General features: G+C 67.9%; 221 protein-coding genes, 6 tRNA genes, 3 rRNA genes and 1 other RNA gene (1 of these 231 cut by a window edge). 34 read left to right on the top strand and 197 right to left on the bottom strand.

Features of this window, described 5'->3' with window-relative positions:
* From WC971_01155 to WC971_01135, 5 genes are all read right to left on the bottom strand, one after another.
* Window positions 1-532 carry the 5' portion of an ABC transporter permease gene (locus WC971_01155; GenBank protein MFA5843419.1) on the bottom strand. Its footprint begins 422 nt before the window's first position, so the window shows 532 of its 954 coding nt (coding positions 1-532); its start codon is at window positions 530-532; its stop codon lies off the left edge, out of view.
* Window positions 522-1,622 carry an ABC transporter permease gene (locus tag WC971_01150; GenBank protein MFA5843418.1) on the bottom strand — a complete coding sequence of 367 codons (1,101 nt, stop codon included), beginning with the start codon at window positions 1,620-1,622 and terminating at the stop codon, window positions 522-524. The genes WC971_01155 and WC971_01150 overlap by 11 nt, the downstream gene beginning before the upstream one ends.
* Complete coding sequence (locus WC971_01145) at window positions 1,619-3,169, bottom strand: ABC transporter ATP-binding protein (protein MFA5843417.1); 1,551 nt, start codon at window positions 3,167-3,169, stop codon at window positions 1,619-1,621. The genes WC971_01150 and WC971_01145 overlap by 4 nt, the downstream gene beginning before the upstream one ends.
* Before the next feature lie 108 nt (window positions 3,170-3,277).
* Complete coding sequence (locus tag WC971_01140) at window positions 3,278-4,348, bottom strand: BMP family ABC transporter substrate-binding protein (GenBank protein ID MFA5843416.1); 1,071 nt, start codon at window positions 4,346-4,348, stop codon at window positions 3,278-3,280.
* Between the two features lie 103 nt (window positions 4,349-4,451).
* Complete coding sequence (locus tag WC971_01135) at window positions 4,452-5,354, bottom strand: site-specific tyrosine recombinase (protein MFA5843415.1); 903 nt, start codon at window positions 5,352-5,354, stop codon at window positions 4,452-4,454.
* Window positions 5,355-5,460: 106 nt separating this feature from the next.
* Here WC971_01135 and lepB point away from each other — a divergent pair, with 106 nt between their 5' ends.
* Window positions 5,461-6,255, top strand: a complete 795-nt coding sequence (gene lepB, locus WC971_01130) for a signal peptidase I (GenBank protein ID MFA5843414.1) — start codon at window positions 5,461-5,463, stop codon at window positions 6,253-6,255.
* Window positions 6,256-6,276: 21 nt separating this feature from the next.
* Here the strand turns inward: lepB and ald are convergent, their stop codons facing one another.
* From ald to WC971_01100, 6 genes are all read right to left on the bottom strand, one after another.
* Entirely contained in the window at window positions 6,277-7,392 is a 1,116-nt protein-coding gene (ald, locus tag WC971_01125) for an alanine dehydrogenase (protein MFA5843413.1), read from the bottom strand.
* 102 nt (window positions 7,393-7,494) lie between these two features.
* A complete protein-coding gene (locus WC971_01120) occupies window positions 7,495-8,586 on the bottom strand; it encodes a DUF3866 family protein (GenBank protein MFA5843412.1) in 1,092 nt (363 codons plus the stop codon).
* Window positions 8,587-8,589: 3 nt separating this feature from the next.
* On the bottom strand, window positions 8,590-9,702 hold the full coding sequence (locus WC971_01115) for a M20/M25/M40 family metallo-hydrolase (GenBank protein ID MFA5843411.1): 1,113 nt from the start codon (window positions 9,700-9,702) through the stop codon (window positions 8,590-8,592).
* Window position 9,703: 1 nt separating this feature from the next.
* Window positions 9,704-11,317: a CTP synthase gene (locus WC971_01110; protein MFA5843410.1), complete on the bottom strand. Its 1,614-nt coding sequence runs from the start codon at window positions 11,315-11,317 to the stop codon at window positions 9,704-9,706.
* Window positions 11,318-11,408: 91 nt separating this feature from the next.
* Window positions 11,409-12,416 (bottom strand): hypothetical protein, encoded by a 1,008-nt coding sequence (locus WC971_01105; protein ID MFA5843409.1) that lies wholly within the window; start codon window positions 12,414-12,416, stop codon window positions 11,409-11,411.
* On the bottom strand, window positions 12,413-14,704 hold the full coding sequence (locus WC971_01100) for a hypothetical protein (protein ID MFA5843408.1): 2,292 nt from the start codon (window positions 14,702-14,704) through the stop codon (window positions 12,413-12,415). Before WC971_01100 ends, WC971_01105 begins: the two co-directional genes overlap by 4 nt.
* A 113-nt stretch (window positions 14,705-14,817) precedes the next feature.
* Between WC971_01100 and murJ the strand changes: the two genes are divergently transcribed.
* Together murJ and WC971_01090 are read left to right on the top strand one after the other, a co-directional pair.
* Window positions 14,818-16,455 carry a murein biosynthesis integral membrane protein MurJ gene (murJ, locus tag WC971_01095; protein MFA5843407.1) on the top strand — a complete coding sequence of 546 codons (1,638 nt, stop codon included), beginning with the start codon at window positions 14,818-14,820 and terminating at the stop codon, window positions 16,453-16,455.
* Window positions 16,452-17,141 carry a glycosyltransferase gene (locus WC971_01090; protein ID MFA5843406.1) on the top strand — a complete coding sequence of 230 codons (690 nt, stop codon included), beginning with the start codon at window positions 16,452-16,454 and terminating at the stop codon, window positions 17,139-17,141. Before murJ ends, WC971_01090 begins: the two co-directional genes overlap by 4 nt.
* Window positions 17,142-17,143: 2 nt before the next feature.
* Here WC971_01090 and WC971_01085 read toward each other — a convergent pair whose 3' ends face one another.
* The 59 genes from WC971_01085 to tgt form a co-directional block, all read right to left on the bottom strand.
* Window positions 17,144-17,998, bottom strand: coding sequence for a copper transporter (locus WC971_01085; protein MFA5843405.1), 855 nt, complete (start codon window positions 17,996-17,998; stop codon window positions 17,144-17,146).
* A 21-nt stretch (window positions 17,999-18,019) separates the two neighbouring features.
* Window positions 18,020-19,141 (bottom strand): putative cytokinetic ring protein SteA, encoded by a 1,122-nt coding sequence (gene steA / locus WC971_01080; GenBank protein ID MFA5843404.1) that lies wholly within the window; start codon window positions 19,139-19,141, stop codon window positions 18,020-18,022.
* A 12-nt stretch (window positions 19,142-19,153) separates the two neighbouring features.
* The gene (locus tag WC971_01075) at window positions 19,154-19,975 is read right to left on the bottom strand and encodes a M23 family metallopeptidase (protein MFA5843403.1); all 822 of its coding nucleotides are present in this window, start codon (window positions 19,973-19,975) and stop codon (window positions 19,154-19,156) included.
* On the bottom strand, window positions 19,972-21,600 hold the full coding sequence (gene recN / locus WC971_01070; GenBank protein ID MFA5843402.1) for a DNA repair protein RecN: 1,629 nt from the start codon (window positions 21,598-21,600) through the stop codon (window positions 19,972-19,974). The genes WC971_01075 and recN overlap by 4 nt, the downstream gene beginning before the upstream one ends.
* A complete protein-coding gene (locus WC971_01065) occupies window positions 21,601-22,452 on the bottom strand; it encodes an NAD(+)/NADH kinase (protein ID MFA5843401.1) in 852 nt (283 codons plus the stop codon).
* A complete protein-coding gene (locus tag WC971_01060) occupies window positions 22,415-23,248 on the bottom strand; it encodes a TlyA family RNA methyltransferase (GenBank protein MFA5843400.1) in 834 nt (277 codons plus the stop codon). Before WC971_01060 ends, WC971_01065 begins: the two co-directional genes overlap by 38 nt.
* Window positions 23,214-25,160 (bottom strand): 1-deoxy-D-xylulose-5-phosphate synthase, encoded by a 1,947-nt coding sequence (dxs, locus tag WC971_01055; protein MFA5843399.1) that lies wholly within the window; start codon window positions 25,158-25,160, stop codon window positions 23,214-23,216. Before dxs ends, WC971_01060 begins: the two co-directional genes overlap by 35 nt.
* A gap of 121 nt (window positions 25,161-25,281) precedes the next feature.
* Window positions 25,282-25,521, bottom strand: coding sequence for an exodeoxyribonuclease VII small subunit (xseB, locus tag WC971_01050; protein ID MFA5843398.1), 240 nt, complete (start codon window positions 25,519-25,521; stop codon window positions 25,282-25,284).
* Window positions 25,522-25,523: 2 nt separating this feature from the next.
* Window positions 25,524-25,997: a transcription antitermination factor NusB gene (nusB, locus tag WC971_01045; protein MFA5843397.1), complete on the bottom strand. Its 474-nt coding sequence runs from the start codon at window positions 25,995-25,997 to the stop codon at window positions 25,524-25,526.
* Window positions 25,994-26,335: an Asp23/Gls24 family envelope stress response protein gene (locus WC971_01040; protein MFA5843396.1), complete on the bottom strand. Its 342-nt coding sequence runs from the start codon at window positions 26,333-26,335 to the stop codon at window positions 25,994-25,996. The genes nusB and WC971_01040 overlap by 4 nt, the downstream gene beginning before the upstream one ends.
* Complete coding sequence (accC, locus tag WC971_01035; GenBank protein ID MFA5843395.1) at window positions 26,328-27,725, bottom strand: acetyl-CoA carboxylase biotin carboxylase subunit; 1,398 nt, start codon at window positions 27,723-27,725, stop codon at window positions 26,328-26,330. Before accC ends, WC971_01040 begins: the two co-directional genes overlap by 8 nt.
* Window positions 27,725-29,569, bottom strand: coding sequence for an acetyl-CoA carboxylase biotin carboxyl carrier protein (accB, locus tag WC971_01030; protein ID MFA5843394.1), 1,845 nt, complete (start codon window positions 29,567-29,569; stop codon window positions 27,725-27,727). Before accB ends, accC begins: the two co-directional genes overlap by 1 nt.
* Before the next feature lie 79 nt (window positions 29,570-29,648).
* A complete protein-coding gene (gene efp, locus WC971_01025) occupies window positions 29,649-30,209 on the bottom strand; it encodes an elongation factor P (protein MFA5843393.1) in 561 nt (186 codons plus the stop codon).
* A gap of 43 nt (window positions 30,210-30,252) precedes the next feature.
* Window positions 30,253-31,341 (bottom strand): Xaa-Pro peptidase family protein, encoded by a 1,089-nt coding sequence (locus tag WC971_01020; protein MFA5843392.1) that lies wholly within the window; start codon window positions 31,339-31,341, stop codon window positions 30,253-30,255.
* Entirely contained in the window at window positions 31,338-31,775 is a 438-nt protein-coding gene (aroQ, locus tag WC971_01015; GenBank protein ID MFA5843391.1) for a type II 3-dehydroquinate dehydratase, read from the bottom strand. Before aroQ ends, WC971_01020 begins: the two co-directional genes overlap by 4 nt.
* Entirely contained in the window at window positions 31,772-32,896 is a 1,125-nt protein-coding gene (gene aroB / locus WC971_01010) for a 3-dehydroquinate synthase (GenBank protein ID MFA5843390.1), read from the bottom strand. Before aroB ends, aroQ begins: the two co-directional genes overlap by 4 nt.
* Window positions 32,893-33,420 (bottom strand): shikimate kinase, encoded by a 528-nt coding sequence (locus WC971_01005; protein ID MFA5843389.1) that lies wholly within the window; start codon window positions 33,418-33,420, stop codon window positions 32,893-32,895. Before WC971_01005 ends, aroB begins: the two co-directional genes overlap by 4 nt.
* Window positions 33,417-34,565 (bottom strand): chorismate synthase, encoded by a 1,149-nt coding sequence (gene aroC / locus WC971_01000; GenBank protein MFA5843388.1) that lies wholly within the window; start codon window positions 34,563-34,565, stop codon window positions 33,417-33,419. Before aroC ends, WC971_01005 begins: the two co-directional genes overlap by 4 nt.
* A gap of 58 nt (window positions 34,566-34,623) precedes the next feature.
* Window positions 34,624-35,268: a hypothetical protein gene (locus tag WC971_00995; protein ID MFA5843387.1), complete on the bottom strand. Its 645-nt coding sequence runs from the start codon at window positions 35,266-35,268 to the stop codon at window positions 34,624-34,626.
* Between the two features lie 18 nt (window positions 35,269-35,286).
* On the bottom strand, window positions 35,287-35,862 hold the full coding sequence (gene pilO, locus WC971_00990) for a type 4a pilus biogenesis protein PilO (protein MFA5843386.1): 576 nt from the start codon (window positions 35,860-35,862) through the stop codon (window positions 35,287-35,289).
* 13 nt (window positions 35,863-35,875) lie between these two features.
* The gene (locus WC971_00985; protein ID MFA5843385.1) at window positions 35,876-36,490 is read right to left on the bottom strand and encodes a PilN domain-containing protein; all 615 of its coding nucleotides are present in this window, start codon (window positions 36,488-36,490) and stop codon (window positions 35,876-35,878) included.
* Window positions 36,487-37,620: a type IV pilus assembly protein PilM gene (gene pilM / locus WC971_00980; GenBank protein MFA5843384.1), complete on the bottom strand. Its 1,134-nt coding sequence runs from the start codon at window positions 37,618-37,620 to the stop codon at window positions 36,487-36,489. The genes WC971_00985 and pilM overlap by 4 nt, the downstream gene beginning before the upstream one ends.
* Window positions 37,621-37,798: 178 nt before the next feature.
* Window positions 37,799-39,214, bottom strand: a complete 1,416-nt coding sequence (locus WC971_00975) for a hypothetical protein (GenBank protein ID MFA5843383.1) — start codon at window positions 39,212-39,214, stop codon at window positions 37,799-37,801.
* A gap of 19 nt (window positions 39,215-39,233) precedes the next feature.
* Window positions 39,234-39,836 (bottom strand): hypothetical protein, encoded by a 603-nt coding sequence (locus WC971_00970; GenBank protein ID MFA5843382.1) that lies wholly within the window; start codon window positions 39,834-39,836, stop codon window positions 39,234-39,236.
* 12 nt (window positions 39,837-39,848) lie between these two features.
* A complete protein-coding gene (locus tag WC971_00965; protein ID MFA5843381.1) occupies window positions 39,849-41,453 on the bottom strand; it encodes a hypothetical protein in 1,605 nt (534 codons plus the stop codon).
* Between the two features lie 73 nt (window positions 41,454-41,526).
* Window positions 41,527-42,360 (bottom strand): prepilin peptidase, encoded by an 834-nt coding sequence (locus tag WC971_00960; protein ID MFA5843380.1) that lies wholly within the window; start codon window positions 42,358-42,360, stop codon window positions 41,527-41,529.
* 146 nt (window positions 42,361-42,506) lie between these two features.
* On the bottom strand, window positions 42,507-42,893 hold the full coding sequence (locus WC971_00955) for a type II secretion system protein (protein MFA5843379.1): 387 nt from the start codon (window positions 42,891-42,893) through the stop codon (window positions 42,507-42,509).
* 135 nt (window positions 42,894-43,028) lie between these two features.
* Window positions 43,029-44,219 carry a type II secretion system F family protein gene (locus WC971_00950; GenBank protein MFA5843378.1) on the bottom strand — a complete coding sequence of 397 codons (1,191 nt, stop codon included), beginning with the start codon at window positions 44,217-44,219 and terminating at the stop codon, window positions 43,029-43,031.
* A 72-nt stretch (window positions 44,220-44,291) separates the two neighbouring features.
* Entirely contained in the window at window positions 44,292-45,965 is a 1,674-nt protein-coding gene (locus tag WC971_00945) for an ATPase, T2SS/T4P/T4SS family (protein ID MFA5843377.1), read from the bottom strand.
* Between the two features lie 121 nt (window positions 45,966-46,086).
* Window positions 46,087-47,649, bottom strand: coding sequence for a hypothetical protein (locus WC971_00940; protein MFA5843376.1), 1,563 nt, complete (start codon window positions 47,647-47,649; stop codon window positions 46,087-46,089).
* 4 nt (window positions 47,650-47,653) lie between these two features.
* Window positions 47,654-48,181: an ATP/GTP-binding protein gene (locus tag WC971_00935; protein ID MFA5843375.1), complete on the bottom strand. Its 528-nt coding sequence runs from the start codon at window positions 48,179-48,181 to the stop codon at window positions 47,654-47,656.
* 26 nt (window positions 48,182-48,207) lie between these two features.
* A complete protein-coding gene (locus WC971_00930) occupies window positions 48,208-49,758 on the bottom strand; it encodes a DUF4388 domain-containing protein (protein MFA5843374.1) in 1,551 nt (516 codons plus the stop codon).
* A gap of 42 nt (window positions 49,759-49,800) precedes the next feature.
* The gene (locus WC971_00925) at window positions 49,801-50,127 is read right to left on the bottom strand and encodes a roadblock/LC7 domain-containing protein (protein MFA5843373.1); all 327 of its coding nucleotides are present in this window, start codon (window positions 50,125-50,127) and stop codon (window positions 49,801-49,803) included.
* Between the two features lie 385 nt (window positions 50,128-50,512).
* On the bottom strand, window positions 50,513-52,198 hold the full coding sequence (locus WC971_00920) for an ATPase, T2SS/T4P/T4SS family (GenBank protein MFA5843372.1): 1,686 nt from the start codon (window positions 52,196-52,198) through the stop codon (window positions 50,513-50,515).
* Window positions 52,199-52,200: 2 nt separating this feature from the next.
* The gene (aroE, locus tag WC971_00915; protein MFA5843371.1) at window positions 52,201-53,106 is read right to left on the bottom strand and encodes a shikimate dehydrogenase; all 906 of its coding nucleotides are present in this window, start codon (window positions 53,104-53,106) and stop codon (window positions 52,201-52,203) included.
* A 42-nt stretch (window positions 53,107-53,148) separates the two neighbouring features.
* Window positions 53,149-53,646 carry a YqeG family HAD IIIA-type phosphatase gene (locus WC971_00910; protein ID MFA5843370.1) on the bottom strand — a complete coding sequence of 166 codons (498 nt, stop codon included), beginning with the start codon at window positions 53,644-53,646 and terminating at the stop codon, window positions 53,149-53,151.
* Between the two features lie 33 nt (window positions 53,647-53,679).
* Entirely contained in the window at window positions 53,680-54,372 is a 693-nt protein-coding gene (locus WC971_00905; protein ID MFA5843369.1) for a hypothetical protein, read from the bottom strand.
* Entirely contained in the window at window positions 54,369-55,103 is a 735-nt protein-coding gene (locus tag WC971_00900; GenBank protein MFA5843368.1) for an ABC transporter permease subunit, read from the bottom strand. The genes WC971_00905 and WC971_00900 overlap by 4 nt, the downstream gene beginning before the upstream one ends.
* Entirely contained in the window at window positions 55,100-56,056 is a 957-nt protein-coding gene (locus WC971_00895; protein ID MFA5843367.1) for an ABC transporter ATP-binding protein, read from the bottom strand. Before WC971_00895 ends, WC971_00900 begins: the two co-directional genes overlap by 4 nt.
* Window positions 56,056-57,117 carry an endolytic transglycosylase MltG gene (gene mltG, locus WC971_00890; GenBank protein MFA5843366.1) on the bottom strand — a complete coding sequence of 354 codons (1,062 nt, stop codon included), beginning with the start codon at window positions 57,115-57,117 and terminating at the stop codon, window positions 56,056-56,058. The genes WC971_00895 and mltG overlap by 1 nt, the downstream gene beginning before the upstream one ends.
* Before the next feature lie 4 nt (window positions 57,118-57,121).
* A complete protein-coding gene (gene ruvX, locus WC971_00885; protein MFA5843365.1) occupies window positions 57,122-57,565 on the bottom strand; it encodes a Holliday junction resolvase RuvX in 444 nt (147 codons plus the stop codon).
* On the bottom strand, window positions 57,562-60,186 hold the full coding sequence (gene alaS, locus WC971_00880; protein ID MFA5843364.1) for an alanine--tRNA ligase: 2,625 nt from the start codon (window positions 60,184-60,186) through the stop codon (window positions 57,562-57,564). Before alaS ends, ruvX begins: the two co-directional genes overlap by 4 nt.
* Before the next feature lie 16 nt (window positions 60,187-60,202).
* Window positions 60,203-61,363, bottom strand: coding sequence for an AI-2E family transporter (locus tag WC971_00875; GenBank protein MFA5843363.1), 1,161 nt, complete (start codon window positions 61,361-61,363; stop codon window positions 60,203-60,205).
* Window positions 61,364-61,365: 2 nt separating this feature from the next.
* The gene (locus WC971_00870) at window positions 61,366-62,154 is read right to left on the bottom strand and encodes a SigB/SigF/SigG family RNA polymerase sigma factor (protein MFA5843362.1); all 789 of its coding nucleotides are present in this window, start codon (window positions 62,152-62,154) and stop codon (window positions 61,366-61,368) included.
* Window positions 62,155-62,164: 10 nt separating this feature from the next.
* Complete coding sequence (locus WC971_00865; GenBank protein MFA5843361.1) at window positions 62,165-62,542, bottom strand: ATP-binding protein; 378 nt, start codon at window positions 62,540-62,542, stop codon at window positions 62,165-62,167.
* A gap of 72 nt (window positions 62,543-62,614) precedes the next feature.
* A complete protein-coding gene (locus tag WC971_00860; protein MFA5843360.1) occupies window positions 62,615-62,965 on the bottom strand; it encodes a hypothetical protein in 351 nt (116 codons plus the stop codon).
* Entirely contained in the window at window positions 62,962-64,293 is a 1,332-nt protein-coding gene (locus WC971_00855) for a replication-associated recombination protein A (GenBank protein ID MFA5843359.1), read from the bottom strand. The genes WC971_00860 and WC971_00855 overlap by 4 nt, the downstream gene beginning before the upstream one ends.
* Window positions 64,294-64,298: 5 nt before the next feature.
* Window positions 64,299-64,856: a hypothetical protein gene (locus tag WC971_00850; GenBank protein ID MFA5843358.1), complete on the bottom strand. Its 558-nt coding sequence runs from the start codon at window positions 64,854-64,856 to the stop codon at window positions 64,299-64,301.
* A 257-nt stretch (window positions 64,857-65,113) separates the two neighbouring features.
* On the bottom strand, window positions 65,114-66,883 hold the full coding sequence (gene aspS, locus WC971_00845; protein ID MFA5843357.1) for an aspartate--tRNA ligase: 1,770 nt from the start codon (window positions 66,881-66,883) through the stop codon (window positions 65,114-65,116).
* A 59-nt stretch (window positions 66,884-66,942) separates the two neighbouring features.
* Window positions 66,943-67,599 carry a dihydrofolate reductase family protein gene (locus WC971_00840; GenBank protein ID MFA5843356.1) on the bottom strand — a complete coding sequence of 219 codons (657 nt, stop codon included), beginning with the start codon at window positions 67,597-67,599 and terminating at the stop codon, window positions 66,943-66,945.
* A gap of 39 nt (window positions 67,600-67,638) precedes the next feature.
* Window positions 67,639-68,910 carry a histidine--tRNA ligase gene (gene hisS, locus WC971_00835; protein ID MFA5843355.1) on the bottom strand — a complete coding sequence of 424 codons (1,272 nt, stop codon included), beginning with the start codon at window positions 68,908-68,910 and terminating at the stop codon, window positions 67,639-67,641.
* 81 nt (window positions 68,911-68,991) lie between these two features.
* Window positions 68,992-69,621, bottom strand: a complete 630-nt coding sequence (locus tag WC971_00830) for an MBL fold metallo-hydrolase (GenBank protein ID MFA5843354.1) — start codon at window positions 69,619-69,621, stop codon at window positions 68,992-68,994.
* Window positions 69,622-69,632: 11 nt separating this feature from the next.
* Window positions 69,633-71,873, bottom strand: a complete 2,241-nt coding sequence (locus WC971_00825) for a bifunctional (p)ppGpp synthetase/guanosine-3',5'-bis(diphosphate) 3'-pyrophosphohydrolase (protein ID MFA5843353.1) — start codon at window positions 71,871-71,873, stop codon at window positions 69,633-69,635.
* A complete protein-coding gene (recJ, locus tag WC971_00820) occupies window positions 71,870-75,508 on the bottom strand; it encodes a single-stranded-DNA-specific exonuclease RecJ (GenBank protein MFA5843352.1) in 3,639 nt (1,212 codons plus the stop codon). The genes WC971_00825 and recJ overlap by 4 nt, the downstream gene beginning before the upstream one ends.
* Before the next feature lie 19 nt (window positions 75,509-75,527).
* Complete coding sequence (gene secF, locus WC971_00815; protein ID MFA5843351.1) at window positions 75,528-76,436, bottom strand: protein translocase subunit SecF; 909 nt, start codon at window positions 76,434-76,436, stop codon at window positions 75,528-75,530.
* The gene (gene secD, locus WC971_00810) at window positions 76,429-77,706 is read right to left on the bottom strand and encodes a protein translocase subunit SecD (protein MFA5843350.1); all 1,278 of its coding nucleotides are present in this window, start codon (window positions 77,704-77,706) and stop codon (window positions 76,429-76,431) included. The genes secF and secD overlap by 8 nt, the downstream gene beginning before the upstream one ends.
* A 39-nt stretch (window positions 77,707-77,745) precedes the next feature.
* Window positions 77,746-78,423: an HD domain-containing protein gene (locus WC971_00805; GenBank protein MFA5843349.1), complete on the bottom strand. Its 678-nt coding sequence runs from the start codon at window positions 78,421-78,423 to the stop codon at window positions 77,746-77,748.
* Window positions 78,424-78,425: 2 nt separating this feature from the next.
* Entirely contained in the window at window positions 78,426-78,692 is a 267-nt protein-coding gene (yajC, locus tag WC971_00800) for a preprotein translocase subunit YajC (protein ID MFA5843348.1), read from the bottom strand.
* Between the two features lie 79 nt (window positions 78,693-78,771).
* The gene (gene tgt, locus WC971_00795; protein ID MFA5843347.1) at window positions 78,772-79,893 is read right to left on the bottom strand and encodes a tRNA guanosine(34) transglycosylase Tgt; all 1,122 of its coding nucleotides are present in this window, start codon (window positions 79,891-79,893) and stop codon (window positions 78,772-78,774) included.
* A 96-nt stretch (window positions 79,894-79,989) separates the two neighbouring features.
* Between tgt and WC971_00790 the strand changes: the two genes are divergently transcribed.
* Together WC971_00790 and WC971_00785 are read left to right on the top strand one after the other, a co-directional pair.
* Window positions 79,990-80,541 (top strand): sigma-70 family RNA polymerase sigma factor, encoded by a 552-nt coding sequence (locus WC971_00790; GenBank protein ID MFA5843346.1) that lies wholly within the window; start codon window positions 79,990-79,992, stop codon window positions 80,539-80,541.
* On the top strand, window positions 80,534-81,517 hold the full coding sequence (locus WC971_00785; GenBank protein MFA5843345.1) for a hypothetical protein: 984 nt from the start codon (window positions 80,534-80,536) through the stop codon (window positions 81,515-81,517). The genes WC971_00790 and WC971_00785 overlap by 8 nt, the downstream gene beginning before the upstream one ends.
* On the opposite strand, the gene queA is transcribed toward WC971_00785, so the two are convergent.
* A complete protein-coding gene (gene queA / locus WC971_00780) occupies window positions 81,514-82,548 on the bottom strand; it encodes a tRNA preQ1(34) S-adenosylmethionine ribosyltransferase-isomerase QueA (GenBank protein ID MFA5843344.1) in 1,035 nt (344 codons plus the stop codon). The genes WC971_00785 and queA overlap by 4 nt on opposite strands.
* Before the next feature lie 103 nt (window positions 82,549-82,651).
* Here queA and WC971_00775 point away from each other — a divergent pair, with 103 nt between their 5' ends.
* The 5 genes from WC971_00775 (at window position 82,652) to WC971_00755 (ending at window position 84,685) form a co-directional block, all read left to right on the top strand.
* Entirely contained in the window at window positions 82,652-82,888 is a 237-nt protein-coding gene (locus tag WC971_00775; protein ID MFA5843343.1) for a hypothetical protein, read from the top strand.
* A 57-nt stretch (window positions 82,889-82,945) separates the two neighbouring features.
* Window positions 82,946-83,656, top strand: a complete 711-nt coding sequence (locus tag WC971_00770; GenBank protein MFA5843342.1) for a PHP-associated domain-containing protein — start codon at window positions 82,946-82,948, stop codon at window positions 83,654-83,656.
* A 72-nt stretch (window positions 83,657-83,728) separates the two neighbouring features.
* Window positions 83,729-83,971 carry an AbrB/MazE/SpoVT family DNA-binding domain-containing protein gene (locus WC971_00765; GenBank protein ID MFA5843341.1) on the top strand — a complete coding sequence of 81 codons (243 nt, stop codon included), beginning with the start codon at window positions 83,729-83,731 and terminating at the stop codon, window positions 83,969-83,971.
* Between the two features lies 1 nt (window position 83,972).
* Window positions 83,973-84,308 (top strand): type II toxin-antitoxin system PemK/MazF family toxin, encoded by a 336-nt coding sequence (locus WC971_00760; GenBank protein ID MFA5843340.1) that lies wholly within the window; start codon window positions 83,973-83,975, stop codon window positions 84,306-84,308.
* 20 nt (window positions 84,309-84,328) lie between these two features.
* On the top strand, window positions 84,329-84,685 hold the full coding sequence (locus tag WC971_00755) for a hypothetical protein (protein ID MFA5843339.1): 357 nt from the start codon (window positions 84,329-84,331) through the stop codon (window positions 84,683-84,685).
* Here WC971_00755 and WC971_00750 read toward each other — a convergent pair.
* From WC971_00750 to WC971_00715, 8 genes are all read right to left on the bottom strand, one after another.
* A complete protein-coding gene (locus WC971_00750; protein ID MFA5843338.1) occupies window positions 84,682-85,245 on the bottom strand; it encodes an epoxyqueuosine reductase QueH in 564 nt (187 codons plus the stop codon). The genes WC971_00755 and WC971_00750 overlap by 4 nt on opposite strands.
* 2 nt (window positions 85,246-85,247) lie before the next feature.
* A complete protein-coding gene (locus WC971_00745) occupies window positions 85,248-86,141 on the bottom strand; it encodes a DUF2520 domain-containing protein (protein ID MFA5843337.1) in 894 nt (297 codons plus the stop codon).
* Window positions 86,138-86,782: a TMEM165/GDT1 family protein gene (locus WC971_00740; protein ID MFA5843336.1), complete on the bottom strand. Its 645-nt coding sequence runs from the start codon at window positions 86,780-86,782 to the stop codon at window positions 86,138-86,140. The genes WC971_00745 and WC971_00740 overlap by 4 nt, the downstream gene beginning before the upstream one ends.
* 73 nt (window positions 86,783-86,855) lie before the next feature.
* Window positions 86,856-87,062, bottom strand: coding sequence for a cold-shock protein (locus WC971_00735; protein ID MFA5843335.1), 207 nt, complete (start codon window positions 87,060-87,062; stop codon window positions 86,856-86,858).
* Between the two features lie 120 nt (window positions 87,063-87,182).
* Window positions 87,183-87,932: a hypothetical protein gene (locus tag WC971_00730; GenBank protein MFA5843334.1), complete on the bottom strand. Its 750-nt coding sequence runs from the start codon at window positions 87,930-87,932 to the stop codon at window positions 87,183-87,185.
* 46 nt (window positions 87,933-87,978) lie between these two features.
* The gene (locus tag WC971_00725) at window positions 87,979-88,614 is read right to left on the bottom strand and encodes a response regulator transcription factor (protein MFA5843333.1); all 636 of its coding nucleotides are present in this window, start codon (window positions 88,612-88,614) and stop codon (window positions 87,979-87,981) included.
* Complete coding sequence (locus WC971_00720) at window positions 88,611-89,675, bottom strand: response regulator (GenBank protein ID MFA5843332.1); 1,065 nt, start codon at window positions 89,673-89,675, stop codon at window positions 88,611-88,613. The genes WC971_00725 and WC971_00720 overlap by 4 nt, the downstream gene beginning before the upstream one ends.
* Window positions 89,676-89,758: 83 nt before the next feature.
* Window positions 89,759-90,340: an isochorismatase family protein gene (locus tag WC971_00715; GenBank protein MFA5843331.1), complete on the bottom strand. Its 582-nt coding sequence runs from the start codon at window positions 90,338-90,340 to the stop codon at window positions 89,759-89,761.
* A 101-nt stretch (window positions 90,341-90,441) separates the two neighbouring features.
* On the opposite strand from WC971_00715, the gene WC971_00710 reads away from it, so the two are divergent.
* On the top strand, window positions 90,442-90,792 hold the full coding sequence (locus WC971_00710; protein MFA5843330.1) for a class II SORL domain-containing protein: 351 nt from the start codon (window positions 90,442-90,444) through the stop codon (window positions 90,790-90,792).
* A gap of 13 nt (window positions 90,793-90,805) precedes the next feature.
* Here the strand turns inward: WC971_00710 and ruvB are convergent, their stop codons facing one another.
* The 7 genes from ruvB to WC971_00675 form a co-directional block, all read right to left on the bottom strand.
* Window positions 90,806-91,846, bottom strand: a complete 1,041-nt coding sequence (gene ruvB / locus WC971_00705; GenBank protein MFA5843329.1) for a Holliday junction branch migration DNA helicase RuvB — start codon at window positions 91,844-91,846, stop codon at window positions 90,806-90,808.
* 17 nt (window positions 91,847-91,863) lie between these two features.
* Complete coding sequence (gene ruvA / locus WC971_00700; GenBank protein MFA5843328.1) at window positions 91,864-92,448, bottom strand: Holliday junction branch migration protein RuvA; 585 nt, start codon at window positions 92,446-92,448, stop codon at window positions 91,864-91,866.
* Entirely contained in the window at window positions 92,445-92,954 is a 510-nt protein-coding gene (ruvC, locus tag WC971_00695; GenBank protein MFA5843327.1) for a crossover junction endodeoxyribonuclease RuvC, read from the bottom strand. Before ruvC ends, ruvA begins: the two co-directional genes overlap by 4 nt.
* A gap of 62 nt (window positions 92,955-93,016) precedes the next feature.
* Window positions 93,017-93,772 (bottom strand): YebC/PmpR family DNA-binding transcriptional regulator, encoded by a 756-nt coding sequence (locus tag WC971_00690; protein ID MFA5843326.1) that lies wholly within the window; start codon window positions 93,770-93,772, stop codon window positions 93,017-93,019.
* Window positions 93,773-93,789: 17 nt separating this feature from the next.
* Window positions 93,790-94,368: a pyridoxal 5'-phosphate synthase glutaminase subunit PdxT gene (pdxT, locus tag WC971_00685; GenBank protein MFA5843325.1), complete on the bottom strand. Its 579-nt coding sequence runs from the start codon at window positions 94,366-94,368 to the stop codon at window positions 93,790-93,792.
* 23 nt (window positions 94,369-94,391) lie between these two features.
* The gene (gene pdxS, locus WC971_00680; protein ID MFA5843324.1) at window positions 94,392-95,291 is read right to left on the bottom strand and encodes a pyridoxal 5'-phosphate synthase lyase subunit PdxS; all 900 of its coding nucleotides are present in this window, start codon (window positions 95,289-95,291) and stop codon (window positions 94,392-94,394) included.
* Window positions 95,292-95,414: 123 nt separating this feature from the next.
* On the bottom strand, window positions 95,415-96,458 hold the full coding sequence (locus WC971_00675; protein MFA5843323.1) for a DUF3048 domain-containing protein: 1,044 nt from the start codon (window positions 96,456-96,458) through the stop codon (window positions 95,415-95,417).
* 80 nt (window positions 96,459-96,538) lie between these two features.
* Between WC971_00675 and WC971_00670 the strand changes: the two genes are divergently transcribed.
* A complete protein-coding gene (locus tag WC971_00670) occupies window positions 96,539-96,757 on the top strand; it encodes a hypothetical protein (protein MFA5843322.1) in 219 nt (72 codons plus the stop codon).
* Here WC971_00670 and lgt read toward each other — a convergent pair.
* From lgt to WC971_00655, 3 genes are read right to left on the bottom strand one after another with little or no spacing between them, the layout of a single operon-like run.
* A complete protein-coding gene (gene lgt, locus WC971_00665) occupies window positions 96,754-97,557 on the bottom strand; it encodes a prolipoprotein diacylglyceryl transferase (GenBank protein ID MFA5843321.1) in 804 nt (267 codons plus the stop codon). The genes WC971_00670 and lgt overlap by 4 nt on opposite strands.
* A 2-nt stretch (window positions 97,558-97,559) precedes the next feature.
* Window positions 97,560-98,453 (bottom strand): M48 family metallopeptidase, encoded by an 894-nt coding sequence (locus tag WC971_00660; protein ID MFA5843320.1) that lies wholly within the window; start codon window positions 98,451-98,453, stop codon window positions 97,560-97,562.
* 3 nt (window positions 98,454-98,456) lie between these two features.
* On the bottom strand, window positions 98,457-99,023 hold the full coding sequence (locus WC971_00655; protein MFA5843319.1) for a LemA family protein: 567 nt from the start codon (window positions 99,021-99,023) through the stop codon (window positions 98,457-98,459).
* Between the two features lie 123 nt (window positions 99,024-99,146).
* Between WC971_00655 and WC971_00650 the strand changes: the two genes are divergently transcribed.
* Window positions 99,147-99,827, top strand: coding sequence for a rhomboid family intramembrane serine protease (locus tag WC971_00650; protein MFA5843318.1), 681 nt, complete (start codon window positions 99,147-99,149; stop codon window positions 99,825-99,827).
* Here the strand turns inward: WC971_00650 and WC971_00645 are convergent.
* Window positions 99,824-100,213: a hypothetical protein gene (locus WC971_00645; protein ID MFA5843317.1), complete on the bottom strand. Its 390-nt coding sequence runs from the start codon at window positions 100,211-100,213 to the stop codon at window positions 99,824-99,826. The two genes, WC971_00650 and WC971_00645, sit on opposite strands and share 4 nt — an antisense overlap.
* Window positions 100,214-100,294: 81 nt before the next feature.
* Between WC971_00645 and WC971_00640 the strand changes: the two genes are divergently transcribed.
* From WC971_00640 to WC971_00630, 3 genes are read left to right on the top strand one after another with little or no spacing between them, the layout of a single operon-like run.
* The gene (locus WC971_00640) at window positions 100,295-101,002 is read left to right on the top strand and encodes an AzlC family ABC transporter permease (protein ID MFA5843316.1); all 708 of its coding nucleotides are present in this window, start codon (window positions 100,295-100,297) and stop codon (window positions 101,000-101,002) included.
* Entirely contained in the window at window positions 100,999-101,325 is a 327-nt protein-coding gene (locus WC971_00635; GenBank protein MFA5843315.1) for an AzlD domain-containing protein, read from the top strand. The genes WC971_00640 and WC971_00635 overlap by 4 nt, the downstream gene beginning before the upstream one ends.
* A 31-nt stretch (window positions 101,326-101,356) precedes the next feature.
* Complete coding sequence (locus tag WC971_00630; GenBank protein MFA5843314.1) at window positions 101,357-102,655, top strand: DUF1015 domain-containing protein; 1,299 nt, start codon at window positions 101,357-101,359, stop codon at window positions 102,653-102,655.
* On the opposite strand, the gene WC971_00625 is transcribed toward WC971_00630, so the two are convergent.
* Window positions 102,610-103,440 (bottom strand): hypothetical protein, encoded by an 831-nt coding sequence (locus tag WC971_00625; GenBank protein ID MFA5843313.1) that lies wholly within the window; start codon window positions 103,438-103,440, stop codon window positions 102,610-102,612. The genes WC971_00630 and WC971_00625 overlap by 46 nt on opposite strands.
* Complete coding sequence (locus WC971_00620; GenBank protein MFA5843312.1) at window positions 103,437-103,682, bottom strand: hypothetical protein; 246 nt, start codon at window positions 103,680-103,682, stop codon at window positions 103,437-103,439. Before WC971_00620 ends, WC971_00625 begins: the two co-directional genes overlap by 4 nt.
* 173 nt (window positions 103,683-103,855) lie before the next feature.
* Here WC971_00620 and WC971_00615 point away from each other — a divergent pair, with 173 nt between their 5' ends.
* The gene (locus WC971_00615) at window positions 103,856-104,953 is read left to right on the top strand and encodes an FAD-dependent monooxygenase (GenBank protein MFA5843311.1); all 1,098 of its coding nucleotides are present in this window, start codon (window positions 103,856-103,858) and stop codon (window positions 104,951-104,953) included.
* Between the two features lie 18 nt (window positions 104,954-104,971).
* On the opposite strand, the gene WC971_00610 is transcribed toward WC971_00615, so the two are convergent.
* Window positions 104,972-106,300 carry a glutamine synthetase family protein gene (locus WC971_00610; GenBank protein MFA5843310.1) on the bottom strand — a complete coding sequence of 443 codons (1,329 nt, stop codon included), beginning with the start codon at window positions 106,298-106,300 and terminating at the stop codon, window positions 104,972-104,974.
* A 208-nt stretch (window positions 106,301-106,508) separates the two neighbouring features.
* Between WC971_00610 and WC971_00605 the strand changes: the two genes are divergently transcribed.
* Window positions 106,509-108,098: a glutamate synthase-related protein gene (locus WC971_00605; GenBank protein ID MFA5843309.1), complete on the top strand. Its 1,590-nt coding sequence runs from the start codon at window positions 106,509-106,511 to the stop codon at window positions 108,096-108,098.
* Between the two features lie 95 nt (window positions 108,099-108,193).
* The gene (locus WC971_00600; GenBank protein MFA5843308.1) at window positions 108,194-108,679 is read left to right on the top strand and encodes an N-acetyltransferase family protein; all 486 of its coding nucleotides are present in this window, start codon (window positions 108,194-108,196) and stop codon (window positions 108,677-108,679) included.
* A gap of 8 nt (window positions 108,680-108,687) precedes the next feature.
* Here WC971_00600 and dcd read toward each other — a convergent pair whose 3' ends face one another.
* The 7 genes from dcd to tyrS form a co-directional block, all read right to left on the bottom strand.
* The gene (gene dcd / locus WC971_00595) at window positions 108,688-109,248 is read right to left on the bottom strand and encodes a dCTP deaminase (GenBank protein ID MFA5843307.1); all 561 of its coding nucleotides are present in this window, start codon (window positions 109,246-109,248) and stop codon (window positions 108,688-108,690) included.
* A 13-nt stretch (window positions 109,249-109,261) separates the two neighbouring features.
* Window positions 109,262-111,541 carry a vitamin B12-dependent ribonucleotide reductase gene (locus WC971_00590; protein MFA5843306.1) on the bottom strand — a complete coding sequence of 760 codons (2,280 nt, stop codon included), beginning with the start codon at window positions 111,539-111,541 and terminating at the stop codon, window positions 109,262-109,264.
* 255 nt (window positions 111,542-111,796) lie between these two features.
* Window positions 111,797-112,015: a NifU family protein gene (locus WC971_00585; GenBank protein MFA5843305.1), complete on the bottom strand. Its 219-nt coding sequence runs from the start codon at window positions 112,013-112,015 to the stop codon at window positions 111,797-111,799.
* 169 nt (window positions 112,016-112,184) lie between these two features.
* Window positions 112,185-112,299, bottom strand: a 5S ribosomal RNA gene (gene rrf / locus WC971_00580).
* 113 nt (window positions 112,300-112,412) lie between these two features.
* Window positions 112,413-115,417: ribosomal RNA gene (locus tag WC971_00575) — 23S ribosomal RNA — on the bottom strand.
* Between the two features lie 229 nt (window positions 115,418-115,646).
* A 16S ribosomal RNA gene (locus tag WC971_00570) occupies window positions 115,647-117,162 on the bottom strand.
* Together the 16S, 23S and 5S rRNA genes form the textbook arrangement of a ribosomal RNA operon.
* 633 nt (window positions 117,163-117,795) lie before the next feature.
* Complete coding sequence (tyrS, locus tag WC971_00565) at window positions 117,796-119,049, bottom strand: tyrosine--tRNA ligase (protein ID MFA5843304.1); 1,254 nt, start codon at window positions 119,047-119,049, stop codon at window positions 117,796-117,798.
* A gap of 95 nt (window positions 119,050-119,144) precedes the next feature.
* Between tyrS and WC971_00560 the strand changes: the two genes are divergently transcribed.
* Window positions 119,145-121,733 (top strand): PBP1A family penicillin-binding protein, encoded by a 2,589-nt coding sequence (locus tag WC971_00560; GenBank protein MFA5843303.1) that lies wholly within the window; start codon window positions 119,145-119,147, stop codon window positions 121,731-121,733.
* An 8-nt stretch (window positions 121,734-121,741) separates the two neighbouring features.
* On the opposite strand, the gene WC971_00555 is transcribed toward WC971_00560, so the two are convergent.
* The gene (locus tag WC971_00555) at window positions 121,742-124,153 is read right to left on the bottom strand and encodes a U32 family peptidase (GenBank protein MFA5843302.1); all 2,412 of its coding nucleotides are present in this window, start codon (window positions 124,151-124,153) and stop codon (window positions 121,742-121,744) included.
* A gap of 86 nt (window positions 124,154-124,239) precedes the next feature.
* On the opposite strand from WC971_00555, the gene WC971_00550 reads away from it, so the two are divergent.
* Window positions 124,240-126,315 carry a PBP1A family penicillin-binding protein gene (locus WC971_00550; protein MFA5843301.1) on the top strand — a complete coding sequence of 692 codons (2,076 nt, stop codon included), beginning with the start codon at window positions 124,240-124,242 and terminating at the stop codon, window positions 126,313-126,315.
* A 7-nt stretch (window positions 126,316-126,322) separates the two neighbouring features.
* Here the strand turns inward: WC971_00550 and WC971_00545 are convergent, their stop codons facing one another.
* The 44 genes from WC971_00545 to murI all read right to left on the bottom strand — a co-directional run bounded on the left by WC971_00545 (window position 126,323) and on the right by murI (window position 165,603).
* A complete protein-coding gene (locus tag WC971_00545) occupies window positions 126,323-127,282 on the bottom strand; it encodes an NGG1p interacting factor NIF3 (GenBank protein MFA5843300.1) in 960 nt (319 codons plus the stop codon).
* The gene (locus tag WC971_00540; protein ID MFA5843299.1) at window positions 127,279-127,926 is read right to left on the bottom strand and encodes a DNA-3-methyladenine glycosylase; all 648 of its coding nucleotides are present in this window, start codon (window positions 127,924-127,926) and stop codon (window positions 127,279-127,281) included. The genes WC971_00545 and WC971_00540 overlap by 4 nt, the downstream gene beginning before the upstream one ends.
* A gap of 4 nt (window positions 127,927-127,930) precedes the next feature.
* Window positions 127,931-129,346: an argininosuccinate lyase gene (gene argH / locus WC971_00535; protein ID MFA5843298.1), complete on the bottom strand. Its 1,416-nt coding sequence runs from the start codon at window positions 129,344-129,346 to the stop codon at window positions 127,931-127,933.
* A 38-nt stretch (window positions 129,347-129,384) separates the two neighbouring features.
* Window positions 129,385-130,611, bottom strand: coding sequence for an argininosuccinate synthase (locus tag WC971_00530; GenBank protein MFA5843297.1), 1,227 nt, complete (start codon window positions 130,609-130,611; stop codon window positions 129,385-129,387).
* Between the two features lie 30 nt (window positions 130,612-130,641).
* Window positions 130,642-131,073, bottom strand: a complete 432-nt coding sequence (locus WC971_00525) for an ArgR family transcriptional regulator (GenBank protein ID MFA5843296.1) — start codon at window positions 131,071-131,073, stop codon at window positions 130,642-130,644.
* A 51-nt stretch (window positions 131,074-131,124) separates the two neighbouring features.
* Window positions 131,125-132,054 carry an ornithine carbamoyltransferase gene (gene argF, locus WC971_00520; GenBank protein ID MFA5843295.1) on the bottom strand — a complete coding sequence of 310 codons (930 nt, stop codon included), beginning with the start codon at window positions 132,052-132,054 and terminating at the stop codon, window positions 131,125-131,127.
* Window positions 132,055-132,057: 3 nt separating this feature from the next.
* Window positions 132,058-133,260 carry an aspartate aminotransferase family protein gene (locus tag WC971_00515; protein MFA5843294.1) on the bottom strand — a complete coding sequence of 401 codons (1,203 nt, stop codon included), beginning with the start codon at window positions 133,258-133,260 and terminating at the stop codon, window positions 132,058-132,060.
* Window positions 133,260-134,156 carry an acetylglutamate kinase gene (gene argB / locus WC971_00510; GenBank protein MFA5843293.1) on the bottom strand — a complete coding sequence of 299 codons (897 nt, stop codon included), beginning with the start codon at window positions 134,154-134,156 and terminating at the stop codon, window positions 133,260-133,262. The genes WC971_00515 and argB overlap by 1 nt, the downstream gene beginning before the upstream one ends.
* An 11-nt stretch (window positions 134,157-134,167) precedes the next feature.
* A complete protein-coding gene (gene argJ / locus WC971_00505; protein MFA5843292.1) occupies window positions 134,168-135,406 on the bottom strand; it encodes a bifunctional glutamate N-acetyltransferase/amino-acid acetyltransferase ArgJ in 1,239 nt (412 codons plus the stop codon).
* 9 nt (window positions 135,407-135,415) lie between these two features.
* The gene (argC, locus tag WC971_00500) at window positions 135,416-136,453 is read right to left on the bottom strand and encodes an N-acetyl-gamma-glutamyl-phosphate reductase (GenBank protein ID MFA5843291.1); all 1,038 of its coding nucleotides are present in this window, start codon (window positions 136,451-136,453) and stop codon (window positions 135,416-135,418) included.
* 136 nt (window positions 136,454-136,589) lie between these two features.
* Window positions 136,590-139,046, bottom strand: a complete 2,457-nt coding sequence (gene pheT, locus WC971_00495) for a phenylalanine--tRNA ligase subunit beta (GenBank protein MFA5843290.1) — start codon at window positions 139,044-139,046, stop codon at window positions 136,590-136,592.
* A 34-nt stretch (window positions 139,047-139,080) separates the two neighbouring features.
* A complete protein-coding gene (gene pheS / locus WC971_00490) occupies window positions 139,081-140,142 on the bottom strand; it encodes a phenylalanine--tRNA ligase subunit alpha (GenBank protein MFA5843289.1) in 1,062 nt (353 codons plus the stop codon).
* Window positions 140,143-140,496: 354 nt separating this feature from the next.
* The gene (locus WC971_00485; protein ID MFA5843288.1) at window positions 140,497-140,934 is read right to left on the bottom strand and encodes a signal peptidase I; all 438 of its coding nucleotides are present in this window, start codon (window positions 140,932-140,934) and stop codon (window positions 140,497-140,499) included.
* Window positions 140,934-141,416 carry a TasA family protein gene (locus WC971_00480; protein ID MFA5843287.1) on the bottom strand — a complete coding sequence of 161 codons (483 nt, stop codon included), beginning with the start codon at window positions 141,414-141,416 and terminating at the stop codon, window positions 140,934-140,936. The genes WC971_00485 and WC971_00480 overlap by 1 nt, the downstream gene beginning before the upstream one ends.
* Before the next feature lie 186 nt (window positions 141,417-141,602).
* Entirely contained in the window at window positions 141,603-141,962 is a 360-nt protein-coding gene (gene rplT, locus WC971_00475) for a 50S ribosomal protein L20 (protein MFA5843286.1), read from the bottom strand.
* Between the two features lie 40 nt (window positions 141,963-142,002).
* The gene (rpmI, locus tag WC971_00470) at window positions 142,003-142,200 is read right to left on the bottom strand and encodes a 50S ribosomal protein L35 (protein ID MFA5843285.1); all 198 of its coding nucleotides are present in this window, start codon (window positions 142,198-142,200) and stop codon (window positions 142,003-142,005) included.
* Window positions 142,201-142,225: 25 nt separating this feature from the next.
* On the bottom strand, window positions 142,226-142,819 hold the full coding sequence (gene infC / locus WC971_00465; protein MFA5843284.1) for a translation initiation factor IF-3: 594 nt from the start codon (window positions 142,817-142,819) through the stop codon (window positions 142,226-142,228).
* 271 nt (window positions 142,820-143,090) lie between these two features.
* On the bottom strand, window positions 143,091-144,125 hold the full coding sequence (locus tag WC971_00460) for an NAD-dependent epimerase/dehydratase family protein (GenBank protein ID MFA5843283.1): 1,035 nt from the start codon (window positions 144,123-144,125) through the stop codon (window positions 143,091-143,093).
* Window positions 144,126-144,146: 21 nt separating this feature from the next.
* A complete protein-coding gene (locus tag WC971_00455; protein ID MFA5843282.1) occupies window positions 144,147-145,139 on the bottom strand; it encodes an NAD-dependent epimerase/dehydratase family protein in 993 nt (330 codons plus the stop codon).
* A gap of 18 nt (window positions 145,140-145,157) precedes the next feature.
* A complete protein-coding gene (locus WC971_00450) occupies window positions 145,158-146,039 on the bottom strand; it encodes a decaprenyl-phosphate phosphoribosyltransferase (protein ID MFA5843281.1) in 882 nt (293 codons plus the stop codon).
* A gap of 11 nt (window positions 146,040-146,050) precedes the next feature.
* Entirely contained in the window at window positions 146,051-147,301 is a 1,251-nt protein-coding gene (locus WC971_00445) for a phospholipid carrier-dependent glycosyltransferase (GenBank protein ID MFA5843280.1), read from the bottom strand.
* 5 nt (window positions 147,302-147,306) lie between these two features.
* Window positions 147,307-148,041, bottom strand: a complete 735-nt coding sequence (locus WC971_00440) for a hypothetical protein (GenBank protein MFA5843279.1) — start codon at window positions 148,039-148,041, stop codon at window positions 147,307-147,309.
* Between the two features lie 175 nt (window positions 148,042-148,216).
* Complete coding sequence (gene thrS / locus WC971_00435) at window positions 148,217-150,148, bottom strand: threonine--tRNA ligase (GenBank protein MFA5843278.1); 1,932 nt, start codon at window positions 150,146-150,148, stop codon at window positions 148,217-148,219.
* Window positions 150,145-150,579, bottom strand: coding sequence for a zinc ribbon domain-containing protein (locus WC971_00430; GenBank protein MFA5843277.1), 435 nt, complete (start codon window positions 150,577-150,579; stop codon window positions 150,145-150,147). Before WC971_00430 ends, thrS begins: the two co-directional genes overlap by 4 nt.
* A 69-nt stretch (window positions 150,580-150,648) precedes the next feature.
* Window positions 150,649-151,947, bottom strand: a complete 1,299-nt coding sequence (locus tag WC971_00425; protein MFA5843276.1) for a Mur ligase family protein — start codon at window positions 151,945-151,947, stop codon at window positions 150,649-150,651.
* 5 nt (window positions 151,948-151,952) lie between these two features.
* Window positions 151,953-154,613, bottom strand: coding sequence for a valine--tRNA ligase (locus WC971_00420; protein ID MFA5843275.1), 2,661 nt, complete (start codon window positions 154,611-154,613; stop codon window positions 151,953-151,955).
* Window positions 154,614-154,692: 79 nt separating this feature from the next.
* The gene (locus WC971_00415; protein MFA5843274.1) at window positions 154,693-154,959 is read right to left on the bottom strand and encodes a type II toxin-antitoxin system RelE/ParE family toxin; all 267 of its coding nucleotides are present in this window, start codon (window positions 154,957-154,959) and stop codon (window positions 154,693-154,695) included.
* Window positions 154,946-155,176 (bottom strand): ribbon-helix-helix protein, CopG family, encoded by a 231-nt coding sequence (locus WC971_00410; protein ID MFA5843273.1) that lies wholly within the window; start codon window positions 155,174-155,176, stop codon window positions 154,946-154,948. The genes WC971_00415 and WC971_00410 overlap by 14 nt, the downstream gene beginning before the upstream one ends.
* A 63-nt stretch (window positions 155,177-155,239) precedes the next feature.
* Window positions 155,240-156,502: an ATP-dependent Clp protease ATP-binding subunit ClpX gene (clpX, locus tag WC971_00405; GenBank protein ID MFA5843272.1), complete on the bottom strand. Its 1,263-nt coding sequence runs from the start codon at window positions 156,500-156,502 to the stop codon at window positions 155,240-155,242.
* A 12-nt stretch (window positions 156,503-156,514) separates the two neighbouring features.
* Window positions 156,515-157,135 (bottom strand): ATP-dependent Clp endopeptidase proteolytic subunit ClpP, encoded by a 621-nt coding sequence (clpP, locus tag WC971_00400; GenBank protein ID MFA5843271.1) that lies wholly within the window; start codon window positions 157,133-157,135, stop codon window positions 156,515-156,517.
* Between the two features lie 3 nt (window positions 157,136-157,138).
* The gene (tig, locus tag WC971_00395; protein MFA5843270.1) at window positions 157,139-158,536 is read right to left on the bottom strand and encodes a trigger factor; all 1,398 of its coding nucleotides are present in this window, start codon (window positions 158,534-158,536) and stop codon (window positions 157,139-157,141) included.
* Window positions 158,537-158,608: 72 nt separating this feature from the next.
* Window positions 158,609-158,692 (bottom strand) — tRNA-Leu (locus WC971_00390).
* 65 nt (window positions 158,693-158,757) lie between these two features.
* Window positions 158,758-160,314, bottom strand: a complete 1,557-nt coding sequence (locus WC971_00385; GenBank protein MFA5843269.1) for an NHL repeat-containing protein — start codon at window positions 160,312-160,314, stop codon at window positions 158,758-158,760.
* Window positions 160,315-160,484: 170 nt separating this feature from the next.
* Window positions 160,485-160,976: a hypothetical protein gene (locus WC971_00380; protein MFA5843268.1), complete on the bottom strand. Its 492-nt coding sequence runs from the start codon at window positions 160,974-160,976 to the stop codon at window positions 160,485-160,487.
* A gap of 209 nt (window positions 160,977-161,185) precedes the next feature.
* Window positions 161,186-161,261, bottom strand: a tRNA-Lys gene (locus WC971_00375).
* 112 nt (window positions 161,262-161,373) lie between these two features.
* Window positions 161,374-161,450, bottom strand: a tRNA-His gene (locus WC971_00370).
* Between the two features lie 10 nt (window positions 161,451-161,460).
* A tRNA-Arg gene (locus WC971_00365) sits at window positions 161,461-161,537 on the bottom strand.
* Between the two features lie 61 nt (window positions 161,538-161,598).
* Window positions 161,599-161,674: transfer RNA gene (locus tag WC971_00360), tRNA-Gly, on the bottom strand.
* 4 nt (window positions 161,675-161,678) lie between these two features.
* Window positions 161,679-161,755, bottom strand: a tRNA-Pro gene (locus WC971_00355).
* 47 nt (window positions 161,756-161,802) lie between these two features.
* Complete coding sequence (locus WC971_00350) at window positions 161,803-162,570, bottom strand: alpha/beta hydrolase (protein MFA5843267.1); 768 nt, start codon at window positions 162,568-162,570, stop codon at window positions 161,803-161,805.
* Window positions 162,567-163,190: an RdgB/HAM1 family non-canonical purine NTP pyrophosphatase gene (gene rdgB, locus WC971_00345; protein MFA5843266.1), complete on the bottom strand. Its 624-nt coding sequence runs from the start codon at window positions 163,188-163,190 to the stop codon at window positions 162,567-162,569. The genes WC971_00350 and rdgB overlap by 4 nt, the downstream gene beginning before the upstream one ends.
* Entirely contained in the window at window positions 163,180-163,923 is a 744-nt protein-coding gene (gene rph / locus WC971_00340) for a ribonuclease PH (GenBank protein ID MFA5843265.1), read from the bottom strand. Before rph ends, rdgB begins: the two co-directional genes overlap by 11 nt.
* Complete coding sequence (locus WC971_00335) at window positions 163,910-164,689, bottom strand: MBL fold metallo-hydrolase (protein MFA5843264.1); 780 nt, start codon at window positions 164,687-164,689, stop codon at window positions 163,910-163,912. The genes rph and WC971_00335 overlap by 14 nt, the downstream gene beginning before the upstream one ends.
* Window positions 164,686-165,603 (bottom strand): glutamate racemase, encoded by a 918-nt coding sequence (gene murI / locus WC971_00330; GenBank protein MFA5843263.1) that lies wholly within the window; start codon window positions 165,601-165,603, stop codon window positions 164,686-164,688. The genes WC971_00335 and murI overlap by 4 nt, the downstream gene beginning before the upstream one ends.
* 47 nt (window positions 165,604-165,650) lie before the next feature.
* Here murI and WC971_00325 point away from each other — a divergent pair, with 47 nt between their 5' ends.
* Window positions 165,651-166,103 (top strand): hydrogenase maturation protease, encoded by a 453-nt coding sequence (locus WC971_00325; protein ID MFA5843262.1) that lies wholly within the window; start codon window positions 165,651-165,653, stop codon window positions 166,101-166,103.
* On the opposite strand, the gene WC971_00320 is transcribed toward WC971_00325, so the two are convergent.
* From WC971_00320 to WC971_00260, 13 genes are all read right to left on the bottom strand, one after another.
* The gene (locus tag WC971_00320) at window positions 166,100-166,342 is read right to left on the bottom strand and encodes a hypothetical protein (GenBank protein ID MFA5843261.1); all 243 of its coding nucleotides are present in this window, start codon (window positions 166,340-166,342) and stop codon (window positions 166,100-166,102) included. The two genes, WC971_00325 and WC971_00320, sit on opposite strands and share 4 nt — an antisense overlap.
* On the bottom strand, window positions 166,342-167,766 hold the full coding sequence (locus tag WC971_00315) for a Ni/Fe hydrogenase subunit alpha (GenBank protein MFA5843260.1): 1,425 nt from the start codon (window positions 167,764-167,766) through the stop codon (window positions 166,342-166,344). The genes WC971_00320 and WC971_00315 overlap by 1 nt, the downstream gene beginning before the upstream one ends.
* Window positions 167,759-168,640 carry a F420-nonreducing hydrogenase gene (locus WC971_00310; protein MFA5843259.1) on the bottom strand — a complete coding sequence of 294 codons (882 nt, stop codon included), beginning with the start codon at window positions 168,638-168,640 and terminating at the stop codon, window positions 167,759-167,761. Before WC971_00310 ends, WC971_00315 begins: the two co-directional genes overlap by 8 nt.
* Window positions 168,637-170,247, bottom strand: coding sequence for a hydrogenase iron-sulfur subunit (locus tag WC971_00305; GenBank protein MFA5843258.1), 1,611 nt, complete (start codon window positions 170,245-170,247; stop codon window positions 168,637-168,639). Before WC971_00305 ends, WC971_00310 begins: the two co-directional genes overlap by 4 nt.
* A gap of 201 nt (window positions 170,248-170,448) precedes the next feature.
* Window positions 170,449-171,510: a chemotaxis-specific protein-glutamate methyltransferase CheB gene (cheB, locus tag WC971_00300; GenBank protein ID MFA5843257.1), complete on the bottom strand. Its 1,062-nt coding sequence runs from the start codon at window positions 171,508-171,510 to the stop codon at window positions 170,449-170,451.
* Window positions 171,511-171,520: 10 nt separating this feature from the next.
* On the bottom strand, window positions 171,521-173,812 hold the full coding sequence (locus WC971_00295) for a hybrid sensor histidine kinase/response regulator (GenBank protein MFA5843256.1): 2,292 nt from the start codon (window positions 173,810-173,812) through the stop codon (window positions 171,521-171,523).
* A 28-nt stretch (window positions 173,813-173,840) separates the two neighbouring features.
* The gene (locus tag WC971_00290; GenBank protein ID MFA5843255.1) at window positions 173,841-175,064 is read right to left on the bottom strand and encodes a HAMP domain-containing methyl-accepting chemotaxis protein; all 1,224 of its coding nucleotides are present in this window, start codon (window positions 175,062-175,064) and stop codon (window positions 173,841-173,843) included.
* Between the two features lie 33 nt (window positions 175,065-175,097).
* Window positions 175,098-175,646: a chemotaxis protein CheW gene (locus tag WC971_00285; GenBank protein ID MFA5843254.1), complete on the bottom strand. Its 549-nt coding sequence runs from the start codon at window positions 175,644-175,646 to the stop codon at window positions 175,098-175,100.
* Complete coding sequence (locus WC971_00280) at window positions 175,643-176,161, bottom strand: chemotaxis protein CheW (GenBank protein ID MFA5843253.1); 519 nt, start codon at window positions 176,159-176,161, stop codon at window positions 175,643-175,645. The genes WC971_00285 and WC971_00280 overlap by 4 nt, the downstream gene beginning before the upstream one ends.
* Before the next feature lie 11 nt (window positions 176,162-176,172).
* Window positions 176,173-177,972 (bottom strand): ATPase, T2SS/T4P/T4SS family, encoded by a 1,800-nt coding sequence (locus WC971_00275; protein MFA5843252.1) that lies wholly within the window; start codon window positions 177,970-177,972, stop codon window positions 176,173-176,175.
* Between the two features lie 6 nt (window positions 177,973-177,978).
* Window positions 177,979-178,359, bottom strand: a complete 381-nt coding sequence (locus WC971_00270) for a response regulator (protein MFA5843251.1) — start codon at window positions 178,357-178,359, stop codon at window positions 177,979-177,981.
* 48 nt (window positions 178,360-178,407) lie between these two features.
* Window positions 178,408-179,943 carry a CheR family methyltransferase gene (locus WC971_00265; GenBank protein ID MFA5843250.1) on the bottom strand — a complete coding sequence of 512 codons (1,536 nt, stop codon included), beginning with the start codon at window positions 179,941-179,943 and terminating at the stop codon, window positions 178,408-178,410.
* Between the two features lie 6 nt (window positions 179,944-179,949).
* The gene (locus tag WC971_00260) at window positions 179,950-180,702 is read right to left on the bottom strand and encodes a DUF4388 domain-containing protein (protein MFA5843249.1); all 753 of its coding nucleotides are present in this window, start codon (window positions 180,700-180,702) and stop codon (window positions 179,950-179,952) included.
* Between the two features lie 204 nt (window positions 180,703-180,906).
* On the opposite strand from WC971_00260, the gene WC971_00255 reads away from it, so the two are divergent.
* The 5 genes from WC971_00255 to WC971_00235 are packed head-to-tail and all read left to right on the top strand — an operon-like array spanning window position 180,907 to window position 184,080.
* Window positions 180,907-181,263, top strand: coding sequence for a metalloregulator ArsR/SmtB family transcription factor (locus tag WC971_00255; protein MFA5843248.1), 357 nt, complete (start codon window positions 180,907-180,909; stop codon window positions 181,261-181,263).
* A gap of 31 nt (window positions 181,264-181,294) precedes the next feature.
* Window positions 181,295-181,780: a DsrE/DsrF/DrsH-like family protein gene (locus WC971_00250; protein MFA5843247.1), complete on the top strand. Its 486-nt coding sequence runs from the start codon at window positions 181,295-181,297 to the stop codon at window positions 181,778-181,780.
* Window positions 181,781-181,807: 27 nt separating this feature from the next.
* Window positions 181,808-182,047 carry a sulfurtransferase TusA family protein gene (locus tag WC971_00245; GenBank protein ID MFA5843246.1) on the top strand — a complete coding sequence of 80 codons (240 nt, stop codon included), beginning with the start codon at window positions 181,808-181,810 and terminating at the stop codon, window positions 182,045-182,047.
* A 19-nt stretch (window positions 182,048-182,066) separates the two neighbouring features.
* Window positions 182,067-182,792 carry a respiratory nitrate reductase subunit gamma gene (locus WC971_00240; protein ID MFA5843245.1) on the top strand — a complete coding sequence of 242 codons (726 nt, stop codon included), beginning with the start codon at window positions 182,067-182,069 and terminating at the stop codon, window positions 182,790-182,792.
* Between the two features lies 1 nt (window position 182,793).
* Window positions 182,794-184,080: a (Fe-S)-binding protein gene (locus WC971_00235; GenBank protein MFA5843244.1), complete on the top strand. Its 1,287-nt coding sequence runs from the start codon at window positions 182,794-182,796 to the stop codon at window positions 184,078-184,080.
* Window position 184,081: 1 nt separating this feature from the next.
* Here WC971_00235 and WC971_00230 read toward each other — a convergent pair whose 3' ends face one another.
* On the bottom strand, window positions 184,082-184,954 hold the full coding sequence (locus WC971_00230; GenBank protein MFA5843243.1) for a uroporphyrinogen decarboxylase family protein: 873 nt from the start codon (window positions 184,952-184,954) through the stop codon (window positions 184,082-184,084).
* Window positions 184,935-185,750: a hypothetical protein gene (locus WC971_00225; GenBank protein ID MFA5843242.1), complete on the bottom strand. Its 816-nt coding sequence runs from the start codon at window positions 185,748-185,750 to the stop codon at window positions 184,935-184,937. The genes WC971_00230 and WC971_00225 overlap by 20 nt, the downstream gene beginning before the upstream one ends.
* Before the next feature lie 108 nt (window positions 185,751-185,858).
* Here WC971_00225 and WC971_00220 point away from each other — a divergent pair, with 108 nt between their 5' ends.
* On the top strand, window positions 185,859-187,343 hold the full coding sequence (locus tag WC971_00220) for a DUF2779 domain-containing protein (protein ID MFA5843241.1): 1,485 nt from the start codon (window positions 185,859-185,861) through the stop codon (window positions 187,341-187,343).
* On the opposite strand, the gene WC971_00215 is transcribed toward WC971_00220, so the two are convergent.
* Window positions 187,316-187,960, bottom strand: a complete 645-nt coding sequence (locus WC971_00215; GenBank protein ID MFA5843240.1) for a DedA family protein — start codon at window positions 187,958-187,960, stop codon at window positions 187,316-187,318. The two genes, WC971_00220 and WC971_00215, sit on opposite strands and share 28 nt — an antisense overlap.
* Window positions 187,960-188,337: a hypothetical protein gene (locus WC971_00210; protein MFA5843239.1), complete on the bottom strand. Its 378-nt coding sequence runs from the start codon at window positions 188,335-188,337 to the stop codon at window positions 187,960-187,962. Before WC971_00210 ends, WC971_00215 begins: the two co-directional genes overlap by 1 nt.
* A gap of 131 nt (window positions 188,338-188,468) precedes the next feature.
* On the opposite strand from WC971_00210, the gene WC971_00205 reads away from it, so the two are divergent.
* Complete coding sequence (locus WC971_00205; GenBank protein ID MFA5843238.1) at window positions 188,469-188,816, top strand: peptide chain release factor-like protein; 348 nt, start codon at window positions 188,469-188,471, stop codon at window positions 188,814-188,816.
* Window positions 188,817-188,926: 110 nt separating this feature from the next.
* On the opposite strand, the gene WC971_00200 is transcribed toward WC971_00205, so the two are convergent.
* From WC971_00200 to rnr, 7 genes are all read right to left on the bottom strand, one after another.
* Window positions 188,927-189,706: a hypothetical protein gene (locus tag WC971_00200; GenBank protein MFA5843237.1), complete on the bottom strand. Its 780-nt coding sequence runs from the start codon at window positions 189,704-189,706 to the stop codon at window positions 188,927-188,929.
* Between the two features lie 360 nt (window positions 189,707-190,066).
* Window positions 190,067-190,415, bottom strand: a transfer-messenger RNA (tmRNA) gene (gene ssrA, locus WC971_00195).
* Between the two features lie 157 nt (window positions 190,416-190,572).
* A complete protein-coding gene (locus tag WC971_00190) occupies window positions 190,573-191,742 on the bottom strand; it encodes a BACON domain-containing carbohydrate-binding protein (GenBank protein MFA5843236.1) in 1,170 nt (389 codons plus the stop codon).
* Window positions 191,743-191,826: 84 nt separating this feature from the next.
* Window positions 191,827-192,297, bottom strand: a complete 471-nt coding sequence (smpB, locus tag WC971_00185) for an SsrA-binding protein SmpB (GenBank protein ID MFA5843235.1) — start codon at window positions 192,295-192,297, stop codon at window positions 191,827-191,829.
* On the bottom strand, window positions 192,298-193,365 hold the full coding sequence (locus tag WC971_00180) for a M42 family metallopeptidase (GenBank protein MFA5843234.1): 1,068 nt from the start codon (window positions 193,363-193,365) through the stop codon (window positions 192,298-192,300).
* A 68-nt stretch (window positions 193,366-193,433) separates the two neighbouring features.
* Entirely contained in the window at window positions 193,434-195,050 is a 1,617-nt protein-coding gene (gene pckA, locus WC971_00175; GenBank protein ID MFA5843233.1) for a phosphoenolpyruvate carboxykinase (ATP), read from the bottom strand.
* 78 nt (window positions 195,051-195,128) lie between these two features.
* Complete coding sequence (rnr, locus tag WC971_00170; GenBank protein ID MFA5843232.1) at window positions 195,129-197,213, bottom strand: ribonuclease R; 2,085 nt, start codon at window positions 197,211-197,213, stop codon at window positions 195,129-195,131.
* A gap of 90 nt (window positions 197,214-197,303) precedes the next feature.
* On the opposite strand from rnr, the gene WC971_00165 reads away from it, so the two are divergent.
* On the top strand, window positions 197,304-197,735 hold the full coding sequence (locus tag WC971_00165; protein MFA5843231.1) for a hypothetical protein: 432 nt from the start codon (window positions 197,304-197,306) through the stop codon (window positions 197,733-197,735).
* 21 nt (window positions 197,736-197,756) lie between these two features.
* Here WC971_00165 and WC971_00160 read toward each other — a convergent pair whose 3' ends face one another.
* Genes WC971_00160 through secA form a run of 9 tightly spaced genes read right to left on the bottom strand, consistent with a single transcriptional unit; the run spans window position 197,757 to window position 207,953 of the window.
* A complete protein-coding gene (locus WC971_00160) occupies window positions 197,757-198,953 on the bottom strand; it encodes a S41 family peptidase (GenBank protein ID MFA5843230.1) in 1,197 nt (398 codons plus the stop codon).
* Window positions 198,954-199,871, bottom strand: coding sequence for a permease-like cell division protein FtsX (ftsX, locus tag WC971_00155; GenBank protein ID MFA5843229.1), 918 nt, complete (start codon window positions 199,869-199,871; stop codon window positions 198,954-198,956). It abuts the gene before it with no gap.
* Complete coding sequence (gene ftsE, locus WC971_00150) at window positions 199,872-200,549, bottom strand: cell division ATP-binding protein FtsE (GenBank protein ID MFA5843228.1); 678 nt, start codon at window positions 200,547-200,549, stop codon at window positions 199,872-199,874.
* Between the two features lie 42 nt (window positions 200,550-200,591).
* On the bottom strand, window positions 200,592-201,533 hold the full coding sequence (locus WC971_00145; protein MFA5843227.1) for a transketolase C-terminal domain-containing protein: 942 nt from the start codon (window positions 201,531-201,533) through the stop codon (window positions 200,592-200,594).
* A gap of 26 nt (window positions 201,534-201,559) precedes the next feature.
* Window positions 201,560-202,393 (bottom strand): transketolase, encoded by an 834-nt coding sequence (locus WC971_00140; protein MFA5843226.1) that lies wholly within the window; start codon window positions 202,391-202,393, stop codon window positions 201,560-201,562.
* Window position 202,394: 1 nt separating this feature from the next.
* Entirely contained in the window at window positions 202,395-203,297 is a 903-nt protein-coding gene (locus WC971_00135; GenBank protein ID MFA5843225.1) for a YitT family protein, read from the bottom strand.
* Window positions 203,297-204,058, bottom strand: coding sequence for a phosphatase (locus tag WC971_00130; GenBank protein MFA5843224.1), 762 nt, complete (start codon window positions 204,056-204,058; stop codon window positions 203,297-203,299). The genes WC971_00135 and WC971_00130 overlap by 1 nt, the downstream gene beginning before the upstream one ends.
* On the bottom strand, window positions 204,055-205,206 hold the full coding sequence (gene prfB, locus WC971_00125) for a peptide chain release factor 2 (protein ID MFA5843223.1): 1,152 nt from the start codon (window positions 205,204-205,206) through the stop codon (window positions 204,055-204,057). Before prfB ends, WC971_00130 begins: the two co-directional genes overlap by 4 nt.
* Window positions 205,203-207,953, bottom strand: coding sequence for a preprotein translocase subunit SecA (gene secA, locus WC971_00120; protein ID MFA5843222.1), 2,751 nt, complete (start codon window positions 207,951-207,953; stop codon window positions 205,203-205,205). The genes prfB and secA overlap by 4 nt, the downstream gene beginning before the upstream one ends.
* A 282-nt stretch (window positions 207,954-208,235) precedes the next feature.
* Between secA and WC971_00115 the strand changes: the two genes are divergently transcribed.
* The 4 genes from WC971_00115 to WC971_00100 all read left to right on the top strand — a co-directional run bounded on the left by WC971_00115 (window position 208,236) and on the right by WC971_00100 (window position 212,431).
* Window positions 208,236-209,897: a DNA methyltransferase gene (locus WC971_00115; GenBank protein MFA5843221.1), complete on the top strand. Its 1,662-nt coding sequence runs from the start codon at window positions 208,236-208,238 to the stop codon at window positions 209,895-209,897.
* Window positions 209,898-210,062: 165 nt separating this feature from the next.
* Window positions 210,063-210,683 (top strand): HNH endonuclease, encoded by a 621-nt coding sequence (locus tag WC971_00110; GenBank protein ID MFA5843220.1) that lies wholly within the window; start codon window positions 210,063-210,065, stop codon window positions 210,681-210,683.
* A 93-nt stretch (window positions 210,684-210,776) separates the two neighbouring features.
* Window positions 210,777-211,616, top strand: coding sequence for a hypothetical protein (locus tag WC971_00105; protein MFA5843219.1), 840 nt, complete (start codon window positions 210,777-210,779; stop codon window positions 211,614-211,616).
* A 284-nt stretch (window positions 211,617-211,900) separates the two neighbouring features.
* Window positions 211,901-212,431: a hypothetical protein gene (locus tag WC971_00100; GenBank protein MFA5843218.1), complete on the top strand. Its 531-nt coding sequence runs from the start codon at window positions 211,901-211,903 to the stop codon at window positions 212,429-212,431.
* Window positions 212,432-212,506: 75 nt separating this feature from the next.
* On the opposite strand, the gene WC971_00095 is transcribed toward WC971_00100, so the two are convergent.
* The 19 genes from WC971_00095 to WC971_00005 form a co-directional block, all read right to left on the bottom strand.
* Entirely contained in the window at window positions 212,507-213,082 is a 576-nt protein-coding gene (locus tag WC971_00095; GenBank protein MFA5843217.1) for a DUF5317 family protein, read from the bottom strand.
* A 2-nt stretch (window positions 213,083-213,084) separates the two neighbouring features.
* Window positions 213,085-214,299: a hypothetical protein gene (locus tag WC971_00090; protein ID MFA5843216.1), complete on the bottom strand. Its 1,215-nt coding sequence runs from the start codon at window positions 214,297-214,299 to the stop codon at window positions 213,085-213,087.
* Window positions 214,296-215,561 (bottom strand): HD-GYP domain-containing protein, encoded by a 1,266-nt coding sequence (locus tag WC971_00085; protein MFA5843215.1) that lies wholly within the window; start codon window positions 215,559-215,561, stop codon window positions 214,296-214,298. The genes WC971_00090 and WC971_00085 overlap by 4 nt, the downstream gene beginning before the upstream one ends.
* Before the next feature lie 337 nt (window positions 215,562-215,898).
* The gene (locus tag WC971_00080; GenBank protein ID MFA5843214.1) at window positions 215,899-216,558 is read right to left on the bottom strand and encodes a hypothetical protein; all 660 of its coding nucleotides are present in this window, start codon (window positions 216,556-216,558) and stop codon (window positions 215,899-215,901) included.
* A gap of 121 nt (window positions 216,559-216,679) precedes the next feature.
* The gene (locus WC971_00075) at window positions 216,680-217,192 is read right to left on the bottom strand and encodes a GNAT family N-acetyltransferase (protein ID MFA5843213.1); all 513 of its coding nucleotides are present in this window, start codon (window positions 217,190-217,192) and stop codon (window positions 216,680-216,682) included.
* Window positions 217,182-217,463, bottom strand: coding sequence for a hypothetical protein (locus tag WC971_00070; protein MFA5843212.1), 282 nt, complete (start codon window positions 217,461-217,463; stop codon window positions 217,182-217,184). Before WC971_00070 ends, WC971_00075 begins: the two co-directional genes overlap by 11 nt.
* A gap of 112 nt (window positions 217,464-217,575) precedes the next feature.
* Window positions 217,576-218,127 carry a ribosome-associated translation inhibitor RaiA gene (gene raiA / locus WC971_00065; GenBank protein ID MFA5843211.1) on the bottom strand — a complete coding sequence of 184 codons (552 nt, stop codon included), beginning with the start codon at window positions 218,125-218,127 and terminating at the stop codon, window positions 217,576-217,578.
* 89 nt (window positions 218,128-218,216) lie between these two features.
* Window positions 218,217-218,951, bottom strand: a complete 735-nt coding sequence (locus tag WC971_00060) for an amino acid ABC transporter ATP-binding protein (protein ID MFA5843210.1) — start codon at window positions 218,949-218,951, stop codon at window positions 218,217-218,219.
* A gap of 5 nt (window positions 218,952-218,956) precedes the next feature.
* Window positions 218,957-220,264: an amino acid ABC transporter permease gene (locus WC971_00055; GenBank protein ID MFA5843209.1), complete on the bottom strand. Its 1,308-nt coding sequence runs from the start codon at window positions 220,262-220,264 to the stop codon at window positions 218,957-218,959.
* A 105-nt stretch (window positions 220,265-220,369) separates the two neighbouring features.
* Complete coding sequence (locus WC971_00050) at window positions 220,370-221,185, bottom strand: basic amino acid ABC transporter substrate-binding protein (GenBank protein ID MFA5843208.1); 816 nt, start codon at window positions 221,183-221,185, stop codon at window positions 220,370-220,372.
* A 145-nt stretch (window positions 221,186-221,330) separates the two neighbouring features.
* Window positions 221,331-222,170, bottom strand: coding sequence for an ABC transporter substrate-binding protein (locus WC971_00045; GenBank protein ID MFA5843207.1), 840 nt, complete (start codon window positions 222,168-222,170; stop codon window positions 221,331-221,333).
* 214 nt (window positions 222,171-222,384) lie between these two features.
* Complete coding sequence (locus tag WC971_00040) at window positions 222,385-223,140, bottom strand: phosphoribosyltransferase family protein (GenBank protein ID MFA5843206.1); 756 nt, start codon at window positions 223,138-223,140, stop codon at window positions 222,385-222,387.
* A 32-nt stretch (window positions 223,141-223,172) separates the two neighbouring features.
* On the bottom strand, window positions 223,173-224,084 hold the full coding sequence (locus WC971_00035) for an AEC family transporter (GenBank protein MFA5843205.1): 912 nt from the start codon (window positions 224,082-224,084) through the stop codon (window positions 223,173-223,175).
* Between the two features lie 9 nt (window positions 224,085-224,093).
* Window positions 224,094-225,347, bottom strand: a complete 1,254-nt coding sequence (mtnA, locus tag WC971_00030) for an S-methyl-5-thioribose-1-phosphate isomerase (GenBank protein ID MFA5843204.1) — start codon at window positions 225,345-225,347, stop codon at window positions 224,094-224,096.
* A gap of 29 nt (window positions 225,348-225,376) precedes the next feature.
* On the bottom strand, window positions 225,377-226,636 hold the full coding sequence (gene ahcY / locus WC971_00025; protein MFA5843203.1) for an adenosylhomocysteinase: 1,260 nt from the start codon (window positions 226,634-226,636) through the stop codon (window positions 225,377-225,379).
* Between the two features lie 25 nt (window positions 226,637-226,661).
* Window positions 226,662-227,489 (bottom strand): purine-nucleoside phosphorylase, encoded by an 828-nt coding sequence (locus WC971_00020; GenBank protein ID MFA5843202.1) that lies wholly within the window; start codon window positions 227,487-227,489, stop codon window positions 226,662-226,664.
* Window positions 227,486-228,610, bottom strand: coding sequence for a glycosyltransferase (locus tag WC971_00015; protein MFA5843201.1), 1,125 nt, complete (start codon window positions 228,608-228,610; stop codon window positions 227,486-227,488). Before WC971_00015 ends, WC971_00020 begins: the two co-directional genes overlap by 4 nt.
* On the bottom strand, window positions 228,600-229,400 hold the full coding sequence (locus WC971_00010; protein MFA5843200.1) for a hypothetical protein: 801 nt from the start codon (window positions 229,398-229,400) through the stop codon (window positions 228,600-228,602). The genes WC971_00015 and WC971_00010 overlap by 11 nt, the downstream gene beginning before the upstream one ends.
* A gap of 2 nt (window positions 229,401-229,402) precedes the next feature.
* A partial coding sequence (locus tag WC971_00005; GenBank protein MFA5843199.1) for an O-antigen ligase family protein occupies window positions 229,403-230,686 on the bottom strand: 1,284 nt, incomplete at its 5' end.

Raw genomic sequence — 230,686 nt, 5'->3', positions numbered from 1 at the left:
CCCACCGCGTCCGGTACATCGCCCATTGGGCGACGACGGCGACGAGCACGGCGACGTAGACGAGCGGGGTGTGGCTCAGGAAGACGCCTTCGACCCATCGCCACACAGCGCCCGTGAGACCTGCCGTCGGTCCCTGGAACCGGAAGACGGGACCGAGGGTGGCAGCAGCATCGGTGGTTCCCGGATGGCCGTAGATGACCTCCATGAGGAACCCCGTGAGGCCCAGAGCGAGGATGTTCACCGCCGTGCCGGAGACGACCTGTTCGGCGCGAAGATCGATGCAGACGAACGCATGTAGTAGCGCCATGAGCGTGCCGGCCGCGACGGCACACACGACGCCGAACCATGTGCTCCCCGTGGCAAGGGCGACGACCACCCCGGTGAACGCGCTAACGAGCATCATGCCCTCGAGCGCGATGTTGACGACTCCCGATCGCTCGCAGATCGTCCCGCCGATGGCCGCGAGCGCGAGCGGCGTCGCCATGCGGATGGCGGAGGCGAACAGGTCCGGTGTGAAGAAGTCACGCAGCACGGGACATCGCCTCCTTCTGCCGGCGCTTGATGAACCACGTGACGATCGACTCCGAGGCGACGAGCAGGATGACGACCGCCTGGATGATGGAGACCAGCTTCTGAGGGACGTTCGCCTCGAGCTGCATCGTGCCCGCCCCCGCCGAGAGACCGCCGAAGAGCAGCGCAGCTGCGATGATGGCGAGAGGGTTGTTCTTCGCCAGCAAGGCGACCGCGATGCCCGTGAAACCGAACCCGGAGGAGAACTGGTCGAAGAGGCGGTGGTGGACACCCATCACCTCGACGACGCCGGAGAGACCGGCCAAGCCGCCGGAGATGCACAGCGCCTTCACGGTCGTGATGGGGACCGAGATGCCGGCAGTCTCCGATGCCCACGGGTTGTGGCCGACCGCGCGGGACTCGTAGCCCAGCGTCGTGTACTTCAGCACCACCCAGACCACCACGCAGAGGAGGATGGCGACGAGGAAACCGAAGTGGGCCCTGCTCGGCGTGAGGGAAGTGAACACGTCACTGAACTTGGGGAGTGTGGATTCCGGCGGCATGAGACGTGTCTGCGGGATCTGCCCCGGGGCCTTGAGCGGACCGGTGACCATCCACGACACGAAGTACTTGCCGATGTATGTGAACATCATCGTCGTGATGACCTCGTGAGCGCCGACCTTGGCCTTGAGCACGGCGGGGATGAACGCCCACGCGGCCCCCGCGAGCGCGCCGAAGACGAGGATGACGGGGACGTTGATGAACCACGGCAGTCCCGTCATGACGACACCGAGCCAGGCGGCGGCGAGACCGCCCATGAACAGCTGCCCCTCGGCCCCGATGTTGAACAGGCCTGCGCGGAACCCATACGCCACGGCGAGTCCGGTGAACATCAGCGGCGTCGCCCTGAGCAGCGTCTCCCCGATCTGCCTGGGTCCGCCGAGAGCGCCCTTGAACAACGCGGAGAAGGCCGCCGCTGGGTCGTAGCCCGACAACTTCACGAACACCGAACCGATCAGGATCGCGAGCACGACCGACACGAGCGGCACTCCGGCCGTTCGAGCGGCCGTCATCCAGGGCGAGCCGACCACCGCATCCCGCTTCTCGGTCACTGCCGCACCCCCCCGGCACCGGCGGCGACCGCCCCGAGCTTGGCGCCGCCACCACCGGTCATGTGGTACCCGAGGGTCTCCTCGTCCGCCTCTCCCGCCTTGAACTCCTTCACGATGCGTCCCTCGAAGACGACGAGGATGCGGTCGGCGAGCGCTAGGACCTCCTCGAGTTCCAGGCTCACCAGCAGGACCGCCTTGCCCGCGGCGCGTGCGGCCAGGATGCGCCCGTGCACGAACTCGATGGCGCCGACGTCGAGACCGCGCGTCGGCTGTGCCGCGACGAGCAACTCGGGATCGCGGCCGAGCTCGCGCGCGAGGACGAGCTTCTGTTGGTTGCCTCCCGAGAGACTGCCCGCGAGCACGTGTTCCGAAGGTGTGCGCACGTCGTAGTCGGAGATGCGCTCCCTTGCCGTCGACGCGATCGCGGCCGGACGCATGAGACCCATGCGCGCATACGGCTCGCCACGGTGGTCGCCGAGGATGACGTTCTCGGAGAGGTCGAATTCGAGCACGAGGCCTCGGCGCTGCCGGTCCTCCGGGACGTGCGAGACGCCCGCCGCGATCGTCTCGCGGGCCGGAGCGTGCGTGATGTCCGCGCCCTTGAGGTGGATCGACCCCGACCTCGGCCGTCGCAGCCCGACCACCGCCTCCACGATCTCGCGCTGCCCGTTGCCGTCGACTCCCGCGAGCGCGACGATCTCCCCCGCGCACACGGTGAAGGTCACGCCGCGCACGGCCTCGAGGTCCCGGTCGTCGAGGACCGAGAGGTCGCTCACCTCGAGCACCGTCCCGCCGCAGGTGGAGCCCGTCCTCTCGACACGCAGCACGACATCGCGGCCGACCATCATCCGCGCCAGACCCACCTGGTCGGTCGCGGACGGTCGCGTCTCGCCGACCACGCGGCCGTCGCGCATGACCACGATCCGGTCAGCGACCGCGAGTACCTCCTCGAGCTTGTGCGTGATGAAGACGGCGGACATGCCCTCCGACACCAGCGAACGGATGACCGCGAAGAGCTCCTTGACCTCATGCGGAGTGAGAACCGCCGTCGGCTCGTCGAGTATCAGGATGCGCACGCCCTGGTAGAGTGCCTTGAGTATCTCGACGCGCTGCTGCATGCCCACCGACAGCTCGCCCACACGCGCGCCGGGGTCCACCTTCAGCCCGTAGCGCTCGGAGATCTCTGCCACGCGGGCGCGCGCCTGCTCGAAGTCGATGACCCCCGCTCGCGCGGGCTCGTGGCCGAGGATGATGTTCTCGGTGACCGTCAGCGTCTCGACGAGCATGAAGTGCTGGTGGACCATCCCGATGCCGAGATCTATCGCCTGGCGCGGCGACCGGATGCGCACCGCTGCCCCGTCGACACGGACCTCTCCGCCGTCCGGAGAGAGGAGGCCGTACGCGACGTTCATGAGCGTCGATTTCCCCGCACCGTTCTCCCCCAGCAGAGCGACGATCTCGCCGGCCTCGAGCGCCAACGAGACACGATCGTTGGCGACGACCCCCGGGAAGACCTTCGTGATGCCGCGCAGTTCGAGAACGGACACGCTCACTCCCCTCGCATCGGGCGAAGCGACTCGTGAGGGCGACCGGGACGATCCCGGCCGCCCTCACGGATCAGGCTGCGTTCGTGTGCGACATGGCGCGGGAAGGGTCTACTTCGCGCGCGTGGCAGGGACCGTCACGGAACCGGAGAGGATGTCCTGCTTCGCCTTCTCGACCGCGTCCTTGATCGCCTGCGTGACCTTGGTGTCGAAGTCGTGGAACGGCGCGAGACCGACGCCGCCCTCCTTCAGCCCGAACGTGATGTTCTGGCCGCCGGCGAACGTCTTGTCGTTCGCCTGCTTCACGGTGTTGTAGACGGCCTCGTCGACCCGCTTGATCGCCGACGTCAGCATCACGTCACCCGAACCCGTCACGGAGTCGAACTGGTCGACATCGACGCCGATGAACAGCGCGCCGCGCTCCTGGCAGGCCTTGATGGTGCCGAGACCCGTCTGACCGGCAGCGGCGAAGAGGACATCCGCCTTCTGGTCGATGAGCGACAACCCGAGCTCCTTGCCTTTGCCCTGGTCGTCGAACTTGCCCGCGTAGAGGATGATCACCTTCGCGGTCGGATTGACGGACTTCACGCCAGCCACGAAACCGACCTCGTACCGCTCGACCGGCGGGATGTCCATGCCGCCGACGAACCCGACGACGTTGTCGGCGTTGAGGCGCGAATCGAACGTGTCCTTCGTCGCCAAGCCGGCGACGACGCCGGCGAGATAGCCGGCCTCCTGCTCCTTGAAGAGCAGGCCGACGAGGTTCGCGTCGGGCTTGTCGAAGAACGTGTCGATGCTCGCGAAGCTCGTGTCCGGGTACTGCTTCGCCATCTTGGCGACGGCGTCCTGCATGAGGAATCCGACCGTGAAGATCGGGTTGTACCCCGCGTCCGCGAGTTGCGTGATGTTGGACTCGTAGTCGACCATCTCCTTCGACTCGAGCACCTTCGTCTCGACGCCGATATCTGCCTTGGCCTTCTCGAGTCCGGCCCACGCCGCGTCGTTGAAGGACTTGTCGCCGAGACCACCGACGTCGGTGACCATGGCTGTCTTGATGTCCGACTTAGGCGTTTCCGCCGCCGGCTCCGCCGGTTCCGCCTTCTTGGCACAACCCGCGCCGAAGGAAGCGAGCAGCGCGAACGCCATGAGCACCACGAGCACCTTGCTGAACCTGTCCCTCATGCCTCATCCCTCCCCGATCCGCCCTGCGATACAGAATGTGGAACGTCGTATCCATGGTAATCGTACCCATCGAAAAGGGGAACGAAGCACGTCGAGAACTCCGTCACCGCAGGCGGGCCCTCGGGTGTGTCGACAGGTACTCCTCCCTGATGTGGCGCTGATCGACGTGCGTGTAGACCTGGGTCGTCGTGATGTCGGCGTGCCCGAGCATCTCCTGCAGGGCCCGCAGGTCCGCGCCGCCCTCGAGCAGGTGCGTGGCGAACGCGTGCCGCAGCGTATGCGGGTGCAGATCGAGCCCGACCTCGCTACCGTACCGGCGCACGAGCACGAAGACTCCCTGGCGGGAAAGCCTGCCTCCACGATGGTTGAGGAACACGGCTTCGGGGTCTTGCCGCCGCGAGGACCGCGGATGCAGGAAAGGACGTCCGTGCGCGAGGTACTCGGCGAGCGCGCGCTGTGCGGCGCCACCGATGGGCACGAGCCTCTCTTTGCTCCCTTTGCCGAAGACGCGCAGGAATCCCTCGGCGAGATCGAGCCCCGTCAGGTCGAGTCCCGTGAGCTCGCTCGCCCGCAATCCGCATCCGTAGAGCACCTCCAGGATGGCACGGTCCCTCGCCCCGGCGGGCGTCGTCGGGAACCTCTGCCCGAGAAGTGCTGTCGCCTCGTCGATGGAGATGGTCACGGGAAGGCGTTCGGGGACCTTGGGAAGAGGCAGCGTCGCGGTGGGATGGTTGCGCGTCACCCCTTCGCGCACGAGGAAGCGGTGGAAGCTGCGCACCGCCGCGACCTTACGCTCGATCGAGGCGGGAGCCAGCCCCCGCTCGCGCAGCACGGCGATGTGCGCGGTGACGTCCTCACGGGTCACGCGATCAGGATCGTCGACGCCGCGCTCCGAGAGCGACGCCAGGTATTCCGTGAGGTCGCGTCCGTACGCGGACACGGTGTGCGGTGAGGCGCCACGCTCGATCGCGAGGTGTCCCAGGAACTCGTCGACGTGGATGCGCATGCCAAGAGTATAGTCGGCCGGACCCGCAACGGCCTGACGCTTGCTTGAGGGAGCACGCGCTAGCGGCTAGTATCTGCGAGTACCCCACTCGACGAAGGGACGGCGGGTGACAGAGCCGGACCACAGCATCGATATGCCCGAGGACGAGTCCGTGGACGACGACACCGTCCTCGACACGGTGGAGACCGACTTCGGGTTCGAGTGGGACCTCGACCCCTCGGATCCGGCGGATCCCGACGAGGAGTCGGACGACGCCGATGACGAATTCGAGTGGGACCTCGACCCCTCGGATCCCGCATATCTCGACGAGGAGTGGGACTACCTTGCCGATGATGGCGAGGAGCCCGTGGAGGAAGGGCCTCCGACCGAGGAGCCCGTCTCCTTCCTGCGCTGGCTCGTCGAACTCGTCGCCCTCGTGGGGCTGGCGTTCGCACTCTCGATGGGCATCCGGACGTTCCTCATCGACACGCGCATCGTCCCCACCGGCTCCATGGAGCCGACGATCCACGTCGGGGACCGGCTGCTGGTGAATCGCTTCGACACGCGGTTCTCGCCGCCCGAGCGCGGCGACGTCATCGTCTTCAAGTCGTGGACACAGGGCCAGCCCGACCTCGTCAAGCGGGTCATCGCCCTCGGCGGGGAGACGGTCGCGATGGACACCCAGGGCCGCTTCACCATCGACGGCATGCCCCTCGACGAGCCGTACATCATCAACAGTAACCGGCTGACCGATCCGGGCGGACTCCTGCCCTACACGGTGCCGCAGGGCTGCCTCTTCATGATGGGCGACAACAGGAACAACAGCAGCGACAGCCGCTTCAATGGACCCGTCCCGCTCTCGGCGGTGCTCGGACGCGCCTTCGCGGTCTACTGGCCGCCATCGCACTGGCGTACCTACTGAGGACGCGACGAGGCCGGGGACCTACGCGATGAGCGCCTCCAGTGGCGTGTACGTCATGCCGTGAGCGTCCGCGACAGGCTTGTACGTCACCTTCCCGTCCAGTACGTTCACGCCCTTCGCTAGGGCCGCGTCCTCGCCCACCGCGCGTTCCCATCCCTTGTTCGCGATAGCCAGTCCGTAGCCCAACGTGGCGTTGGTGAGAGCCATCGTGGAGGTGTTGGGCACGGCACCTGGCATGTTCGCCACACCGTAGTGGAGTACGCCGTCCACGAAGTACGTCGGGTCAGCATGCGTGGTCGCGTGAGTCGTCTCGATGCAGCCTCCCTGGTCGACCGAGACGTCGACCACGACCGAGCCGGGCTTCATCCGCGGCAGCATGTCCTTCGTCACCAGCCACGGCGTCTTGGCGCCGGGAAGGAGCACGGCGCCGATCACGAGGTCCGCGGCGTACACGGCCTCTTCTACGTTGTGGCGGTTGCTGTAGAGCGTCCGCACGCGATTGCCCCACAGGTCGTCGATGTATCGCAAGCGGTCGAGGTTCACGTCCATGACCGTCACGTGCGCACCCATACCGACTGCCATGTACGTGGCATTGATGCCTACGACACCCGCCCCGAGCACGACGACGTTCGCAGGCAGCACGCCCGGCACCCCGCCGACGAGAACGCCGCGTCCGCCGCGCGGCTTCTGCAGACACTCCGCGCCGACGAGAGCCGACATGCGACCCGCGACCTCCGACATCGGCGCGAGCAGCGGAAGGGTGCCGTTCGGCAGCTCGACGGTCTCATACGCGATGCAGACCGCGCCGGAGTCGACGAGGCCCTTCGTCTGAGCGAGGTCGGGGGCGAGATGCAGGTACGTGTAGAGGATCTGGCCGGGCCTGAGCATCGCGATCTCGACGGCCTGCGGTTCCTTGACCTTCACCACCATCTCGGCGCGCGCGAAGACCTCGTCGGCCGTGTCCACGAGCGTGGCGCCCTCAGCGGCGTATTCGGCGTCGGTGAACGACGATCCTTCGCCCGCGCCCTTCTCCACGAGCACCGTGTGGCCGTGAGCGACGAACTCCCGGGCACCGCCCGGGGTCGTGGCGACCCGGAACTCGTTGTTCTTGATCTCCTTCGGGACTCCGATGATCACTTCGTCCTCCTTCTCGCACGGACGGCCCGCCGGACGATCCCGTCGTTCGGGCCCCGCCCAGTCTAACGCGTCGTCCGCGCTCGGCAACCCGGCACGCGAAAGTCAGGCGAGCAGACTCGCGGCGACCTCGCCGGCGGCGCAGGCGGCAGCGAAGAACGCGGGGTCGTCGGCGGGCCCGCGTCCCATCGTGCGCGGCTGCACGCCCCTCATGTCGGGAAGGTCGCCTTCGCCGGAGAGCGCATCGGCCCGGCGATGGCGATCCCATACGCGCGCATCGTCAAGTGCCTTCTCGAGCAGCGAGGCACGCGCGGGAGCGAGCGAAGGGACGGCCACATCCGCGGACGCGAGCGCCACGACTGTGAGCGCGACGATCGTGTGATGGCTGAGGACCCGATGGCGCTCTCGTGCGTCCGCGAACGAGACGCGCAGGACGGCGACCGAACGACCGCCGAGACACGACGCCGCGTTGATCGCCTCTCCCTGGGCGACGCCACCGTGACCCAGCGGCGTCGCGGTGCCGACGACCCCCGGGCCTATGGCGACTATCGCGACGTCAGCGCCCGAGACGTGTCTCGCCGCAAGAAGAGCGGAGTGGAGCGTGACCGCCTCGGACTCTCCACCGAACGCCTGGCCGCACGTCAGCGTCGTATCGAGCAAGCCGGCCGCGCGGGACGCTCGAACGGACTCGGAGAGCGCGATCGGAAGCGCGGCCTCGTCGGTCATCACATAGGCGATCCGCGCGGCCGGTACGTCGCGCTTCACGGCGGCCGCCACGAGAGGCACTTGGCTGTGCAGCCCGCAGCAGACGACCGGCATGCCGTCGAGGACCTTCGCAGTGGCCATCGTCGCATGGCCGGGCGCGTCCTGCTCCTCGACGCTGCGGACGTCACACTGCAGCGGTGTGTAGCGCAGCTTCATGATGTGCCCGCCGGTCGCTGCATCGACGGCGACACCGCGTGGAGACCCGGTCCCCGCGCGAGCCACCACGACGTGCGAGCCGCCCGTACCGAGCGCGAGGTCCACCGCCGTCGTGTTGCACAGGACGCGCTCGCCGAGGACACAGCGCCCCGTGAGAGCCGGATAGCAGAGCGCGACACCCGGTTCGCCCGGAGGATCGTCCAAGACGACCACCAAGCGCTGGACGTCGTCTTCGTCCACCTCGATCGCGCTGACATCCGCCCAGACCAGACGCACGGTTCAGTCCAAAGCGCGGCCGAGCACGGCCTCTAGCAGGCGCGTGAGGGCCGAGAGATCCGCCACGGAGAGGGACTCGTCGGTTCCGTGGACATCCGTCATGCCCGTCGAGAGCACGAGAGCGGGCACGCCGCGATCGGCGAACACGTTGGCGTCGCTGCCGCCGCCGGTCTCGAACCGGCGTGGCACGATACCCGCATCCCCACAGGCCGTCTCGACGAGCGAGAGGAGCGGATGGTCGTCCTCCCAAGAGAAGCCCCCGTACTCCTTCGTCCACGAGACATCCACGCGACCGCCGCCCGACGATGCCGCGTCGCTCAGGGCCAGGTCCATCGCCTGGCGCACCTCCTCGACGCGAACGGGATCGATCGAGCGGCACTCGCCGGTCAAGACGGCCTGTGCGGCGACGACGTTCGTGGCTGTGCCGCCCTCGATGGTCCCGATGTTCGCGGTCGTCCGGCCGTCCAGTCGACCGAGCGTCATGGCGGCCACGGCTCGCGACGCCATCACGATCGCCGAGCGGCCCGCCTCCGGCCGAACACCCGCATGGGACGCCTTCCCGCGGAACCGGGCGACGAACGTGTGGTGCGTCGGCGCCGCGGTGACGATGCCGCCCACCGCGCCCTCGGCGTCGAGAACGAGGCACAGGTCGCCTAGATCGACGCCTCTGTCGAGGGATTTCGCTCCCAGGAGACCGCACTCCTCGCAGACCGTCAGCACGACCGTGACCTCCGGACGCGGTCGGCCGTCCTCGACCGCCCGAGTGAGCGCCTCGATGATCGCAGCGATGCCCGATTTGTCGTCCGCGCCGAGCACCGTCTCGCCGGACGCCCGCACGCGTCCCCCGGCGACCGTGGGCTCGATCCCTCGCCCCGGCTCGACCGTGTCTAGGTGCGCCGAGAACGCCACGGCGCGTCCAGGAGCGGTCCCCGGCAACGTCGCAACGAGATTGCCCGTCTCGGAACCGGTCTTGGAGACGGAGTCGTCGAAGCCGACCTCACAACCGAGACCCTCGAGGATGCTCGCCACGCGCGCCGCGACGGCCCCCTCGGACCTCGACGGGCTGTCCGTGCGGACCAGCTCGAGGAAGGTCGCGAGAAGTCGCTCTTCCGACACGTCAGGCCTTCCGGCCCCGCCGATGAGCGACGGCCGCGCCGATGAAGTCGCGGAAGAGAGGAGCCGGCCTCGTCGGACGGCTCTTGAACTCGGGATGCCCCTGATGACCGACGAACCACGGATGATCGGGCAGTTCCACCATCTCGACGAGGCGACCGTCGGGCGAGAGACCGGAGATCACGAGACCGGCATCGGTAAGACGGTCCCTGTAGGCGTTGTTCACCTCGTAGCGATGGCGATGCCGTTCGTAGATGGTCTCAGCGCCGTATGCCGCGGCACCCTTCGTGCCAGCCGTGACGGCGCAAGGGTAGGCGCCGAGCCGCATGGTGCCTCCCAAGTCAGCGACGTCCTGCTGCTCTCGCATGAGGTCGATGACGGGATGCGGGGCCACTGGGTCGAACTCGGCCGAATTCGCTCCGGCGAGCCCGGCGACATTGCGCGCGAATTCGCAGACCGCGACCTGCATCCCGAGGCAGATGCCGAGGTAAGGGACCTTGTTCTCCCGGGCGTAGCAGGCGGAACGGATCTTTCCCTCGATGCCCCGGATCCCGAAACCTCCGGGGACGAGTATGCCGTCCATCTCCGCGAGCACCTGGTCGACCTCCTCGGGCGTGATGCCCTCGGCGTCCACCCAGTGGATCCGCACCTCGTGGTCGTGATGGATGCCCGCGTGGCGCAGCGCCTCGTTCACCGAGAGGTACGCGTCGGGAAGCTGCACGTACTTCCCGACGAGCGCGATGTCGACCGTGTCGGTGAGCGACGAACTGTGCGCCACGAAGGACTCCCACTCGCGCATGTCGGGGCTGCCGCACTCGAGACCGAGGTGCGCGATGACCATCTCGTCGAGGGCCTGCTCCCTCAGCCTCAGCGGCACCTCGTAGATGGAACGTGCGTCCAGTGCACTCACGACCGCGGCCGGGTCGACGTCGCAGAAGAGCGCGATCTTGCGGCGGATACCCGCGTCGATCGGCCGGTCCGAGCGGCAGACGATGAAGTCCGGCTGGATGCCGATGCTCCGCAGTTCCTTCACGGAATGCTGCGTCGGCTTGGTCTTGAGCTCGCTCGACGCCCCGATCCACGGGACGAGCGTGACGTGGATGTAGCAGACGTGGTCGCGCCCGACGTCCTTCTTGAGCTGACGGATCGCTTCGAGGAACGGCAGGGACTCGATGTCGCCCACGGTCCCGCCGACCTCGGTGATGATCACGTCCGGACGCGTGGCGTCGGCCAGGCGCAGGATGCGGTCCTTGATCTCGTTCGTCACGTGAGGGATGACCTGGACCGTGCCGCCGAGGAAGTCTCCGCGGCGCTCCTTCGTCACGATGGTCTGGTAGACCGATCCTGCCGTCACGTTGCAGTCCCTCGAGAGGGACTCGTCGACGAAGCGCTCGTAGTGCCCGAGATCGAGGTCGGTCTCGCCCCCGTCATCGGTGACGAAGACCTCGCCGTGCTGGAAGGGGCTCATCGTCCCCGGGTCGACGTTGAGGTAGGGATCGAGCTTCTGGATGGTCACCTTCAGACCGCGCGACTTGAGCAGCCGCCCGAGAGAGGCGGCGGTGATGCCCTTCCCGAGCGAGGAGACGACGCCGCCGGTCACGAAGATGTGTTTCGCCATGTATCCCTCTCAGGCTCGGTCCGCGCGCGTGTCGGCTCCCCGCTTCCGTCCGCATCGCATCGTACCCCAGCGCCATCCGCACCGGGAGGGTCTAGGGGACGTCACTTCCCCGCCCAAGGCGATCGATCGCGCGCAGGAGCGGTGTGCGTTCGATCACCGCGGAGAAGGAGACCCTCTCCGAACTGCGGTTGAGCTCGAGCAGGACGACCGCGGCCAAGGCGAGACCCCAAAGTGGAAGGACCTGCGCGAGCAAGTAGCCGGCGAGCGCCCCCGCCGCGTTCGCCCCCGCGTCGCCGAGCATCCCCCTCTCCCCTATGTCGTAGCGCCACACAGCCGCCACCGGGCCGAGCACGATGAGGAGAGAAGCCGCGGTCAGCAGGAAGGTCTCGACCGGCGCCGAGTACCAGGGGTCTGAGACCCGCCAGATGCCGACCGCGACTATCCACGCCATACCGAAAGCGGCCGGAACGGCGAGCACCGAGTATGCCTTCAGCGCCCTGCCGGGCCGGAGGTCGAGGAGGTTGACGAGGTTCGCGCTCAGCGCGATGACCAGAGTGGCGCACACCCAGATCCCGACGACCCATGCCGAGCGGAGGACCCAGGATGCCGACGTTGCGGCCGACATCTCGTGGTTCGCGACGATGTCCGCGGCGGCGGCGGCGGAGAGGGCCCCGATGCCGAGGAACTTCAGGCCTCCGGTCGTCAACCGTCCCCGGCGCAGGGAGGACAGGTGTCCACGGAACCCGCGCACCTCGTTCGACCCGATCAGGTCGTCGAAGAGCCCGAACGCACCCGCGCCGACGACGAGCACCACCGGCATCGACACGAGCAGCGCTCCCACTGCACCGCCCGTGAAGCGTCCAGAGCCCGATACCGCGATCGAATCCGCGATGTGCATGACGGCGAGTGCGACGCGCGTCCCCGCGGCCCACACGATCCAGACGATCCCGAGACCCAGGAAGACCGGCCTGCCGCGATGATTCTCGACACCGCGACGTCCGTCCTCGAGCACTGGGACGAGCGCACGGATCACGAGAGCGGGCCCGACCCAGGTGGTGATCGCGATGAGTACGAGCACGGCGGCCCAGCGCAGGGTCATCCGACCTCCCGATCGGCCGAGATGCCCGACAACATCAGGCAGAGGATGCCGACGCCGGCATAGAGCATGATCAGCGCGGGGATGACGATCCCCGAGTCCTCCGTGAAGTACGCCACGAGACTGGCGACCAGACACGCCGACATCGCACCGGCGAAATGCGGATTCGTCTCGAGCGTCGAGGCGAAGTCGCCGTGCGGACGCCACCGGAGATACCCGAGGAACGCGAGCGTCACGACTAGGAGGTATGACCAGTTCGTGTGCGTCAAGACGCGCACGTTGGTCGCGGCCTTGCGCGCGACGATGAGCCAGAGCTGCCCCGCTCCGCCGCGTTCCGCGCTCGCCCACGCGCGTCCGAGATGCGTCTGCGCACCGTTCAACGGGCTCATGTCCCAGACGGAGAAGACCGCCACTAGCGCTACGGCTGCGAGCAGGATGAGAGCCGCGGCCTTCCATCTCAGGCGGTGGCCGTTCATCTGGGCCCACGCGACGGCGAAGGCCGTCGTGCCCCATATCGCGACGCCGACGTTCGCCCCGAGCGTCGGCGCCGAGGCCGTCACGACCACGACGGCGCCGACTGCTGGAAGCAGCCAACGCCGCGAGAACGCGACCCACGGCCGTTCGCGCCCGTGATCGAACAGAAGCGCGAGCCCGACGATGCAGGAGCCGATGATGATGCTCGCTCCCTCGTTCCCGAGACCGTAGTAGCGCGCACCCAGGAGCGGGGAGTAGCCGAAGAACGACGTGAAGGTCCAAGGAGCGCCGCGCCACTGGTCGACGAGTATCGTCGCCGTGGTGGCAAGCCCGACCGCGGCCACGGCGAGCACGCCACCGCCCGCCCTCCCGACCAGCGACCCAGCCACCCATATCGCCACGGCGACGACCACGAGTGCGGCGACCGCGACGGCGGGGCGTCCGGGACTCGGAACGAGACCGAACATCACGAGCGCCGCGAGCGGCACACCCGTTAGGAAGAGGAGTGTCGACCTCGAGACGAGCGCCGCGCGCGAAGCGAAGTGCTCGCCCACACTGCGCACCTGCAGGAGGAGGGCCGTGCCGAGAAGGAGGACGATCGCCGTGACCGCGATGAACGTGTTGACCACTACCGGCTTCGCGCCGTCGATGGCGACAGCCGAGAGCGCCATTCCTTCCAGGCGATCGACGCGAGCCGAGAGCGAGGCCCGGTCCCCGTCAGCGGAGATCGGGTTCCCGAGCATCCCGACGGGACGCTCGACCTCGAGAAGTGAGAGCGCCGTCGCGCTGACGTCGAACAGCGTCGCCAGACCCTTGCGATGGGTCGATGACGAAGTGACCAGACCCCGCCAGCCCGGCGCGCTCACGACCACGGGAGCGAGACCGCCAGGTCCCGTCTCCGGGGCGGGCATCGCCACCGACGCCACGATGAGCGCGGTCCCGTCCGGGAGGGCCTCGAGAACCCCTCGTACCGTCTCATCGGTGGCGCGCAAGGCGATCCCACGCTGCTGCTGCGCGACCTCGGGCAGCGACTGCATCTCCCACATGACCGCGCGCGTGAGATCGCCAGGATCGACGATGATGAGACCCGGGCCGCCGTGAGCGTCGACGGCGTCGACCGTGCGTGCGAACGCGAGTCTGAAGGCCGTGGGATCGGTCATGACGCCGAACGGGGCGCCATCACGGCGCATCAGCAGTCCGGGAGAGACGTCCCCGTAGCGAACCAGCCCCGCGGAGTCCATGGCCGCGATCGCCGCTGGGCGCAGACCCGACGCTTCGGCGAATGCCGTTCCGAGATCCGAGCCGCCCACGGCTCCCGTCGAGCCTCCAGCATCCTCCACCGCCTGCCCCAGCGATCCGAGCCGCGTCTCGACCGACGAGTCCGCGTTGGCCCGTATCTCGACCGGCAAACCGAGATACGCGATGCGCGCGCCTGACAGACCTCGCCCCATCATCCGACGGTACGCCTGAGCAGCGTCCGACGACGCGACGGGCTCATCAGCTCCGAACGCCGCCAGAGCGGACTCGTCGGCGACGGCGGGCGCGCCCGCCGAGAGTGCGAGTACCGCGGGGACGGGGGTGTCCATCGGGGGATTCCGAAGATCGGAGCGCACATTGAGCAGACCGACCGCGCCTTCGCGCGCCAGTTTCTCCAGTACCGGCATCGAACCCGAGACGACGTCGCCCCACTTCATGTAGGGAACTAGCACGACGACGACGAGGCGACCGCTCGGCGTGGGGGCGCCCGACGCCGCGAGCGGCGCGAGCAGACACACGGCGAGAGCGAGTACGAGTACGCTGGCGAGGCGCTGCTTCATCGGTCGAAGTATAGCGGATGGCCGTGGCCGCCGGGCGACGCGCCGGTTACGGAGGGGTGTCGGACGCCACCGACGCCCGAACTCCGTGGGCTACAATGGGGCCGACCCCGCCGATGGAGGGAACCATCAGCACACCGTCGCTCGCGCGATCCACCGCCTCGATGTCGATCGCCACCACGTTGTCGCGCGTCACAGGTTTCGCGCGCGACTGGGCGATGGCCGTCGCGATGGGAGCGACTCTTCTCACGAGCGCGTATACCGTCTCTAACAACGTGCCGAACATGGTGTACGAGCTGGTGGCCGGGGGCGTGCTCTCCGCCGTCTTCGTCCCGATCTTCATCGAACGTCTCCAGAACGACGGCGAGGAGGCGGCATGGCGCTTCGCGAGCAGCGTTCTCACGCTGGCCGTCATCGCACTCGGCGTGATAGCCGTCGCGGGGACGGTCTGGGCCGAGGCGTTCGTGCGCACCCAGACGTTCGGCGTGCCCCCACAGCAGGTCGAGGCCTTCGTCGCCAAGGGCGCGTTCCTCTTCCGTTTCTTCGCCGTCCAGATCGTCTTCTACGCTGTGGGCGCGGTCGTGACCGGAATACTCAACGCGCGTCGCCGTTTCCTCGCACCGGCCGTGGCGCCGATATTCAACAACCTGGTCCTCATCGCGGTCATCCTCGGCGTCTATCTGCCGCTCCACACGACGCGACCGCACCTCGCGGAGACACTCCTCGCGATCGGGACGACGGCGGGCGTGGTCGTCATGCTCGTGGTCCAGGTCCCGAGCCTCGCACGCCTCGGTGTCCGGCTCCGGCCGGTCATCGACCTCAAGGATCCCGCGATGCGGGCGATGGGGCGCACGATGCTCGCGACCCTCGTCTACGTGGGGACCAACATGGTCGGCGTCTCGCTGCGCAACGCATACTCGTTGCGCGGGGCCCCGGGCGCCGTCGGGCCGGCGATCGTTCGCTACGCGTGGATGTTCTACCAGCTCCCTTACGGCATCTTCGCGGTCGCGCTAGCGACGGCGTTCCTCCCCGAACTCGCCTCGGCGGCCGGCGCTCGCGATATGACGACGTTCAAGCGACGCTTCGCGACCGGCCTCGGCGCCACGGGAGTCCTGATGCTTCCCATGGCCGCGATGCTCGTCGCCCTCGCGCGACCGCTCGTGATGCTCCTGCACGCCGGACGCTTCACCACCTCCGACGTCGGCTCGGTCTCGGCCGTCCTCACGTGCTGGGCGTTCGGACTCTTCTCCTTCGCGGCCTACATGTTCACCCTGCGCGCCTTCTACGCGCTCCAAGACACCCGGACACCCATGGCCACCAACGTGTTCGCCACGTCCCTGCAGGTAGGCCTCTACGCGGTTCTGACCGTCGGGGTCGGCGCGTGGAAAGGTGTCGGGCTCCGGGGCATCGCGCTCGCCGACGCCGCGGCCTATACGCTGCATTTCGGGGTCCTCTGGTTGCTCTTGCGGCGGAAGCTCGGACCTATGGGCGGTCGCACCGTCGGCTCGAGTCTGCTGCGCGTGCTGGCGTGCTCCCTCGTAGGTGGCGCCGCCGCGTGGGGCGTCTCGGCTGCCGCAGGCGGATTCGTCTCCGGCCTGCGACTGGGCTTCCTCGCCCAGCTCGTGCCCGCGGGAGTGGTCGGCCTCTCGCTGACGTACGCGCTCGCTCATGCGATGCGCGTACCCGAGGTCGCGGAGGCGGGGCGGCTCGCGCGTCGCGTCTTCTCGCGGTTGCTGCCCGGCGGCGTCTCGTGAGGATCGTCGCCCTCATCCCGGCTCACGACGAGGCGGACCGCATCGCCGACACGGTGCTCGCGGCGAGGAACGTCGCGGGCGTGACCGAGGTCGTCGTCGTGGACGACGGTTCGGCCGACGACACCGCGTCGTCGGCCGAGTCGGCCGGGGCTCGTGTCGTGCGTCTGCCGCGCAACGTCGGCAAGGGGGCGGCGCTCGACGCGGGTCTCGCATCCCTCGACGGACCCACCGACGTGCTGCTCCTGCTCGACGCGGACCTCGGCGCCTCCGCGTCCGAGGCCGCAGCACTGCTCGGGCCGATCGCGGACGGAAGCGCGGACATGACGGTCGCGAAGTTCCCGCCTCCCTCGGGCAAGGCCGGCTTCGGCCTCGTGAAAGGGCTCGCGCGCTGGGGGATAGCGCGACTCGGTGAAGGGATGCGCGTGAGTGCTCCCCTGTCGGGACAGCGCGCGCTCGACTCCGCGGCGGTCCGGGCCGTGACGCCTTTCGCCTTCGGCTATGGCGTGGAGGTCGCCCTCACCGTCCGGGCCGCGCGCGCCGGACTGCGCGTGGTCGAAGTCGAGACGACGATGGAACACTCGGCGACCGGTCGGGACGCCGCGGGCTTCGCTCATCGCGGCCGCCAGTTCGTACACGTCGCATCCGCCCTGCTCAGGCTAGCCTTCGAGCGGGGACGGAAGGTCTAGCCTCACTTCCCGAGAGGCGCGAAACCCGCGTCGGCTCCCCTGCGGACGCCGAAGTGCCCATGAGCGGATCCGTCGAGCACGAAGATGACGCTCACCTGCCCCTGGGGCCTATCGACGTCGTCCACGACGGAGAGCCCCGCTTCGAGCGCGGGACCGGTGACACCGGCCGGACGCGCCAGCGACTCGGCCGCCACCGAACCGACGCCCAGGTCGCGCATCCTCTGTCCCAGCGCCAGCGCGAGGGGGTCGGCCTTGCCGTCCCACGAAGCCATCACGACCACACCGTTGACACCCGCAGGCGGCAGCGTCCTGTCGAAGCGCAGGACCCCGGCCTTCACCAGCGCATCCGTGAGCGCCCTGTATGCGCCGGGCCTCCACCACTCCTGCGCGATGCTCGCGACGACGCTTCGCCGCATCTCCTCGAAGGTGGTGGTGGCGATGACCGACCCGGCGCTCAGACCCTTCGCGACCGCGGGATCGTCGAGCCCGAGGCCCTGCCTGGTGAAGGTCGCGACGATCGGTGTGCCGCCCGCGAGCGAGATCGCGCGCGTGACGGACGACAGACCGTCGGAACGACCGGTGTTCATGAGGACCACGACCACGCGGCCTCGAAGCCGTTCACTCACCAGCGCGGGCACGGCCGAGACCGCGAAGCCCTCGTATCCCCTCAGGTCGTTGTTGAGCGCATCATTCTCGTTCTTGATCCGCGAGAACTCGTCGTTGAGGCCGGCCACGAGTGTCGACTGCTGTCTGTCGAGCGTCCCCCTCTCGACGACGACCGACCCTAGGATCAGACCGACGGCGAGCGAGAGGAACACCGCGACGAGCGAAGCGATATGGTATCGCAGGTTGTACACGGACGGACTCCCTTCAGGTCCTCACAAGCCTACCACCGCCCGGAGGCGGAGCAGGAGCAGACCTAGGAACGAGCGGATCGGGGCCGAGATCACGACGACAGCGGAGACCGCGACGAGCGCCGCGGCGACGATGAGCATCAATTGGAGCGGGTGGACCGATTCGCGGTAGAGCTTGCTGACGCCCTTAGCGTCGACGAGCCGCGGTCCGACCTTCAGCCGCACCAGGAACGTCGACGCCATCCCCTTGCGTCCCTTGTCGAGGTACTCGACGAGGTTGGCGTGCGTGCCGACCGCGACGATGAGGTCGGCTCCGGATTCGTAAGCCAACAACAGCGCGAGGTCCTCGCTCGTCGCGGCGAGCGGCCATGGCGTCCCGGTCAGCCCGAGCGCCTCGAGCCGCGCCATCCCAGGACACCGGCCGTCAGGATAGGCGTGCACGAGCAACTCGGCGCCCGTGCGAAGCGCCGAGTCGGAGACCGAGTCCATGTCGCCGACGACGATGTCGGGCCGGAAACCTGCTTCTATGATCGCATCGGCGCCTCCGTCGACACCGATGAGCACCGGCCGCATCTCCCGGATGTAGGGCTTGAGCGTCTGCAGGTCGCGCTTGAAGTCGTACCCCCGCACCACGACCAGCGCGTGACGCCCCGCGATGACGGTCCTGGTGGTCGGCACACCGCTGCCGTCCGTGAGCAGCGCCTTCTCCTTCTCGAGGAAGGCGAGCGTGTTGCGCGCGAACTCGTCGAGCTTCTCCCCGAGGCCGGCCTTCGCGTCCTCCATGGCCTGCTCGACACTGTCGACGGTCAAGCGCTCTCCCTTGGCGACGACCTCGCCGTCGAGGAGCACCTCATCCCCGGAGACCACCACGCGCCGGCCCTCGCGCACGCGGTCGAAGACCTCGGTCCCGACGGCGTCGAGCAGGGCGACGCCGCCACGCGTGAGGATGAGCGGGCCGACGTTGGGGTAGGCCCCCGAGATGGAGGAGGCGGCGTTCACGACCACCTCGACGCCCGTCTCGATCAGCGATTCCGCGCTGACGCGATCCATATCCTCGTGGTCGATGAAGGCGATGTCGTTGCGACCGAGACGCTTGACCAGATCCTTGGTCCGCCTGTCGAGCCGTGCGGTCCCTTCGAAGCGCATGCCGCCCCCTCGTCAGCCCGTGCGACCGGTCACGGTCCTCGCGGGAGCGCCGGACGGCGAGACCGGATTGACCTGGATGTGCGTGTGATCGGCCGCCACGGGAAGATAGCGGTTGACCTGGGAGTTTATCAGAAGGTGCCTCACGCGGCCAATCGGGGTGACGCCGGCGCGGACTCGCGTCCCGGCGCGGACGCGCACGTCACGCACGTGGATCATCACCACTCGCACTCCCGGCGCCCCGTCCAGCTCGATCTCGATCTGCCGGTCCTCCCAGCGCCCCTCCAGGTAGTACCGTTTCACGAGGCGGACGGTGCCGTCGACCGGACTGCGCACCGTCGTCCCAGGCAGCACGGCGCAGTCCAGCGCGGTGTGCGCCGCGGTGGCGCGGTCACGCGTGTTCATCTCGAAGAGCTTGAGCCCCGGGTCCCGTGCGAGCGCCGCCTTTATGACGTCCGATCGCGCCCGCGTGTGGAGTCGCTCCTCCGGGACGAGGACGAGGGCCTCCGGGCGGCTCGCCTCATGGAAACCGACCGCCACGAGCCTGTCGGATGTCGCCGGGAAGACAAGCCCGACGTGCGTCCCGGCGATCGTGGCGAAGAACTCGCCGGCAACGTCGGAGGTCTTCGTTCCGGCGGCTGACGCTGGCGCCGCACGCAGTGGTAGCGCGATCGGCGAGGACGTCGCATCCGGCTTCGCCCTAGTCCGGACGCCGAATGCCAGGACGGTGGCGATCAGGATCACTCCGGCCCCGAGAACGACCACACGCACGCGAGCGCGTCGCGTCTCGGCCCGCATCCGTGCCCGCTCGGCACGCGAACGCCGCGGCCGCATCATCGCCCCGACACCGCAGCCGCAAGCAATTCGCGCGCGTGGGCGAGCGCCGTCTGCGTCCCTTCGCCCGCGAGCATGCGCGCGACCTCGGCCACCCGCTCGTCGCCCGCCGCTTCCCGCACGGTGGTGACCGGACGGCCCGCCGAGTCGTCCTTGGTCACGACCAGATGACGATCGGCGAACGCGGCGACCTGCGCGAGGTGTGTCACGACGAGGACCTGTCTTCCGACGGCGAGGTCGGCCAGCCTCCGGCCGACGGCAAGCGCCGTCTGTCCTCCGATGCCCGCGTCGACCTCGTCGAAGACGAGGACGGGGACCTCGTCCGCGTGACCCAGCACGCCCTTGAGCGCGAGCATCACACGGGAGACCTCTCCGCCCGATCCGATGCGCGCGAGCGGTCGCGCCGGCTCGCCCTCGCCGGGCGCGTACATGAACTCGATCCGTTGCGGCCCGTCCGCACCCCACGCCGCGGGCGGCAGGTCCTCGAAGGCCACCTCGAAACGCGCGCCTCGCATCGCCAGCTCCGCCGCCATCGCGCCGAGTCTCTCGACGAGCGTCGGGACGAACGCGGTCCTCGCCTCGAAGAGGACACCGGCCGCCTTCTGGAGCGACTCCTCCGCGAGACGTGACCCATCGCGAGCTGCGTCAAGACCCTCCTCGCCCCTCTCCAGCGCGTCGAGCGTGGCGCGCGCCTCGTCCCGCGCGGCGATGACGTCGTCCAGATCGGGACCGTACTTCTTCTTCAGGCTGGAGAGCATCGCCAGCCTCGTCTCGGCCTCGTTGAGCGCCTCCGGGTCGAACTCGACGCCCTCGCCCCTGTCCCGAAGGCGCGAACCGGCGTCGTCCAAAGCGGCCGCGGCCTCGCGCAGCTCGTCCGCGAGCGCATCGATGGCGGGATCGAGGCCCTCGACCCCTCGCAGCGCCGCCATCGCCGCGGCGAGGCCGTCTGAGGCGCCACCGTCACCACGCACGGCCGCGAAGGCGTTCGACGCCGCCGAAGCGAGGCGCTCGCCGTGGCGCAGCGCGGGCAGACGCGCCTGGAGCGCGACGTCCTCCCCGGGGGAGACCGAGACGGCGTCGACCTCGTCGACAAGGAAGCGGGCGCGCTCGGACCGGACCTCACGGTCGGCCAGCGCCGCCTCCGACTCCGCGAGCCGTTCACCCGCCGCTCGATACGCTTCTCGGCACGCGCGATACCCGGCTAGCGCGTCGGCGATCGGCTTCCCGCCGAAGCGGTCGAGGTATCCGACGTGACTAGCGGGACGAAGGAGCGCCTGGTGATCGTGTTGGCCGTGAAGGTCGACCTGCCCGCCGAGCGCCTCGGCGAGTCCCGAGACCGTCGTCATCTCACCGTCGAGCGTGCACCGCGAGCGGCCGTCCGCCGTCACCCGGCGGCGCGCGACCACCTCGCGTCCGTCGATCACGAACCTGCCCTCCACGACGGCCTCGGAAGCCCCGGCACGCACGAGGGTGGCGTCACCCCGCTCGCCGAGCAGCAGCATCAGCGCCTCCACGAGCACGGTCTTGCCCGCTCCCGTCTCGCCGGTGAGCACCGTGAGCCCCGCTCCGGGCTCGAGCCAGGCATCCTCGACCAGCGCGAGATCGCGCACGTGCAGCTGGTCGAGCACCTACGGTCCCCCGAGGAACTTCTCGCGCACGACCTCGTAGAAGTCGCGGCCGTGGACCTTGACGAGCCGCACGTCCCGTCCGCCGGGCGACACTTCGACGCGGTCCAAGGCGCGCCGGCACGGAACGGCCTCTCCGTCGACGGCGACGCACGCCTCGGCCCGGGAGGGGTTCGGGCAGGATATCTCCACGATGTCCGTCGGCCCCAGGACAAGAGGCCGCACTGCGAGAGTATGACTCGCGACGGGGACGACGACGGTCCCGCGGACCTCCGGCGAGACGATCGGTCCGCCGGCCGACAGCGCATACGCCGTCGAGCCCGTCGCCGTGGCGACGACGACTCCGTCGCAGGCGAACCGCGTCAGGCGGGTCCCGTTCACCGAGATCGCGAGCTCTACCACGCGTCCTGAAGGGCCACGGCCGACGAACACCTCGTTGAGGGCGCGATAGGTACCGACCTCGCGGTCGCCCACGGTCACCGTCGCGCGAAGCGTCGCCCGCGTCTCCACCCGGCCCTCTCCGGCAAGAGCGGTCCCCACGGCGTCCTCAAGGCTCCCGCGGTCCGCACCGGACAGGAACCCGAGGCGGCCGAGGTTGATGCCGAGGACAGGGGCGTCGATCTCCCCGAGAACGTGCACCGCCTTGAGGATGGTCCCGTCTCCGCCGAGCGCGACGACCAGAGCGGGCTCCCCGATCTCCGTGCGCGCTACGGCCGACTCGGCGAGGTCGCACGCGCGGGCGTCCTCTTCGGTCAGGACCGGCTCCCAACCTCGGGCGTCGAGCCACTCGGACAGCGAACGGGAGGCGAGGACGGCCTCAGCGTTCTCCGTGTTCGGGACTAGCAGGACGCGCACCGGCACCTCCGAGCGCTTCGTGCGCGCGAGCGACGGCCTCTTCCGCCTCGACGGCGGAGGACTCCCCCTCGCGCGACAGCCACATCAGGAACTCAATATTACCTTCCGGACCGCGTACCGGCGACCACGTGAGTCCTCGCACCACCCACCCGCTCGCGCGCGAGCCCTCCACCACGGCGCGGAGCACGTCGACATGGACGGAGGCGTCGCGCACCACACCCTTCTTACCGACTCGACCCTTACCAGCCTCGAACTGAGGCTTTACCAGAGCGACGATACACCCGTCCTCGCCGACCATGGACGACACGGGACCGAGCACCTTCAGCAGGGAGATGAACGAGACGTCCACCACCGCGATGTCGAACGGCGCCCCCAAGACGGACGGATCGGCCGAGCGGATGTTCGTGCGCTCGAAGACGGTGACGCGCGGATCGGTCCGCAGGGACCATGCGAGCTGGCCATAGCCCACGTCGAGTGCGACCACCGAGACCGCCCCGTGCTGCAGCAGGCAGTCGGAGAATCCTCCCGTCGACGCGCCTACGTCTAGTGCGCGCATACCCGAAGGGTCGATGCCGAAGCGCTCGAGCGCTTCCGCGAGCTTCAGGCCGCCGCGCGACACGTACTTCGGACGGGCCGCGACGACGATCCCTGCCTCCGGGGAGAGTTGCCTGCCGGGCTTGTCGAGGATATCGCCATCGATCCTCACCTCGCCGGCGAGGATGGCCGCGTGCGCCTGTTCCCGAGACCCGAAGAAGCCAAGATCAACGAGGAGCGCGTCTGCCCGCTGTCGGGTCACGGCGGACGTCCTCCCTCGCCGGGGCCGGCGTCGCCGTGACATCGAGTAGCCGTCCGAGAACGGCGCCGCGCACGCCCGCTGGAGTGAGACCCACCTCCGCGAGCAAGCGCTCGGTCGCTCCATGAGTCACGAAACAGTCGGGAACGGCGAGGCGCAGGAGTGGCGCGTGCGCCCCGAGGTCGGCGAGCGCTTCGAGCACCGCGCCCCCGAAACCTCCGATACCGGCGTTCTCCTCGATGGTGACGAGCAGATGGTGACACATCGCCGCGTCGGAGACCGCCACCAGATCGAGCGGCTTGACCCATCGCATGTTCAAGACCGTCGCCGAGACGCCGTCGGCGGCGAGCAGATCGGCCGCCGACTCCGCGACGCTCACCATGCGCCCGACGGCGAGAAGCGCTACATCGCTCCCCCCTCGCCGAAGCTGCGCGCGACCTGCCTCGAGCACCACAGGGTGAGCCGGCAGTGGGACGCCGACCCCCTTTCCGCGCGGGTAGCGGATGGCCACGGGCCCGTCCGCGAGCAACGCCGTGTGCAGCATGTGGACCAGTTCGGCCTCGTCAGCCGGAGCCATGATGCTCAAGTTCGGGATGGCGCGCAGATAGGAGAGATCGAACACCCCGTGATGGGTCGGTCCGTCCTCGCCGACGAGCCCTGCCCTGTCGAGACAGAACACTACATGAAGACCCTGCAGCGCCACATCCATGATCACCTGGTCGTAGGCTCGCTGCAGGAATGTCGAGTACACGGCGACGACGGGCACGCGCCCTCCCGCCGCGAGTCCCGCCGCGAGTCCCACCGCATGCTGCTCGGCGATGCCGACATCGAAGCAGCGATCCGGGTACTCCGAGGCGAAGAGGTCGAGACCGGTCCCCGACGGCATCGCCGCCGTGATGGCGACGATGCGGTCGTCCTCGGCGGCTTCCGCGACGAGCGCTCGACCGAAGACCTCCGTGTAGGATGGCGGCCCCTCGCTCGGATGTGCCATCCCCGTCTCGATCGAGAACGGGTTGATCCCGTGGAAAGCGTCGGGGCGGTCCTCGGCGTGTACGTATCCGGTCCCCTTCCGCGTCACCGCGTGCACGAGCACGGGACCCTCGGCCTGTTTCGCCCACGTGATGGCGTTCTGCACCTGCGCCACGTCGTGCCCGTCGATCGGGCCGACATAGGTGATGCCGAGTTCCTCGAATATCATCCCGGGGACGAGCAACTGTTTGAAGGACTCCTTCGCCGCCTCGCCCGCAGCGACGAACTTCGCGCCGAGCTTCGTGCGACCCAGCGCCGACTCGACCTCATCCCGCAGCCGCGTGTATCGCGGGTCGAGCCGCACTCGCGCCAGGTAGCTCGCGAGTGCTCCGACGTTCTGCGAGATGGACATCTCGTTGTCGTTCAGGACGATGATGAGATGGGTGCCCAGGTGACCTATATGGTTGAGCGCCTCGAAGGCCATCCCGCCGGTGAGCGATCCATCGCCGATGACGGCGACGACCTCGCGGTCCTCGCCTGCCGCGTCGCGCGCGAGAGCCAGGCCGAGCGCCACGGACAGCGAGTTCGAGGCGTGACCCGTGTCGAATGAGTCGTGCGGACTCTCCGAGCGCTTGGGGAAGCCGCAGATCCCGCCGTATTGGCGAAGCGTCCCGAAACGCTCGCGGCGACCGGTCAGCAGTTTGTGCACGTAGGACTGGTGTCCGACGTCCCACACGATGCTGTCGCGAGGGGACTCGAGCGCCCGATGCAGCCCCAGGGTCAACTCGACGACGCCGAGGTTCGGCGCAAGGTGTCCGCCGGTCTCCGAGACGGTGTTCACCAGGATCTCGCGGATCTCGCCGGCGAGCGTCTCCAGCTGCGAGGCGTCGAACGACCTGATATCGGCGGGTCCGTCTATGGTATCGAGGATGCGCTCGGAGGGCACAGAGGTCCATCTCCCGGCGGGGCTTGTCGCGGTATCCGCCGGTTTCCACCGACGGTCCCGCCCAGCATACTGCGGCTTCAGAGACGCGGACAACCTGGGACGCGATGCCGTCGCTGAGCCGTCACCCCTCGGAAGCGGAGCCGTCGACCGACTCGAGGGGCTGCTCCTCGAGATCGGCGGTCTCGGCCGCGAGGTCCCAGTCCGCTCTGTCGGAGAGCTCCGTGCAGACGTTCGCGAGGCGAACACCCTCCTCGAGCAGGTCGAGGCTCGCCTCGAGCGAGACGTCCTTCCGCCGCGCCTGCCCCACGATCTCTTCCAGCCTGATGCGCGCCTGCTCGAAGGTGTATTGCTCGTCGGTCATCGTCACTCCGTCTCCGGGTCGGTCTCGTCCGGGCCGCCCGTCGCTCGCTCGGCGATCTTTCCGAGGATCCCGTTCACGAACTTCGAAGAATCGTCTCCGCCGTACGTCTTGGCGAGTTCGACCGCCTCGTTGATGGTGACCGAGTCCGGTATCGCGTCCTCGTACAGCAGCTCGTACACGGCTATCCGCAGGATGTTGCGGTCCACGAGCGGCATCCTGCCGAGCGTCCAGTGCTCCGAGGTACGCTCGATCGTGGCGTCTATGCTCGTCTGGTGGGCGTCCACGCCAGCCAGGAGCGCTCGGCAGAACTCGGACGGTTCGCCGTCCTCATCGCTGAAGGTGCGCGCCGAGAGGATGAGAGCGACGCCCTCCCCGGTCACCTCGCGCTGGTAGAGGATCTGCATGGCCTGCCGCCGGGCCCTCGAACGCTCCAGCATCGGTGCGTCGCGCCGAGGGCTGTTCTCCGGATCGCTCACTCGTCGAACGTGACACCGTCGACGAACACGTCGACGGAGGCGACCGGCTGGCCGGTCTGACTCGAGAGCGCCTCCGTCACGGCGAGGCGGACCGACTCGGCCACCTGCTTCAACGGACGCGGGTACTCTATCGTGAGACGCACGGTCGCCGAGAGCGCGCCCTCGTCGTCGAGCGTCACGACGACGGGATGACTAGCGCCCTTCTTGACCAGCCCGGCGAGCTTCTGCCCGCCACCCACGGACGCGACGCCCTCGACGGTCTGCGCGGCGAGCATCACGATCGTCTCGAGCACGGTCGAGGAGACCCCGACGCCATCGAGGCGGATCTCGTCAGACATCGTCCCTTCCCGTCGTGGTCACAGAGCGCCCGGCGCCCTTGAGGATTCGGGTCTCGACGAAGTCAGTATAGACCTCACCGCGCTGGAACGCCTCGTCCTCCACGACCGCCTGATGGAACGGGATCGTGGTCGGGATGCCGACGACCATGAACTCGTCGAGAGCGCGCCGTGCGCGGTCGACGGCCTCCTTGCGCGTCTCGCCCCAGACGATGAGCTTCGCGATGAGTGAGTCGTATTGTGGCGGCACGGTGTAGCCGGAGTACATGTGGCTGTCGATGCGGACACCGAACCCACCGGGCGCGTTGAACACCTCGACGAGACCAGGATGGGGCCTGAAGTCGTGAGCGGGGTCCTCCGCGTTGATCCGGAACTCGATCGCGTGGCCGCGCAGAGCCACGTCCTCCTGCTTGGCGTGCCGCATCGGGAGTCCCGCCGCTATCCGGATCTGCTCCTTGATGATATCCACTCCGGTGACGGCCTCGGTCACGGGATGCTCCACCTGGACGCGCGTGTTCATCTCCATGAAGTAGAAGGAGCCGTCGGCGTCGAGGAGGAACTCGACCGTCCCAGCGTTGACGTATCCGACGGCGCGCACTGCCTTGAGCGCCGCCTCACCCATCGCCTTCCGCAACTCCGGAGTCAGGGCGGGACTCGGAGACTCCTCGATGAGCTTCTGATGCCGGCGCTGCACCGAACAGTCGCGCTCGTACAGGTGCACCGCGTTGCCGTGCGAGTCCGCGAGCACCTGGAACTCGACGTGTCGCGTGCGCGTGAGGTACTTCTCCAGGTAGACGCGGTCGTCGCCGAAGGCCACTGCGGCCTCGGCCTTCGCAGCGGAGAAGTTCGCGAGAAGGTCGCCTTCGTCCGTCGCGACACGCATGCCGCGGCCCCCGCCGCCGGCAGCAGCCTTGATCAGCACCGGATACCCGACCCGCTCGGCGAAGCTCAAGGCGTCCTCCCCCGAGTCCACCTCCCCGTCGCTTCCTGGCACGCAGGGCACCCCCGCGGCCATCATGGTGGAGCGGGCCACGGACTTGTCCCCCATCCGCTCGATCGCCTCGGGAGAAGGGCCGATGAAGACGAGCCCCGAATCGAGGCAAGCGCGCGCGAATCCCGCGTTCTCCGCGAGGAAACCGTATCCTGGATGGACCGCGTCGGCGCCGGTCACGAGCGCCGCGGAGATCACGTTCGTCATGTTCAGGTACGACGCGGACGACGCCGGCGGGCCGATGCAGATCGCCTCGTCCGCCATCCGCGCGTGCAGGCAATCGCGATCGGCCTCCGAATAGACGGCGACGGACGCGATGCCCTGCTCGCGACACGACCTGATGACACGGAGCGCGATCTCACCGCGGTTCGCGACGAGTATCTTCGAGAACTCGTGCGACACTACGGCATCGGCTCCAGGTAGAAGAGCACCGTCCCGTACTCGACGGGCTGGGCGTCCTCGACACATGCCTCGCGCACTACCCCGGTCTCGTCCGCGCTGATCTCGTTCATGAGTTTCATCGCTTCGAGGATGCACAGCGCCTGGCCCTCGTCGACGGTGTCCCCCACCTCGACGAACGGAGCCGCTCCCGGCGCGGAGCATCGGTAGAAGGTGCCGACCATCGGCGAGACGACCGGCTTCCACGTCGCGGGACGCGAGCTCTCTGGGGCCGCGGCGGCCGCGGGCGAACCGGCGGCGGCCGGCGCTGCGGCAGTGGCGGGCGCGGCGGCGTACACCGCACCGCCCTTGCGGACGGTGACGGTCGTCCCGGCTTCCTCGACGACGACCTCGCTCACGTCGGAAAGCTCGACCACACGGATGAGCTCCCGGATCTGGTTGACGTCCACGGATTCTTCCTCCTTGACCGTGTTCACTTCTTCGCTCATGAGGAAGACCGCCTTCTCGGCGCCCTCCTTGTGCAAGGTGAGGTACGTGCGGGCCTCGTTGGGGAAGAGCGCGTACATCAGCACGTCCTCCTCGCTGTGCGCGAGATCGCCCACCTCCGCGGCCACGTCGTCGTACCGAGTGGTCACGAGGGAGCCGGGCCGGACGTCGTCGGCGAGCGGAAGGTCCTTCCCCAGCACCTTCGCGACGATCTCCCGGTCCATCGGCCCGGGCGCCTTCCCGTACAGCCCCTTGATGTAGTCCTTCATCTCCTGCGGCACGACGTTCCAGCGCTTGCCGGTCAGGACGTTGAGGACCGCCTGGGTGCCGACGATCTGCGAGAGCGGCGTTACGAGCGGCGGGAAACCGACCTCGGCGCGCACCTTGGGGATCTCGATCAGGACGTCGGTCAGACGGTCGCCCGCCTTCTGGAGCTCGAGCTGGCTCACGAGGTTCGAGATCATGCCCCCCGGGACCTGGTGGCTGAAGACCTCCATGTGCATCAGCGACGTCACGCCGCGCTTGAGCTTCTTGCGTTCCCTGACGGTCTCCCAGTAGTGGGCGATCTCGAAGAGAAGGTCGAGGTCGATGCCGGTGTCGTAGGGCGACTCCTTCAGCGCGGCGACGATCATCTCGACCGCGGGCTGGCTGTTGCCGAAGGCGAGTGCGACGACCGCGGTGTCGATGATGTCCGCGCCGGCTTCGACCGCCTTCAGGTAGTTCATCGGGGCCATGCCACCGATGTAGTGGCAGTGCACGTGGACGGGAAGACCTATCTCGTTCTTGAGCGCCTTGACCATCTTCTCCGTGCGGAACGGAGTGAGCATGCCCGCCATGTCCTTGATGCAGATGGTGTCGGCGCCCATGTCCTTGAGCACCTGCGCGAACTCGACGAAGGAGTCGAGCGTGTGCACCGGGCTCACCGTGTAGCTGATCGCTCCCTCGAAGTGACCGCCACACTCCTTGATCGCTTCGGCGGACACGGAGAGGTTGCGCGCGTCGTTCAGGGCGTCGAAGACCCGGAAGACATCGATGCCGTTGCGCTTGCTCGCGTGCACGAACCGGCGGCAGATCTCGTCGCTGTAGTGATGGTACCCGACGAGGTTCTGACCTCGCAGCAGCATCTGCAGCGGCGTCTTCGGGCAGTGCTGCTTGATGGCGCGGAGACGCTCCCACGGGTTCTCGTCGAGGAACCGGAGCGCGGCGTCGAAGGTCGCCCCACCCCAGACCTCCAGCGACCAGTATCCGGCCGAGTCCATCTTCGGCAGGATCGGCAACATGTCCGCGAGCTGCATCCGCGTCGCCCACAGCGACTGGTGCGCGTCTCTTAGCGTCGTGTCGGTGATGTGGACGGGTCGCATCGGTTGAGTTCCCTCGTGGTCGAAAGGCCTCTTCGCGTTCTTGGCCACGTGCGGTTCCGCACAGTATACCGGACGCGCACTAGACGCGGGTGATGTAGCTCCCATCGCGAGTGTCGACTTTCACGCGGTCCCCTACCTGCACGAACATCGGGACCTGGACGACGGCACCGGTCTCGAGCGTCGCGGGCTTCCCGCCGCTCTGCACCGTGTCGCCCTTGAAGCCGGGCTCGGTGTCGGTCACCTCGAGTTCGACGAACATCTCAGGCTCGACGCCCATCATGTCGCCGCCGGCGAGCATGATCTCGGCCTCGTCGTTCTCCCTGAGCCACTTCGCCGCTTCGCCGATGAAGTCCGCCGACAGCTCCAGCTGCTCGTACGACACGCCGTCCATGAAGTGGAACGTGTCGCCGTCGCGGTAGAGGAACTGGAGACGCTTCGTCTCGAGCCGAACGTCCTCGAGCTGCTCGCCGGCGCGGAATCTCACGTCGACGACGCGCCCGGTCCTGATCTCCTTGAGCTTCGTGCGCACGAACGCTCCGCCCTTGCCGGGCTTCACATGCTGGAACTCGACGACGGTCCACAGCTTGTCGTTGTAGCTGATGCACATGCCATTCTTCAGGTTGTTGGTGGAGACCGACATCGCCTGCTGCCTTCCTTCCACGAAGTGCGTCCGCGCGCGAGCGCTAGACCTCGAGCAGACCCTTCGGGGCGTGGGAGAGAAGGCGACATCCGCCTTCTTCGACGACCACGAGGTCCTCTATCCTAACACCCCCTATGCCGGGCAGGTACACACCCGGCTCGATGGTCACGACCGACCCTTCCCGCACCGACTCGCGAGCGCGTGCCGACAGACTCGGCAGCTCGTGGACCTCGAGGCCCACCCCATGACCGAGCCCGTGACCGAACGCGTCCCCGAGACCGCGCGCGCGCAGAAGGTCGCGCGCGACGGCGTCCACAGCGGAACCGGGAAGCCCCGGGCGCAGCGCCGACAGTGCGGCCTCGTTCGCCTCGAGCACGGCATCGTACAACTCGCGTTGGCGCACCGTGGCGGGTCCGATGACGACGGTCCGCGTCATGTCCGAGCAATAGCCGCCGTACCGCGCCCCGAGGTCGAGCACGACGAGATCGCCGCGCTCCAGGGGCCGTCTCCCGGGCCGCGCGTGCGGCCGCGCGGAATCCGGCCCACCCGCGACGATGGACTCGAACGCGACACCATCGGCACCGGCTTGGCGCATCGCTGTCTCGAGCGCGACCGCGACATCCGTCGCGAGCATGCCCGGACGCAGCGTCGGGAGGACGGATCCGAGAGCGTGGTCGGCGATCGCGGCGGCAGCGGAGATCCTCTCGATCTCCTCCGGCGTCTTGACCTGCCTGATCTCCTCGATCCACTGGTCGGTCGCGACGACGTTGCCACAGAACTGCTCCGAGACGAACTTGAAGCGACCGTAAGGCACGGACGACTCCAGAGCGAGCGTCTCGACACCGTCCTCACGCGTCGCGGCGCACAACTCGATGTAGAGGGACTCGACCTGCACCGCGACGTCCCACGCCGTGCCCCGAGCCGCGTCGACTGCGGCCTCGGCGTACCGGAAGTCGGTGTGGAGGCGGGCCGAGGTCCCGGTGACGACGCACGCGGCGTTCGCTCCCTGATCGAAGACGTCCTCGAACCCCGTGACGTAGCGCATGTTCGCGATGTCGGTCACGAGAAACGCGTCGACGCCGCCATCGACCATCCGGCGGCGCAGCGCGGCCAGAGCGTGATCGGCGTTCATCGCCCGGCTACCGCCGCGACGGTGGCCTCCAAGCCCAGCACGTACGAGTGCGGACCGAATCCCGATACCTGCCCCAGACACGCGGGTGCGATGACGCTCTCGCGCCGGAACCCCTCGCGCGCGGCGATGTTGCTCAGATGCACCTCCACGACGGGAAGCTCGACCGAGGACACGGCGTCGCGCAGCGCGTACGAGTAGTGCGTGAAGGCCCCGGGATTGAAGACCATCGCGTCGTATACCCCACGCGCGGCGTGGATCGCGTCGATCAGCTCTCCTTCGTGGTTCGACTGGACGAACGCCACGTCCACTTCCAGATCGGCGGCGCGTTCGCGGACCATCCTCTCGATGTCCTCGAGCGTGGTCGTCCCATAGACGTCGGGCTCACGCGAACCGAGCGCACCGAGATTGGGTCCGTTCATCACGAGCACCTTCATGTGAGATCCACCCCCGTCTTCTCCCCTTGTCCCGTACTCCACGACGCGAGGACCTCGCGCAGCAGTGCCTCGGGCGGCTCGACGACCGTCCAGGAACCGGGAGCGCGCAGAACGACGAACCGCACCGCTTCGCCCCTCACCTTCTTGTCGGCGCGCATCGCTTCGAGCAAGTTCCCGGGGTCGGCGGACAACGCCGTCCTCGTCAGACCGAGCGCGTCCAGAAGCGACGCCTGCCGTGCTACGAGTCGGGAGTCCGACTCGCCGAACCGGACCGCGAGCGTCGCGGCGAACCGCATCCCCTCGGCGACCGCGAGACCGTGCGGAACGGTCCCGTACCCGGTGACGACCTCTATCGCGTGACCGAGGGTATGACCGTAGTTGAGGCTCTCCCGTGGACCCGCTTCGCGTTCGTCCAGCGAGACCACGGACGCCTTGTGCCGGACGCACGCGAAGACCGCCCCGGCGGTCGCGGACGACTCGCCCTCGGCTAGGGCCGCCGCGTCCGTCTCGATCTCAGCGGTCTGCTCCTCGCCCGCGAGCAGCGCGGTCTTCGCGACCTCGCCGAGACCGGAGACCCTCTGCGCGGCGGACAGCGTGGCGAGCGTGGCGACATCGGCCACCACGCAAGCGGGCTGCAGGAACGCACCGGCGAGGTTCTTGCCATGCACGAGATCGACGCCCGTCTTGCCGCCGACCGAGCTGTCGACCTGGGCGAGCAGGGTCGTGGGAACCTGGACGTACGGGATGCCGCGCATGTACGTAGCTGCGCAGAAGCCCGCCAGGTCTCCGACCACGCCGCCGCCGAGAGCGACGACCGCATCCTTCCTCGAGAGCGGGACCGACGCCAGCGTCTCTAGCACCTCGCCCGCGCGCGCCCATGATTTCGACGTCTCGCCGGGCGGGACGACGATGCGGACCACTTCGACACCGGCGCCGGCGAGAGACGCCTCGACGGCGTCCGCCCACAACCCGGCCACCGTCGTATCGGTGACCAGCGCCGCCCTCCGTGCGCCCGTCGTCTCCCGCAATCGCTCGCCCAGGAACGCGAGCGAGCCTTCACCGACGAACACGTCATACGGACTCGCGGTCCCCACATGTACCGTGAGCGTCTCCCTGTTCATGGCGTGCACCGTACGGGGAACCTGTCGCCCAGGACGTCCGCGACGAGACCGGCGACCTCCTTCGGCGTGCGACCCGCCGTGTCGACGATGAGGTCGGCGGTCGCGCGATACAGTGTCGACCGCGCGGCGAGGAGCGTGTCCGCGAGCGCAGCGCCCTCACCGGCGAGAAGCGGGCGGCCGCCGGTGTCCCCGATGCGCGCGAGCGCTTCTTTGGCGGACACCTCGAGCAGGACGACCGTGCCACTCGAGCGCAGCGTCGTGCGATTCTCATCGCGCACCACGACCCCGCCACCGCACGCGACTACCGAAGGCGACCCGTCGAGCAACGCGCATAGCGCCTCGGATTCCGCGCGGCGGAACCCGTCCTCGCCTCGTTGCGCGAACAGGTCGCTCACGCGAGTCCCTTCGCGCTCCTCGACGAGCGCGTCGAGATCGACGAAGGGCATCCCGAGCCGACCCGCGACAAGGCGTCCGACGACTGTCTTGCCCGCACCCATGAAGCCGATGAGGTAGAGATTGCTCACCGATGGATCCTCGCACGGTAGGCGACGAGCGCCGCTACGATGTCTGCGAGACAGTCCGCGCCGAACTTCTCCGTGTACGCGCCGGCGAGGGTGAGCGCGACCTCCGCCTCCGCGACCACGGCCGCCGCCGGGACGGCGCACACGTCCGAGCGCTCCCGCGCCGCGTCGACGGGCTCGTGCGAATCGATGTCGACGGTGCGCAGAGCGGACGTGAGCGTGGGGATGGGCTTCATCGCGGCATGGAGCACGACCGGCTCGCCGTTGGACATGCCGCCTTCGAGACCGCCCGCGCGGTTGGTGGCCCGGAAGAACCCGCGTTCCTCGTCGAAGAGGATCTCGTCGTGCACCTGGGACCCGAGTCGGCGCGCCCCGGCGAATCCGTCCCCGAACTCGACGCCCTTGATCGCCGGGATCGAGATCACGGCCGCAGCCAGACGCGCGTCGAGGCGTGCGCACGCCTCCGCATAGCCGCCCAGACCGGGCACGACGCCCTCGGCGACGACCGTGAAGACGCCGCCCAGACTCTCCCCGGCGGCCGCGGCCGCGTCGATCGCCGAGCGCATGAGCGCTGCCGCCGGCGCGTCCGGACACCTGACGTCGCTGCTCTCGACGGCCTCAGGATCGACGTCCGCGGGATCCGAATCGATATCGGCGACCACTTCCCCGATCGAGGTCACCCAAGAACGCACCCGCACACCGAGAGGAGCGAGCAGCGCCTTCGCGACGCCGCCGGCGGCGACTCGAGCAGCCGTCTCGCGCGCGCTCGCGCGCTCGAGGACATCGCGTATATCGTTCGCTCCGGTCTTCTGGAGGCCCGCAAGATCCGCGTGACCCGGACGCGGCGCGGTCACGCGGTCCGGCGACTCGGGACCTTCGGCCGACATGACGTCGGTCCAGTGCTCCCAGTCGCGGTTCGCCACGGAGAGGGCGATCGGGCTACCGAGCGTGCGCCCGAAACGGACGCCGGAGAGGATCAACACGCGATCGCGCTCGATCGCCATGCGGCCGCCTCGGCCGTAGCCGACCTGACGCCTCGCAAGGTCCGCGTCGATCCTGGCGGCTTCGAGTTCGATCCCGGCGGGCACTCCGGTGACGACGGCCATGACGGCACGCCCGTGGGACTCTCCAGCGGTGACGTATCGCACGCGACCATCCTCCAGCGTCTCGGTGGCTCCCATCCTACCGCACCGGCGTGAGGGAGCCCTACTTGGAGACGCCGACACCCGCGGTCAGGATGACCTGTTCGTCGCCGAAGAGCATGACGACCGACGACGACCTGATGTGAAGGACGCGCCAGTAGACGGACTCGCCGGGACCGGTGACGAGTTCCTCACCCTCGGCCAGGGTGTAGGTGTTCCCCCCGAGCAGCAGCCGCGCCTTGGGCGTTCCGTTCTCGGTCACGATGTCGTCCAGGTAGAGCGTGTTCGGATCGAGTACCGGACCGGACGACGCGGAGGCCGAAGAGGACGCCTCCACCGCCTTCACCGGGAGCTTGATCGGCTTGAACGGGTCGCGGAACGTGAACACCTCCGTGTTGGGCACGCGAACGGCGGGGGTCGGAGGCACCTCCGGTTCGAGGGTCGGCGCGGGAGCGCTGGTGGCCGGTGTCGCCGCTCCTGGCTTCACCGCGGTCTCCACCGGCGGCACGGTGACGCTGTTGTCGAGCACTGTCATGGCGAGCAGCACGACAGTGCTGGCGATGACGACCAGCAAGAGGGCGGCGGTGCCCGCAAGAAGGCCGCGCCCGGCTCGAGTCGCGAGGAACGTCATGACGCGCCCCTGGGGTACGGCGACACTCCCGGTACCGTTCTCGGCGGACGTCTCGAGCGCTGCCAGATGATCGACCATCGGTGTTCGCCTCCTCCCCTACTGGGCCGGCACGGCTGCAGGCGGCAACATGATGAACGCCTCGAGGCTGATGGACACGTTCTCGATCATCGGCGCGCCTGTGGCCTCTTCCGAGACGGCCTCGGGAGCGACCGTCAGGTTGAGCACGCGCACCCGGCGCGTCATCTTGTCGAGCTTGCGCAGGAACTCGATGATGTCCGCCCACTCGCCGGAGACCTGCAGGCTCAAGGGCAGCGCGGCGAAGCCTTCGCGGACCGCCGGACGGTTCGACTGGAGAGTCGTGAAGTCGAGACCGGAGTCGTTCGCGACGTCCTGCAACTCGATGATGAGGGCCGGCAGCTGCGGGGCGTCGGGGAACTCGTTGGCGAGCCTCATGAGTTGAGCCTGCGTGCCGGCGGCGCCGGCCTTCGCACCCTGACGTCGGGCGAGAAGCGCCTGCGCCTGCGCGATCTGGTCTTCGGCGACCTTGATGTCGGCCTTGACCTGACCGACGGCGCGGAATCGAGGCATCACGACGAGGACGACGACCGCCACGGCCGCGACGACGATCGCGGCGATCGCCACGATGAGCTGGTCCCTCGGCGAGAGCTTCATCGGCGTGCCTTCATCACGGTGCCTGAGCGGGCTGGCTGGGCGGGGCAGGCGCGCTCGGTATCACTAGGGACGTGGATATCTGGAACGTTATCGTCGACGCCCCGCCTTCCTCGGTGGGCTCGGCCTTCGTCGATGATCCAAGCCACACGTTGTAGAGCTGGTCGAGGTCGGCGAGACGCACGAGTAACTTCGCTATGGCCTTGTGCCCCGAATCCGGAGCGTCGACGGCGTCGACGGCCTGTCCGTCAAGCGTGAGTCCGCTGTCCTCAGCGGCGGCGAGCGAACTGAGCCAGACATCGTTGGGGAGTACGAGTGAGAACTCGGTGAGCAGCTTCGCCCAGTCGATCTTCCCCACGAGCGCCTTGTCGGCGATGACCTTCCGGGCTTCGAGGTCGGCCTGCTTCGCCTCGAAGACCTTGAACAGCTCGGCCTGACTCGACAGGTTCGTCGCCTGCTGCTCCTTGTCGGCGAGTTCGCCGCGGACGTTCATGACGGCGAGCGACGCATAGCCCCACGCGCTGAAGAGCAGGATGGTGACACCGAGAGCGCCGAACATGACGTAGACCCAGCGCCGCTCGGCTTTGCGCTTCGCGATTATCTCGGGAGGGAGGAGGTTGATGCGTATCACTTCATCGCACCTCCGAGCGCAAGACCGACCGCGGGAGCGCATCCCATCCGGTCGGCCTGGACGACCGCGGACGCCGACGAAGCGAGCTGAACGCGGTCGAGCGGGTCGGCCAGTTCGACCGTCGCCTGCAGGCCCTTCTCGAGGTACTCCGCCATGTTGCCGAGCTGTGCGCCGCTACCCGTGAGCAGGATGCGTCTGATCGTGCGGATCTGCGCCGTCTGGGTGAGGTAGTAGTCGAGCGAGCGGCGAACCTCCGCGATGAACTTGTTGACCTCGCGCTCGAGCGCGTCCTGAGCGACCTGCACGACCTGCGGGTCGAGATCGCTCGCCGTGGCCGGGGGACCCTCCGAGCCCATGGCGGGGAGACCGACTTGGAGCTTGATCGCCTCCGCCTCGTCGAAGGTCAGGTTCAGCACGTTCGCGATAGCCTGGCTGAACTGGTTGCCCGCGAGAGACGAGACCCTGTTGAAACGCGGGATGCCCTTCTCGACGACCGCGATGTTGGTGACGCCGGAGGATATATGGATGACGCCGACGGCTTCGCCGGCCTCCTCGCCCTCCTCGGGGAGCACGTCGGCGGAGTCGGCCATCAGCGCGCGGACGATCGCGAACGAGGTGACGTCGATCTGTGTGAGCTTGAGGCCGGAACTCTCGACCGCATGTACGGCGAGCGAGATCATGTCGCGCTGTGCCGCGACGAGCAGCACCTCCATCATGTGCTCGTCGCTGGGCGTCATGTAGTCGCCGATGACCTGGAAGTCGAGGATCGCGTCCTCGATGGGGATCGGGATGTAGTCCTGCGCCTGGTACTGGATTGCGCCCTCGAGCTCGGTGCGCTCCATGAAGGGCAGGTCGATGAGGCGAACGACGACCTTCTGGTTCGAGACGCCGATGGCGCACTCGCGGGTGCGGATACCCGACCGGCGCAGGACCTCCTTGATGGAGCCGCTCACCGCCTCGGCGTCCACGATCTCGCCTTCTACGACCGCGCCCATGGGAACCGGGACGACGCCATAGCCGTTGAGGACGAAACCGGAGCCTGCTGGCTTGACGGAGGCGACGCGCACATGGTCGGTCCCGATATCCAGACCGATCGCGGTCGCACTGGTACCCAAGGAGAAGAGGCCCACAGGAGTCCTCCCTCTTTCACTGCTGCGTCAAGGCTACTACTGTGCTGCTGCGATGTGCTCCCGTGCGCCGGTCCCGCGTGACGATGGTCCTTCGGACATGCGCGAAGGCCGGGCACGCGGGCCCGTCGATGCCTATGAAAGCGCAATTCGCCCAGCTATGCAAGCGCAGACCCCCCCGCTAGTTGATCCCCTCGTGCCAGCGGGTCGACAGAACGACGCGCCCGTTGCCGCCCGGAAGCGACGGCGGGAGGTAGTTCGGCAGGTTCGAATCCGTGAACAGGTGAGCGTTGTTGACCGTGCTGGCGCCGTCCATGAAGGCAAGGTCGGCAGCGAGTACCGACCCCACGAAACCGATGTTGTTCGCGGTGAACTCGAGCCGCGTCCCGGCGAACCACGCTCCCGCGACGACGATCGAGTTGTTCCCCGCGCCGGCGACGCTCACGCTTATCTTGCCCGGAGAGGTGATGCCGAGCACCGTGCCCGCTAGCGTGCGGTCGGCGTCGGTGAACCCCTGCGGAAGGAGTATCTCGGAGATGCGGGCGTCCCCCTTGACGACCATCGTGCCGTTCCCGACGTAGCGGATCGGCACGTCGAAGTAGACGTCCCCGTCGACGAAGACCGTCCCGTAGACGTAGAGGGTCCGCGTGCCCGCGTCCCACACGAAGTCGTCGCCCTCCGCCGCGTCGCCGAACGATGCCATCGTGGAGAAGCGCACGGCGGGAGCCGTCCCCTGGATGCCGTCGACGTCGTCGAGGACCTTGTAGTAGCGGGTCGCGCCGACGAGCAGCGAACCGGCCGGATTCGGCGGGTTGATCCCGCGCAGCTCGTTGTTGGGGGTCGTCGTCTGCCCGGTAGTACCCTTCAGACCGTCGAGACTCTCGGTCTTGGCGTTGTCGTACGCCTGATCGAAGTTCGGTGAGGGCAGGGTCAGCTGCGGCACGTTCGGGTCGACGTTCCCGTAGATGTGTCCGCCCGTGATGGTGCCGTCGCAGAAGATGTCGACCGGCTGGGTGGTGGTGCCGATCCCGGCCGACATGCTGTTGAGCGAGATCCCGCCATCGCGCACGAAGAGCGGCCCCACGTTGAACTGCGAGTTGCCTCCTGCCGATAGCTCGCCCGTGATGTAGAACGGGCCGTCGACGGAGGTGTTGCCGTGCAGCGTGCCGCCGCCGCCTCCCTGGAACGTGCCGGCGCCCATGACGAAGTTCCACAGCGAGACGTAGAAGACCCGGCTCGAGATCGTCCGGTGGATCGAGCCGTCCTCGTTCACCGTGCCGGTCGACACGAGGGCGTACTGGTAGCTTCCCTGTGGGACCGCCTTCACGTAGGCCGTCCCAGATGGCGTCGTGACCGTCCACGAACTCGGGACGGAACTGCCCATCGTGCGGATGCGCCACATCGCGGAGTCGAGACCCGCCTCAGCGACGTGCAGCGACTGAGTGGACATGCGCTCCCGGCGGCTCTGGAAGACGTTGTCGCTCGACATGGCGAAGGCGCCGATGGCCAGCGCCGAGATGATGGTCATGATGCCGAGGACGGCGATGAGCACCGAGCCCTCGTCCGCCCGTCCGTCCTGGCGCGGAAGCCGCCACATCGCCGTCACTCTCCCTCGCTCACTGCGCGTTGCGCAGGAACACGTCCGTCGAATCCTCGAAGACCGTCGGCACCGCTCCTGTCGTCTGCGTCGAGACCCGGACCGTGATTATGTGCGTCCGCGTGAGGCGGTCACCGTTCTTCGGCGGGGTGAAAGAGGGGTCGGGCACGGCCGTGGTGCCGACGGACTCCCAGTAGCTGAAGAGCGGCTGCGAGAGGGAGACGTTACGGACGTTCGAGGCCATCGTGCGCTGCTGGAGCAGTGTGTACGGCGAGTTCAGCAGGCGGACGGTCACCGTCAGCCTGCGAGTCGTCCCGTCGAGCGCGTACGTGATCGACTCCATGATGCCGTCGTCATTGCTGTCCGCGCTGAACCGGATCGAGTAGTCCTGGGCGTCGGCGATGTCCATGGTCTCGCGCAGTGTCCGCGCCATCTGGTGGAGGGTCGCGCCCACCTCGCGCGACTGGCGCGTGTTCGCGTCGACCGCGTTGAACGCATGGAGACTCGTATCGAGCATCATGTACGCCGCCGAGAGCACGAGCAGCCCGATGGTCGAAGCGATCGTGAGCTCGAGGGCGGAGAAGCCCCCGTCGCGTCTCGCGTGTCGCGTGGATGTCCGCATGCCGGCAGGCTCCTAGGGGATCATCAGGGGTCCCGTGGCGGCCCCGGTCAGGTATACGACGTTGCTGCGCATGTAGGTCACATCGGGCCCACCTGAGGGTATGGCGGCCAGTCGTGCCTCCACCTGGAAGTACATCGGCGGGTTGACGGAGTTCGTCGTATACGAGCTCGCCGCGGTCGAGGCGACAAGGGTCGGAATGTTCGTACCCGGCGTCCACGAGGAGGATTCGTAGATGTAGTACGTCACCGCGACAGCCGGGTTCGGAACCGAGTAGAGAAGGGTCACGTCCGAATTGTTGCCGATCTTGACCCCGGTCCCCGTCAGGCGCGGTGCTGTCCAAGCCCTCGGGCGCGTCGAGTCGATGTTGTTACGGTCGAAGCCGGAACTCGGACCGCAGATTCCGCGCGGGCCGAAGATGTGCAGGTGCACATCGTAGAGCGTCAGAGGCGCGAAGATGAGCCCGGTAGGCGCGCCTGTCCCGAGCATGTAGCTCCCCGACGGGTCGAGCGCCGTGCGGTTCGGCTCGGTCGGGAAGCTGTCCAGGTTGCTGTTCCCGCCCCCGGCGGTCACCGTGGCGATGCGGACGTTGTAGTGCCTGCACACATCGGTGCCGTCGTACGGCGGCGTCCACTGCATGAGCAGGCGAGAATAGTAGCGGTCCTGATTCGCTGTCGGCGTCGTCAGGGTCACCGTGTTGCTCGTCCCCCACGAAGGCGCGTAGTTGTCGACTAACAGGTCGCGCGTCCTGTAGTCCGTCGAGCCGTTCGCCGACCAGACCTGCACCTTGACGGTGCGAACACCGTCGCGCCACACCGGCGTCGAGGAGTCGTCCATGGACTTGCTGTCGACGGGGTAGCCCGGCGTGCCCGACGTCGTGAAGCTCGCCACCGCCAGCGACCAGTACGCGGGACTCGGCAGCGGCGTCGCGTAATCGTTGAGCAGCGGCATCTGGGCGCCGTTGGCGCCCGAGATCCAGAACTGCAGGCGCGTGAGCATGCCCGCCGTTCCCGTGGTGTTCGCCGACGCCTTGAGCCAGACGAGCCCGGCTGTCTCGCTCGGACTGTTGGAGTTCCCCGACCATTTGCACGCCTGGTGCTGACCGGTGGGATTGAAGATGACGGAGTTCGCCGCGGGTACGACCGTGTTGTCGTAGACGACCGTCGGGATGCCGCCTTGCTCGTTGCTGCGGTCGCGCACGTACGTCTCGAAGGACATCGATCCGGTGGCCCAGGTGACGCCGATCGTCACGTGCTTGTAGTCCGTCGCGTTGACCGTGGACGTCGTGTTGTTCACCGGATCGTCGACCCAGGTGACGGAGCGCGTGATGGTGAACTCCACGCCCTGATAGCTCGTCGTCTCGGAAGAGGCGAGCGTGCCCGATATCTCGGGGCTGACCCCCCCTACCGTCCCCACGTCGAGATACGTCATCGACCTGGCCTGCTCGATGAGCAGGTTCCCGAGGTTCGTGGCGATCGACATGACGTTCGCCGAACGGCCCTGCTTCGCCGACGAGACGACCAGACCGAACGTGGCCGTCAGCATGAAGAACGCCAGGAACGCGGCGAACATGACCTCGATGAGGCTGAAGCCTTCTTCGGACCCGCAACGGCGCCGCACGTCGCACCGACCTCCGTCTCCCCCGTCATTTATCGGCAGAGCGAGAGTGTCGCTTGACCTCGCGCCCGTCATGTCACATACCCACCAGGCGAAGGTACCAGCCCCACATCTGCGGCCCGGCGAGCACGGTCGCCACGCCTGAGATCGCGAGGAACGGTCCGAAGGGTATCCTGCGGAACCTAAGAACCCCCTCGTCGTCACGGGGGCGGTGCACCAAGCCGACCGCGCTGCCGAGAGCGCTGCCGAGGAAGAACGCCAGCGCGACGTAGAGGCCGAGGTGAAGCCCCATCGCCCCGAGCAGCTTCACGTCGCCCATCCCGAAACCCGCGCGTCCGCGGACCCTCTGGTAGGTCACGGCGACGGCGAAGCTCACTCCGGCCCCTGCCACGGCCCCCACGAGAGCGGCAGGCAGAGGCTCGCTGAAAGGACCGCTCACCGCGACGCCGACCAACGGCAAGATGGGAGCACCGCTCGACTGGGAGACGGCCGCGAAGACGAGACCGAACGCCGCCAAGAGCCCCACCAGGGAATCCGGAAGGCGGTAGGTGTCCAGGTCGATGAAGGCGAGGATGAGCAGCACGTAGAAGAACCCTACCGCGGCGACACAGGCCAGAGTGAGCCCGAATCGCCAACCCGCGAGCACCCAGAGCGCGCCCGAGAGTGCCTCGACGAGAGGGTAGCGGCCCGAGATCCGGACGCGGCAGTCGCGGCACCGCCCCCCGAGGACGACCCAGCTCAGGACGGGTACGTTGTCGTACCAGCGGACCGGCCGGCCACAGAGCACGCAATGCGAGCCCGGCGATGACAGCGACTCGCCGCGCGGGAGCCGCCAGATGACCACGTTGGCGAAACTCCCGAAGACGAGTCCGAACACGCCGAGGGCGACGAGAAAGAAGTCGTGGTACATGCCATCAGCGTACCGCCGGCGGCGGCCCAGGGGAACCCACACACGTAAGGAGGCCGGCGGGCTTCTCCCGTCGGCCTCCTTGATCGGCTCACCGTTCCCGGCGAGCCGCGACTATCAGCAGTAGGGTGCGGGCTTGCTGTTGGATCCTAGTAGTGCGCGTGCACCTCTCCGGCAGCCGCGAGGTTCTCAGCTCCGAGGATACTGTCGATCCTGCCGTTGCCGGCGATGGTGCCGTTATACGTGTAGGCAGTCGTGTTCACGGGGCACGCCGGCGGCGTGGCGATGTAGCTCGGGCTCAACGGAGTCACCGGGCTCGCAGCCGCAGCGGCGGGGAAGTTGCCGTTGTGCTCGGCTGCGTAGGTCTGCAGAGCGCCTTCGATGGTGCGCTGGTTGGCGAAACACGACTTGCGCTGAGCGTTGGTCTTCGCGGAGTTGAAGACCGGGATGGCGATAGCGACAAGGATACCGATAATGAGAACTACGACCATGAGTTCGACGAGGGTGAAACCCTCCTGCTTCCGGAACATTCTCATGTCCGTAAGCCTCCTCTCCCCTATTGGGGTTGTAAACCGCTCCCGCGGCCCTACTGCTACACCGTGTATATCGGGTTCCCGCTTCCACACTTTAGGGTCTCTTCCCCCATTTCCTGACAGACGCCGGACCCGCGCCTACTTGACGAGGCTGATGATGCTGAACATCGGCATGTAGAGCGCGATGACCATGCCGCCGACGATCAAGCCGAGCGTGGCCATCATCAGCGGCTCGATGAGCGATGTGAGGCCCTCGACGGACGTCGAGACCTCTTCGTCGTAGAAGTCCGCAATCTTGTTGAGCATCGCGTCCAGAGCGCCCGTCTCCTCGCCGACCGCGATCATCTGCACGAGCATCGACGGAAACACCGACGACTCCGAGAGCGGCTTCGCGATGGTCTCGCCTTCCTTGATCGCGGAGCGGACCTTCTTGACCGCGCGCGCGACGACCTCGTTGCCGGCGGTATCGCCGACGATGTCGAGCGCGGAGAGGATGGGCACGCCCGCCGTGACGAGCGTCCCGAACGTCCGCGTGAACTTGGCGAGCGCCATCTTGCGGGTGATACCGCCGAAGACCGGCATGCGCAGCTTGATGCCGTCCCAGATGAACCGCCCGCTGGCGGTGGAGGTCCAACGCTTGAAGGCGACGTTCAAGCCCACAGACACGACCACGACGATGATCCCGCCAGCGCCTCGCACGAAGCCGGAGATGTCGACGAGTACCTGCGTGGGGACCGGCAGCTTGCCGCCCATCGACGCGAACATCCCCTGGAAGGTCGGCACGACGAAGACCATCATCGCGACGAGGATGATCAGCACGAGGGCGCCCATCGCGACCGGGTACGTCATCGCGGACTTGATCTTACCTTTGAGTGCGGCGTCCCGCTCGAAGAAGTCGGCGACGCGAAGGAGCACCTCGTCGAGCACGCCGCCGGTCTCGCCCGCTCGCACCATGTTCGTGAAGATCGGCGGGAAGATCTTCGGGTGCTTGCCCATCGCGTCGGACAGGGACTGCCCGGACTCCACATCGCGACCGACCTGCTGCACGATGTCCCGCATCGTGGCGCTCTCGGTCTGACCGGCGAGGATCGAGAGGCACTTCGTGAGCGAGAGGCCCGCGTTGATCATCGTCGCGAACTGGCGCGCGAAGATGGTGATGTCCTTCATCTTGACGGAGCCGCCGCCGATCTTGAAGCCGGTGACGGCGGCGAAGCGGTCCTCGTCGAGGCTCAGGATGATGAGGCCGGACTGGCGCAGCTTCGCCGAGACGGCCTCGCGCGTCTCCCCCTCGATCTTGCCCTTGGTGACCTTGCCGGACTTGTCTCGCACCGAGTAGGCGTACGTGGACATAAGCCCGCTGCCTTTCGTCGTGAGGGACCCTCGACGATTATACCGCGCCGCTCAGACGATGACCCGGACGATCTCCTCGATCGACGTGGCGCCGTTGCGGACCTTCTCGAGGCCGTCCTGCTTCAACGTGAGCATCCCCTGCGCGACAGCGACCCGTTTGATCGACTCCGCGGTGGCCTCCTCGACGGTGAGCTTCGAGATCTCCTCGGACATGAGCAGGATCTCGTGTACGCCGAGCCGTCCGCGATAACCGGTCCCTCCGCAGCGCTTGCACCCGCCGGGACGGAACAGCGTCTCGGGGAGAGCGTCCTCGGGATAGCCGGCATCGAGCAGCATCTGTCTGGGCGGATTGAACTCCTGCTTGCAGTCGGGGCACAGCCGCCGCGCGAGGCGCTGCGCGAGCACGCAGTCGACCGCGGAGGCGATGAGGAACGGTTCGACGCCCATCTCCGTCAGCCGCGAGATCGCACCCGAGGAGTCGTTGGTGTGCAGCGTGGAGAGGACGAGGTGGCCGGTGAGCGCGGATTCGATGGCGATCTGGGCCGTCTCCTGGTCGCGGATCTCGCCGACGAGGATGACGTCGGGGCTGCAGCGCAGGAACGAGCGCAGCGCGCGCGCGAACGTCAGACCGGCCTTGACGTTCGTCTGGCACTGGTTCACGCCGGGAAGCCGGTACTCGACCGGGTCCTCCGCGGTGAGGATGTGGCGCGCCGGATCGTTCAGCACGTTGATCGCCGCGTACAGCGACGTCGATTTCCCCGAACCCGTCGGGCCGGTGACGAGGATCGCGCCGTACGGCTTGCGGAACGACGACTCGAACCTCTCGAGCGCGTTCGGGAGGAAGCCGAGGTCCTCGAGGCGCAGCATGATGGAGTCCTTGCGCAGGATGCGCAGGACGACCCTCTCGCCGTAGACGGTCGGCAGCGTCGAGACGCGGAAATCGAGCTTGTGCCCGGCGATCGTCAGAGCGGTGTGACCGTCCTGCGGCTTCCGGGACTCCGCGATATCCATGTCGGCCATGATCTTGAACCGGCTGATGATCGACTGCTGGACCGACTTGGGGCTGCGCATCACCTCGTGGAGCACGCCGTCCACACGATAGCGGACGCGAAGATCCTTCTCCTGAGGCTCGATGTGGATGTCGGACGCACGGTCGGAGACCGCCTTGTTGATGATGTAGTTGACAAGCTTGACGATGGGCGCGTCGGACGCGAGGTCGGAGATGGCCTCGATGTCGGCAGCGTCGAATTCTGCCGCTCCCGAGAACTCGTCCATGTCCTGGTGCTCGGCGACCTTGTAGTACTCCTCGATGGCCGCGACGATGTCGTCCTTCGTGGAGATGGCGGGCTTGATCTCGAAGCCGGTGATGATCCGCAGGTCGTCGAGGGCGAGCACGTTCTGCGGATCGGCCATCGCGACGAGCAGCTGCTCGTCCTCGGTGATCTCGATGGGCATGAGCAGGTACCGCGCCGCAAGGTCCTTCGGGACGATCGCCACCGCGTTCGGCTCGGGTTTGCGCTCGGCGAAATCGATGTACGGGATGCCGATCTGCCGGGCCATCACGGAGAGGATGGCACCCTGGCTGGCATAGCCGAGATCGACGAGGACGCGCCCGAGCGGACTGCCCGTGGCCTTGTGGACCTCGAGCGCGTCGCTGAGCTGACGCTCGGTTATGATACCGGCCTTGAGCAGGAGCTGGCCGAGACGCTGTCCGGCTTCCGCCACGGTCACGACCTTCTCGGTTCGCGGGAGACGTCACCGATCCCGTCGGACGCGTTCACCGCGCCGACGTCATCAATCCTACGACACCCATGCTTATCGGGACAGTCGCGCGGGGTCTTGAGCGTCAGCGACCTTCCCAAGCGCGGCGCATCTCGGCGAAGAGTCTATTGGCGATACGGCGGTACTCCTCATACGAGGGCGATCCCGGATGCACGCCGACCCTGCCCTTCTCGTCGCTGAAGCGCAACTCCACGGGTGCGACGGGTAGCCACGAAGCCGCCCGGTCGCGCCCGGTCGCAGGCTGCACGTCGGAGGCGACCGGCGCGGGCGGCTCTTCCGTCGGCGGCACCCAGACCTGATCGGGTTCGGGAGCGGCGACCGGCTCGGGCACTGGCGCGGACTCGGGTTCTGGCGCGGGCTCGAAGACCGCTGCGGGCGGTTCTTCCGTCGGCGGCACCCAGATCCAGTCGGGCTCCTCCGCGGCGGGTTCGGGAGCGATGACCGGTTCCAGCGCGGGCTCGAAGACCGCTGCGGGCGGCTCTTCCGTCGGAGCGACCCAGACCTGATCGGGTTCCTCAGCGGCGGGTTCGGGAGCGATGACCGGCTCGGGCACTGGCTCGGGTTCGGATTCCAGCGCGGGCTCGAAGACCGCTGCGGGCGGCTCTTCCGTCGGAGCGACCCAGACCTGATCGGGTTCCTCCGCGGCGGGTTCGGGAGCGATGACCGGCTCGGGCACTGGCTCGGGCGCGGGTGTGGGCGTGATCACCGGAACAGTCGAGCTGGGTTCCGGCGGAATCACAGCCACAGGTCCCATATTCGGCGATTCGGAAGGGAATGGCGGGAGCATCTCGGACAACGGCCTGCTGACTTCGGGTGCGGCGACCGAGGGCCTGCCGCGACCGAACGGCCAGAATCGGCGACGATCGGATGGCATCTCGAAGACCGGGCGCGTATCAGGTATTGAGGGTAGTCCCTCGACCCCCGTGACGAGCCCGGTCGAGTCGGGACCGGACGGCTCGGAGACCGCATGCTTGCGGCCGAACGAGAACCCGAACGACTTCGGAGCCCGCCCGGATCCGCGTCCTTTCTCGGGCTTCGGCGGCTTGGGCGCCTTCTTCGCTTTCTTCGCCTTCGGCTCCTTCGGGGCCTTCTCGGGCTTCGGTGGCTTGGGCGTCTTCTCGGGCTTCGGTGGCTTGGGCGTCTTCTCGGGCTTCGGTGGCTTGGGCGTCTTGGGCAGCTTGGACGCCCTCGAGAACAGTCCCCTCTTCCGCTTTGGCGCGCGTATCGGCTCGTCGACCGTCGGCTCGGCCATGATCGCCGGGATGTCCTCGTCCTGAATGAGAACCTCGCCTACAGCGGCAGGCGGTTCGAACGATCCGGGGACCGCGACCGGTGTCGTCTCGACGGGCATCGCGTCACCCAGACCGGCCTCCGCCTCTGGCGGCATCTTCGCCGCCTTCCCGGGCTTCGGCTGCTTCGGCGCCTTGGGCGGCTTCGGCGGCTTCGGCGGCTTCGGAGCCTTCTCCGGCTTGGGCGCCTTGGGCGGCTTCGGCTGCTTCACGGGCTTGGGCGCCTTAGCACGCGCAGCACCGGGCTTGCTCACCTTGATGAGCAGCGAGACCACGATCCCGAAGAGCGTGACCGAGACGACGAGAACGACCAACAGGACGATGACCATGATGTCCATAGCTCTATCCCATACTCTCGAGTATCCGATAGAGGAGTCCCAGCAAGACCGCTTTCACACTCTCCTTGTCGCGAGCGTCCACCGCGAACAAGGGGACGTACTCTTCGAGCCGCAGGTCGTCGCGTACCTTGCGAAGAGTCTCGAGGTCCTCCGCGGCGACCTTGTTCGCCGCGACCACGAACGGCACGTCTGCCATCCCCGTGAAGAACTCGATCATGGCCGTCGCGTCACGCACGGAGTCGGAACTCATCGCGTCGACGAGGAGCACGAAACCGAGCATGCCTTCCGACAGAGTCTCCCACATGAAAGAGAACCGCTGCTGGCCGGGCGTCCCGAACAGGTACAGCACCACGTCGTCCGAGATCGTGATCCGGCCGAAGTCCATCGCGACGGTCGTCTCGCCGCCGCTCTCTCCCGAAGCGTCGCTGACCTGGCGCTCCGTCGAGAGGACGGTGATCTCACTCACCGCCTTGATGAACGTCGTCTTGCCGGCGTTGAAGGGCCCTGTGACGACGACCTTTACCGACTGCATCCGCGCGTGCTCCGTCCGTCGTCCGACTACAACTGTTTGATGCCTTCGATGATCCGCATGACCAGATCCCGGTCCACGCCCTGATCGCGCTGAAGCGTCTTCCCCTCATGCGTGGCCTCGGGGATCCGGTTGACGCTAGCCTGCAGCCGGGGCCGCCCCGCTCCTCCACCGGTCAGCGCGGTGAGCTCGTCGCCAAGCACGCTCGTGAGCCCGACGTCACCGTCGAATTCAGCGAGATAGGCGTCCGTACTGATCACCTGCGTGGGCTCGTTCTCCGGCTTGGACAGCGACGTCAGCAGGTCGCTGAGGTCCGGACCCTCGTGCGGCGCCGCCTTGGTACCGATCGCCTCGACATCCGCAGGCTCGGCCTCGAGTTCGACCGGAAGCTCCCCGAGACCGAGCGCCATGATGTCCTTCTCGAGGTCCCCGGTGAGCTCCGGAGTAGGCGCAGCCGCGGGAGCCGCGGACTCCACGGTCTCGGCCGACCCCGATTCCGACATCGGCTCGAAGACGCCGGGTACGAACGGGACATCGGCCTCCTCGGACTCGACGGGCGCCGCGGGCATGGCCGCCGGGGCAGCTGGAGCGGATACCGCCGCCGACGGCTCGAGCACCGCTCCCATCATCTGCTCGAAGACCGCCATGTCCTCGGCGGAAGGCACGGCCTTGTCGTCGGCGAGGAACTCCGGCATCTCGGGCTCGGGGGCGGATCCGCCGAGTTCGAGAGCTTCGGGGAGCGAGACGACCGGCGCGTAGCCGACCTCCACCGGCATCTCGCCCTCTACGGCGACTGGAGCGGACGCGTCGGAGTGACCGAGACCGCGCTCGGCACTCTCTGCACGGAGCCGCTCGACCTCGTCATCGGTGGGCACCTCGAGCAGGCCCGCCGAGAAGAGCCCGTAGATGACGCGCGCTATCTCGAAATCGGTGCGGCCGGTCTCCGTCGCCAGTTCGGCGACGGAACGCGTACCGTCGACACGCAGCAGGAGGTTCCATTCGACCGGCTTGAGCGAGATCTCGAACGTGCCCTCGCCCGGTGCCGTCGCCATCTTGAAGACCATCTCCGTGGAGGGGACCTTTCGCTTGATGCGGGTCCACTCTTCGAGGCGTCGGCTCCCCTCCATGATGACGTTCTCGATGGAGACCGACAGCCCGATGTCCTCCTCAGATGCCGCTTCGAGAGGCTCGAAGTCGAAATCGCCCTCGTCCCAACGCATCAGGTCGAAGATGGTGTCCTGTATCTGCTCCTGGACGAACGTCTCCAGGACCTTCTCGGTTATGTAGCCCTCATCCACGAGGATCTGCCCGAGACGCCGCCCGTCGGAAGGTTCGGCGCGTCTGATGTCGAGACCCCGCGCGAGCGCCTGCGGTGTGATCCTGCTCGCGGCGACGAGACGCTCGCCGAGGGGGGCGCGCTGCCAGTTCGACTGCGCGAAGTAGATGTCGCCCTCCCGGAACCAGACGCTGCCCGCCGTCTCGGCGCGACGGATGCGCAGCACCCCGTTCTTCCGGCTGAATGTGACCAGCTGGAAGACGTCAGGAAGGCTGAAATCCTTCAGATTTCCCCGGAGTGCCACCGGCGACGGACCCTTCTCCCTCGAGCGAGCGGCGCCGCGCCGCTATCCGAGGATCTCACCCATCTCGGCGGCGGCGCTCTTCATGTCGTACAGCACGAGCCCGAGCTTCGCGTCCTGGGCGGCCAGCACCGTGAGGACGGCGCGGACGCCGGCGTTCACGAGCAGCACGTACCCGTCGTCACCTTCGATGAACACCTGCGTGAGGCGGCCCTTGCCGAGTTCGACCGCGGCGCGCTCGCCGAGACCGAGGATCGCAGCGGACATGGCGCCGACCCGATCCTCCTGCATCCCCGGCGGCAGAGCCGACGCCATGGTGAAGCCGTCGAGGCTCACGAGAGCGGCCGCCTGGATCTCGACGGAACGTGCTATGAGCCCGTTGAGACACCCGACGAGCCGTTCCTCGCGGCTTCCTTCCACCGGCAGCGGTGCCCGCGCGGTCGCCGTCGCCGGCGCCGGGTACGGCGCGACCTCGGCGACCTGCACGTCCGGCGCCATGGGGATCACCGGCGCGGGCGCCGGCGCCACCACGACCGGAGCGATGATCAGGTCGTCGTCCTCGAAGACATCGTCCTCGACATCACTGATGAAGTAGTCCCCGATGCCGCTGTCTGCCATGCGCGTGCCACCTCCTGGCGTGACCCTCCCAGCGGGACCGGCAGCGAACACCGGCGCGAAGGCCCGCCGTCGTGGGCGAGCCTTCTCAGTTTCTCACGCGTGAAGCGCGCGCACAACGGCACCCGCCACGATGGCGCTGCTAGACGACGACGCGCATGATCTCCTCGATGGATGTCTGACCCAAGAGCACCTTCGAGAACCCGTCGTCGCGCAGGGTGAGCATCCCCTCTTCGCGCGCCTGCCGCGCGATCTCGTCGCCGGAGGCGTGCTCGACGGCGAGACGCTCGATCGTCTCCGAGAGCACCATGACCTCGTGGACGCCCATGCGTCCCTTGTAGCCGATGCCGTTGCACTTCTTGCAGCCCTTCGCGCGGTAGAGCGTGGGAAGTTTCCCCGGCTCGAAGGGGAACCCGACGCGGCTCAGCGCTTCCTCGGACGGCTCGTACGCCTCCTTGCACTCCGAGCACAGACGCCTCGCGAGACGCTGAGCGAGCACACAGTTGACCGCCGAAGCGGTCAGGAAGGGCTCGATGCCCATCTCGGTGAGCCGGGTGATCGCCGAAGGAGCGTCGTTGGTGTGCAGCGTCGAGAGGACGAGATGGCCCGTGAGTGCGGCCTCGATGGCGATCGTCCCAGTCTCCTTGTCGCGGATCTCGCCGATCATCACGGTGTCGGGGTCCTGACGCAGGATCGAGCGGAGAGCGGCGGCGAAGCTGAGGCCCGCCTTCTCGTTCACCTGTACCTGCGACAGCCCCTGGAGCCGATACTCGACCGGGTCCTCGACCGTGATGAGGTTCGTCTTGGGATCGTTCGTCTTGTTGATCGCCGCGTAGAGCGTCGTCGACTTGCCCGAGCCCGTCGGCCCGGTGACGAGCACGGCGCCGTAGGGCTTGCTGAGCGCGTCCATGAGTCGCTCGAGGGGTTGCTGGAGGAAGCCGAGGTCCTCGAGTGAGAGCAGGATGGAGTCGTGCCGCAGGAGGCGGATGACGCACATCTCGCCGTTGACGACGGGCAGGACCGCGACGCGGAAGTCGACCGCCTTCCCGTCGAGGACGACCCCGAAGCGGCCGTCCTGCGGGATGCGCTTCTCGGCGATGTCCATGCCCGATGCGATCTTGATGCGGCTGATGAGTTGCCGGTGGAGCTTCTTCGGGCTGCGGATGACCTCCTGGCAGACGCCGTCGATACGGTACCGGACGCGCAGTTCGTTCTCGAGGGGCTCCACGTAGATATCGCCCGCACCCTGGCGGATGGCCTCGGTGATGATCAGGTTCATGAGCTTCGCGACCGGGGCGTTCTCGTCGCTCGCCTCGGCCTCATCGTCTTCGGTCGTGCTCGCGCTCGGACCCATCGTGCCCTCGAGGTCACCGACCATCTCGTCGACGTTCTCGTGCATCGCCGAGAACTTCTCGATCGCGGCAAGAAGATCGCTCTCCGCGCAGACCACGGGCCGGATCTCGTATCCGGTGACTATGCGCAGGTCGTCGATGGCGAAGATGTTCGCCGGATCGGCCATCGCGACGACGAGTTCCTCGTCCTGGAAAGCAATGGGCAGCACCGTATAGCGATGGGCGAGTTCGACCGAGAGGATCGTGGCCGCGTTCCCATCGATCTCGTACGTTCCGAGATCGACGAAGGGCAGGCCCATCTGCTCCGCGACAGCCTGAGCGACCTTGTTCTCGCTCACGACGCCCGTGTCCGCGAGTACCGACGTGAGGGTTCGCTCTTCGCCGGCCTCGTCGAGGGCGGTCTGCATCTGCTCGGCGGTGATGACACCCGCCTGCACGAGGATCTTGCCCAGGCGCTTCCCGGTCGCAGCAGTCACGTCTAGATCCCGAGTTCCTCGAACGTCGCGATGGAGCCGGAGAGCATCTCCGCGGCGGCGGCGCGCATGACGTCGCGCGGCGTGCGGGACTGCGCGCTCTCGTTCCAGATGTCGATGGCGACCGCGCCTTGAGCGACGAGCATGCCCATGCCGCCGACGGTCGTCGCGCCGGCAGCTGCCGCATCGAGGAGCAGCGCCGTCGGCTCCGGCCGGTAGACCATGTCGGCGACGACCTGCCCGGACCTGAGCCACGACGAGGGTATCGGGCTCGGGTCGTCCCGGCTCATCCCGACCGGAGTCGCGTTCACGACGAGGTCCGCCGACCGGACGACGTCGGCGGCGCCCTCATCGAGCAGAGCGACGGAGACCTGGGTCCCGTGGACCCTGTCGCCGAGACGCTCGATGAGCTTCTCGGCCCGGCCGAGCGTGCGGTTCACGATGGTGATGCGGGCGGCCTTCCCGAGGATGAGCGAGACGATGGCGGCACCCGCGGCACCGCCGGCGCCAATCATCGCGACCGATATCCCCTCCGAGACGAAGTCCGTCTCGGAGCCGAGCGCCTCCAGGAAGCCCCTGCCGTCGGTGTTGTAGCCGATGAGCCGTCCGTCGACGCAGTGGACCGTGTTCACCGCGCCCGCGAGCTTCGCGAGCATCGCGACCTCGTCGCAGAGCGCGAGCATCGCCTGCTTGTATGGCATGGTGACGTTGAAGCCGACGAACGGCAGCACGCGCGCGGCCTCGCAGAGTTGTATGAGGCCCGACTCGTCCTTGACGGGCAGCGGCAGGTAGACCCAGTTCAGGCGCATGGCGTCGTACGCCGCATTGTGCATGGCGGGTGAGAGGGTATGGCCGAGCGGCCAGCCCACGACGCCCGCCAGTTTCGTCCGTCCGTTGATCTGCAGGCCCACGGTCGTCAGCTCCTCTCGGTCCAGAGGCGCCCGCTGTGAAGTCTACGCCAGTGGTTGCCTATCGGCCAGGATACGGCCTTCCATCAACCGAAGCGCGAGCGTGTGCGGGAGGTCCGAGCGCGAAAGGGGCATGACCAGCACGGTCCGGGCGACGCCCACCAGACTGCCCCCGAGGATGTCCGTGAAGAGCTGGTCTCCGATGACCGCCGCCTCATTCGGTCGCGCTCCGAGGATCCGAAGCGCCTTGCGGAACGCGAACGGCAGCGGCTTGAGCGCCTTGTCCACCAGCGCGCAACCGAGCCCGTCCGCGACGGTCTTGACCCTGTCGTGCCAGTTGTTCGAGACGAGACAGAGCCGGAAGCCTCTCTCCGCGACGGCCGCCGCCCACGCCTTCGCGTCGTCGGAGACGATGTTCGTGTCGCGCGGCAGGAGCGTGTTGTCGAGATCGACGAGCAGCGCCGAGACGCCGGCCGCCGCGAGGACGTCGAGATCGATCGCATGAACGCTCGCGTAGTAGAGATCGGGGCTCAACAGCTTCATCACACGGTCCTCGGGTCCGTCACTATGGTCGGGTCATCGATCGGTGTGGCCCCGTTCGCCAGCCTGGCTCTCCTCGGAGCCCTCAGGTGGCGTCACACCGTCGAGTTCGCGGTCGAGCCTGTCGATACTGGTCTGCAGGTACGCAACGCGGTCGAGGCGACCAGCGGCCCGGTAGACCGACCGTAGAACCACGTAACCGTCGTGCTGCTCGAACCCGTTCGCCCAATCGGAGTGGAAGAGTGCCAGGTCGGCTTCGCGCACCGCTTCCTTGGGCCTGTGCGCGTAGATCATGAGGATCTGAGCGAAAGACGCGCGGAGCAGTCCCGAGCGAGGGTTGTTCTTCACGCTGTCCTCGGAGATGTTCAACGCCTCGTCGACACGGCCGTTGCGCACGACGATCCACTGCGCGACGTAGTAAGCCTGGATGAACTGCGGGTCGAGCACGGTCACGAGACGCATATTGGGAAGCATGAAGCGCTGACGGTCGACCGCCCCTTCCCCGTAGTACTCGTGGTAGACCGGGTCCACGCGGTTCCAGAGCACCGCCGCGGCGAAGGTGCGTAGCCCGGTGAGGTACGCGAAGCTGGCGCGACCGAGCGCGTATCCGGTGCCCGTGACCGCTGTGGCGGGAGGGTTCGCGTCAGACAGCGCCTGTCCGAAGAGCGCCACCGCGAGCAACGCGACCGCAAGCGCCACCGAGGCGGGCGCGGAGCGAAGCAGACTCACAGGTCCCGCCTCCGGAACGCGACGCTTCCCAGGAGCACGAACATCGCGGCGTACCCTATCGCGACAAGGATCATGTAGCCGGCGTACGCCGCCGAGATGCCGTTCCCATGTGCGACGGGGTTGATGACGTCGAGCGGGTCGAGCGACGGGAAGAGCGCCCAGGCGATGCGCGGGGCCGCGGAGCCGAGCAGCGCGGCCCGCGAGTGCGCCACGAACACGAACGCGATGGAAGCCACCACCACCACGATGGGACCGACGAGGGTCGATACCGCGACGGCGAATGCGGCGACGACGCTCGTCTCGAGCCAGACGCCGAGCGCGCCTTCCCACAGACGCCACATCGCGTCTCCGTACGTGATCTGACCGATGACCTGGTTGACGACCGTGAACGCCGCGATGCACGCGCCCAGGACGCCCACGATCCCGAGCCAGGTCCCGAGAACGTACTCCGATCGGGCCACCCTCTTCGAAAGGACGTTGTACACCGTGCGACGCTCGATCTCACCAGGGATGCGGTTCGCCGCGAGCGTCAGCGCGACGACCAGCGCCGCCGCGTAGCTCAACGCGAGTGCCACCTCGCGGAAGACCGCCTGGACGATCCCCAGGCTGTAGCTCGGCAACGACGGGATCGCGACCGCCATGACGCTGCCGAACAGGACGACGACCCACACTATCTTGCGGCGGACGCTGTCCATGACCACGGCGGCCGCTATCGCGTAGACCCGCCTCACGACGACCCACCCTCGACCGATGCCGAGAGCAGCCGCGAGAAGTAGTCCTCGAGCGACTCACGCTTGGGCGACACGGAAACGATGGAGCCCCCCGCATCGTCTACCGCGTCGACGACGCGGCGGACATCCGCATCCGCGACGGAGAAGACCCATACCGCGCCGGAGACCGCGACGTCTCGAACCAGTCCTTCCAGCGCGTCCGGCAGTCCTGACTGGAGACCGCGCACCCTCATCGACGTCTGCCCCGCGATGTTGAGAAGGTCGTCGATGTGGCCTTCGGCCGCGACCCGGCCGCGATTCATGATGGTCACGCGATCGCACACGACCTCCACCTCGGAGAGCTGGTGGGACGAGAGAAGGACCGTCACGCCCCGCTCGCGCAGGCCGAGCATGAGGTTGCGCATGTCTCGCTGGCCGACCGGGTCGAGACCCGAGGCGGGCTCGTCCAGGACGACGACGCGCGGGTCTCCCAGGAGAGCCTGTGCAACGCCGAGCCTCTGCAGCATCCCGCGCGAGAACTTCGAGACCTGGACGCGTTCCTTGCCTTCGAGACCCACGAGTTCGAGCAGGTCCATCGTCCGACCGCGTATGTCGCCTTCACGCAGCCCCACGAGGCGGCCGTAGAGACGCAATGCGGCTGCGGCGGTGAGCTGCTGCGGGAAGTACGGCTGTTCGGGAAGGAATCCCAGGCGCGCGCGCCCGACGGGGACGGTCGAAGGGATGCCCTCGACCTCGAACACGCCCGCCGTCGGAATGACGAGTCCGAGGAGCATCTTGATCGTCGTCGTCTTCCCGGCGCCGTTGGGACCGAGGAGCCCGTGGATCGTCCCCTCCGCCACCGACAGCGAGACGTCGTCGACGACGCAGCGCTTCGGCTTCCCGATGCGGATCGGATACTCCTTCCGCGCCCGCTCGATCCTTACGGCGAGCGCCTCGCCTCCATCACCCGCCATCACGGCACCACCTTCCGTGACGCCCGCTTGGCTTTGAGGAAATCCGCCACGTTCGTGGTGAACGTATGCGCGCCGCTGCGGCTCGTCAAGACGTAGTAGAGATACCCCGTCTCCGCCGGCTTCGCCGCCGCCTTCAGCGATGCGAGCCCGGGGCTGCTGATCGGGCCTGGAGGCAGTCCTTCGTGGGTGTAGGTGTTGTACGGGCTCTCGACCTTGAGGTCCTCGAGACTCAAGCGAGGCTTCGTCCCCGGCAGGACGTATTCGAGGGTGGCGTCGATCTGGAGCTTCATGTGGGTCCGGAGACGATTGTAGATGACCGAGGCGATGAGGGGCCTGTCCCGCGCGATCTTCGCCTCGCGCTCCACCATCGACGCCAGCGTCACCCACTCGTGCCGGTCGAGACCGCTCCCCGTGAGATAACTCAAGTCGATGCCGGACGTCTCCGTGCCGAACTGAACGAGCATCATGCGGATCACCTGCTCCGCCGTGGTGCCCTGCTTCACGCGATAGGTCTTGGGGAAGAGATAGCCCTCGAGCGACCCGGTGTGGTCGTCGGCGAGGAACGGGAAGTCGAACCGTCCGGCGCCGGACCTGGCGATCCGGCGGAACTCCTCGACGTCGATACCGGCCACCTTGCCGAACCGCTGCGCCATCTGCTCTATGGTGAAACCCTCGGGGATGAGGACGCGGTAGAAGACCGCTGGCGGTCCGGCCACCAGCGCGTCGATGGCGGCCGTGTAGCCCATCCCGGTCACCATGTCGTACGTCCCGGCCTTCAACTCGCCGTCGACGCCGCGCCTGCGCGCCTGAAGGCGGAGCATGTTCGCGTTGCGCACGATGCCCTCGCCGGCGAGGATCTGTGCGATGCGCTCGCTCGATGCCCCATGGGGCACGACGACCTCCACGGAACGGCCCTCATCGACCGGGACCGCGGCGCGGACGAAGATGGACCACCAGACGACCGCGACCGCGAACAGGACGACGAAGGCGACCGCGAGCCCTGCCGCGACCCCGGTCAAAGTCCTACGGCTCGCTCGCCGCATGCCGTGGCGTCCGCTCACGCCCTCACACGCCTCCATCCCTGCTCGCGGCGTTCGCGCGGGCATCGAGGAAACCCTGCAGGATGATCGCCGCCGCGACCATGTCGCGCGCGCTCCGTCCCTTCCTTGGGTCCGCTCCGGCGGCACGCATGACGCGGCTCGCCTCCGCGCTCGAGAGACGCTCGTCCCAGTAGCTGACGGGACACGGCAGCCTACGAGACAGTCTCTCCCCTACCGCGCGAACCGCCGCGGCCTGGGGGCCCTCGTTCCCGTCCATGCTCGTCGGAAGACCGACGACCACCTCTCCCACCTCGTATTCCTCGACGAGACGCGCGACGGCGTCGTCCGCCCCGTGGCGTCCCCTCGCGTCGAGCACGACCAGCGGTGTGGCCACCCGGCCGTCGGGATCCGACAACGCCACTCCGGTCCGCCGTTCGCCGATATCGAGACCGAGGAGTCGCACCGTCACCCGATGCCGAGGAGTGCCCGCGCCGCGGCCAGCGACGCATCGATGCCGGACGGGTCCTTCCCGCCGGCCTGCGCCATCGCCGGCTTCCCGCCGCCGCCGCCGCCCACGTGAGGCGACATCGCACGCACGACCGCACCGGCGTCGAACCCAGCGCGGACGGCTTCGTCGGACCCCGCCGCCAGCAACAGCGCCGTCCCGCCCGCGTCCGCCGCGAGCACGACCGCGCCTCCAGGGACGCGCGCACGCACGGCGTCGGAGATCTCGCGCAGAGCCGCGCCGTCCCCGGCATCGACGCGCGCGACGACGACCGGATATCCCACATCCGCGGCAGCCGCCACCAGATCTTCGATCTCGCTCGAGCCCCCACGCCGGCGCGCGTCGGCCAGACCGCGCTCCGTCTCCTTCAGCTTCGCGGTGAGCACCGTCGCGCGCTGCGCGACCTCGGAGGGACGGCACTTGAGAGCGGCCGCGGCCTCCGCGAGCACGCGCTCATCCTCGTAGACCGCTTCCAGAGCGCCGAACGAGGTGACCGCCTCGACCCGGCGCAGGTTCGCCCCGACGCTGCCCTCGGAGACTATCCTCACGAATCCGATCTCGGTGCTGCGCGCCACGTGCGTGCCGCCGCACAGCTCCTTGCTGAAGTTGCCGACCTCGAGCACCCGCACGATGTCGCCGTACTTCTCACCGAACAGCGCGGTGACCCCCGCCTCGCGCGCGCTGGTGAGAGACGTCTCGTAGTTGCGGACGGGATGGTTCTCCATGACCTTGGCGTTCACCATGCGCTCGACCTTGGAGATCTGCTCGGCGGTCGGCGCCTCGAAGTGGGTGAAGTCGAAACGGAGCCGATCGGGGGCCACATGAGATCCCGACTGGCGGACGTGCTCTCCGAGAACGAGCCGCAACGCCCAGTGGAGCAGGTGCGTCGCGGTGTGATTGCGCCTTATGCGGGCCCTTCGGGCGACGTCGATCGCCGCGTGGACGCTCCCGCCGACCATGAGCGGGACGGATCCCTCGGTGAGCGATCCCCGATGGGTCGTGAGCCCCACGAGCGGGAAGTGCGTGTCGACCACTTCGAATACGGTCCCGGAGGCCGTCAGCCGGCCCGTGTCGCCGACCTGACCGCCCTGCTCGGCGTAGAAGGGGGTGCGATCGAGGACCACCTCGGCGGTGACACCCGGCTCGAGACGCTCGACGGCGTTCCCGTCGACGACTATGCCGACGACGGTGGAATCGGTCTCGTCCTCCCCGTATCCCATGAACTCCACGCCCGGGACGGACGAGGAGATGGAGGCGAAGGCGTTGCCGAACGCCGTCCAGGAATCGTCCTTGACGGCCGCCCGGGCGCGGTCACGTTGCCCGGACATCGCCTTCTCGAAGGCGTCCATGTCCACGGTCATCCCCTGCTCCGCGACGATCTCGGCCGTCAGTTCGATGGGGAACCCGTAGGTATCGTGAAGGACGAACGCGGTCCCGCCGTCGAAGACCGAGCCGGGAGCGCGCGAGCCGAGCGCGTCCTCGAGAAAGGCGAGCCCCGAGCGCAGCGTCGTGCCGAAGCGCTGCTCCTCGCTGAGGACGATGCGGTGGATGAAGTCGTGATGCTCGACGATCTCCGGGTAGGCGCCGCCCATCCCTTCGACGACCGCGTCCACCAGCAGGCCGAGGAACGGAGTCTCCACGCCGAGCAGCCGCCCGTGGCGCACCGCGCGGCGCAGAAGGCGCCGCAGGACGTAGCCGCGACCCTCGTTGCCCGGCAGGACACCGTCGGCGATGAGGAACGCGACCGAACGCGCGTGGTCGGCGAGGATGCGCAAAGAGGTATCGATGCGCTCTCCGCTCGAACCGTACTTCGCTCCGGTGACGCTCTCGGCGACCGTCATGATCGAGCGGAGGATGTCCGTCTCGAAGTTGCTGTGCACGCCCTGGAGGATGGTGGCGATGCGCTCGAGGCCCATGCCGGTATCGATGTTCTGTTTCGGCAGCGGCTCAAGGGAGCCGTCCTCCTTGCGGTCGTACTGCATGAAGACGAGGTTCCAGTACTCGAGGAACCGGTCGCAGTCGCATCCCGGCGCGCACTCGGCACTCCCGCAGCCCACCTCGGGCCCCTGGTCGTAGTAGAGCTCCGAGCACGGACCGCACGGACCGGTGGGCCCGGCCGACCAGAAGTTGTCCTTCGCCCCCATACGCACGATGCGATCGCGCGGGACGCCGACCTCCTCGGCCCATATCCGCTCCGCCTCATCGTCGTCCTCGTAGATCGAGTACCACAGGCGACCGGGGTCGAGTCCGAGCACCGAGACGGAGTACTCGTACGCCCACGCGCAGGCCTCGGACTTGAAGTAGTCCCCGAAGCTGAAGTTGCCGAGCATCTCGAAGAAGGAGTGGTGGCGGCCGGTCGTCCCGATGATGTCGATGTCGGTCGTCCGCACGCACTTCTGCACGGTAGTCGCACGCGTGTAATCCCGCTTCTCGATCCCGAGGAAGACGGGCTTGAACTGGACCATCCCCGCGGTGGTGAGGAGCAGCGATGGATCGTCGGGCACGAGAGAGGAGCTCGCGACGCGCCGAGCGCCCTTCGACTCGAAGTACGTGAGGAAGCTCTCTCGGATCTCGGCGGACTTCACGCGGCTCTCCTTCGGGTCACGTCTCGTCTGACGAGGGGTCGTCGTCGGGGCGCCCGTCGTCCTTCACCTGCCGGAAGAGAGCGCCGTCCTCGGTGCCTAGCGTCGCCGCCGTGTTCTTCTCGAAGTAGTAGACGAACATGCCCTTCGCGACGGCCGCGACCGGGATCGCCATCAGGACGCCGACGAACCCGAACAGGGTCGCTCCGGCGAGGAGTGAGAATACCACGAGCAGCGGATGGAGGTCGACTTGGCGCGACATGATGCGCGGAGCGAGGATCAGGTCGTTGACCTGCTGGACGACGAAGATCGCCAGGACCGCCCAGACCGCGAGGAGAGGATGCACGAACGCGGCGGCGATGGCCGCGATCGTGGCGCCCAGCGCCGGACCGGCGTAGGGAACGACGTTGAGCACGCCGTTGAGCAACCCTATCACGAGCGCGTACGGGACGCCGACTATGCTGAGCGCGACGGCGGAGAGAGCGCCGGTCGACGCGGAGATGATGATCTGTCCTCGCAGATAGCCGCTGAGCGCCGCCGAGACCTTGCTGAAGACGACCTGCGCCTCGTCGCGTCCGTGCGGGCCGGCCAGCGAGAGGATCTCCTCGCGCAGCACGGGCAGGTCCTTCAACGTGTAGAACGCGAGCACGAGCGCGAGCAGACCGTCGAAGAGGAGAGTGACGACCTGTCCGCCAGCCGCGAACGCTCCGCGCGCGAGCGAGCTCGACCATCCCATGAACCGCTGGCTGACGACGGCCCGCGCCTCGAGCCCGAGACGCTCCGCCCACGCGGGCAGCGACAGCGCCACGTAGCGCTTGCCGAGGTCCGCCCAAAGACCGTACGCGCGATCGTAATACTGCGGGAACGCCGAGACGAATCCCGTGACCTGTTCCACGACGAGCGGGACGATGAACACCGCGAGCACCGCGACGATCGCTGCCGCGCCCAGGTAGCACACGAGCACCGCGAGCGCCCGAGGCAGACCCCTCGTCGCGAGCTTGGAGACGCTCCTTCGCAGCAAGTAGACGATGACGAGCGCGAGAAGGAACGGCACGAGGGCGTGGCGGAGCCGGTCGAGCAGCCAGAGGACTCCGAGCCCGAGCACGGCCACGCCTATGAGCGACCAGCTCACGACGCCGATCCGACGCCATGTCGCCTCGCGGGAAGGACGCGGGTCCATCGTCACTCCTCCTCGTGGAGCAGGTGGTCCCGGAGCACGCGCAGGGTCTTGCGCAAGAGTCTCGAGACCTGCATCTGCGATATCTCCAGCCTTCGGGCGATCTCGGTCTGAGTGAGCCCCTGGAAGAACCTCAGGTAGAGGACGTGCTGCTCCTGCGGCGCGAGGTGCTTGAGCGCGCGCGCGAGCGTCGTCCGATCGTCGACGACCGACATGAACTGGTCGTCCTTACCGATGTACTCAAGGATGCTGAAGGAGTCGGAGCCGTCCGCGTTGCGGTCGCTCTCCAATGAGACGAAGTTGTACGCTTCGCTCGTCTCCATCGCCTCGAGGACCTCCTCTGGAGTCACTCCCAGATGGTCCGCGATCTCGAGGATCGTCGGCGAGCGCTGCTGCATCTGCGTGAGCCGGTCGACCGCCTGGTTGACGCGGAAGGACAGCTCCTGGAGCCGGCGCGGCACCTTGATCGCCCAGCCCTTGTCGCGGAAGTAGCGCTTCAGCTCGCCGATGATGGTGGGTGTCGCGTAGGTCGTGAACTCGACCTCGCGCTCCGTGTCGAAGCGGTCGATCGCCTTGATGAGGCCGATGGTGCCTACCTGGATGAGGTCGTCGATCGGCTCGCCCCGGTTCCGGAAACGGCTCGCGAGGAACTTCACCAGGTTGAGGTACATCGTGATGAGCTCGTCGCGCGAGGCTTCGTCGTGGTGTTCCCGGTAGTGTTTGAACAGGTCGCGCGTCCGCTTCTTGTCCCAGACGAGCCGACGCGACCCTTTCTGTGTGGAGCGTGGCCCCATCGCCGCCCGCCTAGCCGATCCGCTTGACGAGACGCAGGTAGGACACGTCGCCCTCGACGACGCATCCGAACTCATCGCAGACCGACTCGAGGATGAACTCCGCGTACCTGCCACCTTCGTCCTCGAGAGCGCCGCCGTCGCCGCAGGGCATCGGGCCGACGACGCAGACCAGGGTCCCCTCGTCGATGTCGAAGGTGAACGTGAGACTGGAATCGGGCTGCAGGCGGGCGCACGCGAGAACGAACGCCTCGTCCGCCGCCATCCTCACATCGTCCACGTCGTCGTAGGACGCGCCACGACGGCTCACGACCTCCGATGCGGTCATACGGACGGTCCTCGCGAACTCGCCCCTCGCTGGGACGGTGAGCATCACTCGGTCGGTCGGCATGTCTCCTCCGGATCGCCGGGGACGGTCGGCTCTTCCAGTATAGCGGCTGGCGCTCGTCGTGCCCGAAGGCGGCTAGCCGCGCCGCGAGCGGGCGGACCGGCGGACCCTGTCCACGAAGGCGGCGAACCCGGCGATCCGGGCGCCGACCGCGGTCTCGGCGACCCGCGTCGCGGAGCCCATCCGCTCGGTGACCTCGTCCACGCGCTCGACGATCGTGTCGACGCGCGCGATGCCGGCGTCGAGAGCGGCGAGAGTCGCCCTCGCCTCGTCGAGCAGCGGCGGAAGCCGGTCGCCCGTATCGGCGGCGAGACGCTCGATGGCGCGCGCGGCGCGCGCGACGGCGGCCAGGGCCCACACCGCGAGGCCGCATAGCGCGATCGCCGCGGCGGTGAGCGTCAACGTCAGGACCTGCTGGAGGGTCATCGTGTCTCCTTACGGTCGGGCTTCGGCTCTCCGGCCCGGCGCTCCCGCTCGCGCTCGGCCTCCCACCCGCCGGCGCCGGGCTCCCAGAAACGCCCCCGCTCGAGCCCGTCCGGAAGGTAGCGCTGACCGGCGGCGCGGTCCGGATCGCCAGGCGGATACCTGTACGCGGGATACTCCTGCGCGCAGGGCCGATGCCGGTCGCGCAGGTGGTTCGGGACCCCGCGAGCGGGACCTTCGCGCACCTCGGCCAGCGCCGCGTCGATCGCACGGTACGAGGCGTTGCTCTTGGGCGCGAGCGAGAGATAGACGACGGCCTGCGACAGGTTGATACGGCACTCTGGCCATCCGATGAACTCGGCGGCCTTCACGGCCGCGTGTGCGACCAGTACCGCTTGCGGATCGGCGTTCCCGACATCCTCGGCGGCGAAGATGAGCATCCGGCGCGCGATGAAACGCGGGTCCTCGCCTCCGTGGACCATCCTGGCGAGCCAGTACACCGCGGCGTCCGGGTCAGAGCCTCTCATCGACTTTATGAATGCCGAGACGACGTCGTAGTGGGTGTCTCCCGTCTTGTCGTACGAGAGCGCCCTCGTCGGGACGGCCGTCTCGACCGCGGCGAGATCCACCCGCGTGCGACCGTCCTGGAGCTTCTCGCCTCCGGTCACGGCGAGCTCGAGCGTCGTGAGGACGGCGCGCGCGTCCCCGCCGGCGGTGAGCACGACGCGGTCCTCGGCGTCCGGCTCGAGGACGACCCTGCCCGCGAGTCCCCGCTCCTCGTCTCCGAGAGCGCGCCTGACGATCTCCAGGACGTCTTCGTCGGTCAGCGCGACGAGCTCGACGACGCGCGACCGGGAGATGAGAGGAGCGTTCACCTCGAAGAAAGGATTCTCGGTCGTCGCGCCCACGAGGGTCACGACGCGGTCCTCGACGGCATGGAGAAGCGCGTCCTGCTGGCTTCGGGAGAAGCGGTGGATCTCGTCGACGAACAGGATGGTCCGCTGACCGGTCTCGCCGAGCCGGCGCATGGCTTCGTCGATGGCCTTGCGCAGCTCCGCCACACCTCCACAGACGGCGGACACCTCCGCGACGTGGGACTTCGTCAGGTTCGCCACGACCATCGCGAGACTCGTCTTCCCGGTACCCGCGGGCCCGTAGAGGATGAGCGACGTGAGCGTGTCGTCCGTGATCGCGCGTCGCAGCCAGGTGCCGGGACCGACCGCTCTCTCCTGCCCCACGAACTCGTCTAGCGTGCGCGGACGCATGCGGACCGCCAGCGGCGCGCCCGCGCGCAGGGCCTCGCGCGCGCTCTCGGAGAAAAGGTCGTCCATCGGGGTCACTCGGTCGCCCGGAGCACCTCGCGCTCGAGGATGCCGCGGTCGAAGAACCCCCTGCCGCGCCAGACCATGAACCCGTTGCGGTCGACCATGATGATGTACGGGGTGTACGAGACGCGCAGCTGGTCTGTCATGAGCGCAGTCTTCGCGGCGGCGGCGTCGCTCGCGCCGCCCGACCTCAAGCGGGCGCCCACGTCGAAGGTGAGCAGGTCGATGAGACCGCGGTACTTCTTGAGCGCCGCGTCGATCTCCACCCTGACGTCGTTCGTGTCGGACTGCAGCGGGTCGTAGAAGTAGAGCACCATCGGCTGGCGCATCTCGAGCCGGTTCGTTATCGACTCGGGCGTGATCGCCTTGTCGACCGGGAACAGGGCGAGGTCGACGACCTCGGTCGGCGAGTCATCGGCGACGGGAGCCGCTGCGGCTGCGGCCGGAGGGGGCGCCGCGGCTGCAGCCGCGTCCGGAGCGGGGGCCGCGGTCTCGGCGGCCTTGCCGCCGCAACCCGCGAGGGAGAACGCGACCGTGACTATGACGAGTGCTGCGACGAGTCTGCGCATATCGGCCTTCCTCCAGTGACGTCGGGAGGTGCAGCCCGCCTTGCCGTGTCTCCGACCCGGGTGAACCTGCCCTCAGCAGGTGGGTGTCCGCATCCCGGCTTCGTGCTTCCCCGGCGAGGGGGATACCATTCCGCCAGGCTTGTAAGGCTCCCGATCACATGGTGTTGGTTCGACCGATATGCGGCCGAAGGCATCGGCAAGGCAGAGCCACCACAATAGTACCGCCGCGCTCGACCAGGCACAACGAAGGCGGGTACTCAGTCCGTCTTGATGTGGACGTCCGCAAGCTGCCGACGGCTCACCGTCTCCGGAGCGCCCGTGAGTGGACAGGCCCCCGAAGAGGTCTTGGGGAACGCGATGACATCACGGATGGAAGCCGCGCCCGCGAGCAGCATCACGAGCCTGTCGAGACCGAGAGCGATGCCGCCGTGCGGCGGCGCTCCGAGAGAGAGGGCCTCGAGCAGGAAGCCGAACTTCTCCTGCGCGTCCTCATCACTCGTGCCCATGAGCGCGAGGATGCGGCGCTGGAGCGCCGCGTCGTGGACGCGCAGCGTGCCGCCGCCGATCTCGAGCCCGTTGAGCACGAGGTCGTACGAGTAGCTGAGCACCTCGCCGGACCTCTCCTCCAGCATCCCGACGTGCTCGTCGAACGGCCGCGTGAAGGGATGGTGGTTGGCGGTCCAGCGCTCGTCGTCCGCGTCCCACTTCAGCAGCGGGAAGTCGACGACCCAGAGAGCGGCGAAGCCCGACCTGGCGACGGCGAGCTCGTCCGCGAGCCGCAGGCGCAGCTCGCCGAGGACCGTCTCGGCGACTTCTCTCGCGTCCGCCACGACGAGCGCGAGATCGCCGGGCTCGATAGCGAGTGCGGCGCGCAGACCCGACATCTCCTCCTCGGAGAGGAACTTCGCTATGGGGCTCTTGACCTCTCCGTCGCTGGTGAACGCGACCCACGCCAGCCCTTTCGCCCCGGCATCACGAGCGGCCTGGTCGAGAGCGTCGATCCTCCCCCGGCTGAGGTCGCCCGCGCCTTTCGCGTTGATGCCCTTGACCAAGCCTCCGGCGGCAAGCGCGCCCGAGAAGACCTTGAAACCGGACGAGCCGAAGACGTCCGAGAGCTCGACGAGTTCCATCCCGAACCGGGTGTCTGGACGGTCGGAGCCGAAACGGGCCATCGAGTCGGCGTACGTCACGCGCGCCAGCGGGACCGGGAGCTCGACCCCGGCCTCCGCCATGACCTCGCGCATGACCTCTTCCATCAGCGAGAGGATGTCCTCCTGCGTGCAGAAGGAGAGTTCGATGTCGACCTGCGTGAACTCCGGCTGCCGGTCGGCGCGCAGGTCCTCGTCGCGGAAGCAGCGGGCGATCTGGTAGTAGCGCTCGACCCCGCCGATCATCAGGAGCTGCTTGAAGAGCTGGGGCGATTGCGGCAGAGCGTAGAACCTGCCCGGGCTCATCCTGCTCGGCACTATGAAGTCGCGCGCGCCCTCGGGGGTCGACTTCGTCAGTATCGGCGTCTCCACCTCCATGAATCCGCGATGCTCGAGCGAGCGCCGGAACCGCTGGGTCACCCTGTCGCGCAGTGTGAGCGCGGCGAGCACCTCGGGGCGGCGCAGGTCGACGTAGCGATAGCGCATGCGGGTGACCTCGTCGGTCTCCACACCGGCTTCGACCTCGAACGGCGGCGTCTCGGACGCGTTGAGCACCTCGACGGCGGTGACGGCGACCTCGATCTCGCCGGTGGCCAGGTTCGGGTTGACCGTCCCTGAAGGCCTGGGACGGACCGTCCCCGTCACCTTGAGGACCCACTCCGGACGGACCCGCTCGGCGACCGCGAACGCCGCACCCGATGCGTCCGGATCGAAGACGCACTGCACCAGGCCCGAACGGTCGCGGACGTCGATGAAGACGAGACCGCCATGGTCGCGACGGCGATGGACCCATCCAGCGAGTACGACCTCCGCGCCGACGTGCTCCGGACGCAACGCGCCGCAGGTGTGGGTCCGTATCGAGTAGCGGGCGTCGAACATGGCGTCAGGCCTTTCCGTCGGTCGGTACCTGGACCCGAGAAGTATACGCGAAGGCGGGTCTAGTCACTCGGACCCAGCACGCGATAGCGGAGCCACACGAGTCCGCCCGCGACCTCCTCGCAGTGCGTCGCCTCGAGCCGCGTCCCGTCGGGCAGCGGGGCCCGGACGAACGAGAGAGCATCGCCGTCGGCGATCGCGGGATGCACGAGCAACGACACCTCGCTCACCAGCCCGGCGTCGAGAAGCGCGCTGTTGAGGGCTCCCCCCGATTCGACACGTACGGTCCGGACACCGTACTCCGCGGCCAGCCACGCCAGAGCGGCGCTCAGATCGACACGATCGGTCCCCGCCACTAGGTACGGGACACGGCGAGCAGACAGGTGCGCAAGGTGCGTGGCCGGGGTCGATACGCTCGCCAGAGCCACCGGCTCCCCCCAGAACTCCTGCTCGCGCAGCCAATCCCAGAAGCGGACGCGACCGCGCGAGTCCACGATCGCCAGCAACGGGCCGCGCTTGCGACCGACCGCGTACTTGGGGATCTCGGGACCGTCGAGGGGCACTTCGGGGCCGCCCGCCAGCATCGTGTCCGCGCCGGCGAGGATAGCGTCCTCCCCGAACGCGCGCGACAGCTCGTAGAAACGTCCGATGTCGGCGTCGAAACCCTCGACGCGACCGTCCAGAGAAACGGCGTCGTAGATGATGACACGCGGAAACACCTCTCGAGACCTCCCGACGACGTCGAACGCGTACGCGGCCTACCTGCCGAGAGCGGCTCCCACCGCGGCCACGGCGTCGGCTATCGCGACGGGCGCCTCGTCCTTCGTACCCATGTCGCGCAGCGTGAACTTCCCCGCGGCGAGTTCGTCGGGTCCGATCACCAAGACGAACCGCGCGCCGAGACGATCGGCGATCTTGAACTGGCTCTTCAGGCTGCGCGCCTGGTGGTCCGCCTCGGCGGCGATGCCGGCCTCCCGAAGCTCTTGCGTGAACCGGAAGACCTCGCCGGCGACGGAGGCGTCGACCCTGGCGACGAAGACCTCGGCGACCGGATGGCCGGGCGTCTCGACGCCCGCCGCCTGCATGGCGAGGAGTGTGCGTTCGAAACCGAGCGCGAAGCCGAGCCCCGGAGTCGGGGCGCCGCCGTACGCCTCCATCAGGCGATCGTACCGGCCGCCTCCGCCGATGGCGTTCTGCGAGCCGAGCCCCTCGGCCTGCACCTCGAAGACGGTGCGGGTGTAGTAGTCGAGACCGCGCACGAGCGTCGAATCCTCCTCGTAGAGGATCCCGAGCGCGTCGAGATGTCCCTTGAAGGCCGCATAGTGTGCCGCGCAGTCCTCGCACAGGCGCTCCCGCAGCAGCGGCGCCTTCGCCATGATCGCCACGCACTCCGGGACCTTGCAGTCGAAAGCGCGCAGGGGATTCGTCTCCGCACGTCTGTGGCACTCCTCGCACAGGCCGTCGGAGTTCGAGAGGATGAACGCGCGGATCTCGTCACGGTACGCGGGACGGCACGCCTCGTCGCCCATCGAGTTCACGAGAAGGCGCATCCTCTCGCCTGGTACGCCCAGTGTCTCGAAGTAGCGCACGAGTAGGGCCACCACCTCGGCATCCGCGGTCGGCTCGGCCATCCCGAGGGCCTCGACACCGATCTGCCAGAACTGCCGCATGCGGCCCTTCTGCGGACGCTCGTAGCGGAACATCGGTCCCGCGTAGTAGACCTTGGCGCCCCGCCCGTTCGACGTGAGCCCGTGCTCGAGAGCGGCGCGGACGACGGACGCGGTGGCCTCGGGACGCAGGGTCAGCGAGCGCCCGCCCTTGTCCTCGAAGGTGTACATCTCCTTGCCGACGATGTCGGTGGCCTCGCCGATCCCGCGCACGAAGATCTCGGTGTGCTCGAACAGGGGCGTGTAGACGGGCTCGTAGCCGTAGAGCGCGAAGAGATCCTGGGCGACCCGCTGCAGATGCTCCCATGCGCGAGCGGTGTCGGGCAGCATATCGGCGGTGCCTTTGGGGGCGCGGTACTCCATGAGGATCGTGGCCTCCGGCTCGCGGATCTACGGGGCTTCCCGACTATACGGCATGGTCGCGCACGGTGCCACGCGCGCGATTCACGCCCTCGGGAAGAAGGGGTTCACCCTCCGCTCGCGGCCGATCGATGTGTCGGGACCGTGCCCGGGGTGCACGCGGACAGAGTCCGGCAGACCGGAGAGTCGAGCGACGGAGGCGCGCATCGCGAGGAGATCGCCGCCGGCGAAGTCGGTGCGGCCGACGCTCCCGGCGAAGAGGGTGTCTCCGGCGAACAGCTCGCCGCCGTCCTGCTCCTGTACGTAGAGGCAGATGCTGCCCGGCGTGTGCCCCGGCGTGTGGAACACGACGAGGCGCAGCGCGCCCGCCTCCACGGTATCTCCCTCGGCGAGCGTGCGATCGGCGGGCGGCGCGGAATCGTCGAAGCCGAAGAGCGTCCCGCCCGTGCCGTCGGCGGTGGTGATGGAGTCCGCGTCCGATGAGTGGACGAGCAGAGGCGCGCCCGTCGCGGCGAGGACCTCGCGCGCGGCGGCGAGGTGGTCGAAGTGCCCGTGCGTGAGGACGACGGCCGCGACCGGCCTTACGCCGACCGCCGCGAGAAGCGTCCGCGCGTCGTGGGCCGGGTCGATCACCACGAGCGGGCCGCCCGCGGTGTCCGAGACGAGCCACGCGTTCGTGTCGAGCGGTCCGACGACGAACCGTCGCAGTCCCACACCGGACACGATCAGGTCTGCTTGCCGTTGCGCTGGCCCGCCTCGGGCAGCATCCGGCGCGCGTCGAAGACTCCGTCGACGGCCTTCACGTCCGCGAGCACCTTCTTCATCTGCTCCATGTTCCCGAGCTCGAAGAGGAACCGCAGGTTCGCGATGCCGTGCTTGTCCGTCGCGACCTGCGCCGAGAGGATGTTGACCCCGGAATCGGCGAGGACCAGCGACACCTCGTGGAGCAGGCGCGTCCGGTCGAGCGCCTCGATGACGATCTCGACCTGGTAGGTGCTCGACGACGCCTTATCCCACTCCACGTCGATGATGCGCTCGGGCGTCTTCAGCAACTCGTCCGCGTTCGGGCAGTCGGCGCGGTGCACCGACACGCCGCGGCCACGCGTCACGAACCCTATGATCGCGTCGCCCGGGACGGGATTGCAGCATCTCGCTAGGCGCACGAGCACGTCGTCGATGCCTTTGACGCTGACGCCCGGACCGCCGCGTCGCCTGCTCGAGCGCGGCGGCGTCATCGGGGTCGTCGCCGGCAGTTCGGGCGCGGCGGGTACGGCGGCCTTGCCCGCGACACCGGTCGTCGCGGACATCTGCTTGAGCACCTTCGTGACGACCTGCTTCGCCGAAGTCTTGCCCGCGCCGATCGACGCGTAGAGATCGTCGGAGGACGCGTGGTTCATCTCCTTCGCGACGGCGGTGACCGCCTTCGCGGTCGTCGCGCCGCCGGTGTTCATCCCCTGCTTGCGCAAGGTCTTCTGGACCTCGTCCTTGCCCTTCGCGAGATCGTCCTCGCGATTGACCTTGCTGAAGAAGCTCCTGATCTTGCTTCGCGCGCCGGTCGTCTTGACGAGCGAGAGCCAGTCGCGCGACGGCTGGCCCGTCTTCGAGGTCAGGACGTCGACGCGATCCCCCATCTGCAGCTCGTAGCTCAAGGGCACGATCGCGCCGTTGATCTTGGCGCCCACGCACCTGTTGCCGACCTCGGTGTGGATGGCGTAGGCGAAGTCGACCGGCGTCGAACCGCGCCGCAGGCTCACGACATCGCCCTTCGGGGTGAAGACGAAGACCTCGTCCTCGAAGAGGTCGATCTTGAAGGCCTCCATGAACTCCCGCGGGTCCTTGAGCTCGGTCTGCCACTCGAGCATCTGCCGCAGCCAGCTGAGGCGCTCGTCGAAGGAGTCACCCTTGCCGCCGTCCTTGTAGCGCCAGTGGGCGGCGATGCCGTACTCGGCCGTCCGGTGCATCTCCTGCGTGCGGATCTGTATCTCGAGCGGCCGGCCGGCCGGGCCGATGACCGTCGTGTGCAGCGACTGGTACATGTTGAACTTCGGCATCGCTACGTAGTCCTTGAACCGTCCGGGCATCGGCTTCCAGATGGAGTGGACGGTGCCGAGCGCGCCGTAGCAGTCGCGCACCGAGTCGACGGTGATGCGGAGCGCGATGAGGTCGTAGATGTCGGAGAAGTCCTTCTCTCGCTGGGTCATCTTCTGGTAGATGCTGTAGAAGTGCTTCGGACGTCCCGAGATGTCGGCCACGACCCCGACCTTGGCCAGCTCCGCCTCAAGCGTCTCCTTCACCTGCGCGAGATACTCCTCGCGCGCGTCGCGGCTCTCCGCGACCATCTTCGAGATCTGTTCGTACTTCTTCGGCTCCAGATGCGAGAATGCGAGGTCCTCGAGCTCCCACTTCATCGGCTGGATGCCGAGACGGTGTGCCAGCGGCGCGTATATCTCCATCGTCTCGATGGCCTTCTCGCGACGCCTCTCGTCGGGGAGATAGTCGAGGGTACGCATGTTGTGCAGCCGGTCGGCGAGCTTGATGAGGATGACCCGAACGTCCTTGGCCATGGCGATGAGCATCTTGCGCAGGTTGTTGCTCTGCGCCTCGGCGAGCGTCGCGAACTTGATCTTGCCGAGCTTGGTGACGCCGTCGACGAGCGCTGCGACCTCCTCGCCGAAGCGGGTGCGGACGTCCGTGATACTCGCGGCGCTGTCCTCGACGACGTCGTGCAGGAGCGCGGCCTCCAGCGTCGCCGTGTCGAGGTGCAGATTGGCCAGGATCGCCGCCACCGCCAGGGGATGGCTGATGTACGGTTCGCCAGAGAGGCGCGTCTGTCCCTCGTGCGCCTCGAGAGCGAAGGCGTACGCATCCTCGAGGCCGGTGAGGTCGGCTCCGGGGTGGTACTCGCGGACCTGGGCCTCTATCTGTTCGAGCGTGGCCGGCACGGGGCCTCCGGAGTCCGGGGTCATCGTCGTGTGGGCAGGATAGGTCTATCGAACCTGGCGAGCAACTGCTGCGCCGAGGCGGTCAGCGCCCACTCCTTGAACGACGCGAACTCCTCGATCTCGTCACGACCCTCCGCGTAGCGCACCGACGCGGCGAGGTCCACGCCCCCTTCAGGCGCCGGGAGCAGCCGCAACCTGCGGTAGGCTCCCGTCCCCTCGCTCGCGGCGAGCTCCAACTCCCGGAAGACGCCGATGCCCGTCGAGACGCCGTCCTCGGACAGACGGCTGGCCGGACGGCGACGGCGTACGCGCTCGGCGAGATCCGCGTTCGTCACCTCGAACCCCTCGGGGGACTCGGAGTCGAGGTCCTTGAGACAAAGATACAGCGAGGCGAGGTCATCGCGCTCGGGCGCACAGGATTCGAGTATGCGCTCGTTGAGGCCCGCGTCCTTCTTCCCGTACAGAAGGTGGACCGTGGCCTCGCGTCCGTCGCGGCCCGCGCGGCCGCTGAGCTGGTTGAACTCCACGCTGTTGAAGGGCATGTGGTAGAGGACGATGTGACGCACGTCGGCGATGTCGACGCCCTCGCCGAACGCACTCGTCGCGACGATGCCGGTGATGTCCCCTTCGCGCAGCGCGGCCTCGACCGCATGCCTCGCGGGGCGCGCGAGACCGCCGTTGTAGAAGGCGACCCTATGGAAGAGCCCTGGTGCTCTCTCGCGCATCGCCCTCGCGACGCCTACCGACGTGTCGCGGCTGTTCACGTAGACGACGACCTTGTCGCCACGGTCGGCGAGAGACGCGACGTACGCCCTGCGATCCCCATGGCCACGACGATCCTCGACGCGCAGGTTCTCCCGCACCGTCGGGTCGAGGACGACGGACGACGCGCCGAGCGAGGCGCGTACGGCGTCCGCCGTCTCGTCATCGCACGTCGCCGTCGCGGCCAGGACGGTCGGCCCGCCGAGGATCTCGAGCGCGCGGTCGAGACGGCCGTACGCCGGACGATGACCCGCCCGCGACAGGCGCACGTGGTGCGCCTCGTCCACGACGACGAACTCCACGCGCCCGGAGGCGGCGAATCGTCCCGCGTGGCGGTCGAGGAACTCGGGCGTGGTGAGCACGACGTCGAGATCACCCGCGGCAAGGTCGTCGAAGGCCCGGTCGCGCTGCGCCTGGGTCGACTCGCCGGTGACCGGCTTCACTGTGAGACCGACAGAGGCGAGCGTCTCTTCGAGGTGGTATGCCTGGTCCGAGACGAGCGCCCGCAGAGGGTAGACGAAGACGGATGCCTTGCCGGCCGCTATCGCGCGACGCGCCGCGTGCATGTGGAAGACGAGCGACTTCCCTCGGCCGGTGGCCATCACGAGCAGGCAGCTCCTGCTGGCCGCCAAGTGCGCCAGCGCCTCGCTCTGCGCGGAGTGCAGCGGGCGGTCGCCGATGAGCGCGCAGCGCAGGGCGTCGTCGAGGCCGGTCGCGGGCAACGAGGCGAGCGAGGCCCTCGTCTCCGCCGCGGTCTCGTCGGCAGACTGCGCCCCTTCGTCCATGCGCCGCTCGATGAGGACGTTCACCCCGAGCGAGGTGCCCTCTCCCCCGCCGGTGACGTCGGCCACCGAGACGTCGTACTCGACGCCCGCGTCGATCAGCGGTGCGAGTACCGCGGCGAGGCGCCGATTGCAGTAGCCCACCCTGTCGCCGTGAGGGTCGGCGAGCGCGCACGCGTTCCCGTCGTGGGGGTTCTCGGACTCGCGCACGAGACGCAACGGCGTGCCCGGCAGGAGTCGCGCCACGACCTCCTGCCGCCCCTCGAACGTGACGCCCGCGAGCTTCGTGTGGAACGCGTCGGCGTCCCCGATGCCGGCATACTCCCCGCGCGCAACGATCTCGTCGGCCCGCGAGAACAGGTCGTCGACGAGGTCCGCGGCGGGGGCGTCCTCCTCCGCGCCATGGACGAAGACCCGGCGCACGCGGAGCTGGACCCTCTCCCTCCCCTGCCACGAGTCGGCCTCGACCTCGTAGACGAGGTCGACCGCCGAGTCGCGCTCGGAGTGCTCCCCTATGTCCTCGCACCGGAACGCGATGGCCGGAAGCGACGCGGCGCCATCGTACGCGGTGAACCTCAAGTGGCGCCCGTCCTTGCCGACCCTCTTCCGGGCCGTCATGAAGACACCGCCGGTCGCCAGCACTGGACGCGGGTTCCCTTCGCCGAACGGCTCGAGGAGCGCGAGCTCGGCTACGAGTTCCCTGTCGACGGCGTGGAGACCGACCTCTGCATCGGCGACGGGACGGACGTCCGTGGACGCAGGCGGCTGTGCGGCGATCGCGGCGTCGAGCAGGTCGCGGAAGCGCGGCAGGTCCGCCTCGAGGAGCGTCACCCCGACCGCCGCCGCGTGCCCTCCGAACCGCTCCAGGACCTCCGCGCACGCACTCACGGCCACGAAGAGGTCCACGCTGGGGACGCTGCGTCCGGAGCCCGTTGCGACGCCGCCGGAGACGGAGCACACGATGGCGGGCACGCGAAGGGAGGAGGCTAGCCGTGACGCGACGATGCCCTTGACGCCCTCGTGCCAGCCTTCGCGCGCGATGACGGCCGCGCGCCTCCCGGCGATCACCTGCTCGATGGCGGCCGGCTCGGCTTCCAGGGCGAGTTCGGCCTCGGTCTCCTGCCGCCGCCGGTTGTGGTCCTCGAGCGCGGTGGCCAACAGGACCGCCCGCGAGGTGTCGTCGGTCAACAGCAGGTCGAGGGCCTGGACGGGATCGGCCATGCGCCCGGCCGCGTTCAACCGAGGACCGAGGGCGAACGCGATACCGTCGGACCCGAGTGTGGCGAGGTCCACCTCCGCGACCGCGGCGAGCGCGGCGATCCCCGGACGGGGCGCCTCCCGCATGCGTCTCAGCCCGTCGGTCACGAGCGCACGGTTCTCGTCGACCAACGGCACGATGTCGGCGACGGTCCCGAGCGCCGCGAGGTCGGTGAGTTCGCGCCACGCATCGGGCTCGCCGAGGAGCCGCCCGACGGCATGGATGAGTTTGAGCGCGACACCCGCGCCCGCAAGCCCCGGGAACGGGTACGCGGCCGCGCCTTCCGGGACGAGCTTCGGGTCGGCGACCGGCACCCCGTCGGGGACCTGTCCGCTCGTCTCGTGATGGTCGGTGACGACGACCCGCACCCCTCTCGCGAGAAGCGCGGCGATCTCGACATCGGACGAGACGCCGCAGTCGACGGTCACGACGAGGTCGGGTCCGTGCGACAGGAGCCGCTCGACGGCGGGCGCCGACAGCCCGTAGCCTTCGTCGAACCGGTGTGGCACCACGGCGAGCGCGTCCGCCCCTAGCGCGCGCAGTCCGTGCGTCGCGAGCGCGGCCGAGGAGATGCCGTCGAGGTCGTAGTCGCCGAAGACGACGATGCGCTTGCCGTCCCTGACGGCATCCGCCACCTCCGAGGCGGCCTCGTCCATGCCGGGGATGAGCGAGGGGTCGCGCCAGTCGCGCTCGAGCGTGGGATCGAGGAACGCATCGACATCATCGGCCGTCACGCCCCGAGAGACGAGGACGCGCGCCGTCACCTCGGTGAGCCCCCGCGCCGCCGCGAGCGAGACGATGCTCGACTCGTCGGCGGGCGCCAGAGCCCAGGGGGTGCGGCGCGCGCGCTCGTCCATACGGCGCGGCCGGAGCTTCCTACGCCTTGGCCAGTTTCTTCGCGAGCGCCCGGAAGCGGGGCTCGCGTTCCTTCCACATCGCGTAGAGCGGGGCGGCGATCGCGACCGACGAGTATGCGCCGGAGACGAGACCGACCGTGAGCGCGAACGCGAAGTCCTTCAGCGTCGAGCCGCCGAAGATCAGCAGCACGACGACGGGTATGAGCGAGCTCAGGCCCGTGTTGATCCACCGGATGAGGACCTGGTTGATCGAGTCGTTCGCCATCTGCATGAACGTCTGCTTCGTGATCCGCTGCGAGTTCTCTCGGATGCGATGGAAGACGACGATGGTGTCGTAGAGCGAGTAGCCGAGGATGGTGAGCAGCGCCGCCACCGTGTTCGGCGTCACCTCGCGTCCGACGAGCGCGTAGACCCCGAGTGTGATGAGCGCGTCGTGCACGAGCGCGATGACGGCGGTGACGCTCATCTTGTACTCGAACCGGAACGAGATGTAAACGAGGATCGCCGCCATCGACAGCGCGAGGGCGATGAGGGCCTTGTTGGTGATGTTCTTGCCCCAGCCGGGACCGATCGTTGTGACGTCGCCGTCCTTCTGCGCGAGCTTGAGGTCGGTAGCCACCTTCGTGTAGGCGGTGCTCGCCTTGTCGGCGTCGACCTCGGCGGTGCGCACGATATACCCGCCGTCCTGCGTCGACTGGATCAGCGCGTTGCCCGAGTCCGGCACGCCGGCCTTGCGCAGCTCCGCGCGGACCTGGGAGATACTGACGCCCGGCGCGCGGTTGAACGTCATGACCGTGCCGCCCTTGAACTCGATCCCGAAGAGGAGGCCTCGCAGCAGGAGCGCCCCGATGCCGACGGCGATGATGACTCCGGAGGCGATGAAGAGGCGGTTGCGGTTGCCCATGAAGTCGATGTAGACCTTACGCACCTGCCCCACCCCCCTTCAGACCGAACAGGACGGGGTATCTGTTCACGACCGTCTCGGCGAGCATGATCAGGGCGGTCCTCGTGAAGAGGATGGCTACCGTGAGGTCGCAGACGATGCCGAGCATGAGCGTGAACGCGAAGCCCTTGACCGGCCCGATCGCCACGCTGTAGAGGACGAGCGCGGAGACGAACGTGACGAGGTCGGCGTCGACGCTCGTGCCGATCGCGTGGCGCGTGCCGGACTTCGCAGCGGTCCTCGGCGTGCGTCCCATCCCCACCTCCTCCTTGAAGCGTTCGAGGATGAGGATCGACGAGTCGGCGGCGAGGCCGACCGTCAGCACCATGCCGGCGAGGCCCGGCAGCGAGAGCGCGAACGCCCCGAACTGCGAGATAGTCGCAAGTATCCCAAGGTATATCGAGGAGAAGATGCCCAGGCTGAACCAGGTGAGCACCCCGAGGCCGCGGTAGTAGATGGCCATGTAGAGCGCGACGAGCCCGAGGCCGACGAGAGCCGCGACCAGACCCTGCTTGAGCGAGTCCTGTCCGAGCGTCGGGCCGACGACGCGCGACTCGGAGAAGACGAGGGTCACGGGAAGCGCACCCGTCTCGAGGACGGTCTTCAGGCGCTTCGCCTCGGCGGGAGTGAAACTGCCGCTGATGAGCGTGTCGCCGCTCAGGATCGGCTCGTTGACCGTCGGCGCCGACTCGGTCTTGCCGTCGAGGACGATGGCGATCTGCTTGCCGACGCGAGCGGTCGTGATGTCGGCCCACTTCTTCGCGCCCGCCTTGTTGAAGGTCACCGAGATCTGCAGCTGGCCCGGCTGCTGCGGGTCGGTCACGATCTTCGCGCTCGTGATGACGTCGCCGGTGAGGAGGATCGCGCCGAGTTCGGGATCGGGAGTCACGGTCGTGCCGACCACGTCGCGGATCTCCAACTGACCGGTGCTCTTGAGTGTCTTCAGCGCGTCCTGCGGGTCCTTGATGCCGGGGAGCTGGACGAGGATCGAGTCGTTGCCCTGGCGCTGCACCGACGCCTCGGAGGCGCCGAGGCGGTCGACGCGGTTGCGCACGATGAGCTCGGCGCGATCCATCGCGTCGGGGGTGACCGGCGACTTCGCGGTCCCCTTCGCCGTGAGGATGACCGAAAGACCGCCCTGGAGGTCGAGACCCTTACGGATACTCTTGTCCAGCGGCCATGCCTGCCACCACGCCAGCGCTACGACCACGATGACGAGGGCTATCGCCAAGAGGTTCTGCTGCTTCTGGTCCATGCTCCTGCCTTCCGTGTCACTCGTCACGTGCCCCGAGCGCTAGAGCAGCTTCGTCCCGTTGATGACGAGGCTGAACCGCGCATCGAGCACGGCCGCCGCCTTTCGGCACATCTGCATGCGCGAGAGGAATATCTCGAAGTACTCCATGACCTGGCTGCCCTCTGTGTCGATGTCGATCTCGAGGGTCACCAGGCGCGTCTCTGAATCCACACGCAAGAAAGACCGCTTGGCAGCGTAGTTTACTCGGTCGTGGATGTCGAACGCCGCCGGGTCGGGGTTGCGTACCCGCGTGTGGTGGACGTCGGACTTGTCGGCGATTATCGCCGCGGCTCCCACCGGCGTGGCGGGCGTCCCGTGCTCCTCCTCGTGGTTGCCAACCGCGTTCATCACGAGCGCGATCTCGGCAGGCGCCATGCCCAGCGCCCAGAGGCGGTCCTTGGCGATGAGCGCCGCCGACACCCCGTGGAAGTCGCGCGAGATGCAGTTGCCGATGTCGTGGAGGAAGCCCGATATGGAGGCGAGTTCCGCCTGGCGCTCGTCGTAGCCGAGACGGCGCACGACGTTCCCCGCGATGTGCGCGCACAGATTCGCGTGGCGCAGGCCGTGCTCGGTGTACCCCAGGGCCTCGAGGTAGACGTCCGCCATCTCGACGTACGCGAGGATGCCCGGATCGTCCTGGATGTCCTCGAGGGTCACGGGTCGCGGGGCGTCCGCCATCGTCAGCCCTCGAGGCGCTTCGTGATGGCCGGCCTCGCGACCTCGACGACGATACCCGACGCGATCTCGAGCTCGACGCGATCGTCTTCGAGGGCGCGGATCGTGCCGTAGAGACCGCCCGCGGTGATCACCTGGTCGTCGACGGCGAGCGAAGCCAGAAGCTGATCGTGCTCCTTGGTGCGCTGCGCCTGCGGTTTGATGATGAGGAAGTAGAAGACCGCGACGATGACGGCGAAGTAGATGAGCGGACCGTATGATGCGGCGTTCATGAGATGCCTCCAGTCCACGGAGACGGAAGGCCCGTCCCCCGGCTCGACACGGTAGATGATGATAGCACGGCGGGAGCCGTCAGTAGTCGTCCGCGCCCGGTCCCGCGAGCCAGTCGGAGAGGAACCCGCCGTAAGCCCCCGCCTCGACGGCGACCCGGGCCCGAGCGGTGAGGTCGATGAGGAAATGCAGGTTGTGGACGGAGAGCAGGATGGCGCCGAGCATCTCCTTCGTCGTCACGAGGTGGCGCAGGTAGGCGCGCGAGTGCCGCGCGCAGGTCGGGCACGAGCACGCGGGATCGAGAGGGCCGAAGTCGCGGGCGAAGCGGGCGTTGCGCAGATTGAGGCGACCCTCGCGCGAGAAGGCGGTCCCGAGCCGGGCGGTGCGCGTCGGGAGCACGCAGTCGAACAGGTCTATCCCGAGACCGATGGCGCGAAGCATGGTCGTGGGGTTCCCGACCCCCATCAGGTATCGAGGCGCGCCCTGCGGCAGCGCCGATGCCACCGGAGCGAGCGACTCGAGCATCATCTCGTGCGGCTCTCCGACCGAGTACCCGCCGATGCCGTAGCCCGGGAAGCCGGTCTCCACCGTTCGCTGCACGCTCTCCGCGCGCAGATCCGGATACAGTCCGCCCTGCACGATGCCGAAGAGCATCTGGTCTTCGCGCCGGTGCGCGGCCTTGCAGCGCGCCGCCCACGCAGCCGAACGACGGACCGCGGCCGCCACGACCTCGCGATCGGCGGGATAAGGCGGGCAGACGTCGAGCACCATCGCCACGTCCGCGCCGAGGTCCTCCTGCACTCGCACGTTCTCCTCAGGCGTCCAGGAATGGCGCGCGCCGTCGATGACGGAGCGGAAGCGCACGCCGTCGTCGTCGACGTCGAGGGTGTCCGAGAGGCTGAAGATCTGGAATCCGCCGGAGTCGGTCAGCACCGCGCGGTCCCAGCCCATGAACGCGTGCAGGCCGCCCGCGTCGCGAACGACGTCCGCGCCCGGGCGCAGGAAGAGATGGTACGTGTTCGCGAGCACGATGTTCGCGCCGAGGTCCTCGAGGACGGAAGGCAGGACGCCCTTCACCGTGGCGCGCGTGCCGACGGGCATGAACGCCGGAGTCTGGACGGGTCCGTGCGCGGTGCGGAGCACGCCGCGACGCGCCGAGGTGGCGGTGTCTCGCGCGAGCAGGCTGAATCCGAGGTCGTCCATGGCGTGGATTCTACCAGCCCGCGGCACCGTGCTGCGGTATCCTCGCCTTGACGGCGCCGAGGACGAACCTCACAGCGACGCGCGGCGTCGAAGGGGGTGGAGGCGGTAGGAGCGACCGACCGTGAACTCGTTCTCGCGGCGCGCGACGGAGACGTCGCCGCGTTCGAGACGCTCGTGCGCCGGCACGCCGACGCCGTCTACGGCCACGCGCTGCGCTTCTTCCGCGAGAGGACCGCCGCGGAGGACGCGTCGCAGGAGGTGTTCGTCAAGGTGTACCGCTCTCTCGCCTCCTTCGACGGACGATCCGCTTTCTCGACATGGCTGTTCCGCGTCACGCGCAACGTCTGCCTCGACCTCGCCAGGACCGCCAGACGGCGTCCGGCTTCCTCCGCCCTCGACTCGGCGCCGGAGCCCTCCGCCCCGTCGTTCGACGACGCGGTCGCCACGCAAGTCGCACTTGCTGGCGCGCTCGCCGAGATCCCCGAGGACGAGAGAGCGGCCTTCGAGGCGGTCGCGCTCTTCGGGCTCGCGTACGACGAGGCCGCGACCGCGCTCGACGCGCCCGTCGGGACCGTGAAGTCCCGCGTCTTCCGCGCGAGGCGCCGACTCGTCGCGGCTCTCGGACTCGACGCGGAGGGGGGTGCCTGAGGTGGACTGCGACCGCGCGCTGGAGATCTACTCCGCTTCGCTCGACGGCGAGACCCCCGAGGGTCTGGACGACGCGCTCGACCACTGCGCCTCGTGCCCGTCGTGCGCACCCGAGGCTCGGAGCATGCGACGCTTGGCCGCGATGAGCACGATCGCCGCGCCGGACGGCTTCGCCGAACGGGTGATGGACCGCATCGCCGTCGAGACCGCTCGCGGCGCGGCGAGCCCGATCGAGTGGGAGAGCGACCTCGCGACGCACGCGCCCCCGGCTCCTTCACGCCGTCCCTTGTGGTGGGTCCCGCGCGTCGGAGCGTTCGCTGCCGCGGCCGCCGTCGTCGTCCTCGCCGTCGTCGCCGTCCGCGGTGATGTGACGCTGCGCGGAGGACGCCCCGCGCCCGGGAGCCCGGTCGCCGAGAGCGCGGCGAAGTCGGACGCTGCGGCGCCCGCGCTGTCGGCCGCGCCAGCCCCGGCCGCGACGCTCGCGCAGGCCTCGCCGGAGTTCGCGGAGTTCGGTGGACTGGTGTACGCCTCGCTGGGCGAGACGTCGACCAACATCCATCTCCACCCGCCGCGCCCCGGGGATGTCGTCACGAGCGCGCTCGACACGCCAGGCGCGCCCTTCGTCTCGAGAGCGCGGCGCGTAGAAGGTGGCCTGGTCCTCTTTGTGCCCGATGGGCGCGCGCTCGCGTTCCGCCTAGTCACGCGCGCTCGCGCCGGCCGCGCGTTCGCGCTGCGCGGCGACGGACGCATCACGCGCTTCGGCATCTGGCCCGGCTGGCCTCCGGGCATGGCCTCTCCCATCGACGCGCACGGCGTGACGCGCCTGCACGCTGCCGGCGCCGACGACGCCGGGGTCGCGGTGTTCGTGCCTGCGGGGAAGGACGTGTCGGCCGGCTTCGCCGTCGCGCCCGGCGCACCCGCGGGCGACCCGATCGCGGGCGATCCGCACTGGACGTGGTGGGAACCGCAGCCCTAGACGATCAGCATCGCGTCGCCGAACGAGAGGAAACGATAGCCTTCCTCCAGCGCGAGGTCGTACGTCCGCATCACGAGGTCGAGACCGGCGAACGCGCTCACCATCATCACCAGCGTCGAGCGCGGCACGTGGAAGTTCGTGACGAGAGCGTCGACGGCGCGGAACCGATGCCCCGGCAGGATGTAGAGGCCGGTGCGGCCTTCAGCGGCCTCTACGCGGCCGGTCTCGTCGGAGAACGCGCTCTCGAGCGCGCGCACGACGGTCGTGCCGACGGCGACGACCCGGCCTCCGCGCTCGTGCGCGTCGGTGATCGCGTCTGCGCCGCGCTGCGTCACGCGGTAGTGCTCGGTGTGGATGACGTGCTCCTCGGGATCGTCCTCCGCGACCGGCCGGAACGTGTCGAGCCCGACGTCGAGCTCGACCTTCACGATGCGCACGCCCGAGGTCTGGAGCGATTCGAGCAGTCCGGTCGTGAAGTGCAGCCCGGCGGTCGGCGCGGCGGCGCTGCGCTCGTCGACCGCGAAGACCGTCTGGTAGAGTTCCGGATCGCTCAGCGGCTCGGCGATGTAGGGCGGGAGCGGCATCTCCCCCAGCTTGCGGACGGCTTCGAGCAGCGTGCCGCGCATCGCGCGGAACTGGACGAGACGCCCGCCCGACTCGGGCAGCACGTCGACCACGAGCCCGGTCAGCGCACCGTCGCCGAAGACGACCTTCGCGCCCGGCTGCAGTCTCCTGCCCGGCCGAACGAGGCACTCCCACGTGTCGCCATAGCGCTCGCGCAACATGAGCACCTCGATCGCACCGTCGGAGCCGTCCTTCACGCCCCTGAGACGTGCCGGGAGCACGCGCGTCTCGTTGACGACGAGCGCGTCGCCGGGCTTGAGGTACTCGCCGATGTCGCGGAAGGCACGGTGGTCGACCTGACCGCTGGAGCGGTCGAGGACGAGCAGGCGGCACGCGTCGCGCGGCACCACCGGATGCTGTGCGATGGACCCGCTCGGCAGGTCGTAATCGTAGTCGTCGGTGCGCACGGCCCCCTCCTTAGGCTCGGAGTGTACCGCAAGGAGCCGACAGCCGCCGAGCATGATAGAATCCGACGCGACTACAGGCCGGACATCCGCGTGGAGGTCTTCCATGGACGCGAAGTTCAAGCTCATCCCCGAGGAGATACCGCCCATCCGCAAGGGTTCGCTCTACGAAGACGTGCTGGCCAGCTTCGTCAGAGGCAAGGCGAAGACAGCGCGGGTCGAAGTGGCGAAGCGCAAGCCCGACACGGTGCAGCAGGGCCTGATCAAGGCGCGAGCGGCCGATCCGAAGCTCGCCGAGGTGTCGATCGTGCGCCGCGGCGACCTCGTCTACCTCAAGAAGTAGGCCGAGACGGCCGCCAGGGGCACCGCCATACGCACGCGCGACCTGTCGGCCGCCGACGTGCACATACACACCACCGCGTCGGACGGGACCGCGAGCCCGCGACAGATTCTCGAGTGGGTGCGCGACCGTACCGACCTTGCGGTGATCGCGATCACCGACCACAACACCGTCGAAGGCGCGCTCGAGGCCGCCGCGCTCGCCGAGGCGGGCGACTATCCGTTCGACGTAGTCGTGGGGCAGGAGGTCGAGAGCTGCGAGGGCCACGTCCTCGGCCTCTGGGCGCCGGAGCCCGTGCGCCCGGACATGACCGCCGCCGAGACCGTCGGGGCGATACACGCGCAGGGCGGGCTCGCGGTCGCCGCGCATCCGTTCGCGCCGCGCTGGTGGCACCGTCACGGCCTGCGCCGCGGCAGCGTCCTGACCTACAACAGCGTCCCGTTCGACGCGTTCGAGACCGCGAACTCCACCCCGCTGCTCGGGCTCGCGAACCGCTACGCGCGGCTGTACTGGCTCGCGAACCGCGAGCGCCTCGCGCGCACGGGCGGCAGTGACGCGCACATCCTGGCGGCCATCGGCTCGAGCCGCACGCTCTTCCCTGGCGAGAGTGCCGAGGACCTTCGCCGAGCGATCGAGGAACGCACCACGGTCGTCAAGGGACCGGACATGTCGGCGACCCGCGGACTCCGCTACGCGCGGCGAGCTCCCGAGATCAAGAGACGCGGCAGGGACTACAAGGAGCGCCAGCGGGAGGCGGAGGACGAGGGGTAGCGCCTTCCTGCGCCCCGTGACTCCCGTCCGCGTGGTATACTCATTGTAGATACCTTGCATCGGGAGGCCGCCATGAAGACCAAGATCCAGCGATGGGGTAACAGCCTCGCGGTCAGGATCCCAAAGACGTTCGCGGAGGAGGTCGGCCTCGACGACGGCTCCTCCGTCGAGATGCGCATGGTGAAGGGCGGGCTTCTCGTGGAGCCTTCTGCCGTATGGGCGCCCAGTCTCGACGAACTGCTTGAAGGCATCACGGAGTCCAACCGGCATGATGAGGTCGACACCGGCCCGGCCCAGGGTTCGGAGGCCTGGTAGCATGCCGTGGATCCCGGAGCGCGGCGACGTCGTCTGGATCACGATGAGCCTAGGTACCGGGCACGAGCAGTCCGGCCGCAGGCCCGCACTGGTCCTCTCCCCCGGCTCGTACAACGGCAAGGTCGGCCTCGCCATCCTGTGCCCGATCACGAGTCAGGTGAAGGGCTATCCGTTCGAGGTCACGATCCCCGACGGTCTGCCCGTGGAGGGCGTCGTCCTGTCGGATCAGGCCAAGAGCCTCGACTGGGTAGCGCGCAAGGCGGAGTTCGTCTGCGCGGTGTCGCAGGAGACCACCGCGGCCGTGCTTCAGAGACTGGGACGGCTGATCGCACCGTAGCCGAGCGAGGAGGTCCTTGAGTGATCGCTTCGATCGTGCGGGTGACCGCATCGGTCCTCAGCGGCGGGATCGTCTACGGCGTCTGGCTCGCCGGGGTACTCGCCACCATGCGCCGCCCCACCGCCCCGCTGCCTTTCGCCCTCGTCCTCACGGCGCCGATCGTCACGGCGGCCGGCTTCGCGCTCGGTGCGCTCCTTGGGGACCTGCTCACGAACCGCTCGCGCCGCAGATTCCGGCCCGACTACCTCTGGCAACTCGCCGCGTGCGCCGCGGGGGCGCTCGTCGTCTATCCGTTCGGGCCGATGCTGATCGTCTTCGGGATGTTCGCGGCAGGCACCGCCGTGGCTGTGGTCACCGAGGTGCGCTCGCGCCGCTAGGCGCGACGCCGCTCCGCCTTCCGCTGTGCCCGCTCGGCATCGGCCTCGGCCTCGCTGTGCACGCAACCGCAATAGCGCTGGCGATACATCCCGAGCGCTCTCGAGCGCTCCGTGGCGGCGCGGTAGCGGTCGCGGAAGTCGGTCGCGAGGAACGCAACGCCCGCCGCCTCGCAGGTCTCCTCACCGGCTTCCCGAACGGCGTCCTGGTCTTGGTAGGGGCTCACGGTGAGCGTCGTCGCGACGGCCTCGAAACCGTCCTTCGCCGCGCGCTCGGCGACCATCCCTAGCCGCAGCCGAAAGCACGCGCGGCAGCGCGTCGCGCGGTCGCCCGCGTACGGGGTGACGGCCGCGTCCCACGCCTCGGGCTCGTACGCCAGCTCGATGGCGCGCACGCCCGTGCCTTCGGTATACGCGAACAGCGTGTCGCGACGGCGGCGGTACTCCTCGAGAGGATGGATGTTGGGATTCGCGTACGCCACCGTCACGTCGTGCTCGAGAGCGAGCGCGTCGTACGGCTCGAGCAGGCACGGCCCGCAGCACGCGTGGAGCAGGACGCGCATCGTCACGCCTCCCCGTCGAGCAGCGCCGCGATCCTAGCAGCGGCCTCGGCATCGACCGAACCGCGCTCGACGGCGATCCTCAGTTGCTGGCGGCCGAGAGCGACGTATATCTCGCGCCACTCGGGCGGCGCGTCGGCGAGCGCGGCGAGATGGCGCGCGACCGTCTCGGCATCGCCGCGCGAGACAGGCCCCGTGAGCGCAGCCTGCGGCCCGAGCCGGATCACGTTCGTCGCGGTCCCGCGCAGCAGCGGCGCGAGGGCGGTCACGGCTTCGTCCCGTCCGAACCCGGCGCGCTCGAGCATGCGCACCGCGACGTCCTCGACGGCGACGAGCCCGTTCGACGCGACGGCGGCGGCCGCGTGGTAGAGCGCCTTCGCCTCCTCGGGCACGTTCACGGCCGTACCTCCGAGAGCGCTCACTAGCGCCTCGGCGGTCTCCCCCGCCCCGGGACCCGCGGTCACGCCGAAGACGGATCCCGGCAGCTCGCGCACCGCGTCCGACGCGCTCGCGAAGGACTGCAGCGGATGGATGCTCGCCACGAGAGCGCCCGCGCCGGCGGCGGGAGCGAGCACGTCGAGGCCGAGCGCGCCGCTCGTGTGCACGACCACCTGCCCCGCTCGCCATCCGCCCCGCGCGGCGACGTCCGCGACCAGCGACGCGATCGCGTCGTCGTTCGCCGTCACGAAGACGATGTCGGCGGCCGACGCGGCGCGCGCGTTGTCGGCGGTAGCCTCGCCGCCGGTCGTCAGCGCCGCCGTGCGCGCGTGCTCGTTCGAGCGCGCGGTGACCGCGACGATCTCGAATCCCGCCTCGCGCAGGAGCACGCCGACCGCCTGGCCGACCTTCCCGGCGCCGAGCACGGCGACGCGACGGTGTGTGTTCTCGGGGCCGCTCATGCCCGTATCGTACTCGCCATGAGGGTCGCCACTCCGAACAGGATGAAAACGACCCCCGAGACGCGAGCGACCACGCGACGCGGCAGCCGCTTGCCGATCGCCGCTCCCGCGACGATCGACAGCGAGTTCACTGCGACCATGCCCAGCGTCGAGCCGAACCACACGCCGAGGAAGGCGGCCGTCCCGCTCGGAGCCGGCCCGCGCAGCCACCCGCCGAGGAACGCCAGCGGCCGCGCGGCCGCGCCGGGATCGGCGGCGATCGACATCGTCAGCACCTGCGTCTTGTCCCCTAGCTCCGCGAGGAAGAACGCGGCCGCCACGGCGAGTATCGGCCCGAAGCGCGAGCCGCGGTCCGCCTCCTCCTCGGCGTCCTCGTCCGGACCCGGACGCAGCGTCCACAGGCCGAAGCCGATGAAGAGCAGCCCGGTGACGACTGCGAGCACGCGCTCGGGGACCAAGCCGCCCACGGCGCGCCCGAACGCCGTCGCGAGCAGCTGCAGCCCGAGCACGGCGGCGGTGACGCCGGCGAGCACCTGCCATCCCCGATACCGGGAGGCGAGGACGAGCGTGAGCATCTGCGTCTTGTCACCCAGCTCCGCGAGCGCGACGAGCACCGCGGCTACCGTGAAGGCGGCTAGCATCTCCCCTCCCGTCCTCTCTCATGAGAAAGGCGGCCCCGTGGGGCCGCCTTCCCGGCATATCCGTTGTCGGCGGCTACTCCGCGCGGCGGACGTTGCTCGCCTGCAGCTTGCCGTTCTGGCCGGTGGTGATGTCGAACGACACAGCCTGACCCTCGTCGAGGGTCTTGAAGCCCTCGCCCTGGATCTCGGAGAAGTGGACGAACAGGTCCTCTCCATCCTCCCGGGAGATGAAACCATAGCCCTTGTCCGGATTGAACCACTTGACGGTACCTTCAGACATGCTCGCACATCCTTCCGCCCCGACGTGCGGGGTCACACCCGCGCGACGTCTGCGGGCCCTGTGCCCGCACGGGAAAATGGTAGCACAAGGCAAGGGACGCAAGAACGGCGCGACGGTCCCCTACTCGACGGCGCTTCGGCCTTGCCTCTTCAGCGCCAGGACGAGTGTCCCGACGGCGGCTGCGAGCGCCACGCCGAGCACCGAGAGCAGGATGTCCATGGTCGACGTCCTGCGGGCTTCGGCCGCGGTCTTCGCGCCACCACGGACGTACTTCGCGTGGACGGGCACTCGGTCGCCGGTCTTCGGGAAGAGCGGCTGCAGCGTGTAGAGCAGCTCTCCGGCCTGGTTGAGCTGCGGAGCGCCGGCGGAAGCTGGTGAGACGCGCACGGAGCCAGCACGACCCGGGAGGCGGACGGACAAGGCAAGCTGTGAGCAGGGCGTCGTCTGCACCCATTCGAGCGTGGCGCTCGCGCTCGTGCCGCGCACGTCGATGGGACGGTAGGTCGCCTCGTACTGGGCGTCGCGATACTTCGTGAGCCGGATGACTATCTCGGGCCCCCCGGAACCGCGCACCACGTCGTACGTACGCGTCTCGTCGAGGGATCCGTCACCACCGTCGAGCTCGCCGACCCAGGTGATCTGCGCGTCCGCCGGCAGCGGCATCCGCACCGTCGCGGGAAGCGCCACCGTATCGGGCAGCTTCAGGCCGACGATGATGACGGAGCGCCCGGGCTCGCCTTCCGGCCAGAACTGCACGTCGAGTGGCACGCGATCGGAAGCCGCGGCCGCGGCGGAGGCTGGGATCGGCGCGGCCAGCGCGGCGACGAGCGCTACGAGCGCGAATGCGGCGGCGAGACTCTTGCGGGACACGTGCATGGCTGCTCCCTGACGGCGGCGCGAATCGCCCGTCAGCGTATCACAGCAGCCCCTTGCGCATCCCTATCGCGACGGCGTGCGCGCGGTCCTTGGCGCCTAGACGCGCGAATGCACGCGAGAGGTGCGTCTTGACCGTCTCGACCGTCACCCCGAGGTCGCGGGCGATCGACTCGTTGGTCAAGCCCTTAGCGGCGAGACGGAGCACGTCGAGTTCCCTGCGCGTGATCCGCACCTCGGGCTCCTCGTTCCCCGACCGGTGCATCGCCTTGGTGAGCAGGTGGCCGCTCACGCCGGGATCGATGTGCGCGAAGCCGGTGGCGACCCGGTGCACCGCGGCTCTGATCTCGTCCGCGGAGTCGCCCTTGAGGACGTAGCCCTTAGCGCCGCGGCGCAGCGACTCCTGCACGGTGTAGGCGTCGTCCGCGACGGTGAGCATCATGACCCTCGCGGTCGGCACGATCTCGAGCACGCGGCCGATGAGGTCGAGACCGCTCTCGGACGCGAGCTGCACGTCGAGAAGGACGACGTCGGGGCTGGTCCGCTCGACCTCGCGCAGCGCCTCCGTGATGTTCCCCGCGGTGGCGACGACCTCCATGTCGGGATCGCCGTCGAGCAGCGCTCGGATCCCCTCGAGCACGAGGGGATGGTCGTCGACGACCATCACGTGCACCGTCATGCCGCCTCACCCTTCCGGATCGGCAACCATACCTCCACGCTCGTACCCGCTCCCGGCGTCGAGACGAGCTTCGTCGACCCTCCGACCGCCTCGATCTTCTCCCGCATCCCGGCGAGACCGAAGTGCCCCTCACCAGGCAGGACCGTCACGCGCTCCGGATCGAACCCGACACCGTCGTCGGAGACGAGAAGGCTCACCCCCGCGTCGTCTTGCTCGAGAGAGAGGGTCACGCGCGAAGCGCGCGCGTGGCGCACGACGTTGAAGACCGCCTCCCGGGCGACGCGGTAGAGCATCGTCGCCTCCTCCTCCGACAGACCCTGGACGATGTCGGGACCGTCGACCTCCGCCGTCAGCCCGCCCGTCTCCGCGAGCGAACGCGCCTCGTCCTTGATGAGACCGGCGACGTTCCCCGAACGCAGCGGGAGAGGGCGCAGGCCCTTGATGATCTCGCGCCCGGCAGCGAGCGCGTCGTCGATGCCGACCTTGACTCGCCCCGCGCGCTGGCACATGTCGTCGGGGATCCCCGGCAGGCCGCAAGCCTCTTCGATCCACAGTCGCGTGGCGACGAGAGGCTGGAGGAGCACGTCGTGGACGTCGGCGGCAAGGCGGGCGCGCAGGTCCTCCTCGGTGCGGATGAGGTCCCGCACCAGGTGGGCCGCCTCCTCCCTCCGGTACTCCAGCTCGCGGACGAGCTCGCGCACGCGCAGCGCCGTGTGGATGCGCGCCCGGAGTTCCGCGAGATCGAACGGCTTGGTGATGTAGTCGTCCGCGCCCGAGCGCAAAGCTTCGACCCGCTTCGCCGCGTCGCTGAGCGCGGTGAGCATCAGCACCGGAATGGAGTCGTTCCCCGGGTCGCTGCGCACTGCGCGGCACACCGCGATGCCGTCCATGCCCGGCATCATGATGTCGAGCAGCACGAGGTCCGGTCGGTCGTCCATGACGACGCGCAGCGCGACGTCACCGTCGCCGGCCGTCAGGACCTCATGACCGTCCGCACTCAGCACATCGTGAAGGAACGACTGCAGGTCGGTGTCGTCGTCGACCACAAGAACGCGCGCCACGTACACCTCCTAGGGACGGCACACCAGGTAGGTACCCGAGACGCGCCGTGCGTCACGCACGCGTCGACGAGCCCTCGGTGGATTCAGGCGTTCTTGACGAGGCGAAGGACCGCGCGGAACTCGTCGGTGCCGGCGCGCCCGAGCGCCTCGTAGATCGCCGCCTCGGTGGTCGTCACGGTCACGCCCGCTGCCCGCAGGCGGTCGAGCGCCACGTCGTGGTCGCGCCCGCGGCGCGAGCAGCAGCCGTCGGCGAGCACGTGGACGAGCATGCCGACGGAGTGCAGCGCGAGCGCGGTCTGCGCCACGCAGATGTGCGTCTCCATGCCGGCGATGACGATGTGATGCCGGCTCGTGGCCGCCAGCGCATTCGAGAACGCGACCTCGCTCGCGCAGCAGAAGTGCATCTTGTCGACGCGCAAGACCTCGGTCCCGGACGCTTCCGCTTCCGCGAGGACCTCGGCTACGCGCGGCGTGAGATCGCCGATACCTTCGGGGTTCTGGCGCGTGACGACCAGCGGGGCGCCGAGCACGCCAGCCGCTCCCGCGAGCAGCGCGACGGCCGACTCGACCTCATCGCGGCGCTCCATCGCAGCCGCGAGGCGCTCCTGCACGTCGACGACGACCACGACGAGTTGGTCGCCGCGGATGATGGTGGGTGCGGGCATGGGTTTCCTTTCGTCGCGTGCGTCCGAGAGCGCGGCCTCAACCACGGATGATATCCGACTTCGGGTACATACCGGGACATCCCAGGAGAAAGGAGCCCGACATGTCCGACGCACCAGTGCTCGCCCCCATCAACCTGGTGGCCGACCTCTCGGCCGCCGGTGATTTCGAGAAGAAGCACACCCCGCACATCGACGTCGCGGACGCCGGCGAAGGCAAGAAGACCGTGACCGTGACGGTCGGCTGGGGCGTGCCCCATCCGAACCAGCCCGACCACTGGATCACGTTCATCGAGCTCTACGCGTCAGACTCGCCGATCGCCCGCTTCGACCTCTCGCCCGTCGCGACCGACCCCGTGGTGTCGGTCGTCGTCGCGCTCGACCCCGGCACGGTCATCCGAGCCGTCGCGAACTGCAACCTGCACGGCCTGTGGGCGGCCGAGGTCGGGGTGTAGGGAGGGACGGATCTCAGAACAGCCCGGTCTGCCCCTCTTCCGGCATCCGCAGGCCGAGGTGCTCGTACGCGCGCGGCGTCGCCTGTCTCCCCTTCGGCGTGCGCTGGATGAAGCCGAGCTGCAGCAGGAACGGCTCGTAGACGTCCTCCAGGGTCTCGGGCTCCTCGCCGACCGAGGTCGCTAGCGTGTTCAGGCCGACCGGCCTTCCCGAGAAGCGCTCGACGAGCGCGGATAGTATCGCCTGGTCCATCTTGTCGAGGCCGACGTGGTCGACCTCGAAGAACGCGAGCGCTTCGGCGGCGACGTCCTCGGTGACCGTCCCGTCGTGGCGCACCTGCGCGTAGTCGCGCACGCGCTTGAGCAGGCGGTTCGCGAGCCGTGGCGTGCCGCGGCTGCGGCGCGCGATCTCGCCGGCGCCGGCGGCGTCGATCGTGACCCCGAGGATCGCGGCCGAGCGCGTCACGATCGCGCGCAGGTCCTCCACCGCGTAGTAGTCGAGCCGGAACGACATGCCGAAGCGGTCGCGCAACGGCCCGGTGAGCAGCCCGGTGCGCGTCGTCGCGCCCACGAGCGTGAAACGCGGCAGGTCGAGACGGAGCGAGCGCGCCGCCGGCCCCTTGCCGATCACGACGTCGATGCGGTAGTCCTCGAGCGCCGGGTAGAGCACCTCTTCGACCGTGCGCGAGATGCGGTGGATCTCGTCGATGAAGAGGACGTCCCCCTCCTCGAGGTTCGTGAGGATGGCGGCGAGATCGCCCGGGCGCTCGATGGCCGGGCCGGACGTCGTCTTCATGGCGACGCCGAGCTCGGCGGCGATGACTCCCGCGAGCGTCGTCTTCCCCAGCCCAGGCGGGCCCGAGAGCAGCACGTGATCGAGCTGCTCGTCGCGGCCCTTCGCGGCCTCGATGAGCACGCCGAGGCTCTCCTTCACCTTGTGCTGGCCGAGGTAGTCGGCGAGACGCTTGGGACGCAGCGTGCGGTCGATCTCGAGGTCGTCGGGCGTGTAGCGCGCCGAGACGAGGCGTTCGCTCTCAAGGTCGGCGGACCCGTCCACGCGCCCCTCCTCCCCACTCACCGGCCGGACCCCAGGCGCTTGAGCGCGTGACGCAGCAGCTCCGCGTCGCCCGCACCCGCCGGGGCCTCGCGCAGCGCGGCGGCGGCCTCCGCGGCCGAGAAGCCCATACCGAGGAGTGCGTCCCGCGCGCCGGAGAGCGCGTCGGACGCACTACCTCTCACAGCTGAGGGCCCGACGCCGGCGTCGAAGCGGTCCTTCAACTCGATGATCAGACGTTGCGCGGTCTTCTTCCCGATGCCGGGCACCGACGACAGCAGCGCGACGTCCTCGCCGGCGATGGCGCCGGTGAGCGCCTCGGGGTCGAGGGATGAGAGCACGGCGAGCGCGACCTTCGGGCCCACTCCCGAGACCGAGATGAGCAGCTCGAAGAGCTCGCGCTCCATCACCGACTCGAAGCCGAAGAGCGAGAGCTCGTCCTCGCGCACGTGCAGGTAGGTGTGAAGGGTGACCTCGTCGCCCTCCGCGGGCAGAGCTGCAAGCGAGCTCGTCGACATCGCGAGCTTGAAGCCCACGCCGCCGACCTCGACGATGCACCACGACGCCGTCTTGTGGGCGACGCGTCCGGTGAGGAAGGCGATCATCGCGCGCCTCCCGCGGCTGCGCGGACGCGGTTGCGCGCCACGCGGCTGTTCGCGTGGCAGATCGCGACCGCCAGCGCGTCGGACGCGTGATCGGGCTTCGGCTCGCTTCCTAGCCCGAGCAGCGCGCGCACCATGTACGCGACCTGGCCCTTGTCCGCGGCGCCGTTGCCGACGACCGCGAGCTTCACGGCGGCAGGGGCGTACTCCTCCATCGGAAGGGCGGCGTAGGCCGTCGCGAGCAGCGCCGCCCCGCGAGCGTGGCCTGTCGCCAGCGCGCTGCGCGCGTTCCCCTTGAGGTAGACGCTCTCGACGGCGCACTCCTCGGGACGATGCTCGGCGATGAGTGCGACCAGCGCGTCGTGGATGGCCTTCAGCCGCGCCGGAAGGCTCTCGGAGGGGGTGGTCCTCACGCAACCGTAGTCCACGCAGCGCAGCCGGTTCCCGGTGACCTCGACGAACCCCCAGCCGGTGTCGGCGAGGCCGGGGTCGATACCGAGGATGATCACCTGCGCTCCCCTCGCGTGACGGCGGGTGAATCGAACGTATGTTCAGTGTAGCGCCACGTCCGTCACGCGTCGAGCGCGGTCGCGATCTCCTCGGTCATCTCCATGTTGTGGTAGACGTCCTGGACGTCGTCGGACTCCTCGAGCGTGTCTACCAGGCGCAGGACCTTCTTCGCGGTCTCGACACTGACGGCGACCGGCGTCACCGGCCGCATGGACAGCTCGGCTCCGCGCACCGCGATCCCCGCCGCCTCGAGCGCGTCCTTCACCCGCAATACCTCGCCGGGCGCGGTGACGACGACGTACTCCTCGTCGTTGTCCTCGAGGTCGTCCCCTCCCGCGTCGGCGACGGCGAGCAGGAGCTCCTCCTCGTCCGGGGCGCCGGCCCTGTCGATCACGATCTCGCCCGTGCGCTGGAACTGGAAGGCGACGGCGCCGGTCGCGGCGAGGTTGCCTCCCGCCCGCGTGAAAGCGCTGCGGACGTCGGCGGCCGTGCGGTTGCGGTTGTCGGTGAGCGACTCGACGTAGATCGCGACGCCGCCCGTGCCGTAGCCCTCGTAGATGACCTCCTCGTAATCGGCGCCCGCGCCCGCTGCGAAAGCCTTGGCGATGGCTACCTCGATCTTGTCCCTCGGAAGGCTGTACGACTTCGCCTTGGCGATGGCCGCGGCCAGGCTCGCGTTGTTGTCCGGGCTCGGGTCGCCTCCAGCCCTGGCGGCGACGGTGATTATGCGCGACAGCTTGCTGAACAACGCGCTGCGCTTCGCGTCCTGCGCCGCCTTGCGGTGCTTCGTCGTCGCCCACTTCGAATGTCCGGACATGGCGAGTCCCCTCCGGGTCAGGAGCCGATGACGGTATCGAGGAAGTACCTGTGCACGCGCGGGTCGCCCGTGAGCTCGGGATGGAACGCCGTGGCCATCACGCTCCCCTTTCGAGCGGCGACGATGCGGCCTTCGTGCGAGGCGAGCGTCTCGACTCCCTCGCCGGCGCGCTCGATCCACGGCGCGCGGATGAAGACGCCGCGGAACGTGCCTCCGGGCAGGTGCGCGAAGTCGAGGTCCGCCTCGAAGGAGTCGATCTGCCGCCCGAAGGCGTTGCGGCGCACGGCGACGTCGAGCAGCCCGAGCGATTCCTGGCCGGGCACGCTGTCGAGGACCTCGTCGGCGACGAGGATAGCGCCGGCGCACGTACCCCACACGGCCATGCCCGCACCGGCCTGCTGGCGGATGGGATCGTAGAAGCCGTACGAGACCATGAGCTTGCCGATCGCGGTCGACTCGCCTCCGGGGATGACGAGCCCGGTGAGGTCGCCGAGCTGCTCGGGAAGACGCACGGCGAGGGCCGAGACGCCGAGCGCCTCGAACGTCATGATGTGCTCCCTGAACGCGCCTTGCAGCGCGAGGACGCCGACACTCACGCTATCGGCCCCCGTCCGCCACGCTACCAGCCACGTTCCTGCATGCGCTCCGAGTCCGGGATGTCGGAGATGTTGATGCCGACCATCGGCTCGCCGAGGTCGCGGCTGACGCGCGCGATGATGTCGGCGTCCTCGAAGTGCGTCGTCGCCTCGACGATCGCCTTCGCCCGCTTCGCTGGGTCGCCGCTCTTGAAGATGCCGCTGCCCACGAAGACGCCGTCGCAGCCGAGCTGCATCATCAGCGCCGCGTCGGCGGGCGTGGCGATCCCTCCCGCGGAGAAGTTCACGACCGGCAGCCTGCGGTTCTCGGCGACCCACTTCACGAGCTCGTACGGCGCCTGCAGGTCCTTCGCGGCCGCGAAGAGCTGCTCGCCGCGGACCCCGGCTACCCACGCGATCTCGTCGGTCACGGCCCGCATGTGGCGGACGGCCTCGACGACGTTGCCCGTGCCCGGCTCGCCTTTGGTGCGCACCATGGCGGCGCCTTCAGCGATCCGGCGGAGCGCCTCTCCGAGGTTGCGGCACCCGCACACGAAGGGCACCGTGAAGTCCCACTTGTTCACGTGGTGCTCCTCGTCGGCCGGCGTGAGCACCTCCGACTCGTCGATGTAGTCGACGCCGAGCGACTGTAGGATCTGCGCCTCGACGAAATGGCCGATGCGGCACTTCGCCATCACCGGGATGCTCACGGCAGCGACGATCTCGGTGACCTTCGTCGGGTCGGCCATGCGCGCGACGCCGCCCGCGGCCCGGATGTCCGCCGGGACCCGCTCGAGCGACATGACCGCGACGGCGCCCGCGTCCTCGGCGATCTTGGCCTGCTCGGCGGTGACGACGTCCATGATCACGCCGCCTTTGAGCATCTCGGCAAGACCGGTCTTGACGCGCGATGTGCCGGTCGCGTTCTCACTGCGCTCGCTCACGATGCTCGACTCCTCGGGGACGGGGACATTGTCGTCCCTGGACGAACGGGGCTTTGACCTTGAGATTCTACCCGCGCCCGGAACATGGTTCAACCGAGACCGCGCGCGTCCGCGGCAAACCGCTCACCGCGTCGAGATGTTGACCGAGGTGGGAAGGACCTGGACCCAGGTCGTCCCCGGGCTCAGCCTCAGCAGAGTCCCGTCCTCGGCGCGCAGGACCGGCGGGGCGGAGGCGCCCGCCGACCACGTGCCGTCGTATCGGCGGCCCATCCGGAAGACGGCGACCCTGCCCGAACCGGTGAGACGGATCTCGAGCGTGGGGTTGCCGAGCCGGTCGCGGACCGTCTGGTCGATCCGCGTCCACAGCACGATGACGTTCGTCGCACGGTATTGGCGGCGCGTCTCCTTGTCGATGTGCGGACGTCCGTCGATCGAGCGCAGGTACGACTTGCTCGAGGCGTCCCATGCCCACTGGACCCGGTTGTCGGGCGCGAACGGGACCTCGATCGCGGCGACCGGACTCGTCGCGGGCGCGGTCGCGCGCTCGAAGGCGAACGGCGTCACGGACTGCGTGGCGGAGAAGCCCTTCCGCCGCGCGAGGGCGCGAAGCCGAACGATCGAGAGGTACATGTTGTGCGGCATCGACCGAGCGCTGCTGCGCCAGTACGGCGAGGGGTTGAAGTACTGGTCGAGGTCCTGGACGTGCAGGGCGCGAAGGCGCCGGATGACGCCGGAATTGCCTCCCACGTGGGCGAAGAGCGCCCCGTACTGCGGCACGATGTTCGTGTCCGACAGGCGCGCGCTGCGCACCGGACCGACGACCGCAGGTGCCTTCGACTGGAAGAGCGCGTTGAACCGCGTGATGCCGCCCTCGGTGAGCGTCTCGTAGACGACGTCCGCCTGGTCGAGCCCCGTCTGCGGGCGCGCCGGGCGCGAGTTCTCGATCTTCACCGAGACGACCCGCGCGTGAGTGGACGCCTCGTCCGGCGCGGGCAAGCCCGTCAGCGGCCAGCGCGGCGGCTCGGCGGGACGCTCGACGACGCGCTCGCGTTCCGCGCGCGGCCAAGGGGAGCCGATGGTCGCCTTCTTCGGCGCGGCGCAACCGGGCACGAGCAGCAGGATGGCGAGCGCGAGCGCGCTCGAGACTCGGGTCGTGGAGCGGGTCATTCGGCGATGCCTCCTTCATGTGTCGTCCAGCAGGATACACTAGAGGAGCGAAGCTTCCGCGCCCTGCTCCGGACCGGACGGTGGACATGCCCTGCTACCTGCTGCACATGATCGAGCAACCCGACGATCGGCAGTACGCGGACCCCGACGTCAAGGACGTCGTCGGCACGTTCCCGCAGTTCTACTGCGCTCACTGCGACCCGGCGAAGCGTCTGCGGGCGAGCGAGGGCGTCCGCTGTCTCGACCGCGAAGCTCCCTGCTGGAAGGCGCCCGACCGCATCTGCACGGACGACAGCTAGACCGCGTCCTTCTCGCCCTCGCGCCGGACGCGCACGAGGAGCCACAGGCCGACGGCGACCATCGGAACGCTCAGCAGCTGCCCCATCGTCACGCCGCCGAAGAGGAAGCCCAGCTGAGGGTCGGGCTCGCGCACGGTCTCGACGAGGATGCGGAAGACGCCGTAGAGCGTGAGCAGCCATCCGAGCATCTCGCCCTCGGGTCGTTTGCGCCGCGCGAGCAGCAGCACGACCGTCCAGAGGACGGCCCCCTCCAGCAGCGCCTCGTAGAGCTGTGAGGGATGGCGCGCCAGCGGACCGCCTCCCGGGAAGACCATCGCCCACGGAGCCGCCGAGACCCTCCCCCACAACTCGCCGTTGACGAAGTTCGCCAGGCGGCCGAAGAGGAACCCGGCCGGCGCGCCGACCGCGCCGACGTCGCACAGGCGCAGGAACGACACGGGCAGGCGCCCCTTGCGCGTCATCCACACGCCCGCGAGCAGGATGCCAGCGAGCCCTCCGTGGAACGACATGCCGCCGTCCCAGATAGCGAAGACCGACAGCGGGTCGCTCAGGTAGTCGCGGAGTCCGTAGAACAGGACGTATCCGAGCCGTCCGCCCGCCACGACGCCGATGATCGCGGCGAGGACGATCGAGAGTTCGTCGTCGACACCGATCCCGAGCTCCCAGCGCCGGTCGAGGATGTGCAGCACGACGTACGCCGCCACGAAAGCCGCGACGTACGCGAGGCCGTACCAGCGCACGACGAACGGCCCGAACCGCGCGAGCACGGGATCGATGTCCGGGTACGTCCAGACCGCCACGACTACATCGCCTCGAGCCGGCGGATGCGATCCTCGATGGGCGGATGGGTGTTGAACATCGCGTTCGTGCGGCCGCCGATGTCCTTCAGCGGGTTGTAGATCCAAAGCGACGCCGTCGCCTTGTTCGCGACCGAGAGCCGGTTGGTGTCGGCCGCGATCTTTCGCAACGCACTCGCGAGACCGTCGGGATACCGGGTGAGGAGCGCACCGTTCGCGTCGGCGAGGTACTCGCGCTTGCGCGAGATCGCCATCTGTAGCATCACCGCGACGAGCGGCGCCAGTATCGCCAACACCAGTCCGAGCACCATGAAGACCGCCTGCACCTGCGCGCCGCCCTCCTCGCTGCTGCGGCGCCGGCCGCCGCCCCACCAGAAGCTGCGCAGCAGCCAGTCCGAGAGCAGCGCCACGGTGCCTGCGAGCACCGCCGCGAGGGTCGAGACGAGCGTGTCGTAGTTCTTCACGTGCGCGAGTTCGTGCGCGATGACGCCCTCGAGTTCGAGACGGTCCAGCTTGCTCACGAGACCCGTCGTGACGGCGATCGCGGCGTGCGCGGGGTCGCGTCCGGTCGCGAACGCGTTGGGCGCGGGGTCGTCGATGACGTAAGCGCGCGGCATGGGAAGCCCCGCGGCGATGGCGAGACCCTCGACGGTGTTCACCACGTAGGGCTCGGTCGCCTTGTCGACGGGACGCGCGTGACTCATCGCCAGCACGAGACGGTCGGAGTACCAGTACGACCCCCACGCCATGGCGAACGCGACGCCGAGCGCGAGCGCGAACCCGCCCCAGCCCCAGTTCGTCGCTCGCCCGAAGACCCATCCGAGCCCGAGGACGAGCGCCACGAAGACCGCGACGATCGCCACGCTCTTGAACTTGTTCGAGGATATCTGGTCGTACATGAGCTAGAACTGGACCTTGACCGGCTCCTTGGCGGCGGCCTCGATCTCGAAGTAGTCGCGCTCGGCGAAGCCGAACATGCCGGCGAGCAGGTTCGTCGGGAACGTCTGGGTGGCCGTGTTGTAGCTCATGACCGAGTCGTTGTAGAACTGGCGCGCGTACGAGATCTTGCCCTCGGTCCCGGCCAGCTCCTCCTGGAGCATGAGGAAGTTCTGGTTCGCCTTCAGGTCCGGATAGGCCTCGGCGACCGCGAACAGCGACTTCAGGGTCGACGACAACATGTTCTCCGCCTGGCCCTGGTCCTTCACGTTCTGGGCGTTCATCGCCATGTTGCGGGCCTCGGTGACCTTCTCGAGCGTCTCCTTCTCGTGCGACGCGTAACCCTTCACCGTCTCGACGAGGTTCGGGATGAGGTCGTAGCGGCGGCGCAGCTGCACGTCGATCTGCGACCAGGCGTTGTCCACGCGGTTGCGCAGGACGACCAGCCGGTTGTAGATGCCGATCACTCCGGCCAGGCCGATGACGATGAGCACCAGGATGATCCCGATGCAGCCGAACACCACCTGAGACATGTTTCCTCCTCGAACTCGAGAGCTCCGTCGTCGAGACGAGCCCGGCCGAGCGCCTACGCTACACTTGGATACGGAGAGCGCCTCCCCGGACGCCCACCACATGGTACCAGAGGAGTCCGACGCTTGATCCCCCTGCGCGACTACAATCCCACCCGGCGAGTGCCCTGGATGACCGTCGCGATCATCCTCGCGAACGCGGCCGTCTTCGCGGTGGAGCTGGGCGTCCCCCGCGACGCGCTCCCCGCGTTCATCGTCTCCAACGCGTTCGTCCCGGCACGCTTCCTCGCCTCGCCGTTCTCACCCTCGCAGTGGCTTACCGTCTTCGCGGCGATGTTCATGCACGCCGGCTGGCTGCACATCGGGGGCAACATGCTCTACCTGTGGATCTTCGGCAACAACATCGAGGACCGGCTCGGCTCCCTCCCCTTCCTCGGCTTCTACCTCACCGCGGGCATCGCGGCCACCGCGGCACAGACGCTCGCCTCGCCGACGTCCGCCATGCCCACCCTCGGGGCCTCCGGCGCCATCGCGGGCGTGCTCGGAGCCTACCTCGTGCTCTTCCCTGGGGCGGTGGTGCTCACACTCGTCCCGGTCTTCTTCTTCCTGGAGATCGCGCGCCTGCCGGCTTTCGTCGTCATCGGTTTCTGGTTCGTCCTGCAACTCGCCAACGGCGCGCTCTCGCTCGATCCCGCGGTCGCGGCGAGCGGAGGTGTCGCGTGGTTCGCGCACATCGGAGGGTTCGTCGCGGGCCTCGCTCTCGTCGCGCCGCTCGCGATCGCGGACCGCGCCCGCCGGAACCGCTAGCGGGCGTCGATCTCGGAGAGCATCCTCTCGACGTCGTCGACCTCGGCGAGCTGACGCCGGAAGTACTCGCAATAGTCGTCGATGCGCCGACGCTCGGAAGGGTCGACATCGCACGGCTCGGCCGAGGCGGACCGAAGACGCCGCTCGTGCGGTCTGAACACGCTGGGAGCGTCGTCGTGCGACGGCTCGTCCTCGGCGAACATCGAGAGGTCGACGGAGGTCACGAGCATGCTCGACATGCGGATGGTCACACGGATCTCCTCCCCGCACTGCGGGCAGGAGAAGACGATGTTCACGGATTCGGCGTCACCGAAAGAGACCGACGAGATGTCTTCGAGGCTGACCTCGACACGTCCATCTTTCGGGCAGATGACCGAGAACTCCATCGCGACCGCCTCCTTGATGGTGCCTCTGCAAGTATCATACCGCTCCCGAGGCCTCCATGGCCATGTGGTAGGATGGCCGGCATGTCGGCCCCAGCCCAGAGCCTCGGATCGCCGTCGACGCCCCGGCAGCGCCTGTCGCGCGGCGCGCGACTCGGTCTTCCCATCCTGCTCGGCTACGCGCCAGTCGGCGCCGCTTACGGAGTCCTCGCTACGTCGTACGGGCTGACCGCATGGCAGGCCGTGGCATCCTCCGCGACGGCGCTGGCCGGCGCGGGACAGTTCATCGGACTCTCGCTCATGCACGCAGCGGCCCCGGTCGTGGCGGTCATCACCGCGACGACGGTGGTCAACCTGCGCTACGTGCTCTTCGGGGCGACCCTCGCACCGCACCTGAGGAGGACGCCGCTCGCCGGTCAGGCCGCGCTCGCCTTCTCGATGACCGACGAGACCTTCGCGGTCAACATCGACGACCTGCGTCGAGGTTTCGGCGACCCGTGGACGATGGCGGGCGTCGGTGCGATCGCCTGGCTGGGATGGGTGGCCGGCACCGCGGTCGGCGCCCTCGGCGGATCGCTCGTCGGCGACCCTTCCCGCTGGGGAGTCGACTTCGCGATGCCGGCGATGTTCACGGCCCTGCTCGTCGGGCAGGCCGAGGACCGCAAGCGCGTCCTCGCGGGCGTGCTCGCCGCCGTCCTCGCGATCGTGCTCGCGGGCGTCCTCCCCGGGACCTGGTACATCGTCGTAGCGACACTCGCGACCGCGACCGTCGCGACGGTGATCGACCGATGAGCGCGAGCTACGTCTGGGCCGTCGTCGCCTCGATGGCCGTCGCGAACTACACGGTGCGCTTCCTCCCCATCGCGCTCGTGTCGCGTCTGCGCCTTCCCAAGCCGCTGGAGCGATGGCTCTCGTACGTTCCGGTCTCGGTCATGGCCGCCCTCGTCGCAGTCGCGGTGCTCCGGCCCGAAGGTCGCCTCGTCCTGGGTCTGGACAACCCCCGCTTGCTCGCCGCGCTGCCGACCGCGTTCGTCTTCCACCGCACGCGCAGCTTCCTCGGAGCGACGCTCGTCGGCGTCGCCGCGTTCCTCGCCTTGCGCGCGCTGCTCGGTTAGACTTTCTCGGACACCCGAGTGAGGGAGCTTCGTGGCTGCAGTCCGCCCCTTCCGCGCCGTGCTCTACGCCCGCAGCACCGGTACCGACATCACCCACCGCACGGCACCGCCCTATGACGTCATCTCGCCCGCGGACCGCGCCGCTCTGCTCGCCGCCGACTCCCGCAACGTGGTCGCTCTGGAGCTTCCTGAAGGCGCGGACGACCCGGCATCGCCGGACTACCGGTACGCGAACGCCGGGCGCACGTGGCGCTCGTGGCGCGAGAGCGGTGTCCTCATGTACGACGCGTCGCCCTCGATCTACGTGCTCGAACAGCGGTACGACCTCGGCAAGCGGGTCGTGCGTCGACGGGCGTTCGTCGCCGCTGTCGGCCTCGAGCCGTTCTCGGCCGGTATCGTCCTCCCGCACGAGCGCACGCTCCCCAAGGCTCTCGCGGATCGGCTCGAGATCACCAGGTCTTGCTCGGCGAACCTGAGCCCCGTCTTCGGACTCTTCTCCGACCCCGCCGGCGAGACCGACTCCACTTTCGAGATGGCGACGCGTGGTCCCGTCCTCGTCGAGTCGAGAGACGACGACGGCGTCGCGAGCCGAGTGTGGGCGATCCGCGACGCGGACATCGTCGCCGGGATCACCGACACCTTCGCCGCCAGACATCTCTTCATCGCGGACGGCCACCACAGGTACACCACGGCGCTCGCCTATCGGGACGAACGGCGCGCCGCGGACGCCTCAGCGGGCGTCACGCCTCGGGACCCGGCCTACGACGCCGTGATGATGGCCCTCGTGAACATGGACGACCCGGACCTCGTGGTCCTGCCGACACATCGCGTCGCCGACGCCACTGGGCCCTTCGACCCCGAAGCCTTCTGGACCGGTCTCGCTCCCTATTTCGATGTCGAGGACGCCCCGACCGGCCACCCGGCGGTGCGACTCTCTTCGGCGCGGCGTCCGACCTTCATCGTGAAGACGCGTGAGGGGACCGTCCGCATCGCTTCTCTGCGCCCGGACGTCGACCCGGTCGCAGCGATACCGGGACCGATGTCCCCCGCCTGGAAGTCGCTCGATGTAGCGGTGCTCCAGGAACTGGTGCTCTCGCCCCTGCTCGGCATCCACCCCGACAGACCGGAGACTCTCGAGCGTCTGACGTTCGTGAAGGACGCGCATGAGGCGCTGGAGATGGTGGGCACGCGCGACGTCGCGTTCATCATGAACGCGACGCGCATGGAGCAATTGCGCGATGTCGCGCTCGGGGGAGAGACCATGCCCCAGAAGTCGACGTACTTCTATCCCAAACTGCCTTCGGGGCTGCTCTTCCGCCCGCTCGACTGAGGCCCGCCAGCGCCGCGGACACCGACGCCGCGCACGCCGAGATCGACGCGCCGCGCGCACACCTCGCCGAGCCTGCACGCCTCACACTCGGGGGACTGGGGCCGGCACCACTGCCGACCGACGAGCCAGGCGGGCAGGTCGAGAAGACCGGGACAAGCGGGAGACGCACGCCGCGCCGCCTGCTGGACCGCCTCGGGCGTGTCGGAGTCGACGAGGCCGCTGCGCAGGAAGACGCGCCGCACGTGCACGTCGTAGGCGACGCGTCCGCACTGCTCGTCGATGAGGTCCACGCCGAAGTGCCTGCGAAGGATCTCGACGGTCATCGCCGCCTTCTTGCGCCCGATGCCGTCGAACGCCTCGAGACGCGCCGTCACTTCCGCGACGCCGCTGCCCGCCGCCCAGATGCGCGTCGCGTCCCCGCCGTAGGAGTCGAGCAGCCGTCGCGCCGCGGAGGAGATCCATCGCGGGAGGGTCCCGACGAACCGGTGTAGGGCGGGCGGAGACGCCACTGCCGCGGCGACGGCCTCGGGCTCGTCAGCGAGCCGTCTCATGTCGAGATGGCCGAGCCGCTCGCGCAACGCCCATGGGGCCGCCCACGCGCGCTCCGCGCGCACGCCCTGCGTGAAGAGCACGCCGATAAGGAACGCCTCGGGACTCGCCTTCAGGAAGTCGTCGGCACGCGGATCGTCGGTGAAGGCTCCGCCGACCTGCGCGGCGCGGGCTGCCGTGAGCTCCTCGCCGAACTCCCGCAGCGCCCCGCCGACCGCATCGGCCGCGCTCGTCATCCGTCGAGCCGCGGGCCGTTCCGGAGGAAGAACGCGCACGACATACACGTCTCCTTGATCGCCGTCTCCCGATCGACTTCCGTGGAGAAGATGAGCGCGGGATCGGCCGTCGCGATGTACGAAGGCTTCACGCAGAACGCGAACGCGCACTTGGCCGGGCAGCGGTCGGCAAGCTCGTTCGAGTGCGGGCAGTCCGCCTGCATCTCTTCGTCGCAGCCTCGCTGCGTCCAGCATGCGCCCATCGCGCGGCCTCCTTCGTCCGATGCGCCACATCCTAGCACGCACCGTGCCGGGCGCCGAAGCGTCTCCCGCCCGCCGACGGCGAGGGTTTCCCTTCGGACGCCGGGTCGACTAACATACTCCCGTTCGCCCCGCCGGCACGGGGCGGCATTCCCGGTGCCGTGAGGGGAGAACCTTGAAGGCGATCGGAGACACGCCGCGCATGCGGCGATACGACACCGTCGTCGTGGGCGCGGGTCCCGCGGGCGTGTGGGCGGCCAAGGAGGCGTCCGCGCGCGGGTCCGTCCTGCTCGTCGACGCCTCACCTGTACCAAGGGACAAGAGCTGCGGAGGCATGCTCAACGAGTATGCGCAGTCGTTCCTGACACCCGTCGGCAGCCTCCCCGATTCCCTCGTCCTGCACCCTCGTCACGTCAATTTCCGATATGTCGACTGGGACCGGGGCATCCGCAAGCCGACAGGGCTGCGATTCATCAACGTCGACCGGCGCGCCTTCGACGTATGGCTTCTCGACCTTCTCGACGACTGGGTCGAGGTGATCGCACCGTGCGCCCTCGAGACTCTCACGCAGGACGCGAACGGCGTCGTGGCCACCCTGCGCACGCCGGACGCCACGCACGAGGTGACGTGCGCGAACCTCGTCGGCGCCGACGGCGCGCGCTCGGCGGTGCGCCGGACGCTCGGTGTCGGGGCGACCGCGACGTACGTGACCCTACAGGACTTCGTGAAACTGCGCGGACCGCTCGAACCGTTCTTCGACTGCATCTACATGCGCGGCATAGGTGACTCCTACGCGTACTCCTACGTCGTCCCCAAAGGCGGTCGCGCCATCGTGGGCTCGGTCTTCTACCCCCGCACGAAGCGCCCCCACCTGAAACAGGACATGGCCTTGGGGATCCTGCGCGAGACCATCCCGCAACTCGGTGAGACCATCTCGCGCGAGGCAAGCGTGGCGCTGTCCGTCCGTTCGCCCCACGACGTCGTCCCCGGGGTCGGCCGTGTGCTCCTCGCCGGCGAAGCGGGCGGCTTCATGTCGCCCACTTCGGGTGAAGGGATCTCCTACGCGATGAACACCGGGCGCCTAGCGGGACTGGCGATCGCCGGTCACGACCCCGCCGACGCGCTCGAGGGGTACGCGAACGCAACGCACGACGTCCGGCGCAACATCGCGAGGAAGCTCAGATGGCTGCCGTTCATGGAGTCGCCCACGGGCAAGTACCTCGCCGGCTTCGTCCCCACGTCGCTCGTGAGCCGCGTGACGAAGGGACTCTGATCCCCGCGAGGCGAGGCGTCACAGGATCGGCAGGTACTCCTCGATCTCGAACGGCGTGACCCGTGTGCGGTACTTGTCCCATTCCATCCGCTTGTTGCGGATGAACCACTCGAAGACCTGGTCCCCCAGCGCATTGCGCACCAGTTCGCTCGACTCCATGACGCGGATCGCCTCGTACAGGTCCTCCGGCAGCGAGGCGATGCCGAGAGCGGCCCTTCCCTCGTCCGACATCTCGTAGATGTTGTCGCTGACGGGCTCAGGTAGCTGATAGCCCTTCTCGATACCCTCGAGCCCGGCGGCGAGCATGACCGCGAACGCGAGGTAGGGGTTGCACGCCGGATCGGGAGAGCGCAACTCGACGCGTGTCGCCTTCTCCTTGCCGGGCTTGTACATCGGAACGCGCACCAGGGCGGACCTGTTCCGGTCGGCCCAGCAGATGTAGACGGGCGCCTCGTATCCCGAGACGAGACGCTTGTACGAGTTGACCCACTGGTTGGTGACCGCGCAGATCTCCCGTGCGTGACGCAGAAGGCCCGCGACGTAGGACTTCGCGATCGGCGAAAGGTGGTAGGGGTCCGCCGCGTCGTAGAACGCGTTCTCCTCGCCCCGGAACAGCGACTGATGGACGTGCATGCCGCTCCCCGCCTGCCCGTAGATCGGCTTCGGCATGAACGTCGCGTAGACGTTCGCCAGCTGCGCGACCTCCTTCACCACGAGACGGTAGGTCATTACGTTGTCCGCCATCTTCGTCGCCTCGCAGTAGCGCAGGTCGATCTCGTGCTGGCTCGGGCCGACCTCGTGGTGGCTGTACTCTACCTGGATACCGAAGCGCTTCAGCGCCCGCACGGTGTCCTTGCGCAGGTCGACGGCGAGGTCGCGCGTGGTCTGGTCGAAGTACCCCGCGTGGTCGAGCACCTCGAGTTCGCGATCGCTGCGCAGGTAGTAGTACTCGAGTTCCGGTCCGATGTAGAACGTGTACCCGAGCGCCGAGGCGCGCTCGACTTGACGCCGCAACACGAACCTCGGGTCGCATTCGTATGCGGTGCCATCAGGACGGAGGATGTCGCAGAACATCGTGGCGACGAGCTGCCCGCCGGTCCTCCAAGGGAGGATCTGCAGGGTCGAAGGATCGGGCAGCGCGACCATATCGGACTCCTGGATGCGAGCGAAGCCCTGGATGGAGGAGCCGTCGAAGCCCATCCCCTCGGACATGGCGAGATCGAGCTCCTCGACGTCGATGGTGAAGCTCTTCAGGAACCCCAGCACATCGGTGAACCAGAGGTGGATGAACTCGATCTTCTTGTCCTTGATGGCCTTCACGGCGTCTTCGCGCAGGGCTTCGGGCATCCGTGCCTCCGTCTCGTCGGGGCCGGCTCGCGCCGCGCCCGTGGCCTCACCTCGGCGCCGCGGCGACCGAGGCGGGTCGGTGGTCGTGTTTCATTCGCTTTTCTGCTGTGTTTCTAACAGATTACACAACCGTTACAATGACGCCACCGCGGTGCGCTTTCAGCGGGCACCCGCGAAGCCGTCAATCACGAGTGTGAGGGAGAGAAGCATGACGCTCCAAAGACCCAACGGGAACGACGCGACCCAGACATCGAACCGCTCGCGGGACGTGGTGCCGGGTTCCGGCCTGTGCTCGCGTTGCGTCGACGGCTGCCGCGGTAACTGCGAGGTCTTCAAGGCCTCGTTCCGCGGCCGCGAGGTCATCTATCCTGGGCCTTTCGGCGAAGTCACCGCCGGCGGCGACAAGGACTACCCGGTCGATTACTCGCACCTGAACATCTTCGGCTACGCGTTCGGGGCCAAAGGGCTTCCCGGAGGCGCTGAGGGCGATTCGGACAACACGCTCTTCCCCTCCGTCGACACAGGGACGTCGTACGGGACCAAGAATCCCGTGAAGATGCGGATGCCCATCTTCACCGGCGCCCTCGGCTCGACCGAGATCGCCCGCAAGAACTGGGAGCACTTCGCGGTAGGCGCCGCCATCTCCGGCGTCTCTCTCGTCTGCGGCGAGAACGTGTGCGGCATCGACCCCGGCCTAGAGCGCGACTCCAAGGGCAAGGTCGTCGAGTCGCCCGACATGCGCCGTCGCGTGGAGTCGTACCGCCGCTACCACCAGGGATACGGCGACATCCTCGTGCAGATGAACGTCGAGGACACACGGCTCGGCGTCGCCGAGTACGTCGTCGAGAAGCTCGGAGTGGAATGCGTCGAGCTCAAGTGGGGTCAGGGCGCCAAGTGCATCGGCGGCGAGATCAAGGTCTCGGACCTCGATCGGGCTCTCGAGCTCCAGCGGCGCGGCTACTGCGTGACGCCGGACCCCTCCGACGCCGCGAACCAGGCGGCGCATCGTGACGGCGCTCTGCGGCAGTTCGAGCGCCACAGCCGCCTCGGCTTCATCGACCGCGAAGGATTCGCATCGGAGGTCGCGCGCCTGCGCTCGCTCGGCGCGAAGCGCGTCACGCTCAAGACCGGCGCCTACTCCATGCGGGAGCTCGCGATGGCGATCAAGTGGTCGTCCGAGAACCGGATCGACCTGCTCACGATCGACGGAGCCCCGGGAGGCACGGGTATGAGCCCGTGGCGGATGATGGAGGAGTGGGGCGTCCCGACGTTCTATCTGCAGAGCATGGCCCACGAGCTGTGCGAGGCGCTCGCCGCGAAGGGCGACTGGGTGCCCGATATCGCCATCGCGGGCGGCTTCTCCTCCGAGGACCACATCTTCAAAGTGCTGGCCATGGGAGCCCCTCACGTGAAAGCGGTCTGCATGGGCCGTGCGCTCATGATCCCGGGATTCGTCGGCAAGAACATAGGCGTGTGGATGGCCGAGGGCGACCTCCCGAAGAACGTCTCCCAGTTCGGCACGACGAAGGAGGAGATCTTCGTCGCCTACGAGAACATCAAGGCCGAGTTCGGCGCCGACGCGGACGCCATGCCACTCGGCGCGATCGCGTTCTACACTTTCGCCGACAAGCTCAAGGTCGGCCTGCAGCAGCTCATGGCCGGCGCGCGTTGCTTCACGGTGCCGTCCGTGAGCCGCGCGGACATCATGGCGCTCACGCGCGAGGCGTCCGAGGTCTCTGGCATCCCGTACGTCATGGACGCGTACCGCGACGACGCCATGCGCATCATCGCGGAGTAGCCCTGCCCGACCCGTCTTGGCGCCCGGCGGCGACGATGCCGCCGGGCGCTATCATGTCCAGGGGCGGACGACCGAGAGCGAGGGACGAAATGGGCGTGACCATCAGACTCGCCACCTCGCAGGACGCTCACGACATCGCACTCGTGTACAACCAGGCGGTGACGGACACCACCGCCACCTTCGACACCGAGCCCCAGACCGATGAACAGCGCATGCGTTGGCTCGCGGCCCATGATCCCCGGCACCCCGTGGTGGTGGCGGTCGAGGACGACGTGGTGATCGGCTGGGGGTCGCTCTCCTCGTGGTCCGACAGACCGGCCTACGACGGCACCGCCGAGGTGTCGATCTACGTCGAGCGGTCGAGTCTCGGCCGGGGCATCGGAGGCGCGCTCGCCGACGAGCTCGAGCGTCGCGCTCGCGACATCGGCCTACACGTCCTCGTCGCCCGGGTCTGCTCCGAGAACACCGCGAGCCTCGCGCTCTCGGAGCGCAAGGGGTTCGCGCAAGCAGGGACGCTTCACGAGGTCGGCTACAAATTCGGCCGCTATCTCGACGTGGTCCTGCTCGAGAAGATCCTATGAAGGCCGGGCTAACGTCCGCGCCATGCCTTGCTCGGCGTAGGGTCTGACTGCCCCTGGTAGCGGCTCCCGAGCCCCGGGGTGCCGTAGGGCCGATCGACCGCGCTCGTCAAACGCATGAACGAGATCTGCCCGATCGCCATGCCGGGCGTCAGCACGATGGGGAGATTCGCCACATTGCTCAACTCGAGGGTGAGTGTCCCCTCCCATCCGGGGTCGACGAAGCCCGCGGTCGAATGGATGAGAAGGCCGAGCCGTCCGAGTGAGGACTTGCCCTCGAGTCTCGCCACGATGTCGTCCGGCAACCCTACGCGTTCGACGGTCGCGCCAAGGACGAACTCGCCCGGGTGGAGCACGAACGGCTCTCCCGCGCTGGCCGTGACGAGGTCCATGAGACCGTCCTGCTCGCGGGAAGGGTCGATGTACGGGTACCGCGAGTTGCGGAAGACCTGGAATCTGGGTCCGAGGTGGAGGTCGACGCTGCTCGGCTGGATGTCGTCCGGGTCGCACGGCTCTATCCGGACGCGTCCGGCGAGCATCTGCTCCTTTATGGTGCGATCGGAGAGGATCACGGCCGAGACCGCCTCACGCGCACTTGCTGTAGCCGCACGCGCGGCAGACCATGCATCCCGACTCGTGCTCCACGGCGCCGCCGCACTCCGGACACGCACCCGACAGGTAGTCGAGGTTGTCGGACGTCTTCGCGACCCCGACGCTCGCCTTCCCCGTCGCCTGCCACTCGAGGAAGTGCTCGAGCGCGATACCCACCGCGTCGGCGCAGGAAAGGACTTTGCCGCCCGTCGCCCAAGCAGGGCTCGGGCAACGGATGCCGCGCATCTGCTTCACGATCGCCACCGGGTCGACACCGGCGCGCAGAGCCATCGAGATCATGCGGGAGAGCGCCTCCGATTGAGACGCCGCGCATCCGCCGGACTTCCCCATCGAGGTGAAGATCTCGCACAGACCGTGCTCGTCGGAGTTGATGGTGATGTACAGGTTCCCGCACCCGGTCTGGATCTTCTCTGTCCGCCCGGCGGTGACGGTCGGCCGCGGACGCGGCTCGAGCTCTCCCGGACGCGCGGCGGCAGCGGGCTCGCCCGCTTTGCCCGTCTTCCCGGTCGAGAGGACCTGGTTCTCCTTGCTGCCGTCGCGGTAGATCGTCACGCCCTTCACGCCGAGTTCGTGAGCGAGGTCGTAGACGCGGCGGACGTCCTCGGGAGTGGCCTCGTTCGGGAAGTTGACCGTCTTGCTCACGGCGTTGTCGGTGTACGTCTGGAACGCGGCCTGCATGCGCACGTGCCACTCGGGAACGATGTCGTGCGCCGTGACGAACGTCCGCTGCAGCTCGACCGGCACCTCGTCGACGCCTCGCACGGAGCCGTGCTCCGCTATGAGCGCCATCAGTTCCCGACTGTAGAAGCCCTGCTTGACAGCCATGTCCTCGAAGATGGGGTTGACCTCGACGAGCCGGTCGTTGTCCATCACGGTGCGCACGTAGCTCACGGCGAAGAGGGGCTCGATACCCGATGAGGAGTTGGCGATGATCGAGAGTGTGCCCGTCGGCGCGATGGTCGTGACCGTGGCGTTTCGGACGCGCATGCCGTCCCGGGTGTCGTAGACCGAGCCTTCGAAGTTCGGGAAGACGCCACGCTCCTCAGCGAGCTTCGACGAAGCGAGCCTCCCCTCCGCCTGGATGAAGCCCATGACCTTCTCCCCGAGCGCCACCGCTTCCTCGGAGTCGTACGCGATGCCCATGAGGACGAGCATGTCCGCCCAACCCATGACGCCGAGACCGATCTTGCGGTTGCCGCGCGCCAGCTCGGCGATCCGCTCGAGCGGGTACTCGTTCACGTCGATCACATCGTCGAGGAAGCGCACGCCGCGGTGGACCACGTCCGCGAGGCGGTCCCAGTCGACGTCGGGCTGTCCCTCCCGCATCGTCGAGAAACGGGCGAGGTTCACCGAACCCAGGTTGCACGCCTCGTACGGCAGAAGGGGCTGCTCTCCACAGGGGTTCGTCGACTCGATGTCCCCTAGCCGAGGCGTCGGGTTGTCGCGGTTGATGCGGTCGATGAAGACGATCCCGGGATCCCCGGTCGCCCACGCCATGTCGACGATCCGCTCGTATACGTCGCGAGCGTCGAGCTCGCCCGCGACCTTCCCATCGCGCGGATTGCGCAGCTCGTAGCCCGTACCTGCGCGGACGGCGTCCATGAACGCCTCCGTGACGGCGACCGAGATGTTGAAGTTCGAGAAGTCGCCGTCGGCCTTGCACTCGATGAAGCCGAGGATGTCCGGATGGTCGACGCGGAGTACCCCCATGTTCGCCCCGCGACGCGTCCCGCCCTGCTTGACCGCTTCAGTGGCCTGGTTGAAGACACGCATGAACGACACGGGGCCGCTGCTGACACCCTGGGTCGAGCGCACCATGTCGCCGCCCGGACGAAGCCTCGAGAACGAGAAGCCCGTGCCACCACCCGACTTGTGGATTATCGCCGTGTCGCGCACCGCCTCGAAGATCGACTCCATCGAGTCCTCCACGGGCAAGACGAAACACGCCGAGAGCTGTTGGAGATCCCTGCCGGCGTTCATGAGCGTCGGAGAATTGGGGAGGAAATCGAGAGAGGTCATGAGGTCGTAGAAGTCCGCCGCGACGGCCGCCGCACCCTCGTCGCCGGCCCCGTACGCGCGCTCGGCGGAGGCGATGTTCTCCGCGACGCGGATGAACATGTCCGACGGCTTCTCGGCCGGGGCACCGGCCTCGTCCTTCATGAGGTACCTGCGCTGCAGGACCTTCAGGGAGTTCGGCGAGAGCGTCTCGTCGATCGCCCTGGAATACGTCGTGGACTCGCGTGCTTCAGACATCTCAGGCCCTCCTCCGATGCACGGCTGCGTCTGGCCCATGCCCCCGCGCCCGCCGCCCACCCCGCGACGGACAGCCCGCGCACAACATATCGGGCTCGTTCATTCTGGTGCCCCCAGATATAGTGCGTCAACGCCGGCCGGACGAACGGCCGCACACGCGCTCCGAGCGGCTGGCATCCGCCGTCGGGAACCGCAGGAAGAGCGACGGACGCCGCCCGTTGGGACGACGTCCGCTGTACATCTGGAGGAGGGGTGTCAGACAGGCTCGACGCGAACGACCTCGGGAACCTCTTCCTTGAGGACGCGTTCGACACCGTTGGCGAGCGTGATCTGCGACATCGGGCAACCGCGGCACGCGCCCACGAGCCGGACCTTGACGACGCCGTCCTCGACGTCGACGAGCTCCACGTCCCCGCCGTCAGCCTGCAGGGCGGGACGGATCTTGTCGAGAGCTGCCTGCACCTGTTCCTTCATCGGGTCTTCTCCTCTCGCATCCCGTCCCCAGCTGCACGCGAGGCCGGGCCGTTCGGACCATCGGTCCGACAAGGTTATCACAATCATTACCGATCCGGTCATGTACGCGTCAGCGACCGCCATGCCAATGCGGGCGGATACGGATGTGACGGCAAGAGCCGCCGGATGTGTTCAGCAGCGTCCTACTCTCCCACGGCGGCTGCCGCAGTACCATCGGCGCTGGAGGGCTTAACTGCCGAGTTCGGGATGGGATCGGGTGTACCCCCTCCGCCATAACCACTGAACACATCCGGCGGCTCTCAAGCCGACGGACGCGTATATGCGTCTGTCAAACAGCAGCGCCCGGGTGCGTCCGCACCCTGAGAGCTGCATAGCGCTTGCTCGAACGTCAGGATAGAAGATCAAGACCTCGGCCGATTAGTACCGCTCGGCTGAACGCATTGCTGCGCTTACACCTGCGGCCTATCAACCTCGTAGTCTACGAGGGGCCTTACCCGGTTACCCGGTGAGAGACCTCATCTTGAGGTGGGCTTCCCACTTAGATGCTTTCAGCGGTTATCCCGACCGAACGTAGCTAACCAGCGGTGCCATTGGCATGACAACTGGTACACCAGAGGTTCGTCCATCCCGGTCCTCTCGTACTAGGGACAGATCCTCTCAAGTCTCTTGCGCCCACGGTGGATAGGGACCGAACTGTCTCACGACGTTCTAAACCCAGCTCGCGTACCGCTTTAAATGGCGAACAGCCATACCCTTGGGACCTACTACAGCCCCAGGATGCGATGAGCCGACATCGAGGTGCCAAACCTTGCCGTCGATATGGACTCTTGGGCAAGATCAGCCTGTTATCCCCGGAGTACCTTTTATCCGTTGAGCGACGGCCATTCCACTCTGAGCCGCCGGATCACTAGAGCCCACTTTCGTGTCTGCTCGACTTGTAGGTCTCGCAGTCAAGCCCGCTTATACTCTTGCACTCTACGAACGATTGCCAACCGTTCTGAGCGGACCTTACGCGCGCCTCCGTTACATTTTGGGAGGCGACCGCCCCAGTCAAACTACCCACCTGACACGGTCCCCCGCCCGGATTCACGGCACGGGGTTAGATCTCCAGCCTGTCGAGGGTGGTATTCCAAGGTTGGCTCCACGAGGGCTGGCGCCCCCGCTTCACAGTCTCCCACCTATCCTCTACACGGCAAACCAAAGATCAATGTCAAGCTGTAGTAAAGGTTCACGGGGTCTTTCCGTCCTACCGCGGGAAATTCGCATCTTCACGAATAGTACAATTTCGCCGAGTCTACGGTTGAGACAGCGCCCAAGTCGTTACGCCATTCGTGCAGGTCGGAACTTACCCGACAAGGAATTTCGCTACCTTAGGACCGTTATAGTTACGGCCGCCGTTTACTGGGGCTTAGATTCAGAGCTTCGCCTTGCGGCTGACCCCTCCTCGTAACCTTCCAGCACCGGGCAGGCGTCAGACCCTATACGTCGTCTTACGACTTAGCAGAGTCCTGTGTTTTTAGTAAACAGTCGCTTGGGCCGTTTCACTGCGACCCCAGGCCGCTCACACCGCGAAGGTGATCACAGTCCAGGGTGCTCCTTCTCCCGAAGTTACGGAGCCATTATGCCGAGTTCCTTAACCGTAGTTGTCTCGATCGCCTTGGTATTCTCTACCTGCCTACCTGTGTCGGTTTGGGGTACGGGCACCGGTAGAACTCCCTAGAGGTTTTTCTTGAAAGCATGGGATCACTGACTCTGGCTCAATCGCCTCGTCATCAGCTCTCGGGCTTCACGTGGGACGGATTTGCCTATCCCACACCCTACGGCCTTTCACCGGGACAACCAACGCCCGGCTCAGCTACCCTTCTCCGTCACCCCATCGGTGTTAACGCGCTACCAGTGGTACGGGAATGTCTACCCGTTGTGCATCGACTACGCCTCGCGGCCTCGCCTTAGCTCCCGACTGACCCTGGGAGGATTAGCCTTGCCCAGGAACCCTTAGGCTTACGGCGGAAACGTTTCTCGCGTTTCTCTCGCTACTCATGCCAGCATTCGCTCTTCTGTCCAGTCCACCGACGGTTACCCGCCGACTTCAGCCCGAACAGAATGCTCCCCTACCACTCCGCCAAAGGCGAAGTCCGCTGCTTCGGTATCCAGCTTGAGCCCCGTGTATTGTCGGCGCATGTCCACTTGACCAGTGAGCTATTACGCACTCTTTAAATGAATGGCTGCTTCTAAGCCAACATCCTGGTTGTCTGAGCAAACGCACATCCTTTGCCACTTAGCTGGAACTTAGGGACCTTAGCAGGCGGTCTGGGCTGTTTCCCTTTCGACAATGAAGCTTAGCCCCCACTGTCTGACTCCCGGACTCTGGAGTACCGGCATTCGGAGTTTGGTTGACTTCGGTAAGCGGTGAAGCCCCCTAGGCCATCCAGTGCTCTACCACCGGTACTGAACATCCGAGGCTAGCCCTAAAGCTATTTCGGGGAGAACGAGATATCTCCAGGTTTGATTAGCCTTTCACTCCGATCCACAGGTCATCCCCTCCGTTTTCAACCGAAGTGGGTTCGGCCCTCCACGGGGTCTTACCCCCGCTTCAGCCTGCCCATGGATAGATCACCTGGCTTCGCGTCTACGACGTGTGACTGAGCGCCCGTTTAAAGACTCGCTTTCGCTGCGGCTCGCTTTAAGCTTAACCTTGCCACACACCGTAACTCGCTGGCTCATTCTACAAAAGGCACGCCGTCACCCTGCCGATCCCGAAGGTTCGGCTTTCCGGGCTCCGACTGCTTGTAAGCACACGGTTTCAGGTACTATTTCACTCCCCTCTCGGGGTGCTTTTCACCTTTCCCTCACGGTACTGGTTCACTATCGGTCACTAGGGAGTATTTAGCCTTGGAGGGTGGTCCCCCCAGATTCCTACCGGATTTCACGTGTCCGGCAGTACTCGGGTGATCGTCTCGGAGTCCACGCGATTTCGCATACGGGGCTATTACCCGCTGTGGCCGGCCTTTCCAGGCCGTTCCGCTACCACGTGGATTTGTAACTCCGGCGTAGGTCTGCAGGCCTACGACGACGATTCCCACAACCCCTCATGCAGCAACGCCTGCAGGCTTTAGCGCATACATGGGTTTAGGCTGTATCCCGTTCGCTCGCCACTACTAGGGATATCTCGGTTGATTTCTTTTCCTCGGGGTACTGAGATGTTTCAGTTCCCCCGGTTGCCTCCTACTGCCCTATGTGTTCAGGCAGAGGTACGTGGGCATGACCCCACGTGGGTTTCCCCATTCGGACATCTCCGGATTGACGGTTGTGTGCACCTACCCGGAGCTTATCGCAGCTTGCCACGTCCTTCATCGGCTCCTAGTGCCAAGGCATCCACCGTGTGCTCTTAGTATCTTGATCTGTGTACTATCCGTGTTTTCTCGCTTGCGCTATGCAGCTCTCAAGGTGCGAAGCGCGCCCCAGGAGGGCGCGCGGAGGGTCTGAACCCTCAAAACTGGATACTGTGGGTGACCGAGTCTTGGCCAGGATCGGCCGGACTACGAACCAGATCGACGTTCGGCTTCTAAGGTCCGGGAGCCAGAAGGCTCTACCGGTCCGCCCGCTGTGATGCGGGCGCCGTACTCCCTAGAAAGGAGGTGATCCAGCCGCACCTTCCGGTACGGCTACCTTGTTACGACTTCACCCCCCTTACCCTCTACACCTTCGGCGCCTCCCTCCCTTACGGGTTAGGCCAGCGACTTCGGGTGCGGACGACTCGGGTGGTGTGACGGGCGGTGTGTACAAGGCCCGGGAACGTATTCACCGCGGCGTGCTGATCCGCGATTACTAGCAACTCCGACTTCACGAAGGCGAGTTGCAGCCTTCGATCCGAACTGGGACCGGTTTTGTGGGATTCGCTCCGGGTCACCCCATCGCAGCCCATTGTACCGGCCATTGTAGCACGTGTGCAGCCCAAGACATAAGGGGCATGATGACTTGACGTCATCCCCACCTTCCTCCGGCTTGACGCCGGCAGTCTCCCATGAGTCCCCAACTTAATGCTGGCAACATGGGACAGGGGTTGCGCTCGTTGCGGGACTTAACCCAACATCTCACGACACGAGCTGACGACAGCCATGCACCACCTGTGCAGGGCCCTTTCGGACACGACGTTTCCGCCGCTTTTCCCTGCATGTCAAGCCTTGGTAAGGTTCTTCGCGTTGCGTCGAATTAAGCCACATGCTCCGCTGCTTGTGCGGGCCCCCGTCAATTCCTTTGAGTTTTAGCCTTGCGGCCGTACTCCCCAGGCGGGGCACTTAATGCGTTAGCTGCGGCACGGAGGGAGTCGATGACCCCCCACACCTAGTGCCCATCGTTTACGGCTAGGACTACCAGGGTATCTAATCCTGTTTGCTCCCCTAGCTTTCGCGCCTCAGCGTCAGTCGTGGCCCAGAAAGCCGCCTTCGCCACTGGTGTTCCTCCCAATATCTGCGCATTTCACCGCTACACTGGGAATTCCACTTTCCTCTACCAGACTCAAGCCTGCCAGTTTCAGATGCAGGCCGCGGGTTGAGCCCCCGGTTTTCACATCCGACTTAACAAGCCGCCTACGCGCTCTTTACGCCCAATAAATCCGGATAACGCTTGCCCCATACGTATTACCGCGGCTGCTGGCACGTATTTAGCCGGGGCTTCTTCTGCAGGTACAGTCATCTTCGTCCCTGCTGAAAGCGGTTTACAACCCGAAGGCCTTCATCCCGCACGCGGCGTTGCTGCGTCAGGCTTTCGCCCATTGCGCAAGATTCCCCACTGCTGCCTCCCGTAGGAGTCTGGGCCGTGTCTCAGTCCCAGTGTGGCCGATCAGCCTCTCAGCTCGGCTACCCATCGTCGCCTTGGTGGGCCATTACCCCACCAACAAGCTAATGGGCCGCGGGCTCATCCCTCGCCGCCGGAGCTTTCCCGATCAGGCCATGCGACCTGAAAGGAGTATCCGGTATTAGCTCCGGTTTCCCGGAGTTATCCCAGTGCGAGGGGCAGATTGCCCACGTGTTACTCACCCGTTCGCCACTTTATACACCCCCCGAAGGGGGCTTTAATCGTTCGACTTGCATGTGTTAAGCACGCCGCCAGCGTTCATCCTGAGCCAGGATCAAACTCTCCGTGGAAATGCGTCACAGGCATCGCTGCCTGTGGTCCGCGAAGGTTGAACCCGGATTTTGTATCCGGATCGCCCGCCTTCCGACGGCAAAGGAGTCCATCGGTGGTTCGGACATGGAGTTGTCTCACCGGTTTGACCTGTTAATGGCCCTCTCGGTGTGACGGGGTCAATCGCGGTCCGTGGTCACGGACCGCCTGGCTCGTCACAGTATCCAGTTTTCAAGGTTCAGGCGCAGCGGGGAGATACGTTACGCATACCCTGCCCAGCTGTCAATCGACGTTCCGGCCGCCATCGGGCTTCCCGAGAAAAGAAGAACGCCCCCGCTTCACGGAGGCGTCGGTGGTGGGCGGACCGTATGACGTGGTCCGTCTTCCCTATCCGATCGCCTCCACACGGGTGTTGCTCTTCAAGACGCGAACCACCCTTTCAAGATGCGCCGCCGGAAGCGGCTCAAGTAGAGTAGCACCCGTGGTGACCGTACGCAACATCTTTCCCGAACGGGTCGGCGGACTAACCGCAGGATGCAAGGGGTGTCGGGCCAAGACCCGGTCCCAGGGTCGCCCATGGACCAGCCGGGGCCTCACACGGGACGCGCAACTAGAGAGGTTTGAACGCGAAGTCAAACCTGTAGAAATCTACGTCAGGTCTTCTTGTCATGCTCCTCGGCGTCATCATTGAGCGCACGGAACCACTTGCGCTTTCCGACTTGCCAGGTGGAACCGAACAATTCCTTCTCATCGACCCAGTAAGAACCAACGTCTACTTTCACGCCGTCCTTGCGGACGGCACCTCCGTCGATAGCGTTCCTTGCCATACTCGCGGATACAACCGTACCCGAACTGGTGATGAACCCTGGAAGATAGCGCTGCCCTTCAGCATTCTGTTGGATTCCATCCAACGAAATGGGAATCTCGGGAACGTCCGCCGGCGCCTCGTGGCGCTTGAACACCCTGTCGAACGCCTCCTCGGCAGACGTTGCGGCCTCGGCGCCGTTGTAGAGAGCCACGATCTCGCGCGCGAGGCGGCGCTTGACGAGATCGGGCCTGCCGTCATCCGCGGCGAGTCCGGCCTCGATGGCGTCGACCTCCTCGACGGGCAGACCCGTAGCCAGCCGGAAGTACTTGACGATGAGTCCGTCTGGGATCGACATGACCTTCCCGAACACCTCGCCGGCGGGGTCGGTGAGCCCGACGTAGTTGCCGTAGCTCTTGCTCATCTTCTGGACGCCGTCCGTGCCCTCCAACAGAGGGAGCGTGAGGCAGACCTGCGGCTCCATCCCGTGCTTCTCCATGAGCTCGCGCCCGGCGAGCAGGTTGAACAGCTGGTCCGTACCTCCGATCTCCACGTCGGCACGGACCGCGACCGAGTCGTACGCCTGCGCGACCGGGTAGAGGAACTCGTGCAGCGAGATCGGCTGCTGCGCCGCGTAGCGCTTCGCGAAGTCATCGCGCTCGAGGATGCGCGCGATGGTGAAGCGGCTCGTCAACCGGAGCAGGTCGGCGAAACCGAGCGCGTCGAGCCAGTCGGAGTTCCGCACAAGCTCGGTCCGATCGGGATCGAGGATCTTGAACGCCTGCTCGACGTACGTGTTGGCGTTCGCGTCGATCTCCTCGCGCGACAGCGCGGGGCGAGTCGCGTTCCGGCCCGATGGGTCTCCGATGAACGCCGTGAAGTCCCCTATGATCAGCACGACCTGATGTCCGATGTCCTGGAACTGGCGCAACTTGCGAAGAGGCACGGCGTGACCGAGGTGGAGATCGGGGGCGGTGGGGTCGACACCGAGCTTCACGCGCAGCGCGCGACCCGTGGCGAGTTTCTCGCGCAGCGCGTCGCGGGTGTGTATCGCGGATGCGCCGCTCTCGATGACGTGCAGCTGGTCCTCGATGCTGCGCACGCGCGCCACTCCTTCCCGCGGTCGACTCGTCGGCCATGGTACCACGTCGATGACGTAGCGCGGCGCGGCGCCCGCGGCACTATATACTAGTGCGCATGGACGATCGCGACCCCTACGAACCACGACGTCGGACGACGGGCGGCGGCGCGCGCGGGCAAGGACCCCGGCCGAGGGCGCGCCGCTCCGAGTCCCGCAGCGCCCGCCCGCCCGCCGCGCGAGCACATCGCGCGCCGTCGCGCGCCCGTCGGCCCGCGCGCGATCCGCGTCGAGGACGCGCGCTTCGCGCGATCCTGCTCGCGGCGCTCCTGTTCGCTGTCGCGGCGACGATCGTCTTCGGAGCCGTCTACACGTCGGTCGCCCGAACGCTTCCCGACCCGACGCGGCAGCTCAAGGGCCGCGACCAGACGACGCGGATCCTCGACCGCAAGGGCAGGCCGCTCGCAAAGCTCTTCGCGGATCAGAACCGCACCGACGTCGCATTGAAGGACGTCCCGGTCGCCCTTCGCCAGGCGGTCATCGCGACCGAGGACCGCCGTTTCTACGAGCACCGCGGCGTCGACCCGATCGGCATCCTCCGCGCTCTCGTCACGGACGTGCGGGCCGGCTCGAAGGTGCAAGGCGGCTCCACCATCACACAGCAGTACGTGAAGAAGGCCTTCTTCACGGACGAGCGGACCTTGCGCCGAAAGCTCGCCGAGGCGCTGCTCGCCTATCGGATAGAGAAACGCTACGGCAAGGACCGTATCCTTGAGATGTACTTGAACACCATCTACTTCGGCCACGGTGCGTACGGGGTCGAGTCGGCTGCGCAGATCTACTTCGGCAAGAACGTGCGCCGCCTCAGCCTGCCGGAGTGCGCGATGCTGGCGGGCGTGATCAAGTCACCGGGCAGGTACTCTCCGTTCCTCGATCTTCGCGCCGCGAAGACGCGCCGCGACACGGTTCTGGCCCAGATGCTCGCGGGGGGGGTGATCGACCGCCCGACGCAGGATCGTGCCGTCGCGGCCCAGATCAAGACCGCGAGCCTGCGCCACGCATCCACGGTGGCGCCGTACTTCGTCGAGTACGTGAAACAGCAGATCATCGAGCGTTTCGGCGACGACGCCGTCTTCCGCGGGGGTCTCACGGTGCGCACCACGCTCGACATCCCCATGCAACTCGCCGCGGAACGCGCGGTGGCCGAGACCCTCGACCGTCCCGACGATCCGTCGGCGGCCCTCGTGGCGCTCGATCCGAAGACCGGCGCCATCCTCGCGATGGTCGGCGGGAGAGACTGGAAGCGCCAGCAGTTCAACGTGGCCGCACAGGGTCGAGGTCGCCAACCCGGTTCGGCGTTCAAACCCTTCGTGCTCGTCACCGCCCTCGAGAACGGCGTCTCGTCCGAGGCGACGTTCGAGTGCGGCCCGATCCGCATCGACATCCCCGGCGGCGCACCGTGGCGGGTCACCGGCGCGGGTGGAGGCCGCAGGGGGCCGATGCGCCTGCGTGAAGCCACCGAGAAGTCCGTGAACTCCGTCTACGCGCAACTCATCGTCAAGGTGGGCGCCAACAAGGTCGTCGACGTCGCACACCGTATGGGCATCACGAGCCGGCTCGAACCGCTGCCGTCGATCGCCCTCGGCGGTCTCGAGGACGGTGTGACCCCACTGCAGATGGCGGATGCGTACGGCACCCTCGCCGCAGGCGGCACGCGCGCGACTCCGTTCGGCGTGAGCGAGGTGCGCGACCCGAAGGGCGCGATACTCTTGTCCGTCAAACCCAAGCGCAGCGCGGCCATCGACCCTGCGATCGCCTACCTGACGACCGACATCCTCCAAGGGGTCATCCGTCGCGGGACCGGCGAGTCGGCGGCGATCGGTCGCCCTGCCGCGGGCAAGACAGGCACGACCCAGCAGTACCGGGATGCTTGGTTCGTCGGATACGTTCCCCAACTCGTCGCGTCCGTGTGGGTAGGCTATCCCGATTCGCAGCGCGAGATGCTCTCGGTCCACGGGCGCAAGGTCACGGGCGGCTCCTTCCCCGCACACATCTGGGCGACGTTCATGCGCGCCGCGCTCAAGGGCGCGCCCGAGACCCCATTCGAGCGGCCGGCCGGCCTGAGCGCGGCGACGATCTGCCTCGAAACGGGGCTTCGGGCGACCCCGTTCTGTCCAAGGACCGGACCCGGTCTGTTCATAGTCAGCGCGGTCCCCGGTCCTTGCACCGTGCACACGGAACCGACCGCTACCGTCGTGCCCAACGTCATCGGCATGACGAAGGTCGACGCTCTCGCGGCGCTACACCGCCTCCTCCTCCAGGTACGAGTCCTCGAACAGCCCGTCGCCGGCGTACCCGCCGGCGTGGTCGCCGAGCAGTCGCCGCGCGGAGGCAGCGTCGCGACCACGCGCACCGTCGTGACCGTCACGGTGTCGAACGGTCAGAGCGCCGGACGACCGCCGACAGCCGCTTTCACGGTGACCCCGGCCTCTCCGACTCGCGGCTCCCCCGTCATCTTCGACGCCGCCAACTCGACGGACGACGGCCGTGTCGTCGACTGGGTATGGGAGTTCGGCGATGGCGAGGGAGCCAAGGGGCGCAACGTCTCGCACACGTTCGCTGCAGCGGGCTCGATCAGCGTCACGCTCTGGGTCACCGACGATCAGGGCCAGGTCTCGTCGGTGACGAGGGCGATCGCGGTCCGCTGACTGGAACCTCAGCGCACGCCGCGGAAGAAGTGCCCGCTGGTCGAAGGCTTCACGAACGCCTCCACCGGCAAGGAAAGACCCTCATGGATGGCGTCGAGCGATCGCCGGTACGATGCGACCGCACCGATCGCATCCTGCCGTTCTTCCCCCGTCAACTCGAGCCTGACCGCCGCCACGCCTGCCCTCACGATCTCCGGAAGGGCACGTGAGAGGTCGAGCGGGACCGAGTTGAGCACGTGCGTCCTCCCCGCGGAGTCCGTGCTCACCGGGAAGGCATACCCCTTCGCGTCGACCAGCGTCCAGCGGGTCCGCCGCCGGTCGCAGTCCGCACACGCGCACGCGCACGGTCCGGCGGCCTGGAGAGCACAGTGCTCGGCGATCATCATCTCCAGCCGCCCGTGCACGACGAATCCTACGTCGACGGCCGATCCCTCGCATGTCGAGGCGAGCTGCCGTCCCGAGAGCTCGGGCGAAGCCCACACGAGATCCGCGCCCAGGTCAGCGAGGGCGGCCACGGTCGAGGGGTTGCACGCGTTGAGCGGCCAATCCGCCTCGACGCTCGACCCGTGGGAACGGAGCGCGGTAAGCAGGCCGAGAGTCCCGGCCATGACTCTCGCGCCGGCCGGTATCCGCTCGAGGAGCCCGCGAGACTCGCCGTCGTGCGCGACCCTGGGAAGCCGCACGTCCATCCCCTGAGGCCACGGGCCTTCCGGGACCGAGAGTGCGTCGACGGCGACGCGATCAGCGCCGGCGTCGTACAGTGCGGTCGCGACCCCCGGATCGTCGGTGACCGCGACGAGTGCGGGCTTGGAGCGCGCCGTGGACCGCGGCCGGGTCGGTCTCCCGACGTCGGGACGCGCGGGCACGCGTCCCGCCCACGGACGCAGCAAGGTCTCGCGAAGGCGCTCCAGCGCCTCTCTGCGAGCAGCATGCAGCGTGGAGAACGGAAGTCCTGCCTGCGCGTCCAGATCGAGGTCCCATCCTCGCGCGGCGAAGCCACTGCCACCGAGACGTCCTACATGCCCGATGACCTCCTCCGCCGTCACCGTCCTCGTACGCGCGAGTTCGACGACCGGCCCTTCGCCGCGCCCGCACGCGCCGCGCGCGGTGGCTTCCACGACGATGGGCTCGCCGACACGGACCTTGACGGCGAGGTCGACCGGAACGGCGGCTGCGTCCGGGCCCCGGAAGGTGCGTCTGGCCGCGTCGATGAGCGCGGCGTTCGCCACGCGGAAGACCCGGTCGCCGACGGCGGCCGACCGTTCGAGCCGCAAGGACACGCGAGACGAAGCCGGAGCGGACGAGACCGCGCTGCCTGAGATCGCGAGTCCGCCAGCGGTCTGCGCGAACCGGCCGTCGCGCGTCCAGACCTCGATGGTGTCGCCGGGTTCGAGTGAGCGATCGAGTGCGACGACGGCCAAGCCGTTCGCGATGTCCACGACGCGCCCGAGCGGCACGCCACGGTTGTTTGGACGGCTGCGGCTCATCATGCTCTCGTCTTTCACGCCCGTGAGATATGCGGTGCTGAACCCGCGGTTGAACGCCTCCTCGAGCGTCTCCCACTCGACGGGTGAGACCTGAAAGCCCTCGGGATCGAGCGCGGCGCGATCCAGCGCGGCGCGGTAGACACGCACGACGAGTGCGACGTACTCGGGCGACTTCATCCGGCCTTCGATCTTGAGCGCCGCGATACCGGAGCGCACCAGCCGAGGCAGGACCTCGATGCCCGCGAGGTCGCGCGGGCTGAGCAGGTATGCGCCTCCGGTCTGCGCCTCCCGGCCGTCCTCGTCGACGAGACGGTGCGGCAGACGGCAAGGCTGGGCGCACAGGCCGCGGTTGGCGGATCGCGCGCCGATGAGGGACGACATGAGGCACTGCCCCGAATAGCAGTAGCACAGCGACCCGTGGACGAAGGTCTCGACCTCGGCGGACGATGCCGCTGCCGCTGTGGTCACTTCCTCGATCGAGCACTCGCGGGCCAGGGTGATGCGCGCGAACCCCACGTCGGCGAGGACTCGGACCGTCTGCGGATCGTGCGCGTTCAGCTGCGTCGACGCATGCAGCCGGACATGCGGGAGCAGGGCTCGCGTCTCCACCGCGAGCCCGAGGTCCTGTACGATGACCGCGTCGACGCCGGCCGTCCACGCCTCGTCGATCATCGTCAGGGCGCGGGGCATCTCGTTCGGGAGCACGACGACGTTCGCGGTCAGGTAGACTCTGACTCCGCGCAGGTGCGCCCAGTCGCACGCCTCCCTCAGGCCCGGCAGTGAGAAGTTCTCGGCGCCCCGGCGCGCGTTGAGCTCCTCCAAACCCAGGTACACCGCATCGGCCCCGTTCGCGACGGCGGCGTGGAGCGCATCAGGGCCGCCCGCGGGGGCGAGCAGCTCGGGCACTCGGGTGTGTTCGGCGGCTTCTGACATGACGGGAGGATGACGCGGACGCGACCGGCCTGGTATCAAGCATGCCGCGTGCGGCACAATGAGAGCCTGGATGCGAAGGGAGCGGCATGTCAAGTAGACGCCAGCGGCTGCGCCGCCGGCCGAACGGCGCGGCGATGATCGTCCTCAAGGTCTCGCTCGTCGTCGCCGTCGCACTCGCGCTGCTGTTGGCCGCGGGCACGGCTACGGCACTGGCGGTCGTCTCCCGCTGGCTCGTGGACCTACCGGACGTCGACGCCCCGAACGCGTTCGCCGTCGCCCAGACGACGAAGATCTACTCCGCCGACGGCAAGCTGCTGGCGAACCTCTTTCTCGAGAACCGTGAGATCGTCCCCCTGTCGGCGATATCGACCGACCTGGCCAACGGCGTCGTCGCGGTCGAGGACGAGCGATATTACGAACACCAAGGCGTCGACTTCGTCGGCATCGCCCGAGCCGCCGCCGCCGACATCGTCGCGGGACGGGTCGAGGAAGGCGCGTCGACCATCACGCAACAGTACATCCGCAACACCATCCTCTCGGGAGAGCGCACGCAGATCACCCCTGCGCGCAAGATACGCGAAGCCTATCTTGCCGCCGAACTCGAGAAGCGACGGAACAAGCAGGACATCCTCGGCATGTACCTCAACACCGTGTACTTCGGCGAAGGGGCGTACGGCGCCGAGGCCGCCGCGCGGACGTTCTTCGCGAAGCACGCCAGGGACCTCACCCTCCCCGAGGCCGCACTCCTCGCCGGCCTGCCACAGTCGCCGAGCCGTCTCTCACCGTACGAGAATCCCAAGGGCGCCCTCGCACGCCGCGGCTGGGTGCTGCGGAAGATGTTCGACAACGGCTACATCGACCGCGAGGCATACACTGCGGCGATGGTCTCACCCGTCCGTCTCAAGCGGGCCTTCCAGCCGATGCAGGGGATCTACTCGGCGCCGTACTTCGTCTCGTACGTGAAGAAGGTGCTCCAGCAGCAGTACTCGACCGCGGTCGTCTTCCGTGGAGGACTCAGGGTCACGACCACCCTGGACACCCGGCTGCAGAAACTCGCCGAGGACTCGTGTTCGCAGGTGCTCGACCGCCCCGGGGACCCATCGTGCGCCCTCGTCTCGATCGATCCTCGCACGGGATACGTGCGGGCGATGGTCGGGGGGCGCGACTACGCCAAGAACAAGTTCAACCTCGCGACCCAGGGCAAGCGCCAGCCCGGCTCGTCGTTCAAGACGTTCGTGCTCACGACGGCCATCGAGCAGGGCATCCCACCGTACAGGGGCATCAACTCCGCATCCCCCGTGGTGATCCCCTGGAGACCGAAGGCATGGGTGGCCTCGAACAGCGAGGGCAGCGGCCGGGGCTTCATCACCCTGGCGTCGGCGACCCGCGCCTCGGTGAACACGGTCTTCGCGCGGCTCATCGCGGAGGTCGGACCCGAGGCGGTCGTGCGCACCGCGAAGCGTATGGGGATCACGTCGTACATCCCGCCCTACCTCTCCATCGCCCTCGGCAGTCAGAACGTCACGCCGTTCGAGATGGCGTCCGCCTATGGGACACTCGCCACCGGCGGCGTCCACTACAAGCCGGTGTGCATCGCCAAGGTAGTCGATTCGGACGGCAAGACCGTCTTCCAGACGAAGCCGCGAGGGACGCGCGTGCTCTCCGCAGCGGTCTCGTGGGCGGTGACCCAGCTACTCGAGGGAGTCGTACGTGGAGGCACGGGCACCGGCGCCAGCATCGGCCGCCCCGTCGCCGGGAAGACGGGGACGAGCCAGGACTACCGCGACGCGTGGTTCGTCGGGTACACGCCGCAACTGGTCACATCGGTATGGATGGGCTACACCCCCGAACGGCCGATGCGGAGCGTCCACGGCCGCCGGGTCTTCGGGGGCACGTTCCCGGCGATGATCTTCAGGCGGTTCATGACCGCGGCCCTACGTGGCCAGCCGGTCCGCGACTTCGCACACGCTCGCGCCCCGCACTACAAGTGGAAGTCGAGCTGGTCCCATGCCGGCTCCGCCACGGTCGAGCCCTCGCGTACGCCGACACGTCCGGCCTCCGGAGGCACGCAGCCGCCGATCGACGGTGGCGGCGAGACCCCGCCTCCACCGCCTCCACCGCCTCCACCGCCTCCGCCCACGGACACGACCGTCACGCCCTAGCGTGTAGCTACCCCCGGCGGCTGACGCGGACCATCCCGGAGACGCAGACGATCTCGACGGACCCGAGAGCTTCCACGGCGTCGAGCACGAGGTTCATGCCGAGCGTGTCCGAGCTCACATGCCCCGCGATGACAAGGTTGAGCTTGAGTTCCTCCGCGCGCTTCCGATGCTCCTCGGAGTAGTGCATCCCGACGAGCGTCCCGACTCCCGCCTGGGAGAGGCGATCGAGCGCGTCGGCTGGGCCCTCGGTCCCACCGGTCATGTCCGCGACGACCCTGCCCGGTCGGGCCGAGCCCGTCCCGAGCACGATGGAGGGCCCGTATCCCTTGCGCGCGGCGTCGGCGTACTCGGGGATGGCTCGCAGGACCTTCACGAGCTTGTCGAGCGTGCCCGGCGCCTCGGCGTCGATGTGGCGCTGCACGAAAGCGTTCACGGCGTTGTCCGCCGGCGTGTGACACGACATCAGCGCGAACCCGAGCTCGCGCGCCGCGTCGACACTGCGATAGTGGTTCGCGGGCAGGATGCGGCGGCGCACCTCCTCGGCGCGCGGCTCCATCAGCGAGTCCGCGGCCGCGATGCTCACTCCCTGCGCCGCCCAGAGGTCGGCCTGCATCCCCATCACCTCGTGCAGTCGCGCGAACCCCGGACCCTCGGGGTGATGGGCAAGGATGAGGTCGATCGGGGCTCCGCGCTCGCGGAGCCGGTCCGCGAGCAGGACCTCCCCTACCTCCATGTCGATGCCGACGATGAGTCCTCGCACCTCCGTGTCCGGCCCGCCGAGCACCACGCGCGTGTCCGCGTACGGGTTCGTGAGACCCTCGGCATCGAAGAACGCTCTGTCGTCCTCTTCGAGTCGGTCGTACGCCTCGCGCGCCGCGACCAGCGCCCGCTCGACGCCCTCGCGGCCACGACCGTCCTCGCCAATACCGAACTCGACCGCAGTCCGGTAGATGTCGCCCAGTCTCACTGCCCAGGACCTCCCTCTCGAACGGCACGTCGTCCCGTCCTACCTTTCGACACGAACGGACAGCCTTCCTCGTAGAAACGCAACTCCTTCTCGTGCCCCGCCGACAGACCGACGCGCCCGGTCGCGCGGATGCGCTCCGGTGCCGGACCGTCGAGCACTTCGAGCCGCCCAGCGCCGAGAGTCGCGCCGTTGTCGGCGAGCGTGATCCCGAGCGCCGCGGCCAACTTGCCGGGGCCGTCCGCGAGCGACCCGTCGCGAACGCCTGCTCGACGCGAGCGCATCTCCTCGAGTCCGATCAGGGGCTCGATCGCCCTGACCAGCACGGCGCCCGCCGTTCCCTCCACTTCTGTGACCAGGTTCAGCATGTGATGGTTCCCGTAGGTGAAGTAGACGTATGCGTTGCCGGGCGGACCGTACATGACGGAGTTCCGACGAGTGATACCCCGCGTCGCAGCATGGGAGCCGGGGTCGTCGGAACCCAGATACGCCTCGGTCTCGACGATGCGGCCACCGGTGACAGTCTCGCCGTCCGCGCTCACCAGTATCTTCCCCAGCAGCTCTCGAGCGACGGAGGCCGTGTCGCGCGCGAAGAACGCGCCGGGAAGCGGTCGCGGCGCGACATGACCGGTCGCCGGAGGGGACACGCGCTCAGCCCGTGACGCCGTCGAGCCACTCGGCCTCGAGGCGCAAGACGCCCCGGACGGCATCGATCTGCTCGCGCACGCGATCGTGTCCGGTACCGCCCTCGCTCGTGCGCCTCGCCACGACCGCGTCGATGTCGAGCGCCGACAAGACGTCGTCACCGAACGCCGGCGACGCCGCGCGCAGCTCCTCAAGGGTGAGGTCCTGCAGGGTCCTGCCCTCGCGCTCGCACGCGAGCACGACGCCGCCGACGATCTCGTGCGCCTCGCGGAACGGCATCCCGCGGGCCGCCAGGTGGTCGGCGAGGTCCGTCGCGGCCATGAAGCCTCCGAGGGAGGCAGAGCGCATGCGCGAGACGTCGAACGTCATCGTCTCGACCATGCCCCTGACGGCACGCAGGCAGTCACGAAGCGTGTCGGACGCGTCGAACGCTGCCTCCTTGTCCTCCTGCATGTCCTTGTTGTACGCGAGCGGGAGGGCCTTGAGCGTCACGAGCAGGGCCGTGAGGTCGCCGACCACACGACCCGTCTTGCCGCGCGTCAACTCGGCGACGTCCGGGTTCTTCTTCTGGGGCATGATCGAACTGCCGGTGGCGTACGCGTCGTCGAGGCTCACGAAGCCGAACTCTTCGCTCGACCAGAGCACGATCTCCTCGCACAGGCGGGAGAGATGGACCATGGCGAGCGCGCAAGCATAGGTGAGGTCGAGCAGGAAGTCCCGGTCGGAGACGGCGTCCATCGAGTTCGGGACGACCGAGGCGAAGCCCAGCGTGCTCGCGACCGCGGCGCGATCGATCGGGAACGGCGTCCCGGCCAGCGCGGCCGCTCCCAGCGGCATAGCGTCCGCCGCGTCGTAGGCGTGGCGGACGCGAGAGAAGTCGCGCGCGAGCATCCACACGTACGCGAGCAGGTGGTGCGAGAGCAGGACGGGCTGGGCCTTCTGCAGGTGGGTGTAGCCAGGCATGACGGCGCCGAGATGCTCCTCGGCGCGGGCGAGTAGCGTCCCTTGGAGGGCGAGGCACGCCCGGGCGAGCGACACCGCCGCGGACCGGGAGTGCATGCGCGCGTCGAGAGCCACCTGGTCGTTCCGGGAGCGGGCGGTGTGCAGCTTGCCGCCGACCGCCCCGACCTTGTCGATGAGCGCCCGCTCGATCGACATGTGGATGTCCTCGTCCCCGAGGTCGAAGACGAAGGAGTCGTCACGGATCGCGCAGCCGATCGCATCGAGACCGTCCTCTATGCGCGACGCGTCCTCGGCTCCGACGATGCCCTGCGCCGCCAGCATCCTCACGTGCGCGATCGATCCGCGGACGTCTTCCTCCCACATCCGCCGATCGATCGGCAGCGACGCTCCGAACTCCTCGATGAACCCGTCGAGGGGCTTGTCGAACCGTCCGCCCCAAGCCTTCTTCTCCTGCGCCATGGTCCTCTCCCCGCCGCCTGCCACGATGACGCACGTCCTTATACGGCGCCTTCCTTGCCGACCTTGCGGCGCTGACGTGCCCACACCCGCGTCGGGAGGCCCCAGAGCTCGATGAAGCCCTTCGCGGCGGCATGGTCGAACGAGTCCGTCTCGTCGTAAGTCGCAAGGTCGTAGTCGTACAGCGAGTACGGACTGCGCCGCCCGACCACGACACAGCTTCCCTTGAAGAAACGGAGCCGGACATCGCCGGTCACGAGGCGTTGCGTCGTCTCGACGAACCCGTCGAGCGCCTCTTTCAGAGGCGAGAACCAGAGACCGCAGTAGACGAGCTCCGCCCACTTCTGCTCGACGCCGAGCTTGTAGTGGAGCAACTCCCTCTCGAGACACAGGTCTTCGAGCGCCTTGTGCGCCTGGATGAGAGCGAGCGCCCCCGGCACCTCGTAGATCTCGCGGCTCTTCAAGCCGACAAGGCGGTTCTCGATCATGTCGATGCGTCCGAATCCGTGCCGCCCGGCCACGTCGTTCATCTTGAGGATGATGTCGTGGAAGGAGCAAGCCTCGCCGTCGACCGCGACCGGCAGTCCCGCCTCGAAGGCGAGCTCGACGTACTCCGCATCGCTGCTGGACGCGGTGCGGGCGTCGTCCGTGAGCGTGTAGATGTCGGACGGCGGCTCCACCCACGGATCCTCGAGCACGCCGCATTCGATCGCGCGGCCCCAGAGGTTGTCGTCGATCGAATAGGGGCTCGACTTCGTCGTCGGCACGGGGATGCCGTGCGCGCGGGCGTATTCCATCTCCTGCTCGCGCGTCTTCAGATCCCACTCGCGGACCGGCGCGAGGACCTCGAGGTCGGGGTCGAGGGCGGCGATGCCCACCTCGAAACGGACCTGGTCGTTGCCCTTGCCGGTACAGCCGTGAGCGATGTAGCGCGCCCCGGCCGCATGCGCCTCCTCGACCAGATGCTTCACGATGATCGGCCTCGAGAGGGCGGAGACGAGAGGGTACTTGTTCTCGTAGAGGGCGTTCGCCTTCAGCGCCTTGGCGAGGTACTCCTCGACGTATTCCTCACGTACATCCTTGACCATGGAGGCGACAGCTCCGATGTCGAGCGCCTTGGAGCGGACGACCTCGAGGTCTTGGCGCTCCTGGCCCACGTCGATGGCGAGGGCGATGACGTCGAGGCCCTTCTCATCCCTGAGCCACTGGATAGCGACCGAGGTGTCCAGGCCACCCGAATATGCGAGCACGACCTTGTCGTTGGCCACGGACCCGCTCCTTGTCTTGTCTCGGGCCGCCTAGCGGCGGCCGCGGAACCTGTCGATCCGGTCGACCAGGCTCTCCGCCTGATCGTCCGACGAACAGATGATGAGGATCGTGTCGTCGCCCGCGATAGACCCGAGCACATCCTCGAAGTCGGCGGCGTCGAGCGCCGCGGCGACGCCGGGCGCCGTGCCCGCCGCCGCCTTCACGAGCACGAGAGTCCCGGAACGGAGCACGGACAGCACGAGGTCGGAGACCATCCGCTGCAGGTGAAGGTCCTCCGCGAGGACGTACAGCCCCTCGGGGAGCTTGCGCAGCCCCATCTCCGTGATGTCGCGCGACACCGTCGCCTGCGTGCAGCCGAATCCCTCGACCTTCAGCAGCTCGACAAGGTCGCGCTGGGTACGTACCCTGTCCCTCCGCACGATCGTGCGGATCGCGTCCTGGCGTTGCGTTCGTCTCCTCATCGTTCCCGTCCGTCTTCCGGCCGCCGAGAGGACCCGACGGCGTCGGGTAGGTCAGCCGATCAACAGCGACAGTATCGCCTTCTGGGCGTGCAGCCTGTTCTCGGCCTCATCGAAGACGACCGAGTAATCGGCGTCGATGACCGCGTCCACGACCTCTTCCCCCCGATGCGCCGGAAGGCAATGCATGAAGATGGCGTCCTGCGCGGATTGCGCCATGAGCGCCGGGTCGACGGTGAATCCCCGGAAGGCCGCGATCCTCGCGTCGTGCTCGGCCTCCTGGCCCATCGACGCCCAGGTGTCGGTCACCACGACGTCAGCGCCGACGACCGCCGCGAACGGATCGCTCCCGACCTCGACCGAACCGCCCGTGGCCGTGGCGATCTCGCTCGCCCAGCCGACGATGGTCTCCTTCGGCCCGAACCCGCGGGGCGAGGCGACGCGCACTCGCATCCCCGTCAGCGCTCCACCCAGGAGCAGTGTGTTCGCCATGTTGTTCCCGTCGCCCACGTACGCGAGCGTCAGACCCGCCAGCCGGCCCTTCTTCTCCTGGATGGTCAGAAGGTCCGCCAGCACCTGGCACGGATGGAAGGCGTCGGTGAGCGCGTTGACGACCGGCACGCGCGCGTGCTCGGCGATCTCCTCGATGTGGCCCTGGGCGAACGTCCGCACGACTATCGCGTCGACGTAGCGCTCGAGCACCTTGACGGTATCGTGGACGGTCTCCCCGCGTGAGAACGCGTCGCCGGGCCCGAGGACGATGGGCGTCGCGCCGAGTTGCCTGCACGCGATCTCGAATGAGACGCGGGTACGCATCGAAGGCTTCAGGAAGATGAGCGCCACGGCCTTCCCTTCGAGAGGCCGCAAGCGGTTCGCGCTCATATGCAGGGCGTTCTTCAACGCCTTGGCCCGCTCGAGGACCATGTGGATCTCATCGGGGGCGAGGTCGCCCAGCGTGAGGAGATCGCGCCCGTGCATCTGCATCGACTACACCCCCTCCAACAGGTCCGCCAGGATGTCTGCGAGTGTATCAACTTCCGCTCTGCCACACACGAGAGGCGGCAAGAAACGTATCGTTCGATCGCCGATGCTGTTCAGGACGAGGCCCCTATGCAGTGCCGCGACGGTGATGTCGACCGCGACCGGACTCGCGAGGTCGATGGCGAGCATGAGCCCGGCGCCGCGCACGGAAGCGACCGCGCCGGTCGCGGCGGCGAGCGCTGAGAGCCGCTCGCGCAGGTAGGTCCCTGTCGCCACCGCGTTCTCGCCGAGACGTTCGGCCGCGAGCGCGGCGATCGTGGCACGCCCGGCCGCGCAGATGACCGGGCCGCCTCCGAAGGTCGAACCGTGATCGCCGGGGCGGAAGGCTTCCGCGACATCCGCGCGCGCCACGACGGCGCCGATGGGAAGACCGTTCGCCATCGACTTCGCCAGCGTCATGACGTCGGGCTCGACGCCCATCGCGAGGTGCGCGAAGACCGGACCAGTCCGCCAGAATCCAGTCTGGACCTCGTCGAGTACGAGCAACACGCCGCGCTCGTCGCACAGCCGCCGCGCAGCCGCGAGATACTCGGGAGCGCACGGGAAGACCCCGCCTTCCCCCTGGATGGGCTCGAGCATGACGGCGCAAGTGCGCGGGGTGATCGCGACCTCGAGCGCATCGGTATCGCCGAGCGGAACGTGCCGGAACCCGGCCGGAAGAGGCTCGAACGCCTCCTGCTTGGCGGGCTGACCCGTCGCGGCGAGCGCGGCGAGCGTTCGGCCGTGGAAGCTGCGAAGCGCGGACACCACCTCGACGCACTCCGGCCCGTGCCGGTCGCGACCCCACCGGCGCGCGAGCTTGATGGCCCCTTCGGTCGCCTCGGCGCCCGAGTTCGCGAAGAAGACCCGGCCGTCGAATCCGGCAAGTCCGACGAGGTCAGCGGCGAGCTCCGCTCGATGCTCCACGTGGTAGAGGTTCGAGACCTGCACGAGCCGGGACATCTGTGTCGAGACCGCCTCCGCCACGCCGGGATGGGAGTGCCCGAGGTTCACCGAGCCGATCCCCGCGACGAAGTCGAGGTACTCGCGACCGTCGTCGTCGTAGAGCCGCATGCCCTCTCCCCGCACGAACATCACTGGTTTGCGCGCGTATGTGCGCATGTGGAACGCGGCGTCGAGAGCGGCGGCGGACTCGAACGCGATACCCATCACGCATCGCCCCCGGCCGCGCCGCTCGCTGTGACCCCCGGCGCATCGCGAGTGATCATCGTCCCGACCCCTTGGTCCGTGTAGACCTCGAGAAGGAGCGCGTGCGGGGTGGTCCCGTTCAGCACGTGCGCGCGCTCGACACCTCCACGCAGTGCTCGAGCACAAGCCGCGACCTTCGGGATCATGCCGCTCGAGAGGCGGTCTCCCGCGACAAGGTCCTCCGCTTCGTCGAGGCCGAGCGCGCTGATCAACGAGGACTTGTCGTCGAAATCGGCGTAGAGACCGTCGACGTCCGTGAGGAAGATGACCTTCTCCGCGCCTAGCGCGACGGCGACATCGCCGGCCACGAGGTCGGCGTTGATGTTGTAGCTGCCGCCGTCGTCGCCGTATCCGACGGTCGCTATGACGGGGATGAAGCCGTCGGCGATGAGGTTCGCGAGCACCGTGGCGTCGATCGACTCGACCTCGCCGACGCGACCGAGCCGCTCGGAGAGCGGACGCGCCTTGATGAGATTCGCGTCGTCGCCGGCGAGACCGACCGCGAGTCTCCCGTGAGCGTTGATCGCCGCGACGAGTTCCTTGTTGACCTTCCCGACGAGGACCATCTTCACGATCTCCATCGCGGCGTCGTCGGTGACGCGATACCCGTCGAGGAACTCGACCGGCATCCCGAGCCGTTCCATGTAAGAGGTGATGTCCGGCCCTCCACCGTGGACGATGACCGGGTTCATGCCCACGAGCTTCATGAGCACGACATCCGAGGCGACGGAGTGGCGCAGGTCCGGGTCGGTCATCGCAGCGCCGCCGTACTTGATGACGACCGTCCTGCCCCAAGTGCGCTTGATGTAGGGCAGCGCCTCGGTGAGTGTGCGGGCCTTGTGCAAGAGCTCCTCCATGGCTTCCATCCCTAGCTCCGATACTCGCCGTTGATGCGCACGTAGTCGTACGTGAGGTCGCACGTCCAGACCGTCGCCGAGGCGTCACCCACGTGCAGGTCGACCTCGACCAAGACCTCGTCGGACGAGAGCGCGGCCGCGGCCGCAGCCTCGTCGAAGAGCACCCCGGTCCCCTCGACGCAGGTGGTCACTCCGGCGAACACGACCTCGAGGAGCGTCGGATCGACGGCCGCTCCCGACTTGCCCACGGCCATGGCGACTCGACCCCAGTTCGCGTCGCCGCCGAAGACCGCCGTCTTGAACAGAGGCGAATCGGCGATGGAGAACGCGGCTGCTTCGGCGTCTGCCTCCGACACCGCACCCCGCACGACCACCTCGATGAGCTTCGTCGCGCCCTCTCCGTCCCGGACGACCATCCGCGCCAGTTCGCCGCACACGTGCGCCACCGCCCTCGACACGGCTGCGAACGCGTCGCCATCAGGCCCGATGGGCTCGCCGCCCGCGGCGCCGCTCGCCATGAGGAGCACCATGTCGTTCGTGGAGGTGTCGCCGTCGACGGTGATGCGATTGAACGTGCGCGCCACTCCCGCCCGCAGGGCCGCGTCGCACGCATCGGGGTCGAGGGGCGCGTCCGTGGTGAGGAAGGCGAGCATCGTGGCCATGTGCGGCTCGATCATCCCGCTGCCCTTGGCCATGCCACCGACGACGTAACGTCTGCCCGCGAAATCCACAGCGACGGCCATGCGCTTCGGAAAGGTGTCGGTCGTCATGATCGCCTCGGCCGCCGCTTCCGCCCCTGCAGCGTCGAGGACCTCGACCGCGTCGGCGACGCCCGCGACGACGAGCGGGAGCGGAAGCGGGACTCCTATCACCCCCGTCGACGCGATCGCCACCTCCGCGGGCGCGCAGCCGAGCGCCGCCGCGGCGGCATCGGCGGTCGCGCGCGCGTCGGCCAGACCCTGCACGCCCGTGCAGGCGTTCGCGTTGCCCGCATTGACCACGATGGCGCGGCAACGTCCGGACGAGAGGTGCTCGCGCGTGAGCAGGATCGGCGCCGCGGCCATGGTGTTCGTGGTGTAAACGGCGGCGGTGGGCACCGCCCGCTGTGCGGCGATGACGGCAAGATCCCGCTTCCCCGATTTCTTCAGGCCCGCGCTCACTCCGGACGCGACGAAACCGCGCGGCGCCGTGATACCGCCCTCGACGAACGGGAGCGTATCCTTCGGTTCATGCCCCATCGCCGAAGTCATGGCTGCTCCTCACACCACGGGAGACGGGTACGCGAGACCGGCGGTCTCCGGCAGTCCGAGGACGAGGTTCGCGCACTGCAGCGCCTGACCGGCCGTCCCCTTCACGAGATTATCGATGGCGCAAGCGACGACGAGTGTGGCGCTGGCCTCGTCGACGGCGATACCGATGTGGGCCCGATTGCTCCCGCGGACCTCGCCGGTCGCGGGCATCCGGCCGGCGGGATGGACGGTCACGAAAGGCTCGCCCGCGTACGCGGCGGCATACGCGGACACCGCGTCGGCGGTGGTCAGTCCGGGCGCCGCATCGAGGTAGACCGTCGCCAGCAACCCCCGCGTCATGGGAACGAGGTGCGGCGCGAAGGCGAGCCTCATGGACCGGCCGGCGGCCTTCCCGAGCTCCTGGGAGATCTCGGGCGTGTGCCGATGAGATGCCACCTTGTACGCGGAGAGCGATTCGTTCGCTGCAGGGAAGTGCGTCGTCTCCCCAGGCGTGCGCCCGGCGCCGGAGACGCCTGACTTCGCGTCGACGATGACCTTGTCGCCTTCGGCCAGGCCCGACCGGAGAGCCGGCACGGCTGCGAGCAGGGCCGCAGTCGGATAGCAACCCGGGCAGGCCACGAGCCGCGCGCCTCTCAGCCTCTCGCGCCCGAGTTCGGGAAGTCCGTAGACCGCCTCCTCCAGCAGTTCGGGACAAGTGTGCGCCGCCCCGTACCAGCTCTCGTACGTAGCCGCGTCGTCCAGACGGAAATCCGCGGAGCAGTCGACGACCAGGAGCCCGGCGGCGAGGAACGCGGGCGCCAGAGCCATCGCCGCGGTGTGCGGGACGGCAAGGAAGGCGACGTCGGCGACTTCGGCGATCGCGGCGACGTCCGGCTCGACGTAGGAGAGACCGCAGCCCGCGAGCGCCGGATAGACGTCCTCGACACGGCGTCCCGCATCCGCGGTCGAGGTGACCGCCGCGATCCGCAGGCCGGGATGACCGAGCGCGAGCCGGGTCAGCTCTACCCCCGCGTACCCGGCCGCCCCGACGATCGCCACATCCGTCATGCCGTCCACCTCCCGTCGACACCCGTTGTGGCAGTCTATCGACAGAGAGGCATATTCGTCAACCGATAACGACTATCGTTCGCATCAATCGGCGTTCTGATTCAAAAATAGTGCATGCGCTCTGACTCTTGATGCCCTAAGAGCGCAAGCTGCCGTCGACGGCGCCGCACACCTTCCTCACCAGTTTCTGGTGGACCGGATCGACCTCTTCGGCGGTGAGCGTGCGGTCGGGCGCCCGGTACGCGAGAGAGAACGCGAGCGACTTCGTGCCGCGCGGCAGCCGCCGGGTCGCGTCGGGTGAATCCTCCGGATCGCGGTAGACGTCGAAGAGCCGCGCCTCGTCGAGAAGCTTGCCTCCGGCAGAGGCTATGGCCTGCGCGACGCGCTCGTGCGACACGTCCTCGGACACGACGATCGCGATATCGAGCTCGACCGCGGGGAACCGCGGGACCTCGACATACGTCCTCACGGGGACCACCAAGCGCAGCAGACCGGCCATCGAGAGCTCGAACAGCGTGACCGGTCCATCGCACTCGAATACGTCGAGCACGAGAGGATGCACCTCTCCGATCCAGCCGATGACCTCGCCTCCCGCGATCACGTCTCCGGACCGGCCGGCCTGAAGCCATGCCGCCTCGCTCGGCCGCAGCCGCCAGGCCGCTCCGATCTCCTCGAAGAGCGTCTCCAGCACGCCCGTCCCGTCGAAAGCGTCGAGCTGTGCCGGGGAGTTCGGTCCGACCGGAGGGTCGTTCCATGCAGGCCGGTGCCAGCGGCCGGCGAGCGCTCCCGCGAGGGTCTCCCGCTCCTTCGGCGCCTTCCGTCCTTCCGAGGTGAAGAAGACCGTGCCTATCTCGTAGATATGCACGTCGGCGACGCCGCGCCGTTGATTGTTCGAGACGGCGCGCAGCAGACCTCCGGCGATCGTCGACCGCATGATCGACTGTTCTTCCGACATCGGATTGAGCAGTCTCACGGGCACTTCGCCCGGCCCTAGCGGCATGCGCAGTCGCTGCGCGTCCCGCGGGTCCGCGAACGAGTAGGTTATCGTCTCGCAAAGACCCGCCCCGCGCAGCACGGCCCCGATGCGCTCGCGCCAGCGCTGCGCAGGTGTGAGACCGCCGATGCGGCCCCGCCCCGCCGGGAGCGTCGACGGCACGGCGTGCATGCCTGTGACCCTGACGACCTCCTCGATGAGGTCGATCTCGCGTTCGAGATCGGGACGGGACGTCGGGACCGTCACAGCGAGGTCCTGTCCCTCGATCTCGACACCGAGACCGAGCCGCCTCAGCGGCGCGGCGACGTCATCGGCGTCGAGATCGGTCCCGAGCACGGCGTTCGTCCTCGCGACGCGCAGACGCACGGATCGGGGAGCTGCCGGAGCCGGATACTCGTCCACAACGCCCGTGGCGACCGTGCCCCCGGCGACCTCCGCGATGAGAGCGGCCGCTCTGTCGAGCGCGGCGACGCAGCCGTTAGGGTCGACGCCGCGCTCGAAGCGCATCGAAGCCTCCGACACGAGCCCTAGGCGCCGGCTCGTCCTGGAGATGGAACCCGGCTGGAAGCATGCCGACTCGAGCAGCACGTCGGTCGTTGCGTCGGTCACCTCGGTCGCGGCTCCGCCCATGACTCCGGCAAGAGCGACAGGGCCGCTCCCATCGGTGATGACAAGGGTATCGGCCGCAAGCTCGCGGTCCTGGCCGTCGAGGGTGGTCAGACGCTCGCCGGCTTGCGCGAGACGGACTTCCACGCGCGTCCGCCCGTCCGGACCCGGCGCGAGCGTGTGTGCGTCGAAAGCATGAAGCGGCTGACCGAGCTCGAAGAGCACGAGGTTCGTCACGTCGACGACGTTGTCGATCGGCCGCGCGCCGCACGCGGCGACGCGCTCGGCCAGCCATGTGGGCGAAGGGCCGATCCTCACGCCTCGAATTAGGCGCGCGGTGTAGCGCGGGCACAGGTCGGGGTCGGCGATAACGACGGCGACCTCTTCCGATGCGGGACGTCCGGACTCGACGGGCTTCGACGACGGCGTGAGGGCATGGCCCCCCGCGATCGCGGCGACCTCTCGCGCCACGCCGGCCATGGAAAGGCAGTCCGGTCTGTTGGGCGTGACCTCGAGCTCGAGTACCGTGTCGGCCAGCCCGTACCACTGCGCGAACGGCACGCCGACCGGCGCGTCGGGAGCGAGGACGAGCAGCCCCGAAGCATCGCCGGAGACGCCGAGCTCGGCTGCGGAGCAGTTCATCCCCTCGCTCGTCACGCCGCGCAGCTTCGCCTTCTTGATGGTCGTACCGTCGGGCAGCGTCGCCCCGACGAGCGCGACCGGTACCTTGTCGCCGGCCTCGAAGTTCTGCGCGCCGCAGACGATCGGCAGGAGTCCGTCCCCACCGACATCCACCGACGTCACCCAGAGTTTCTCGGCGTCGGGGTGGCGCTCCTTGGATACGATGCGGCCCACGACGACGCCGTCCAACGCGTCGCCGAGGGAACGGGTCGCTTCGACGGCCGTGCCGGTCATGTCGAGACGGTCGACGAGCTCCTCGACGGTCAGGTCGATGTCGAGGAGCTCCTTGAGCCACGAGAGGGGGACGAGCATCCTGGGATCCTTTCCGCGGGCTGGCCGGTCGGCGTCAGAACCTGCGCAGGAAGCGCATGTCGCTCTCGACGAGGACTCGCAGGTCCGGCACCCCGTACTTGAGGGCCGCGATCCGCTCGGCGCCCATGCCGAAAGCGAAACCCGTGTAGCGCTCGGAGTCGATACCCGCGAGACCGAGGACGTTGGGGTCGACCATGCCGCAGCCCATGATCTCGAGCCACCCCGATCCCTTGCAGAACCGGCACCCCGCACCCGCGCACAGACCACACGAGACGTCGACCTCGGCACTCGGCTCCGTGAACGGGAAGAAATGAGGCCTCAGACGGACCCGCCGGTCCTCGCCGAACATCTCACGGCAGAAGTGCTCGAGGGTTCCCTTGAGATCGCCGAAGGTGATGCCCTCGTCGACGACGAGACCCTCTATCTGGGTGAACTGGGGAAGATGGCTGGGGTCGGCCACGTCGCGGCGGAAGACCCGCCCCGGTGCGAGCACGTAGATCGGCGGCGGGGTCCTCTCCATCACGCGCACCTGGACCGGGCTGGTGTGCGTCCGAAGCAGCACATCGGACTCGCCGGCCACATCGGCGCGCTCGCCCGACAGATCGGCCAGGTAGAAGGTGTCCTGCAGACTGCGGGCGGGATGATCGGGCGGCGTATTGAGCGCCGTGAAGTTGTAGTAGTCGAGCTCGGCCTCGGGACCCTCGGCGACCATGTAGCCGAGGCCGATGAAGATGCGGACCGTCTCCTCCACGATCTGTGAGATGAGGTGACGACGGCCCGGGACTCGTCTCCGGCCGGGAAGCGTCACGTCCGCCTTCTCGGAATCGACGCGGGCTTCGAGCGCGACGGCCTCAAGAGCCGCGCGCCGCGAGGCCACAGCCTCCTCGAGCGCGTCGCGCACCTCGTTCGAGACCTTGCCGGCCGCCGGACGTTCCTCGGGCGTGAGCGAGCCCAGTCCTCGCAGCACAGACGTCAGCGAGCCTTTCTTGCCGAGGTAGGAGACTCGCACCGCCTCCAGCGACGCCACGTCCGCAGCCGATGCGATGGCCGCCTCCCCCGCTTCGCGCAGACCGCGCAGCTCGTCCACGATCGCCATGCGCCGCTCCTCCGTCGTCGGTCGCCGGACGAAGGAAGCCGACCCCGTCGCCTGGTCATCCCAAGGACGGAAGTCGGCTTCCGCGGTACCACCCTGGTTGGCCCGCGTGAGCGGACCCCCTCAGCCGCGCGACCACTCGACCGCGCGCCCGGGCCCTCTCAGCCCGCAGTCCCCGTAACGGTGGATCCGGCCCCCCTACTGACGCCGCGCAAGCGGCCGTTCAGGAAGCGGCTCGGGAGTGAACCGCCGGGCGCTCCCGTCGAGACCCTCACAGCACGTCCGGGTCCCTCTCTGGAGGCGGGTCTTCCCCGCCCGGCGCATCTCCGTCATAGCCGAAGGTATGCGATTGATGGGTCAGTGTAGCATATCCCCACGGCCCGGCCGCATGCCGCGCACCTCCCTCGCGAGAAGCCCGCGTGCCGCGGGGGCGACGATCCATCGGCCTATCGGCGCGACGAACACCACCTTGCCGAGCACGGCCGCTCGACGCACCGCGGTCGCATCGGCGACCGCATTCGCGTCACCCCTCGTCACGAACATGCCGGGCGGTCCCTCGCGCACGATGCGATGGAGCACGCCGCCGGGCCACCCTGCCTTGTCGAACAGCGCGACGTCCCCCACGCGCAGGTCACGCGAACCGCGAGCGACGATCGCGACGTCGCCTGGGAGCAGCGCGGGCGACATCGAGCCGCCAGCGACGAGGCGGACATCGCACTTGGCCGCCGCGAGAGCGACCGCACCTGTCGCCAGTATCGACAAGGCGCCGTTCGCGAGACGGGCGCGGCGTCCCATCAGTGCGCCTGCTCCGCGTCGGCGTACACCGAGAGCTTGACGTAGTCGTCGAGCAACTCGTTCCCGGCGGCCGCGGGCAGGCCTATCTCGAAGGCCAACTGCGACCTCCCCCCGGGCGTCAAGCCTATCTGCGTGGTGCGTAGAGTCGACAGCGGACCGTCGTAGACGAGCGCGCCGTCGGCGGTCACCCGACAGGTGAGCGCCTCCCAGAACTCCGTGATCCCCGCCTTCTTCACCGCCGTGACGACGACGTTCATCGGAAGGTTCCCGTCGTTCACGAGTGCGAGCGGACGCGTGACCGTCGCACCGGGCGCGAGCGTGTCGATCGACAGCGCGGCGATCGTCGGCTCCGCCGAGACACTCACCGTCCCCGCCCGGATGACGTTCTCGGCCACCTGCACCTGGGCCGTGAAGTACGCGCCGGCGCAGCCGGCGGCCGTGACGAGCGCGAGGCTCGCTACGGCAAGGAACAACCGCTTCATGGACATCCCCTCCTCGGTTCGAGCGCCGTCGAGGGGGTGGCGGCTCTTCGCATGCCGGCGGTCGCCGGCTCGCGCATCTTCGCATGGCGGTCTTACCGCACGCTCACCGGGACCTGAACGGACCGGGACGCACGAAGGCCCCGCGACAGCGGGGCCTTCGGGATGCGCTCGGTTCTTTGGAGGAGCCTACGCCGAGACGTGCTCCTTGGCGACCTCGACGAGCTTGGCGAACGACTCGGGATCGTTGATCGCCATGTCGGAGAGCACCTTGCGGTCGAGCGTGATCTCGGCCTTCTTGAGGCCGTTCATGAACACCGAGTACGACAGACCGCTCAGATGCGCACCCGCGTTGATCCGGACGATCCACAGGCGGCGGATCTCGCGCTTCTTGTTGCGACGGTCGCGGTACGCGTACTGCAGCGAATGCTGCACCTGCTCCTTCGCGGCACGGTAGCTACGACTCTTGGCGCCGTAGTAGCCCTTGGCGCGATCGAGTACCGTGCGGCGCTTCTTCTTCGCCGTGACGGCACGCTTCACCCTAGGCATGGGGTATCACTCCTCGTCTCGTGTGGCTGAGGCGTCGGGACTACCCGATGCCGAGCTGCTTCTTGACCGTGGTCACGTCGCACGGGGCGACGAGCGAAGCGGCCCCGAAGGCGCGCTTGCGCTTCGGACTCTTCTTCTCAAGGATGTGGCTCTTGAACGCGTTCGCGCGCTTGACCTTGCCGGTGCCCGTCAGCTTGAAGCGCTTCGCGGTGCCCTTGTGGGTCCTCATCTTCGGCATATCGGCACTCCTTCTCGGCGGCCGCCTACTCGGCGGGCGCCTCGCTCGCTTCCGGCTCCTCGCCGAGCTCGGAGAGCTCGACTTCCGCCTTCGGCACTTCCTTCTTCACCGGGGCCATCAACATGAACATGTTGCGCCCCTCGAGCTTCGGCTGGCTCTCGACGAGACCTAGCTCGCGAACGTCCTCTGCTAGCCGCTCCAGGATGGCCAGTCCTCGCTCCGCGTGGACCATCTCGCGTCCCCGGAACATGATCGTGACCTTGACCTTGGCGCCCGAGTCGAGGAACCGCACCACGTGCTTCTTCTTCGTCTCGTAGTCGTGCGTACCGATCTTCGGGCGGAACTTGATCTCTTTTATCTGTATCGTCGTCTGGTGCTTTCGTGCCTTCTTCGCCTTGATGGCTTCCTCGTACTTGAACTTCCCATAGTCCATGATCCTCGCGACCGGAGGATCTGCGTTCGGGGCCACTTCGACCAAGTCGAGGTTCTGGTCGTCGGCGATGCGTTGCGCATCCGGCGTGTTGAAGATCCCGAGCTGGGACCCATCGACGCCGATCAGGCGCAGACGAGGCGCCCGGATCCGTTCGTTCACCCGCGATTCGACCGTGCTAATGGGCAGTTCACCTCCGTGACTCGTCCCGTCCCGCTGCCGGGCGGGCCATTCCTCCCCGATGACAGAAAGTCCCGGCGGCGACGGCCGTCGGGACGCGAAGGCAAGACGCGCAGCGCGCGTCCGCTATCTCGACCAGGCAGCCGCGTTGTGACGCGCCGCAAGGTGGGGACCTTCTCGAACCCCGGAGGGATCGGGGTCCCACTTGACCTCTATTCGGTTGGCGGACGGATTATAGCCGCGGGCGGATGGGTTGTCCATTTCGCATCTCGCCGCACTCTCACGAGACCTTCCGCAGGATACGCAGGAAGCCTTGCCTCGGCGACGTGCGGTGAGTGGTCCCAGACCGCGAGTCGAGGTCGTCATGATGGGCGAGGTACCAGTCGTAGCTCCGCACGAGCATCGCACGATTGCTGTCGATCGGCGCCCACCCGAGGATCCGCTCGGCCTTCCTCGTCGAGAAGATGAAGGGCTTGTCCATGGTCCGATAGTGCCACTCCGCGAGCGGTGAGAGCCGGAGGATGTCGAGAACCTTGAGCACGGCCCGTGCGAACGGCGCACTGAGGTGGACCACCCTGGAGCCGGTGCTCGCGTACTCGGCAAGATCCCCCATGAGGTCGTCGAGCGTGCCGAACTCGGCGGCGCCGACGTTGAACGCCTCCCCCACAGCGCCGGGCTCCGAGGCCGCCAGGACGCACGCCGAGGCGAGATCGGATGCGCTGACGAGCTGGAACGGGTTCGAGCCGTCTCCGATCGTGTACAGCATCTTGCCCGCCCGCGCCCAGTCGAACAGGATCTGGAAGATGCCGCCGCGGCCCTCGTCGAGGATCGTCCGCGGGCGGATGATCACCCACTGCAGCCCACGCTCCCCCGCCGCCTCGACCTCGAGTTCCGCCGTCCGCTTGGACCGCCCGTACGCGCCGACCGGGGACAACCGGGTCTCCTCGGTCACCGGCATCGCCGTCACGGCCGGGTCGTAGACGGCGCTCGACGACACGTGCACCAGTCTGCGCACACCGAGGGCCACGCACGCCTCAGCCACGTTTCCGGTCCCGCGTGCGTTGACGTCTTCGAAGCCGCGTCCGGCTTTCGAGAGAGGGACGAGCGCGGCCGTATGGTAGACGACATCGACGCCGCGACACGCCTGGAAGACCGCCTCCGTATCGAGCACGCTGCCAGCGACCCACTCGACCCGGTCGCGGAGGTCCGGTGCGGGCTCCGCGGGATCGAACAGGCGCACGCGCTTCCCATCCGCCAGGAGTCGCCTGGCCAGGTGGGTGCCCATGAAGCCCGAGCCGCCTGTGATCAGGTCCACGTCGGTGTCTCCGGGCGCCATCTAAAGAAGGCCCGCATCGCGCGCCCACTCCACGGACTCGGCCATGCCGTCGCGCAGGTCGGTCGGTGACCGCCAGCCGAGGTCCTTCTTCGCCTTCGCCACGCTGCAGGCGATGTCCTTGTACATCTCACCGGCGACGTGGATCTCCATCTGGTAGAGACCGACCCGCTGCAGGACCCCGTCCACCAGCGCGGCACCCGCGGAGGCGAACGCAGGATAGGTGCTCGTGCGGAGCTCGACGCCCAGGATGTCCGCGAGTGTGCGGTAGATCTCCAGCGTCGAATATGGCCTCTCGTCGGCGATCCAGTAGGTCTCGCCGCGGGCGACGTCCGTCTCGGCCGCGAGCACCAGGGCGTCGCACAGGCTGTCCACGAAGGTCATGCTGCGGAGGTTGGCGCCGTCTCCGAACAACGGTGCCTTCCCCAGGGTGATCATCTTCATGAGACGGGTCTGGCGCTCCGGCTGGCCGGGCCCGTAGTACCAGCACGGACGCAGGATGGTCGTCTCTATCGCTTCCCGCACCCACGCTTCGTTCACGGCGCGCTCGGCGAGCGACTTGCTCCACCCGTAGCGCATGTAGGGCCTCGGAGGCGTGTACTCGTTCATGAGCACGTCGCGACGGCGGTTGCACCCCGCCGCCGAATTGCTGCTGACGTAGACGAAGCGCCTCACGCCAGCCCGGACGGCCGCCTCGAGCAGGTTCTGTGTGCCTCCCGCGTTGACGCGGTCGAGATTCCCCAGGCTGAACATACCCGTGTGGATGATCCCCGCAGCGTGGAACACCGTGTCCACGCCGTCGACCGCCCCGGCGAGCGTGCCGGGCAGTAGCACGTCGCCCTCGACGACCTCCGCACCCGCGTCGGTGAGCACGGACGTGTCCGAACCCGCGAGCACGAGACATCGCGTCTCGATACCCTCCCGGGCCAGGGTTTGGACGAGCCGGATCCCGAGCCAACCAGGTGCGCCGGTGACGAGCACCTTGCCAAGAGCCATGCGCTATCCTCCACTCTGTCAGAGCGACATCGCCACGATCGAGGCGACAAGCCACAGCGCTATGTCCAGCATCAGTGGCACATCGGTGAGTAGGATCTCCTCGGGGCTGCCGCCAAGGTCCCGCTCGTAGACCAGGTACATGTACCTGAACAGACCGTAGACGACGAAGGGGACGGTCAACATCAGGTAATCGTGCCTCTGAAACGTCGGCGAGAAGAACGTGTACATGGTGTAGCTGACGATGGTCGCGGCCGTGACCGCCGACAACATCTGGTCGATGAACTCGGTCGTGTAATGCTGGAGGGTCACGCGATGGTCGCCGGCGCGTTCCTCCAGGAGAAGGAGCTCGTGCCTCCGTTTGCCCAGGCTCAGGACCAGGGCGAGCAGTGCCGCGCACACGAGCAGCCACAGCGAGAAACTCGCCGAGATGGCGACGATGCCCGCCTGCGCCCGCAGGACGAAGCCCGCGGCGATAGCCATGACATCCAGGATGACCTGGCTCTTAAGGAAGAACGTGTAGGCGAGGTGCAGGAGAAGGAACCCCGCGGCGACAGTCGCGAAACTCGATCCGAGGACGAAGGATCCGGCCGCGGCGACGAGGACGAGACCCGCGGCCGCGCCGAGCGCGATGCGCGCGGACAGTGCTCCCGAAGCGATCGGCCGCGACCGCTTCGAGGCGTGTTCCCGATCCTGCTCCCTGTCATGCACGTCGTTGATCAGGTAGATGGCGCCCGACAGAAGGCAGAACACCGCGAACGCCAGGACGGAGCGGGCGATGGAATCCGGACGGGTGAACCGGCCCGCGAAGATGAGCGCGGAGAACACGACCAGGTTCTTCGTCCATTGCCGTGGTCGCGTCGAGAGGAACAGTGCGGCTATGGTGTTCGAGGGCTTCGGCACGGTCGCTCCGCTCATTCCTGGCCTGGTGGCCCAAAAGGATGCTGGTAGTCCCCCATCTCGGCCACGACCGGCCTGAGGTACGAGAACTCGAGTGATCGACCGATCGCGAGCGGATACAGGAGCAGCGACGTCACGAGCACGGCCGAGCCGTAGACGCGGATGACGCGCATCCCATACCGGCGCGACAGCGCTGACACCACCGAACCCAGGACGCCCGCCGCGAACGGGAAGACCGCGACCGAGGAGAGTAGCCAGATCGGCCGCTTGGACAACGCGAGCGGCGCGTAGGCGGCGAGGAAGAACGCCAGCAGGAGCGCGCCACGGCGGAGCTGGGGACGCTTGATGAGCGAATACACCGTCGCGGGCAGGACGGCCAGCCAGACGAACGGGTTGCCCACCGCGATGGTCAGCTGCACCCGACCGGCCGTCGTTATCGCGGGGTCGGCATAACCGTAGAACGGACGAATGAACCATAGTGAGGGCTTGTTGTAAGCGAGGTATGCGTAGGCGGGGCGCGTGTGCTTGACCATCGTCACTATGACCGCCGCCTGGAATCTCACCCACTCTCCAAGCCCATAGCCGCGCCCGAACCATGGGATGTACGTCAGTAGGTAGACGAGGAACGACAGCAGACCGAGCGAGCTGACCGTGAGGAGGACGTTCTCGGGCTCGCGGCGCTTCCAGGCCGACCAGATCAGCAGGACCATCGAAAGCAACAGCGCGGGGATGACGTAGAACTTCGACGCCACGCCAAGCCCGAAGGACACGCCCGCGAAGGGGAGGAGCCATCGCCAGCGATGAGTGTCCTCGCCGCGAAGGGCTTCCACGGCGAGCCATGCACCGAGCATGGCGAAGAAGGCGGCGTGCACCTCTTGGATCGCCTGGCGCGAGAAATCGATCTGCACTATGTCCACCGCTACCAGCGCGGCGGCGATGAGCCCAGCCCGGTCGTCGCGTGCCGCCCGTCGCACGAACAAGCCCGTGACCGCCACGAGGAGGATTCCGAACAGCAGACTGAAGCCCTTCACCCCGAGCGCCGATCCGCCGAACACGCGCATCGAGGCGTCGACCAGGAGGTTCCGCAGGACCGGATGGAAAGGCATCGTCGGGTTCGGCTGACCGTGCGCGACGTAATTATGGGCCGTCCATGCGACGAAGGTGTCGTCCGGAGTGGGTGCTTGTCCTCCGATCCAGGCGAGCCGCAGGACGGCCGCCGCAAGGACGGTCACCGCTAGGATGACCGTGAAGCGGCGTCCGGGCACGGACCTCACTCGATCCCCCGTTGCCGCAGGAGTCCGGCCATCGTGTCGACCTGCATACGCGCGGCTTGAGGGACGTTCGTGGCGTCCAGCGCACGGTCCAATGTCACCATGCGATACGTGCTCAGCGAATCGCCGAGCTGGGCCAACAACTGCTCGGGGTCGCCGTTTATGAAGTACGAGGCGTCGATGTTGAGGACCGCGGGGGACCCGACATGGACCGGGACCACGTCCGCGATCGACCGAAGGTAGCCCTCGTCATTCGCCGTTATCGAGCGACCGCCCGCCGCGATGCCCGTGTACCCGAGCTTCCGTCCGTCACGTATCTTGGCGTCGAGGTCGGCTGGCACGAGCAGATGCGCTACGGTACGTGCTATGCCGGTCTTCGCCGCCACCCACACGACGTTGCGGCGATCCACGACACCCTCATAGACCGCGGGGATGTCACGACCGGTGACCGGCCACCCGATCTGCAACGGCACCACGTTCACCGATACTCCGTAGTACTGCAGGTCTCGGGTCGCGTCGACCAGGACCACCCCATGGAGCCGTGCATTCCGCCACGCAGCGAGCAGGCTCTTCGAATCGTCCACGATCACGATGGACGGCGACGCGGGTGCGACACTCGACATCGCGCCGAAACGGGCTAGTCCCGCCGAGGAGAGGATCAGCGCCAACACGACTCCGGCCGAGAAGGCTACGGGGAACCGGACGGACACCCCACCGCGCGGGGAAGCCGACACGTCGTCCACTCGTTCGGGAGTGACAGTCACAAGAGAAGCGCTCCGCGGTCTAGGGTACGAAAGCCGCTGCGTTCACAGTGCTGAACCCGCGGCACGGATGATTGTATCGCGCTCCGCGACGTCCTGACCATCGAGATCCCCCAGCGTAAGTCGTGCACCCCTGGCCCACGACCGCCTACCCGGGTGTGACCGCGAGAACCTTCTCGGCGAACGCGTCGAGGTCCATCGGACCGATGTCGCCCTCGGTGCGATCGCGGACGGAGACCGTTCCAGCCTCGACCTCTTTGTCGCCGATGACGAGCATGTAGGGCACCTTCTGTTGCTGCGCCTTGGCGATCTTCACGCGCATGGGCTCCTGGTCCTCGTAGACCTCGACGCGAAGGCCTTTCGCCTCAAGAGATTTGCGGACGTGCCGGGCATGGTCGAGATGCCGGTCGGCGATCGGCACGACGACCGCCTGAACGGGGGCGAGCCACGCGGGGAACGCCCCCGCGTAGTGCTCGATGAGGATGCCGAAGAAGCGCTCCATACTCCCGAGGATGGTGCGGTGGAGCATGAAGGGCACAGCTTCGGTGTTGTCGGCGGTGCGGTATGCCAGGCCGAAGCGCTGCGGGAAGTTGAAGTCGACCTGGATCGTCGAGCACTGCCAGGTGCGGCCGATGGCGTCGCGGAGCTTGATGTCGATCTTCGGCCCGTAGAACGCGCCGTCGCCCTCGTTGACCTCGTATGCCAGGCCGCGCGCCTCGCACGCGTCCATGAGCGACTTCGTGGCGAGCTCCCACATGTCGTCGGCGCCGATGGAGTGCCCGACGGGGCGAGTGGACACCTCGGCCGAGTACTCGAAGCCGAACACGTCGTGCATCACGTAGTCCACGAGGTCGAGCATCGCCATGACCTCGTCGTGCACCTGCTCGGGCGCGCAGAAGATGTGCGCGTCGTCCTGGGTGAAGCCGCGGGCGCGCATGAGGCCGTGGACGACACCCGACATCTCGTGCCGGTAGACCGTGCCGAACTCGAAGATGCGCATGGGCAGATCGCGGTAGGAGCGCACGTCGTTGCCGAAGATCATGACGTGGCCCGGGCAGTTCATCGGCTTGACGGCGTACTCGTTGACCTTGCCGTCGCCCTCGTCGATCTCGAAGAAGTACATGTTCTCGCGGTAGAAGTCGTAGTGCCCCGAGATCTTCCACACGTCCGTCTTGTAGATGTGCGGCGTGATCGCCTCGACGTAGCCGCGCTCGTAGAGCACGCCGCGCAGCCAGTCCTGCATGAGCCGCAGCACGCGCGCGCCCTTGGGGTGGTAGATCGGCAGGCCGGCGCCGGCGATCTCGTGGAAGCTGAAGAGGTCGAGCTCCTTGCCGAGCTTGCGGTGGTCGCGCCGATCGGCCTCCTCGAGACGCGTGACGTACGCGTCGAGGTCCTTCTGCGAGAACCACGCGGTGCCGTAGATGCGCTGCAGCATCGGTCGCGTGGAGTCCCCGCGCCAGTACGCGCCGGCGATCTTGGTGAGCTTGAACGCCGCGATGCGGCTGGTGTCAGGCACGTGGGGGCCGCGGCAGAGGTCGGTGAAGTTCCCCTGCTCGTAGATGGAGATGATCTCGCCCTCGGGCAGCTCGTCGATGAGCTCCTGCTTCAGCGGCTGGCCCTCGAACGCGTCGTGCGCCGAGAGCCTGTCGAGTTCGCCGCGCACGAACGGCTTCGCCTGCGCGACGATGTCGCGCATGCGCGCCTCGATCGCCGCGACGTCGTCGGGCGTGAACGGCTTCTCGACCGCGAAGTCGTAGTAGAAGCCGTCCTCGATCGAGGGGCCGATGCCGAACCCGGCCGTCGGGAAGAGGTCCTTCACGGCCTCGGCCATCACGTGCGCCGCGGAATGGCGCAACACGCCGAGGGCGGCGGGGCTCCGATCGGTCAGAAGCTCCACGGTCTGGCCATCGCTCACGACCGTGGAGAGGTCGGCGAGGATCCCGTCGACGGCTCCCGCGACGGCGGCCTCCGCCAGCCGCGGGCCGATCGCAGCCGCGACGTCGAGCAGCGTGGAGCCCTCGGGGACCGACTTCTCGCTGCCGTCGGGCAGCTTCACGCGGATCTGGACCACGCCGCTCACTGCTTCGTCTTGCAGTACGGACAGACACCCCAGGTCAGCTTCAGCGCATGCCCGCACTCGACGCACGGCTTGCGCAGCTTCTTCATGCAGTAGGGGCAGATGAGGAAGTCCTTCTCCACCGGCTTGAGGCACGCCGGGCACGTCTCCATGTCGCGCTGGAGCGAGAACTCCTTCGTGCGGATCTCGAGGTCGCGTTCTTGGGCGTCCTCGAGGTACTCCGGCGGACGGACCATGAGGTAGATGGCCCATCCGGGCAGGTTGAACATGAGCACGGTGAGGCCCCAGAACCAGCCCATCGCGCCACGGCGCCGGGCGTCGCGCCACGTCCAGAAGACCAGCGCCACGGAGAAGACGACGTAGAAGAGCGTGCACAGCTGCCGCGTCAACAGAAAGACGGGGCTCTGCAGGATCGGCTTGAAGAGCTCGGCCATACCGCTCCCTCCCGGGACGGCGCATCAGCGCGGCGCGGACGAGAGCGATGATAGCAGATGACGGGCGTCTCAGCGGCTCCGGTCGCCCCCGCGCAGTAGGGCCCGCACCTCGCCGACGGTGTAGAGGCTGCCGGTCACGACGCATCCCGCCTCGCCGCCCGCTTCGCGCGCCCGCTCGAGCGCCGCGGGCAGGTCGTCCACCGCGTCCGCTTGCACGCCCGTCACGCCCTCCACGACACCGGCGAGGACCGCGGCCGGCAGGCAGCGCGAGGAAGCGTTGCGCGTGCACGTGAAGCCCGACACCATCGGCGCGAGAGATCCGACGATGCCCGCCGCGTCCTTGTCCGCGAGCACCGCCAGCAGCAGGTGCGGCGGCGCGCCGCGGAACGCCTCGCCGATCGCTTCGGCGAGCACCGCCGCGGCCTGGGGATTGTGCGCGCCGTCGAGCACGAGCGCCGGCGCGGCGGCGGCGAGCTCGAAGCGGCCGGGAAAGGTCGCGGCGGCGAGCGCGCCACGAACGGCGGTGGCGTCCAGCGCGCGTCCGAGCGCGGCCTCCGCGGCGGCGACAGCCACCGCGACGTTGCGCGCCTGGTAGGCGGGGGCGCGCACGGCGAGGCCGGCGTACGTCCCTCGCGCACCCGCCACGTCGAGCGTCGTCTCCCCGCCCGGACGGTCGGGGCTCGTGGTGACGGCGGGCGTCGGCACACGCACGACCGGCGCGCCCACCTCTTCGGCGCGCTCGAGCAGCGCTGGAAGTGCATCCGGGCCGCAATCCGGGCCGAGGACCGCGGTCGAGCCGGCCTTGATTACGTGCGCCTTGTCGGCCGCGATCGCCTCGACCGTGGCGCCGAGCCGCTCGGTGTGGTCGAGTGCTACGCCCGTGACCACGGCGACCTCAGGAGAGACGACGCTCGTGGCGTCCCAGCGCCCGCCCATCCCGACCTCCAGGACAGCCCACCTGACGCCCGCCTGCGCGAAGACGAGCAGGGTCGCCGCCGTGAGCAGCTCGAACTCGGTACATGTCAGGCCGAGACTCCGCGCCGCCTCGACCGCCGCGCCGATAGCGCCCGGGAAGGCGTCGGCGGCCGGCTCGCCGTCTATGGCGATGCGCTCGGAGTACGACTCGAGGTGCGGGCTCGTGTAGACGCCGACGCGCTCGCCCTCGGCCGCGAGCAGCGCGCCCGCGAGACGCGCGACCGACGTCTTGCCGTTCGTCCCGGTGACCTGGACGCAGCGCAGCGCGTCCTGCGGGCGACCTAGCGCCCCCGTGAGCGCACGGATGCCGTGCAGCGACGGGTGGATGCCGAACTGCAGCGCCTCGCCCAGCGCGGCGAGCGCGTCGGCCTCCGTCCAGCCGGCGGCGCCCATCCGGACTACTCGGCGAGTTCGGCGATGTGCGCGGCGAGCTTGCCGGCCGTCTCGGCGAGTTCGGCGGCCTTCGCGCGGTCCTTCGCGATCACCTCGGCGGAGGCCTTCGCGAGGAAGCCTTCGTTGCCGAGCTTGCGCGTGAGGCGCTCGAGTTCGACCTCGGCCTTCTCGAGTTCGCGAGCGGACCGCTGCCGCTCCGCCTCGAAGTCGACGAGCCCCTCGAGCGGCACGTAGAGCTCCATGCCGCTGGCTACCGCGGCCGCGGCGTGCGGTGGGCGCGTGACGTCGGGCCCGGCCTCGAAGCCGTCGATGCCGGCGAGCAGCTCGAGGTAGCCCAGCTCGGAGAGCAGCGTCTCCGCGTCTTGGGCGGACGCCCGGAACAGCACCCGCACGCGCGTCTTGGGCGGGACCGCGTATCGCGCGCGCACCGCGCGCACCTCGGTGACTATCTCCTGCAGCCGCGCCATCGTCGCCTCGGCCTCGTCGTCGAGAGCCGACGCCATCTCCTCGGCCGAAGGCCACGCCGCGACCATCAGCGACTCGGCGCGCTCTTCCTCCGGAAGAGGCAGGATGCGCCAGATCTCCTCCGTGACGAACGGCATCATCGGATGGAGCAGCCGCAGCGCCCGGTCGAGGACGAAGACGAGCACCCGCTGCGCGTCCGCGCGCGTCGCCGGGTCGGCGAGGCGCGGCTTCGCGAGCTCGATGTACCAGTCGCAGTAGTCGTTCCAGAAGAACTCGTAGAGCGAGATCGCCGCCTCGCCGAACTCGAAGGAGTCGAGCGAGGTCGTCACGTCGCCCACGAGCCGCGAGAGCCGCGAGAGTATCCAGCGGTCCGGCAGCGACTCGGCGTCGCCGGAGATCCCGCCAGGCTCGTAGCCGTCGAGGTTCATGAGGACGAAGCGGCTCGCGTTCCAGATCTTGTTCGCGAAGTTGCGGCTCGATAGCAGCTTGTCCTCGGAGAAGCGGATGTCCTGCGCCCCGGTGACCTGCAGCATCAGACCGAAGCGCATCCCGTCGGCGCCGTAGTGCTCCATCAGGTCGAGAGGGTCGACGCCGGTGCCGAGCGACTTGCTCATGCGCTTGCCTTCGGCGTTGAAGACGGTGGGATGGATGATGACGTCGCGGAACGGGACGTCTCCCATGAAGTCGAGGCCGTCCATGATCATCCGCGCGACCCACAGGAACAGGATGTCGCGCGCGGTCGAGAGCACGCTCGTCGGATAGAAGAAGCCGAGCTCGGGCGTGGCGTCCGGCCAGCCCAGCGTCGCGAACGGCCACAGCGCCGAGGAGAACCACGTGTCGAGGACGTCCTCGTCCTGGCGCACGGGACCGCCGCACGCGGGACATACGTCGAGGTCGGTCTCGCTCGCCGTCATCTTCCCGCACGCGTCGCAGTAGAAGACAGGTATCTGGTGGCCCCACCACAGCTGGCGCGAGACGCACCAGTCGCGGATGTTCTCCATCCAGTGGAAGTAGACGTTCTCCCAGCGACGCGGATGGAAGACGACGCGGCCGTCGCGGACGGCGGCGATGGCCGGCGCGGCGAGCGGCTTCATGTCGACGAACCACTGGTCGCTCAGCCATGGCTCGACGACGGTGTGGCAGCGGTAGCAGTGCCCTACGGAGTGGACATGCTCGTCCACCTTCACCAGCAGTCCGGCGGTCTCGAGATCCGCGATCACGCGCTCGCGAGCCGCGTACCGGTCGAGGCCCGCGTACGCGCCACCCGCCTCGCTGACGGTCGCGTCGGCGTTCAGGATGTTGATCCTCTCGCAGCCGTGGCGCTCCGAGATGTCGAAATCGTTCGGGTCGTGGGCCGGCGTGACCTTGACCGCGCCCGTGCCGAAAGCGGGGTCCACGAAGGAGTCCTCCACGACGGGTATCTCGCGGCCCATCAGCGGGAGCACCACGGTCGAGCCGACTATCGCGGAGTACCGCTCGTCGTCGGGGTGGACCGCGACGCAGGTGTCGCCGAGCATCGTCTCGGGACGCGTCGTCGCGACGATGACGTGGTCGTGACCGGCGACCGGCTCCTTGAGAGGATAGCGGACGTGCCACAGGTGGCCGCCGACCTCCTCGTGCTCGACCTCTATGTCGGAGAGCGCCGTCGAGCAACGGGGGCACCAGTTGATGATGCGCTCGCCGCGGTAGATCAGCCCGCGCTCGAACCAGTCGACGAAGACCCGGCGCACCGCGCGCTGGTATCCGGTGTCCATCGTGAAGCGCTCGTCGTCGTAGTCACACGAGCAGCCCATCCGCTTGAGCTGGGTGATGATCGTGGAGCCGTACTCGGCGCGCCAGGCCCAACACAGCTCGATGAACTTCTCCCGGCCGACGTCGTGACGCGACATCCCCTGCTTCGCGATCATCTGCTCGACCTTGTTCTGCGTCGCGATGCCAGCGTGGTCGGTGCCTAGCACCCACCGTGAGGGACGTCCGGCCATGCGGTTGCGGCGCACGACGACGTCTTGGATGGTGTTGTTGAGCGCGTGGCCCATATGGAGCGAACCGGTCACGTTCGGTGGCGGGATGACCACCGTGAACGGCGGCTGTCCGTCCTCGACCACAGGCTGACGGAAGCGGCCGCTCTCGATCCACGAGGCGAAGATGCGTCCTTCGACGGCATTCGGGTCGTACGCGCTTGGCAGTTCCTTCGAGGTCACGCTGGCTCCTGCTCGCCGATGCACGACTGGGGTCCCCCGATTCTAGGGGAAGGAGCCGGCGCGGTCACGGGCGACTCGCTCATCTCCCGCGCCGGTACACGTCACGACGGTGACCGACCTTCACGACGACGACCGTCACGACCGCGTCGTCGATCGTGTAGACGATCCGATATGGCCCCACGCGCACGCGGTACCGATCCAGCGAGGAGAGCTTCTCGCAGCCAGCAGGGCGCGGATCGAAGCGCAGATCCCCGACGACGCGCATCACACGGATCCGATACGCCTTCTCGAGGTCCTCTATCTCGCGGCGTGCGGACGCCGTGATGAAGACCTCATAGCTTGCCATCGGCCCGCAGGTACCCGAGGAACTCCTCGTATGCCATGAGCGGCTCGCGAACACGCTCCTCGATGGCGCGCAGGTCCTCCTCGTCCTCCGCGAGAGCCGCACGCAACGCCTCGTTGACGAGGTCCGACAGGCTGCGATCGGTCGCCGCGGCCTTGAGGCGCAGGGCCTGGTGCAGATCAGGGTCCAGGTACACGGTCGAACGACGCATCGCCGGCATGCGGACCACCTCCACCTCGGAGGCTATCCGCGAAACGTCATGACGTCAAGACGTCGCGACGTCCTACGCGCTCTCAGCGACTCCCTCGCCGCGCGCGACCACCGTCGGCGGGAGGCCCGACTCGACGGTCTCCTCCGTCACGATGACGCGCTCGACGTCGTCGCGGCTCGGCAGGTCGTACATCGTGTCGAGGAGCAGCCCTTCGAGGATCGAGCGCAGACCTCGCGCGCCCGTGCCCCGCTTCATCGCCTGCCTGGCGGCGGTGGACAGAGCGTCGGCGGTGAACTCGAGCTCCACGCCCTCCAGCGAGAAGAGCCGCTCGTACTGGCGCACGAGAGCGTTCTTGGGCTCGGTGAGGATGCGCACCAGCTCCTCCTCCCCGAGTTCCTCGACGTGCGCGACCACCGGGATGCGCCCGATGAACTCGGGGATGAGCCCGTACTTGTGCAGGTCCTCCGGAAGGACCTGCGCGAGCAGGACGCCCTGATCGTGCTTCGCCGCGTCGGTGAGGTCGGCGCCGAAACCGACGCCCTTCTTCCCGATGCGGGCCGCCACGATCTTCTCGAGCCCGACGAACGCTCCGCCGAGGATGAAGAGCACGTTCGTGGTGTCGATGCGGATCAGTTCCTGCTGCGGGTGCTTCCGCCCGCCCTGCGGCGGCACGGCAGCCTCGGTGCCCTCGATGATCTTGAGCAGCGCCTGCTGCACGCCCTCGCCGGAGACATCGCGCGTGATCGAGAGGTTCTCGGCCTTGCGCGCGACCTTGTCGATCTCGTCGATGTAGACGATGCCCACCTGCGCCCGCTTCACGTCGAAGTCGGCGGCGGTGATGAGCTTGAGCAGGATGTTCTCGACGTCCTCGCCGACGTATCCGGCCTCGGTCAGCGTCGTCGCGTCGGCGATGGCGAAGGGGACCTTCAGGATCCTGGCGAGCGTCTGCGCGAGCAGCGTCTTGCCGCAGCCGGTCGGACCGAGCAGGAGGATGTTGCTCTTCGATATCTCCACCTCGTCCGCGCCGTCTCCGGAGACCGTGCGGATGCGCTTGTAGTGGTTGTAGACGGCGACGGAGAGGACCTTCTTCGCGAGGTCCTGACCGACGACATAGTCGTCGAGTTTCGCATAGATGTCGTGCGGGGTGGGCAGTACCTCGAGCGGAGCCGACACGGGCCTGGAGTCGTCGAGATCCTCCGCGACGATGTCCTCGCACAGCGTCACGCACTCGTCACAGATGTACACGCCCGGCCCGGCGACGAGCTTCCGGACCTGACGCTGCGTCTTCCCACAGAACGAGCAGGTGACCTGCTCCGGTGTCTCGTCGCGCGCCACGATGCGCCGCCTCTACTTCTTCTTGTCGTCCGCCGCGACGCGCTCAGTCACGACGTGGTCGACTAGCCCGTATGAGGCGGCCTCCTCGGCCGTCATGATGTTGTCGCGATCGGTGTCGGCATGGATCTTCTCCACGGGCTGCCCCGTGTGCCTCGCGAGGATGATGTCGAGCTGCGCGCGAGTGCGCAGCATCTCCCTGGCGCCGATCTCGATGTCCGCTACCTGGCCCTGCACGCCGCCGAGGGGCTGGTGGATGAGGACACGGCTGTTCGGCAGGGCGAACCTCTTGCCCGGCGCGCCCGCGGCGAGCAGGATGGCCGCCATCGACGCGCACTGGCCGATGCAGATCGTGGACACGTCGCAGCGGATGTACTGCATGGTGTCGTAGACGGCGAGACCGGCGCTGACGAGACCGCCGGGCGAGTTGACGTAGAGGCTGATGTCCTTCTCCGGGTCCTCGCTCTCCAGATGGAGGAGCTGGGCGATCACCAGGTTCGCGATGACGTCGTCGATCTCATGACCGAGGAAGACGATCCGCTCGTTGAGCAGGCGCGAGTAGATATCGAAGCTGCGCTCCCCGCGGCTGGTCTGCTCGACGACGATGGGTACGAGACCCTTTGCGTCATGGACCATCGTTCACTCCTCCTTCGCGCCGGCGGACTTCTTCTTCGCCGGGGCCTTCTTCTTCGTCTTCGCCGCAGGCGCTTCTTCGGCGCCGGTGCTCGGCTCCTGCTCGACGATCGTGATGTGCTCCATCAGCCAGCGCACGGCCATGCGGTGCATGATCTCCTCGCGCACGAGCGGCAGGGTGCCGGACTCGCGCAGACGCTCCTTGAGGCGCTCGGGAGCGCCCTTGCTGGACGCCGCGATCTGCTCGATCTCGGCGTCGAGTTCCTCATCGGTGATCGTCATCCCCTGGGCGCGGAAGAGAGCCTCGAGCGCGAGTTCCTCGCGAATCTGCATGCGCGCTTCCCGCTCTACGTCCGCCTTCACCTGTTCGGCCGGGACACCTGTCGCGCGCACGTACTCCTCGATCGACATGCCGCGTTCCTTCAGGTTCTCGAAGAAGTCCTGGAAGAGACGGTCGGTCCTCGACGTGACCATCGCGTCGGGCGCATCGCCCTGGAGACGCTGCGCCAGGAGCGCCCGCGCCTCGCGCTCGACCATCTGGAGGTAGCCGGCGGACTTCGATTCGTCGAGCTTCGTGCGCACGTCGGCGCGGTACTCGTCGATGGTCTCGAACCCGCCGACGTTGCCGGCGTACTCGTCGTCGAGCGGCGGAAGCACCTTCTCCTTGACCTCGTGGACCGTCACGTCGAAGACGGCCGTGCGTCCGACGAACTCGGCTATGGCCGAGCTGTCGGGGATGGGGAACTCGATGTGCGCTTCGGCGCCCGCCTCGACGCCGATCAGGCCGTCGTCGAACTCCTTGGGCATGATGCCGCGCCCGAGCTCGTAGAGGTACTTGTCGAGGGTGTTGCCCTCGTAGGGCTCCCCGTCGACGGTGCCGACGAACGAGATGAGCGCGAAGTCGCCCGCGGCTACGCCACGACCGCTGACGGGCGCGAGGGTGGCGTACCGCTCGCGGTTGTACGCGATCTGCGCCTCCACCTCGCGATCGGACGCCTTCGACGGCGGGACGGTCACGGTCATGTCGTCGAGGCCTGAGAGTGCGTGCTCGGGCTTGAGGTGCACGGTCATGCGGAAGGAGTAATCCTTCCCCGCCTCCATACCCTCGAGGTCACCGAAGTCGGGACGGTCGATGGGACGCAGATCGTTCGCGTCGAGCGCGAGCGGATACGCATCCGAGACGAGGGTCTCGAGCGCGTCGGCGAGCAGACGGTCGCGGCCGAACTGCGCGTCGATCACCGGACGCGGCGCCTTGCCCGGGCGGAATCCCTGGAAGCGGTACTTCGAAGCGGCCTCGGAGTATGCGGCCGTGATCGCCGCGTCCACGTCGACGGCGGAGACGGTGATGTCCACCGCGACCGCATCGCCCTCGAGCCGCTCGATGGTGGTGGTGACGCTGTTCAACTGACCTCCTGATGACGTGCGACCGCTGGGTCGTCACGGGCGCGGATGACCGCCGCCCTGTTCGGATGACGATGGTGCGGGCGAGAGGAGTCGAACCTCCACGAGTCGCCTCACCGGGACCTAAACCCGGCGCGTCTGCCGTTCCGCCACGCCCGCATCGTCGAGACGATGGACCAGTATAGCAGGAAGCATGCCCACGATCGGCCCGGAGGCGACCGGCGCTAGCGGACGAGGAACGTGCGCGAGGTCGCGCTCGCGGGACCGTATGCCACGGAGCCCGCATACGACGCGACCACCCGATGCGTGCCCCTATACGCGGGCGTGAACCGCCCGGTGTAGCGCGTCGCGCCACCGGAGTCGGAGTTCACAGCCGTCGCCGTGCCGGCCGCGACCCAGCGCCCGGACACCAGCCTCTGCAGCCGGAGCGTCACGTTCCTCGACCCCGCCGTCTGGTGCGGCCGGATCGTGCCGTACGCTGTGAACGCGCGCCTCACACCCGTGGAGGAAGGCACGACAGGCGCTCCCAGCGCCGCCCGCGGACGCACGAGCAGCGGTGTGCTGGCGGAGGCTCGTAGGGCGAGTCCCTCTCCGGCGAAGAACGCGCGCACGTAGGAGCCGGAGGTCACCTGGAGAGAGGCCCTGAACGCGCCGCTCGCGTCGGTGGTGTAGACACCGAGCAGCCCCCAGTCGGAGCGGTCGGTCGAGGTCTGCACCGCCACGCTGCGGCCCGCGATCGCGGTGCCGGAGGTCGTCCGCAGCCTGCCCGACAACGTGGCCGTGCCGCCCGCGTAAGGGAGCGAGACGGTGCTCGCGCTCATCGACAGAGACGTGCCCGTGCCGGTCGCCAGCACCACTACGCGAGGATTGTCGTGGTCGATCACGTAGAGCAGACCCGTGCTCGGATCCACATCGAGCTTCGACGGCGAGCTGGCGCTGGCGCCGGTGCCGGTCGGGGTCGGCACGGTGTAGACGGCCTGCTGGGCGCCGGACGAGTCGAAGGCCCACACGCGATGGTTGCCGGGGTCGGCGACGAAGACGTTGCCGTTCGCGTCGACGGTGACGCCTTGCGGGAACCGGAACGAGTCGACCTGCGGACCGTACGTCGCGACGAGCGAGCCGTCGTCTCTGAACTCCTCGATGCGGTTGAGCCACGACTCGTCAGCGACGTAGATGTGCCCACGCGCGTCGACGTCGATACCGGTAGGGTGCGACATCTGCCCGGCGACGGGCAGCACGCTGGAGAACGTCCCGTCGCTGTTGAAGATCTGGATGCGGCCGCCCCAGGTGTCCGCCACGACGATGGAGCGGTCAGGGGTCACCTTGACGTCGAGCGGCCTGTCGAACTGGCCGTTGCCGTAGCCTTGCGAGCCGAACTGGCGGATGAACGTCCCGGTTCTGGTGAAGACCTTGATCATGTACTCCCACGAGTCCGCGACATAGACGTTGCCGTCGGGTCCGACGTCGATCCCTACGTCCCCCAGTGTGATGTTCGCCGTGGTGGTGAAGCGCCACGAGCGGACGCTGGCACCACTGGGAGAGAAGACCCGCACGTACTGGTCGTTCTCGCACACCACGTAGATGTTGCCGTCGGGCCCCACAGCGACGTCGTCGGGCCGGGCGCGCGTGAACATCGAGTTGGCGCCCGGGATGGCGATGGAGCGCACCACCGAGAACGAGACCGTCTTCGGCGCGACCTGCGCCGCGCCGGCAGGCGCGGCGAGCGCGGCCAGCAGCGCGACGGTGACGACGAGCGTGAGGGCGAGACGGCGGCGCGTCATGGTTCCTCCAAGGGTGTGGTTGTCCACGACGATGATACTGCCGTGCAGCGCCGAGCGGGAAGACGAAGAGGCCGGCCCCCGAGGGGACCGGCCTCCGCATTCGCGATTGGTGGGCCATCCTGGGGGCGCTTAGCGTCCGGCGCGCTTCATCTGCACTGCACAAGCTAGCGCTATGACTCTCGGGTATCGCAAGGCGCTTCCGCTCCATCCTGACCGGATGACGAAGTACGGTCGCTACTGCGTCTCGGGACTAGAGAAGCGACGGTGAATACGAGCCCTCCCAAACCAAGATGAGCGATGACCGAGCTCGCCACAAGATATGGTTCGGTCTCGCCGTAGCTGTAAGGCAGGTCCTTCATGAAGCCCTTGAACACGACGAGACCGTAACAAGCCATTGCGAGGGAGATCGCGAACAGCGGCACCCAGCAAAGCCACCCCACTACGTCCTTCCTGAGCGGCCGCCGCCGATAGAGCGCGGAGAGAAGCCAGACGAACCCCACAAGGAACACCGGGAAGACCAGCGCGGCAGTCGCAAGGGGAGCAACGATGCTGCCGAACTCCGGTTCATCGCGAGTCAAGAAGGCCACAACCGGGACGATGACGCATGGCGTGATGAACATCGCGTACGGGAGGATGAGTCTCCTGTCACGCCGTTCCCCCACGAGTGCCCCCTCGGTAGATCCACCAGCGCTCACGTAGACTGCGTAGTCGCCTACGAAACCCCCGCCTCCTGCATAGCACGATACGCCTCGGAGATTCCAGCTGGTAGGCATTTGCAGCTCGGTGCCTTGAGTGCCGACCGAGTGCCCGGGCACGGGAAAGGCCCCTTCGGATCCCTCGAGATGGGATCCTCCGGGGCCTTCTAAGTCGCTGGTGGGCCGTATAGGGATCGAACCTATGACCTTGGGATTAAGAGTCCCCTGCTCTACCGGCTGAGCTAACGGCCCGAACGGGTTGCCCCGCGCGAGGTATTCTACCCGACCGGCCCGGCTATGCAAATCCGCGCCCCGCCAGGAATGCTGAGGGCCCGCGCTCGCCGCGCGGACCCTCGCGATATCCTGGGGTGGGTGACGGGGCTCGAACCCGCGACCTTCGGAGCCACAGTCCGACGCTCTAACCAACTGAGCTACACCCACCATGGGTGGCTGGCACGCCCGGAGGGACTCGAACCCCCGACCCGCTGCTTAGAAGGCAGCCGCTCTATCCACCTGAGCTACGGGCGCTCGCCGTCTCCGTGGGCTGCCGCGACCTTGCACGGTACCGTCGAGACGGTCGGATTGTCAATGGAGCGGCCGACGGGACTCGAACCCGCAACAATCAGCTTGGAAGGCTGATGCTCTACCAATTGAACTACGGCCGCACTCTGGTCGGGCCGGCCGGATTCGAACCGGCGACCCCCTGCTCCCAAAGCAGGTGCGCTACCGGACTGCGCCACGGCCCGCCGAAGCCGTCCGAGCATATCACGGCGGCGCGGCGGCGCGCACGCCATCAGGAGACGTCGGAGAGCGCCTCGATCCACTCGAGCATGGTGCCCGCGAGCGGGGTCGTGCCCTGCGCCAACATCGTCAGCAGCGACGAATGCTCGGCCTCGGGCTCGACGAGCAGACGCGCGAGCCCCGGGCTCGACTCCTCGAAGCGCGCGACGAACGCCGCCGCGGACCCGAGAGGAACGAGCGGGTCGCGCCCGCCGTGCAGGCACAGCACCGGCCAGAGCTCGTCTCCGCGAACGAAACGCGCCGGGTCGGCCTCGTCCCAGGGCGGACCGTGACCGACGAGGTCGCTCACGAGGTTGTCGAGCTCCCGACCGCCACGTACTCGAAGGTCGAGGGGCCCGCTGATCGAGAGCAGCCCGCCGATCGCCTCCTCGCCGATGCCACGCTCCTCGCGCGCCCCGCGATCGTAGGCGACGAGAGCGGCGAGGTGCGCCCCGGCGGACTGACCGCCGAGCACGGCCCCGTCCGGGCGCAGGCCCCGCTCCGCGCCAGCGGCGAGAGCGGCGGCGAAGCCGTCGAGCGCGTCGTCACGCTGCGCGGGGAAGACGTGCTCCGGCACCGCGCGGTAGCCTACGAGCGCCACGGGAAGACCGTGCCCGACGAGCGGCTCGGCGAAGAAACGGAAGCGGTCCGGATCGCCGCTGCGCCACCCTCCACCGGGGAACATGACGACGAGCCTCGCGCCTTCGGCACCGTCCTCGGGAAGGCAGAGCAGCACCTGCTGGAGAGGATGGTCTCCATAGGCGACCCGCTCCTCGATCATGCCCTGCCCCCCGCGACTAGCAGCTCGCGCAACGCGCGCAGAGCGGCGCCGCGATGGCTGATCTCGCCCTTCTCCGCGAGGGACAGCTCGGCCATCGTGCGGCCCGGCGTGGCGTCGGGCAGGAAGAGCGGGTCGTAGCCGAACCCGCCCGTGCCGCGCGGCGTCTCGGCCAGCGAACCTTCGCACGTCCCGTGCGCGACGAGCGTGCCGTCCTCGGGATCGAAGAGCGCGATGGCGCAGCGGAACCGCGCGGCGCGGCGCGGCAGAGGGACGCCGGCGAGGTCGACCAGGATGCGCGCGCTGTTCGCCGCGTCGTCGGCCGGCTCGCCCGCCCAGCGCGCGGAGCGCACGCCCGGCGCGCCGGCGAGCGCGTCCACCTCGAGACCGCTGTCGTCCGCGAGCGCAGCGACGCCGAACGCCGCCGCGTACGCGCGCGCCTTGATCAGCGCGTTCTCCTCGAAGGTCGCGCCGGTCTCCTCGACGTCGAGGACGGTCCCGCCGAGTTCGCCCGGGGAGAGGAACGACCAGCCGGGGACGTCGAGCGCATGCCGGATCTCGACGAGCTTGCCCGCGTTGCCCGTCGCTACGACGACGCGGCGCGGGCCCGCGTCACCGCCCATACGTCATGAGCCCCTCGCGCAGCACCTCGCGCTGGATGTCGACCAGGCGCGAGATCCCGGAGGCAGCCAGGTCGACGAGCTCGTCGAGACGCGCCCGCTCGAACGGGGCGCGCTCGCCGGTCCCCTGTATCTCGACGAGGCGCCCGCGGCCATCCATCACGACGTTCATGTCGATCTCCGCGACGCTGTCCTCCTCGTAGGCGAGGTCGAGCATGCACTCCCCGTCGACCATGCCCGCGGATATCGCCGCGACGTGCTCGAGGATGGGCATCTCGGAGATGCGTCCGGCGTCGCGCCAAGCGGAAAGCGAGTCGTGCATCGCAAGGAACGCGCCCGTGATCGAGGCGGTGCGCGTGCCGCCGTCCGCCTGGATGACGTCGCAGTCGAGGGTCACGGTGACCTCCCCGCCGAGCCCGCCGAGGTCGACGACGGAGCGCAGCGCCCGTCCGACGAGCCGCTGTATCTCGTGCGTGCGGCCACCCGGCGCGCCTTGCGTCACCTCGCGCCGCTTCCGGTCGTGCGTCGCTGCCGGGAGCATCGCGTACTCGGCGGTCACCCACCCGAGGCCCGAACCGCGACGCCACCCGGCGACCGTGTCGCTCACGGTCGCCGCGCAGAGCACGACGGTATCTCCCAACTCGAAGAGGCACGACCCGGCGGCGTGCTTGAGGTATCCGCGCGTCAGGCGCACGGGGCGCAGCTCGTCGAGCGCCCGGCCTTCACGTCGTCCCATCGGTCGTCTCCCGTCCGCTGGCGACCTCGAAGGTCGCGAGCTCATCGGCGAGCTTGACGTCCCCGTCCCAGACCGAGCGCGCTTCTTCGGCGATACCCTCGCGGGAAGCCGTCGGCCAGATGTGAGTGAGCACGAGCGTCCCCGCCCCCGCCTCGCGCGCGAGCATCCCCGCGTCCCGGCCCGTCATGTGCGGCGCACGCCCGGAGTACTCGGCCGGGAGCGTCGCTTCCGCGAGCAGCAGGCCAGCGCCCCGTGCGGCGCTCACGGCGGCCGGACCGGGCCGCGTGTCGCCCGTGTAGCATAGCCGCCTGCGGCCGTCTTCGACCACGAGTGCGAACGACTCACTGGTGTGATCGACCGGATACGGCGTGACGGTGAGGTCCCCCACGACGACCGGCGAGCCTCCTACGAGGGGCTCCGTGTCGAACGCCTCCGCGAACTCCCTCTTCCCCCTGTCGGAGAGAAGGCAGCCCATCCGCTCGAAGAGATCGGTCGGCAAGTACAGACGCAACTGCGCCACAGGTCCGTCCGGCGCATACCGCAGCAGGGCGTGCAGCGCGTACAGATCGACGAAGTGGTCGGGGTGCGGATGCGTCACGAAGACGGCGTCGAGCGATGCGGGGTCGACCACGCGTGCGAGGTTCGCGAGCACGCCGTTGCCGCAGTCGAGCAGGACCCTGGTGTCGCCGCTCTCGACGAGGTGACCCGAGCATGCGCGCCCCGCTCCCGCATACGACGCGCACGATCCTAGAACGGTCAGCCTCACGGGAGCTCACCCGCCGGCTCGGCGGCGGCCAGCAGCTCGGGAGTGAGCAGGGCCTCCAACTCGGATAGCCCGACTGTCTCGACACGTTCGACAGGGTGGCGCAGGACCCTCCCGCCCAGGTCGCGGAACTCCGCGCCGTCGCCGGTCGTGACGTACGCGCGCGTCGGGACCGCACCCGCGGGGGCGAGCAGCTCGCGCCGCTTCAAAGTCTCCGCCACCTCGCGCGCGGTCTCTTCCGCGGACGAGATGAGACGCACCCCGCGGCCGACCACCTGCCCGATCGCCGAGGAGAGCAGCGGGAAGTGCGTGCAGCCCAGCACGAGCGTGTCGATGCCCGACCTCTTGAGCGGTTCCAGGTAGTCGCGGGCTATCTGGTGGAAGCTCGGCCGGATGAAGACGTCGCTCGCTTCGGCGAGCCACTCCTCGAGCGTGCCCGGCCCCATCCTCAGGCCGGCCTCGACGACGTCCACGAACTTGGGTGTGGCCGCCGAGAAGACCGTCACGCCGGCGTCGAGAGCACGCACCGCGTCGCTATAAGCCCCGGACTCGATCGTGCCGAGCGTGCCGATCACGCCCACGCGTCGGTCGATCGTCGCGCGCACGGCGGCGCGGGCACCGGGCTCGATGACGCCGATGACGGGGACGTCGAACGCCCGCTGGGCGGCGGCGAGCCCCGCGGCCGTCCCGGTGTTGCACGCGACGACCATGAGCTTCACCGGCCGCCGTCGCATCCAGGCGCCGAGTTCGAGTACGAAGTCGCGCACCTGCGAGAGAGGACGCGGTCCGTACGGGCAGCGCGCGGTATCGCCCAGGTAGACGACGGACTCGTCCGGCGACACGCGCTCGATCTCGCGCACGACGGTGAGCCCGCCGAGACCGGAGTCGAAGACACCTATGGGAAGATCACAGGCCATGCGGCAAGTATAGCGCCGAGCACCGGGAGCGGACCTATACTACGGACATGGGTCACACGCTCGTCATCTGCGTCGGGAACCAGGCTCGCGGCGACGACGGCGTCGCGCATCGGGTCGCGCGGCTCCTCGGACCCGAGCCCGGCGGCGACGCGCGCCTGCTCGCGGTGACGGCGCTCGATGTCACCCTCGCGCCCGATGTCGCCGAAGCGGGCTTCCTCATCGTCGTCGACGCGGTCCGGCGCGCCGCGCCCCCGGCCGCGGTGACCGCGCTCGTCCCGGGGAAGGTCGACCTCGGCGGCCATTCGCTCGACGCAGCCGGGCTGCTCGGCGTGGCGCGGGCGGTCTACGGGCGAGCGCCGAAAGCCGCGCTCGTCTCCGTCGCGGCTCCCGAGATGTCACACGCGGAGGGACTGTCGTCCGTCGCCGAAGCGGCCGCGTCCGACGCGGCCGGCCTCGTTCGGACCCTCATCGACGACACGATCGCCGGTCAGCGGGCCTAGACGAGCGCCTGCCACTGGCGCAAGGCATCGGATGCGCCCGAGGAGCCCCACATGTCCACGACCCGACGATCCCTGCAGATCGACTCCACGAGCCTCATGTAGTCGTCCCGGGACGGGTCGATGGTCGGAGCCTTCGACTCGTTCGTGGCTGCCATGAAGATGAGCATCGCGAGCGCCTTGCCGAAGGTGTCCTCGAGCCTATGCCTCACGTGAGAGTCGATCGCGTCTTTGACCGCCATCACTCCGATCCCACCCCCCGCGACACGAGCACCGAACCGTCGGAGGCGACGACCTCCACGGCGAGCGGCACTCGGCCCGCCTCGTGCGTCGAACAGGAAAGACATGGGTCGTAGGCGCGGATGCCGAGTTCCATCCGGCGTACCACGGCGTCATCGAGCGCCCCTTCGTCGAGACGGGCGCCGCGCACGGCGTCGAGCACCGCCGCGTTGATGGCCGCGTTGTTCTGTGTCGTGGCGACGACGAGCCGCGCGCTCGTCACCCGTCCGACTTCGTCCGCTTCATACCGGTGGACCAGCGTGCCGCGCGGCGCCTCGACCGCACCCACACCGACCCCGCTGCGCCTCTCGACCTTCACACGGACGTCGGGAGAGACGACGTCCTCGTCCTCGAACAGCGCGATCACGCGCTCGAAGGCCGCCACGAGCTCGATCATGCGGGCCCAGTGATACGCGAGCGCCGACTGCACCGAGTGCCCGAGCTCGGACTCGAACTCCGCGCGCAGACCGTCGGCGAGCTCGGAGCCCATGGTCCGGGCAAGACCGACGCGAGCGAGCGGCCCTACCCGGTAGCGGCCGGCCTCGGGGCCGAACTCGGTCAGGTACGGGACCTTGCAGTAGGACCACGGCAGGACGGTCTCGTCGACGCGATCGAAGAACTCACCGACCGGGAAGGGCGCGAGGCGCGTCCCATCAGCCTTCGACGCGACGAGATCGCCGTCGTACAGGTCGAAGACGTCGCCGCCGCGCAACATGGCCAGGAACGGGGTCGGCGTCGAGGCGAACCCTGGGTGCTCGGCGAGCAACCGCAGCGTGCACTCGCGAGCCAGCCGCTCCGCCTCGAGCGAGTGCGGGAGCACCTCGCGGCAAGCCGCGAGCAGCTCGTCGCGAACGCCGCGATCGAGCGCGATGGACATCCCGCCGGGGATGGCCGTCACCGGGTGCCCCGCCTGACCGCCCACGGCGGCGACGACGCGCTGGCCGACCTTGCGCATCGCGATCGCCTTCGCGGCGAGCTCAGGGTAGGCGTTCACCACACCGAGCAGGTTGCGGCTCGCCGGATCCACGCCCGTGAGGATGTCCGGCCCGGCGAGGAAGAAGAAATGCAGTGCGTGGTCGTGGAGGAACCCGGCGGTCTGGAGCAGCTCCCTCAGGAGTCGCGCCGGGCGCGGTATCTCGACCCCGAGCAGGTCGTCGACGGCCTTCACAGCGGCGACGTGGTGGCTCACGGGACAGATGCCGCAGACGCGGCTCGTGATGAGCGGCATCTCCCAGACCATGCGCCCTTCGACGAACTTCTCGAATCCACGGAACTCGATGACGTTGAAGTGCGCGTCCGCGACGCGCCCCTCGTCGTCGAGGAAGAGCGACACACGTCCGTGCCCTTCTATGCGCGAGATGGGAGGCAGCGTGACGGTCCTAGGCATCGTCGTCTCCTTCGTGATCGTAGACGGCGGGGAAGATGGAGACGGGCATGCTGAACCGGTATCCGGTGCCGATTAGGTCGTCCATGTACATGATCGCGCCCGCCGGGAGGATCGCCGCGAGCACGTCGACCATCTTCCCGCCCTGCTCGAAGTCGAGCCGGCTCGGCCCCATGCAGCCGCGGCAAGGCACGTTCGCCTCGGTGCAACGGGAGCCGCAACCCTCTCGAGTCATCGGCCCCATGCAGATGACGCCCTGCTCGAGGAAGCAGCGCTCGGGATCGATGGTCTCGAGCTCCATCAGGGCGTAGACGCCGTCGGAGACGAAGTCCTTCGAATGCTCGAGAAGGGTGTCGTGCACCCGGGAGCATTCGTCGCAGAGGTTGCGCCTGGGCAGCTCGAACGGCGCCCCCGTCACGGCGGCGCTCACGGCGGCGACGAGAGTCTCCGTGGGCGGAGCGCATCCGGGGACCGAGACGTCGACTTCGACGATGTCCGACAGCGGCCGCACGCGGCGCTGGAGAGCGGGCACCTCCGTCTCGGGCGTCACGCCGTACACGTAGCCGGCGACTTCACGCGCGGTGTGGAGGTTGCGGAGCCCTCCGATGCCGCCGAGCGTCGCGCACGACCCGACCGCCACGAGCGTGGCCGCCTTCGCGCGGACGACGCGGAGCACCTCTTCGTCGTGGGCGGTCGAGACCGCGCCTTCGACGACCGCCACATCGCATGCGGGGAAGTCGGCGACGTCGATGAGCGGGGAATACACGAGCTCGACGTCGCCGAGGAGCTCGAGCAGCCCTTCATGCGCGTCGAGGAGCGAGAGATGACAGCCCGTGCAGCCGCCGAGAACGACGGTCGCTAGGCGAGGCTTGCTCATTGGGGGCCACCCTTCCCGTTCGCGAGCTTGCTCAAGTCGCCGACGAAGTCGTTGACCGCAGCCACGAAGACCTCCCCCTCGAAAGGAGAGATGTCGACGATGCGCAGACGAAGGTCGTCGAGACCGCGCGACCGCAGAACCGTGCGGAGCAGGTTCATGCGCCGGTCCATGTCGAGGTTCCCGATCAGGTTGTGGCAGTGTCCCTCACGGCATCTGAAGACCGCGACGCCGTCGAAGCCGGCCTTGAACGCCTCGAGCACGTAGAGCGTGTCGAGACGGCCTCCGCACGGGATGCGCAGGGGCAGGAACGACGCGGGATACGCGCCGCCGCCGCCCGCGACGAACTCCCCGGCGCTGTCGGCGGCCGGATAGCCGCAGCCGCCGCACAGGAAGCCGAGCACGCGCGGGCCGGGGGAGTCGGACTCCGCGAGCGAGTGGACCGCCGCGACGAGGTAGGGATGCGGCGAGGTCACGATGTCCCGCGCGCCTACCGCGCAACCGACGACGCACTTCCCGCAACCGCGGCAACGCCGGATGTCGACGTGCGACTGCCCGGTCTCGGGGTCGATGGAGCACGCGCCGAAGGCGCATGTCTTGACACATGACGCGCATCCGCCGCATAGGGTCTCGTCGACGGACGAGGTCTCGATGTAGTGGACCGTGAGAGGCTGGGAGAGCCGTAGCACCAGCGCCATCGCCGCCGAGTCGGCGGCGGCGACCTTGTCGCGCACAGGCGCGTCGGCGTCCGCCCGCGGCACGACCATGATCCCGGGATCGACGGTCTCGGCGGGATGCACCGCGGGGTCGATGGACCGGGCGGATCCTTCGTCGTCGACATCGATCCGGAAGTGAGCGCGCAACTCCTCGACCCATTCGGCGCTTTCTGGTTCGGCGATGAGGATGCCGCCCACCTGGAACGTCGCGGTACCGTCCGGGGACGAGAGCGCGACATCGTAGTCACCCACCCAACCCGACCCGTCCACGATCCGGGCGTCATCCACGGTCTCGCACGCCTCGTGACCCAGGACGTATGCCGCGGTCGCCGAGAGGATGTCCATGGCGGCGATCCGGGCGGAGCCGTCCGCGCGATCGGCGATGACGACCCGGTAGCCGAGCTGGAGGAGGCGTTGCGCCGCGATGATCCCCTGCGCCGTGGCGCCGAGTATGAGCACGCTGCGGCGGGGTTCGGCACTCTTCGAGCCGACCTCATCGCGCATGGTCACCTCGAGGATGGCGACCTCGAGCAGCGCTCGGGCTTTCGCCTTCGCCGCCTCAGGATCCCCGGCATGCGGGAGAGCCACCTGCTCGAGGATGTTCGCGCACGAGATGCGGTTGGGATTCACCCCCGCGGCCACGAGACGCTCACGGATCTGGCGCCCGGACAGGCTGTGGTCGAACCGCCCCGGCGAGTGTCCGGCCAGGACGATACCGTCCAGCCCCGCGTCCATCACATCGCGCTCGATGCGATCGAGCACGTCGGCGCGGTACAGGTCATCTACGACCCTCGTCACCGCCGCGCGACGCTCGAAACAGGCTGCTAACTCATCGACGTCGATGACGTCGCCTACCCTGCCTCCACAACGGGAGACGTACAGACCGAAGGCCAAGGGATCTCACCCTTTCCCCTTATCGCGTCCTCATACGAGGACTCGCCCGCTCTCCCTCACCCTCGTCCGCTTTGCCGGTCGGACGCGGGCGGCATGACGGCCGCGCGAGCATGTTGGAAGGGTACGGCAAATCGCGTGCCGACGCATAGAGGAAGGCGACCGCCTTGCGATGGACAGCGGCGGAAATACGGACGAGCGGCGTCAGGTGACGCCCATGACGAGCCGTTGCACCTCGTCGGCGATAGCGGCTACCGGCAGGACCGTCACCGCCGCGCCGTTGTCGATCGCCGCCTTCGGCATGCCGAAGACGGTCGAGGATTCCTCGTCCTGCGCGATGGTGGCGGCTCCGGCCGCGCGCATGGACTTCAGCCCCTCGGCGCCGTCCGCGCCCATCCCCGTGAGGATGACGCCCACGGACCGCGACCCGTGCGAGCGCGCGACCGAGGAGAACAGCGTGTCCGCGGACGGGATGTAGAGCTGACCCGGTAGCGGAGTCGCGTAGCGCGCGACCATGCCGTCCATCTCGAGGTTGCGGCCCGTCGGCGCGAAGTAGACCATGCCGGGCTTGACCGTCTCGCCGTCCTCGGCCGCACGTATCTTCATGCGGCAGCCGGCGTCGAGCCATCCTACGAGGCCGGGGACGAACCCCTCGGCGATGTGCTGCGCCACCACGACCGGGACGGGGAACGTCGCGGGCAGCTTGCCGAGGACCGAGAGCAGAGCGGACGGCCCGCCCGTCGACGACCCCACGGCGACGATCACCCGGCCCCCGGGAGACTCCGGGTGCGGAGCCCGGCGCCCGACCTCGCGCTCCTGTCCCGGCTTGTACTTGCCGCGCAGGTGGGTGATCACCCTGACCTTCGAGAGGATCTTCACGGTCCGGATCATCGTCCGGCCTATCTTCTGCATGTCCTGCCAGTCGCTGGGCTCCGGCTTCTTGATGACCTCGAGCGCCCCGGACGAGAGCGCGTCGAACGCGCGGCCCATGCCCTCGCCGTGCACCGACGAGGAGACGACGAGTATCGGGGTGGGCGTGTAGGCCATGATCCGTTCCGTCGCCTCGAGACCGTCCATCCTCGGCATATGGATGTCCATGGTGACGAGGTCGGGCCGCAGCGACGCGACGAGGTCGACCGCTTCCTGCCCGTCCGACGCGACGCCGACGACCTCGATGTCGGGATCGCTGTCGAGGATCTGGCGGAGCATCTCGCGGGCGACGAGCGAGTCGTCGGCCACGACGACGCGGATGGGCGGGCCGGTCATCTGCGGTTCCCTATCTGATCAAGCGCTCGACGGTATCGAGCAGCGTGTCCTGATTGAAGACTGATTTCGTGATGTAGGCATCGGCGCCGGCGTCGATGCCCTCCGCCTTCTCCTCGTCGCGTTCGAGCGAGGTGACTATGACGATCGGCGTCGTGTGCAGCTGCGCGTCGTTCTTGACCGCGCGAGTGAACTCGAAGCCGTTCATGTTCGGCATCTGCACGTCCGTGACGACAGCGTCTATCTGCAGACCCTCGCGCAGCATCGACAGGCCCATCGCCCCGTCGGTCGCCACCTCGACCTCGTATCCCGCGGCCTCGAAGATCGAGCGCTCGAGCTCGCGGGTCGTGAACGAGTCCTCGCAGATGAGGACCCGCTTGGGCCCGGCGTTCTCGTTCTCGGCGCTCACGGTGGCGCGTCGCAGACCCGACCGGGTCCGGGCGTTCGTCATCAGGTCGGGCACGTTGAGGATGGGGACGATCTCGCCCGCGCCCAGGACCGTCACGCCGGCGATGTTGTCCACCCCCTTGAGATGCGAGCCGAGGGTCTTGATGACGATCTGCTGCTCGCCGACGAGCTCGTCGACGATGTAGCCCATCCTGTGGCCGGAGAATCCGACCACGACGATGCGGATCTTGCTGCCGTCGCGCTCGGTGACGGGCAGGCCCAGGATGTCCGCAAGGTGGACCAGCGGGATGGTCCGGCGCTGCCGGCGTACGACCTCTCGCCCCTCGACCTTGATGATCTGGCTGGGCTCGATGCGCAGCGTCTCCTCTATCGACGCTGTGGGCAGGGCGAACGTCTGGCCGCCGCAACGCAGAAGGAGGGCGCGGATGATCGCGAGCGTCAGCGGGATGGTCAGCCGGAACGTCGTGCCCTCGCCGAGCTTGGTGTCGAGGTCGAGCGACCCCTTGAGTTTGTCCACGACGAACTCGCGCACCACGTCCATGCCGACCCCGCGACCGGAGATCTCGGTGATGATCGGGCTCGTGGAGAAACCCGCCTCGAAGATCAGGTACGTCGCCTCGCGCTCGGACATCGAGCGGGCTTCCGCCTCGCCGACGAAACCCTTGCGCACCGCGGCCGTGCGCACCAGTTCCGGATCGATACCCGCTCCGTCATCGGAGACCTCGATGACGATGTGGTCGCCCTCCTGTCGCGCGGACATCGAGATCGTCCCTCGGCTCGGCTTGCCCTGCGCGACACGCGTCGCGGGCGATTCGATGCCGTGGTCGACGGCGTTGCGCATGATGTGGATGAGCGGATCGTTGATCTCCTCGAGGACCTTCTTGTCGAGCTCGGTGTCCTCACCGTGCATCTCGAGCTCGACCTCTTTGTGGAAGTCGTGCGCGAGGTCGTGCACGGCACGCGGGAACGTGTTGAAGACGGTGGCGACGGGCAGCATGCGCAGCCGCATCGCGTGCTCCTGCAGGTCGGCGACGACCGTGGACGTCCGCGAGACGTCGTCGACGTAGTCCTTCGCGAACGAGCCGAGTCGGCCACGCCAATCGGCCAGCAGCCCGTCGAGTGACGCGATCTCCTCACCGAGGCTCTCGGAGCCGTCTTCGAGGGCAGAGACCGCCGCGCGCATCCGCACCCACGAAGACCAGATGTCCGCCGTCTCGGACTGCACGGCGCGAAGGTCGAACGAGCGTTGCTCGGCCTTGATCTGAGTGATCACCACCTCGCTCACCAGATTCAGCAGCGTGTCCACCTGGGAGGTCCGCACGCGCACGGTGTGCTGGACCTTCGCCTTGAGCGTCTCGTCCCGCTTCGCGCGCTGCGGCCCCTCCGAAGCGTCGTGCGCCTCGGAGGCCTCCGCGACGTCACCCTCATCGTCGTCCTCGCCGTCGTCCTCGCCGGCGATCACGGCGGGCGCGGGCGTCTCGACGGGCTCGGGAGCCACCGCGACCTCGCCGCTGTCGGCGATCGCGCCGAGCCTGGCGAGCAGGCCCGGTATGTCGAGTTGCCCCGCGACATCCTTGCCGGCGTTGTCCGACAGGAAGACGATCGCGTCGAGCGCCTCGAAGAACGGATCCGACATCTGCGGCGTGTAGGCCATCAGGCCGTCGCGCACCTTGACCATGATGTCCTCGAGCCTGTGCGCGACGTCGGCGATCTCGAGGAGGCCGACCATCCGCGAACTGCCCTTGAGCGTGTGGGCATCGCGCAGCATCTGGTCGATGAGCTCGCGGTTGCCCGGATCGCCCTCGAGCGTGATGACGCCCTCGTTCAGGCGCTGGAGGTACTCCTGCGCCTCCTCCTGGAACTTGCCGATGAACGCCGACCGGTCGAACTCGACCATCCTGGTGCGTCCCTTCCTTGAGTCGGCGCTACCCGACGATCCTGAAAGCGGAGCCGACCTGGCTCGTCTCGCGCGCGATGTTCGAGAGCCCCTCGGCCGACGACGCGACCTGCTTGCTCCCGACCGCGGTCTGCTGCGCGACCGCCGCCACTTCGCGCATCGCCTTGACGACCTGCTCGGTGGCGCTGCGCTGCTGCTGCGTCGCGGCGGAGATCTCCTTTGCGGCGACGGTGGTCTGCTCGATCATCTCGAGGATCGACTCGAAGCTGTCCCCGGTCACGTGGGCGAGATCGACGCCCCCCTGGACTTGCTTCAGTTCCTGCTCGGTCGCGACGACCAGGTCGTTCGCGGCACCCTGGATCTCGCTCATGATCCCCGAGATCTCGTTGGTGGAGCCGACGACCGACTCGGCGAGCTTGCGGATCTCGATCGCGACGACCGAGAACCCCTTCCCCGCTTCGCCGGCGCGCGCCGCCTCGATGGCCGCGTTGAGCGCGAGTATCTTCGTCTGATCGGCGATGCCGTTGATTATGGCGAGCACCTGGGATATCTGCTGACTGCGCTCTCCGAGAGCGAGGATCTTGTTCGCGGATGACTGCGCGCGCGTCTTGATGTCCTCCATCGCGGAGAGCGTGTTGAAGACCGCCTGCTGACCGTTCTCCGCGCTGCCTAGCGACGCCTCGGCCATGCGGACCACCTGGTTGGCGTTGTCGGCGATCTGCCGGTACGTCGCCGCCAACTCCTCCATCGTAGCCGTGGTCTCGCTGATGCTCGCCGCCTGTTCGGCCGAGCCCGACGCCTGCTGCTCGGTCGCGGCGAGGATCTCGGATGCCGACTCTCCAAGGCGGCGAGAGGACTCCTGCGTCTGCGTGATGAGGTAGACGATGAGATCGAGCATCTGGTTGTAGCTGCGAGCCAGCATGCCGAACTCGTCGTTCGTCTCGACTGCGACCTTCTGGCCGATCTCGCCCTGACACGCCTGGTTCACGGAGTCGACGACGCGAGAGAGGGGTGCCATGAGGCGGTAGCCGATCCACACGGAGGAGACGAACCACGCGAGCGAGAGCAGGGCGAGACAGCCGAGTGCGAGCACCATGTTCCATCCCCACCCGACCCCGATGGTGACCTGGTCGCGGAAGAGGATGTAGAGAACGGACACCTGGATGATGTTGATCACGGCGAAGAGCCCGACGTTCACCAGGATGTACTTGTACAGGAACTTGCCACGGAACCGTTCGAAAAGGCTCTTCATGTCCCCTATCCTCACCTTCGACGCCGTCCGGCGTCAGTCGCGCGCGCCGACCGGCTCGAGCACCTTCGCAAGATTGACGAGGCCTACCAGCATCCCGTCGACGTAGACCTGTCCGGACACGTACTCACCCTGGGTCTTCTCGTAGGTGGAGAGCGGAGGCTCCACCGAGGAGACCGCTACGTCCACGATGTCGCCGATGACGTCGACCACGATGGCGGACGCGCAGGAATCGTCCTGAACGACGATCAGCGGCGGCAACTCCACGCCCGGATACAGGTCTCTCGGGGCGGCGAGACGCATGAGCGCGGCGAGATCGGTGACGGAGACGATCTCGCCGCGGATGTTGATGACCCCGAGGATGTGCTCGGGGACGCAGGGTACGCCCGCCAACCGGTACTCGTTGTAGATCTCCCGCACGTCGACGATCCGCACGGCGTACCACTCGTCCGCGAGGGCGAAGAGCAGGATGTCCATGCGGTCCTCGACCGCGTCGGCCTCCTCGCGCTGCGCCAGCGAGTCCGCGCGACGGCGCAGCACCTCCGCGGCCTGCTCGGTGAGGTCACCGGAGACGCGTCGTGTCATCTCACGTCACCTCCTGTCGCCGCGAGCGCCTCTTCGGGGACGAGGCGGTCGAGGTCGAGAACGAAGACGAGCTCGGCGCCCATGCGCCATACCCCGAGCATCCGGTCCTGGAGGGCGTAGAGCGACGAGGGCGGCTCGATGCTGCCCTCGGGGACGGGGACGACGTCCTCGACCTCGTCGACGATGATCGCGACGAGATACTCGCCCGAACGGCAGATGATCATCGGCGTCTGCAGGTTGTAGGGAAGCTCCTCAAGCCCGAGCAGAAGGCGCAGATCGACCACGGGGACGACCGAGCCGCGTAGGTTGATCATCCCGACGAGCGCCGGAGCAACGTCGGGGACTGTGGTGAGCTCGACGATCTGCTGGATCTCCTGAACGCGGTCTATGGGGAACGCGTACTTCCGATCTTCGAGGAAGAACATGACGACGCGCTCGATGACCGGCGCCGACGTCTCGACCCCGAGGACCGCGACGTCCGCCTCGACCGGTGCGCTAGTCTTCTTGCGCGGCATATCCCCTCCCCTCAGTCCGAGAACCGCAGGACGCGGTCGAGTTCCTCAGCGCTCACGAGGCCCGCGGTCACCTTCGCGAGCCCGGAGACGGCCAGCCCGCGCATCCCCGCGGTGCGCGCCGCCTGCGCCAGTGCTTCGCCGGACTCGCTCTTCGCGACCCGCGCGCGCACGGCCTCGGAGAACGGCAGCACCTCGAAGATGCCCGTGGCGCCCCGGAAACCGGTCTTCCCGCAGTTCGGACAGCCCGCTCCGATCTTGCTCGTGAGGCCCGCCGGAGCGCCCGGGATACGAGCGGCCACGTCGCTGTGCTTCTCCTCCGCGCAGTTCGGGCAAGTGAGCCTCACGAGCCGCTGTCCCACGGCGAGCGTCAGGGCGGCTGCAAGACTCGTCGGCTCGGCGCCCAGGTCGAGCATGCGCCTCACTCCCGCGGCTATGTCTCCCGCTGCGAAGGTCGCCACGACGAGCTTCCCCATGCCCGCGGCTTCGACGGCGAGGTGCACGTCCTCCACCGACTGGATCGAGTCGATGGCGATGACGTCGGTATCCTGCCGGATCCCGGCGGCGAAATACTGCGAAGCGGCGACGGGCGACCCGGGGTTGACCAGCACTTGCGCTACAGCGGGGAGTTCGTACTCGACGGAACGCTCGACGGAGTAGACCGTCTTGCCCGACGAGGCGGCGTGAGCGAGCAGGGCGTAGTAGGTCGCGCTGCGGCCGCCGGCGACCGGGCCGCAAACGAGCAGCAGACCGCGCCCGCGCTCGACCATCGCGTGCAGCGCCTTCTCCTCGCTGTCGCTCATACCGAGTTCCGCTAGGCCCCGCGGCTGCGAACGGAAGGGCGCCAGCGAGACGACCACCCGCTGGCCCGACACCGTCGGCACGGCCGAGACGGTGACGACGAGGTCGCGGTCGCCGAACTGGGCGTGGACACGCCCGAGGGCGGGCAGGTTCGCGGGAACGCCCGCGAGGTGCGCGAAGTTCTTGAAGCCCTCGACGAGAGGTCCCTGCATCGACAACGGCGCGTGCGCGACCTTCTCGAGCTTGCCCTGCACGCGGTTGACGAGGAAGAACTCTTCCTTGTACGGGAGGAGGTGGATGCGGGTCGCGCCGTTTGCGACCGCGTACTCGAGGATGTCCGCGACGAGCACGGCCACCTTGCGGCTGTCGGCGACCGCCAGCACGTCGAGGTCGATGGCGGACGGCCCCGCGGGCAAGGCGGTCGCGACGACCTCCTCGATCGACGCGCCGGCCACCTGCGCGACCACTTCCTCGGACGGTGCGAGCACCGTCGGGGTCTCGTCTTCCACGAAGACGGGAACGACTCGCGGCGCCGGAGCGGCCGGGGTCGCGGGAGCGGCCTCGGGCACAGCGACCCCGTAGTATTGCGCCACCGCCTCGACGACGGAGGCGACATCCGCGAGCACGGGCTCGATCTCGAGACCTAGCGTCGCGCCCAACTCGTCGAGTGAGAACACGTCCATGGCGTCGCCGACGGCCACGGTGAGCGTGCCGTCGATCTCGAAGAGCGGCAGGATGCGCCAGGCCTTGGCCAGCTGGGCGGGGACTGAGAAGAGCGCCCCGTCGTCGGGCGCGTAGCTCGACAGATCCACGCGAGGGATGCCGATCTCGTCCTCGAGCATCGCCTCGACGTCGGAGACCGCCACGAGCCCTCTTTCCGCGAGGACCGCACCGAGGGCGGCGCCGCTCGACTCCGCGGAGTCCTTGACGCTCGCGAGTTGCTCGCTCGTGATGAGCCCGGCGGTCACGAGCGTCTCGAGCGCCCGGCTCGCGATGGTTTCCGCGCCCGCCACGGGAGGCTATCCCTGCGCCTTGCCGAGTTCCTCGGCGACGGCGGAGAGCAGCTTGTCGGGCTCGACGGGCTTCGTGAGGTACTGGTTCGCGCCCGTGCGGATGCCCGTGGCTATCGACTGCTCCTCTGTCTTGGCGGTGAGCATGATGATCGGGATGTTCTTGTAGTTCTGGTCGAACTTCAGCAGACGGCACACCCTGTACCCGTCGAGCTTGGGCAGCATGACGTCGAGCAGTATGAGATCCGGCTTCTCGGCGCGCGCGGTCTCGAGTGCAGCCGCACCGTCCGACGCGGTGATCACCTCGTATCCGCCGGCGACGAGGATCGCCTTGATCATCTCGAGGATGGTCGGGCTGTCATCGACCGCCAGTATCCGCGCGCTAGGCATGCCTACTCCCTCCGAAAACGCCGGGGAGCCGCCCGTCGAGACCGGCTCTCATGCGACCCCCATCGCTTTACGACACTCTACCAGACTGCGCTCACACGTCTGAGCGAGCAGGTCGACGTCGAACCCTCCCAAGAAGGCGGTCCACGCCCCCTGCGGACTCGACTCGAGCGACCGCTTGGCGTTCTCGTACTCGCGGCACGCCGCCTCCCACTTCCGCTGCGAGCGATGGATGTTCGCGAGGTTGAGATGCGCGAGGGCGAAGTCCGGCTCGATGTAGACGGTCTTCTTCATCTCGCTCACCGCCATGACCGAGTTCCCTTGCCGCATGTATATGAGCCCCAGGATGTACCGGGCGACCGGCAGGAGCGGGTTGACGGCGAGCGCGCGATGCGCGGCCGCGAACGCCTCGTCGAGCCGGTCGATGTCCGCGTACACGTACGCGGCGAGCACGTTCGCCTCCGCGTCGTTGCGGTCGGTCGCGAGCACGTCCTCGACGATCGCCAGCGCGGCGTCGGGATCGCCGGCGACGAGACGCTCCCTGGCGGCGGCCAGGCCCCCTGCGGCCTGTGCGCGTGAGGCCACCGCCTCGTCTTCCGATCGCGCCCGCTTTCCCTTTCGGACGTGCTCTGCGCCATCGGGAGCGGGCTCGACGCGACGAGCGTGACGACGTTCCTTCACTGGCTCGGTGACCGAAGGCGCGGGCTTCTCCTTGATGTTGAAGAAATGGAAGCGGTGCGGCCGCGGCTTGCGGTAGAGGAAGACGCCGCCGGTCTCGATCGGCTCGAAGTCGTCCGAGATGGAGCTCAAGGTCTCGGAATGCCCCACGAAGAGATACCCGCCCGGGTTCAGGCTGTTGAAGAAGTTCGCCACCACCCGCCGAGTCGAATCGAGCTTGAAGTAGATGGTGACGTTCCGGCAGAAGATGACGTCCCAGCTGCCCATGAGCGAGAGGGGGTACGGCTCCTTGATGAGGTTGTGGTAGCCGAACTCGACTAGCTCGCGAACGTGATCGGCGACGCGGAAGGAGGCGTCCCGCCGGGTGAAGTGCCTCGCCACGACGTCCTCCGGGACGTTGACCATCGCCTTGCGGCCGTAGACGCCTTCGCGTGCCGCGGTGAGCGCCTTCGTCGATACGTCCGTGCCGTAGACGTACCCCTGCCAGCCTAGGCCTTGGATGCCGGAGTCGAGCAGCGACATCGCCACGGAGTAGGGCTCCTCGCCAGTGGAGCAGCCCGCCGACCACACCCTCATGGCACGGTTCGAGTCGTGGCGGCCCTCCATGATCTCGGGGAGCACGTGCGCCCGAAGAGCCTCGAACTGGGCCGGGAAGCGCATGAAGCTCGTCTCGTTGATCGTGATGAGGCTCATGAGTTCCTTGAACTCGTCCTCGTTGTGCGAGAGGACGTCGAAGTACGCGCCGAAGCTGTCGAAGGCGAGACGCGTCGCACGCGTGACGAGCGAGATGCGCAGAGAGTCGAGCTTGCCCTCCTCGAGGTAGATCCCGGAATGCTCGTGGATGTAGTCGCGGAACCGCGTGAACTCCTCGAGCGTGAGGTTCTTGCTCAGGCTCCCTGCCGCGGTCATGGGAGCTCAGGCCCCCACGGCCGCACCGTCGTCCGGTGCGGCCGATTCCTCGATCAGGCCTGCGGAGAACATCCCGTAGAGGATCTTCGCGGTCTCGAAGTCGTTGTAGCCCGTCAGCGCGGTGAGCTCGCGCACGCTGCGTCCCCCGTGCAGGTAGCACAGGAGCATCCACTCCTTCGGCTTCAGGTGGATCTCCATCGACTTGTCTCCGGGGGCGGCGGCCATGATGAACGAGGAGTCCAGCGTCGGGATCTTCTGACGTATGCGATTCCAGAGTTCGAGACGACGCGAGGACTCCATGATGATGTTCTCGACCGATACCGAGACCCCGATGTCCTCGTCCTCGCAGTCCTCCTCGGGCTCGAACCGGAGGTCGCCTTCCTCCCACCGGAAGAGGTCGAAGAGCGTGTCGTTGATCTGCTCCTGGATGAACGTCTCGAGGACCCGGCTCTCGAGGTAGCCTTCGTCGACGAGGATCTGCCCGAGGCGGCGGCCGGCCTTCTCCTTCTTCTGGATCTTCTGAAGGCCCAGCGCCTGCCGAAGCTGCTTCTCCGAGATGACGCCGACCTTCACGAGACGGCGGCCGAGCGATTCGCGGTTGAAGTTCGAGGTCGCGAAGAAGACGCGCCCCTTCTTGAAGCAGACCTTGCCCTCGGCGTCGGGACGCTCGAGATGCAGCGTCCCGACCTTCCGTCCGGACGCGAGCAACCGGAACATATCCGCGAGCGAGAAATCCTTGAGGTTGCCCTCGAGCGCCACCGTATCACCACCCTCACGAGTCCCGGCCCGGGCGCGTGCACGACGTCCTATCGTAGCACGTCGCACGGTACACGACGACGGCTGAGAGCGATAGCGGCGACGCCGGATGGGGATGAACACACAGAGAAGGTATCGCATGGATATTCACATATGCTAATGTTGGCATGTCTGGTGCTCCGGGATGGCCGGACATTGGAGGGAACCGTGCCGGACAAGGACTTCTACTGCCTGCACTCCGAGCTGTGCAAGACGCTGGCGAGCGAGAAGCGCCAGCGCATCCTCGGAGCCCTTCGCGACGGCGAGTCCACCGTGGGCGAGTTGCAGGTGGCGACCGGGATCGCGCAGGCGAACCTCTCGCAGCACCTCGCGATCCTGCGCGAGAAGGGCGTGGTGCTCGCGCGACGCGAGGGCGCCTACATCCGCTACTCGATCGCCAATCCCAAGATCCTGCAGGCGTTCGACCTCATCACCGAGGTGATGAAAGAGACTCTCGAAGCACGCAACAACGCGATCGGCCGCAACATCGGCCTCACGGACGACCGGACCGACCGGTCGGCCTGAACCATCCGCCCCTGGACCTGGAGGTAAGAAGATGCCGGAGGAGAGCAAGCGCAAGAAGTTGTCGTTGATAGTGATGAGTGGCGACATGGACAAGCTGTTCGGCGCGTTCATCATCGCCACGGGAGCGGCCGCGATGGACATGGACGTGACGATGTTCTTCACGTTCTGGGGCCTGCGGGCTCTGAAGAAGAACGTGCGCACGGGAAAGACGATGTTCGGCCGGATGCTGGGAATGATGTACGGAGGCGACATCTCCAAGTCCAATCCGTCGAAGTTCAGCTTCGGCGGCATGGGCCGCTGGATGTTCAAGAAGATGATGGGCGCGAACAACGTCGCCACCCTGCCGCAACTGCGCGACCTCGCCGTCGAGCTAGGCGTGAAGCTCTACCCCTGCCAGATGTCGATGGACGTCATGGAGATCCCCGAGTCCAGCTTCATCGAAGGCGTGCAGGCTCCCGTCGGCGTCGGGTTCTTCCTCGGCGAGGCGCAGGAGTCCGAGATCCAGCTCTTCATCTAGAAGATACCGTCCCGAAAGGAGCGCGTCATGAGCGACGTCACCCCCGACCTCGAGCTCGACCTGAAGGGCCTGCTCTGCCCCCTTCCGATGGTCAAGGTCAGCCAGAACATCCGCAACGTCGAGGTCGGCGGCATCATCCGCGCCGTCGCGACCGATCCCGGCTCGATGGCGGACATCCCCGCCTGGGCGAAGTCGACCGGCAACGAGGTCGTCTCCGCCGAGAAGGTCGGCGGCGAGTTCGTCTTCCTCGTCAAGCGCGTGAAGTAGGAAGCGGGTACCCCGGACCATGGACACGTATCTCCAGATCACGTCGGTGTGGGGCGTCTACCTGGCCCTCGCCGTCTTCACCGCGGGCATGGCGTGGCGCGTGTGGCAGTGGCGCACCACGCCGCGCTCCCCCATCCCGCTCGGCATGTTCCCCAAGCCCAAGACGCGCGCAGGGCGCTTCTTCAAGATGCTCAAGGACACGTTCATCGCGCCGCAGTCCTTCAGGATCGAGCCTTGGATGTGGTTGTTCGCCATGGCGTTCCACGTCGCCGCCCTCGGCGCGTTCGTGGGACACCTGCGGCTGATCGGCGAGTTCCCGGTGCTGCCCGCGCTACTGGGCGAGAAGGGCATGAACGCCTTCGCCGCGTGGTCGGGCTCGATCGCCGGAGTCCTCATGCTCGGCTCCGTCCTCTTCTGGATGGCGCGGCGCACGGTCGGACCGTACAAGACCATCTCGGTCCCCGAGGACTACCTGCTGCTCGCGCTGCTGCTCGGCGTCGTCGTGATGGGCGACCACATGCGGTTCGTCTACGGCAGCGTCGTGCACGCCGCCACGTATCGGGAGTGGTTCGTCTCGCTGCTCAGGTTCCGCCCGGCCTTCCCCGCCGAGATCACGTCGAGCAACGTCGGCATCTCGCTCGGCACCCACATGCTCTTCGTCGACGCGTTCCTGATCTACTTCCCGTTCAGCAAACTGATCCACACCATCGGCTCGCTGACCGCCAACTACGTGAGGAGTGAGTAGCATGGACGAAGCGACCCAGCTGCAGACCCTCACGGGCGTGCTCGACAAGAAGATGACGCGCCAGCTCAAGACGTATCTCGACATCTGCGCGCGCTGCGCCATCTGCAAGGACGCGTGCCACCAGTACGTCGGGACCGGCGACGTACGCTACCTCCCCGCGTATCGCGCGGAGCTGATAAGACGCATCTACAAGAAGTACTTCGACGCGACCGGCCGCTTCGTGCCCGCGCTGTACGAAGGCCGCGACCCCGACGAGAACCTGCTCGACGAGCTCTACGAGGTCACCTACGCGTGCACCGGCTGCCGGCGCTGCATGTACTACTGCCCGTTCTCCATCGACACGCAGTTCATCCTCTCGATGGCGAAAGCGATGCTCATCGCCGCCGGCAGAGGCCAGGAGATGCTCGGGCAACTCGCCGACGCGGCGATCTTCAAGGGCGACAACGTCGAGATGTTCCGCGACGTCATCGTCGACGGCTTCAAGGACATCGAAGCCGAGGTCCGCGAGATCACCGGCGACCCGGACGCGGAGATCCCCGTCGACCGCCAGGGCGCGGACGTCCTCTACGTCGCGCTCGCCGGCGCGCACTCCATCCGCCCCGCGGCGGTGATCTTCCACGAGGCGAAGGAGTCCTGGACGCTATCGATGTTCGAGGCCGCCAACTACGGCTTCTTCTTCGGAGACCCTCTCAAGGCGCGCCAGATAGCCGACCGCTTCATGGACGAGGCGCTGCGCCTCGGCGTGAAGGAGGTCGTCATCACCGAGTGCGGCCACGCCTACCGCGTCGCCGAGATCTTCCACGAGGCGTGGTCGGGCAAGAAGCACCCGTTCAAGGTGACGCACATCCTCGAGAAGATCGACTCGTACATCAAGGACGGCCGCATCAAGGTCTCGAAGGCGATCGCCGAGCCGATCACCTACCACGACCCGTGCCAGATCGCGCGCAACGGCGGCATATTCGAGCAGCCGCGCGACATCGTGAAGGCCATCTCGAAGGACTTCCGCGACATGACCCCGAACCGCGCCGAGCAGTGGTGCTGCGGCGGCGGGGGCGGCATCGTCGCCATCGAGGAGATGAGCGAGGTGCGCTTGCGCTCCGGCGCCAAGAAGGTCGAGCAGATCAAGGCGACGGGCGCGAAGATCGTCGCCAGCCCGTGCGAGAACTGCCGTCTCCAGATGGAGGACCTCGACAAGAGACACGATCTCGGAGTGCGCATCGCGGCGATCATGGACCTCGTCGTCGAAGCGATGCCGCTACCCGGCAAGACCGCGACGCCGGCCGGCTGAGTCAGCCGCGGCCGGTGCTCCGGGCCGCCGAGAACGCGCTCGCCAGGAACGCGACCTGCACGGCACTCGTGATCCCGCCGTCATCGGCGATGAGAAGACCGCCCGAGAGGGCGAGCACGCCCACGCGCCTCCCCGCGGCGATCGTCGCGGGGAGGCCTGCGTCCAGCGCCTCGGTCGGCAGGCCGCCGACGAACGCGACACCGGCGGCGCGCGCCGCCGCGAGCACGCCGTCGAGCCCGGCGGCGCCGTGCCCTCCGCCGTGGACCGCGACGAGGCCCGCGCGAGCGATGGCCGGCAGGAACGCGCGAAAGTCCCCATCGCAGTGCAGCACCGCGTGCAACCCGGCTCCGGTCGCCTCCGCGACGACCTCTGCGAGCAACGGGAAGAGGTCCTCGTTAGCCCAGTCCGGTGAGACGATCGGCCCGGCCGACCCGGCGAGGTCCTCACAGACCACCACGGCCGACGCACCCATGTCGGAGGCACGGGCGACATCCTCGGCCACGGCGCGCATGCGGAGTCTCAGGAGTGCGCGCACCCCGTCGGGGTCGAGAACGGTAGCCTTGAGCACCTCCTCCACACCCTCCTGCCGTGCCGCTCGCGCGAGCGGACCGTCGATAGCGACGAGAGGTGCCCGTCCTGCCGCGACGAGCGCGGCGCACGCCTCGCTCGCCCAGGGAGCGGTCACCGGCACGAAGGCGAAGTCGAGGGCAAGCTCGTCGCAAGCCCGCGCCAGCCGCGCCGCCGGCGTCTCGACGCCGCGAGCGAGCGGCTCGAGCGCCTCGGACGCCACGAACGTCAGACCGGTGGCCACCGGCGCCGCCGGACCGCCGAGGAGCGCGAGGATCGTCCTGGCGTCACCTCGCGCGGCCGGCATCGCCCACCTCTCCCTCTAGGGACTTGCGCTGCACGAAGCGCAGACCGTCCCTGCGCGTGAGCGTCGCGACGTCGATCGGTCCGCCGCATCCACGGATACCGAGCGAGAGGCGCTGCGCGTCGATGGTGGTCCTCACGAAGAAGAGCGCCAGGTCGACGCAGTCCTGCAGCGGCATCGCGTCGAGCGGAAGTTGCAGCGCCAGCTCGGCGGTCAACGCCTCTCCGAGTGACACCGCGCGCTCCGGATCGATACCGAGCTCGCGAGCGATGATCGGGAGAGCGGCGGGATCGAATCCCTTCACGATGCGATGGACGATCTCATGCTGCCCGCCCCAGGTCATGCCGAAGACCGTGGCGCCGGGATTCTGCTCGACGGGCTCGGGGCGACGCGGGACGTCGAAGAGGAAGACCCGCCCGTATGGATCGCCCTCGTCGAAACCCGCGACGACGAACGTCATGTCGGGACCCGCATAATCCCCGGGCATCGACGCGCGCCACTGCCCGAGCAGGAAGTCGGATAGACGGCGCGAGAACTCCTCCACGCCCAGGCGGCGCTCGGGAAGGGCCGATTCGAACTCCGGGACGAACGATGCCGGGGTGCGCGGACCGAGCAGAGCCTGCCCGTACGTCAGCGCGCCGACCCACGAGTTCGGCTCGCTGAACGACAGCAGCTTGACCGCATGGTCGTAGGTGACGGAGAGCGGCCTGCCGTCCACGGCGGCCGACTCGAGCGTGACCCGGCTCTCCGCGGCGAGCACGAGACCCTCCGGAGCCTTGATGACGATGCCGAGTGACATGTGGCCCTCCCTAGCTGCGCGGGTCCGGCACGGCTGTCCCGTGTCGGAGGCCCGTTGCATACTGGTCGTATCGGCGGGCGACGGCGCCCGCCGCACCGGAGGTGCAGTATGCGCGCGAAGACCGCCATGCTCTCGAAGTCACGCTACCAGGCAGGCAAGCAGTGCCTCAAGCGACTCTACCTCACCTGTTACTTTCGCAATCTCGCCGACCCGACGGGAGCCGCACAGCAGGCGCGGTTCGACGCGGGGCACGAGGTCGGCCACATCGCGCACGGCCTGTTCCCCGGCGGCGTCCTCGTCGAAGCCGACCACCTGCATCACGATGAGGCGATCGTCACGACCTCCGCGCTCATCGGCGACGGCACCGTCCCAGCGATCTTCGAGGGCGGTTTCACGTACGAGGACGTCAGAGTGCGCGCGGATGTGCTCGTGCGGGCGGGCGACGCATGGGACCTACTCGAGGTGAAGTCGTCGACGAAGGTCAAGCCCGAGAACCTCGACGACGTCGCCATCCAGCTCAGGGTACTCGAGGGTTGCGGCGTGCGGGTGAGGCGGATCGTGCTGGTCCACCTCGACCCCGGCTACGTCTTCGACGGTGTCTCGCACGATCCCGCGCGGCTGTTCGCACAGGAGGACGTCACGTACGAGGCGCGTTCACGCGCGGCCGACGTCGAGGCGTGCCTCGGAGTCATGCGGGCCATCCTCCGCACCGACGAGGCTCCCGACGTCCGATACGGCAGACAATGCGAGAACCCCTACCCATGCGAGTTCCGCGGAACGTGTCGCGTCGCCGCCCCCGAGCATCCGTTATTCGAGCTGCCCAAAGCGCGAGAGGGACTGCTCGCGGCGCTCGAACGCGCGGGATACGAGTCCATCGACCAGATACCTTCAGGGTTCCCCGGGCTCAACCCCCTGCAGAGCCGTGTGCGCGACGCCGTCGTCTCCGGCGAGCCGTACCTCGACCCGGACCTGACATCGAGGATCGCGCGCCTCGTCGCCGAGCCGGTGCGCTTCCTCGACTTCGAGACCATCGCCACGGCCTTGCCGATCTTCCCCGGCACGCGCCCGTACCAGGTCGTCCCGTTCCAGTTCTCGGTGCACACGCTGGGCGCCGATGGCGGACTCGAGCACTCCGAGTACCTACACGAAGGTCCGGGCGACCCCCGCCGCGAGCTCGCGGCGGCGCTGCTCGACGCGCTCGGAGAGGAGGGGTCGATACTGTCGTACTCCCCGTACGAGCGCGGCCGCATCGTCGGCCTCGCCGAGTACCTGCCCGACCTCGCGCGACCATTGCTCGCGCTCGCCGCCCGGCTGGTGGACCTCCTGCCGGTCGTGCGCGACGGCGTCTACCACCCGGCGTTCTCCGGGTCGTTCTCGATCAAGAAGGTGTTGCCGGCGCTCTGCCCCGGTCAGGGATGGGACGACCTGGAGATAGCCGAGGGCGAGATCGCGGCGCTCTCGTACGCCCGCCTGCGCGATCCGCGGACGCCGGTCGCCGAGCGGCAGACCCTGCGCGACGCGCTTCTCGCATACTGCCGCCGCGACACCGAGGCGATGGTCGCTGTCTACCGTGCCCTGACCGAGAGCTTGTGACGGACGACCTCGACGACGGCGGGCAGCACCGAGATGAGTACGATGGCGATGACCACGAGTGAGAAGTTCTCTTCGACGAAGGGCACGTTCCCAAAGAAGTAGCCGCCGAAGACGAAGAGCGTCACCCATAGCAGCCCTCCGCCGACGTTGTACGCGGCGAACCGTCCGTAGCGCATCGCTCCGACGCCCGCCATGAACGGCGCGAACGTGCGCACGATGGGCACGAACCGCGCGATGACGATCGTCTTGTTCCCGTAGCGCTCGAAATAGTGCTGCGTCTTATCGAGGTACTCGCGCTTGAAGATGCGCGAATGCTCGCGCAGTGCCCGCGGGCCGAGGAAGTGACCGAGGGCGTAGTTCGCGCTGTCGCCCAGTATCGCGGCCGCGGCGAGGACGCCGAAGACGAGCGCGACGTCGAGAGATCCCTTCGCGGCGAACGCGCCCGCCGCGAAGAGCAGCGAATCGCCCGGCAGGAACGGAGTCACGACGAGCCCGGTCTCGCAGAAGACCACGACGAAGAGCACCAGGTAGGTCCACACACCGTAGTCGCTCACGATCCGCCCGAGGTGAACGTCGATGTGCAAGACGAAGTCGACGGCCTCGCGCAGCAGCTCCATCACGCCTCGGCCCAGACGGCGAAGACCTTCTCGATCTCGTCGGCCCAGAAGGCCCGCGGGTCGCGCACGTCGCGACCGATGCGCGCCGCGTGCTTGAAGTAGCCCTCCCCCGGGATGCCCGTGTCCTTGCGGGTGACGAGCGACGCGAGGATCGTGCCGTGGGCGGCGTCCTGCCCGGAGCAGACCTCGTCGAGCAACGCCATGAGCGACCACGAGTAGGGGCGCAGGTGCACGGCGCGCACTTCGGCGCACAGGTCCGCGTACGTGATCGTCTCACGACGCCGCGCGTGCTCGACGAGCGCTGCCTCGACCTCGGCCTTGGCCATCTCCCACGCAAGCGCCGGGTAGCCCCATCGTGTGTCGTCCCTGCTCGCCATCCGAGTCCCCAGTCTCCCGCGAACGCCGGATTCCAGTGTGCCGGGCGCCGGACGCGCGGGCAAGCCTCGTCACTTGCCGAGCAGGTCGTCGGTGTATCGTGGACGCGGAGGGAGACCCGGAGATGGAGCCCGTGAGAGTGCCAGAGACCGACGAAGAGCTGCTCGCCGAGTGCGATGTGGACACGTTCCGCTCGAGCGGCAAGGGCGGCCAGAGCGTCAACACGACAGACAGCGCCGTGCGGCTCCGTCACCGGCCGACGGGTCTGACCGTGATCTCCCGCACGCATCGCAGCCAGCTGCTCAACAAGCGCTCGTGTCTGCGCGTCCTGCGAGCGCGCCTCACGGCCCTCGCGACCGTCCCAGAGGAGCGCATCCCGACCCGGACCCCTCGCAGCGCCCACGCGCGGCGGGTCGCGACGAAGGTGCGGCACTCGCGCCTCAAGCGCCTGCGGGGCCCGCTCGACGCCTCCGAGGACTGACGAGCACGAGGAAGCGCCTGTTCGATGAGTCCGTCGTGCCCGTGCTTGGAGCACTTCGCGTTCGCGGACCGGCCGTACCCACCACCCGGACTAGCGGCCTTCGTGGGCGGTCAGCCCAGCACGAACCAGGCGAAGTTGACCTGCCTCGTTGCGGCCCTGGTCAGCGTGACGCGGAACGTGGTCGCGCTGAGCCGCGAGCAGCAGGCCACCGCGACACCTGTGCCACCGGAACCCTGCAGGGTGGCCAGGATGTTCGAGGTGGTCGCCAGGTTCGCGCAGGTGACGTCCGCGTACGTGTGACCGGAATCGACGTGCGAGCGGCCTGAGCGGGAGAAGCACGCCTTGCCGTACACGTCCAGAGCCCTTCCAGTCGTGCTGCTGGCCAGCACTCCGCGAGTGATACCCCTGCCCACGACGCCGGTCCCGTCGAGCTGCTGCCACGTGGGAATCCCATCCGGGCCGGCCTCGCCTGTGCCGCTGTCGCCCTGCACGCCCACTCCGTGGCCGCCCGAGGCTCTGCCCATCACGCCCACCCCGCGGGACTGCGCGTTGCCTTCGGGAGCGGTGTAGACACCGAGCACGGCCATCGGGCCCCAACCGGGTCCCTGGAAGGTCTTGACCCCAGTTGACTCTGCCCGGACGCCGATGAAGCCCGTGCCCTTCACGCCGGCGGAACCGCCGCCATCTCCATCATGCACGTGCGTGTTGTCTACCTGCAGCGTCGTTCCTTCGGTGTCCGAGATGAGGACCGTGTCGCTCGATCCCTCGTTCGTCGTGCCGATCACCACGTTGTCAGAGTCCGCAGCCATCGCCGTGGTCGGCAGCATCGTGACCGCAACCGCTCCCGCCGCGATGGCCATCGTCTTCGCCAACGCTTTGCGCCGTGTCATCTTTTCGTCCATCTGCCGGTCCCCCCTGTCCCCGTCGCCACTTCGTAGGCCCCCACCGCGAACCGCGATGGTGACTGTCAAGCGCAAGTCTAGGCACTCGCGCGCCCATCTTCAACGTGCTGTCTTGGCTCCTTCCTACACGAGCCGCATCGCTAAGATCGCGCCTGAGTCCCTCTACGACATGCAGACTGCGTGATTCCCCAACGAAGCTCCCGCTTTCTGCATGACACGATACGCTCGGGGCATTTGCGCTGGTAGACCTTTGAGTTGAGAAGGTGATCAAGTCTTGTAGAACACCTACCACCACAAAACGCCCCCTCGGTTTCTCCGCAGAGACCCCGAAGGGGCGTTCATCATTGCTGGTGGAGGCGCGGAGAATCGAACTCCGGTCCACGACATCCTCCCGGGAGGCATCTCCAGGCTCAGTCATCGCTTGGTTTCTCGGTCGGGGCTACGCGCGATGGCGGGCGCGCCCTCTCCCAGTCGGATTGCATTCCCTAGCGGCATACCGGCGTCAGCCGTTCGGTAGTCCCCTGCATGACGCAGGATCCGGCACCGGGGACGCGTGCCGGGCTGCGTCGCGGCCTATTTAGGCAGCGAGAGCGAGATCAGAGTCGACGCTTGAGCGTCTTTGCCCCTGTTTAGCGAGGTAAGGCGACCTCGGCCTGCTTCCTCCGTCGAGACTATCGTGTCGAAACCAGTCGCCCCCGAAGGTGACCTTCGACGTGTGAAGGTGCGTGCCGCCTCGCGGCGGACTCGTAGTATATCCCCGCGCGGACCGCTCTGCCATCGGAAAGCCGATGGGCGAAGCGCCTTCTCGGCCGCCCCGCCCATCACCTCCCCCTGGCAAACAGGGACGACCGCCGTCACCGGCGGACTATGAACGTCCTCCAAGCGGAGTTCGCGCCTGCGTAGGTCGCGTTCTCCGCGTACGTCGCGCGCACGCGATAGGTGCCCGCGTACGTCGGACGGAAGTAGGCCTGGTAGCGTCGGCCGTTGCCGACGATCCTGACCGTCGCGGGCAGCAACGTCGCTGCGCGCCACGCCCCGCGGCTGTAAATCTGGAACTGGAGCCGCACCCCGCCGGCGAATGACGAGCGCCAAGGGCTGATGCTGCCGACCACGAGGTTCCTTACCCCGAGGCGCCAGACGCTGGCGCACGACGGTGTCGAGACCGTCCACCGCGGCTTGACCCTCTGCGCGATGACGAGGTGCACGGGAATGGTCACCGGCGAGTTCGAGGCGCCGGCGGCGGTCACCGTGATCGTCGCGTCGTAGCGACCGACCGCGAGACCGGTGGTGTTCACCGAACCGACCAGCGTGCTCGAGTCGGTGCCGCTGGCGGGCGCGATGCTCAGCCACGACGCGGCCTCGCTCGCCTCCCACGACAGCGTCCCGGTACCGGCGTTCGAGATGGCGATCGAGAACGGCGCAGGGTTCGTCCCCTGGGTCGTGGTGAGCGAGACGGCGATCGGCGCGACCTCGATGACCGGCGTCGTCGCTTCGACGGCCGGCGTCTCCTCGACGACTCGCATCATCACGGGCACGGCTTGCGTCACAGTCGCGAGCGAGCTCACGAGACCTGCCGAACGCAGGGAAGCAGCGCCCGTCGGAGGCGTCGGCGGCACCACGTTCACGTTGATCTGGCCGCTGTAGTCACCCGGCGTCGCCGCACGGGTGTCGACCGAGACGCTGATGCTGAAGGACTGGCCGAGCCCAGCCGACCCGCTCGACGGGCTGATGGTGAGCCACGAGAGGTTGTGCGTGACCGACCACGTCGCGGCCAGGTTCGCGGCCTCGGGCGGAAGACCCGCGATCGTGCCGACCGAGACGGTCAGCGTCCGCGTGACGACGCCGGGCGCCGTGCCCTGGTCGACCGAGCCGAAGTCGAGCGTAGTCGGGCTCGTCGTCACCGTCGGCGCGGGGTAGTCGGTCGTCGACTGGATCCGGGCGGCGAACGCTCCCGCCGGCATGAGCGCGACGACCGTGACCGCCGCGATCAAGCACGCGAACAGCCGATGCGATTTCGTTCTCATAGCGGACCTCCTTCAGGGCACGATTCTTTCGAAGACGCTTCTTTTAATATACGCCCCTCGTAGATAGGCGTAAACGCGGGCAGGTCACGCGCCCTTCTGGCGCTCGCGCAGCGCACGAGCCACATCGCGCTTCGCGTCGCGGTCGGCGATAGCGTCGCGTTTGTCGTACATCTTCTTGCCGCGGGCGAGACCGAGTTCCACCTTCGCGAGGTTCGATTCGTTGAAGTACAGACGAAGCGGGATGAGCGCGAGACCGCGCTCCTTCGTCTTACCGATGAGGTAGCGGATCTCCTTGCGGTGGAGCAGCAGACGACGCGAGCGGCCGGGCTCGGCGTTCGCGCGGTTGCCGTGCGAGTACGGGGCGATGTGGACCCCGTGGAGCCAGACCTCGCCGCGGCGCACGGTCGCGAACGTGTCGCGCAGGCTCGCGCCGCTCTCGCGCAGCGAGCGGACCTCGGTGCCCGTCAGCTCGATGCCGCACTCGAACGTCTCGTCCACGAAGTAGTCGTGGAACGCCTTCTTGTTGTTGGAGATCGTGCGCGCCTCGCGGGCCATCTAAGGGGTGAAGTCGGTGCCGGGCTCGAGGCGCAGAACAAACGCGGCGAGCAGCTCGGCAGTGTGCTCGAGGTCCTTCAGCGAGAGCACCTCGGTGGGCGTGTGCATATAGCGCAGAGGCACGCTCACGAGCGCGGCGGCCTTGCCGCCGCGGGCGAGCTGCATCGCGTTCGCATCCGTCCCGGTGCCGCGCGGCTCGCCATCGACCTGATACGGTATGCCCTCGGCGTCGGCGGCGGCCACGAGCAGCTCGAAGACCTTGGGGTTCACGTTCGCGCCCCGCGTGATGATCGGGCCGGCGCCGCAGCGGACGTCGCCGTGCTTGCGCTTCTCGACGTCGGGATAGTCGGTGGCGTGGCCGACCTCGACCGCGATGCCCACGACCGGGTCGACGCTGTACGCCGACGTCGTGCCGCCCCGCAGGCCGATCTCCTCCTGTACGGTGGCGACGGCGGAGACCGCTCCGGCCCCTCTGCCCGCTTCGCCGACGAGCCGCAGGACCTCGGCGACCGCCCAGGTGCCCATCTTGTCGTCGAACGCGCGCGAGACCGCCATGCCGTCACCAAACTTCTCGAAACCGACGGCGAACGTGATCGGATCGCCGATCGAGACACGCTTCTTGACTTCGTCCGCGCCCATCCCGAGATCGACGAAGAGCTTGTGCATCTTCACGACCTGCTTGCGCTCGTCCTCTTCCAGGAGGTGGACGGGCATGCGGCCGAGGACGCCGAGGAGCGGGCCCTTCTTCGTGTGCACGCGAACGCGCTTGCCTGGGAGCAGGTGGGCGTCGAGGCCGCCGATCGGCTTGAACGCGAGGAAGCCGCCGTCGGTGATGTACGTGACCATGAAGCCGACCTCGTCCATGTGCCCCGCGAGCATGACCGACGGACCGGCGCCCTTCCCCTTGCCCTTGAGCCATGCGTGCACCGAGCCCATGACGTCGGTGGTGACCTCGTCGGCGAACGGGGCGACGTACTCGCGGAAGACCTTCGCGGCGGGCTGTTCGTAGCCCGAGGGCGACGGCGCCTCGACTAGGGACTTGAGGAACTTGAGCGATTCGGCACGCATGGGACGCTCCTCGATACGGTGCGGCGGACCAGGCGAGTGTATCAGAAGGCGGGTGGCCGGAAGGGCTGCTAGCCCGCGGCGTCCGGGTCCGGGCCCACCGCAAGCACCTCGGGCGATACGTGCGAGGCATACTGCTCGAAGTTCTCGCGGAACATGCCGGCGAGCCTGGCTGCCGACGCGTCGTAGGCGGCACCGTCGGCCCACGTGGCGCGCGGGTCGAGGACGTCGACCCCGGCGGAACGGCACTCGTGAGGCACGAGTATCTTGAACACCGGGTGCGGAGTGAAGCCGGACTTGGCGAGCGAGCCGTCCAGGGCAGCCGCGAGCAGCGCCCGCGTGAGTTCGATACTCATGCGATGGCCGACGCCGCACGGCCCTCCGGTCCAGCCGGTGTTCACCAGCCAGCAGTCGGTCTCGTGCCAGCTCAAGCGCTCGGCGAGCATGGTCGCGTAGCGCGAGGCGTGCAGCGGCAGGAAGGGCGCCCCGAAGCATGCGGAGAACGTGGGGCGCGGTTCGTCGACACCCACCTCGGTACCGGCGACCTTGCTCGTGAAGCCCGAGAGGAAGTGGTAGCTCGCCATCTCGGGCGTGAGCCGCGCGATCGGGGGGAGCACGCCGAATGCGTCGCAGGTGAGGAAGAAGACGTTGCGCGGATGGTCGCCGACGCCGCCGAGCACGGCTCCCGGGATGTGCTCGATGGGGTAGGTGGCGCGCGTGTTCTCGGTGAGGAAGTCGGAACCGTAGTCGATCGCCCGTGTCTGCGGGTCGACGACCACGTTCTCGAGGATCGAGCCGAACTTGATGGCGTTGTAGATCTGCGGCTCCGACTCCTGCGAGAGGCGGATCGCCTTGGCGTAGCAGCCGCCCTCGAAGTTGAAGACGCTGTGGTCGCTCCAGCCGTGCTCGTCGTCGCCGATGAGACGGCGCGCGGGGTCGGCCGAAAGGGTCGTCTTGCCCGTCCCCGAGAGGCCGAAGAAGAGGGCCGCATCGCCCGACGCGCCCACGTTGGCGGAGCAGTGCATCGGCAGCACGTCGCGCTGGGGGAGCAGGTAGTTCATGACGGTGAAGATGGCCTTCTTCATCTCCCCGCCGTACATGCTGCCGAGGATGAGAACGAGCTTGCGGGTGAAGCTGATGCCGACGAAGACGGAGCTCCGGGTGCCGTCGAAGTCGGAGCTGGCGCGCAGGGCGCCGCAGTTGACCACGGTGAAGCCCGGGACGAAGTCCTCGAGCTCGATCGGCGTGGGACGCACGAAGAGCGTGTCGGCGAAGAGCGCGTGCCAGGTGGCGTCGGCGACGACGCGGATCGGCAGGCGATACGTGCGCTCGGCGCCGGCGAAGCCGTCGAAGACGTACAGGTCACGGTCGTGCAAATAGCCGCGCGCTTTGTCGAGCAGCCGGTCGAAGAGCGCCGGCTGGCAGGGCTTGTTGATGTCGCCCCAGGAGATGAGCTCGGCGGCGGGACCCTCCTCGACTATGAGGCGGTCGTTTGGCGAGCGCCCGGACGGCTCGCCGGTCTTGACGACGAGCGCGCCGTTCGCCGCCAGGATGCCCTCACCGCGCGCCAGCGAGCGCGCGATGAGCTCGGCCGGCGGCAGGTTGCGGTGCACCGCGCCGCTACCTGCCAGGCCGAGTTCAGCCAGCTGGCCGCGGATCTCGTCGTCTGCGAGCGGAGCGGTAGTCATGCAGACCCCCCGTGGTCGTCGCCCCCGGCCGCGCCTCCGCGCGCCAGGCAATCAGTACCGTACCAGAACCTCCCCGCCTCACACGACCTCGAAGTCGATCCTCCGCTCGGCGACGAAGACCTCGGCCACGCGCACCCGCACCGTCCCACCGAGCCGGAAGACGCGGCCGCGCTCCTCGCCGACGAGCATGCGGCGCTCGGGCTCGAACCGATAGTAGTCGTCGCGCATCGTGCGCACGTGCGCGAGACCCTCGGCGGTGTTCTCGAGCTGCACGAAGATGCCGAAGTCCGTCACGCCCGTGATGACACCGTCGAACTCCTCCCCCACGTGTCGCGCCATGAGTTCGGCGAGCTTGAGCCGCGTCGAGTCCTCCTCCGCCGCCTCGGCCTCGCGCTCCATCGCCGAGGTGTGGTCGGCGAGCCAGTGAAGCTCCGGGACCATCGAGGCGACCGGCTCCTCCCGGAGCTTGCGCGTGAGCTGCGCCCTGAGCAGGCGGTGCACGATCAGGTCCGGGTAGCGCCGGATCGGACTCGTGAAGTGCGTGTACGCCTCGCTCGCCAGCCCGAAATGCGGACCGAGCTCCTCCGAGTAGCGCGCCCGCTGGAGCGCGCGCAGAAGGATCGAGTTGATGAGCAGCTCCTCGGCCCGGCCGTGCGCGAAAGCGACGATGCGCTGGAACGTCGCCGGCGTGGCTCCGCGGATGTCCGTGATCGGATAGTCGAACTCCTTGAGGATGACGGCGACCTCGTCGAGCGCGTCTTCGTCGGGCGCCTCGTGGATGCGATACATCATCGGGGCCTCAGCGCCGCTCATGTGGCGCGCGACGACCTCGTTGGCGAGGATCATCGCCTCCTCGATCATGTTCGTCGCCGTGGTGCGGCGGCGGAGCACGACGTCGATCGGCGAGCCGTCCGCGTCGAGGCGCACCTTCGCCTCGACGGTCTCGAAGTCCAGCCCTCCGCGCGCGGTGCGCCGCTTCCCGAGCGCCGCGGCGAGGTCGCGCAGGTCGGTGAGGAGTGCTCGCGTCGCGTCGTCCGGGAACCCGTCGCCGGTGGAGAGCCACGCGTCGACCGAGTCGTAGTCGAGACGCCGGTCGCTGCGGATCACCGAAGGATAGAGGCGGTAGCGTTCGACGAGCCCCGTGCGGTCGATGTCCATGTCGACCGTCATGGTGAGCCGCTCCTCGCCGGGCTTGAGCGAGCACAGCTCGTTGCTGAGGCGCTCCGGCAGCATCGGCAGCACGCGGTCGACGAGGTAGACCGACGTCGCGCGCAGGAGCGCCTCGGCGTCGATCGTCGAGCCCCAAGGCACCCAGCGGCTGACGTCGGCGATGTGCACCCCGAGGCGGAATCCGCCTTCCGAGCGAGTGACGGAGACGGCATCGTCGAAGTCCTTCGCGTCGACCGGGTCGATGGTCACGGTGAACCGCTCGCGCTCGTCGGTCCTGCCAGCGGCGACCTCCGCGTCGACGTCCGGAGCGGTGAGCGCGCCAGCCGCCTCCTCGACCTCTTCCGGGAAGGCCGCGCGAAGGCCGTGCTCCCGGATCACGATCTCGACGCCGACACCCGGGGCGTCGGGTGGCCCGAGCACTTCGTCGACGACTCCCTGGGCCGCGTCGCGGCGCGTCGGATACCGCGTCAGCCGCGCGACTACGACGTCGCCGCTCGTCGCACCGGCCAGCGACGCCGCCTCGACGAAGACCTCGCTGCGAATCCGCGGGTCGGTGGGGACGACGATGCCGACCCTCCCGTGAACCTCGAGGCGGCCGACGACGTGGTCTCTAGCACGCTCGACGACCTGGACGACCTCTCCCGAACGCCCGGGCCGCCCCGCGCGGCGCGCGTGCGGGCGGACGCCGACGATGTCGCCGTGCATCGCGTCGGCGATGTCGCGCGCGCCGACGTACACGTCGCCGCCGGGCGAGGAGACGAACCCGTAGCCGCGACGGTTGAGCGAGAGGCGGCCGACGAGCAGGCCGCGCTCGTTGAGGGCGAGGTATCGGCCGCCGCGCTCGATGGCGGCGCCGGAACGCTCCAGCGCCTGGAGGACGCGCTCGACGCGCTCGACGTCCCCGCCTTCGCCCATCGCTTCGCGCACCTCCGCGGGCGTCATGGCGCGTCGCGCGTGTCGCAGGGCCTTGAGCACCGCTTTCTCGACCTTCACGAGGCGTTCTCCTTCACGGTCGGCGCTCTTTGACCACGATGCTACAATCGATTATGGTGCAAGCCCGCCCCGCACGCGATGGAGACCCGCATGGAGCCTAAGCCAACCCTCGCCCCCTGTTTCGTCGGCACCGGGACGCTGTCCCGACTACGTGACATGGTCCGCGCGCTCGAGACCGTCGAGTCGTGCGCCTTCGCGTTCGCGGTCGACGGGACCGTCATGAGCGAAGGTCGCGCGACGCTGGTCAAGCTCATGGCCGACGACGACTCCGCGACCCTGCTCCTCAACGACTGCCTCTTCCTCAACGTGCGCAGTTTCCGCTTCCTCGACTTCGCGACCGCCGAAGACGGCGCCTGCACGTTCACCCTTATGGGCGACGGCACGACGCTCACGCTCACGCCCATCGAGGAAGAAGCCGAGACGCCTCCGGCGCTGCACCGCGCGGAGTTGCGCATGCTCGAGGACGGCGCGTTCGACCCGGCGATGTTCGTCGCGCTCGACGAGGACGACGACGAGGACTGACGCAGGCCTGACGGCGTCGCGTCAGAACTTCGCGCGCAGGACCTTGACCGCTCTCGCGAGCTGCGTGTCCGTCTTCGCGCTCGACTGATCGCGCGGGTCCATCTTCACCACGACGTCCGGGACGACGCCCTTGTGGTCGATCACGCGGCGCTTCGGTGTGAGGTAGTGCGCGATGGTGAGCTTCACCGCACCGCCCTCTTCCAGCGGCTCGATGCTCTGCACGCTCCCCTTCCCGTACGTCGTGACGCCCACGATGGTGGCGCGCGTGTAGTCCTGGAGCGCTCCCGCGACGATCTCGGATGCGGATGCCGAATCGTTGTCGACGAGGACGACGAGCGGCTTGTTCATGGACGGGTCGCCGTTCGCGCGATACACCTGCTCAGGCTTGTTCCGAGCTTCCACGCGCACGACCACGCCCTCCGGCACGAAGAGCGACGTGACGTCGACGGCGGCCGAGAGCAGGCCGCCGGGATTGCCGCGCAGGTCGAGAACGAAGCCCCGCGCGCCCTTGAGATCGAGCGCGCGCATAGCGGACGCGATCTCCTTGCCCGACTTGGCGTTGAATCCCATCAACCTCACGTAGCCGACGTCGCGCCCGATCATGCGGCTCTCGACGTTCGGGACGTCGATCTTCGCGCGCTTCACGCTGACCTTGAAACGCTTCCCGTCCCGCTCGACGAGCAGCTTCACGGTCGTGTCTTTCGGCCCGCGGACGCGACGCACGACGTCGTCCACTTCCCAGGTCTTGTGTGTGACGCCGTCGATGGAGATGATCTTGTCGCCCGCCTTGAGCCCCGCGCGCGCCGCCGGGGTGTTCGGGATCGGCGCGACCACGAACGGCTGACCGTCGCGGACGGTCACCGTGATGCCGATGCCGAAGAACTCGCCGTTGCTCTGCTCGTTGAAGTATGTGAGATGCCGCTCGTTGAGATAGGACGCATAGGGGTCGCCGAGCGAGTCGAGCATGCCCGAGATCGCCCCAGCGGTGAGAGAGGTGTCGCGCGCGGGCTTGAGCGCCTTTCGCTGGATGATGCCGCGCACCTCGTTGACGATCCTGTCGAGATCGTCGGCCCCGTTGTCGACGCCGGGAACGAGGGTGCGGCGGGCGACCGGGTTCGCGCGCTCGAAGAGCACGCCGCCGGCGAACGCGAGGAACAGCAGCGAGAGAACGGTCGCCGAGACAGCCGTCCAGAGAGCGATGCGCTTCAGTGGGGTCACCTAGACTTTCAGGAAACGCCTCATCGCGAAGCCGGAGCCGATGGCGCCGACGAACAGGCCGCTCGCGATGAGGACGACAGCCACCTGTACGGCATCGCCGCCGGTGACCGTGATGGGCAGGAAGGGCAGAGCGTCGCGCACCCCGGGTACGACCGTGGCCTGGACGAGAGCGAGGGTGGCGATGGCGAGCAGCGCGCCGAACAGGCTCTGGATCATGCCTTCCATCAGGAACGGCAGCCGGATGAACCAGTTGCTCGCTCCGACGAGGCGCATGATGGCGATCTCCTTCCGGCGCGAATAGATCGCGAGCCGGATGGTGTTGCCGATCAGCACCAAGCTCACGACGCCGAGCATCAGGATGAAGACGGCCTCGACGATGCGCACGATGCGCGTGAGCGCGAAGAGCTTCTTGACGACCTGCTGACCGTACTTGAGCGACTTCTCGGGATCGTCCGGTTTGTCCGCGACCTTGGGGAAGACCGCGTTCACCTTGATCTTCGAGACCATCGCCTCGACGGTCCGCGGGTCCTTCAGCTCCACGTCGAGCGAGGCCGGGAGCGGGTTGCCCTCGATCTGCTCGACGATCTCCGGACTGTCCTTCATCGTCTCCTTCTTGAAGGTGTCGAGCGCCTCCTCCTTGGAGACGTACCGGACCGTCTTGACGAGCGGATCGACGAGCAGCTGCTTCTGCAGCGTGTCGACGTCCCCGGAGGCCGCGCCGTCCTTCAGGAAGATGCGGATGGAGACCTTCTGCTCGACCGAGTGGACGATGTTCGTGACGATGATGCCCGACACGACGAAGACGCCGACGAGCAGCAGCGACAGGTAGATCGTGATGACCGCGCCGAGGCTCATCACCCAGTTGCGGCGGAAGTTCATGACGGACTCGCGGGCGAAGTACCCCAGGTTGAGCGCCATCTAGCCGTACACCCCCCGGCTCTGGTCGCGGACGATCTTGCCGTTCTCGAGCGCGATGACGCGCTTGCGCATCGAGTCGACCATCTCGCGATCATGAGTGGCGATGAGCACCGTGGTGCCCGTCTTGTTGATGCGGTTGAGCAGGCTCATGATGCCGAGCGAGGTCGCGGGATCGAGGTTCCCGGTAGGCTCGTCCGCGAGCAGCAGCGGCGGCCGGTTCACGAACGCGCGCGCGATGCTCACGCGCTGCTGCTCGCCTCCGGAGAGCTCGTCGGGATAGCTGTCGACCTTGTCCTCGAGACCGACGAGGCGCAACACCTCCGGCACCTGCGTGCGGATGACGTGCTTCGACTTGCCGATGACCTCGAGCGCGAACGCGACGTTCTCGAAGGCGGTCTTGTTCGGCAGGAGCTTGAAGTCCTGGAAGACGCACCCCATGTTGCGGCGCAGGAAGGGGACCTTCCAGTTGCGCAGGTGCACGACGTCCTGACCCGCCACGACGATGGTGCCCGTCGACGGCAGGAGCTCCCGAAGGAGCAGCCTGATGAATGTGGACTTCCCCGAACCAGAGTGGCCGACCAGGAAGACGAACTCGCCCTGCTCGATGTCGACATCGATCTCACTGAGAGCGGGGCGGTCCGCAGCATAGGTCTTGCTGACGTTCCGCATGGAGATCATGGGGTGCTCCGTTTCTGCGACGACTCCCACAGCCCTAGTGTATCAGAGCCTCGCGGTCATCGCTTCGCGAGCGGCGTCGGCGACATGCGCGGCGGTGAGACCGAAATAAGCCATGAGCTCCTCGGGTTCGCCCGAGGTCCCGAAGACGTCGCGCACGCCGATGCGCCGCAGCGCTGAGGGCTGCCTCTCCCCTAGCGCCTCCGCGACCGCCGAGCCGAGGCCGCCGATGATCGAGTGCTCCTCGCAGGTGACGACCGCGCCGGTCTTGGCGGCCGACGCCGCGATGGTGTCCGCGTCGAGCGGCTTGATCGTCGCGACGTCGATGACCTCGGCGCTCACTCCGTCGGCGGCGAGCAGGTCGGCGGCGGCGAGCGCGCGCTCGACCATCACGCCGCACGCGGCGAGCGTCACGTCCGAGCCCTCGCGCAGCACGGCCGCCTTCCCGATCTCGAAGACGACGCCCTCGTCGTAGACGGGCGCGAGCGCGGCCCGCCCGAGGCGCACGTAGACCGGGCCCGGCGTCGCGGCCGCCGCGCGGATCGCGGCGCGGGCGGCGTTGAAGTCGGCCGGCACGAGCACGCGCATGCCGGGGAGCACGCGCATGAGCGCAAGGTCCTCGAGCATCTGGTGGCTGCCTCCGTCGGGACCGACGGTGACGCCGGCGTGCGTCGGCGTGAGCTTCACGTCGAGGCCGCTGTAGCACACGGTGTTGCGCACCTGGTCGTACGCGCGTCCCGTCGCGAAGACCGCGAAGCTGCCCGTGAACGCGATCTTCCCGGACACGGCGAGACCCGCCGCCGTGCCGATCATGTTCTGCTCGGCGACGCCGGCGTTGAAGAACCGGTCGGGGAACCGCGCCGCGAACGTCGCGGTCGTCGTCGACTTGGAGAGGTCCGCCTCCACGGCGACCACGTCGACGCCGGCCTCGGCCAGCTCGACGAGCGTGGCGCCGAGCGCCTCGCGTGTGGCCCGCTTGTCAGCCATGTTCGTTTCCCTTCCTGTCGCGGACTCTAAGCGAGCGCGGCCGAGAGTTCGGCCAGCGCGGTCGCGGTCTGCTCGGGACTCGGCGCCTTGCCGTGCCATCCGGCGTCGCCCTCCATGAAGGAGACGCCTTTGCCCTTCACCGTGCGAGCCACGACGGCCACCGGCACGCCCGCACGAGCGGGCGGCGCCGAGAGGACCTCTACCAGCGCGGCCACGTCGTGCCCGTCGCACGCGCGAGTCTCCCATCCGAATGCTGAGAATTTCGCCTCGAGGTCGCCGAGGCACATGACGTCGCCGCACGCGCCGTCGATCTGGAGCCCGTTGCGATCGACTATCGCGACGACGTGGTCGAGTCCGTGGTGCGGCGCGAACATCGCCGCCTCCCAGACCTCGCCCTCCTGGCACTCGCCGTCTCCCATCAGGCAGAAGACGCGCGAGGCGTTGCCCGACATGCGCAGGCCGAGCGCGATGCCGTTCGCGATCGCAAGCCCCTGGCCGAGCGAGCCGGTCGAGACCTCGACGCCCGGCGTCTTGTTGCTGTCGGGATGGCCCTGCAGGATGGAGCCGAGCCGGCGCAGGGTCGAGAGGTGCTCGCGATCGAAGTAGCCGGCCTGGGCGAGAGCGGCGTAGAGCACCGGGCCCGCGTGCCCTTTCGAGAGCACGAAGCGGTCGCGCTCGGGCCAGTCCGGACGCGCGGGATCGTGGCGCAGGACTCCGAAGTAGAGCGCGGCGACGATGTCCGCCGCCGAGAGCGAGCCGCCCGGATGGCCCGAGCCGGCCGCCGCGATCATCTCGACGATGTCGAGACGCATGCGCGCCGCCGCCCGGGCGATCGTCGCCGTGTCCGGTGCGTTCCCCATGTCAGACTCCGTTCTCCTTGAATCCTTCGCCGAGCACTTCATGCACGTCCGAGATGATGAGGAACGCCTTCGGGTCGACCGCGCGCACGAGCGACTTCAAGTCGTCGAGCTCCTTGCGCGATACGACCGTGAATATGACCTCGCGCTGCTGCCCCGAGTAGAGACCGCGTCCGAGGAGCCCCGTCGCCCCGCGCCCCAACTCCTCGAGGATAGCCTGTGCGATGCGGTCCGAGTGGTCCGAGATTATGTACGCCGCCTTCTCGACGGAGAGGCCCTCCTGCACGACGTCGATCACGCTGCCGTTGATGAAGACCGCCACCGCGCCGTAGAGGGCGAGGGTGGGCCCGAAGACGATCGCGGCGCAGACGGTGACGACCGCGTCGACGAGCAGCATGAGCTGGCCGAGGCCGAGCGAGACCCTGCGCGTGAGCAGCTGAGCGATGATGTCGGTGCCGCCGGTGTTGCCGCCCGCCTTGAAGACGAGCCCCATCCCGATGCCGGTCAGCGCGCCACCCCAGAGGACGGCGAGCAGGTTGTCGTTCGCCGCCAGATGCGGGGTGAACGGCGCGAGCAGGTCGACCGCGAGCGAGAGCCCGACGGCGCCGTAAACGGTCTTCGCGCCGTAGCGCCATCCGCGCACGCGGACGGCGAGGGCGAGCAGGCCGACGTTCATGACGAGCATCTGGACGCCGACCGGCAGCTCGAGCCCGTGCTGGAGAGCGACGTAGTGGAAGACGGTAGCGAGTCCCGACACGCCCCCTGCCGCGAGGCGGTTCGGGATGAGGAAGGCGTCGAGCGCCCAGGCGGTCAGCAGGATGCCGGCGGTCATCCAGGCGTAGTCGCGCACGCGCCGGTGGCGAAGCACGCGGTGTCCGGCGATCGCGGCGAGCTTCTCTCGCACCATCACGCCACGCCCCCGAGGTCGAGACGCGGACGCTCGCGCCGCGCCCGCAGGTGTGCGAGCACACTCGCGGCGTCGCGGCTGACGATGCGCTCCTCGGGGATGCCGAGCTCCTCGGCGATCGCGATCGCGCGCTCGAAGCGCCCGACGTGCGCGTGGTAGTGCGCGTCGGAGGTGATCGCCACCAGCGCGCCCGCCTCGACGGCGGCGCGCGCGAACTCGAGCTCGCCGGACGTCGAGCGCGAGCGCGACATGCTCGGCTCGAAGGAGCCGTTGTTGAGCTCGACGATCACGCCGTGGCGCACCGCGGCCTCGACGACACGGGCGATGTCGAGCGGGAACGACGGATTCCCCGGATGCGTGAGCATGTCGACGAGCGGGTTCTCGAGCGCGCGCAGCAGCCCGTCGGTGCGCTCGTCGACACCGGCGTCATCCCAGCCGGTGCCTGGATGCATGCCCACCGCGACGAAGTCGAGCTTGGCGAGCGAGGCGTCGTCGAGGTCGATGCCGTTGGCCGTGTCGGGCACGGGGTTCGCCTCGATGCCTTTGAGTATGCGCACCCCGCCGAGGACCGACGGCACGACCTTGAGGTTGAGGAAATGCCACGGATGAGGCGCGCCGGGGCAGGCCGGACCGTGGTCGGTGACGGCGATGAGCTCGAGACCCTTGTCGCGCGCTGCGCCGGCGAGCTCGGTCACCGTGGAGTACGCGTGCCCCGAGGCGACGGTGTGGGTGTGGAGGTCGGCTAGAAGGCGCACCGTCACGACCCCGAAGGCGTCCCGCTCGCGGCGCCGGCCGCCGCGGCGAGCCGCTCGCCCACGCGCCAGCGGTGGTAGCCCACCACGAAGTCGTCGATGTCGCCGCCGAGGACGGAGGAGACGTCTCCGGTCTCGAGGCCGGAGCGCACGTCTTTCACCATCTGGTAGGGGTAGAGCACGTAGTTGCGGATCTGGCTGCCGAAACTGATGTCGCGTCTCTCGCCGCGCAGGGCGTCGAGCTCGGCTTCGCGCTCCTTCTTCTTGAGCTCGTAGAGCCGCGACCGCAGGATCTTCATCGCGGTGTCCTTGTTCTTGAGCTGGCTCTTCTCGTTCTGGCACGTCACGACGGTGCCGGTCGGCAGGTGCGTGATGCGCACGGCGGAGTCGGTGGTGTTGACCGACTGACCGCCCGGGCCGGAGCTGCGATAGACGTCGACGCGCAGGTCCTCGTCGCGGATCTCGACCTCGACCTCGTCGGGGAGGACGGGAAGCACTTCCACGCCCGCGAAGGTCGTCTGGCGCCGCTTCTTCTCGTCGGTCGGGCTGATGCGCACGAGGCGGTGCACGCCCGACTCCGACTGGAGCATGCCGCACGCGTTGCGGCCGTGGATGGTGAAGACGGCGCGGTCGATGCCGAGCTCGACCCCGGCGGGCGTGTCGTGCACGTCGACCTTCCAGCGCTTCGACTCGGCGTACTTGATGTACATGCGCAGCAGCATCTCGGCCCAGTCCTGCGCCTCGAGACCGCCCTGGCCCGGCACGATGGTGAGGATGGCGTCCTCGTGGTCGAACTCGCCGGTGAACCACGTCGCGACCTCGAGGTCGTTGACGCGGCGGGTGAGCGCCTTGTGTGAGGCGGCGAACTCGTTGCCGAGGTCCTCGTCGCCCTCGGAGACCGCGAGCTCGTTGCCGGCCTCGAGGTCGTCGAGGTCGGTGACGATCGCCTCGTACTCGGCGATCTCGTCGCGCAACTCGGCGGCCTTCGCCATGACCGACTGCGCCGCGGCCTGGTCGTCCCAGAATCCCGGCGCGGTGGCCTTGAGGTCGAGTGCGGCGACTTCCGTCCGCTTCGAGTCGAGATGGAGGTAGCCGGCGATGGCCTCGACCCGCTTGCGGAGCTCGGCGACGTCGGCGCTGCGGTCCTCTACGCTCACGTGGCGGCCCCGTGGCACTTCTTGTACTTCTTGCCGCTCCCGCACGGGCACGGGTCGTTGCGCCCGACGTCCGCCCACGGGTCGGCCTTGTCCTTGACGACGGTCGCGGCCCTCGGCGACCCGCCGGCAGCGGCGGCCGCGGAAGCGATCGCGTCCTGCGACGGGCCTTCGATCGAGGAGGACGCCTGCCGCATCGCGCCCGCGAAGATGTCCGACTCGGTGGGAGCGGAGTACGAGACGTCGCGCAGCCACGCGCGCTCGGCCGCCTCGCTCACGACCTCCACGTGCATGATCGTGCGAAGGAAGTCCTCGTTGATGTTGCCGACGAGCGCGCCGAACATCTCGTACGCCTCGGTCTTGTACTCGACGATCGGGTCGCGCTGCCCGACAGCGCGTAATCCGATGCCGTCAGCGAGGTAGTCCATCTCCTGGAGGTGGTCCATCCAGCGAGTGTCGATGACGCGCAGCATCACCTGGCGCTCGAGGTCGCGCAGATTGTCCGCGCCGAGCTCCGCCTCCTTCGCCGCGTAGCGCTCGAGCGCGGCCTCGGCGAGGTGGTCGGCGAGCTCGAACGGGTTCTCGATCGCGGCGATGTCCTCGCGCTTGACGCCGAGCGTGGTGAGCTCCTTGTACCACCCGAGCAGAGCGTCCCAGTCCCACTCCTCGGAGTAGGTCTTCTCGGGGCAGAAGAGCGCGACAGCGTCGCCGGCGACGGTGCGAAGCATCTCCTCGATGCGCTCGTGGATGTCCTTGCCGTCGAGGATGCGGTTGCGCTCCTCGTAGATGACCTCGCGCTGCTTGTTCATGACGTCGTCGTACTCGAGGACGTGCTTGCGTGCGGCGAAGTTCATCGCCTCGACCTGGCGCTGCGCGCTCTCGATGGCCTTGCTGACGAGACCCGCCTGGATGGGCATGTCGTCGGGGATCTGCGTGCGCTCCATCATCGACGAGATGCGGTCCATGCGGTCGCCGCCGAACAGACGCATCAGGTCGTCCTCGAGCGAGAGGTAGAACTGCGAGAGGCCGGGGTCTCCCTGACGGCCGGAGCGGCCGCGGAGCTGGTTGTCGATGCGCCGCGAATCGTGGCGCTCGGTGCCGATGACGGCGAGGCCGCCCGCCCCGACGACCTTGACGTGCTCCTCGGCGCAGACCTCCTTGGCGCGCGCGAGCGCGGAGGCGAGCTGCTCCTCGGTCGCGTTCTCGGGCTGGACGCCCGTGGCGCGCACGAGGTCCTCGACGAGCGACTCGGGATTGCCGCCGAGGACGATGTCGGTGCCGCGGCCGGCCATGTTGGTGGCGATGGTGACGGCGCCGAAGCGGCCTGCCTGCGAGATGATGTGCGCCTCGCGCTCGTGCTGCTTCGCGTTGAGCACCTCGTGCTTGATGCCGCGCTTGACGAGGTGGCGCGAGAGCTTCTCGGAGTTCTCGATGGAGATCGTGCCCACCAGGCACGGCTGTCCGGCCTCGTGCCGCTCCCCGATGAGATCGACGACCGCGCGGAACTTGGATCCCTCGGTGCGGTAGATGAGGTCGTTGGCGTCGTCGCGGACCATCGGCTGGTTGGTGGGGATGACGAGCACCGGCAGCTTGTAGATCTCGCGGAACTCGGCGTCCTCGGTGACGGCCGTGCCGGTCATGCCGGAGAGCTTCTCGTACATGCGGAAGTAGTTCTGCAGCGTGATGGTGGCGAGCGTCTGGTTCTCCTCGCGCACGTGGACGCGCTCCTTGGCCTCGATCGCCTGGTGCAGGCCCTCGGAGTAGCGCCGTCCGTACATCAGGCGGCCGGTGAACTCGTCGACGATGAGGATCTCGCCGTCGGTGACGACGTAGTCGACGTCCTTCTTGAACATGAACTGCGCGCGCAGCGCCTGCTGCAGGTGGTTCACGAGCTGGCCGGACGGATCCATGTAGAGGTCGTCGATGCCCAGGCCGCGCTCGACCTTCTCGAGGCCGGTCTCGGTGATGGCGATGGTGCGCTTACCCTCGTCGAGCTCGAAGTCCTCCTCGGGCTTGAGGCGAGGGATGACCTTGGCGAACTGCTTGTAGGCGTCGGCGGAGCGCGTGCCGGCGCCGGAGATGATCAGCGGGGTGCGCGCCTCGTCGATGAGGATGGAGTCGACCTCGTCGACGATGGCGTAGTGATAGCCGCGCTGCACTCTCTCGCCCGGCGTGACCACCATGTTGTCGCGCAGGTAGTCGAAGCCGAACTCGGAGTTGGTGCCGTAGGTGATGTCGGCGGCGTAGGCGGGCAGGCGCGAGGACGGGTCCTGCTGCGACTGGAGGATGCCCACACTCAGGCCCAGGGCGTGGTAGACCTTGCCCATCCACTCGCTGTCGCGCTTGGCGAGGTAGTCGTTGACGGTGACGACGTGCACGCCGCGGTCGGGCAGGGCGTTGAGGTATGCGGCGAGCGTGGCGACGAGCGTCTTGCCCTCGCCGGTGCGCATCTCGGCGATCATGCCGCGATGGAGCACCATGCCGCCGATGAGCTGCACGTCGAAGTGGCGCATGTCCAGCGCGCGCAGCGCGGCCTCGCGGCAGGCGGCGAACGACTCCGGGATGAGATCGTCGAGCTCCTCGCCGCGCTCGAGACGCTCGCGGAACTCCACGGTCTTGCGCGCGAGGGCAGCGTCGTCGAGGGAATGCATCTCGGGCTCGAACTCGCACACGCGCGAGACCGTCCCCTCGAAACCGCGCAACTGCCGCCCCTCACCGAGGGTGAGCAGCTTAGCAAGGATGTTGACCATCAGACCTGCCTCATGGGGGTATGCGGATCGACCCGCGACGGGGCCGTGAAGACCCGAACGATTGTAGCATGCAGCCGGGGCGCGGACGGACCCAGAGGCGAGACCGCCCCTGGGCTCACAACTAGATTGACAATCCCATCGACCGGCTGCCACTGAAACTGTTGAACACCGCGCCAGCGACATTCCGGGCAGAGCCGCTAGGCATCAGCCAGACGTGGGCCAAGCCCTTCCGGCACTATCCGCCGCCACGCCGCGTCGGTGTCCTCTGATATGCTCCGAACCATGAAGACAAACGCCCTCTACTACGGCGACAACCTCGACATCCTCCGGCGCTACATCCCGGACGAGTCTGTCGACCTCGTCTACCTCGACCCGCCGTTCAATTCGAACCGCGACTACAACGTCATCTTCAGGGACGAGTCGGGCCGCAAGAGCGACGCGCAGCTGGTGGCCTTTGAAGACACGTGGCACTGGGGGCCAGACGCCGAGCGCGTCTACGAGTATCTGACAAACACCGCGCGCCATGAGGGTCGAGTGCCCGACAACGTCTCAACAATCGTCGCGGCCCTGCACCGCGGCATCGGCGCGAATCAAATGATGGCGTACTTGGTAGAAATGGCCGCGCGGTTGGTCGAGCTGCATCGAGTGCTCAAGCCGACTGGGTCGCTGTACCTGCACTGCGACCCGACGGCGAGCCACTACCTGAAGGTCTTGCTGGATGCGATCTTCGGGCCGGAGCGGTTCGTGAACGATATCGTCTGGAAGAGGACCACTGCACACAGCAGCGCGAAGAAATACGCGCCCATTCACGACACACTGCTCTACTACGCAAAATCGTCCGCGGTCTGCTGGAACGAACCTCGCGCTGACTACGAGGATGCGTATCTCGACAAGTACTACAAGTATGACGACGGTGATGGCCGCTTGTACTGGCGCGCAGACATCACAGCTGCTGGAGTCCGACACGGCAGCTCAGGTGCACCGTGGAAGGGCATCAGTCCGGGGGCCATCGGTCGGCACTGGCAGTTTCCTGTCGATGAGCTGGACCGTCTGGAGACCGAGGGCCGCATCTACTGGCCCGCGAGAGGCAAAATGCCGCAGTACAAGCGATACCGCGAAGAACTCAAGGGCAGGGCCGTCGCTGACATTTGGGACGATGTTGACCGAATCAACCCGGTCGGAAACGAACGCCTCGGCTATCCCACGCAGAAGCCCGTTGCTCTACTCGAGCGCGTCATCGCCACGTCTTCGAACCCAGGCGATATCATCCTCGACCCTTTCTGTGGCTGCGGCACCGCCCTCGTCGCGGCCGAGAAGCTCGGGCGCCAATGGATCGGCATCGACATCACCTATCTCTCGATCGCCGTCATGAAGGCGCGCCTGAAGGACAGTTTCGGCCTGGACGACGTTGAGGTCATCGGTCAGCCGACTGAAGTCGAGGGCGCTCGCCAGCTGGCCGTGGACCATGAGGGTCGCTACCAGTTCCAGTGGTGGGCGCTCGGTCTCGTAGACGCGAGGCCTATAGGCGGCACTCAGAAGAAGGGTGCCGACAAGGGCATCGACGGTAGGATCACCTTTACGGACCAGCACGGCAAGCTCGAGCAGGTGCTCATCAGCGTGAAGAGCGGCCACGTCAACGCCTCGCAAATTCGCGATCTCAAGGGCACGCTCGAACGTGAAAAAGCGGTGATCGGTCTCTTCATCACTCTCGAGGAGCCGACTCGCAACATGCGAGAGGAAGCCGCCACTGCTGGGTTCTGGCATTCGGACGTGTGGAATGACGACTACGAGCGCATTCAGATCCTGTCGATCGCAGACCTCCTGGAGCGGGGTAAGAAACCACATCTCCCCGCTCACGCGAAACTGTCCACGTACCAGCAAGCTCAGCGAGTCGAAATGCCTATGGCAGCGGAGCAGCGCGAGCTGTTTGGCGGGGATGAGTAGCTGGGGATGCTGGCCAGGAGACCGAGTGGACTGCGCTTCGCGTAGCTGCTCATCTCCGATGTGCTCGGCAGGACAGGGACAGGCTGCACTCGTCACACACGAGCAATGTGCCGTACTCGTTGCCGGAGGGGGTGTCGCTCGTTGATACATCGCAGAATTCGGGCAATGCTCGCGCGTGACGGCGAGGACGATCAGATGCTTCTGGCCCGCTGGCAGGGCTATGTCCGAGACAGGATGAAGCCCTGCTGGGAGATTGACTTCTGCCCATTCGGTCCGCTGGTCGAAGAGTATCCACTTCTCCCTTGGACGGTTGAGCCTGTCAAGAGTACTCATGAGGAACTGACCCAGCGCATCGAGGAGTTCTCCTGCGACTCATGCGGTCGAGGTGACGACGTCGAGGCATGGGTGATTGACGGCTGGCGTGGAGACATCGAACGACTCGCCCCAGCGACTGAACCGGAGACGATTCCGCGAGTGTTCCTCACCGCGTCCTGCAAGGTCTTCGGACACATGTGCCCGGTCTATTTCCTTGCTGAGAAGCACACTGAGACCGACAACATCAGGAGCAATACGCGCCACGTACCGCCCGCACTGGCGATTCGTGTCGCTCGCCGCGACAACTACGCGTGCCAGATTTGCGGCAAGACGCTGCTCGACAAGGACATCGAGTTTGATCACATCATCCCTCTTGCCCGTGGTGGCGTGACAAAGGAGTCGAATCTGCGGGTGACATGCCAGCCATGCAACCGGGCAAAGGGTAAGAAGCCCGACCACGCGTGCAGCTAGCCGACTGGCTGCTGCGAAGAATAGGAGCATCGACCGCACGTCGCACTGTTCATGTGTAGGACGTTGAGTTCCATGGCTAGGAGGGCTCAGAGCGTGCATCCGAACCTGTACCTTCGGACCTTTTGGACCAGTACTTTTCGACCAGAGGTGTTCGTTATCATGAGTTTCGCCAAGAACCTGCAAGGTCACTTCGAGGATGTGATCGAACCTGCAATCGAGGCTATTGAGTATCGCGGCACGAGGCTGCGGGCCACGCGGGTGGACCGTTCTAAGTCGGGTGACTGCATTCTTACCGCTATCGTCGACGGAATTGCACACTCAACCCTGGTCCTTGCAGACGTATCAGTGGTGGGCTGCGATGCGAAATCCGGCCAACCCTATCGGAATGGAAATGTGATGTACGAAGTGGGCTTGGCACTCGCCTGTCGCCAGTCGGCGGAAGTGCTGCTCGTCAGAGACGACAGCGCGGACTTCCTATTCGACGTGAGCACGGTGCCGCACAAGTACCTCGACTTCTCCGATGTAGATGGGGCACGAGCTACTCTCATCCAAGAAATTGGATCACGGTTGCGAGAGGTCGACCACGTTCATGACGCCAGAGTCAACTTGTCCGTCGCATCCCTGACCTCTGAGGAGCATCAGATTCTTGCCACTACGGCCCACTATGAGCCGCATCACACGTTCTGGCTAAACGAGCAGAACCCCGTGACAATGACAGCATTGCCACGTCTTCTTGACAAACAACTCATACGTACGACTGGCATGACCAACAAGGGCAGAGCAATGTTCGTCTGGACCGAACTTGGGCTCGCGGTGGTGAAGAACCTTAATCAGCTGGTGCCCGTTGTTGTATGGCCCGCAGTCTCTGTAGAGTCTACAGAAGCATCCCCGGACGAGGAGAACTCGGAACCGGCAGATGGAGCGATGAAATAATGGAGTCTACTCCCTCCAAGTGCGTCTTCTGCGGACGTGGTGCACCGGATGTGAAGCTCTCAAAAGAGCACGTGCTCCGGGCTTGGCTGCGCAGTCGCTTGGGACACACAGACTCCTGGACTGCCTACAGGCAGGAGTACACTGATCCCGCGTCTGGGACCGTCCAGCGAGCCTTCCGAGACCTTCCACACTCCCCATATGTTCAAGTAGTACGAGACGTCTGCACGTCCTGCAACCATGGATGGCTGAATGAGAGGGTCGAGAAGCCTGTCGAGGGATTCCTCGTGTCTCTTGCGAAGGCCGAGCATATCGAGCTGTCTGCCACCGATGCAGAACAGCTGGCGCTTTGGGCTGCCAAGACGGCCGCCGTTAGGGCGCTTATGGACAAAGGCACTCGCGTCATTCCTCCTGCCCACTACCACTGGATCAAACAGAATCTGACACCCCCACCGCTCACCCACGTCTGGATCGTACATTGCGATGCGCCTTACGACACTTGGACTAGGCACTTTCGCTTTGTTCAACCTGGTTTCGATGAGCAGTCATTCGGTCACTCCACCACAGTTATCCTTGGCCAGATGATGCTCCACGTTGTCGGCTTCTCTTGTGAACCTATGCGGTTTTCCTCGGACGGCATATCCGGTATCAGACCAGGAGAGCTTGATTTGCTCTACGCCGAGCGGTCAGAAGGTGGGGCCATTGCGCTATGGCCCGAACCATCTGCTTTCACCTGGCCCCCACGAGTGAAACTGTCCCGGGAGGCTGCCATTTGTTTAACAGGCCCGGTCTTTACTGACAACGACGAGATGACGTGACGGCACGCGGACTATAACCCTGAGAGCCGTGTTGTATCACTTGTGCTTGGCTCGCTGGAGCAGCCACAAGCGCCTTCACGATGGTCCCGCTATGTTCGCATCGATGCCACTGCACATCACGTCGGAATCGATGCCGCCCCCCATCGCAGCCATCACCGCGATCGCCAGACCGGCGAACATCACCAGGTCGCCCACGCTCACGATCGCCCTCAGCGGTCCCCACGACGAGACTGGGATGAGGTCACCGAGCAGCGCAACGCGCGACGCCCGCGTCAACAGCTGGTGCGTCACAGGGCTCGCGGCCAGAGCCGAGAGCGTCCCGCCGACCATGCGTATCGCCTCCACACTGACCGGCATACCGTGGTTGGCAACAACGACGACCAGATTGAGCGCGACGCCGAGCGCGATGAGCGGCAGCCCCGGAAGGCGCCGATTGGCCAGCGCCAGCGCGATGAACGCCAGGAACGAGACGATCCACGCCCAGTAGGCAACCGCGGGCGGTAGGGGCAGGCGATAGATGCCCAGATGCGCGAGAACTACGACAGGGACGAGCATCTCTCCCCGAAGCTGCGTGCGCCCGGCGCGACGCAAGGTCCCGCCGTCGAGCCAGCCGAGGATCACACCCACAGCTACTACCGCTAGGAGCAGCACGCCTACCAGGCCTTCCCGTCGCGGCAGACCAGGTACAGACCGCGTTCGACCTCGCCCCGTGTCCGGTCGTCCAGCAGCCTCGCGACTAAGCTCGACGCGGCTCCCGGCGACGGCACTCCTTCGTCCACGGACATCGTGTCGGTTCGACGCTTAGCGCTGTCGACGTCGCTCGACCGGCACACGATGTAGGCCAGCAGCGGGTCTCGTCCGCTCTCGACCGTCTCAAGCGGGATCTCTCCGTCCGAGAGCCTGAGCAAAGGCATGACGTCCTCCAGGAACCGGACGTCGGCGAGGACGTCCGCCGCTCCCCGGCCCGTCGCGCGCGCGAGCATCGCGCTGTCGGCGCCGGGCGGCGGGTCGTCGATGGCGACGGCAGCGATGTCGTGGAAGAGGCTCGCGTACTGCAGACGCTCTAGATCGCGTCCGTGCACTCCGAGCCGCGAAGCGACCGCTCGCGCGCAGTGGGCGACACGCTCGGCGTGACCCGACTTCTCGGGATCGTGCGCCTCGAAGGAGCGCGCGATGGCCGTCGTCGTTGCCCGGTAGGCCTCGCGGATGTCGAGCAGCAACACGAACGACTGGCGCAGGACGAGCAGCAGTACGAGACAGAGCAGCAGCCCCCACATCCGCATCGCGGAGTAGATGATCACGCCGAGGACCGCGATCGACATCTGCGCCGCGATCAGCCAACCTTGCAGGCGCAGATTGCCGACGAGCAGGTGTCCGAAGGAGCGCCCCAACCGCAGCGACGCGAGAGCCTGCACCACGAGGACCTCCGCCACGAAGTACGCGAGCGCGACAGCCGCGACGGCCAACATCACGCTCTCCATGTCGCTTCCGAGCAAGGACCGCACACCGAACAGCGCCGCTCCACCCGCGATGACTCCCGCCGACCTCGCCGTGACTGCCTCGAGCAACAAGCCGACCTTCGTCGAGCGATACCGCAAGATGTGAGCGGCGACGCGTACCGCGACCACGGTCACCAACGTCGTCAGCGGATCGAGCAGCACGAGGGACATGACGGCGACCGCGGACGACAGGTCCGCCGCATCGCCACGAGGCAACCAGACGTCCAGGAAGGACAGCATCAGCAGGGCTGCGAACAGCGCTCCCACCGTGAACGGATCGCCTGAATGCACCGGCGACCACAGGTAACCGGACAGCACGGGCGCCAACGTCACCAGTGCCGCGATGGGGATGACCCGTCCGATCCTCATGCGTCCCCCACGGCAGGCCCCACGAGCATCTCCGCATCCTCGTGAGCGACGTCGAGACCCGCGAACGCCGCGACGACCTGCTCGTCGAAGTGCTTGCCGGTGTTGAGCTCGAGTTCGCCCAAGGCCATTTCCGGGGACAGCGCATCGCGATACGGACGCTGCGACGTCATGGCGTCGTAGCTGTCCGCGACCGCCAGGATGCGTGCTTCGAGCGGGATGTCGTCGCCGGTCAGCCCCAGCGAATAGCCGCTCCCATCGAGCCGCTCGTGATGGGCGGCCACCGCAGGCACGACATCGTGCAGGAACGTCACCGACTCGAGGATGTGTGCGCCGATGCCGGGATGTCGCTTGATCTCGTCGAACTCGTCGCGCGTGAGGGTCGAAGGCTTCTGCAGGGTGCGGTTGCTGATGCCTATCTTCCCGAGGTCGTGCAACAGCCCCGCCCACTCGAGCTTGCTGACCGACTTCTCATCCAGATGCATCGCCCGGGCGATCTGCTGGGAGTAGGCTGCGACCCGCTCGGAATGACCGCGGGTGTAGGGATCCTTCGCCTCGATCGCGGCGACGAGCGAGCGTGTCGTGTCGACATACGCCTCCCGCAGAGCCACGTATCGCACGTAGACCTGTCGCGCCACTATGAGCGGCACGACGAACAGCAGGAAGCCGACCGGCCCGACCGTGCCCAGAACCTGGGCGATTGCAAGGCCCAATAGAGCCAGTGCAAGCTGCGTTGGGGCAATCCAAGACGCATTTGTAGCCCACACCCGTCTCACAGGAATCTGATTGAGTAGGGAGATTGCAGCGCCAACAAGTCCAACGTTCAGGATCACGCTGACCAGACCGAGCGCTAGGACTGCCCCGAGCACTGCCGCGGTCGCAGAACCCGTGCTCAACGTCGTCACGGGGAATTGGATGAGGTGACCGTTGTTCAGCACGGAGAAGGAGAGCCGGTAAGCCCATCCCGCAGCAACAGCTGACAGGACGAGTTGTGCAATGTTGAACCCAATGTGTTCGAAAGGCCGCCGTCGCCTTACGTCGTTGATGTTCATCCCCGAGAATGCCGCGACCAGACCGCCCGCAGCAGGCCCGAGCAACATGATGGCAGCCAGAGTCAGCGGATACGCGATGGACGCACTACCACCCCCGGGAATATCGACCGCAAGGTTCTCGGCCACTACCGTCGCAGCCAGCAAAAGGAGCAACACCCGCGAGAATCCAACCGGTGCGGCAACGACTGAAGCAGCAAGCGCTGCGGCACTCACGCAAACAATCACCGAAACGTAGACATGGAAGGAGCGGGGAGTAGTCGGCTGACTCACCTTCCACCCCCCGCTCCTCGATTAGTGCGGACCGAAACCGTAGCGGGTAACTCAGGGGAAGCTACAGACGCCACCAGGCGCCGCCGCCGAGAACCAAGGCAGCCAAAGAGCTGAGGAGAACGATGATCCTCTTCATGGTGAGAAGACCCCCTTCGCTGAAGTAGAAGTGGTGTCTCCTCCCATCCCGCTAGTGATGGAAGAACTCTGCCCGCTCCGCTCGTTCGTGTGCTGACAGTTCTGTCCATTCTTGCGTCCACGGCTCGGTCCAAACCGTTGGCTACTATGCTGTTGTGAAGAAGCCCATCCGCCTGTTGATGGCGTCGAGCGTAGCTCGCACCACCGAGTCCTTCTCGTTCTGACGCACGAGCGCTGAGCCGGCGAAGCTCTGCTCCCCGAGAGGTGTCACCACGACGACGCAACTCACCGCGACATTCTCGCGACCCAACTGCACGATGCACACGTCCTCGAGCGCGAACCCGAAGGTCCCGTGTGTGTACTGCTCGACGGCGTTGAGCGTGGCCTGCGCGATCAGCCGCAGGCGGCTCGTCTGGCTCGCCGGCCCCTTCGAGGAGCCGAGGAACGTCTCGCCCTCGATCTCCAGCTCCACCATCGTGCTGGCGTGCACGCCGCTGACGGAAGCGTTGATCGCGACGATACGGGCTCGCGGATGGATCGCCGGACCGCTCTTGGGGATCATGTCCTGCCCGAGCTGGGCGATGGAGATCACCTTATGGTCGATGGCGATGCCGAAGCTCGCCATGATCGTCGACTCGATGTCGCGCGCGAGCTGCTTGGGAGCCTTCGTCGGAAGCGCGAGGACGTGGATCTCGTCGATGGAGCCGCTGATGCCCGTGACGATGCGCGCGGCCTTGATCTCGGCCACCTGGCAGAGGGTCTGCTCGATCTCGGCGACACTCGCCGCGGTCAAGGGCTGGTCCACGCTGGAGCTCCCTGGTTCGACGACTTCTACGTCTGATTCTGCGATGGATGCCGGGTGTGTTGGTGTGCTCGACAGTGACCTGCGTCACATTTTGGCCAGACGCACGGCCGAAACGCAACCCCTACGCGTGGAGGGCGCGTGCGATCGCGAGGAACATCGGCGTCGGTCGCGGACGAGCGGCGGCCGCTCCGACGAGCACGGTCATCGCACGGAAGCCGAACCGCTCGTAGAAGCCGACGCTCTCGGGACGCGCGTCGACCATCACGCCCGCGCACCCGATCCGGCGCGATTCCTCGACAGCGATGCGCAGCGCCGCCCTCAGCAGCTCTGAGCCGACACCCGCTCCCTGCACCCGTCTGTCGACCGCCAGTCGGGCCACACGCAGGACCGGCAGTTCTCGATAGCCACCCGATGGCGGCGCGCCCGAAACGCCCTCGCTCGAGATGGAAGCCGCCGCGAGGGTGAAGTACCCGACCACGCGACGGGTGCGCTCGTCGACCGCCACGTAGGTGACCCCGAGGTGGTAGCGCGTCTGGTCCTGCCACGCATAACGCTGCAGGAACGCATCGAGCGACGGCTCACCGCACTCGAACCCCTCGCGGATGTCCGAGCGCTCGAGCGTCCTAACCTTCATCGTCCCGCCGTCGCATCAGTTCGCGCAGCGCGGGCGTCGGTTCCCCGGGATTCTCGATCTCGTCGAGTATCCAGTCCCACGTCTGAGCGTCCACGACGACCCGCGCGGGAACCACATACTCCGCGGGCACCGAATCGAGCGTGTCGAGATGAGCCTGGATAGCATCCTCGACGAGCCGGCTCTTCTTCATGCCGGTCTCGCGGGCGTATTGGTCGAGCCTGGAGCGGGTAGCCTCGCTTATCTGGGCCGAGATCTGCACGTAGTCCGTCATGACCATCGCCTCCGTAGATAAATCTACGTTTTCGTATACACGAACGCAACCCCTACGCGCGGAGGGCGCCCCGTGGGACGCCCTCCTTCTCACACGCGATGCGGATGCCGCGTCAGGCTTGCTGCGGCAGGATGAGCCCGTAGTCGCCGTCGTTGCGGCGGTAGAGGACGTTGACCTGGTCGGTGTCGGCGGACGCGAAGACGAAGAAGTCGTGGCCGAGCAGCTCCAGCTGGAGGATCGCTTCCTCCGCGGACATCGGCTTGACCTCGACCGTCTTCGTCTTGACGATGGACGGCTCGTCCTCGGCCTGCTCCGGAGCCATGCGCGGCGCGACCGCCGCGACCGCGCCGTGCGGAGAGTGCCGCTCGGCGATGCGGTCCTTGTACTTGAAGACCTGACGCTCGAGCTTGTCCGTCACGAGGTCGATCGCGGCGAACGTGTCGGCCGCGGCCTCCTTCGCGCGGATGACCGGCCCCTTCGTGTGGACCGTGACCTCCACGAGATGCCCGTTCGCGATGGACGGGTTCTTCTCGACGCTCAGCTCCACCTCGATGCTCTTGACGATGTGATTCAGCGACTTGCCGACGCGGCCTATCTTCTCATCGATGTACTCGCGGATCGCAGGCGTGAGATCCATGTGTCGAGCCTTCACGACGATCTGCATTCGGCGCCTCCCTTGTCTGGTGCCTACACGAAGAAGATACCCATGCGGGGACACGGACGGGTGACCGCTCGTCGTTCGACGGCGGAACGTTACCGGATGTGGCCGAGGAAGTCCTGGGTGCGCTCGGACTTGGGGGTGTCGAAGACCTCGGCGGGGGTGCCCTGCTCGACGATGACGCCGTCGTCCATGAAGATGACGCGGTCGGCCACGTCGCGCGCGAAGCCCATCTCGTGCGTGACGACGAGCATCGTCATGCCGGCGGCCGCGAGCGACTTCATGACGTCGAGCACTCCGCGGACGAGCTCCGGGTCGAGCGCGCTCGTGACCTCGTCGAAGAGCATGACGTGGGGGTTCATCGCGAGCGCGCGCGCGATGGCGACGCGCTGTTGCTGCCCGCCCGAGAGCTGCGACGGGTAGCTGTCGACCTTGTCCCCCAGGCCCACTCGCGTGAGCTGCTCGACGGCGACCCGCTCTGCCTCCGCCTTGCTGCGCCCGAGCACCTTCTGCTGGGCGAGCATGACGTTGCCCTTCGAGGTCAGGTGCGGGAAAAGGTTGAAGGACTGGAAGACCATCCCGACCTTCTCGCGCACCTGGTTGATGTCGGTCTTCGGGCTCGTGACCTCGAGGTCCTCGAACCAGATCTTGCCGCCGGTCGACTCCTCGAGGCGGTTGACGCAGCGCAGCATCGTAGACTTACCCGAGCCCGACGGCCCGAGGATGACGACGACCTCGCCCTTGTCGACCTCGAGGTCGACTCCCTTGAGCACCTGCGTGGCGCCGAAGCTCTTGTGCAGCCCCTCGATGCGGATGATCGCCTGCGGCATCCCGGTCACCTCGACTCGTGTTCGGCGGCCGAGACCTCGAGCTCCGAGATCGGGCCGGCCGTGACCGGACGCCAGAACAGCCCGCCGCGATGCTTCGGCTTCTCCACGGATGAGCCGCGCTCGGAGACGGCGAGCCTCTCCTCGAGCTTGCCGACCCAGTGGATGAGCGGGATCGTCACCACGAGGTAGTAGCCGGCCGCGACCATGAACGGCGTGAGGTTGCCCGAGCGCGCGACGATCTGGTTGCTGTACATCATCAGCTCGAAGACGCCGACCGGGAACAGCAGCGCGGTGTCCTTGAACAGCAGGATGAACTCGGACGTCATCGTCGGGAGCACCCGGCGCACCGTCTGCGGGATGATCACGAAACGCATCGTCTTCGTGTAGGTCATGCCCAGAGACGAGGCCGCCTCGAACTGCCCCTTGTGGATCGATTGGATGCCGGCCCGGAAGATCTCCGCCAGATATGCCGAGCTGTTGAGCATCAGCACGATCACGCCGGTGAGGAAGTCGTTCATCCGCAGCCCGGCGATCCGCAACCCGACGAATGCGACGTATATCTGCAGGAAGAGCGGCGTGCCGCGGATGACGTTGATGTACGCCGCGGCGATCCAGCGCGGCAGCGCGATCTTCGACATCTTCATGAACGCGAGTATCAGCCCGTACGTGATCGCGAGCGGGAAGGCGAAGGCCACCAGACCGATGGAGGTGAGCCATCCCACGAAGACGACGAAGGTCGCTTCGACGAACAACTGCGGCTTGAAAAAGATGTTCAGAGTCTTGACGTCGTTCCATGCGGCGACGAACGAGCTGCGATCCATCCGGGTTGTGAGACGCTCCCACAGCGGAGGCGTGACGTATTCGAACTCGAGCCCGGGGACATCGCGTTCGGCCCCGCCGGAGGTGTAGGTCATCCCCAGCGTGTAGCTGCCGCCCTTGAACGTGGTGATCACGTCGTACATGAGCACGCGAAGCTGCCCGCCCGGCTCGAGCGGGGTCTTCAACGCCAAGTCGACGGTGGTCCCGCTCACCGAGACGTCGGAGGTCATGTGAGTGACCTTCACGCCTTCGAGTTCGTCCGTCACGAAGCGCGCCTTGCTCAGGTCGAAGCCCTTCGGGAAGACGAGGCGCACAGAGTCGATGCGCTCGTCCGCCCCTGAGAAGGCGTTGAGGGTGAACCGCGTCGATTTCCCACCGGTCTGCTCGTTGAGCGTGACCTTGGCGTTCTCGACGGCTAGGGCGACCGGCTGGATAGCGAGGACGCCGATGAGCGCGACCAGCGCCGAGAGGCCTAGGATGCGGGCTCGCATCATGCGGTGTGATCCCTCACTCCATGAAAGCGACACGCGCGGAGCCCCCGGTGGTTGGACCGGGGGCCCCGCGGTGCGCGTTCGTCGTGCCCGCGTCAGCGGGTAGGACTAGTTGGTCGGCTCGACACCGAACCACTTCTTGTAGATGGCGGCGTACTCGCCGGAGGCCTTGAGCTTGGCAAGAGCATCGTTGATCCCCTTGAGGAGATCGGGATTGTCCTTGCTCACGCCGAAACCATAGAGCTCGGCGGTCGGCGCCTCAGCAGCGATCTTGAGTCCCTTGGCCGGGTCCATGACCAGGTACTGCATGACCGGGCTGTCGTTGACGGCAGCTTCCACGTTGCCCGCCTGGAGGGCGACGATCTGATCGGTGGCCGTCTTGAACGGGACGATCGTCGCACCCTTGGCGTTCTCCTTGACCCATTCCTCGCCCGTGGTGCCCGACTGTACCGCGATCTTCTTGCCCGCGAGATCGTCGAGGCTCGCGATGGCGGAACCGTTCTTCACCGCGACGCCCTGATTCGCGACACCGTACTCGTCGCTGAAGTCGATGGACTGCTTGCGCTCGTCGGTGATGAACATGCCCGAGGCGATGACATCGAACTTGCCGCCGGCCTTGAGCGTGGGCACGAGCGTGTCGAACGTCTCGGTCTTGAACTCGACGGCGAGGCCGAGCTCCTTGCCGATGGCGGTCATGAGATCGACGTCGAAGCCCTCGGCGACGTCACCGGTCATCGACTCGAACGGCGGGAACGAGGTGTCCGATCCGACGGTGATCTTGCCTTCGCTGACCAGCGTGTAGGTCGGCTTCGCTGCCGGCTCTTCGGCGGCCGGCTCCTTCTTGGCGCATCCACCGATGGCGAACACGCTGACGAGCAGCGCGAAGGCCAGCAGCAGTGCGAACGATCGGGTGACTCTACGCATCTGTTCCTCCTCCATGACCGAAATGCATAAAAACTTGGCAGAACCGTATACTTCTGCCGCCCGATGCCGGGCGCGCCCTGACTATACCGCAAGGGGATGCGCGAAGGAATATGCAGGCCGGGTCGTCCGGCGATGCGAAGGAGCTCTACGGCGCGGTCGCTTCGATCGCGCCGGTAGCCCCGTCGATGCGCAAGGCCGGAGCGGAACCGGCCCACTTCGCGCGCAGCGTCTCGAGGATGCCCTCGGTCGCGAGCGAGTCGAGCGCTTGACGGACCGCGGACTCGAGCTCTGGGGAGTCCTTGGCCACCGCGATGCCGACGGGGACCGCAGCGCCTATCTTCCCGGCGACGAGCACCTTGGGCAGATCGCGCGCGATGTAGGCGCCCACGAGCGCGTCACCCGCCGCGACGTCCGCGGTACCGCTCGCGACCGCCTCGAGCGCGGCACGCAACGTGGGCACCGTGGTGTAGGCGCCGGCGCCGAGTTCGTACTCGAGCGCCCATGCGGCGGCCGAGCCCTGCTGGGCCACGACGCGCTTCCCGCCGAGCTCGGCGACGGTCAGCGTCTGCTCGCCTGAAGCGAAGAGCACCGGGCCGTCGAGCGCGTACGAACCCGCGAACGCGACGTCCGACATGACAGCCTCGCTGATCGGGATGCCCGCGAGCGCGATGTCGACCGTCCGCGCACCGAGCGCCTCGCCCACCTCATCGCCGGGAACGTCGACGAAGCGCGTCTTCAGGCCCAACTCGGCCGCGACGGCGGATGCGACATCGATGTCGAGACCGGCCTTGCGGCCCTCGTCCGTCCCCGCGAACGGCGGATAGCCGAGGTCGACGCCGATCCGGAGCACCCCGGCCTCGCCGATGGCGGGCGGCGCGATCTTCGGATCGAGCTTGACGACGGGCTTGTCCGCGCACCCGGCGAGCAGGATCGCCGAGACGAGCGCTCCCGCCAGTACGCGCGACACCATGGCTGCTCGGCGCATGGACCGTTCTCCTCACCAGACTAGAAGTCGGTGCTTCCACCCGGCTGACCTGGTCTTTGGCCCCACACTCGCGTACCGGGGCTTCCGCTTGATGCTATCTCACTAACGGCCCTCTCGCCCACCCGAGGGCGGACGGTACGACTTACCCCTAAGGCGCGCCATGCTCGCGCGGGACCATTCGGCTCCCGGCTTACGTGGGTCCATTCGGCCGCGCCTACCTTGGACTTGGGCTTACGCCCGCAACCACAGACCCGGGTGGAAGCACCCCGGATTGTAGCAGATGGCCGGCCTCGAGCGGCCCGCACGCGCGAGCCACGGCGACGGCGCGCACCTCGACCGCGCCCGCCTCCCGCAGACGCGCGGCGGCGGCGTCCATCGTCGATCCTGTGGTGAGGACGTCGTCGACGAGGAGCACGCGCGCCGGGGCCGCGAGCCCGGGGCGCGCGACGAACGCTCCGGCGGCGTTCGCGCGTCGCGCGTCGCGGCCGAGCTCGCGCTGGTCGCGCCCCTCGCGGCACAGGAGCATCCGCACTGGGTGCGTGTCGAGTCTCGCCGCAAGGCATCGCGCGAGGAGTTCGGCGTGATCGAAGCCCCGCCGCACCACCGCCGCCGGCGACGCGGGGACCCAGGTGACCGCCTCCGCCCAGCCCTCCCATCCCACGAGCGCGTCGCCCGCGAGCCCCGCGAGGACGAGCGCGAGGCGGCGCTCGCCGGAGTCCTTGTACGTCACGACCGCGCGTGCGAGTGGCCCGGCGAGCACGCCCGCACATCTCGTCGCGCGGAATGCGTACCGCGCGTCCGCGCACGTCGCGCACTCGTCGCGTCCTCCGGGCGCGCCGCAACGGACGCAGGCTAGCGCGCGGTCGATGCGCGCCACATCCGCCAGGCACCTCGGGCACAAGGCCGCGCCCGGCGCGTCGCATCCGGCGCACCGCGTAGGGAAGAGCAGCTCTGCGAGCCCCTCGAACACGCGCCTCCCCCGCTCGCCGCGGAGCGGCGCGCTCAGCGGACGAGCATCTGCAGCAGCGGCACGCTGACGATCGAGAGCACGCTCGTCGTCACGATGGCCGTCGCGATGAAGTCCGTGTCGAGCTTGAAGCGCATCCCCACGACGAGGCTGAGCATCATCGAGGGCATCCCCGCCTCGAGAACGACGAGGCGCACCGCTCCGCGGTCCGGCAGGAACGCGGAACCCACTGCAAGAGCGACGAGCGGCAGGGCGACGAGTCGCACTGCGGCGATCACCCCGAGCGGCACCGTGCTGCCCCGCGAGACACCCGGGCGCAGACTCAGTCCTACCGAGACCATGATGAGCGGCACGACCAGTCTAGCGAGCGCATCCAACCAGGTGCTTACCGCACTCGGAACGGCGACCGGTTTCAGAGCGAGCGCGACGATCAACGCCACCACGCCTGGGAAGGTCAGCAGCTCACGGATCGGGTTCACCGGTCCCTCATGGTCCCCCATGCGCGACGCGACGAGGATCCCGACCGTCATGAGCGCGACGACCGTCCCGAACACGTCGAAGAAGATCGCCTGGAGAAGCGCATGCTCACCCAATAGGGTCCGCACCACGGGATAGCCGATGTAGCCTGTGTTGCCGAGCGCGGCGCACAGGATGAACCCGCCGGCCGTCCTCGGCGGAAGGCGCAGGGCGCGCGCAAGGACCCACCCGAGCGCGAATCCGGCCGCCGTGACCGCCCAGGCGATCCCAGCGATCCCCGCGAGTTCCCACGACAACGGCGCGGGGTGCACCGTGCGGAAGACGAGCGCCGGCAGAGCGACGTAGACCATGAGCGTGTTGATCGGCTTGGCGTCCTCGGGCTTGAGCAGTCCCGTAGCGCGCAGCGCGACGCCGACACCGACGAGAGCGAGGATGCCCGCGAGCACTCGGGCGAGCGCGATGAAGGACACCTTCGTCCCCTAGTCCGAGCCGAGTTCCCCGAACGACTCCAGCTCGTGCAGCGCGCCCGACCCCATGCACAGCAGCGCGAGCGAAGTCTCGAAGTCCGGCCTCGCGACGCCGCGTTCGGTGATGATGGCACTGATGTAGCGATTGGGCGTGACGTCGAACGCGGGGTTGTACACCGGCACGTCGACCGGGGCGATGCGCGCCCACCCATCGAGCTGGAACGCCCCTCCCTTGCGCGAGACCAGCAGCTTGTGCCCGCGGCCGAGGTCGACGTCGAACGGGCCTTCGATGGTCAGCGCGTCGAACGCCGCGCTCACCTTCGCGTCGGTGGCCTCGAAGACCGCCGACCACGCGACGCCGGTGACCTCGTCGTGATCGCGCTCCTCGATGGGGATCTCCGCGCCCGTGGAGATGGTGAGGTCGACGGTGGAGGTCGGCGCCGCGACGTAGAACGGGATGCCGTGCTCGTGCGCGAGCACCGCGAGCCCGTACGTGCCGATCTTGTTCGCGGTGTCGCCGTTCGCGGCGATGCGGTCGGCGCCGACGATGACGGCGTCCACGGCCCCGGCCGCCATGACGGCGGCCGCCATGCTGTCGGTGATGAGTGCGCACGGCACGCCCGCGACCATGAGTTCCCAAGCCGTGAGACGCGCGCCCTGCATCACCGGACGCGTCTCGTCGACCCAGACGTGCTCGACCTTGCCCTGCTCGTGCGCGGTGAAGATCACGCCGAGCGCCGTCCCGAAGTAAGCGGTCGCCAGCGAACCGGCGTTGCAGTGCGTGAGCAGACGTGAGCCCGGCTCGATCAGTTCCGCACCGTGCCGGCCGATCTCGCGGTTGCGCGCTTCGTCCTCGGAGGCGATGTTGAGAGCCTCCTGGATGATGAGTTCCCTCAGTTCGGGGAGCGGCAGGTCGGAGTTGGCCGCCGCCAGCAGCTTCATCCTCTGAGCTCCCCAGCGCAGGTTCACTGCGGTCGGACGCGTCTCGGCGATCTCGTCGGCGACCTCTTCGAGCCCCATGAAGAACTCCGCGACGTCGTCGATCTCCTTGCTCTCGTTCGCCACCCACAGGGCTATCGCGAGCGCAGCGGCGACGCCGAGCGCCGGCGCACCTCTCACCGCGAGGCCCTTGATCGCCCAACATACGCCCGTGTGATCCGAGCACTCGAGGACGTCTCCGACTAGCGGGAGACGCGACTGGTCCACCAAGCGGACCACTCCGTCCTCCCACCAGATGGTGCGCGGGATCTTGTCCTCGATCGGCATGCGACTCCCCTTCCGTGAAGGCGGACGGCCTAGACCGTCCCCTCCTGCCACGACGCGAGGTAGCGCTCCTGCTCGGGCGTGAGCGTGTCGATCCTCACGCCCATCGTCTCGAGCTTGAGCTTCGCGATCTCCGCGTCGATATCGGCCGGCACGGGGTAGACGCCGGGAGTGAGCGAGGCCGCGTTGCGGACCATGTACTCCGCGGCCAGCGCCTGGTTCGCGAAGGACATGTCCATGACCGAGGCGGGATGACCCTCCGCGCACGAGAGGTTCACGAGACGGCCGTCGGCCAGCAGGTAGATGTGGCGGCCGTCCGCCATCGTGAACTCCTCGACGAGCGGGCGCACCTCGCGAACGGAGATCGCTGCATCGCGCAGGTGCGGGATGTTGATCTCGACGTTGAAGTGACCGGAGTTGCAGATGATCGCCTCGTCCTTCATGACGGCGAAATGCTGCGCGTCGATGACGTTGATGTCACCGGTCACCGTGATCCAGATGTCGGCGATGGGAGCGGCGTCGATGGCGGGCATCACGCGATAGCCGTCCATCACCGCCTCGAGTGCCTTGAGCGGGTCGATCTCGCAGATCACGACGTTCGCGCCGAGGCCGTCGGTGCGCATCGCGGCGCCGCGCCCGCACCAGCCGTAACCAGAGATGACGACCGTACGCCCCGCGATGAGCCGGTTCGTCGCGCGGATGACGCCGTCGATGGTCGACTGGCCGGTGCCGTACCTGTTGTCGAAGAGGTGCTTCGTGTCCGCGTCGTTCACCGACACGATGGGGATCTTGAGCGCGCCGTCCGCCGCCATCGCGCGCAAGCGGATGACGCCGGTGGTCGTCTCCTCGGTGCCGCCGATGACGTCGGCGAGCGCCTCGGTGCGCTCGGCGTGGATCCTGCCCACGACGTCCGCGCCGTCGTCCATCGTGAACTGCGGCTTGTGGTCGATGGCCGCGTCGATGTGCGAGTAGTACGTCTGGGTGTCCTCGCCCTTGATGGCGTACGTGCGGATGCCGTACTCGGAGACGAGCGCCGCCGCCACGTCGTCCTGCGTGGACAGCGGGTTGCTCGCGCAGAGGACGATGTCCGCGCCGCCGGCCTTCAATGTGCGCATGAGGTTCGCCGTCTCGGTGGTGACGTGCAGGCACGCCGAGACGCGCAACCCCTGCAGCGGCTTCTCGCGCTCGAAGCGCTCGCGGATCGACGCGAGGACGGGCATGTCGCGGTCGGCCCACTCGATGCGCGCCTTGCCGGCGGCAGCGAGGGAAGGGTCTTTCACGTGATGGTCCATGAGGAGGTTCCTTTCGAGATGTCAGCTACAGACGCGACAGTATAGCAAGGATGAGGCGTGTGAGGTCGGCCGACGCGCGCTCTCCCGCCGAGAGCACCTCTTCGTGCGAGATCCGCGCCCCGGCCGCGACGTTCGTCACCAGTGACAGACCGAGCACGCGCAGGCCCAGTGCGCGCGCAGCGATGACCTCCGGGACGGTCGACATGCCGACGACGTCGGCGCCGGCCGCTTCGAGCGCGCGTACCTCGGCGGGCGTCTCGTAACTCGGTCCGGCGACGGCCGCGTAGACCCCGCCCTCGAGCGCGATACCCTCCTCCATGGCGACGACCCGCGCCAGGTCTCGCAGTGCCGGGTCGTAGCCGTCGCGCATCGACACGAACGGAGTGCCGCCGTCGGGGCCCGGCCACCCGCGCAAGGGGTTGTCTCCCAGGAGGTTGATGTGGTCGTCGATGACGACGAGGTCGCCCGCGTCGAGCGAGCGGTTCACCGCGCCGGCAGCGTTCGTCACGACGATGACCTCGGCGCCGAGCGCCGCCGCCAGGCGGGCGGGATACGCTGCGTCGAGCGCCGACAGACCCTGGTAGGTGTGGAGGCGGCCCATGAAGACCGCGCACGCGACGCCTTGCAGCTTCCCCAGGACGAGTCGGCCCGCGTGACCGGCGAGCGCGGCGGGCGGGTGCGGGAACCCTGCGAGGTTCGCGAAGGGGATCTCGGTGGGGCCCTCGACCGCGTCCGCTACGGCGCCGAGCCCCGACCCGAGGACGAGCGCGACGCGCACCTGGCCGCGCCACGGCGCGAGCGCCTCGGGGACCTCCACGCGCAGCCCGTCCGCACCCATCGCCGACCCCCTCACGCCAGGAGCGTCTCGTAGAGACCGAACAACCGCTCCTCCATCGATTCCCAGTTCAGGCGTTCTTCGACCAGCCGGCGGCCCGCGAGCCCCGTCCGCTGCGCCGCGAGCGGCTCGGACAGCAGGTGGAAGACGGCCTGTGCCGCCGCGACGGGATCGCCGGGCCTCACGAGTTCGCCGCCCACACCGCCCGTGACCGCGCGCAGCGGATGGAAGCTGCTCGCGACGTAGGGCACGCCGCCCGCCATGTAGTCGAATACCTTCGTGGAGACGTTCTTGTGGTACTTCGGGTGTGGACGGAGCAGAGACAGGCCCACGTTCGCTTCGCCCAGAGCGGCCGGCACGTCCTCGTACGCGATGGGTCCGCGCAGTTCGAGCGCGCCGTCGGGCAGCGTCGCCATGACGCGATCGAACGCGCCGGCGACCTCCTCGGTCGGGCTCCCGTAGACGACGAGCCTCGCGTCGGGCAGGTCGGCGCGCACGAGCTCGAGGGTCGCGATCATGTCGTAGAAGCCGCGCACCGCCGAGATCGACCCCACGTACATCATCGTCGGTGGCCCGGGGGGCGGCACGTGCGGCTCGCCGAAGAGCGACAGCGGCGGGTAGTTGTCGAGCTCGACGACGCGACCGTGAAGCGCCGCGAACCGTTCCTTGAGCGCCGCGTCCGCCACGACGACCGCCGACAGCCCCGGCACGGCAGCGCGCTCGGTGTGGTCCGCGAAGGCCGCCGCGAGCGGGCGCAGCGGCGCGGGGATCCAGGCCTTCTGGTCCATGGCGTCCGGGTAGTGCTCGTGCGCGTCGTAGACGATCGGCTTCCCCGTGCGCCGCGCGAACCTGCGCATCACCGGAAGGAGTTCGGGGTCGTGGAAGTGGTAGAGGTCGGCGTCCACATGCTCGGCCGCGCCGACGATCTCGCTCGCTCCGAGGAAGCGCGCGAGACGCCCACGCTTGCAGGGTAGGGGCCGTATCTCGACGCCCTGAATCTTGCGCGGACCGCCGTCGTCGCGGCAGACGAGCACGGTACGGTAGCGCTTCGCGAGAGAGCGGCACTCGTGGTAGAGGATACGGCCGTCCGTGGGGACGTGGACGGAAGTCACATGGCAGACGACGGCCTCACGCGCCAAGGCGGCCTCGTGTCATCCTCTCGCGAACGAGCGCCGCGAGCATACCGGCGATGAGCCCGACGATGAGCCCCCGCAGTCCTGCGGAGAGCAGACGCCCCGTGTCGGCGACGCGCACCACCGAAGCGATGCCGTCCGACACGACGTAGTTCGAGGTCAGGTCGGCGGTGAACCTCGCCTGCCGGGCAAGATCTCCGTATGAGTAGATCTGGACGCGCGTCTCCAGCACGGTCTGCTCGAAACCCGCGCGCTCCACGTCGGTCAGCGAACCGGAGCGCAGACGGCGCTGGAGGTCGGAGAGCGCCGACTCGAGGACCGGGATGCGCTCCTCGAGGGAATCCGCGTTCGCGTTCTGGAAACCGATGAGTATCCTCAGCGGCTCGAGCGCCTTCTCGCGGACCGCGATCGCGACCGCATCGGCCTTCGCCGAAGCGAGGTCCTTGTCGGCGTCGCGCACCGAGATGTCCGCGACGCTGCGGTTCTTCGAGTCGATGGCCGCAGAGACCCTGCCCGCCAGCGCGCTCGGCCCGAGACCGAGGGACGTGGCCGCCAGGCGCAGCGTCTGCGGTTGCGTCGCCGCCGCGACGAGGGTGTCGACGGTGGGCGCGTTCGCTATGTTCGCGACGTTGGTGGAGACCCGCACCCGCGACGTCGCGACCCACACCGGTTCGGGCGCGCGCGCCGCCGCCAGCCAGACCGCGAGCGTCGTCGTGACCACGACGGCGGCGAGCACCACCGGCCACTGCCCGCGCGCGAACCGTCCCAGCGTCGTGATCTCGTCGCGCTCGTCCACGGTCACTCCTCGCCACGTGGGGTGCGGCTCATGCGTGCCGCCGCCATCCCCAAGCCTACAGTCAACCAAAGGAATTTGCTCGTCTCAAGACTGTACGTGAACGCCTGCGCGAGCAACGCCACGCCCGCGGCGAGCGCGCCGACCGCGATCGCGTGCGCCGCGCCTTCGGGCAGTGTGAGCGCCGCACGCGCCGTGCGCGTGAGGAACCTCCACACCAGCCACAGGAGACCCGCGAGGCCCGCCAGCCCCGTCTCGACCAGCACGGTGAGGTAGGCGGTGTGCGACTCGACGAGACCGGGCGCGACGAAGGCGTCCCGGTACGCGGGGAAGACCAGCGGGTAGTTCCCTGGACCGACGCCCCACGGGTGGTCGAGCCACATGCGCAGAGCGGAGCCTCCCATGTAGATCCGGTACATGAAGGAGCGGTTCTGCCCCACGTCGACGAGCTTCTCTCGGACCCACCCGGGATCGAGGTAGCGCAGGAGCAGCACCGCTAGGAGCAGACCGGCGACGCCCACGAACGCGGTCTTCACGCGAAGAGGTACGCGCGCGAAGACTAGGACGACGACCAGCGCGAGCAGGAAGCCGCCCCACGCCCCGCGTGAGAACGTCACGACGAGGCCGAGCACCGTCACCGTCACCGCGCCCCACGCCGCAAGCCGCCGGACCGTGCCGCGGCGCTCGAGCGCGAACGGCACGCCGAACGCGGCCGCGCACGCGAGGAAGCTGCCGAAGACGTTCGGGTCCTTGAACGTCGTCTTCGCCCGGATGCCGTACCCCCAGGCCTTGAGCAACGGCTGGATGGAGTAGAGCCCCGCCCGCTCGACGAGCGCGAGCGCGCCCAGGACCGCCGCGATGGCGAGCAGTCCCCAGACCACGGTCTCGCCGCGTTCGGGAGTGTCGACCGCGACCACGACGAGATAGAGCAGCACGACGCTCGAGAGCAGACTGAGGAAGGAGACCGCGGCGAGCTTGGGCGAGACCGCCCCGGGGACCGCGGCGAGCGCGAAGGCGAGGAAGAGCGCGGCGGGCAGGTCGGCGGGCGTGGCCGGGACCCGCGCGCGACGGCGGACCGCCCTCACCCCGAGGACCGCGACAAGCGCGGCGACGACGAGCTGGTACGCGGTGAGCTGCACGCCGGCGACCGTCGCGACGCGACCGGTGACGTCGAGCGCGGCAGCGCCGACGAGCGCCACGACCCCGAGCTCCGGGCGCTCCGAGGCGAGCAGCGCGAACGCGACGGCGAGCCCGAGCGCGAGCGCCGCCGAGACCGCCGTGGGCGCGAG

Source organism: Coriobacteriia bacterium, from assembly GCA_041658765.1.
Classification (GTDB): domain Bacteria; phylum Actinomycetota; class Coriobacteriia; order Anaerosomatales; family JBAZZO01; genus JBAZZO01.
Note: the sequence above shows the minus strand (reverse complement) of the source record. Positions and strands in the feature narration are given on the sequence as shown.

Bases quoted from the DNA above. Each gene is read 5' to 3' on its own strand.
- WC971_01140 (MFA5843416.1), bottom strand. From the start codon at position 4,348: ATGAGGGACAGGTTCAGCAAGGTGCTCGTGGTGCTCATGGCGTTCGCG.
- WC971_01135 (MFA5843415.1), bottom strand. From the start codon at position 5,354: ATGCGCATCCACGTCGACGAGTTCCTGGGACACCTCGCGATCGAGCGT.
- WC971_01110 (MFA5843410.1), bottom strand. From the start codon at position 11,317: ATGGCGAAACACATCTTCGTGACCGGCGGCGTCGTCTCCTCGCTCGGG.
- WC971_01105 (MFA5843409.1), bottom strand. From the start codon at position 12,416: ATGACCCTGCGCTGGGCCGCCGTGCTCGTACTCATCGCGATCACCACC.
- WC971_01100 (MFA5843408.1), bottom strand. From the start codon at position 14,704: ATGAAGCAGCGCCTCGCCAGCGTACTCGTACTCGCTCTCGCCGTGTGT.
- murJ (MFA5843407.1), top strand. From the start codon at position 14,818: ATGGAGGGAACCATCAGCACACCGTCGCTCGCGCGATCCACCGCCTCG.
- steA (MFA5843404.1), bottom strand. From the start codon at position 19,141: ATGCGCTTCGAAGGGACCGCACGGCTCGACAGGCGGACCAAGGATCTG.
- WC971_01075 (MFA5843403.1), bottom strand. From the start codon at position 19,975: ATGATGCGGCCGCGGCGTTCGCGTGCCGAGCGGGCACGGATGCGGGCC.
- xseB (MFA5843398.1), bottom strand. From the start codon at position 25,521: ATGACCGACGAGCAATACACCTTCGAGCAGGCGCGCATCAGGCTGGAA.
- WC971_01040 (MFA5843396.1), bottom strand. From the start codon at position 26,335: ATGTCTGACGAGATCCGCCTCGATGGCGTCGGGGTCTCCTCGACCGTG.
- accB (MFA5843394.1), bottom strand. From the start codon at position 29,569: ATGCGACCCGTCCACATCACCGACACGACGCTAAGAGACGCGCACCAG.
- efp (MFA5843393.1), bottom strand. From the start codon at position 30,209: ATGTCGGTCTCCACCAACAACCTGAAGAATGGCATGTGCATCAGCTAC.
- WC971_01020 (MFA5843392.1), bottom strand. From the start codon at position 31,341: ATGAACGCCGATCACGCTCTGGCCGCGCTGCGCCGCCGGATGGTCGAT.
- aroQ (MFA5843391.1), bottom strand. From the start codon at position 31,775: ATGAAGGTGCTCGTGATGAACGGACCCAATCTCGGTGCGCTCGGTTCG.
- aroB (MFA5843390.1), bottom strand. From the start codon at position 32,896: ATGAACAGGGAGACGCTCACGGTACATGTGGGGACCGCGAGTCCGTAT.
- WC971_00995 (MFA5843387.1), bottom strand. From the start codon at position 35,268: ATGGTCGATCATCTGGCAGCGCTCGAGACGTCCGCCGAGAACGGTACC.
- pilO (MFA5843386.1), bottom strand. From the start codon at position 35,862: ATGAAGCTCTCGCCGAGGGACCAGCTCATCGTGGCGATCGCCGCGATC.
- WC971_00975 (MFA5843383.1), bottom strand. From the start codon at position 39,214: ATGTGGCGGCTTCCGCGCCAGGACGGACGGGCGGACGAGGGCTCGGTG.
- WC971_00970 (MFA5843382.1), bottom strand. From the start codon at position 39,836: ATGCGGACATCCACGCGACACGCGAGACGCGACGGGGGCTTCTCCGCC.
- WC971_00960 (MFA5843380.1), bottom strand. From the start codon at position 42,360: ATGTACCACGACTTCTTTCTCGTCGCCCTCGGCGTGTTCGGACTCGTC.
- WC971_00955 (MFA5843379.1), bottom strand. From the start codon at position 42,893: ATGAGAATGTTCCGGAAGCAGGAGGGTTTCACCCTCGTCGAACTCATG.
- WC971_00940 (MFA5843376.1), bottom strand. From the start codon at position 47,649: ATGGACATCATGGTCATCGTCCTGTTGGTCGTTCTCGTCGTCTCGGTC.
- WC971_00935 (MFA5843375.1), bottom strand. From the start codon at position 48,181: ATGCAGTCGGTAAAGGTCGTCGTCACAGGGCCCTTCAACGCCGGCAAG.
- WC971_00910 (MFA5843370.1), bottom strand. From the start codon at position 53,646: ATGAAGCTGTTGAGCCCCGATCTCTACTACGCGAGCGTTCATGCGATC.
- WC971_00895 (MFA5843367.1), bottom strand. From the start codon at position 56,056: ATGGCGGGTGATGGAGGCGAGGCGCTCGCCGTAAGGATCGAGCGGGCG.
- WC971_00875 (MFA5843363.1), bottom strand. From the start codon at position 61,363: ATGGACCCGCGTCCTTCCCGCGAGGCGACATGGCGTCGGATCGGCGTC.
- WC971_00870 (MFA5843362.1), bottom strand. From the start codon at position 62,154: ATGGGGCCACGCTCCACACAGAAAGGGTCGCGTCGGCTCGTCTGGGAC.
- WC971_00865 (MFA5843361.1), bottom strand. From the start codon at position 62,542: ATGCCGACCGACCGAGTGATGCTCACCGTCCCAGCGAGGGGCGAGTTC.
- WC971_00860 (MFA5843360.1), bottom strand. From the start codon at position 62,965: ATGACCCTCCAGCAGGTCCTGACGTTGACGCTCACCGCCGCGGCGATC.
- WC971_00855 (MFA5843359.1), bottom strand. From the start codon at position 64,293: ATGGACGACCTTTTCTCCGAGAGCGCGCGCGAGGCCCTGCGCGCGGGC.
- WC971_00850 (MFA5843358.1), bottom strand. From the start codon at position 64,856: ATGCGCAGACTCGTCGCAGCACTCGTCATAGTCACGGTCGCGTTCTCC.
- aspS (MFA5843357.1), bottom strand. From the start codon at position 66,883: ATGTTCGACGCCCGCTACTCGATACGGACCCACACCTGCGGCGCGTTG.
- hisS (MFA5843355.1), bottom strand. From the start codon at position 68,910: ATGGAGTACCGCGCCCCCAAAGGCACCGCCGATATGCTGCCCGACACC.
- WC971_00825 (MFA5843353.1), bottom strand. From the start codon at position 71,873: ATGACCCCGGACTCCGGAGGCCCCGTGCCGGCCACGCTCGAACAGATA.
- recJ (MFA5843352.1), bottom strand. From the start codon at position 75,508: ATGGACGAGCGCGCGCGCCGCACCCCCTGGGCTCTGGCGCCCGCCGAC.
- secD (MFA5843350.1), bottom strand. From the start codon at position 77,706: ATGGACCAGAAGCAGCAGAACCTCTTGGCGATAGCCCTCGTCATCGTG.
- WC971_00805 (MFA5843349.1), bottom strand. From the start codon at position 78,423: ATGGCGGACGCCCCGCGACCCGTGACCCTCGAGGACATCCAGGACGAT.
- yajC (MFA5843348.1), bottom strand. From the start codon at position 78,692: ATGAACGCCGCATCATACGGTCCGCTCATCTACTTCGCCGTCATCGTC.
- tgt (MFA5843347.1), bottom strand. From the start codon at position 79,893: ATGGACGACCTCGGATTCAGCCTGCTCGCGCGAGACACCGCCACCTCG.
- WC971_00775 (MFA5843343.1), top strand. From the start codon at position 82,652: ATGGACGCGAAGTTCAAGCTCATCCCCGAGGAGATACCGCCCATCCGC.
- WC971_00765 (MFA5843341.1), top strand. From the start codon at position 83,729: ATGAAGACCAAGATCCAGCGATGGGGTAACAGCCTCGCGGTCAGGATC.
- WC971_00760 (MFA5843340.1), top strand. From the start codon at position 83,973: ATGCCGTGGATCCCGGAGCGCGGCGACGTCGTCTGGATCACGATGAGC.
- WC971_00750 (MFA5843338.1), bottom strand. From the start codon at position 85,245: ATGCGCGTCCTGCTCCACGCGTGCTGCGGGCCGTGCCTGCTCGAGCCG.
- WC971_00745 (MFA5843337.1), bottom strand. From the start codon at position 86,141: ATGAGCGGCCCCGAGAACACACACCGTCGCGTCGCCGTGCTCGGCGCC.
- WC971_00740 (MFA5843336.1), bottom strand. From the start codon at position 86,782: ATGCTAGCCGCCTTCACGGTAGCCGCGGTGCTCGTCGCGCTCGCGGAG.
- WC971_00735 (MFA5843335.1), bottom strand. From the start codon at position 87,062: ATGTCTGAAGGTACCGTCAAGTGGTTCAATCCGGACAAGGGCTATGGT.
- WC971_00725 (MFA5843333.1), bottom strand. From the start codon at position 88,614: ATGACGGTGCACGTGATGGTCGTCGACGACCATCCCCTCGTGCTCGAG.
- WC971_00715 (MFA5843331.1), bottom strand. From the start codon at position 90,340: ATGCCCGCACCCACCATCATCCGCGGCGACCAACTCGTCGTGGTCGTC.
- WC971_00710 (MFA5843330.1), top strand. From the start codon at position 90,442: ATGTCCGACGCACCAGTGCTCGCCCCCATCAACCTGGTGGCCGACCTC.
- ruvA (MFA5843328.1), bottom strand. From the start codon at position 92,448: ATGATCGCCTTCCTCACCGGACGCGTCGCCCACAAGACGGCGTCGTGG.
- WC971_00690 (MFA5843326.1), bottom strand. From the start codon at position 93,772: ATGTCCGGACATTCGAAGTGGGCGACGACGAAGCACCGCAAGGCGGCG.
- WC971_00675 (MFA5843323.1), bottom strand. From the start codon at position 96,458: ATGACCCGCTCCACGACCCGAGTCTCGAGCGCGCTCGCGCTCGCCATC.
- WC971_00660 (MFA5843320.1), bottom strand. From the start codon at position 98,453: ATGTACGACCAGATATCCTCGAACAAGTTCAAGAGCGTGGCGATCGTC.
- WC971_00655 (MFA5843319.1), bottom strand. From the start codon at position 99,023: ATGTCTCAGGTGGTGTTCGGCTGCATCGGGATCATCCTGGTGCTCATC.
- WC971_00645 (MFA5843317.1), bottom strand. From the start codon at position 100,213: ATGGAGTTCTCGGTCATCTGCCCGAAAGATGGACGTGTCGAGGTCAGC.
- WC971_00640 (MFA5843316.1), top strand. From the start codon at position 100,295: ATGTCGGCCCCAGCCCAGAGCCTCGGATCGCCGTCGACGCCCCGGCAG.
- WC971_00635 (MFA5843315.1), top strand. From the start codon at position 100,999: ATGAGCGCGAGCTACGTCTGGGCCGTCGTCGCCTCGATGGCCGTCGCG.
- WC971_00625 (MFA5843313.1), bottom strand. From the start codon at position 103,440: ATGACGAGCGCGGCCGATGCGGTCGGCGGGGCGCTGCGGGAGTTCGGC.
- WC971_00620 (MFA5843312.1), bottom strand. From the start codon at position 103,682: ATGGGCGCATGCTGGACGCAGCGAGGCTGCGACGAAGAGATGCAGGCG.
- WC971_00610 (MFA5843310.1), bottom strand. From the start codon at position 106,300: ATGCCCGAAGCCCTGCGCGAAGACGCCGTGAAGGCCATCAAGGACAAG.
- WC971_00605 (MFA5843309.1), top strand. From the start codon at position 106,509: ATGACGCTCCAAAGACCCAACGGGAACGACGCGACCCAGACATCGAAC.
- WC971_00590 (MFA5843306.1), bottom strand. From the start codon at position 111,541: ATGTCTGAAGCACGCGAGTCCACGACGTATTCCAGGGCGATCGACGAG.
- WC971_00585 (MFA5843305.1), bottom strand. From the start codon at position 112,015: ATGAAGGAACAGGTGCAGGCAGCTCTCGACAAGATCCGTCCCGCCCTG.
- WC971_00560 (MFA5843303.1), top strand. From the start codon at position 119,145: ATGGACGATCGCGACCCCTACGAACCACGACGTCGGACGACGGGCGGC.
- WC971_00555 (MFA5843302.1), bottom strand. From the start codon at position 124,153: ATGTCAGAAGCCGCCGAACACACCCGAGTGCCCGAGCTGCTCGCCCCC.
- WC971_00550 (MFA5843301.1), top strand. From the start codon at position 124,240: ATGTCAAGTAGACGCCAGCGGCTGCGCCGCCGGCCGAACGGCGCGGCG.
- argH (MFA5843298.1), bottom strand. From the start codon at position 129,346: ATGGCGCAGGAGAAGAAGGCTTGGGGCGGACGGTTCGACAAGCCCCTC.
- WC971_00525 (MFA5843296.1), bottom strand. From the start codon at position 131,073: ATGAGGAGACGAACGCAACGCCAGGACGCGATCCGCACGATCGTGCGG.
- argF (MFA5843295.1), bottom strand. From the start codon at position 132,054: ATGCAGATGCACGGGCGCGATCTCCTCACGCTGGGCGACCTCGCCCCC.
- WC971_00515 (MFA5843294.1), bottom strand. From the start codon at position 133,260: ATGGGTATCGCGTTCGAGTCCGCCGCCGCTCTCGACGCCGCGTTCCAC.
- argB (MFA5843293.1), bottom strand. From the start codon at position 134,156: ATGGAGGAGCTCTTGCACAAGGCCCGCACACTCACCGAGGCGCTGCCC.
- argJ (MFA5843292.1), bottom strand. From the start codon at position 135,406: ATGACTTCGGCGATGGGGCATGAACCGAAGGATACGCTCCCGTTCGTC.
- argC (MFA5843291.1), bottom strand. From the start codon at position 136,453: ATGACGGATGTGGCGATCGTCGGGGCGGCCGGGTACGCGGGGGTAGAG.
- pheT (MFA5843290.1), bottom strand. From the start codon at position 139,046: ATGCTCGTCCCCCTCTCGTGGCTCAAGGAGCTCCTCGACATCGACCTG.
- pheS (MFA5843289.1), bottom strand. From the start codon at position 140,142: ATGGCGATCGTGGACGAGCTGCGCGGTCTGCGCGAAGCGGGGGAGGCG.
- WC971_00485 (MFA5843288.1), bottom strand. From the start codon at position 140,934: ATGGGACGCCGCGCCCGTCTCGCGAACGGCGCCTTGTCGATACTGGCG.
- WC971_00480 (MFA5843287.1), bottom strand. From the start codon at position 141,416: ATGAAGCGGTTGTTCCTTGCCGTAGCGAGCCTCGCGCTCGTCACGGCC.
- rplT (MFA5843286.1), bottom strand. From the start codon at position 141,962: ATGCCTAGGGTGAAGCGTGCCGTCACGGCGAAGAAGAAGCGCCGCACG.
- rpmI (MFA5843285.1), bottom strand. From the start codon at position 142,200: ATGCCGAAGATGAGGACCCACAAGGGCACCGCGAAGCGCTTCAAGCTG.
- WC971_00455 (MFA5843282.1), bottom strand. From the start codon at position 145,139: ATGGCTCTTGGCAAGGTGCTCGTCACCGGCGCACCTGGTTGGCTCGGG.
- WC971_00430 (MFA5843277.1), bottom strand. From the start codon at position 150,579: ATGGCCGAGCTCTTCAAGCCGATCCTGCAGAGCCCCGTCTTTCTGTTG.
- WC971_00425 (MFA5843276.1), bottom strand. From the start codon at position 151,947: ATGGGCGCCGCCGGCTGGACGGAGGCCGACGCGCTCGCCGCGCTGGGC.
- WC971_00415 (MFA5843274.1), bottom strand. From the start codon at position 154,959: ATGGCAAGCTATGAGGTCTTCATCACGGCGTCCGCACGCCGCGAGATA.
- WC971_00410 (MFA5843273.1), bottom strand. From the start codon at position 155,176: ATGCCGGCGATGCGTCGTTCGACCGTGTACCTGGACCCTGATCTGCAC.
- clpP (MFA5843271.1), bottom strand. From the start codon at position 157,135: ATGGTCCATGACGCAAAGGGTCTCGTACCCATCGTCGTCGAGCAGACC.
- WC971_00385 (MFA5843269.1), bottom strand. From the start codon at position 160,314: ATGACGCGCCGCCGTCTCGCCCTCACGCTCGTCGTCACCGTCGCGCTG.
- WC971_00350 (MFA5843267.1), bottom strand. From the start codon at position 162,570: ATGATCGAGGAGCGGGTCGCCTATGGAGACCATCCTCTCCAGCAGGTG.
- rdgB (MFA5843266.1), bottom strand. From the start codon at position 163,190: ATGGGCGGTGACGCGGGCCCGCGCCGCGTCGTCGTAGCGACGGGCAAC.
- rph (MFA5843265.1), bottom strand. From the start codon at position 163,923: ATGGGACGACGTGAAGGCCGGGCGCTCGACGAGCTGCGCCCCGTGCGC.
- murI (MFA5843263.1), bottom strand. From the start codon at position 165,603: ATGGCCTGTGATCTTCCCATAGGTGTCTTCGACTCCGGTCTCGGCGGG.
- WC971_00325 (MFA5843262.1), top strand. From the start codon at position 165,651: ATGGGTCACACGCTCGTCATCTGCGTCGGGAACCAGGCTCGCGGCGAC.
- WC971_00320 (MFA5843261.1), bottom strand. From the start codon at position 166,342: ATGGCGGTCAAAGACGCGATCGACTCTCACGTGAGGCATAGGCTCGAG.
- WC971_00315 (MFA5843260.1), bottom strand. From the start codon at position 167,766: ATGCCTAGGACCGTCACGCTGCCTCCCATCTCGCGCATAGAAGGGCAC.
- WC971_00310 (MFA5843259.1), bottom strand. From the start codon at position 168,640: ATGAGCAAGCCTCGCCTAGCGACCGTCGTTCTCGGCGGCTGCACGGGC.
- cheB (MFA5843257.1), bottom strand. From the start codon at position 171,510: ATGACCGGCCCGCCCATCCGCGTCGTCGTGGCCGACGACTCGCTCGTC.
- WC971_00295 (MFA5843256.1), bottom strand. From the start codon at position 173,812: ATGGTCGAGTTCGACCGGTCGGCGTTCATCGGCAAGTTCCAGGAGGAG.
- WC971_00290 (MFA5843255.1), bottom strand. From the start codon at position 175,064: ATGAAGAGCCTTTTCGAACGGTTCCGTGGCAAGTTCCTGTACAAGTAC.
- WC971_00285 (MFA5843254.1), bottom strand. From the start codon at position 175,646: ATGACACGACGCGTCTCCGGTGACCTCACCGAGCAGGCCGCGGAGGTG.
- WC971_00280 (MFA5843253.1), bottom strand. From the start codon at position 176,161: ATGCCGCGCAAGAAGACTAGCGCACCGGTCGAGGCGGACGTCGCGGTC.
- WC971_00270 (MFA5843251.1), bottom strand. From the start codon at position 178,359: ATGCCTAGCGCGCGGATACTGGCGGTCGATGACAGCCCGACCATCCTC.
- WC971_00265 (MFA5843250.1), bottom strand. From the start codon at position 179,943: ATGACCGCGGCAGGGAGCCTGAGCAAGAACCTCACGCTCGAGGAGTTC.
- WC971_00250 (MFA5843247.1), top strand. From the start codon at position 181,295: ATGCCGGAGGAGAGCAAGCGCAAGAAGTTGTCGTTGATAGTGATGAGT.
- WC971_00245 (MFA5843246.1), top strand. From the start codon at position 181,808: ATGAGCGACGTCACCCCCGACCTCGAGCTCGACCTGAAGGGCCTGCTC.
- WC971_00240 (MFA5843245.1), top strand. From the start codon at position 182,067: ATGGACACGTATCTCCAGATCACGTCGGTGTGGGGCGTCTACCTGGCC.
- WC971_00235 (MFA5843244.1), top strand. From the start codon at position 182,794: ATGGACGAAGCGACCCAGCTGCAGACCCTCACGGGCGTGCTCGACAAG.
- WC971_00230 (MFA5843243.1), bottom strand. From the start codon at position 184,954: ATGCCGGCCGCGCGAGGTGACGCCAGGACGATCCTCGCGCTCCTCGGC.
- WC971_00225 (MFA5843242.1), bottom strand. From the start codon at position 185,750: ATGTCACTCGGCATCGTCATCAAGGCTCCGGAGGGTCTCGTGCTCGCC.
- WC971_00220 (MFA5843241.1), top strand. From the start codon at position 185,859: ATGCGCGCGAAGACCGCCATGCTCTCGAAGTCACGCTACCAGGCAGGC.
- WC971_00215 (MFA5843240.1), bottom strand. From the start codon at position 187,960: ATGGAGCTGCTGCGCGAGGCCGTCGACTTCGTCTTGCACATCGACGTT.
- WC971_00210 (MFA5843239.1), bottom strand. From the start codon at position 188,337: ATGGCGAGCAGGGACGACACACGATGGGGCTACCCGGCGCTTGCGTGG.
- WC971_00200 (MFA5843237.1), bottom strand. From the start codon at position 189,706: ATGACACGGCGCAAAGCGTTGGCGAAGACGATGGCCATCGCGGCGGGA.
- WC971_00190 (MFA5843236.1), bottom strand. From the start codon at position 191,742: ATGAGAACGAAATCGCATCGGCTGTTCGCGTGCTTGATCGCGGCGGTC.
- smpB (MFA5843235.1), bottom strand. From the start codon at position 192,297: ATGGCCCGCGAGGCGCGCACGATCTCCAACAACAAGAAGGCGTTCCAC.
- WC971_00180 (MFA5843234.1), bottom strand. From the start codon at position 193,365: ATGCGTGCCGAATCGCTCAAGTTCCTCAAGTCCCTAGTCGAGGCGCCG.
- pckA (MFA5843233.1), bottom strand. From the start codon at position 195,050: ATGACTACCGCTCCGCTCGCAGACGACGAGATCCGCGGCCAGCTGGCT.
- WC971_00165 (MFA5843231.1), top strand. From the start codon at position 197,304: ATGGAGCCTAAGCCAACCCTCGCCCCCTGTTTCGTCGGCACCGGGACG.
- ftsX (MFA5843229.1), bottom strand. From the start codon at position 199,871: ATGGCGCTCAACCTGGGGTACTTCGCCCGCGAGTCCGTCATGAACTTC.
- ftsE (MFA5843228.1), bottom strand. From the start codon at position 200,549: ATGATCTCCATGCGGAACGTCAGCAAGACCTATGCTGCGGACCGCCCC.
- WC971_00145 (MFA5843227.1), bottom strand. From the start codon at position 201,533: ATGGCTGACAAGCGGGCCACACGCGAGGCGCTCGGCGCCACGCTCGTC.
- WC971_00140 (MFA5843226.1), bottom strand. From the start codon at position 202,393: ATGGGGAACGCACCGGACACGGCGACGATCGCCCGGGCGGCGGCGCGC.
- WC971_00135 (MFA5843225.1), bottom strand. From the start codon at position 203,297: ATGGTGCGAGAGAAGCTCGCCGCGATCGCCGGACACCGCGTGCTTCGC.
- secA (MFA5843222.1), bottom strand. From the start codon at position 207,953: ATGGTCAACATCCTTGCTAAGCTGCTCACCCTCGGTGAGGGGCGGCAG.
- WC971_00115 (MFA5843221.1), top strand. From the start codon at position 208,236: ATGAAGACAAACGCCCTCTACTACGGCGACAACCTCGACATCCTCCGG.
- WC971_00110 (MFA5843220.1), top strand. From the start codon at position 210,063: ATGCTCGCGCGTGACGGCGAGGACGATCAGATGCTTCTGGCCCGCTGG.
- WC971_00090 (MFA5843216.1), bottom strand. From the start codon at position 214,299: ATGAGGATCGGACGGGTCATCCCCATCGCGGCACTGGTGACGTTGGCG.
- WC971_00075 (MFA5843213.1), bottom strand. From the start codon at position 217,192: ATGAAGGTTAGGACGCTCGAGCGCTCGGACATCCGCGAGGGGTTCGAG.
- WC971_00070 (MFA5843212.1), bottom strand. From the start codon at position 217,463: ATGACGGACTACGTGCAGATCTCGGCCCAGATAAGCGAGGCTACCCGC.
- raiA (MFA5843211.1), bottom strand. From the start codon at position 218,127: ATGCAGATCGTCGTGAAGGCTCGACACATGGATCTCACGCCTGCGATC.
- WC971_00060 (MFA5843210.1), bottom strand. From the start codon at position 218,951: ATGCCGCAGGCGATCATCCGCATCGAGGGGCTGCACAAGAGCTTCGGC.
- WC971_00055 (MFA5843209.1), bottom strand. From the start codon at position 220,264: ATGATGCGAGCCCGCATCCTAGGCCTCTCGGCGCTGGTCGCGCTCATC.
- WC971_00050 (MFA5843208.1), bottom strand. From the start codon at position 221,185: ATGCGTAGAGTCACCCGATCGTTCGCACTGCTGCTGGCCTTCGCGCTG.
- WC971_00045 (MFA5843207.1), bottom strand. From the start codon at position 222,170: ATGCGCCGAGCAGCCATGGTGTCGCGCGTACTGGCGGGAGCGCTCGTC.
- mtnA (MFA5843204.1), bottom strand. From the start codon at position 225,347: ATGCCGATCGAGGACAAGATCCCGCGCACCATCTGGTGGGAGGACGGA.
- ahcY (MFA5843203.1), bottom strand. From the start codon at position 226,636: ATGGACCATCACGTGAAAGACCCTTCCCTCGCTGCCGCCGGCAAGGCG.